The organism is Pseudomonas sp. TNT2022 ID1044 (genome assembly GCF_028656895.1).
GTDB classification, from domain to species: Bacteria; Pseudomonadota; Gammaproteobacteria; order Pseudomonadales; family Pseudomonadaceae; genus Aquipseudomonas; species Aquipseudomonas reinekei.
This window is the reverse complement of sequence record NZ_JAMDHB010000001.1, coordinates 57,490-288,175: the sequence shown is the minus strand read 5'-3', so window position 1 is coordinate 288,175 and position 230,686 is coordinate 57,490. Positions and strand designations below refer to the sequence as shown.

Genomic DNA, 230,686 nt, shown 5'->3' with positions numbered 1-230,686 from the left:
CAAAGGCATGCTGGTCACCACTGGCGAACACGAAGCCACGCGCTGGGGCTTTCGCATGCTGTTGGAGATGGGTTGCTGCGACATTATTCAGCCGGATGTCGGCTGGTGCGGCGGCCTCACCGAACTGGTGAAAATCTCGGCCCTGGCCGATGCCCACAACGCGTTGGTCATCCCCCACGGCTCATCGGTGTACAGCTATCACTTCGTCGCTACCCGGCATAACAGCCCGTTCGCCGAATTCCTGATGATGGCGCCCAAGGCTGACGAAGTGGTGCCGATGTTCCACCCGCAACTGCTCGGCGAACCGGTGCCGGTCAATGGTCGCATGCGCCTGTCGGAACTTGATCAACCAGGTTTCGGCGTGACGCTCAATCCCGAATGCCAACTGCATCGGCCGTACAACCGCTGAGAAAGGAGCCCGACATGAACATGCCGCACAACGCTTTCAAAGCCGCGCTGAAACAGCCGGCGACCCAATATGGCATCTGGGCCGGGTTCGCCACCGGCTACGCCGCCGAAATCGTCGCCACCACCGGTTACGACTGGATGCTGATCGACGGTGAGCACGCACCGAACACCGTACCGGGCGTGCTGGCGCAGTTGCAGGCCGTGGCGCCCTATTCCACTGCGCCAATCGTGCGCGCGGTAAATGGCGACGCCAATCTGATCAAGCAGCTGCTGGATATCGGCGCGCAGACGCTGATGATACCGATGGTCGAAACCGCCGAACAAGCCGCCGCGCTGGTTCGTGCCATGCGCTATCCGCCCCACGGCATTCGCGGCGTCGGCGGTGGCCTGACCCGTGCCACCCGTTGGGACGGCGTGCCCGATTATCTCAATACCGCCCATGAGCAGCTGTGTCTGATCGTTCAGGTGGAGTCGCGGCTCGGCGTAGAAAACGTAGAAGCCATCGCCGCCATCGAAGGTGTCGACGCGGTCTTTATCGGTCCGGCGGATCTTTCTATCGGTCTCGGCCATGCCGGCAATCCCGGTCATCCGGAGGTTCAGCAACGCATTCAATACGCCGTGAACGCCACACTCGCAGCGGGCAAGGCCTGCGGAATTCTCGCCCCCAATGAAGAAGATGCCCGTCGCTACCAGAGCTGGGGTTGCCAGTTCATCGCCGTGGCCATCGACATCAGCCTGCTGCGCCAGAGCGCCATGGCCACCCTCGCCCGCTACCGCACACCGGCCATCGAACAAGCGCCGTCGCGTACCTACTGATCAGCCAAGGAGTCGTCCCATGTCGTCCGTGCCTGTTTACGAAAACTTCATCAACGGCCAGTTCGTGGCCAGCGCTGCCCACCTCGATGTGATCAACCCGGCCACCGGGGCCGTGCTGTCGAAAGTCCCGGCCTCGACCGCCGAAGACGTCGAACGCGCGCTCGCCGCTGCCCGAGCGGCGCAAAAAGACTGGTCGCGCAAACCGGCGAATGATCGCGCTGGCTACCTGCGCCGCATCGCCGCCAAGCTGCGGGAAAACGTTTCGCACCTGGCGCGGACCATCACCCTGGAGCAAGGCAAGATCAGCGGCCTGGCCGAAGTCGAAGTCAACTTCACCGCCGATTATCTCGACTACATGGCCGAGTGGGCGCGGCGTATCGAAGGCGAGATCATCACCAGCGACCGCCAGAGCGAAAACATCTTTCTGTTCCGCAAACCACTGGGCGTAGTGGCTGGAATTCTGCCATGGAATTTCCCGTTCTTCCTGATCGCCCGCAAAATGGCCCCGGCCCTGTTGACTGGCAATACCATCGTTATCAAGCCCAGCGAAGAAACGCCAAACAACTGCTTCGAATTCGCCCGACTGGTGGCTGAAACCGATCTGCCGCCCGGTGTGTTCAACGTGGTTTGCGGTGACGGCCAGGTGGGTGCGGCACTGAGTGCGCACAAGGGCGTGGACATGATCAGCTTCACCGGCAGCGTCGCCACCGGCTCGCGGATCATGGCGGCTGCCGCACCGAACATCACCAAGCTCAATCTGGAATTGGGTGGCAAGGCACCGGCCATTGTGCTGGCCGACGCCGACCTCGATCTCGCCGTCAAGGCCATCCGCGACTCACGCATCATCAACAGCGGCCAGGTGTGCAATTGCGCCGAGCGGGTGTACGTCGAGCGCAAGGTGGCGGATCAATTTATCGAACGCATCGCTGCGGCGATGAGCGCGACTCGCTATGGCGATCCGATTGCGCAGCCCGATGTGGAAATGGGCCCGCTGATCAATCGCCAGGGGCTGGACAGCGTCAACCGCAAAGTCCGTACGGCGTTGAGTCAGGGTGCAAACCTGATCAGTGGTGGACAGATCGCTGATCGACCGGACGGCTTCCACTTCCAACCCACCGTATTGGCCGGGTGCCGCGCCGACATGGACATCATGCGCGAAGAGATTTTTGGTCCGGTGCTGCCGATCCAGATCATCGATGACCTGGACGAAGCCGTCGCCCTGGCCAACGACTGCGAGTACGGTCTGACCTCGTCGATCTACACCCGCGACCTGAACAAAACCCTGCACGCCATGCGCGAGCTGGATTTCGGTGAAACCTACGTCAATCGCGAGAATTTCGAGGCGATGCAGGGCTTCCATGCCGGCGTGCGTAAATCGGGGATTGGCGGCGCGGATGGCAAGCATGGATTGTATGAGTACACCCATACGCACGCGGTTTATCTGCAAGGCTGATCCTTGGCGGTGGTGCGTAAGCCGCCATCGCGGGCAAGCCCGCGATGGCATCAGATCAGTCAACGCAATGCCATCAGAAATCCACAGTCGCCGAAAGCAAATAGGTCCGCGGCGTCGCCAGCGTCAACCCTGGCTCACTGTCATCCGAAGCCCCGGCCGAACTCCAGTAGCGCTTGTCCGCCACGTTCTCGACATTGGCGCGCACGGTGATGGTCTTCTCATCGATCCTGAATGCATACCGCGCACCCACGTCGAACCGCTGCCAGGCATCGATTTCCTTGTTGTTGGACTGATCCAGATACTGCGAGCTGGAATAGATGCCGCGACTGGTCAGGGTCAGGCCCTGCACGTTCGGCACGTCCCACTCGGCGCCGAGGTTGACGTTGTATTTCGGCGTGGCAGGTGCGCGGTTGCCGTCGAAGGTGCCGTTGGTGGTGTCAGTCAGCTCGCTGTCGATGTACATCACACCGCCGAGCAGTCGAAACCCTTTGAGCGGTTCGCCGAACACGCTCAACTCGACCCCCTCGTTCTTGCGTTTACCGTTCGGGCCAAAGACTCGCGTCGTGGCGTTGGTCTCGTAGGCCGGCTGCTTGATGCGGAAAACGGCAGCAGTTACGGCGAATGCACCGGCGTCATATTTGGCGCCGACTTCGACCTGGCGGCTGATAAACGGCGGGAAGATTTCGTCTTCGTTCACCGAGGTCGACGGCGCGATCTTGCCCTGGCTCAGGCCTTCCATGTAGTTGGCGTACAGCGACAGTTTGTCGGTCGCCTTGAACAGGATGCCGCCCGAGGGCGAAAACTTTTCCTCGTCATAGGCGGTGTCACCTTTAACGTCATCGGACCAGTCGTCGACCTGGACCCGCTGCCAGCGACCACCGAGGGTCAGCAACAAACGCTCATCGAAGAAACCAAGGGTGTCGGACAACGCCACGCTGCTGAAGCGGTTCTCGGTGTAAACCTCGGGATCCTGCCGCGTAGGCCGTACGGGCGTCGGCGTTTCCACGGGGTTGTAGAGGTTGCTGCGGGCTGCCGCATAACGGGCACCGCCGTTTTCGAAGTCCATGTAGAAATAGCTGGCCGCCAGGTTGACCTGATGGCTCACCGGGCCGGTATGGAACCAGTTGCGCACACCCGCCGTAGCTGTACGGACATTCTCGTCACGGGTGAAGTCACGCGGCTGCACGCTGAAATCGCCCGCGTCATTGGTGACCGCAACCGCATGCCGGAGAAAGTCATGATTGCTTTTGCGCGCGCCAACGCCGCCGTACAGCATGACTGAATCGTTGACATCGAACTCGCCGTTCAGCGTGCCGAAGGTGTCGGTGGTCCGTGCCTGGCTCCAGGGCTGCGCATAGTTGTCGCGGACATCGTTGGCATTCGGCACCTTCGCGTTGGCCCCCACCTGCACGCGCTCTTGCGGAGCATCGGTATTGCGTTCGGTGTGACCGATGTCGGTCGAGAGGCGCAGGCGTTCACCGCGAAAATCCAGACCTAACACCGCCATCTCGCGATCGACGCTCTGGTGATCCCAATCGGTGTCGCCAGACTGCTTCACGCCGTTGAAACGAATCCCGAACATGTCACCTTCGCCAAAGCGCCGGCCGACATCCACGGCGCCGCCGACCTGGTTGTCGGACGCGTAGCTACCGGTGAACGATGTGATCGGCTGGTCAGTCGCGCGCTTGGGCACCACGTTGATCCCGCCGCCCACGCTGCCTCGCGACGAGATGCCATTGATCAGCTGGCTCGGGCCTTTGATGATATCGACGCGGTCGGCCATCTCCATGTCGATCGTGTAGGTCGGCAACACGCCGTACAGACCGTTGTAGGAAACATCGCTGTTGAACAGGCTGAGCCCGCGAATGGTGAATTGCTCGTAACGCCCACCCGCCGGGTTGGTGGCGCGGACTGAAGGATCACTGGCGATCAGGTCGCCCAAGGTGCGGGCCTGCTGGTTTTTCACCGTTTCGCTGGTGTAAGTGGTCATGCTGAACGGCGTTTCCATGAAATCCTGCGAGCCCAGCAAGCCCTGCGAGCCTCGGCGCGCAACCTGGCCGCCGGCATACGGGTCACCGTGTTCGGAATCAACGGCACCGAGAATGGAGGTCGCCCCCAGTTGCAGGCTACTGCCGGCCGGCGCTGGAATCAGGATGTAGGCCTGCTCGCCCACCGGCTGCAGTTGCAGGCCGGAGTTCAACAACAAGCGGGCAAAGCCCTCTTCCACCCCGTAATCACCGGCCAGGCCGGCACTGCTACGACCGCTGACCAGCGCCGGATCGACCGACAGGTTGACCCCGGCCAAACCGGCAAACCGCGTCAGCGCATCACTCAAACTGCCGGCGGGCACCTGGTAACTGCGACGGGCGGCGTCCTCGGCCCAACTGCTGTTGATTAAAAACGGACTGGCGCTGAGGCTCAGCATCAGGCTCAGGCGCAACAACGGGCGCAGGCCGGACGACGCCGGGCGCGGACTGCAAGGCTTTACTGCGGGCATTGAAGAAGCTCTCTTGTGCGTTCAGTTGCCTTGAATGACAAGCGAGTTGAAAAAAGGGGACAGGCTTCAAGCAACTTTTTTGCGCGGTAGTAACGTCACCCAGTAACGGGTCCGCCTTTGCACCTCCAACGGCAGGCTGGCGCAAAGCAGCGCGAGAATGCGATCGGTATCGTCCAGCCGGAAACTGCCGGTCACGCGCAGCGTTTCGAGTTCCGGGTCCCATCGCAAAACGCCGGGGCGATAGGTGTCGAGTTCACGCAGGAAATCCCCCAGCGGCTGATTGTTCGCCATCAGCACGCCTTCGCGCCAACCGGGTTGCAGCACGTCAAAAGCCTGGACCGCACCGGCGCCTGACGCTTGCAGGTTGATCTGCTGGCCTGCGCGAAGCGTCAGCTCGGCGCCCTGCAACGGTCGCAGTTGCGCGGCGCCGTTGAACACCGAAACCCGGCAGCCCCGAACATCCTGACGGACACAGACTTCGCTTTGACTGACGATCACTTGGCCGTATCGGGTCTGGATCGTCAACGGCGAGACACCCGACACCTTCAACGACATCTCGCCCTCCACCAGTTTCACGTGACGACTCGTCATATTCACGTCAACGGCGCTGGCGGTATTGAGTTGCAGCGCACTGCCATCGGCCAATTGCACCTGCTTGCGCTCGCCCGTGGCGGTGTGCAAGTCGGCACGCCAGACCTGCAGCGGTAATTGCCGACTGATCAGCCAGGCCGCCGGCACCAACGCCACCGCACCCAAGGCACGCTTGAGCACCACGCGCCGCCCGGGATCAGGGCGGTCGAGACTGCTCAGGGCCAACGCTGAGGGCAGGTCGGCAAAGCGCTGACGCAGGGCTTGCGCCTTCTGCCAGGCCTGCTCGTGACTGACCGCCATGTCGCGCCAGCGTTGCAGGTTGGCGCGATCCTGCTCAGTGGCACCGCCGGACTCCAGCAACGCCAGCCAGTGCGCGGCCGCTCGCACCACCTGACGGGCATCGGGCGCGGCGCTGCTCACAGCTCCACCATGAGGCAATGCTCGTAGGCTTGCGCCATGTAGCGCTTGATCGTGCGCTCCGACACTTTCAGGCGCTCGGCGATTTGCTGGTACGTCAGGCCTTCGAGCTGGCTCCAGAGAAATGCCCGTCGCACTGCCCGCGGCAAACCATCGAGCAATTCGTCCAGCGCTTGCAGGGTTTCCAGCAACAGCCAGCGCTGTTCCGGGGACGGCACGTACTCTTCGGGCAACGATGCCAGCGCGTTGAGGTACGCCTGCTCGAGACTGCGACGCTGATAGAAGTTGCTCAGCAGGCGTTTGCCCACGGTCAGCAAATAGGCACGGGGCTCTTGCAAGTCGGCAATCCGTTGAGAACTGGCGAGTAACCGCAAGAACGTATCCTGGCTGAGATCCGCCGCATCGCACGCGCTGCCCATGCGCCGCCTCAACCAGCCCTCAAGCCAGCCACGGTGATCGCGGTACAGGTCGTGAAAGGTTTGCGCCTGCGGCATCGCTGCATCACTCATCTCAAGAAGCCCTGTGCCAAGGAATTGTAAATGAGAGTGATTCTAATTAATGTCGCGGCGACGGACCAAGTCCTTTATGCAGCAAATGCGCAGAAAGATGGGAAGCCAGGAGAGAAAGAGAAAAAAGCCAAATTTCAGACACAAAAAACCCCGGTCTTTCGACCAGGGTTTTTGCTATCGACTCGAAGTAAACCAGCGGTTTCTCTTCGTAGCGCCAAGGCGTTCAGTGGGCCTTGGTGCAGATATGGCGCAGCGGACGGGACTCGAACCCGCGACCCCCGGCGTGACAGGCCGGTATTCTAACCGACTGAACTACCGCTGCGTATCGCTTTGGACTTGCGTCCATGTAACTCGTTTGATCGAAAGCTTCGGTGCTTTTCAATCGCGAACCAGACCGGAATCTGCTTCGTAAATAATGGCGCAGCGGACGGGACTCGAACCCGCGACCCCCGGCGTGACAGGCCGGTATTCTAACCGACTGAACTACCGCTGCGCGTCGGTGGAGGCATTTCAGCCTACCTCTTGCTTTCGCAAGTATCTCGGGAGTGGTGGGTGATGACGGGATCGAACCGCCGACATTCTGCTTGTAAGGCAGACGCTCTCCCAGCTGAGCTAATCACCCGTTTGCATCTCCGAGGCCGCGAAATTTACGCAGGTACCGAACCTAAGTCAATAGCAGGATTGAAGTTTTTCTGAAAAAGACAAAATCGAGTCATTCCGCATGAGACAGGCAACCCTAAGATCGCTTTCGCGAGCAGGCTCGCTCACACAGTGGATCGCTGTTCTCCTGTGGGAGCGAGCCTGCTCGCGAAGACGGCGGCACATCCAACATCAATGCCGGAGTAAAAACCCATCTACTCGCTGTAGATCATCTTCTTGGTCATGCCACCATCAACCACGAACTCCTGCCCCGTGACAAACCCGGCGTTCCTCGACAACAGCCAAGCCACCATCGCGGCGACGTCCTCGACCGTCCCTACCCTGCCCGCCGGATGTTGCGCATGATCGGCGTCGGTCAACGGTTCGGCACGACGCATGGAAGGGTCACGCGCGTCGATCCAGCCAGGGCTGACGGCATTGACCCGAATCTCCGGGCCAAGGCTGATGGCGAGCGCGTGAGTCAGGGCCAGCAAACCGCCCTTGCTCGCCGCGTAAGCCTCGGTATCGGGCTCGGATTGTCCGGCGCGGGTCGAGGCCAGATTGACGATCGACCCGTTGTGAGCACGCAGATACGGCGCACAGTGCTTGGCCAGCAACATCGGCCCACTGAGATTGACCGCCAGCACCCGATTCCAGTAAGCCAGATCGAGGCTTTCCAGGGTGATGTTGTGCGGATCGGCCACCGCCGCGTTGCACACCAGCGCGTCCAGTCGCCCAAACTGCCCCAGCACTTCGGCAACACCCAGCGCCACCTGCCCTTCGTTGGAAACGTCCATGGCAATGAACCAGGCGTTGTCGCCGAGCACCTTCGCCACTTTCGACCCGCGTTCACGATCCAGATCCGTCAGCACGACCTGCCAGCCTTCACTGATCAGCCAGGCCGCAATCCCCAGGCCAATGCCCCGAGCAGCGCCGGTGACCAGCGCTACGCGGCCATTGGAGCCGGTTGGCGTGGACAGCTCGATCACAAGGCAGCCAACCCGCGCGCCAGGTCGGCTTGCAGGTCTGCTACATCTTCCAGGCCGACTGCGATGCGGATCAGGCTGTCACGAATACCCGCTGCTTCACGCTCTTGCGGCGCCAGGCGGCCGTGGGAGGTGGTGCTCGGGTGGGTAATGGTGGTCTTGCTGTCACCCAGGTTGGCGGTGATCGAAATCAGGCGCGTCGCATCGATAAAGCGCCAGGCGCCCTCTTTGCCGCCCTTGACCTCGAAACTCACCACCGCCCCGAAACCTTTCTGCTGACGCTGGGCCAGTTCGTGCTGCGGGTGGCTCTTGAGACCGGCGTAATGAACCTTCTCGACGCCGTCCTGCTGCTCCAGCCACTCGGCCAGTTGCTGGGCGTTGGCGCAATGCGCCTTCATCCGCAGGTTCAGGGTTTCCAGGCCCTTGAGGAAAATCCAGGCGTTGAACGGGCTGAGGGTCGGCCCGGCAGTGCGCAGGAAACCCACCACTTCTTTCATCTGTTCGCTGCGACCGGCCACAACACCGCCCATGCAACGACCCTGGCCATCGATGAACTTGGTCGCCGAGTGCACGACGATGTCCGCGCCCATTTTCAGCGGTTGCTGCAGCGCCGGAGTGCAGAAGCAGTTGTCGACCACCAGCATCGCGCCTTTGGCGTGAGCGATTTTCGCCAGCTCGGCGATATCGACCAGCTCGGCCAGCGGGTTGGACGGCGATTCGACGAACAGCAATTTGGTGTTGGCCTTGATCGCTGCATCCCAACCGGACAGGTCCGCCAGGGGCACGTAATCGACTTCGATGCCAAAACGCTTGAAGTACTTCTCGAACAGGCTGATGGTCGAACCGAATACGCTGCGCGACACCAACACATGATCGCCGGCGCTGCACAGGCTCATCACCACCGCCATGATCGCCGCCATGCCGGTGGCAGTGGCCACGGCTTGCTCGGCGCTTTCCAGCGCGGCAATGCGCTCTTCGAAAGCGCGCACGGTCGGGTTGGTGTAGCGCGAGTAAACGTTGCCCGGCACTTCCCCGGCGAAACGCGCAGCGGCATCGGCAGCGGTGCGGAACACATAGCTGGAAGTGAAGAACATCGGATCACCGTGCTCGCCTTCCGGCGTACGGTGTTGACCGGCACGTACGGCCAGGGTATCGAACGCTACGCCTTCGAGGTCGCTGTCCAACCGACCGGCATCCCAATCCTGACTCATGCTGTCACTCCTTGCCTTGCTCTTGAATAAAAAGTCTTTTGATAGATACAAAACCGGCCCCTAGGGGCCGGTAGAAACTCAGTTGTTGTAGAGATCGATGATCGCGCTGACTGCCTGCGTCTTGACCTTGGAGGCATCGTTACGTGCCTGCTCGATCTTGTTCAGGTAAGCCTCGTCGACGTCGCCGGTCACGTACTGGCCGTCGAACACCGCGCAATCGAACTTGTCGATCTTGATCTTGCCGCCACCGACCGCTTCGATCAAGTCAGGCAAGTCCTGATAGATCAACCAGTCAGCGCCGATCAGGTCGGCCACGTCCTGGGTCGAACGGTTGTGGGCGATCAGTTCGTGGGCGCTCGGCATGTCGATGCCGTAGACGTTCGGGAAACGCACGGCCGGCGCTGCGGAGCAGAAGTAGACGTTCTTGGCGCCCGCTTCACGTGCCATCTGGATGATCTGCTTGCAGGTGGTGCCGCGAACGATGGAGTCGTCCACCAGCATCACGTTCTTGCCGCGGAATTCCAGCTCGATGGCGTTGAGCTTCTGGCGTACGGATTTTTTCCGCGCGGCCTGGCCCGGCATGATGAAGGTGCGGCCGATGTAGCGGTTCTTGACGAAGCCTTCGCGAAATTTCACGCCCAGGTGGTTCGCCAGCTCCAGGGCCGCGGTGCGGCTGGTGTCCGGGATCGGGATGACCACGTCGATGTCGTGCTCTGGACGCTCGCGCAGGATCTTCTCGGCGAGCTTCTCGCCCATGCGCAGGCGGGCCTTGTACACCGAAACACCGTCGATGATCGAGTCCGGACGCGCCAGGTAGACGTGTTCGAAAATGCACGGAGTGAGGGACGGGTTGGTCGCGCACTGACGGGTGTGCAGCTTGCCGTCTTCAGTGATGTAGACCGCCTCGCCCGGTGCCAGGTCGCGAATCAGGGTGAAACCGAGCACGTCCAGGGACACGCTTTCGGAGGCGATCATGTATTCGACGCCTTCGTCGGTATGACGCTGGCCGAACACGATCGGACGGATGCCGTGCGGGTCGCGGAAACCGACGATGCCGTAGCCGGTAACCATCGCCACGACCGCGTAACCACCCACGCAACGGTTGTGCACGTCGGTCACGGCGGCGAACACGTCTTCTTCGGTTGGCTGCAATTTGCCGCGCTGGGCCAGTTCGTGAGCGAACACGTTGAGCAGCACTTCCGAGTCGGAGCTGGTGTTGACGTGGCGCAGGTCAGATTCGTAAATCTCCTTGGCCAGCTGTTCAACGTTGGTCAGGTTACCGTTGTGCGCCAGGGTGATGCCGTAAGGCGAGTTGACGTAAAACGGTTGGGCTTCGGCCGAAGTCGAACTGCCCGCGGTTGGATAACGCACATGGCCGATGCCCATGTGGCCGACCAGACGCTGCATGTGACGCTGATGGAACACGTCACGTACCAGGCCATTGTCCTTGCGCAGGAATAACCGGCCATCATGGCTGGTCACGATACCGGCAGCGTCCTGGCCGCGGTGCTGGAGGACGGTTAGCGCGTCATACAGCGCCTGATTGACGTTCGACTTACCGACGATACCGACGATGCCACACATGCGACGCAACCCCTACTTAATGGATCTGAACTGAACACAACTCACTGAGGCGTTTTGGCCGTCGGCAAGAGGTGCTCCTTGAACGGAATATCAGCGGGTACGCTGATTCCGCTGGCAAGCCACTGACTGCTCCACCCAAGAATCAGGTTTTTGGACCAGTCGGCGACCAATAGAAATTTTGGCACGAGTTGCGACTGCTGCCACCACTCGTCCTGCTGTACCGGCCCCAGGCTCAACAGCCCGACCGCCACGACCACCAGCAACACGCCACGCGCGGCGCCGAAGGCCATGCCGAGGAATCGATCGGTCCCGGACAACCCGGTGACGCGTACCAATTCGCCGATCAGATAATTGATCATTGCGCCTACGATCAACGTGGCGACAAACATGATGGTGCAGCCCGCGATCACGCGAGCCGATGGCGTCTGGATATATCCGGCGAGGTACTCGGACAGTGAGCCACCAAACATCCAGGCAACAGCTCCTGCGATGATCCAGGTCACCAGCGACAGTGCTTCTTTGACGAAGCCGCGGCTCAGACTGATCAATGCAGAGATGGCGACGATTGCAACGATCGCCCAGTCAACCCAGGTAAATGGCACAGTGCAGCCTACAGACGGATAAGGCGGCGCATTTTAGCAGAGCCCATGCTTATCGGTAAGCTGCGATTGTCAGTGCATTTCAAATCGCTGCGATAGATTTAGCCGCGTTCCGGCTGAAAGCGCACCACGAACCCCTTGAGGTTCTGCTGGCGGTTAAGCAAGTCACGCAGACGATCGGCCTCGGCACGCTCGATCAGCGGCCCGACAAACACGCGATTTTTGCCGTCGGCGGTGCGGATGTAGGCGTTGTAACCCTGGCTGCGCAGGGTTTTCTGCAGTTTTTCCGCGCTTTCACGGTTGGCCAGGCTGGCCAGTTGCACCGACCAGCTCACCGAGAGGCCATTGGCGTCGACGCGGCTTTGAGTGGTGTCAGGCTTGCCCGGTGCGGCGCTGATCGGCTGGGACGGCGCAGTCGCCGGCTTAGCAGCCAATGCCGGGACCGGTGCCGGAGCAGGCGGCGGCGTGACCGGTTTTGCCGTTGGCGCCGCAGCGACCGGTGCAGCCGGAGCAGCCGGGGCTTCCTGCTGGGCAATTTCGTCGTCGCTCGGCACAGGCTCTTGCGGCAAGGCTTGCGGCTCAGGCACCACCACCGGCTCCACCTGAACCTGTGGCAACGCCGGCGCTTGAGGGGCAGCCGGGGCTTCGACCGCTACCTGGCGTTGCTCGTCCTGGCGCGAGAACAGCATCGGCAGGAAAATCACGGCCAGCGCGACGAGTACGAGCGCGCCAACCATGCGCTGTTTGTAGGCCTTATCCAGCAATGCCATTTGCCGCTTCCTCCGTGGAGCGCCGAGCCAGCCATTCAAGGGCCTCGGCGACACAATAAAATGATCCGAACAACAGTATTTCATCGTCGCTCGTTGCCAGCGCGCACTGCCCTTCCAGGGCGGCGGCCACGCTGTCATAGGATGCTACCGAAGCGCCACGCTTGTGCAACGCATCTTGCAGATCGGCCACCGGCCGCGCCCGTGGCGAATCCAGCGGAGCGACAGCCCAGTGCTCGACACTAGCATTCAATTCGCCAATTACACCATCCAGATCCTTGTCGGCCAGCAATCCGAATACCGCCAGACGCTTGCCGAGCGGTGGACGACTGGCCAGACGCCGGGCCAGATACTCAGCCGCATGGGGGTTATGCCCCACATCCAGCAACAGATCAAGACGCTTGCCCTGCCAGTCGAACTGCCGGCGATCGAGACGACCGACCACCCGCGTCGCTTGCAACGCTTGAATAATCTGCGCGTCCACCCAAGGCAGACCCAGCAGCAGATAGGCCTGCAGGGCGAGCGCGGCATTTTCCATCGGCAGATCGAGCAAGGGCAGATCGTGCAATTCGACTACACCGCCCTGAGCGTCAAGACCGCGCCATTGCCAGTTGTGATCAGTGACCCCAAGGTCGAAATCGCGCCCACGCAGGAAAAACGGGCAATTGAGCTCGAGCGCTTTGTCCAGCAGGGGTTGTGGGGGATTGAGGTCGCCACAGAGCGCAGGCGCGCCCTGGCGAAAAATTCCGGCCTTCTCGAAGGCCACGGATTCGCGGGTATCACCCAGGTAATCCGCATGATCGACGCCGATACTGGTGACCAGCGCCAGGTCGGCGTCGACCACGTTGACCGTGTCCAGACGCCCGCCCAGACCGACTTCCAGCACCACGGCATCGAGCCCTGACTGTTGAAACAGCCAGAACGCCGCCAGGGTGCCCATTTCGAAGTAGGTCAGGGACGTGTCACCGCGCCCCGCCTCCACCGCAGCGAAGGCCTGGCACAGCGCGGCGTCGGTGGCTTCGACGCCATTGACCTGCACCCGCTCGTTATAGCGCAGCAGGTGCGGTGAATTGTAGACACCGACTTTCAGGCCCTGGGCGCGCAGCAATGAAGCCACGAACGCACAGGTGGAGCCCTTGCCGTTGGTGCCGGTGACCGTGATCACCCGTGGCGCCGGCTTGCCCAGTCCCATGCGGGACGCTACCTGTTGCGAGCGCTCAAGGCCCATGTCGATGGCCGAAGGGTGCAACTGCTCAAGGTAGGCGAGCCACTCGCCAAGGGTACGTTCGGTCATAGGTTGGCAGGTACCGGTGGAACCACGATCGGCTCGATTGGCGCGGCGACAAATTTCGGCGTCGGCAGGCCCATCATTTGCGCCAGCAGGTTGCCCAGACGCGGACGCAGCTCCTGACGGTGAATGATCATGTCGATCGCACCGTGCTCCAGCAGGAACTCGCTGCGCTGGAAGCCTTCCGGCAGTTTTTCGCGCACGGTCTGTTCGATAACACGCGGACCGGCAAAGCCGATCAGGGCTTTCGGCTCACCGACAATCACGTCGCCGAGCATCGCCAGACTGGCGGAAACACCACCGTAGACCGGGTCGGTCAGTACGGAGATAAACGGAATGCCTTCTTCACGCAGACGCGCCAGCACCGCGGAGGTCTTGGCCATCTGCATCAGGGAAATCAGCGCTTCCTGCATCCGCGCACCACCGGAGGCGGAGAAGCAGATCATCGGGCAGCGTTTTTCCAGCGCGTAGTTGGCGGCGCGCACGAAGCGCTCACCAACGATGGCGCCCATCGAACCACCCATGAAGGAGAATTCAAAGGCCGATACAACAACCGGCATGCCCAGCAGCGTACCGCTCATGGAGATCAGTGCGTCTTTTTCGCCGGTCTGCTTTTGCGCAGCGGTCAGGCGATCCTTGTACTTCTTGCCGTCGCGGAATTTCAGACGGTCAACCGGCTCCAGGTCTGCACCCAGTTCGGTACGGCCTTCTACATCGAGGAAGATGTCGATACGGGCGCGAGCGCCGATACGCATGTGGTGGTTGCACTTGGGGCAAACGTCCAGGGTCTTTTCCAGCTCCGGACGATACAGCACAGCCTCGCAAGACGGGCACTTGTGCCAAAGACCTTCAGGCACCGAGCTCTTCTTGACCTCGGAACGCATGATCGAAGGGATCAGTTTGTCTACTAACCAGTTGCTCATGCTTTCTTTCTCCAGTACCGGCGGCCCGAACGCTCTGGTTCGCAGCCCCGCGTATGCCCTTGAGCTAAATTCATGTTGTGCGGCGATGATTCAGTGAATGGCCGGATCAGCGCAACGTGACCTGCGTACCACCCCATGACCCTCAGCCGTTTTGTACAGCGCAGTCCAGTGGACGGCGGCAGACTGCCAGCCGTCACATCAACGTAATGCCTGGATGAACGCGTGAATCTTTGCGTGATCCTTGATGCCCTTGCTCGCCTCTACCCCGCCGCTGACGTCCACGGCATAGGGCCGGACCCGTGCCACGGCCTCGGCGACGTTGTCCGGGGTCAGCCCCCCCGCCAAAACAATCGGTTTGCTCAAGCCTTGCGGTATCAATGACCAGTCAAAGGCTTCGCCGGTTCCCCCGGGAATGCCTTCGACATAGGCGTCAAGCAAAATGCCGCTTGCACCAGGATAGGCGTCGCAAGCCGCCGCAATGTCGTCGCCGGCCTTGACCCGCAACGCCTTGATGTACGGACGCTGCCAGGTTTCGCATTCCGCCGCTGATTCATCACCATGAAACTGCAACAGGTCCAATGGCACCGCATCGAGGATTTCAGTGAGTTCGGCACGACTGGCGTTGACGAACAACCCGACGGTCGTAACAAACGGCGGCAGCGCTTTGATGATCGAGCGCGCCTGCTGAAATGTCACAGCCCGCGGACTTTTCGCGTAAAACACAAACCCTATGGCGTCGGCCCCGGCATCGACCGCCGCCAGCGCATCTTCTATGCGGGTAATCCCGCAAATCTTGCTGCGAACGGCTGACATGTCGTTAAAACCCCACGGCAAATCGGGAAAGTCCCGGATGGTAACAAAAGCGTTCGAGGGCGTCAGCCGTCAAGTTCGGCGAACCCGGTAAGGAAATGCGGCCCAATGTAACGCTCGGGCAATTCGAACTCATCACGGTACTCGACCTGCACCAGATACAGGCCAAACGGATGCGCCGTCACCCCACCCGTACGACGAATGCGGCTCTCCAGTACCTCCTTCATCCATTCCACCGGACGTTCGCCGGCACCGATGGTCATCAGCACACCCGCAATGTTGCGCACCATATGGTGCAGGAAGGCGCTGGCGCGGATATCCAGCACGATCATCTTGCCGTGGCGCGTCACGCGCAGGTGATGCAGTTCCTTGATTGGCGACTTGGCCTGGCACTGACCGGCGCGGAAGGCGCTGAAATCGTGAGTGCCCACCAGGTACTGAGCTGCCTCGGCCATGCGCTCGACGTCCAGCGGACGGTGATTCCAGGTGATCTCTTCGTTGAGGTGCGCCGGACGGATCTGATCGTTGTAGATCACGTAGCGATAACGCCGGGCGATGGCTTTGAACCGCGCATGAAAGTGCGCCGGCATGACCTTGGCCCAGCTGACGCTGACGTCGTGCGGCAAGTTGATGTTGGCGCCCATGACCCAGGCCTTCATCGAACGCTCAACCTGGGTATCAAAGTGCACCACCTGCCCGCAGGCATGCACACCGGCATCGGTACGCCCGGCGCACAGCAGTGAAACCGGTGAGTCAGCGACTTTGGACAAGGCGTTTTCGAGGGTTTCCTGCACGGTGAGCACACCGGAGGCTTGACGCTGCCAGCCGCGATAACGCGAGCCTTTGTATTCAACGCCCAGTGCGATCCGGAAAAAGCCATCGGCCGCCATTTCAGCCGCCGGGTTATCTATATTTGCCAAGGAGGGACAGCCTGCTGAAGTACGCAAAGGCTGGCATTATAAGGCGCTCGGACGGGGATGCCAGTGAGATCTCCATTGACTGTTACGACCCCATCGCTGGCAAGCCAGCTCCCACAGGTTTTCCGGGCGACATAAATCATTGTAGGAGCTGGCTTGCCAGCGATCAGGCACCTACATTCAGCCTCAACTGCAGCCACAAGCAAAAACGGCAGCCTCATCGGGCTGCCGTTTCATTTACTACGTTTGACTCACGCCAGACGAGAAAGCATCTCCTTGGCTTCACTCTTCTGACCGTCATCACCCTCGGTCACCACCTCATTGAGGATGTCCCGGGCGCCATCGTTGTCGCCCATGTCGATGTAGGCCTGAGCCAAATCGAGCTTGGTCGCGACTTCATCGGTACCGGACAGGAAATCGAAGTCCGGCTCGTCGTCCACGGTGGCCAAAGCATCATCCACGGTGAAGGTTGGCTCGCTGAGGCTTTGGGACAGGCGATCCAGCTCGGCGTTGACGTCGTCCAGTTCGGCGGCGAATGCATCCGGAGCGGTCGAATCGTCCATCTCATCGGCCAGCGACAGGTCGAAATCGGCCGGCAGCTCCAGATCGTCCAGCGGTGCTTCTGCCACTGTCGGCGCTTCGGTCGACGGCAGATCCTTCACGCCATCGTCCAGATCCAGCAGGAAATCGTCTTCCGCAAGAAGGGCTGGAGACGGCTCGCCGCCCAGATCCATGTCCAGGTCGAAATCCGACAGGTCATCAAGGTTCTCTTTGATTTCCGTCTGCTGCTGCAGTACCGACTCGAAGCTCAGGTCGTCGTCCAGCGGGAAGTCTTCCAGCTCGTCGAGGGTCGCGATCGGCTCCGGCTCTGCCACAGGCGTTGCTGCAGCGGCGGCCGGGGTAATGTTATCGAGGTCATCGAGACTCAGGTCGAACGCACTGTCGAGACCGTCGTCGACCGGCGCTGGAGCAGGTGCTTCAGCGACCGGTGTGACGTTTTCCAGATCGTCGAGGCTGAGATCGAAAGCGCTGTCGAAGTCATCGTCAACCGGCGTTGGTTCAGGTGCTTGCGGCTCGTCCAGCAACAGATCCTTGACGTACTGGGCGTCCAGCTCGGCAGCGGCAGCTGCTGCGGCGATACCGCCTGCGGCAACCAGCGCCATGGCCGGGAAACGGCTTTTCAGGTTAGCGACCTGGGCGAAGTTGTCGCCGTTGGCCACCAGTTGACGCTCCTGAGCCACGAACGCATCGCGGTCGCCCTGCAGGCCGTAGACTTCCATCAGCTTGAGGCGCAGATCACTGCGCTGCGGCTCTTGCTTGACGCCGTCTTCCAGCAACGCAGCCGCCTGATTGAGACGACCCGCGGCGATATGCGACCGGGCCTGACCCAACACATCGTCGGAGCGCTCGGCGGCTGGCGCCACCAGTGGCGCAGCAATTGGCGGCGTGACTACCACCGGAGCTATCACCGGAGCCGGGGTTGGCGCGGGTGCCGGGGCATTCGCCAGCTTCACGCTTGGCGGTGGAACCTCCAGACCTTCGAAGCTGCTTTCCGGCAGGTCGAGGTCAGCGGAGAACTCCTGCTCTTCGGACAGGGCGCGAGCCATGCGCAGATGCTTCTCGGCTTCCTGCTGAGCTTTGCGGCGACGGGCCAGCAACAACAGCAAGAGCAACACAACCACTGCCCCGCCGCCGGCCAGACCCAGCAACCATGGATTGGTCAGCAGTTCGTTGAATGTCTGCTCGTCGGACGCCGCAGGTGCCGGCTCAACCGGTTGCTCGCTTGGAGCCGGTGCAGCCTCGGGGGCTGGTGCTGGAGCCGCTTCGGCAGGCGTTGCCGCCGGGTCTGCCGCCAGTTCCGCCGTAATGGCAGGTGCAGCTGCTGCAGCCGGTGCACCCGCGGCGCCTTCGGCTTGCAACTTGGCCAGTTGATTGTTTTTCAGTTCGATCAGGCGTTGCAGCTTGTCCATCTGGCTTTGCAGATCGGCCACGCGGCTTTTCAGTTCGGCGTTGTCACGACGGGTCGTGTCGAGGCTTTCCTGGGTGACCGCCAATTTGTTGCCCAAGGCCTTGGCATCGCCAGCCGGACCTTTGCCGGCAGCCTTGCCGGTTTCAGCAGAAACCAGGCTCAGGTTGTCGCGGCCGGCTTGAGTCGATACCGCCTCTCCACGGCCACGGTTGGTGGCATCGAGTTGCTGCTGCCCGGTTGCCGGCTTCGCGACATAGCGACGACCCTGGCGCCAGGCGGTGTTCTGCGCAGCCACTTCGGCAATAGCCTTGGGTTGCGCCAAGCTGGTGCTTTGCGCCTGGTCCGGCAGACGCAACACCTGGCCGGTTTTGAGGCGGTTGATGTTGCCGTCGATAAAGGCATCCGGGGTCAACGCCTGGATGGCCAGCATGGTTTGTTGAATCGAACCGCCATTACGCGCCTTCGCAGCGATTTCCCACAGGGTATCGCGCGACGTGGTGGTGTATTGGGACGGTTTGCTCGCCGCCGTGACCGGCGTGGTGCCCGTCGGTGCCGGTTGCGCAGCCGCTTCAGCGGTTTGCGGCGAGAATTTGGACGGATCGAGCAGCACGCTGTAATCGCGCAGCAGGCGACCGTTGGGCCACATGACCTGAACCAGGAATTTCACCATCGGTTCGGAGAGTGGCTTGCTGGAAGTCACACGCAGGATGCTTTTGCCGCTGGCGTTCAGCACCGGAGTAAACGTCAGGTCGTTGAGGAACGCCTGGCGGTCGACACCGGCCTTGGCGAAATCTTCAGGTGAAGCCAGGCTCGGCACCACTTCGGCAGCGGTGAGTTCCTTGACGTCCAGCAACTCGATTTCCGCCACCAACGGCTGGTTCAGCGTCGATTTCAGGGTCAGCTCCCCGAGACCGAGGGCATGCGCCATACCGGAGGACAGCGCCGAGGCGGCCGCTATTGCTAACACCAGTTTGCGAACTTGAACCATAGCTCATCCTTAGTTTGAACATTCCTCGGCCAGCGAGAAGGTGTTGATAGTCGCTGCCGTAAGGCATTGCGCGCGGCGGCGAAGGGTCGTCGCGCGCGATTGTTTCGTGCATGCCCCGGAAAGCCCCGCAGGGTGGCTGACCTTCAGCATTCCGGCAAGCATAGCGCTCACCCGGAATCATTCGAAAATTGTTGCCAAGTATCTTTTACAGCAGGTGTTTTATCAACAATTCGGCCAGCTGCACAGCATTGAGCGCGGCCCCTTTGCGTACGTTATCTGACGTCAGCCACAAATTAAGTTCCGACAGGTCGTCGATACCGTGGCGAACCCGACCAACGTAGACCACATCCTGCCCTACCGCGTCACCGACCGGTGTCGGGTAATCACCCGCCTCGACCAGTTCGATGCCCGGTGCGTCTTCCAGCGCAGCGTTGACTTTCGCCAGGTCGATGTCGCTCGCGGACTGCAGGGTCACGTTAAAGCTATCGCCAAAAAACACCGGGGCTTGAATGCAAGTGACAGATATTTTCAGTGAAGGCAGCGCCACCACCTGACGCAGTTCGCGGACCAGGCGCTTTTCCAGCAGCGTATGGCCCTGTTCGTCCGGCTTGCCGACCTGCGCCAGCAAGTTGAAAGCCATCTGCCGATCAAAGAATTTGGGTTCCAGCGGGCGCACGTTGAGCAGTTCGGCGGTCTGCCGCGCCAACTCACTCACGGCTTCACGGCCCTGAGCGGAGACCGCCAGGCTCGCGGTCAGGTTGATGCGCTGCAAGTCGAGCAAGCCCAGCAACGGCGCAAGCACCACCGCCAAGGTGGTGGCCGATGGGCTCGGGCTGCTGACCTGGAACGGTTTTTTCAATCCGGCCAGCACATGAGCATTGGCTTCCGGAACCACTTGCGGCGCCTGGTCGGCCGGCAAGGCGCCGGACAGATCCACAATCGAGCAACCGGCAGCCGTGGCGCGAGAAGCGAAACTCAAGGTTGCTGCCGGGCCTGCGACAAAGAACACCAGCTGCGCTTTGCTGAAATCGAACTCATCGACTTCGCGCACTCGCACGTTTTTGCCGCGAAACGGCACCGAACTGCCGGCGGATTCACTGCTGGCCAGCAGGTGCAGGTTGCCGACCGGGAAGTCACGTTCTTCGAGGATCTGCACCAGCGTTTCGCCGACAGTACCGGTGGCGCCGATCACGGCAATATCAATGGACTGGCTCATGGTTCTACCTCTGGCGAAACGGGGGGAGCGGCACTTTACCGGGTGAGTGCCACACAGGCAATTCGACGGGGCTCGTACCGGCCCCATCGCTGGCAAGCCAGCTCCTACAGGTTTCGTGGTGTACCCAAAATTTGTGCGTGATACCACTCACTGTAGGAGCTGGCTTGCCAGCGATGGGGCCAGACCAGGCAACCGAGAAACTTCAGGGATAAAAAAACCCGCACCTCTTTCAAGGCGCGGGTTCTTTCATTGCGTCAGTCGATCAACGCTCAAGCAGGATCCGCAGCATGCGACGCAGCGGTTCGGCTGCGCCCCACAGCAACTGGTCGCCGACGGTGAACGCGCCGACGAACTGCGAGCCCATGTTCAGCTTGCGCAGACGGCCAACCGGGATGTTCAGGGTGCCGGTGACCTTGTTCGGGCTCAGCTCCTGAATGCTGGTTTCGCGGTTGTTCGGTACCAGCTTGACCCAAGGGTTGTGCTGGCTGATCAGCCCTTCGATATCGGCGATCGGCACGTCTTTGTTCAGCTTGATGGTCAGCGCCTGGCTGTGGCAACGCATGGCGCCGATGCGCACGCAGATGCCATCGACCGGGATCGGGCTCTTGAAGCGACCGAGGATCTTGTTGGTCTCGGCCTGGGCCTTCCACTCTTCGCGGCTCTGGCCGTTTGGCAGTTCCTTGTCGATCCACGGGATCAGGCTGCCGGCCAGCGGTACACCGAAGTTTTCGGTCGGGTACGCGTCGCTGCGCATGGCTTCGGCCACACGACGGTCGATGTCGAGGATCGCGCTGGCCGGGTCGGCCAGTTGATCGGCAACAGCGGCGTGGGTGGCGCCCATCTGCTTGATCAGTTCACGCATGTTCTGCGCGCCGGCACCGGAGGCCGCCTGATACGTCATGGCGCTCATCCACTCCACCAGACCGGCTTCGAACAGACCGCCCAGGCCCATCAGCATCAGGCTGACGGTGCAGTTGCCGCCGATGTAGTTCTTGGTGCCCGCGTCCAGTTGCTGGTCGATCACCTTGCGGTTGACCGGATCCAGGACGATGACCGCGTCATCCTGCATGCGCAGGCTGGAAGCGGCGTCGATCCAGTAACCCTGCCAGCCGGCTTCGCGCAGTTTCGGGAAGACTTCGCTGGTGTAGTCGCCACCCTGGCAGGTCAGAATCACGTCGAGGGTTTTCAGCTCTTCAATGCTGTAAGCGTCCTTGAGCGGAGCAATGTCCTTGCCCACGGACGGGCCTTGGCCACCGACATTGGAAGTGGTGAAAAACACCGGCTCGATAAGATCGAAATCCTGCTCTTCCAGCATCCGCTGCATGAGCACGGAACCGACCATACCGCGCCAACCGATCAGACCTACACGTTTCATCGCAACTACACCTTCTTGAAATGTGGGCCGCTGCTTTCGGGGGTGAAATGGGCAGCGGGCCCGAGAGATTACAGATTCCGCAGCGCGGCGACTACTGCGTCACCCATTTCCTGCGTACCCACTTTAGTGCAACCGGCCGACCAGATGTCGCCCGTGCGCAAGCCCTGATCCAGCACCAGGCTGACGGCTTTCTCGATGGCATCGGCCGCGGCCTGCTGGTTGAAGCTGTAACGCAGCATCATCGAGACCGACAAAATGGTCGCCAACGGGTTGGCAATGCCTTGGCCTGCGATGTCCGGTGCCGAACCGTGGCACGGCTCATACATGCCCTTGTTGTTGGTGTCCAGGGACGCCGACGGCAGCATGCCGATGGAACCGGTGAGCATCGACGCCTGGTCGGACAGGATATCGCCGAACATGTTGTCGGTGACGATCACGTCGAACTGCTTCGGTGCACGCACCAGCTGCATGGCGGCGTTGTCGACGTACATGTGGCTCAGTTCGACTTCAGGGTAATCCTTGGCCACTTCCTCGACAATTTCACGCCACAGCTGGCTGGAGGCCAATACGTTGGCCTTGTCCACCGAGCACAGCTTCTTGCCACGGACCATGGCCATGTCGAAACCGACGCGGGCAATGCGGCGGATTTCGCTTTCGCTGTACGGCAGGGTGTCGTAGGACTGACGCTCGCCGTTTTCCAGGGTACGGGTGCCACGTGGCGCGCCGAAGTAGATACCGCCGGTCAGCTCGCGAACGATCAGGATGTCCAGGCCGGAGACGATTTCCGGCTTCAGGCTGGAGGCTTCGGCCAGTTGCGGGTACAGGATCGCCGGACGCAGGTTGCCGAACAGACCCAGCTGCGCGCGGATTTTCAGCAGGCCGCGCTCAGGGCGGATGTCACGCTCGATGGTGTCCCATTTCGGGCCGCCAACGGCACCCAGCAGCACCGCATCGGCTGCGCGGGCACGTTCCAGGGTTTCGTCGGCCAGCGGCACGCCGTGCTTGTCGATGGCCGCGCCACCAATCACGTCGTGGCTCAGCTCGAAGCCCAGGTCGAACTTGTTGCTGGCCAATTCCAGCACCTTGACCGCTTCGGCCATGATTTCCGGGCCAATACCGTCACCTGGGAGAATCAGAATCTGCTTGCTCATGCTTTCCTCATGTCATCAGTCGGTGCGCCCTTGGGCGCCCCCGGAAAAATTCTATCGATCTGTACCTATCTTTCTGCAAACAGTACCAACACATCGGTGCTGAACGAACCGTCGGCCTCAATCTCAAAATATTCGCGCACTTCGTTGCCCATCGACTGCTGCAATTCACGGATGGCGGCGCGCATCACTTCTGGTGTGCGCATGCGCTCGACCCAGCTGTTGTATTCCAGACGCAACCGCTGCCGCGTGGTGCTGCGGGTATGCAACCCCGCCTCGCTGACCTGACGCAACCACTCGCCGGCGGAATAATCGCGCACATGGCTGGTGTCGCGCAGCACCTCGACGCTTTGCAGGTAAGTGTCGAACAACGGGCTACCCGGTGACAACACGTCGATGAACGCCGCCACACCACCCGGTTTCAATACCCGACGCACTTCCCGCAAGGCCAGGCCAAGATCGCTCCAGTGATGCGTCGAATAACGGCTGAACACGAAGTCGAACTCGCCATCGGCGAACGGCAGGCGTTCGGCGGCACCGTTGACCGTGGACACGTTGCTCAAGCCACGGTCGGCAGCAGCGGCCGTCACCACGTCGAGCATTTGCTGCGACAGGTCATAGGCCACTACGTCATTCACCAGCGAGGCTACGTGAAAACTCACGTGGCCGGCGCCGCAACCCAAATCCAGAACCCGGGCATCGCCCTGCCCCGCCAGTTCGGCCTGTAGCAGCGCGAATTCAGTGCCTTGAGCGTGTACGGCGCTGCTCAGGTAGGCAGAAGCCTGTTCACCGAATTGCTTCTGCACTACTTGGCTGTGCTGGGCGGTGCGGGTCATGGTCATTTCCTTATTCAGGGTTCAGTCTTGTGGTGCCTGTCCTGGCCCTATCGCTGGCAAGCCAGCTCCTACAGTGATTTGCGGCGCTCACAAAACCTGTGGGAGCTGGCTTGCCAGCGATGAGGCCAGCACTGACTACCGAAAATCAAGCGTCGCGAAACAACCAAGGCTGGCTCGCCCGGTGCTTGCCTTCAAACGCGGCAATCGCTTCATGGTCCTGCAACGTCAGGCCGATATCGTCCAGGCCGTTGAGCAGGCAGTGTTTGCGGAACGCGTCGATTTCGAAGCTCAACACCTTGCCATCCGGACGGGTCACGGTCTGGGCTTGCAGATCGATCTGCAACTGGTAGCCCGGATTGGCCTCGACTTGCTGGAACAGCTCGTCAACTTCGGCGTCGCTCAAGATGATCGGCAGCAAGCCGTTCTTGAAGCTGTTGTTGAAGAAGATGTCGGCGTAGCTCGGCGCGATGATGCTGCGGAAACCGTATTCTTCCAGCGCCCACGGCGCGTGTTCACGGCTGGAGCCGCAACCGAAGTTCTCGCGGGCCAGCAACACGCTGGCGCCTTGGTAACGCTCGGCATTGAGCACGAAGTCCTTATTCAGCGGACGCTTGGAGTTGTCCTGATACGGCTGACCCACATCCAGGTAACGCCACTCGTCGAACAGGTTCGGGCCGAAACCGGTGCGCTTGATCGACTTCAAGAACTGCTTCGGAATGATCTGGTCGGTGTCGACGTTGGCACGATCCAAAGGCGCGACAAGTCCAGTGTGCTGGGTAAAAGCTTTCATGCTGTGCTCCTTAGATCAATTCACGGACGTCGACGAAACGACCGTTCACAGCGGCGGCGGCGGCCATGGCCGGGCTGACCAGGTGAGTACGACCACCCGCGCCCTGACGGCCTTCGAAGTTTCGGTTGGACGTCGAGGCGCAATGCTCGCCAGACTCCAAACGGTCCGGGTTCATCGCCAGGCACATCGAGCAACCCGGCTCGCGCCATTCGAAACCGGCTTCGAGGAAAATCTTGTCCAGGCCTTCCGACTCAGCCTGAGCCTTCACCAGGCCCGAGCCCGGCACCACAATCGCCTGTTTGATGGTCGAGGCCACTTTGCGGCCCTTGGCGATCACGGCTGCTGCACGCAAATCTTCAATGCGCGAGTTGGTGCAGGAACCGATGAATACGCGGTCGAGCTGGATGTCGGTGATCGCCTGATTGGCGGTCAAACCCATGTACTTCAACGCGCGTTCGATGGAACCGCGCTTGACCAGGTCCGTTTCCTTTGCTGGGTCCGGCACGTTCTGATCCACAGCCAACACCATCTCGGGCGAGGTGCCCCAGCTGACTTGCGGCTTGATCTGGGTCGCGTCGAGCTCGACGATGGTGTCGAACCTGGCGTCTTTATCAGACACCAGGTCTTTCCACGCTTCGACAGCCAGGTCCCACTCCGCGCCTTTCGGAGCGAATGGACGGCCCTTCACGTAGGCCACGGTTTTCTCGTCAGCCGCGACCAGACCAACGCGGGCACCAGCCTCGATGGACATGTTGCAGATGGTCATGCGGCCTTCAACGGACAGGTCGCGAATCGCGCTGCCGGCGAATTCGATGGCGTGGCCGTTACCGCCGGCGGTGCCGATCTTGCCGATCACGGCGAGGACGATGTCCTTGGCGGTCACGCCGAACGGCAATTGGCCTTCGACCAAGACCAGCATGTTCTTCATTTTCTTGGCGACCAGGCACTGGGTGGCGAGCACGTGCTCGACCTCGGAGGTGCCGATACCGTGAGCCAAAGCGCCGAATGCACCGTGGGTCGAGGTATGGGAGTCGCCGCAAACCACGGTCATGCCTGGCAAGGTAGCGCCCTGCTCCGGGCCGATGACGTGGACGATGCCTTGGCGGACGTCGTTCATCTTGAACTCGACGATGCCGTACTCATCGCAGTTGTCGTCGAGGGTCTGAACCTGCAAACGCGAGACCTGGTCGGCAATGGCTTCGATGCCGCCCTTGCGCTCCGGGGTGGTCGGTACGTTGTGGTCCGGGGTCGCGATGTTGGCATCGATACGCCAAGGCTTGCGCCCGGCCAGACGCAGACCTTCGAAGGCTTGCGGCGAGGTCACTTCGTGAATGATGTGACGATCGATGTAGATCAGCGCGGAGCCATCGTCGCGCTGCTTGACCAAATGCGAATCCCAGAGCTTGTCGTAGAGCGTTTTGCCGGCCATCAGACGGTTCCTCATCAGCTTGTTTCTATGCCCCGGGCTTTGAAGTTTTCAATAACCCTTTGGCTTGTGAGGCTGATCCTATGGGGTTACATTAAATAACTCAAATTCATATTTTTTATGCTTTGGATAACCAACTGGAATGCGACCATGGACCTGGCCAACCTGAATGCCTTTATTGCCATCGCCGAGACCGGAAGCTTCTCTGGCGCGGGCGAGCGGCTGCACCTGACACAACCGGCCATCAGCAAACGCATCGCCGGGCTGGAGCAGCAATTGAAGGTGCGACTGTTCGATCGACTGGGCCGCGAGGTCGGGTTGACCGAGGCCGGTCGCGCCCTGCTGCCACGGGCTTACCAGATTTTGAACGTCCTCGATGATACGCGCCGTGCGCTGACCAATCTCACGGGCGAGGTGACCGGTCGTCTGACCCTGGCCACCAGTCACCACATCGGCCTGCACCGCTTGCCGCCCTTATTAAGGGAGTTCACCCGACGCTATCCCGAAGTGGCACTGGACATTCAGTTTCTCGATTCGGAAGTGGCCTACGAGGAAATCCTCCATGGCCGCGCCGAACTGGCGGTCATTACCCTGGCGCCGGAGCCCCACGGACTGGTCAAGGCCACACCGGTCTGGGACGATCCGCTGGATTTCGTGGTAGCCCCGGAGCATTCGCTGCTCAGCAACAGCGCGGTCAACCTGGCGGATATCGCCCGGCACCCGGCGGTTTTCCCCGGCGGGAACACGTTCACCCACCATATCGTCCAGCGTCTGTTCGAAGCCCAGGGCCTGACGCCGAACATCGCCATGAGCACCAACTACCTGGAAACCATCAAGATGATGGTCTCGATCGGCCTGGCCTGGAGCGTGTTGCCACGGACCATGCTTGACGATCAAGTTGCGCGAATACCTTTGCCGGGCATACAACTCTCTCGCCAGCTAGGCTATATCCTGCACACAGAACGGACGTTGTCGAATGCGGCACGGGCCTTCATGGCCCTGCTGGATGCTCAAATCGATCTGCCAGGGACTCAAGGCTGACTTGTGCTACGCCTATAGAGCCGCGAAATCCTGTGCCCAATGCTCAATTCAGTCTAAGGCCTGCCAATGCCGAAATCTGTTGACCGTGTTCCGCCGATGCCGCGTATCCAGGCACTTGACCCCAAAAGCTCCGAGCAGAGCTGGGAAAGTGCTCCGCAATTGCTGGCTGCCCTGAACGGTGCGCGTTTGGGTGCGTGGTATTGGGATATCGAACGGGGGCAAATCAGTTGGTCGCGGGGCACGCAGGCGCTGTTCGGGTACGATCCCCGAGTACCGCTGCCGGAAGATCTCGAATACCTCGATCTGCTGCCGCCCGAGGACCGGGCGAAAACCGTACGCGCCTTCCACGCGGTGATTGCCGGCGCACCGCTGGAACAGGCGATGCACCACCGCATTCGCTGGCCCGACGGCAGCCTGCATTGGCTGGAGATCAACGGCAGCCTGTTGCCGGACAAACACGGCCGGCCGCGAATGATCGGCGTGATCCGCGAGATCACCCATCAGCGCCAGCGCGAGCAGGCGCTGAGCAGTTCGGAAAAGCGTTTCGCCACGCTGTTTCACCTGTGCCCGAACATGGTCCTGCTGACCCGTCAGGAAGACGGCCTGATCACCGAGGCCAACCAGTATTTTGAAAGCCTGTTCGGCTGGCCGGTGCAAGACGCCATCGGCCGCACCACCCTGGAACTCGGCCTGTGGGTGCACCCCGAGCAACGGGCGGTGTTGGTCAAGGCCACCAAGGCCAAAGGCGAGTTGACCAGCATGGAGGTGCAATTTCGCGCCAGCAACGGGCAAATCCACGATGGCATCCTCAGCGCGCAAAAGGTCGAGCTCGAGGGCCAGCCCTATCTGCTGAGCACGTTCCTCGACACCACCGACCGCAAAATCGCCGAGCATGCCTTGAAGGACAGCCAGGAACGCCTCGACCTGGCGCTGGACTCTGCGCAACTGGGCACCTGGGACTGGCACATTCCCAGCGGCATGCTCTACGGCTCGGCCCGCGCCGCGCAGTTGCACGGTCTGGAAGCCAAGCCGTTCCATGAGTCCTTCGACGAGTTTTTCGAAGGCGTGCCCGGCGAAGAGCGCGACACCATGCGCGACGCCTATCGCAGCCTGCGCGAAGGCCCCGCCGGCAACTATCAGCTGACCTACCGCGTGCAACTGCCCGATGGCAGCTCGCGCTACCTGGAAAGCCGCGCCCGCCTCTACCGCGATGAAAACGGCCTGCCGCTGCGCATGGCCGGCACCTTGCTCGACATCACCGATCAGGTCGAACGCGAGCAACGATTGGTGGCCTCCGAAGAGAAATTCGCCACGCTGTTCCAGGTCAGTCCGGACCCGATCTGCGTGACCCGCCAGGACACCGGCCAGTTCATCGAGATCAATTCCAGCTTCACCCAGACCTTCGGCTGGACCACCGCCGATGTGATTGGTCGCAGCGCCGATGAAATCGGTCTGTGGGACGCCTCGGCAAAAAGTTTGCAGCGGATCGAGCAGGTGATTCGCGAACAAGGCCTGAATAACGTGGCGATTGTCGTCCAGCACAAGAACGGGCAATCCCTGACCTGCGTGATTTCAAGCCGGCAGATCAGCGTCGGCGACCAGCCGTGCATCGTCACCACCCTGCGCGACATCACCCAGCAACAACGCTCGGAAGCGGCGCTCAAGGCCAGCGAAGAGAAATTCGCCAAGGCGTTTCACTCCAGCCCCGATGCCATCACCATCACCGAACGCGATACCGGGCGCTATCTGGAGGTCAACGACGGTTTCTGCCGCTTGACCGGTTACCGTGCCGACGAAGTGATTGGCCGCACGGTGTATCAAGTGGGGATCTGGGCCGAAGAAAAACAACGCTCGGCGTTGCTGGCCGAGTTGCAGATCAAGGGTCGGGTTCATCACCAGGAAATGCTCGGCCGTAACAAGCGTGGCGAGTTGCTCACCGTCGAGGTCTCGGTGGAGCCGATCACCCTCAACGAAACCGCGTGCCTGCTGCTGACCGCGCGGGACGTCAGCCTGCTGAAAAACGCCGAGGCGCAGATCCGCCACCTGGCTTACCACGATCCGCTGACCAACCTGCCCAACCGCGCCCTGTTGATGGATCGGCTCAGCCAACAGATTGCCCTGCTCAAACGCCACAATTTACGTGGCGCGCTGATGTTCCTCGACCTCGACCATTTCAAGCACATCAACGACTCCCTCGGCCATCCGGTGGGCGATACGGTGCTGAAGATCATCACCGCTCGCCTGGAGGCCAGCGTGCGCATGGAGGACACCGTCGCGCGTTTGGGCGGCGATGAATTCGTGGTGCTGCTCAGCGGGCTTGAGGGCACGCGCAATGACGTCAGCGCCCAGGTCCGGCAGTTGGCCGACACTTTGCGCGAATTGTTGTCGGAGCCGATGTTCCTCGACGGCCAGCGCCTGCAAGTGACGCCGAGCATCGGCATCGCGCTGATTCCCGATCACGGCTCAACGCCTACCGACCTGCTCAAACGTGCCGACATTGCCCTGTATCGCGCCAAGGATTCGGGGCGCAATACCGCGCAGATGTACCACAACACCATGCAGAAGGCCGCGAGTGAACGCCTGCGCATGGAAACCGACCTGCGCCTGGCGCTGTCCCGTGGCGAATTCCGTGTGCATTACCAACCGCAGCTCGATGCTCGCGACAACCGCATCGTCGGCGCCGAAGCCCTGGTGCGCTGGAACCATCCGGAACTCGGCGCGCAGTCCCCCACCGAGTTCATCAAGGTGCTGGAAGACAGCGGTTTGATCCTGGAGGTCGGCACCTGGATTCTCGACGAAGCCTGCAAGGCCTGTCGGCAAATGGTGTCCAACGACCTGGTGGACCCACTCGATTTCAGTCTGTGCGTGAATATCAGCCCACGGCAGTTTCGCCAGACCGACTTCGTCGAGCGCGTCGAAGAAAGCCTTGCTCGCTACGGCCTGCCCTGCTCGCTGCTCAAGCTGGAAATCACCGAAGGCATCGTCATCCAGAACCTGGAAGACACCATCGGCAAAATGCGTCGCCTGAAAAAACTCGGCGTCAGTTTCGCCATGGACGACTTCGGCACCGGCTATTCATCGCTGACCTACCTCAAGCGCCTGCCGGTCGACACGTTGAAAATCGACCAGTCGTTCATCCGCGACGCCACCACCGACCCCAATGACGCCGAGATCATCCGCGCCATCGTTGCCATGGCCCGCAGCCTGGAGTTGAAAGTGATTGCCGAGGGCGTGGAAACCGCTGAGCAACTGGAGTTCCTGCAGGGGCTGGGCTGCCATTTTTATCAGGGGTATTTGCATAGCCAGCCATTGCCGGTGGAGGAGTTTCAGAAACTGCTCCGGTGACATCAACCCCTTCTAGGAGCTGGCTTGCCAGCGAAGAGGCCGACACAGTCAACATTGATGGTTGCAGACCCACCGCCATCGCTGGCAAGCCAGCTCCTACAGTTTTTCATACCTTCGTATGAATCATTAAAACCCAGACGTGACGTCACTGACCCTGTGTAGGAGTGACGCGGTTGCGGGTGCGCCTTACATTGAAGCCACGCATTCGGTCTGCGGACAAACGTCCCGCACCGCTGATGGATGATCGCGGCAGCCGATCATTTTCCCTGAGCAACACCCCGGCGTCTCTTCCCGATCACACGGCCGGGTTTTCTGCGCCCGCATACTCGTTATGCGGGCGCTTTTTTTTGACATTAAGGTGAACCATGGGTGAATACCGCAAACTATGGTGGTCGCTGATTGGCGTCCTCGGCGTGACCTTCTGCCTGCTCGGCTGGTTCGGTCACGAGATCTATCGACAGGCACCACCGATTCCCGATCAAGTGCAAAGCGTCGAGGGCAAGATCCTGTTTCGTGCCGACGACATCCTCGACGGCCAGACGGCCTGGCAGGGTATTGGCGGCATGCAACTAGGCTCGATTTGGGGCCACGGTGCCTATCAGGCGCCGGACTGGACCGCCGACTGGCTGCACCGCGAACTGCTCGCCTGGCTCGACCTGGCGGCGCAGCAGACTTATGGCAAGCGGTATCAGGTTATCGATGACGATCAGCAGGCCCTGCTGCGCCATCAACTCAAACGCGAGTACCGCGCCAACCGTCTGGTCGACGGCACACTGGTACTCAGCGACCGCCGAATCCAGGCTATCGCGCAAACCGCCGCGTATTACCACGCCCTGTTCGGCAATGACCCTGCGCTGCACCACAGCCGCGAAAGCTTTGCCATGAAAGAAAACACCCTGCCCGATGCCGCTCGGCGTCAGCAGCTGACGCACTTTTTCTTCTGGACAGCCTGGGCTGCCGCCACCGAACGCGATGGCCAAAGCGCGACCTTCACCAACAACTGGCCCCACGAGCCGTTGATCGACAACCAGCCGACTGCCGAAAACATGGTCTGGTCGATTGTCAGCATCGTCGTGTTGCTCGCAGGTATTGGCTTCCTGGTCTGGGGCTGGGCGTTCCTGCGCAATCACGACGAAGGCCAACCCAAGGTTCCGCCGCAGGATCCACTGAGCCTGATCAGGCTCACGCCTTCGCAAAAAGCCCTGGGCAAATACCTGTTGCTGGTCGGCGCACTGTTTGGCTTTCAGGTTCTGATGGGCGGCGTGACCGCGCACTACACGGTCGAGGGTCAGGATTTCTACGGGTTGCCGCTGTCGAAGTGGTTCCCCTACTCGCTGACCCGCACCTGGCACTTGCAGAGTGCGATGTTCTGGATCGCCACTGGCTTCCTCGCGGCAGGGCTGTTTCTGGCGCCGTTCATCAATGGCGGCAAAGATCCGAAATGGCAGAAGCTCGGCGTGGATGTACTGTTCTGGGCGCTGGTGCTGGTGGTCGTCGGTTCGTATGCCGGCAACTTCCTCGCCATCGCCCAGTTGATGCCGGCGCAATGGAGCTTCTGGCTCGGGCATCAGGGTTACGAATATGTTGATCTGGGTCGTCTGTGGCAGATCGCCAAGTTCGCCGGGATCGTGTTCTGGCTGGTGCTGATGTTGCGCGCGATGCTCCCTGCCCTGCGTCAGCCCGGCGACAAGAACCTGCTGGCGTTGTTGGCCGCGTCTGTAATCGCCATCGGTCTGTTCTACGGCGCTGGCCTGTTCTATGGCGAGCGCAGCAATTTGTCGGTCATGGAGTACTGGCGCTGGTGGGTCGTGCACCTGTGGGTCGAAGGCTTTTTCGAAGTGTTCGCCACCACCGCCCTGGCCTTCATTTTCACCAGCATGGGGTTGGTCTCCAAGCGCCTGGCCACCACCGCCACCCTCGGCTCGGCCTCGCTGTTCATGCTTGGCGGTGTGCCCGGTACGTTCCATCACATCTACTTCTCCGGGACCACCACCCCGGTGATGGCTGTCGGCGCGACCTTCAGCGCGCTGGAAGTGGTGCCGCTGATATTGCTCGGGCATGAAGCCTGGGAGAACTGGCGCCTGAAAGAGCGCGCGCCGTGGATGGCACGGCTGCGCTGGCCGCTGCAGTTCTTCATCGCTACCGCGTTCTGGAACATGCTCGGTGCCGGCGTGTTCGGTTTCCTGATCAACCCACCGATCGCGCTGTATTACATCCAGGGCCTGAACACCACGCCTTTGCATGCACACGCGGCGTTGTTCGGGGTTTATGGCTCCCTGGCGCTGGGTTTCAGCCTGTTGATCCTGCGTTATCTGCGACCGAATCTGCAGTTCAACGACCGACTGATGAACACCGGCTTCTGGTGGCTCAACGGCGGCCTGATGCTGATGATCGTCACCAGCCTGTTGCCGATCGGCATCCTGCAGTTTTACGCCAGCGCCAGCCAGGGGCTGTGGTACGCCCGCAGCGAAGCTTTCATGCAGCAGGACTTGCTGCAAACCCTGCGCTGGGTGCGCACGTTCGGCGACATCGTGTTCCTGGTCGGCGCGTTTGCGGTGATCTGGCAGATCGCTGGCGGCTTGCTGTTTTCGTCCCGGCACCCGCGAGCGGTGGAATCCGCAACCGTGACCGGACAACGTTAAACCGCAGACACAAAGAAGGGCGCCAATTGGCGCCCTTCCTGTTTCGCTCGGCTTAGTGTTGCAGAGCTGGTTTTTGCGCCCCGTTGATAGGGATGCGCTTGGCTTTCGCCTCTTCCGGAATCACCCGCAACAGGTCAATGCTCAACAGACCGTTGCTCAGGTCGGCGGCCTTGATTTCGATGTGGTCTGCCAGTCGGAACGACAGCTTGAACGCGCGCTGGGCAATGCCTTGGTGCAGGAAAGTCACACCTTCATTGGCATCGCGTTTGCCGCCACTGATGGTCAGCACGCCCTTCTCGACTTGCAGTTCCAGGTCTTCTTCCTGAAAACCGGCCGCCGCTACGACGATGCGGTATTGGTCGTCGCCGTGTTTTTCCACGTTATAGGGTGGATAGGTGCTGCCTGGCTCGTTGCGCAGGGCGGTTTCGAACAGGTCGTTGAAACGGTCGAAACCTACCGAGGAACGGAACAGTGGAGCCAGGGAAAATGCAGTAGTCATGGTTCAAATCTCCTGAAAACAATCAGCAAGGTCTTTTGTCTCCGCGACCCGAATTCGGCATCGCGTAACCCTTAGATAGGGACCGCTGATTTCTTTTCAAGAGGTTTTTTTCATTTTTTTTTAAACGGTTTTCAGGCGGCTTCTGCCACTTGCAGACCCAGCAAACGCGAAACCTGATCCAGTTCAGTCTCCCGACGCAGCACGGTAAACAGCTCGACGGCTTCGGGATAATTGCGGGTCAACATCGCCAGCCACTGCTTCAGACGACCGGGCGATTGGCGCGGCGTCATCTGCGCCTTGGCTTGCAGCCAGAAGTCCTGGATCAGCGGCAGCAGCTCGGCCCAGGTCATTTCCACGACCTCTTCACCGGCCCGCGCGGCGGCGATTTGCTTCGCCAGATCAGGGCGCGAAACCAGGCCACGGCCGAGCATGATGTCTTCCACGCCGCTGATCTCGCGGCAACGGCGCCAGTCTTCGACGCTCCAGATATCGCCATTGGCGAACACGGGCACCTTGACCACGTCCTGCACCCGCGGAATCCACTCCCAGTGCGCCGGCGGCTTGTAGCCGTCCACTTTGGTCCGCGCATGCACCACGATGTGTTCCGCCCCGCCTTCGGCCAGCGCCGTGGCGCAGACCAGCGAACCATCCGGGCTGTCGAAGCCCAGGCGCATCTTGGCGGTAACGGGAATGTGCGCCGGAACGGCACGACGGACGTGCTCGACGATCCGGTTCAACAGCTCGGGCTCTTTGAGCAACACCGCACCGCCACGGGATTTGTTCACCGTCTTGGCCGGGCAGCCGAAATTGAGGTCGATCACTTCGGAGCCGAGCTCGCAGGCCAGCGCGGCGTTTTCCGCCAGGCACACCGGGTCGGAACCCAGCAGTTGCACGCGCAGCGGCACACCGGAGGCCGTACGGGCGCCGTTGAGCAGCTCTGGGCCGAACTTGTGGAAATAGGCCGGCGTGAGCAATTGGTCGTTGACCCGAATGAACTCGGTCACGCACCAATCGATGCCGCCCACTCGGGTCAGCACGTCGCGCAGGATGTCGTCGACCAACCCCTCCATGGGCGCCAAGGCAATTTGCATGGGGAAAACACTACTCAAGGAAAAAACGTGCGGCAGTTTACTGGATTATCGAGCGAAAGACTTGCCACACCGTCTTGTCAAATCAGGACCTGTAAGGCCGGGCCATAGCCGTCGATGAACTCGGCCGGCATGCGTTTGGGCTTGCCCGTGGACAGTTCGATGCAGACAAACGTGGTCTGCGCACGCAGCAATGTGGCGTTGTCGCTGGGGCGCTTCAACTGAAAGTGACGGGTCATTTTCAGGCGCTGATCCCAATCGACGATCCAGGTCGCCAATTGCAGCTCATCACCTTCGTAGGCAGCGGCCAGGTAATCGATCTCGTGCCGCACCACGGCCATGGCCCGGTCCAGGCGACGGTATTCGACCAGATCCAGGCCCAGGCGCTGGGAATGGCGCCAGGCACAGCGCTCGAGCCAGGTCACGTACACCGCATTATTGGCGTGGCCCAGCCCGTCGATGTCTTCGGCGCCCACTTGCAGATCAATGATAAACGGCGTTGCCCGATCCCAGCCCATGCCCTACTCCCGGTCAGATTATTTCGACCGGGGCAGTGTAACGGAAGCTCAGGCCGATTGGCGCGATTGCAGGCTGCGGCCCGCCAGCAGTGATAACACGCCATCAATCACCCGAGGGTCAGCCATCACCCGCTGATGACCGCCCTCTGGCAGGCGCAGCAGGCGGCTGTCGAACCAGGCTTCGTGGATCAGTTGCGATTCCTTGACCGAGACAAAGTTGTCATCTTCGGCGTGGACGATCAGGCCAGGCATATCGAGTTGATAGTGGGCGACGTCGAGCATGGCGGCGCGCATCCCGACATCTTTCTCGACCTGGCGAATGAACGCCGAACGGGCTTTCGGTGGCAGGCCCACATAGCGGGCAAACCCGCGCAACACGCCAAGGATTCGGGCGGGCGCGCCAATGGTGACCAGTGTTTCGGTGCGCAGGCCCAGTTGCACGGCAAGCATGGCACTGGCGCCTCCCATTGAATGACCAATGACGGCTTGCAGCGGTGGCAATTCGGAGGCGGCTTCAAGCATGGCGCGAGCGAACAACACCACATTCGCTTCGCTGCCGGGTGAGCGACCATGGGCCGGGCCATCGAGGGCGACTACCGAATAACCGGCGTCGACCAGCGCAGTGATGAGGCTGGCAAACTGCGTCGGCCGACCTTCCCAGCCGTGCATCAGCAATACCGCAGGGCCCTGCCCCCAACGCAACGCCGACAGCCCAAACCGCAAGGTGATCCGTTCGGACTTCGCCAGGAGTGGCAGCTCCCAGTCACGCGGCGGCAAATCCCTTGGCGTCATGAACGCCAGTCGCATCTTGCTTGCCACCAGTTTCGGTGCAAACCAACCCAAGGTGCCATTCACGCCTCGAACCCACTTCAACGTGCTCATCGCATTCTCCCCAGGCCGCAGCCTTCAGGTCACAGCACCGCTGATTTAGCGGCGCGAAGTAAACGGTCGGACAACTCTCCCGGCCCCAGCGCCCGCGCCAGAGCCAGACCACCCACCATCAACGCCATGTCAGCCAGGGCTTTGTCGGTGTCTTCCGGGCTGGCCGCCAGTTGCGCGACCATCATTTCCACGTGCTCATTCAGGGCGATACGAAACGCTTCCGGCAGTCGCCCAAGCTCACCGACCGACGCTGGAATCGGGCACGCCGATTCGGACGAGTCACGGTGTTTGCGCGACAGATAAAACGCCGCCACCAAGGCGCGACGCTCTTCGCCGGTCAACTCGGCATCCATATCGGCAATCAGGCCGCGACGGTGGCCGAGCAATTGCTTGAACGCCTCCAGCATCATCGCGTCCTTGCTTTCGAAGTGCGCATAAAAGCCGCCGACCGTCAGGCCCGCTGCGCCCATCACTTCGCCAACACTCGGTTCCGCCGGGCCGCGCTGGATCAGCGCTGCGCTGGCGGCCTTGAGGATGCGTTCGCGGGTTTGAGCTTTTTTATCGTTCATCGTTGCCTCCGAATATTACGACTAGAATATTATTCTCATAATAATTTTCTGCAAGTCGTGGATGTGACCGCTGGTCTGAAGAACAGTTTGAAAGAATTGGGGGGATTTGGCCAAACGCCAGACAAACAAAAGGGCCATTCAATAATTGAATGACCCTTATAAAATCCCGCAGAGCGGGTAATCGTGGCGTCCCCTAGGGGACTCGAACCCCTGTTACCGCCGTGAAAGGGCGGTGTCCTAGGCCACTAGACGAAGGGGACACAAACCTTCTATACAACTGATCAGTGCTGAGAGCTGATCGATTCAAGGCCGGTGTGGCCAGACCTTGAACTGTAAAATTGGTGGAGCTAAGCGGGATCGAACCGCTGACCTCCTGCATGCCATGCAGGCGCTCTCCCAGCTGAGCTATAGCCCCAGATTTTTCGCCTCGCGGCGGAGCGACATTTTGCAACATCACTTCTGTAAAACTGGCGTCCCCTAGGGGACTCGAACCCCTGTTACCGCCGTGAAAGGGCGGTGTCCTAGGCCACTAGACGAAGGGGACGCAAACCCTTCTATACAACTGATCAACGCTGAGTGTTGATCGCTTCAAGGCCGGTGTGGCCAGGCCTTGAAGTGTAAATTGGTGGAGCTAGACGGGATCGAACCGTCGACCTCTTGCATGCCATGCAAGCGCTCTCCCAGCTGAGCTATAGCCCCTCATCGTTGATGTCATCGCTGAGGACGGGGCGAATCTTAAGGGCGTATCGAAAGCCTGTCAAACTTATTTTTGAAAAATTTCAAAATTTTTTGTCGGCATAACAACCACTTACCGCCCTCCCCCCGAAAAATCGGGGTTTCCCTCAACTGTAGGAGCTGGCTTGCCGGCGAAGGCGGCCGCAGGATCGATGCACGCTGCAAGGTCGCTTCGCCAGCAAGCCGGCTCCTACAAGGTCAGGCACGTGGGATCAGGCAATAGCGCCCAGCAGCTTTTCCCACTCTTTGTTTTCTTTCTTCGACACGCCACCCAACAGGTCGATGGCCTGGCGCAGACGGAAACGGGTCAGGTCCGGCCCGAGGATTTCCATCGCATCGAGCACCGATACCGAACTGGCTTGACCGGTAATCGCGGCGAACATCAGTGGCATGGCATCACGCAGCTTCAGCTCCAGGGACTCCACCACAGCCTGAATGGTCGCGGTGATGTTGTCTTTCTCCCACTGACGCAGGCTTTCGAGCTTCCACAGGATCAACTGCATCAACTGCCGAACCTGATCACCCGAGAGCTTCTTCGATTCGAACAGCTTGGCATCAGGGTTCACGCCACCGGCAAAGAAGAACCCGGCCAGCGGTGCAACCTGGCTGAAGGTTTCAACCCGGCCCTGCACGTGCGGCGCGATCTTCATCATGTAGTCGGAGTTGAATGCCCATTTCTGCACGCGCGCGGCGAACTCTTCCACCGGCAGGTCGCGCAGCCATTGGCCGTTGAGCCACGACAGTTTTTCGATGTCGAAGATCGGCCCGCCAAGGGAAACGCGTTTCAGATCGAAGTTGTCGACCATTTCCTGCAGCGAGAACTTCTCGCGCTCGTCCGGCATCGACCAACCCATGCGGCCCAGGTAGTTGAGCATCGCCTCAGGCATGAAGCCCATGCGCTCGTAGAAGGTCACCGAGGTCGGGTTCTTGCGCTTGGACAGCTTGCTCTTGTCCGGGTTACGCAGCAGCGGCATGTAGCACAGTTCTGGTTGTTCCCAGCCGAAGTACTCGTACAACAGGATCAGTTTCGGCGCCGATGGCAGCCACTCTTCACCGCGCAAAACGTGGGTGATGCCCATCAGGTGGTCGTCGACCACGTTGGCCAGGAAGTACGTCGGCAAGCCGTCGGTCTTCATCAGGACCTGCATGTCCATGCGATCCCACGGGATTTCCACGTCGCCACGCAACATGTCCGGCACCACGCAGACACCTTCGCTCGGCACTTTCATACGGATCACATGCGGCTCGCCGGCAGCGAGACGACGAGCGACTTCTTCCTTGGACAGCAACAGCGCACGACCGTCGTAACGCGGGGTTTCGCCGCGAGCCATCTGCTCGGCACGCATCTGGTCCAGCTCTTCGGCGGTGCAGAAGCACGGGAAGGCATGGCCCATGTCGACCAGTTGCTGGCAGTACTTCTGGTAAATGTCGCCGCGCTCGCTTTGACGGTACGGACCGTGCGGGCCGCCGACGTCCGGGCCTTCGCTCCAGTCGATGCCCAACCAGCGCAGGGCGTCGAAAATCTGCTGTTCGGACTCGCGGGTCGAACGCAATTGGTCAGTGTCTTCGATCCGCAGGATGAACTCACCGCCATGCTGCTTCGCAAAGCAGTAGTTGAACAGAGCGATGTAAGCGGTACCTACATGGGGGTCCCCGGTAGGCGATGGCGCGATGCGAGTGCGGACGGTGGTCATGGCATGTCTCGAAAAGAATAAAAAGCGAAGAACAAGGCGAACTTCAAACAAGAGCCGAATGGTAACAGGCGACGTACACCCCGCTCCAGCGAACAGGGCATTTAAGCCAAGGTTGCGTCTACAGCCCCCCGCATGGCGCGATGAATGGCTGGATATCAGCCGATGCCACAGGCGCCGATAATGGCTTATAACGATGCGGTAGTGACCTTAATGCCGCCATCGCCGGCAAGCCGGCTCCTACGGGTCAGTTTTGTTCCTGCTGTTTCAAACAGTGATCAACCGCTCGCGCAACTTGGTAATTTCATCGCGCATCTGCGCCGCGGCTTCGAACTCGAGATCACGCGCCAACGCATACATCTTCTCTTCCAGCCCCTTGATGCGCTTGGCGATCTCGCCCGGCGAGCGCAGTTCCGCTTCGTACCTGGCGTTCTCTTCGGCGGCCTTGGCCATGCCCTTGCGCTTCTTGCTGCGCGAACCCGGCACGGTGGCGCCTTCCATGATGTCGGCAACGTCCTTGAACACGCCTTTAGGCGTAATGCCATTGGCCAGGTTGAAGGCGATCTGCTTGTCGCGACGACGCTCGGTTTCGCCGATCGCCCGTTCCATGGAGCCGGTGATCCGGTCGGCATACAAAATCGCCCGGCCGTTGAGGTTACGCGCCGCCCGGCCGATGGTCTGGATCAGCGAACGCTCGGATCGCAGGAAGCCTTCCTTGTCGGCATCGAGAATCGCCACCAGCGAGACTTCCGGCATGTCCAGGCCTTCGCGCAGCAAGTTGATCCCCACCAGCACATCGAAAGTACCGAGGCGCAAATCGCGGATGATCTCGACCCGCTCCACGGTGTCGATGTCCGAGTGCAAGTAGCGCACGCGCACCCCGTGATCGGCCAGGTAGTCGGTCAAGTCCTCGGCCATGCGCTTGGTCAGCGTGGTGACCAGCACCCGCTCTTCCAGCGCGACGCGCTTGGTGATTTCCGACAACAAGTCGTCGACCTGGGTCAGTGCCGGGCGGATCTCGATTTGCGGGTCGACCAGACCGGTCGGACGCACCACCATGTCAATGACGCGCCCGGCGTGCTCGGCTTCATAGTTGCCCGGTGTCGCCGAGACGAAAATCGTCTGCGGGCTGATGCTTTCCCATTCGTCGAAACGCATCGGCCGGTTGTCCAGCGCCGATGGCAGGCGGAAACCGTATTCCACCAGCGTCTCTTTACGGGAGCGGTCACCCTTATACATCGCGCCAACCTGCGGCACGCTGACGTGGGATTCGTCGATCACCAACAAGGCGTCGGCCGGCAGGTAATCGTAAAGGGTCGGCGGCGGCGCGCCCGCTTCACGGCCGGACAAGTAGCGCGAGTAGTTTTCGATGCCGTTGCAGTAGCCCAGCTCGAGGATCATCTCCAGGTCGAATCGGGTGCGTTGCTCCAGGCGCTGCGCCTCCACCAATTTATTGTTGGAGCGCAGGTATTCCAGGCGTTCCTTCAATTCGACCTTGATGCCCTCGACGGCGTCCATCAGGGTTTCCCGTGGCGTCACGTAGTGGCTTTTCGGGTAGAAGGTGAAACGCGGCAGTTTGCGGATGACCTCGCCCGTCAGCGGATCGAAGGCCGACAGGCTTTCCACCTCGTCGTCGAACAGTTCGATGCGAATCGCTTCGAAGTCTGACTCCGCCGGGTGGATATCGATCACGTCGCCACGAACGCGGAACGTTGCACGGGCGAAATCCATGTCGTTGCGGGTGTATTGCAGGTCCGCCAGACGGCGCAGCAATTCACGCTGGTCGAGCCGATCGCCGCGATCCACGTGCAACACCATCTTCAGGTAGGTTTCCGGGCTACCCAGACCGTAGATGCACGACACGGTGGTGACGATGATCGCGTCCTTGCGTTCAAGCAACGCCTTGGTCGCGGACAGTCGCATCTGTTCGATGTGATCGTTGATCGAGGCGTCTTTCTCGATGAAGGTGTCCGAGGATGGCACGTAGGCTTCAGGCTGGTAGTAGTCGTAGTAGGAAACGAAATACTCCACGGCATTGTTCGGGAAGAACGCCTTGAACTCGCCGTACAACTGCGCCGCCAGGGTCTTGTTCGGTGCCAGCACCAGCGTCGGACGCTGCACCTGGGCGATCACGTTGGCGATGCTGAAAGTCTTGCCCGAGCCGGTCACACCGAGCAGCGTCTGGTGCGCCAACCCGGCTTCGATGCCCTCGACCATCAGGCGAATGGCTTCCGGCTGATCGCCGGCGGGCTCGAAACGGGTGACTAGCTGAAATTCAGACATGTAAAACCTCTGGGATCACGCTTGCCGGCAAAACCGGCGCGAACGAAAAAGACCGCAAACGACCGATGTCGCCCGAGGAAAAAACTGGATTGCGCTCAATGTGGAGCCGATTGCCATCGCTTTCAAGGCAAACGTCTTACATCACGTAAAGCCTTGGACGACATCAATCGACTAACGGTCGAAAAAAAATCGGAAAAACTTACCTTAAAAGCCGAATCGTCTGTCGCCATCGATCGCAGATGGCCTCTATACTAGCTCCCCGTTTGTGCACCGCTCTAGTGCATTCGGCTGGAGCGTGACACGTCCCTCCATTCTCCATTCAGAGCCGCCGCAAAAATGAGCCTGTTCTCCGCTGTCGAAATGGCACCACGCGATCCAATCCTGGGCCTCAACGAAGCATTCAACGCCGATACCCGTACCAATAAGGTCAACCTGGGCGTCGGTGTTTATTGCAACGAGGAGGGGAAAATTCCACTCCTGCGCGCCGTTGTCGAAGCCGAAACCATTCGCGTCGCTCAACACGCTTCCCGTGGCTACCTGCCAATCGACGGCATCGCCGCCTACGACCAGGCCGTGCAAAAACTGCTGTTCGGCAATGATTCGCCGCTGATCGCTTCCAGTCGCGTCCTCACCACCCAGGCCGTTGGTGGTACCGGCGCACTGAAAATCGGTGCCGACTTCCTCAAGCAACTGCTGCCGAACGCTGTTGTGGCGATCAGCGACCCGAGCTGGGAAAACCACCGTGCGCTGTTCGAAACCGCCGGCTTCCCGGTGCAGAACTATCGCTACTACGACGCCGCGACCCACGACGTAAACCGCGTCGGCCTGCTCGAAGACCTGAACGCCCTGCCAAACGGTTCGATCGTTGTACTGCACGCTTGCTGCCACAACCCGACCGGCGTGGACCTGAGCCCGGCGGACTGGAAAAACGTTCTGGACGTCGTGAAAGCGAAAAACCATGTGCCCTTCCTCGACATGGCGTATCAAGGTTTCGGCGATGGCATCGACGAAGACGCCGCTGCCGTGCGTCTGTTCGCGGAATCGGGCCTGACCTTCTTCGTCTCCAGCTCGTTCTCCAAATCGTTCTCGCTGTACGGCGAGCGCGTTGGCGCCCTGTCGATCGTCAGCGAATCGAAAGAAGAAAGCGCGCGCGTGCTGTCGCAAGTCAAACGCGTGATCCGCACCAACTACTCCAACCCGCCGACCCACGGTGCAAGCATCGTTGCTGCCGTACTGAACAGCCCGGAACTGCGCGCCCAGTGGGAAGCGGAACTGGCCGAAATGCGCCTGCGCATTCGCGGCATGCGCACCCAGATGGTCGAGACCCTGGCGAAAAACGCACCGCAGCGTGATTTCAGCTTCGTCGGTCGTCAGCGTGGCATGTTCTCGTACTCCGGCCTGAGCGTTGAGCAGGTTCACCGTCTGCGCAACGAGTTCGGCATTTACGCGCTGGACACCGGTCGTATCTGCGTGGCTGCGTTGAACCAGAGCAACATCAAGGCTGTGACGGATGCGATCGTTCAGGTGATCTGAACCGCGCCGTGATACGAAAAACGGGAAGCCATTGGGCTTCCCGTTTTTTATTTGTCGCAGATAAATCTCAAAGCGCTGACCGAGCCCTTAAACTGCACGCTATCTGCTGCAGGAGCCGGCTTGCTGGCTCCTGCAGGTTTTGTGTACACCCGAGAATTCGAAAGAGAACCCACATGAAAAACGATGACCTTCGCGCAGACCGCGATGACCTTGACGACCTGGATCGCTTTACTCCTCGCGCCCCAGCCAAACAACGCAGCAACAACCTGGTGATGCAAGTCGCTGCCGGCGTGTTTCTCGGCGGCCTGGCCCTGTGGCTGGTGCAACTGGGCGCCACGGCGCTCTACGCCAAACTGATGATGGGCACAATCACCTTCGGCGGTTAAGCCAACTCGGTCGCGCGCTGGCTGGCGGCGTCGTCATAAGCGACGTAAAGCGATTCCGCGACCTGGCTCTTGATCGCCTTGGTGCTTTCCAGGCCCAGGACAAATCCCTCGGCCTTGCCTCCGGCGCGGTTCAACTCATCGGCGGTGCTGGCCTGAGTGATCGCGTCGAAGAGTTTTTCGGCATGCGGGCCGACCCCTTTGGGCAGGCTGATCTGAGCGATGCTCATGCGAGCACCTCGTTGTTTCGAGACGTTGTGGTGGTCAAACGGGTCATGGCGCGTACCTTTTCGGCGAATGGCCGGCAGCGCGTGTTACCACTTCCGGGTCGCCATGGTAGACCCCTGGAACGATTCCGGTAACCGCCAATCACCGATAAACCACCGTCTGTCCCGATGATTCCGTCAACTTGCTATCAGGCGCTTGACTTCTCTTTTTGAATCAGTAACATAGGCGACATTCCGCGATAGCTCAGTTGGTAGAGCAAGTGACTGTTAATCACTGGGTCCCTGGTTCGAGTCCAGGTCGTGGAGCCAGACAAGGTTCGCAGATCAAAATCTGCGGCCAACAAAAAACCCGCCTTATGGCGGGTTTTTTTATGCTCGCGTTTCCTGCTCACGCCTGAGACTTCATCGTCTGCTTCGGCAACTCTCCAAACCGCTGTCGATAGTAATTGGCAAATCGCCCCACATGCCCGAAGCCGAACTCCAACGCCACTTGCGTCACGCTGGAATCCGGCTTCGCCAGCAAGCACTCACGGGCCGCTTCAAGGCGTAATCCACGCAAGCGGTCCATCGGGCTCTGACCGTATTCGCGCTGGCACAAGGTGTTCAAGCTGCGAATGCTCACCCCGGTGGCAACCGCCAGTTCAGCCAGGGTAATGCCCTGGACAAGGTGCTCGCGCATACACGCGTCGATTTTTTGCAGCTGGCGCGTGGGCTGTCGTGGCGACGGCGAGTCGTGTTGCGCAACGCCACAATGGCTGAGCAGAAACAGCGGCAGGCTTTGCTCCAGGTGCTGCAACCAGCGCGAAGGTGTCGCGCCCGCCTCGCCCTCGGGTAAATGCTCCAGCAACTCGCTGACCAGTCGAAACCAGCGCATCGCCAGTGGCCGTTGCAAGCGGCTGACCGGCGCCAGGGTGAAGCCCGCTGGCAAGTCATCGCCCAGTGCGTTCTGGCTGGCGTCGAGCAACGCCCGCGGCAGTTTGAGGATCAGTTGCTCGCAGCCCTCCTCCCACACCACTCGCGCCTGCTCACGCGGGGACAGGATCGCCACTTCGCCAGGGCTGACGCCATAGCTCATGCCGTCGGACTCCAGGGTGGCGCTGCCGCGCAACGGCATTTGTACCAGCACGAAATCTTCGAACGGCTGCGGACGGATTTCTACCTGGCCGCCGTAGCGCAGCGCATACAGTTCGCAACTGGCGACCTGGCCACGATAGAACGCCGTATCGACACCGCCCCGCGGCCAATCCAGTTCATGGTCCACCAGCACTTGCCTCATCAAGCGCTGGGTTTCCTGCGCCGAGCGGCTGGTGAAGACTGGCTCGCGGCACATCAGCGACAAGTTCAGGCCCACACTGTTGGCGGTGGCCGCATGTAGCGTCGTCATTTCAAAGCGACCGGTTGCGACGGGCTTCGCTGCGTTGCAGGGTGGCGCTGGGCGTTTCGTTGAACAGCTTGCGGTATTCGCTGGCGAACCGGCCCAGATGCGAGAACCCCCAGCACATGGCAATCACGGAGATGTTGCGCACCGAGGCGTCTTCGAGGATTTCCTGGCGCACGGCGCCGAGGCGATACTTTTTCAGGTAGGCCATGGGCGATACGCCCAGGTGCTTGCGAAAACCCTCGAACAGTTTGAAGCGCGACACACCTGCCGCCGCTTCGATGTCTTCCAGGTGAATGTCCTCGCGGGCGTTGCTTTCGATGAAGTCTTTGGCGCGCACCAGGTAATACGGCAACTTGACGCCCAGTTGCTCACGCAGTTCGGCACTGTAGTTGTTGGGCTGGGAAAGAATGAGGCCCTTGATCAGCGCGCTTTCGATATCGCGGGTGAAGAACACCTGATTGAACAGATCATGGCCGCGCTCCATCTCATCGATGTAGTAACGGGCCAGTCGCCACCATGAGGCAGAGGCACCGTTGACTGCGTCCATCACCGGCTCGAACTTCACCGGCATTTCCAGCGGACGTTGCAACATGCCTTCCAGAGTCTGACGCATGGCCATGCGGGTGATCACCACGGAAATCTTGTGGCAGTCACCGGCCATGCTCAGTGACTGGGTTTCGTGGGGCGTCACGATCAGCCCCTGGTCCTGATTGGAGTGCAGCCGGCGGCCATCCTTGATCAGCTCCTGCTCGCCGCGAATCGGCAGGCTGAGGCTGTAGCAGTTGAGGTGTTCAGCGTCCTCGACGCCGATGGTCACGTCGGTGCCGTATTCCATGCGACCCAGGGTCGTGGACATCGATTTGAACACATTGGCCTTGTGGTGAAACTGAATCCGGTTTGGCTGGCTGGTCTGCAATTCATGCGGCCCGCAAATGCCGGCCATCCACGCACGGGCACCGGCCAGGTCATAGCGATCTATGCGGATATCTCGAAACTGAACAACATTTGGTTCGGTCATGTCAGTACACCCACGGCAATGGACATCGACACGCTCTTCGGCGCGTATTCTCATTGGGTCTGCAAGGGCTATGCCCAGCCGGTGCGAACAGGCGAAATCCGCACTTTTCGGCTAACAATCGGAAACTATCCGGATATTGAACGCGTTGCGCGGCGTTGATGTGCACAGCCAGGGTGCCATAACGGGTCGACGCCTCGGGTAAAACGCTACCCGAGGCGTCACTTCAGCGCACAACGGCTTGTCATTTCAGGGCAGGACGTTACCAAAATTTCCATGTGTAGGTCGTGATCAGGCGGTTCTCTACCCAGTCATTGCCGTGGCTGAATTTGGAAACGACGTTACCGGCCTCCACGCCCACCCCCTTGAGCGGCCCGCTTTGCACGACATACGACAGCACCAGGTCGCGCTCCTGTTCCGCCGCCTGGCTAAGGTTGTCGCCTCGGTCCACCGACGTCCCTTTGAAGTAGCGGGTCATGAAATTCAGGCCTGGCACGCCCATGGCGGCAAAGTCGTAGTCATAACGAACTTGCCAGGACTTTTCGTTGGGCTTGATGAACCCCACCCGCGACCAGTTCACCAGGAACGGCTGCGGTACATAACCGCCCAGGGTCGGGAAGTTGCTATCGCCAAGCATGCGCTGGTAGCCCACGCCGAACCGGTGCCCGCCCTTTTTCAGCGAGGTCATGGCGCCGTAGGAACTGTTGTCGATGTCGCCGTAAAGGGCGTCGCCCTCTTCGTTGTTGTTGAAGTAACGCAGGTCGGTCTTCAGGCCATAACCGTTACCCAGGTCTGCCAGATGGGTGATGCCCAGGTAGTGCTGCTGGTAGATGTCTTCCAGTTGCGCATAGAAGTAAGAACCGGTCAGCGACGGGGTGAAGGCATAGCTGGCACCGGCGAGGTTGAGGCCGTCACTGCCGCGGCGCACGCCGGAGCCCGTCTGCAGGTACAGCTTTTCGTAGTTGGAAGAGTTACGCGCACCGATTTCCGTCAGCCGTCCGGCGGTCAACGTCAGACCGTCGATTTCCTTGGATTCGAGCAGGCCACCGCGATAGGTCGTGACCAATTGGCGAGAGTCATCAATGATCACCACCGGCAGAAACGGTCGCAGCTCACCGACTTTCAACTCGGTTTTCGAATAGCGCATTTTCAGCGTTGCACCGCCGCGGCCATATTCATCGGCCTGCTCCTGACGGCTTTTGCTGTAAGGGATGATGCTGTCATCGCCCCGCCCGCCACCGCCGTCCAGTCGATAGGCGTATTGCACCTCGGCATCCACGCCAAACTGCACCGGCCCCTCGGTATAGCCGGAGGCGAAACGCAGGTCGAAACCCTGGGTCCAACTGCCCACTCGCGAACGGGGCGGGTTGTCGCCCTTGAAGTCCCGATCAATGTAGAAGTTACGGGTGCCCAGGCTCAGCTTGCTGTCATTGACGACATCCGCCTGCGCCAATAAGGGTGTCAACAAGCCAACTGTTTGAACTCCCCGAACTAGCCACGACTTATGCAACATATTATTTCTTCCCCCTGCCGCTTATTGAGCAGCGCATGAATAGAAGGCACTTCGGGTACAGAACCCTGGGCCATGAGTAATGGCAGTTTTTAGTGACCTGAAGCGAGACACTCTGCTGGTGCTTCGATTGAAATTAAGCCGCAACAAGTTCGTCAGCGGCTATCCCGTTACTAAATGACAAATAGCCACTTGCTCAGCCGCTTGGCGCGGCAACAACCAGTAATTACGGGGGTTCTATCGCCAACAACCGAGGTGACTGCTTATTTTCCGGATGAGTTTCCACTAATAAGCGGATAGACCCTTTCGGCTGCCACGGCATTAAATGAAGGCGTGAATTAGCCCATTGGCCGAGGACTGGGAAATGACAACTGCACGAAGTGTCGAACAGTGGAAAAGTTATATAGAAAGTTGCCTGGACTTCCGCCCGCAAGACGGTGTTTATCGCATTGCCCGCGATATGTTTACCGACCCGGAACTGTTCGATCTGGAAATGGAACTGATTTTCGAGAAGAACTGGATCTACGCCTGCCACGAAAGCGAGATCGCCAATAATCACGACTTCATGACCATGCGCGCCGGCCGCCAGCCGCTGATCATCACGCGCGATGGTGAAGGTCGTCTCAACGCCCTGATCAACGCCTGCCAGCACCGCGGCACCACCCTCACCCGCGTCGGCAAAGGTAACCAGTCGACCTTCACCTGCCCCTTCCACGCCTGGTGCTACAAAAGCGACGGCCGCCTGGTGAAGGTCAAGGCGCCGGGGGAATACCCCGAAGGTTTCGACAAGGCCACCCGCGGCCTGAAAAAGGCCCGTATCGAAAGCTACAACGGCTTTGTGTTCGTCAGCCTCAACGTGGAAGGCACCGACACCCTCGAAGACTTCCTCGGTGACGCCAAGGTGTTCTTCGACATGATGGTGGCGCAATCGCCGACCGGTCAGCTCGAAGTGCTGCCGGGCAAATCGGCCTACACCTACGACGGCAACTGGAAACTGCAGAACGAGAACGGTCTGGACGGTTATCACGTCAGCACCGTCCACTACAACTACGTGGCCACCGTTCAGCATCGCCAGCAGGTCAATGCCGAGAAAGGCCTGACCGCCAGCGACACCCTGGACTACAGCAAGCTGGGCGCGGGCGACAAGGAAACCGATGACGGCTGGTTCGCCTTCCACAACGGCCACAGCGTGCTGTTCAGCGACATGCCCAACCCCGCCGTGCGCCCGGGCTACGCCAGCATCATGCCGCGCCTGGTCGAGGAACACGGCCAGGGCAAGGCCGAATGGATGATGCACCGCCTGCGCAACCTCAACGTCTACCCGAGCATGTTCTTCCTCGACCAGATCAGCTCGCAGTTGCGGATCATCCGCCCGCTGGCCTGGAACAAGACCGAGATCAACAGCTTCTGCCTGGGCGTCGTCGGCGAGTCGGACGCGGATCGGGAAAACCGCATTCGTCAGTTCGAAGACTTCTTCAACGTGTCCGGCATGGGCACCCCCGACGACCTGGTGGAGTTCCGTGAAGCCCAGCGCGGCTTCCAGGCCCGCCTGGAGCGCTGGAGCGATATCTCCCGCGGCCAGGGCAAATGGGTCGAAGGCCCGACCCGCAACAGCGAGACCATTGGCATCGCTCCGGCCCTGACCGGCACCGAGTTCACCCATGAAGGCCTGTACGTCAACCAGCACGCCAACTGGCAGCGTTTTTTGCTTGAAGGCCTGGCGCGCAAAGCGGCCGAACAACAACCGTTGAAACTGCGTGAGGTGTGAACATGAATTCGCAACTGCAATACCGCGTCGAGCAATTTCTTTACCGCAAGGCCGAGGCCTGTGATGCCCAGGACTGGGACACCTACCTCGACATGTTCAGCGACGACAGCGAATTCCACCTGCCGCAATGGGACTCGGAGCACGTTTACACCACCGACCCGAAAAAAGGTATGTCGCTGATCTATTACCCCAACCGCGGCGGCCTGGAGGACCGGGTGTTCCGCATTCGTACCGGCAAGGCGGCGTCGACCATTCCGATGCCGCGCACCCTGCACCTGATCAGCAACGTGCGCATCGCGCCGCTGCAGGACGATGAGCTGGAGGTGCGCGTCAACTGGAGCACCCTCTATTACCGCATGCAGACCGCCGAGCAGTTCTTCGGCCACGCCACGTACCGTCTGCGCCCCGACGGCGAGAGCTGGAAAATCGCCCGCAAACACGTGGTGCTGCTCAACGACACGATCAACTCCGTGCTCGACTTCTACCATCTCTGAACCCTGCGGATTAACGCTCATGACGTACAAGGTCGCCTTCAGTTTCGCCGACGGCAAAACACTCTTCTGCAACGTGCAGAACAATGAAATCCTGCTCGACGCGGCCCTGCGCAGCGGGATCAAGATTCCGTTGGATTGCCGCGAAGGGGTTTGCGCGACCTGCCAGGGCCGCTGTGAATCCGGGCAGTACACCCAGGACTACGTGGACGATGAAGCCTTGTCGGCCAGCGACCTGGCCGAGCGCAAGGTGCTGACCTGCCAGACGCGCGTGCAGTCGGACGCGGCCTTCTACTTCGACTTCGATTCCAGCCTTTGCGGCAGCAACGGCCCGAGCAGCCTGCAAGGCACTGTGAGCGAGGTGCGACAGGTCTCGCCGACCACCGCCATCGTGCACGTGAAAGTCGGCGCAGCGGGCGCGGCGCTGGATTATCTGCCGGGCCAGTACGCTCGTCTGCAGGTACCGGGCACCGAGCATCGGCGCTCGTATTCCTTTGCCTGCGCACCGGGCAGCAGCAACCTGCAGTTTCTGATTCGCCTGCTGCCCAGCGGCGTGATGACCGACTACGTGCGCGATCGCTGCCAGGTCGGCGACGTGATCCGCATGGAAGCGCCGTTGGGCGCTTTCTACCTGCGCCATATCGACCGGCCGCTGGTGATGGTGGCCGGCGGCACCGGGTTGTCGGCGTTCCTCGGCATGCTCGAGCAGATTGCCGAGCAGCAAGGCTGCGGTCACCCGGTGCACCTGTACTACGGCGTGCGTGAGGCCGAGGACCTGTGCGAGGTGTCGCGCATCGAGGCCTATGCCGCACGGATCCCGGGGTTCCGTTTCACGCCCGTGGTCAGCAACCCCAACCCCGACTGGCCGGGCAAGACCGGCTACATCGCCGAACACCTGGAAGTGGCCGAGCTGCGTGACCAGCCGTTCGACCTGTACCTGTGCGGCCCGCCGCCGATGGTCGAGTCGATCAAGGACTGGCGTCAGCAGCACGGCCTGGACCAAAGCCGCCTTTACCTGGAGAAGTTCACCGAGAGCAACAGCTGACGCAGCACCCCATAACAACAATCAATCGGCCCGTCCGAACACTGAATCACTGCCCTCATCGACATCTACCGTGCGTTGGCACGACCTACTTCATAGGCCGCCTCATGAAAAACCTGGTATTGCGTGCATGTCTGGCAACCTCCCTCTGCGCAGCGACAGCTGCCCAGGCCGTGGAGCCTGTCCGAATCGGCTTCATCACCACCCTCTCCACCCCCGCCGGCTACCTGGGCGAAGACTCGCGTGACGGCTTCCAACTGGCGATCGATCAGGAAGGCGGCAAGCTCGGCGGCGTGCCGGTGCAACTCATCGTGGAAGATGATGGCCTGCAACCGGCCAAGGCCAAGCAGATCGCCGACCGCATGAGCCTGGACGGTATCTCGCTGTACACCGGAGTGATTTTTTCCAACGTGCTGGCGGCCGTGATCAATACCGCCACCAAGGACGGTTTCTACGTCAGCAACAACACCGCCCCCTCGACCCTGGCCGGTGAAAAGTGCATGGCCAACTACTTCGTCGGCTCCTACCAGAACGACACCCCGCACGAAATGGCCGGTGTCGCGGCCAACGAGCTGGGCTACAAGAAAATGGTGATTCTGGCGCCCAACTATCAGGGCGGTCGTGACGCACTGGCCGGGTTCAAGCGCACCTTCAAGGGCGAGGTGACGGAGATCTACACCAAGCTCAACCAGCTGGATTTCTCGGTGGAACTGGCGCGCGTTCGTTCACTGACGCCGGATGCGATTTTCCAGTTTCACCCGGGTGGCGGCGGCATCAACTTTGCCAAGCAATACGGCGGCTCGGGCCTGTCGGCGCAAATCCCGATGGTGGTGCCGGTGTTCTCCATGGATGAACGCATGCTCGCCGCCGTCGGCGATGTGGCCAAGGGCACCAACGTCGTCACCCTCTGGAACCCGCAATCGGACAACCCGGCCAACCAGGCTTTCGTCAAAGCCTTCACCGAAAAATACAAGCGCGCCCCAACGGTGTATGCGGCCCAGACTTATGACACGGCACGCCTGATCGGTGCCGCCCTGAAAACCTCCCAAGGCAATCTGAAGGACCAGCCGGCCTTCCGCACGGCGATGAAGAACGTGCAGTTCGACTCCATTCGCGGCGACTTCAGCTTCGCCCAGAACCAGCACCCGGTGATCGACTGGTACTTGCTGCAAGTGCAGACCGGCGCCGACGGCAAGCTGGTCGAAGTGCCGATCAGGACCCTGGCGACCCGCCACGTCGACAGCTACGCCGCCCAATGCTCGATCTGACCGGCACCTGAGCCCTGTCCTCGCCCCGCAGTACCGCTGCGGGGCGTTTTCGTGAGGAACGCAGTCATGTTATTGCTCGAACAGATTCTCAACGGCCTGCAATACAGCGCGTTGCTGTTTTTGCTGGCCTCAGGCCTGACCCTGATCTTCGGCATCATGGGCGTGATCAACCTGGCCCATGGCGCCTTCTACATGGTCGGCGCGTTCTGTGCCGCCTACACCGCCATGGCCACCGGGTCGTTCTGGCTGGGCGGCCTGGCCGCGCTGATCGGCTCGGCCTGTTACGGCGCATTGATCGAAACCGCGATCATGCGCCGCCTCTACAATCGCGATCACCTGGATCAGGTGCTGGCGACGTTGGCCGTGGTGTTTTTCAGCAACGAACTGCTGACCCTGATCTTCGGCCGCAGCCCACCGGCGATGCCCACGCCCGAGTGGTATTCCAGTTTTGTCGAAGTGCTGCCGGGATTGATGTACCCGGTCAGCCGGCTGCTGTTCATCGCCGCCGGGCTGATCGTGGCGGTCGGCATGTGGCTGCTGATCAACCACACGCGCCTGGGCATGCTGATTCGCGCCGGCGCCGATGACCATGAAATGGTCGGCGCGCTGGGGGTCAACATCGCCCGGCTGTACACCCTGGTCTTCGTGTTCGGCTGCGTGCTGTGCGGCCTGGCCGGTTTCATGGCGGCACCGCTGCTGTCGGTGGAGATCGGCATGGGTGAAAAGATCCTGATCACCACCTTCGTGGTCATCGTCGTCGGCGGTGTCGGCTCGGTGCGCGGTGCGTTGGTGGGGGCCTTGCTGATCGGCATGGTCGACAGCCTGGGCCGTGCCTACATCCCGCCGTTGCTGGACCAACTGCTGCCCAGCGAAACCAGCGGCACCCTGAGCGCCGGACTGATTTCCGCCAGCGCCTACATCGTCATGGCCCTGGTGCTGCTGGTGCGCCCGCGCGGCCTGCTGCCGGCCCGCGCCTGAGGAGAACCCTATGTCACCACGCCTCATCATCGACCTTGCGTGCCTGGCGACCTTCGCCTGCATGCCGCTGCTGGCCCACTGGCTGCACGAGCCATACCTGGTCAGCTTCTTCACCCGCCTCGCCATCTATGGCATGGCGGCCATCAGCCTGGACCTGCTGATCGGCTACGGCGCCATGGTCAGTTTCGGCCACGCGGCGTTCTTCGGCCTGGGCGGTTACATCGTCGGCATCGTGGCCTTTCACACCTCGCAAGGCATGCCGTTGTGGGGCTGGGAAGGCAGCAACAGCGCGCTGGTGGTGTGGCCGCTGGCGCTGCTGGTGTGCGCGCTGCTCTCGCTGCTGGTGGGTTATCTGTCGCTGCGCACCAGCGGCGTGCAGTTCATCATGATCACATTGGCGTTCGGCCAGATGCTCTACTTCGTGCTCGGCTCGCTGTCGCTGTACGGCGGTGACGACGGCATTTTGCTCAACGAGCGCAATACCCTTGGCGTGCTGGACCTGGGTGACGCCAACCACTTCTACTACCTGTGCGTGTTCTTGCTGGCGGGCTGGTTGTTGCTGTGCCGGCGACTGGTCAATTCGCGATTCGGTTTTGTCCTGCGCGGGCTCAAGCAGAGCGAGCGGCGCAGCGTCAGCCTGGGCCTCAAACCCTTGCGCTATCGCCTCACGGCGTTTGTGATCGCCGGCACCGGCGGTGGTCTGGCGGGGATTCTGTGGGCTAATTACGCGCTGTTTGTCAGCCCCGACATGGGCGCCTGGCACAAGTCCGGCGAGCTGATGGCGATGGTGATTCTCGGCGGCGTCGGCACCCTGCTCGGCCCACTGCTGGGCGCGGCCACTTACCTGGGACTTGAACAGGTGCTGAGCCAGTGGACCGAACACTGGATGCTGATCTTCGGCCCCCTGCTGTTGCTGGTGGTGCTGTTCGGCAAGAAAGGCGTCTACGGATTGCTGCTCAGCCTGCTGCAGCGCAAACCCAAGGCACTTGCCATCAAACCGAACGCCGCCGTGGAGGCTCGCCCATGAGCGCACAGCTATCGATTCGGGATCTGCACAAGGCCTTTGGCGCGGTGAAAGCCACCAACGGCGCCAGCCTTGAACTGGCCAAGGGCGAACTGCACGCCATCATCGGCCCCAACGGTGCCGGCAAGTCCACCTTGATCGCGCAGATTGCCGGCGAGATTTTCCCCGACCAGGGCCAGATCCATCTCAATGGCCAGGACATCACCCGCGTACCGGCCTGGCAACGGCCGCGCCTGGGATTGGCGCGAGCCTTCCAGGTCAGCCAGTTGTACACCGAGTTCACCCTGCTGGAGAACGTCGCGCTGGCCATCGCCGCCCGCGACGGCAAGGCGTTCGGCATGTGGCGTCCGCTGAGCCGCGACACCCGCCTGCTGGAACCGGCGCTGGGCTACTTGCAGCAAGTGGGCCTGGGCTCTCGCGCGCAAGATGCGGTCCACGAACTGTCCCATGGCGAACGACGGCAACTGGAGATCGCCCTGGCATTGGCTCAGGAAGCTTCGGTGCTATTGCTCGATGAGCCGATGGCCGGGATGGGCGCCGACGAGTCCGCGCGCATGACCGAGCTGCTGCACAGCCTCAAGGGCCGTTACGCGATCCTGCTGGTCGAGCACGATATGGACGCGGTGTTCGCCCTCGCCGACCGCATCACGGTGCTGGTGTACGGCCAGACGGTGTTGACCGGCAGCGTCGAACAAGTACGCAACGACCCGCAAGTGCGGGCCGCTTACCTGGGAGAAGAACATGCTTGAGGTTCAAGGTTTGAAAGCGGGCTATGGCTTGAGCCAGGTGCTGTTCGACATGCACCTGAGCATCGAGCAGGGCCAGGTGGTGTCGCTGATCGGCCGCAACGGCATGGGCAAGACCACCACGGTCAAATCGATCATGGGCTTGCTCAAGCCAAGCGCCGGCAGCATCCGCATCAACGGCACGGAAATGCGTGGCGCTGCGCCCTACCGCATCGCCAAGGCCGGCCTGGGGCTGGTGCCGGAGGGCCGACGCGCCTTCGGCACCTTGAGCGTGCGGGAAAATCTGCTGGCCACCGCCACGCGGGGCAAGTGGGATCTGGCGCGGGTCTATGAACTGTTCCCGCGCTTGCTGGAGCGCCAGGACCAGCTGTCACGCACCCTGTCGGGCGGTGAGCAGCAGATGCTGGTGGTCGGCCGCGCGCTGTTGACCAACCCCAGCCTGCTGATTCTCGACGAAGCCACTGAAGGCCTGGCGCCGATCATCCGCGAGCAGATCTGGAGTTGCCTGGCCACCCTCAAGGCCGAGGGCGAGACGATTCTGGTGATCGACAAGAACCTCAAGGAAATGGCGCGTGTGGTCGACCGCCATCACATCATCGAGAAGGGGCGCCAAGTCTGGGATGGCACACCAGTGGAGCTGGCGGCACAACCCGAACTGTCGCAACGCTACCTGGGAGTATGAACGGACATGGACCTCGATCAGGCTTACAACAACGTCGCCGCCGTGGGCAATTTTCCACAGATCATGCAGCGTTTTCGCCAACGCAGTGCCCGGACCTATGCGAGTCACCCCTGGCAACGTGACCTGGCGTATGGCAATGCCATGCGCGAGCGTTTCGACTGGTACGCCCAGGCGGATGCCGAGGCGCCGACGCTGCTGTTCATACATGGCGGTTACTGGCAGGCCTCGGACAAGGACGACTATGCCTTCATCGCCGAGGGCCTGATCGAGGCCGGTTTCAATGTCGGCTTGCTGGAATACACCCTCGCACCCGAAGCGAGCATGAGCACCATCGCCGGACAGATCGGCAAGGCGCTGGATTATCTGCTGGCACATCGCGAAGCCTTGAACATCGGTCAGCAGGTGGTGCTGTGCGGGCACTCGGCGGGCGGTCATCTGACCGCGCTGTATCGCCGGCATCCGCTGGTGACCCTGGCCATGCCGATCAGCGGCCTGATGGAGCTTGACCCCATCAGCCGCTGCTGGCTCAACGACAAGCTGCAACTGAGCGAAGAGGAGATCTGTCGGTTCAGCCCGCAAAGGCTGATCGGCGATGGCGCACCGTTGCTGGTGACCGTGGGCGGGGATGAATTGCCGGCGTTGATTCGGCACTCGCGCGAATACGCCAGTGCCTGCCGCCAGGCGGGGCAGGCCGTAAGTTTCGTCGAGCTTGCAGGCTGCCATCACTTCGCGGTGCTGGACGATCTGGCCAAGGTGGATGGCGCACACGTGGGGGCCTTGCTTGAGCACCTGACCCCGTAAGAGCACGCATTGCTCCTACAAATAACTCTCGCCAGAAGTGGATACCGGTTTGCCGTTTGCGGCTTTTTTGACCCGCTCAGGCTTCATACAGTGGCTACGAATTCAGACAGGAATTGCGTATGTCCAGCCTCTCGCTCAGGGTCCAACAGATCGAGCCTCTGACCCCCAGAATCCGCCGCGTGCTGTTGGTGTCCAGCGGCGTCCAGCCACTGCCGGGCTTTACTGCCGGAGCCCATCTGGAACTGCATGTACCTGGCAGCCGCGCTCAACGCCGTGCCTATTCGCTGGTCAACCTGCCCGACGGCGAACACTACGAAATCGCCGTCCAGCTCGAAGAAACGAGCACCGGTGGATCGCGCTGGGTGCACTCGCTCAAGGTCGGCGATGAACTGCTGGCCGATGCGCCACGCAACCACTTTCCACTCTGTGAAAACACCGAACACGCGCTGCTGATTGCCGGTGGCATCGGCATCACGCCCATGCTGAGCATGGCCCGGTCGCTGCAAGCGGCGGGCAAGTCTTTCACCCTGCACTATGCCGGTCGCGATGAAGCACAGATGGCCTATCTGCCCGAAGCGCGCGCCTGCCTCGATAACCATTGCTGGATCAGCGGCGGCGACCCGCAGAAGCGCTTGCCTGCCGCTGCGATTCTGGCTGCGCCAAAACCCGGTCTGCACCTCTACATCTGCGGCCCGACCGCCCTGCTCAACAGCGTGCTGGCCTGCGCTCGCGAACAGGGCTGGGCAGAAGATCACCTGCATTACGAACTGTTCAGCGGCGCGCTGGAAATGGCCGGCGACCAAGGCTTTGAGGTGCACCTGCGCGAAAGCGGCGTGAACCTGCAAGTGGCCGCCGGACAAAGCGTATTGGACGCCATGCTCCAGGCCGGCCTGGACCCGATGTTCGACTGCCGACGGGGTGACTGCGGCGTGTGCGTCGCCCAGGTCATCGACGGTCAGCCCGACCACCGCGACATCTGCCTGTCGGAGCGCGACCGCGCCAGCGGCAGTTTCTGCACCTGTGTCTCCCGTGCCCGCAGCGCGCTGCTGGTACTCGATCTGTGACAAGCCGAGGACATCCCGTGATACCGACCAACGAGCAAATCGCTGCCTTGATCCGCGAAGACAGCGTTCACAAGAGCGTCTACACCGACCCGACCCTGTTCAAGCTGGAGATGGAGCGCATCTACGGCAACGCCTGGATCTACGTCGGCCATGAAAGCCAGGTCAAAAACCCCGGCGACTACCACACCACACGTATCGGCGATCAGGACGTGATCATGGTGCGCGGCGCCAACCAGCAGGTCAGCGTGCTGTACAACCGCTGCCCGCACAAAGGCGCCAAACTGGTGGCTGACGGTGACGGCAGTGTCGGCAAGTTCTTCCGCTGCCCGTACCACGCCTGGACCTTCAAACTCGACGGCCAGCATTTGTCGGCGCCGCTCAAGAGCGGTTTCGAAGGCACCTGCTACGACCCCAAGCACCCGGATTTTTCCATGGTCAGCGTCGCCCGCGTCGAAGCCTATCGCGGCTTTGTGTTTGCCAGCCAGGCGGCGTTCGGACCGGACCTTAAAACATTTCTGGGCGGCGTCATCACCTCCATCGACAACCTCTGCGATCGCTCGCCCGTTGGTGAGGTCGAGGTGGCCGGCGGTATCTTCCGCGTTCAGCAGCGCTCCAACTGGAAAGTGTTCTACGAGAACCTGCACGACACCATGCATGCCCGCGTGACCCACGAATCGTCGGTGGACGCTGCGCGTGACGAAGCCCAAGCCATCGGTGAAATGCCCTTCGAGCTGCTGATCATGGACGGCAACGGCGAGCCCTATGACTTTTGGGAGAAACTCGAACTGCGCGCTTACCACAATGGCCACGGCTACATGGAAGCGATCTTCGACCCGGCCGCCGCCGAGCGCGACGAGGTCTCCCGCGCCCACTTCGAATGCCTGAGCCAGGCCTACGGCGAGCAGCGCGCCAAGGAAATCCTGGGCATGAACCGCCACAACACGGTGATCTACGGCAGCGGTTCGCCGCACACCGTGTTCATGCAGTTCCGGGTGATCCGCCCCATCGCCGTGGACCAGACCATGGTCGAGATCCAGACCTTCCGCTGTAAAGGCGCCCCGGATGCCGTGTTCGACCGCGCACTGACCTACGCCAACGTCATCAACTCGCCCTCCTCCAACGTGATGCCCGACGACGTCGAAGTCTATGCTCGCTGCCAGGAAGGCAACATGACCCGCGGCGGCGAGTGGATCAGCATGCACCGCTACGTCGGTACCGATAAGCCGCTGGAAGACGGCGCGGTGTCCACCAATGGCACCAGCGAGCTGCCGATGCGCAACCAGTTCGCCGCCTGGAAACAGTTCATGACCGCCACCCTGATCGCCAAGGAGAGCACCCATGCTGCTTGACCGCCGAATCGACGTCGACACCCGCCAGTTGACCCCCGCCCAGGTTCCCGTCGAGACCCTGCGCCAGATCGAACAGTTTCTTTACCAGGAGGCGCGCCTGCTGGATGAGCGGCGTTTCTGGGAGTGGGACAAGCTGTTCACCGACACCGGCATGTACTGGGTGCCGCACAAGCACGAGCAAGCCAACCCGTTCGACCATATCTCGCTGTTCTGGGAAAACCGCATGCTGCGCGAGGTGCGGATCCGCCGGGTGGAAAACGCCCGCAACTGGTCCCAGCAACCGCAGACCCAAACCGCGCACCTGGTGGGCAACGTGATGGTCGAGGGTCTCGATGCCCAGGGCTTGCTGGTGGTCAGCGCCAGCTTCCAGTACAGCGAATGGCGCCTGGAGCAACGCCAGCTCGCCGGGCGCTACACCTATAAATTGGCCGCTCGGGAAAGCGGTGGCTGGCAGATCCAGCTCAAGCGCGTGGACCTCATCAACTGCAACGATGTGTTCGCCAACCTCGAGGTGTTCGTGTGATGAGCGCACCGGTGCTGATCGCCCTGCACTATCAGAACGACGTGTTGCACCCCGAGGGCAAGATTCGGGTCGGGCTGGGGGCCGATGACCTCGTGCGAGCTGCGCTGCTCGACGCTGCCGGGCGCCTGCTCGCCGGCGCGCGAACCAAGGGCTGGCCGATCATCCACGTGCGCGTGGCGTTCCGGCCGGACTACGCCGACCTGATCCAGAACGCGCCGATCTTGCGCGCTGTCGCCAGCCTTGGCGCTGTCCGGGAAGGCAGCTGGGGCGCGGAGTTCTACAGCGCCCTGGCACCAAAGGTCAGCCGCCAGGAGTTCGTCGTCACCCACAACCGGATCAATGCCTTTTATGGCTCACCGCTGGAAAGCCTGGTGCGCCAGTTCAATACTTCGCATTTGTTGATCGCGGGCGTGGCGACCCACTCGGTGGTGGAAAGCACGGTGCGTCATGCCGTGGACTGCGGTTTCGAAGTGACGGTGGCGGCAGATGCCTGCGCCAGTGCGGACAGCGGCACACATACGGCCTCGCTGGCGAGCATGGCGCTGATCGCCCGCATCAGCCACGTCGAGGCAGCACTGGAGGATTTCGCATGATGCTCGAAGGCAAAGTGGCGATTGTCACTGGCAGTACCCAGGGGCTGGGCCTGGACATCGCCCGGCAACTGTTGACCGAGGGTGCGCGGGTGATGCTGGTGGGCCGCAACGCCGACAGTGGCCAAGCGTTGGCGGAAGAACTCGATTGCGGGTTTTCAGCGTGCGACGTGGAGCGCGACGAAGACATCGACGCGTGCATCGCTGCCACGCTGGCCCGCTTCGGCAGGCTCGACATACTGGTCAACAACGCCTGCCTGTACGCCGATCAGGGGCTGGCCTCGGACCGCGCACAGTGGCTGAAAACCCTGAACGTCAATCTGGTGTCGGCGGCGATTTTTACCCAGAAGGCGGCCGTGCATCTGCCCAGTGGTGGCGTGGTGATCAACATCGGCAGCACGGGCGGCAAGTTCGGCGCGGCCGGGCGCGCGCTCTACCCCGCCTCCAAGGCCGGCATCCTGCAACTGACGAAAAACCTGGCCATGACCCTGGCCCCGGAACAGATCCGGGTGCTGAGCGTATCCCCGGCCTGGACCTGGTCGCCCAGCGTCGCCGACTTCAGCGACAATGATCCGCAATTGGCCGACCGGGTCGGGGCGCCTTTTCATCCGCTCGGGCGCATCGGCCGGGGTCATGAGGTCGGCAGCGTGGTGGCGTTTCTGTGCAGCGCCGGTGCCGGCTGGATGACCGGAGTCGACGTGCCGGTGGACGGCGGTTTTTCAATCCTCGGGCCAGACCGCGGTGTGTCGCCGCGTGTATGGTTCCAGCAACACCGTGACAGCCAATAAATCTGATAACCGAATGAGGTAGATGACATGGGCAAGATGATTGAAATCCGGGCAACGGACAGCAACGCCACGTTCAGCGGTTACCTGGCCCTGCCGGCCAGCGGCAAGGGCCCCGGTGTGGTGATCGGCCAGGAGATATTCGGGGTCAACGCCAACATGCGCGCGGTGGCCGATTTCTATGCCGAGGAGGGTTATGTGGCGCTGGTGCCGGACCTGTTCTGGCGCCTGCAGCCGGGCGTTGACCTGGGCTACACCGAAGCGGATTTCGCCGTGGCCATCGACCTGTTCCAGCGCCTGGACGTGGACAAAGCCGTCAGCGACATCGACGCCAGCTTTAAAGCCCTGCGTGCATTGCCGGAAGTGGAAGGCCCGGGCCTGGGTTATGTCGGTTTCTGCATGGGCGGCAAACTGGCCTGGCTGACCGCCACGCGCACCGACGTGGCCTGCGCCGTCGGCTACTACGGCATGGGCATCGAACAGCTGTTGCACGAATCGGAAAACCTCAAGGGTCGGTTGGTCCTGCACTTTGCCGAAAACGATGGCTACTGCGACGCCAGTGCCCGCGCACTGATCAGCGAACACCTGGCCGGCAACGACAAAACGGAAATCTACGTTTACCCAGGCGTCGACCACGCTTTCGCCCGGGCCGCAAGTTCACACTACGACAAGCCGGCCTCGCTGATGGCCCATGAGCGCAGCATCGCCGCCCTCAAGCGCGAGATCGGCCCCCACTTCAACCTGTCCGCCCTGTGGGAAGAACACATCCGCCACGAGTTCGACACCCGCGACGTACCCGCCACCATGGCGACCATGGTCGCCGAACCCTACGTCAACCATATTCCGACCATGACCGGGGGCGTCGGCGCCAGGGAACTCAGCCGCTTCTACCAACATCATTTCGTCCACGGCAATCCGCCGGACATGAAGCTCATCCCCATCTCCCGCACCATTGGCGCCCTGCAGATCGTCGACGAGTTCATCATGTGCTTCACCCACAGCACCGAAATCGACTGGATGCTGCCCAACGTGGCACCGACCGGGAAGTACGTGGAGATTCCAATGCTGGGGGTGATCAAGTTCCGAGGGGACAAGCTGTACCACGAGCATATCTACTGGGACCAGGCCAGTGTGCTGGTGCAAATCGGCTTGTTGAACCCTGAAGGGCTGCCAGTGGCAGGGGTGGAAACGGCGAGAAAGCTGTTGGATGAACAACTGCCGTCCAATACGTTGATGGGCCGCTGGACGCAAAGCGAGTAATCGCGACCGCATCAATGCAAAAGGCCGATCTGTCATTCAACAGATCGGCCTTTTTTCATGCGCTTGTAACGTCAGACATGCTCACTGCTTTTGGCATGCACCGCCCGTGGCTCGCCATGCCCGTGGTCCACCTCAATCACCGGAATTTCCTTGCCGTCGCAGTCATGCAGTTTGCCGTCGCTGAAGTAATCCCCTTCGCGCAACGCCGCCAGATCCTGATAACGCAGGACCCGCTCGGTGCCCGCCGCAAACACCGACTGCTGGTCGGAGTTACCGGCGGTGAGGTGGTTGAAGGTCAGGTTGAGCACGATGGCCATGATCGCCGAAGAGCTGATGCCCGAATGGAAGATCGTGGCGAACCAGCTTGGGAAGTGATCGTAGAAGTTCGGTGCCGCAATCGGGATCATGCCGAAGCCGATCGAGGTCGCGACGATGATCAGGTTGACGTTGTTGCGGTAGTCGACCTTGGACAGCGTCCGGATGCCGCTGGCGGCTACGGTGCCGAACAGCACGATACCGGCGCCGCCAAGGACGGAGGTTGGCACGGCCGCGATGACCCGCCCCATGAAAGGCAACAGGCCGAGGATCACCAGGAACAGACCACCCGTGGCGACCACGTAGCGGCTCTTGATCCCGGTCACCGCCACCAGCCCGACGTTCTGGGCGAAGGCGCTTTGGGTGAAGGAACCGAAGATCGGCGCGATCATGCTCGACAGCATGTCAGCGCGCAGACCATTGCCCAGACGCTTGGAGTCCACCTTGGTGTCGATGATTTCACCGACCGCCAGGATGTCCGCCGAGGTCTCCACCAGGGTCACCATGACCACGATGCACATCGACAGGATCGCCGCGAAGTGGAAGGTCGGCATGCCGAAGTGGAACGGGGTCGGGAAGCCGAACATCGGACCTTCGCCAACGGATGAGAAATCCGCCATGCCCAGGAACACCGCGACGACTGTACCGATGACCATTGCCAGCAGGATCGAGAGACGGGAGATGGTCGCGCTGCCAATCTTGCTCAGCAGCAGCACCAACACCAGCGTCATGGCGGCCAGGCCGATGTTGGCCATGCTGCCGAACTCTGGGGAATGGCTGTTACCGCCCATGGCCCAGCGCGCCGCCACCGGCATCAGCGTCAGGCCGATGGTGGTGATCACAATGCCCGTGACCAGCGGCGGGAAGAACTTGGTGATTCGCGAGAACACCGGCGTGATCAGCAACCCGATCAGGGACGCCGCTATCACCGCCCCCAGAATCGACTGAAACCCACCCTCGCCGCCACTGCTGACAATCGCCACCATGGTCGCGACACCGGAAAACGACACGCCCTGTACCAGCGGCAACTGACAACCGAAAAACGGCAGACCCAGGGTTTGCAGCAACGTGGCCAGCCCCCCCGCAAACAATGAAGCAGCAATCAACAAACCAATGTCCGCCGGCGACAGCCCGGCCGCCTGACCAATGATCAAAGGCACCGCGACGATGCCACCGTACATGGTCAGAACATGTTGCAGGCCGTAAGCCATATTCGCGCCGATCCCGAGGTTTTCGTCTTCGGGCCGTTGGTGTGAAACATGGGGCGTTTTCATGTTAGGGGGTTCCCTGGTTTTTGTTATGCGCACACTGTATGCAAGACTCAGGACAAATGTCTATAGAGTTGTATACAACTTGCCCGTCAAATTATGAACGGTCGGTCATGCAGACTGTGTGCCACCGCGTCCCCTCCTTGCCTGATTCCTTGCAATACATCCAGCCGAGACATTCTCCTGCAGCCACTAGGCTTTTGAATTCATGGCGACCATCGGTAGAGGTCGCCTTCTTCCATATACATATAAAGTATGCATAATTAAGTCATTCGAAATTCTGTACCACAAGGCAAAGAACGCAGCCAACAAGCTCAAGCACCAGGGCATCAGCCTCGCCGAGACCGAACCGGCATTCCATGACGAGCACGCCCTGCCCCTTCAGGACGAAGACCATGACGAACAACGCTGGATCACCATGGGGCTGGATGGCAAAGGGCGTTTGCTGGTCGTTGCGTACACCTATCGTGATCCGAATTTCGTTCGAATTATTTCTGCGCGCCTCGCCAGCAAAGCCGAGCGACGCCAGTATCTGGAGGCTTGATCCATGAAAGACGAATACGACTTCAGCAATGCCAGGCGCGGGGCCGTTGCTTCGGGCAAAGGCAAAACCCGAATCACCATCATGCTCGATGAAGTGGTCATCGAGGCGGCACGCGCGTTGGCAGAAACTGAGGGGTACGGCTATCAGACCGTCATCAACAACATCCTGCGACGGACATTGCTCAGCGATCTGAACAAAACGACCGAGCCGAAAACGACCGGGCATTTAAAACCGGGGATCACGGCCACGGAGTTGAAAAGCCTGGAGAAAAAACTGCTGGAGGCCCTGAATGAAATCCATCGTGTGATGGAGCCCGATGCTCGGCCGTAGGCCAACAAAAAGGGGCAGATTGATTCAATCCGCCCCTTTCTTGTGCACACAATATGGTGCTATTCCGGCTGGATCAGGCTTTCGAGTGTGCGCATTAACGTCGCATTGGTCGGCACCCGAATACCGAACTCCCCTTCCAGCACGCCCAGCAACGCCTGCACATCGGCCACCTGCCGGCGCTCGCTGTCGTGGCCGATGCGGTGGATGGCGAAGCTGCCGTTGTTGAGCGTACGACGCCACCCTTCCCCGGTTCGCGCCACCATCAGCTGCCTGGTGAAGGATGATTGCGGATGAGTCGAGACGTACCAGTTGCCGACGCTGTAATCGATGTCTTCCTGGCGCTGCAGGTCGAAGATGTACATCGCTCGCCACTCGTCGCCGACCTTGGCGCGAAGGGTGTAGCCGTCCACATGTTGTTCGATGCGATAAGGCTCATGAGGCGTCGTTTGCTCAGCCGGACTGTCGAGCAACAGCGGCGCGGTGGGCACCATGCCGCCGAAGCCAACATCGCTGATGTAGCGCACGCCACCCAGCGTCACCACACTCAAGCGGTGGGTGCGTGCCGTCCAGGCACCTTCGGGCTGGCCCATGACCACGCGGCCACTGATGCCATGCGCATCGAAACCCAGCTCTTGAAGCAGGGTCAGGTACAGGTAATTGAGTTCGTAGCAGTAACCGCCGCGTCCCTGACCCAGGACTTTTTGTTCGATCGACGCAAGATCGATCAGCACCGGCTCGCCGGACAAGGTGGTCAGGTTCTCAAACGGGAACACGCCGGTGTGGCGCAACTGAAGCTGACGCAAGGTCTCCAGGGTCGGCGCCGGCGGCGCATCGAAGCCCAGCCGTTGCAGGTATAGCGCTCGATTGGTCAGGCGGGGGTTGCTCATCGTTCAGTCCTTATGCACGCAAGCGGCGGATCGCTCCGCCAATGGCCGCTATGTATAAGGGATGAACCACAGTGCACGACAATTGATTTAGCCAATCGCTGCGCTAGACGAATCAACGACGCTTGCGCGAACCCAGTTGAATCCAGGTCGGCGCATGGTCACTGGCATGCGGTTCGTTGCGCACCCAGGCATCGACACCCGCTTCTACCAGATAAGGACTCAAGGCCGGATTGAGCAGCAGATGGTCGATGCGCAACCCGGAATTTTTTTGCCAGTGCTGGCGAAAATAATCCCAGAAGGTGTAGAGCCGATCATCCGGATAAAGATGTCGCAGGGAATCGGTCCAGCCTTGATCCAACAGTCGCTGATAACACTCGCGGCTCTGCGGTTGCAGCAACGCATCCTTGAGCCAGGAGCGCGGGTTGTAGATGTCCAGGTCTGTCGGGACCACGTTGTAGTCGCCGGCCAGCACCACCGGGTGCTCGCTGCTCTGCAGTGCCTGGGCGTAGCGGATCAGTCGCTCGAACCACGCCAGTTTGTAATCGAACTTCGGACCCGGCTGCGGGTTGCCATTGGGCAGGTACAGGCACCCCACCAGAACCCCATGCACGGCAGCCTCGAGATAGCGGCTGTGATTGTCGCTGTCATCACCCGGCAGCCCTCGTCGACTTTCCAGCGGCTGCGCATCCCGCGCCAGAATCGCCACCCCGTTCCAGGACGCCTGCCCCTGCCAGATCGCACCGTAGCCAATGGCCACAAGCTCGGCGGCAGGAAATGCGCTGTCCACCGACTTCAGTTCCTGCAGACAGGCGATGTCCGGTTTCTCGCGCTCGAGCCAGGCCAGCACGTTTGGCAACCGTGCGCGCATGCCGTTGACGTTGAACGTCGCGATTCGCAGTTTTTTCATGACCCACGCTCCATCTGCCTGGCTGTCCTGGCTGTCCTGGCTGTGACCTCGCAGACTTGCCGATGGTAAGACACCGTCGGCTGCCTGCTGCCGGCTAGCTAAATCTGTTTGACTGCCGGTGGGTTCCATTTACCGTTCAAGGCTTCGGCCTTGGGGCCATACAAACGCATCGTCAGGTTGAATGGCCCTTTGGGTGCAGGTAGCCAATTGGCTTCAAGGTCTTTGCCGGGGCTTTCGTTCTGGAAGTAAATATCCAGCGAGCCGTCGGCGTTGTTCTTGAACGGCATCCAGCTGCTGACCGCAAAGCGATTGAGCGCATTGCCAACCTGGAACCCTTCCGGGTCGTACAGCGTGATCGACCAAAATGCATTCACCGGCGGCGTATTACCCTTGTCAAAATGCAGCACATACTGGTTCGTGCCGTCGAGCGGCTTGCCGGCCGCATCCCCCATGTTCAATGGATAAATCGCATCCTCGGGCAAGTTGGCGCCGAGCCCGACCTGGGCGACGATCGCGCGTTTAAGGTAGTAGTTGCCATAGACGCCCATGGTGTCGGTATTCATCGACCAACCGTTGACGACGCGCGCCAGGGTTTCCACCTTCCACTTCATCAGGCTCTGCGCTTGTGCGGGCACGGTGTCGAGCGCGGCTTTGACTTCAGGTGCCAGTGCGCCCATGTCGAACGACTTGCCGGGCTCGATACCAATGCGCTTGATCTGCGCCAGTATCGGCTGATCTGTGCTGTGGGCCGGATGCACTTTGAGCAATTCGGCGGCGTAGGCGAAGTAGTCAGCCGCCGACAGTGAGTCGACCTGAATCTTCGGCGGGGTTTTCATGTCGACCGACGAATCGATGTTTACGCTGACCGGCTCGGCTTCTTTGCCCAGTCGCGACAACGGCGTCACGGTGTAGCCGGCCTGGATCTTGTGCACGGCCGCATAGTCCGCCGCGCCGTCGGTTTTGGTCCGGCCGATGACCCAGACAAAAGGCGTCGGCGCCGGCAGATGATTCAGCCCGGCCGGCACCGTGCCGGTCCAGCCCGGTGGCGTCACCAGAAATTGCGCGGCTTCGGTTCCCGTGGTGCGCCAGCCCGGTGAGGCGAAAACGTCGCTCCACATGTCGAGCATCGGCAGCAAATAGAAGCGCCCGGCGGTGTCCGGCGCGGCGATGACCAGCGGTTCTTTGGTCAAGTCGAGCCAGGCGATGGAATACAAGGTGTCGAAATTGGAGCGCACCACCCCTTTGAAATCTGCTGGCGGATACTGCGGCACACTCACGAACATGTTCATCGGGCCTTTGCCGAACGCCTTGCCCGGCTCGATGTTGGTGAACTGCTTGCGGGTGATGTCCATGGTCAACAACGGGTAGAAATAAATGTAGGCCTCAACGCCAATGGCGTGCGCTTCCTCGGGTGTGATTTTCGATTGCGCCTGACTGGCCAGTGGAAACATGGCTGCGGTGGCAATGGTCATGGCAACGGCTGTCAATGCTTGAGTTATCAACATGATGGCGATCGTCCGTGCGTTGGGGAGATCTGCCGGATCTGGCAGAGCTATCGGAACTCTAGACGATCAAACGAACAAGACCTGACAGACGGACCGCCGGTTGGCCGAGGTGTTGCTTTCGTGAAACAGAGGCGAGTTCCGACTTAGCGGTCAGAACGCATCAGCGTCTCGACACTTCCCTCCATCGACAACACCGCCGAGCGATTTCGCCCCGCGTGCTTGGCCTGATACAGCGCCGCGTCGGCCCGCTGGATAAACACCTCCATGCTGTCCCGCCCCGTCGGCACGAACGAGTAACAACCGAGGCTGACCGTCACATACCCGGTGGGTGAACCGGTATGGCTGATGTTCTTGTCCATGACACTGCGGCGTATTTGTTCGGCAATGGTCATGGCGCCGTGAATGTCGGTGTCGGGCAGCAACACCGCAAACTCTTCACCGCCGTAACGCACGGCCAGGTCAGCTTTGCGATGGCAGCAACCTTTTACCGCCCGGGCCACCTGCGCCAGGCAGTGGTCCCCCACCACATGTCCATAGGTGTCGTTGTAGCGCTTGAAGTAATCGATATCGAGCATGATCAGACTCAGCGCGCTGCTCTGTCGCGCACCGCGCCCGAACTCGACATCCAGCGCTCGCTCGAACAACCGGCGGTTGGCCAGACCGGTCAGGCTGTCGTGCGTCGCGATCAACTCCAGCGCTTCCTGGGCCTTGCGCAGATCCGCCTCGACCTGTTCGCCGACGCGCACCTGCCGCAGAAATACCCATCCGAACAGCGTCACGCCCAGCATCACCAACGCAACGATGAGGCCGGAGCGAAACGCGGTGTCGTACCACCCGGCGAGGATCGAGTCCCTCGACGAGGCCGCCGACACCACCAGCGGATAAGCCTCCAACTGCCGGTACCCGAACAAGCGGACAACGCCATCCACCACCGAGGTAAACATTGCGTTGCCCGAAGACGCTTGCGGCAGGAGTGTCTGAAAGATTTCATTCCGGGCCAAAGAAGTGCCGATCTGCGACTCCACAAAGGGCCGCCGCGCCAACAAGGTTCCATCGGTCAACGCCATGAACATCGAGCCGTTGTCATCGAGGCTGAAGCTTTTGAAGAACTGGTCGAAATACGACATCTTGATCCCGGCCAACAACACGCCATGGAACTGGCCGTTCTTGTCGTTGATCCGCTTGGAAATCGGGATAATCCACTCGCCATTTTCCCGGCTGCGAATCGCCGCACCGATGTGCGCCACGGACGTCACGTTTTGCTGATGGAATTTGAAGTATTCGCGATCCGCCACGCCAGGCCCGCGAGGGAGACGGTCAAAGGACGTGACAATCCACTGGCCCTTTTGGTCGAACAGCAAGATGCCGTGCAATTCTTCCAGCGCTTGCACGCGTCGGGCGAAAGTTTTCTGCAAGCGTGGCCTGAGCGCCGGACCGAAACCGTCCACTTGAATCCAGTCCACCAGACTGGTCAGCACCAGGTCGGCCTTCATGAACGTGTCTTCGGCCTGCTGCGCCATGGCCCGCGTCAGGTTCGACGACGCCACCTGGGCCTGGTTAAGGTCGTGGCGCCGGGATTGTTCCAGCTGCAGGTAAAGCAAACCGCACAGGCACAGGCACACTGTGGCGACAAATAGCACAGCCGCTTTGCGCAGCGGTACGCGTTTGTAGGCGACGCCGGGAGTGGGATACCGGTCAAGGAAGCGTGTGGGCAAAAAAGCTCGTCCTTTAAGGGCAATGCATGGGCACCTGCCCAAAAGCCCTTATTTTTTGTACGCCCAGTCTACGGGGTTATCAGAGATAAATGGAGACCACTTGCCAAGTGGTTCCGTTGCTCCGCGCCCGACAACCCGAATGACCGCGCATCAGCCCGCACACTGCAATCGCCGCATCGCACTGTGCAAATGCGCCCGCGCACTCTCGGCATCGCCCAGGCGCATTTGCTCGTAGGCCCGCTGGGCGATTTCATGGGGCACCGGTTTGAGTTCCCGCTGGGTGGCCATCGCCATCAATTGCACCTGTGCTGCGCGCTCCAGGTAATACAAATCGTCCCAGGCTTCGGCAATGGTCGGCCCGGCGACTATCACCCCGTGGTTTTTCAGGAACAGAATGTCGGCGTTGCCCATGACGCGGGCAATCCGGTCGCCTTCGGATTCATCAAGGGCCAGGCCGTTGTAATGCTCGTCCACCGCCGTTCGGCCATAAAACTTCAGGGCCGTCTGGCCCAGCCATAACAGCGGCGGGCCCTGCAGCAGGCACAACGCCGTGGCATGGGGCATGTGCGTGTGGAACGCCACTTTCACCCGGGGCAGGTGCTTGTGCAGCCGCGCGTGGATATAGAACGCCGTCGCTTCCGGCTGGCCCTCGCCGTCGATCACATGGCCGTGAAAGTCGCAGACCAGCAGTTTGTCGGCGCTGACTTCTGCGAACGCGTAGCCATACGGGTTCACAAAAAACAGATCATCGCGCCCCGGCACCATGGCCGAAAAATGGTTGCAGATGCCCTCCTCCAAACCGTGGCGCGCCGCCAGTTGAAAGCACGCCGCCAACTCGGTGCGAGCGGTGATGACAGCCTCTGAGTCCAGATTGAGATCAGCGTAAAACGCCCCCCGGGAACGGCCTGCAAGCGTGTGTGCCATGTCGACGACTCCGTGTGTTACCAGCCAAGGGATTTAAACAAGGGCACGACCTGATCCAGCGTGTTCAATATCGCATCGGGTCGATAATCCGGCAGCAATTGCCGGCCGGTGCCACGGTCGATCCACACGCAGCGGAAATGCATGTCCCGGGCGGCGGTGTGATCCAGCATCGGGCTGGCGCAGATGTGCACCACCTGCTCGCGAGTGACACCAAGCTGTTGGTGAGCGTAGTCAAACAAGCGCGGATCGGGTTTGTAGGCGCCGGCCTGCTGGGCGGTGATGACCCGGTCGATATGCCCGCCAAGTTGCGCGACGTTGCCGGCAATGATCTCGTCGTCGGTGTTGGAAACGATGCACAGCTTGAAGCCCATTGCCTTGAGCTGCGCCAGTGTCGCAATGACTTCGCGGAACGGCGGCATCCGCGGGATGGCCGAGGCCAGTCGCTGACTGTCCTGTGGGTCGCTCGTCAGCCCAAGCTCTTCCAGGGCCAGTTGCAAGCCTTGGGTACTCAATTCGCGGAACGGACGATACGGCGGGATTTGCTCCAGTCGATGCTCGTGGCGGTCATAGACCTGGATCAGGCGGTCGACATCCACGGCATGCTCGCCTTTGTCGCGCAGAATATCGGCCACCACGGCTTTCAAGCCTTCATCCCACTGAATCAGCGTGCCGTAGCAATCGAAAGTCAGCCATTCGGGGCGTGGAGTGTTTTGCAGTGTCATGGAAGCATCCTCTGAACGGTGATCTTCAGCTTATGAGCACCACGTGATAGTGTGAAATTAAATTAATAGACGCTTGTTAGTTGTGATTCAAATATCAAGGGAATCGCCATGCTCGATCTCGAACTGCTCAAAACCTTCGTTTGCGTAGTGGATGAAGGCAGCTTCACCCGCGCCGCCGAGCGTGTGCATCGAACGCAATCGACGGTGAGTCAACAGCTGCGCAAACTCGAAGAAATGGTGGGGCATGCACTGTTATTGCGCGATCGCACTGGGCAAAACATCAGCGTCACCGAGCATGGCGAAATGCTGATTCACTATGCCCGGCGTTTGCTCGCGCTGTCGTCGCAAGCCGTCGAAGCACTGGCCAGCGACGTTGATCTGGAAATCCTGCGCATCGGTGTACCGGAGGATTTCGACGCCCGGCGCATGGCAACGATTCTGGCAGGGTTCAAGCGGGAGAAACCCCAGGCACGTCTGGAAACGGTCAGCGGCATGAGCACCGATCTTAAACAGCAACTCGCCAGCGGCGGCATCGATATTGCGCTGGTCAAACGCGAGCCCGGCAGCGGCCCCTGCTGGGACGCCTGGCCGGAAACACTGGTGTGGGTCAAAGGTGCGGGTATTGATTCCACCGACGGCGTATTACCGCTGGCGCTGTTTCCGCAGGGCTGCCTTTATCGTCAGCGCGCCATCCGATTGCTGGATGTCGCGCAACGGCCCTGGCGAATCGCCTTCGGCAGTCATAGCCTGACGGGCATCCAAGCCGCCGTGGCTTGCGGGCTGGGTATTTCGGTGTTGCCCGCCTCGGCGGTATTGCCTGAACACAGCGTCTGCACCGACCTGCCGGCACTGCCACCGACGGAACTGGCGCTGATCAGCCGCGATGGAGCGCTGAGCGGATTACAGCAGGCCTTGATCGAGTTCTTGCGAGGAGCGCTATCGCCCCCATAAGCCCGACTCTCCCACGGCAGCGGTCAAATCAGTGCATCGAGCTGGTCCATCGTCACCCGGGGCACGAGCTCCACTGGAATCCTCGACGTCTGCGACAGGTTGTAGACCTGAAAGTCTTCATTCACGACGTACTTCGACAGAATCTCCAACGACGGCAGAATTCTCGTATAAAAATGCTGATCGAGCCGGCAAGGTGATGTAACGGCGCCAGGCTTTTCGTAGAAACGACTGACCGTTTCATTCAAGTCGACGCCCACCAGAAACACCTTGGTAAACCCCAGGTGATAGGCAAGCTGTAACGCCAGATAGGCCACCGTGCGAGCGTCAAAAAAACCGCGTTTGAGATTCTTGCTGAAACCCAGGCTGCGAGTGCGTCCGGTGCCCAACTTGCGACTTCTGACCAACTCCTGATCCGTGCGGAACAAATCACTCCAGGACTGTTTGGGTGCACGGCCGAGCAAATACAGCTCGCCTTGGGGCCCGGCCTGTTTGCCCCAAAGATGATCTTCCCCGAGTGCGACTCGCTCACTGATACGCATGGCCTGGGAAAACAAGTCGGGTTGCTCCCGGGGAAAACCCAGGTCGGTACACACATAAAAAAACGGTTTGACACCTGTTCCAACGAACTTCGAGATCGCGCCGTTCATAGTGATCATGGGAACGTCAGCATATTTTTCCACTGGAAAGTCTTTGGCGGACGCCCCCGAAGCCACAATAAACACTGCCCCTTTCTGAATGTTGCGGCACTCATCGAGGTCATGCACATGAAGTGGACCCGCGCTGAGTGACGATTTTTTTTGCACAACATCCATCTTGAATTTCCTATCCCATTTAGCCCGGTCACCTATGACCTACTTGCATTGTGATAGTTTTAAACACATGAGCCAACCGCCTTGCGCTGCCAGTTCGCAAATTTGCGACGGAGCACAAGGGCCGGCCTAGAGCGTTTGGCCGTTATTAAACGGATTAACCACCGCTGCGTTCCCGGGCGATCAGTTGCTTTGCCCCGACACAACCATAGACGTTGCCGCCTGCTGCAAGTCCAGTGCGGGCAACTCCGTCGGCATGTTCAACCGGCGTAACACCGGGGAATCATAGCCGTAGACGTCGGGCTTGAACGTCACCCGTCCATCGTTGCTCATATCGACCGTCCAGTAAGCCAACAACACCGGCACCTTGACCGGCAGCTTGATGTTTTCGGTCTTGCCGTTGGCCAATTGCTTTTTTATGCCTTCACTGTTCCAGTGCACCGGATCGTTGAACAACAGTTCGACCAACTGCAACGGATTCTCCACCCGAATACAGCCGGAACTGGTGGCGCGCATGGACTTGGCGAACAACTCACGGTGCGGCGTGTCGTGCAGATAAATGGCGTAATCGTTGGGGAAGCGAATGACCACCTGGCCCAGGGAGTTTTCCGGACCGGCATCCTGGCGCAACGTGATACCGCGAGCGTTGTACCAGTCGATACCCGCCGGATCGAGCACATTGCCTTCCCGGTCAAGGGCCCGGATCCGGTTGGCGGCCAGATAGCCCGGATTCTGTTGAATCTTGGGCAGCATGTCCTTGACCAGAATCGTTGGTGGCACCGTCCACGTCGGGTTGAACGTGATATAGGTGATTTCGGACTGGAACACCGGCGTGCTGCGAAACGGCTTGCCGACCTGCACCCGGGAGCGCCAGATCGGTTGGCCATCGCGATACAGCGCAACCTTGTATCCGGCGATATCAACGATGACGAACGTCCCCTGAAGTTTGTACAGCAACCACCGCGCCCGCTCCATGTTCACCCGGACCTGATCGATCCGCGCCTCCACCGGCACGTTCAACGCCGTCAGGGTCGCCGCCCCCGCTACGCCATCCGCGCTCAAATACTGCTCAGCCTGATACTTCTTCACCGCCGCGATGACTTTCTCGTCGTAATCCGTGCGCTTGCCCGTTTGCGCTTCCAGGTAGCCGCCGGCCGCCAGACGGGCACGCAATTGCGCCACTGCCACGCCGTCCATGCCGGGCTTGAGCGATTGCCCTTGCGTCACGGTTGGCCAGCCGCCGGCATCCCTGACCTGGCGCAACTGCGCCAAGGCCACACGCATGCTGCGATAAACCGCCTCCTGCGGTGGCGCCTGAGCAAATGCGCGGGCCACGTCGTGATCGTCCAGGGCAGCAAAGAAGCTGTTGACGTCCTGACGGGGATCAACCCCGACCGGATCGAAATTCCAGTGAAAATCCAGGCGTGCCGGATCGACTTTGCCACGCCGCAATTGCAGCAGCGCGGTGATGAAAGTGCGAGTAGCCGCCAGATCAAAAGCCGCCGCCTGCGCCGGAGTCGGTGCAATAGCATGCAGCGCCAGCTGCGCCTGGGCCAATTCCTCCACCCGGAAATCCGTCGGCACCAGGCCATCGATTTCTGTTTCGTTCAGGCTTTTGAGCAACTGCGCAACGTCCCGCCCGTCCGTCCAGGCGGCACGAAAATTACGATGGGAATAGAAATCCATCACCACCCGGCCGACATCCACCCGTTGATGCTTGCGCGAAGTGAGCAACGGCGGGAACGAAGATTGCAGGGGTTCCAGCACCGCCTGGATTGCTTGACCGACGACATCATCCGGTGCAGCGGCCACCTGACTGTTTGGCGGGGTTACCAGCATGATCGGCGAAGTTTCCGCCAACGCAGTGCCGCTGATCAGAAAGACCATAAAAAATACACGGCTTATGACGAATAACCTTGTTAATTGACCCATGGATAATCCTTAATCTCCCGCAATCAAAGGGCTAGCGTCCAACTCGCTGCTAGACTCGAAATATTCCTGATGAGACATTTTTATGGCGCTACATCGCTTTGGCTTTCTGTACACAGCTCTGCTGTTGACGTCGGCTTCCCTTTCAACAGCCTACGCCGATTCGCTTGAAGTCGCGCTGGCCAAAGCTGCTCCAAATGCCAATGCCAAGGTTATTGCCCTGGCAGTCCGTGCCACCCAATGCACCCGCGTCCAAGGCGCAGCCCCGGCACAGAGACTAGCAGTGATCGATTACTCCCTGCCTTCGACCGAACAGCGCCTGTGGGTGTTCGATCTGAAAAAGCGCAAATTGCTGTTCCAGGAGCTCGTCGCCCATGGCCGCAACAGCGGCGAAAACATGGCCACCCAGTTCTCCAATCAGAACGAAAGCTTCGCCACCAGCCTGGGCCTGTTCCGGACCCAGCAAAGCTATCGCGGCCAGAACGGCTATTCATTGCGCATGGAAGGCCTGGAACCGGGCTTCAACGATAACGCCTTCGACCGCGCAATCGTCATTCATGGCGCGCCGTACGTCAGTCCCGTGCTGGCAAAGGCCAACGGCCGGATCGGCAGAAGCCTCGGTTGCCCGGCCGTCCGGCCGGCAATTGCCCATCGGCTGATCGATTCGATGAAAGACGGGCAACTGCTGTTCTCCTACTACCCGGACCAGCGCTGGCTGAAGTCGTCGTCCTACATTAACTGCAGCGGCGGCACCGTGGCTTCGTCCGACAAACCTACCAAGCGCCAGTAAACATCATCCACCTGACAAAACTGTAATCTTCGCCTCAGCCTGTTGAAAGGCACCGTTCGTTAGTCTCGTCGACAAGTTCACCAGGCTGACGGACGGGATAATCGGCATGCACTCCAACACTTCACGACGCACCTTCGTCAAAGGTCTGGCCGCAGGCGGACTGCTGAGCGGTTTCGGATTATGGCGCCCGTCCGTCTGGGCGATCACCAGCCCCGGCGAACCGCAAGTGCTGGCCGGCAGCGATTTCGAGCTGTTCATCGGTGAAACCCCTGTCAACTTCACCGGCAATCCGCGCACCGCGATGACTATCAATGGAAGCCTTCCCGGCCCTCTCCTGCGCTGGCGCGAAGGCGATACGGTCACCGTGCGGGTGAAGAACGCACTCAAGGACAGCACCTCCATTCACTGGCATGGCATTTTGTTGCCGGCCAACATGGACGGCGTGCCAGGGCTGAGTTTCAAGGGCATAGACCCCGGCGGGCTGTATGTCTACCAATTCAAAGTCCGACAAAACGGCACCTACTGGTATCACAGCCATTCGGGGCTGCAGGAACAATCCGGCGTCTACGGCCCGCTGGTGATTGACGCCAGGGAACCGGAGCCTTTCCAGTACGACCGCGATTACGTGGTGATGCTGACCGACTGGACCGACGAAGACCCGGCCAGCCTGATGAAGACGCTGAAAAAGCAATCCGATTACTACAACTACCACAAGCGCACCGTGGGCGATTTCATCGACGACGTCAGCGCCAACGGTTGGGGCGCGACCGTTGCCGATCGCAAGATGTGGGCTGAAATGAAGATGAATCCCACCGATCTGGCCGACGTCAGCGGCGCCACCTACACCTACTTGATGAACGGACAGGCGCCGGACGCCAATTGGACCGGTGTGTTCCGTCCCGGCGAAAAACTGCGGCTGCGCTTCATCAACGGCTCGGCCATGAGCTACTTCGACGTGCGCATTCCAGGCCTGAAAATGACCGTTGTCGCAGCCGATGGCCTGCACGTCAAACCCGTGAGCGTCGACGAATTTCGCATTGCCGTGGCGGAGACCTTCGACGTGATTGTCGAGCCGATTGACACCGCCTACACCGTGTTCGCTCAATCGATGGACCGTACCGGCTACGCCCGCGGCAGCCTTGCGATGAAGCCTGGACTGTCCGCGCCCGTGCCACCGCTGGACCCGCGCCCGTTGGTCAGCATGGAGGACATGGGCATGGGCGGGATGGATCACGGCGACATGGCTGGCATGGACCACAGCAACATGGCCATGCCCGGGATGCAGTCTCATCCCGACTCGGAAAACAACAACCCGCTGGTGGACATGCAAGCCATGTCCACCTCGCCCAAACTCGACGACCCTGGCCTGGGCCTGCGCAACAATGGACGCCGGGTTCTGACCTACTCCGACCTGCGCAGTACCTTCGACGACCCGGACGGCCGCGATCCCGGGCGCACGATCGAGTTGCATCTGACCGGGCATATGGAGAAGTTCTCCTGGTCGTTCAACGGCGTGAAGTTCTCCGATGCCGAGCCCCTGCGCCTCAAGTATGGCGAGCGCATTCGTGTGGTGCTGGTCAACGACACCATGATGACGCACCCCATCCACCTGCACGGAATGTGGAGTGACCTCGAAGACCAGAACGGCGCCTTCATGGTGCGCAAACACACCATTGACATGCCACCGGGCACCCGCCGCAGCTACCGGGTAACCGCCGATGCGCTCGGGCGCTGGGCCTATCACTGCCATCTCCTGTTTCACATGGAAATGGGCATGTTCCGTGAAGTTCGCGTGGAAGAATGAGGCGCCAACCATGATCAGACTCACCCCCATTGCCATGGCCATCATCACCGCTGGCCTGCCGTTCTCCACGGTAAAAGCCGCCTCAAGCGACATGCAGGGCATGGATCACAGCCAGATGACCTCAATGGATCATGGCGAGCTGCAAACCATGGACGAAGGCCAGATGCAGCCTGCTGCCCCGACCGAAAGTCGTACGCCCATCCCGGCACTGACCGATGCCGACCGTGCTGCCGTCTTCCGCAGCCATAGCGGTCATGCCGTACATGACACCGCGCTCAACTCGCTCTTCCTTGCCGACAAACTCGAATGGCAAGACGCCGACGACGGCAGCACCCTGGCTTGGGATCTGTCCGGCTGGGTCGGTGGCGACATCGATCGTCTTTGGCTGCGTTCCGAAGGCGAACGCACCAACGGCAAGACCGAAGATGCTGAAATCCAGGCGCTTTGGGGCCATGCGATCAGTCCATGGTGGGACGTGGTCACCGGCATCCGCCAGGACTTCAAACCCGGTGCCCCGCAAACCTGGGCCGCGCTGGGCGTGCAAGGCATGGCGTTGTACAACTTCGAAGCCGAGGCGACGGCATTCATCGGTGAAGGCGGTCAGAGCGCCGTGCGACTGGAGGGCGACTACGACATCCTGCTGACCAACCGTCTCATCCTGCAACCGACCGCGGAGATTAACTTCTACGGCGAGAACGACCCGCAACGAGGGATTGGCTCCGGCCTCTCCAATAGCGAAGCGGGCCTGCGCCTGCGTTATGAAATTCGCCGCGAATTTGCGCCCTACATTGGCGTGACCTGGAACCGCACCTACGGCAAAACCGCCGATTACGCCACGACCGAAGGCGAGGATCGCAGCGAGGCGCGGCTGGTTCTCGGCGTGCGCCTGTGGTTCTGAACCCATATACCCACAATGATAACGAGCCGCATCGAGCGGCAAGAGGCCATGCATGCACATCATCAAAAACACCGCTGTCACTGCCTTGCTTTCAGCCGGGCTGCTACTGGGCACCTTAGTTCAAGCCCATCCGAAGTTGCTGTCCTCCAGCCCTGCCGACGGTGCCATGGGTGCGGCGCCCGAGACCATCGAACTGCACTTTTCCGAAAACCTGGTCACGCAGTTTTCCGGAGCAAAACTGGTCATGACCGAAATGTCCGGCATGGCGCATTCGCCCATGCCGATGAAAGCCAGAGTCAGCGGTGGCAGCGACCCGAAAACCATGCTCATCAAACCGCTGGCACCGCTACCCGCTGGCACCTATAAGGTCGAGTGGCGCGCCGTGTCCTCGGACACCCACCCGATCACCGGCAATGTTTCATTCAAAGTGAAGTGATTGATGAGCGACTCGGCCAACATCGTTCTGCGCTTTTTGTTGTACGTGGATTTGATGCTGCTGTTTGGCATTGCGCTGTTCGGGTTGTACAGCCTTAAGGGGCAGGAACGGATTTCGGGGGGCGTGCTGCCATTTCGGTCGCTACTGGTGGGCGCGGCCATTGTCGGGGGGGCGCTATCCGTCATTGGCATGCTGCTGATGGTCAGCGCCATGAGCGGGGAATCCGACCTTGGCGAACTGCGCCCGCACATGGAAATGATGGTGTTTGAAATGGACGCCGGGATGGCCTGGATGATTCGGGTCACGATGTTGTCAGTCGTCGCTTTGGCGATGTCATGCAACACGCGCGCATCCGCCCCTGGCTTGTGGTTAGCGACTATCGCTGGCGCTATCGCCCTCGCCTCCCTGGCCTGGAACGGACATGGTGCCATGGATGAAGGTGTCTGGCATTTCACCGCAGACATCCTGCACTTGCTGGCCGCGGGTGCCTGGCTGGGCGCATTGGTCGCGTTTTTCTGGATGTCACGCAACAGCCTGCAATCGGAAAAGCACATCCGCCTCCTGGCCCGTGCCGTCACCCGGTTTGAGTCCGTGGGTGCGCTGATTGTGGTTGTCATCACCGTCACCGGCGTTGTGAACTACCTATACATCGCCGGACCAAACATCGACGCAGTGCTGCCAGGCACCTACGACGTTTTGCTGTTGATCAAAGTCGCATTGTTCGCCGGCATGCTGGTATTGGCCGCGCTGAACCGCCTCCATTGGGGACCGTTGCTCCAGCAATCATTACGAGAGGGGCAGTATCGCGTAGCGGCGAACACGCTTCGCCGCAGCGTGAGGGTGGAGCTCGTCGCAGGCGTGTTGATTGTGGGTTTGGTGGCGTGGCTGGGAACGTTGAGCCCGCAAGTGGACGAGTTGTGACGTCATGGCTTGTTAAATCTTGATACATGTCCGAAACTGCGGTCGCGCCGACAGCATGCCGGCCGCATGCAAGACGCGTTGATAAGCGCACCGAACGACAACTCGGTCGATGCCTCGACCGAGCAAAACCCTCAAAAAAGGACAGACAATGAGCAGCACGGATGAATTGCAAACCTACAACGTCAGCCCGAAATGGCAAGAACGTTTCGCTTTCTTTGATCAACACGGCGCGCCAAAAAGCCCTGAATTCAAATCGGCTTTCAAGCAGTTGCCAGCGCGCAAGCGGATTCTGATCAACCTGAACTTCATCGCGTTTTTCTTCGGGCCGATCTATCTGTTCGTGCTTGGACTGTGGAAAAAGAACCTGGCGATCATCGCGATCATCATCGCCATCTCCTTCGTCCTGACACTGGTATTCAGTCTGCTGGGTTACGACGAAGGACCCAAAGCCGTAAACACCGGCCTGAACGTCGTCTTTGCACTGATGTACGGATTGAGCGCCAACTACGCCTACTACCTGAAACAGGTCAAAGGCTCACAAGGCTGGAATCCTTTCGAAGGTTTGAGGATCGTCTGAGCCTCATCCGCAGCGCACGACGGTGGAACTCATTCCACCGTCGCGCACCGATCAATCGTCCTGCAACAACCCCGAACTGTACTCACCGAAGCTATTGCCCAACGCACTGCCGTGGAAACTCAGCTGACTGGAGTTACGGGTCGGTCCCGGGCCGAAACCGTTAGCCGACGGCGAGTCATCCGCATACCGGTAATCGGTACTCACACCGGAACAGGCGCTCAACAGCACAGCCCCCGCGATCAACGAGACTTTGATGAGGTTTGCGATCATTTTGCGGGTTCCCGTGGGGCTGAATGCAGTTTAAAGAGTGTCGGGATTGATCCTATGCCGGAGTTAGATCAGGCAGGATGAAACCTGACTCGGCGACAGCGTCGGTTCAGGAAGTGTTGAAAACATCGCTTTGAGGCACGTCCGCGCCCAAAAGCCCAATCCTTATAAACTCCATCTGGATTCATTCGGCTTTGCGAAAAAAAGGTCTGGGACGGCTCGTCTATAGCGATGTAGATAAGCCGCTCTGTGTCAGTTACGGCCACCTCCACGGGCTAGAGACAATCGGTATTATAATGCCGGTTTTACACGAACCACCCAAGGTAACCGGAATTATATTGCTGAAAATGAGCGATTAGCCCACAATAATCGGCATCATAATTCCGATTCGGTTGCGCGCATCATGCCAGGGCACATCACTATCCAGACATACGTTGAAGGCCAATGGCGCGATGCCATGGTGCTATATACGTCGGACCCTCAGAAGATTGAGGCGTCGCGCTGCAGTGTGTCTTACGATCCGAACTACTTGGTCGAATTCATCGATAGGTTAGAGACAAGGTTCGAACCAGCCATCAGCGTTAATCTTCCACTGAACTGGAGCTCTGTTGATAGCAAGGGGTTCCCCCCGTTTGTATACGACATCATGCCGGCTGGCGCCGCGCGCAAGTCACTAATGAAACGTTTCTCTGGCGAAAAACCCGATCAGATAGACTTGGATTTTTTCCTTCTAGGCCGCTGCACGCCCTCGCCTATTGGGCACCTGCGTGTGAAGGAGTCTTTTGAGCATATTGATCAGGCACGCAAGGAGGCCTTCCCACGCAAAGAGGTGGTAGACAGAACAAATGACTTCCTTGAGTACGCCTATGAATCAGGCGCTGCTCTAGGCGGCGCTACAGGTGCCCAAGGAGAGGCTCCAAAGCTGATCATGGCTGAGGGAATGGACGGAGCCCTGTACGCTGATGCCATGCTTCCTGACGAGCTTGCTTGCCGCCATTGGCTAGTGAAATTTGCTCGCAACCAAGCGACCGAACGCGATAAGAATATCCTGCGGGCCGAGTACCATTACTACAAAGCTGTCTCGCAGCTTGGTTTGAACACGATATCTACGGACGGGCTTGTACTTGAAGAAGCCGATAAGCCGAGCTTATGGATGCCACGCTTTGATCGGCGAGTTAACAACGGTGAAGTAGAAAGAATACCGGTCGAGTCGATTTATTCGGTGTGTGGAAATACGACGCCTGGTTCGAAGATGAATCATGAGGACGTAATCCACAGCCTGATCAGTCTATGGATTACGAATGGGCAGAAGGGAGAGCTTGAAGAGTTAGTTTTCGAATATCTGCGGCGCGATCTGCTTAATCGTATCGTCGGTAACTCGGACAACCATGGCCGTAATATGGCTATTTTCAGATATCGGGGCAGATTTGAACTGGCACCGATCTACGATCTCGCTCCTATGGTGCTTGACCCCGAAGGTATCACTCGAGTAACCAAGTGGGAGTCTGAGCACAAGGGAAGTCCGGACTGGAGAACGATCTGCGGTTTATTTTCGAGTTTAGTTAGCACTGATGCGCTCTTTGAGCGTTTGCTCGGAGCAGCAGAGGCGTTCCGAGCTTTGCCGGATCTGCTGGTAGACCTTCCAGCAGAAGTGAGGAAAGCCCACTCTGTCCCTCTGAACAAATTGGATATGCACTTGGCTGATTGGGGTCTTCGATGAATACGATCACACCAGAGCTTCGCAAGAAGCTGATTGAAGACATCATGCAGCAGCATGATATGGGAAATGAAACCTTGGGAACCTCTATTCGCCGACTACGACTTGAGGTGACCGGTTTCGACCAGGACACCTTTGCTACTATGTGTCACATGTCGACCAAGGCCTTGTATATGATCGAGAATGACAAGGGAAATCCGACTATCTCTACCGTCGAAGCCATCCTAAGGAAGTTTGGGCTGCGCCTAGGATTGACGATGAGAACCACAACCACTTACACACCGCCGTTAGGGCAGCACAAACTTGTATCTCAATCTCCTGCTCGCGGCTCTAGTCCTAAACGGACGTATGCGGGTCAGCTAAGTAGAGTTACTACTCGCAAAGCTACTGCGCAGACCAAGATCAAGGATGGCGATAAGGATCCAACCAAATGAGAGGATGCTCTGTTTCGAAACTGAAAAGTTAAGTAGACAAAGGGGACAAAGATTTATTTCTCAAGCCAAAAATGAATCTGCCCCCGTATCACCAATACAGTAATCGGCTGACCTGCTCACTCGGATGCTGGATCAGCCTCACACACTGCCTGGTGGATCGAGATTATCCAGTGCGCGATTCACCAACAATTCTCCAACTACTGCCAACTGCTGGATCGACAGAGCAAGACTGCGCGGTGAACCTTCAAGTTTGCAAGTCAGATCGGTGGTCAAGGCGTTTAGCGACGCGAGAGTTTCGCAGGCATGACAAAGCAAGGTTTCAGTGTCGACGTTGGGAACTATCGTAAGAACGTGACAGATAGGGTCGGCGTGGCTCGGATTGCGTAGGCGTTTTCTGACAACGCGATGACTGGCTTCGGAGAGCTGACCAAAATTGACAGCTTCGCAAGCGGTTGAGGACTCAGGAGGATCAGGCGTGATCTTTTTCATGGTTTGCGTTCCTAGAATTAATTAAAGGAACTGCCAGCATCACTTCCACATGATGGGTTGCAGCTGTGCGCAGGTGTGGAAGACCGGGGATCTAGGAACCCGGCGCACTCAAGAGTGCCCCGCGCACAGCCGCCATAATTTAACAGCAGACATGAAAAAAACGCCTGCTTAAATTCAGGTGGCGCCTTGTGCGCCTAGATCTCGTGAAGGGCTTCCACACCCTTGTCGCTGATTTTGCAGCGACGGCGTAAGGTTAGCGGGGCTTACAAGCGACGAGCAATATGGGTAAAGCGGACGCGACTTGAGAGAAATCTCCTACATTTTCGTGATGCTATAAACGGCAGATCTGCAGCTTGTCAGCCGCTCTCAGACACGTCCGCGCCCCACAACCCCAATCCTGATAAACTCCCCCACCTCCCAGCCCCACCGATTCCAGATTCCTCATGCCCGTAAACAACGCTACACCCGCCCCGCTGTCCCGCCGGTTTTCGGTTGCGCCGATGATGGATTGGACTGACCGCCATTGCCGTTTTTTCCTGCGCCTGTTGTCGAAAAACGCCCTGCTCTATACCGAAATGGTCACCACCGGCGCCCTGCTCAACGGTGATCACGAGCGTTTTCTGCGGCATGACGAAGCCGAGCATCCGCTCGCGTTGCAGTTGGGTGGTAGTGTTCCGCTGGATTTGGCGGCGTGTGCGCGGATGGCGCAGGAGCATGGTTACGACGAGGTGAATCTGAATGTCGGCTGCCCGAGTGATCGGGTGCAGAACAATATGATCGGCGCGTGCCTGATGGGACATCCGCAGTTGGTGGCCGATTGTGTGAAGGCGATGCGCGATGCGGTGTCGATTCCGGTGACGGTCAAACATCGTATCGGCATCAATGGTCGCGACAGTTACGAAGAGCTGTGCGACTTCGTCGGTACGGTGCGGGATGCCGGGTGCACCAGTTTTACCGTGCATGCGCGGATTGCGATTCTGGAAGGGTTGTCGCCGAAGGAGAACCGTGACATTCCGCCGTTGCGTTATGACGTCGCGGCGCGGCTGAAGGCGGATTTTCCGGAGCTGGAGATTATTCTCAACGGCGGGATCAAGACGCTGGAGGCCTGCCATGAACATTTGCAGACGTTTGACGGTGTGATGCTGGGCCGCGAGGCGTATCACAACCCTTATGTGATGGCTGAAGTGGATCAGCAGTTGTTCGGCAGCACGGCGCCAGTGATCACCCGTGCCGAAGCGCTGGCACAGTTGCGGCCTTACATCGCTGCGCACATCGATGCGGGCGGCTCGATGCACCACATCACCCGCCACGTATTGGGCCTGGGCACCGGGTTTCCCGGCGCGCGCAAGTTTCGCCAGTTGTTGTCGGTGGATATTCACAAGGCCAAGGAGCCCTTGGCACTGCTGGATCAAGCCGCTGAATTGCTTGAAGGGCGTTAAACCCCGTCAATCAAGCCAGGCGGTTTGAACCGCCTGGCGCTGCTGTCAGCCCGCCACTGCAGCCGCCGTCCAATTCACCCAGCCAAATAGCCAGGTCGCCAGGATCAGTAATCCGAAGGCAATCCGGTACCACGCGAAAGCGGCGTAACTGTGGTTCGCAATGAACTTGAGCAGGCCGCGCACAGCGATCATCGCGAAAAAGAATGCAGTGACGAAGCCCAGGGCGAAAACCGGCAGGTCGCTGTTCTGGAACAGGTCGCGGTACTTGTAGCCCGAGTACACCGCGGCGCCGACCATGGTGGGCATCGCCAGAAAGAACGAGTACTCGGTGGCGGCCTTGCGCGACAGGCCAAACAGCAAACCACCGATGATGGTCGACCCGGAACGGGAAGTACCCGGCACCATTGCCAGGCATTGTGCGAACCCCACCTTCAGCGCATCTGACCAACGCATATCGTCAACATGCTCGATGTGCACCACATGATCCCGCTGCTCTGCCCACAACATGACAATGCCACCTATGACCAACGCGACAGCCACGGTAATCGGGTTGAACAGGAATTCGTGAATCTTGTCGGCGAATAACACCCCCAGCACAACGGCTGGCAGAAAACCGATCAGCAGGTTGAGGGTGAAACGTTGAGCATTGCGCTGGGTCGGCAAGCCTTTGACGATGTCGAAGATCTTCGGACGAAACTCCCATACGACAGCAAGAATGGCACCCAACTGAATAATAATATTGAACGCCATGGCGCGTTCACCGCCAAACTCTAATAAGTCTGCAACAATAATCTGATGCCCCGTACTGGAGATGGGCAAAAACTCAGTAAGGCCTTCTACCGCACCTAGAATCAACACCTTTATAAGGGTCAAGAAATCCATTAATCCTCCGTCAGAGTGCCCGTATGAGCGCCCCGTTAACTATCTTCAGGTATTGAGCAACTGACCCTTGGGCAACTGGCAAATTGACACCCATTGCCCGACCCAGCGACGGAGAATATGTCTTATCAAACAATACACTCAAGCCATGTTAAGAATCGTCCGACTGGCCACTTCAGCAGTAGTAATTTTCTAATTAGGCGAGATTACGAGCTCACTCATTAAAACGTGATCAAGCTCACACTATTTGTATTTTTACGCGAATGGCCTAAATTTTCACGAATTGTGGCACGCAGGCTACAAACAGTGGCAAAAGGACATGAAAAAGAAATCGCCATAGACTCAAAATAGTGGCACAATTCCACAATGCCACCATCTAACGAGCTATTTTCACTAGTTCAGTGCGCCGAGAAAATCAACTAAAAGCTTGAAAAGCTTAATTATTGTTAGAAAACTCGGGAGCCACGTCTAAAATTCGCTTAAATGTTACCAATTGTCAGTCACAGACGAGAACCGGTGCTTTAACATCCCGATGTCAGCACCTATTCGAGTCAATGCATGATGCTTACAGGGAACTTAGCGACTAGAAGCCTGCGCCAGACAAACGACGAACCCGGTGTTCTCACCCTGGGCCGGACGCGTGGCGTGGCTGAACATTTTAGAGCGCTAGTCGCAAGGCACGTGGGAACCGATATAGCACTTGATGTCAGTTCGTACACTCTTTCATATAAGAAGAACGAGCACCTCGGTTCGTATCGAGCCATCTTCATCATCATCGATAGCCCGCAGGCCCTCGAGGAGAGCCTTGCGGTAGTCGAAAACCTGCGTAATGCCCATTTAAAGCCCATCATATGTGCGGTCATTACCGGCCGTGGTACCCCCAACAAGATGAAATACTATCTGGCAGGGGCCGACTTTTGTCTCAAGTTCAACGCCTTATCTGATGAAGGCTCAGAGCTACTTGCCGATTTCTTCAACAGTGAAGAATGGCAAAGAGATATCAATCTGATATTGGACCCTACTCGTATCTGCCTAATGGGCAGCCGCAAAAAACTGGATATTTCATTTGCCGAGATGAAGATCCTGGAAGCATTTGCGCAAACCAGTAATCACATACTAAGTCACGATGAAATCGCCGCTATCATGGGGCTCAACACCAATTTCTACGACCCCAGAGCACTGGAAAAATCCATCAGTCGCTTGCGCGGAAAAATCAAAGACGTGTACGGTACAAACGCCATCCAGAGCATTCGAGGCTACGGATACCGCCTGATGAGAGGGCTGATATCGACTGCCTGAGCCAGCCATTCAAAGGCTTTTTGATATCATCTAAGGAAATGTTTTTTAAACTATACGAAGATATCGGTTTCCTTGTTTGATTTGTCTCTTATACTTCATGCCAATTTATCGACTCCATGACCGTGGCAACACTGAACCATAACAATAAGAAGTCACTCTATAGCAGATCGTGTGGAACCCATCGAGGGCCAATTTTGGGCCCAAACCCTGCCTTTCGATTACTTCCGAGGGAGTCTTTACTCCCCTGCCGATCATTTTTTTGCCAAATTTGGTGCGTACTTCAGGAGAGAGACATGGAAATTAGTACCCCCCTCCCAAGGAAATATTTCGTCGTCGTAACCCACAGCACAACGTCGCAACGTGAACTAGAGACCATTCTGTCCAGCGAGCGATTCAACTCATTTGGGACCTCCCAGGCACAAATGTTTGTTGAAGGAGTTGCCTCGCCCTCTTCCGCCCCCGTGCTGATGGAGTTCTCTTACCCAAGCGTGACAAGGAAAAAAGTTGCGCAGAGTATCGAACACGATACGCAGAAAATATTGGCCACCCTTGAGTCCGAATGGTTGGCAGCACAATCAGAAAATCCTTTCCACAGTAAGCCGGCCATCATGGCTGACGCCAGTGGCGCCGCCCAAACAATCGAGGGTAATGCTCCTTGCAGCGAAGTCTGGCAACTTGATAATGATCAAGGTGCACTGGTTAAAGAGGATGTCGAGATAAGCCTGACCGGACTGGAAACTGCACTGGTCAAGAAAATGCTTCATCATGAAGAACGCGTCGTCAGTCGGGATGAGCTGATCCTGAGTATCGGCCGGGAGCCGGAACAATACCGCGGCCTGGAAATGTGCCTGAGTCGTCTTCAAGACAAATTCAAAAGTGCCAGCAAGGGTGAACGCCTGTTTCGCGCGGTAAGAAACCGCGGCTACTGCCTGATCCAGGAAGTGGTGTGCTGAGCGCCTGACCCAATCAAACAACAGTGCAACAACAATAAAAATAGCACTCTGTTTGTTTTACCTTTCCTCTAACACCCTCCTGCCTCCACCCCTCCTACAATACCCAATACAACACCATTTATTCACCCCCTGCTCGTCGACCAATTCTAACGCCCGCTTATTTATATTTTCTTGCTAGTTGCACTTTGCCATCTTGTTAGAACTCGTCAGACAGCATCCCTATCAATAACTTAGTCTATTGACTGACGACAGTTCCGCATACCGGCGTTGTTACCTCAGGACACTCGCTCTAACAACAACAATAAGTCTACTTAACAACTCGGATTTCAACTGTCGAAACCTGAATGGACGTTTTCTGGGGATAGCGTATGGACCTTACTCTTCGTATCAATCGAAACACCGGCCTCAAGGGACTTACATTCTGGGGCCAATGGGCGCTGGCACAGGGCTTTGTTGTTTCATTGTTGTTCATACTGGCGGAGCGACACACAGGATCGGTCGAGTTCTACTACCGGATGTGCGCAACGCTGGCCGTACTTGCCTCGGTTCCGGCTTACACGTTCAGTGGCGTATATCGAAAAAGAGACAACTACCTGACGGGGCTGGGACGTCTGTTCATGGGCTGGTCCATGACCATGGCTGCACTGGCTTGTATTGCGTTTATCTGCAAGGCCGATGAGCTGTTTTCACGGCAGGTGATTCTTGGCTGGGCGGTATACGGCTTCCTGGGTCAGGCACTGTTGTATGCGCCGCTGCATGCTTTTTCGAAGTTCTACCAGCGTTCGCGCAAAAGCGAGCATAAAACCCTGATCGTCGGCACCGGCGAGCTGGCCCTGGGGCTGGCAAACAAGCTGAGCGATCTTGAAAACCTGCCACTGGTAGGCCTGGTCAGCAATGGCGACGTTCCCTCGCTGGAGCCGGGCGCACCGAGCATTGTCGGCGCTCAGGAAGATCTGCTCGAGCTGATCAAGACCCATGACATCCGTCGCCTGTACATCACCCTGCCCTTGTCGGAAGCGGCAAAAATCGAAGCCATGTATGTCGATTTGCTCGGTGCCAACGTTGACGTGGTGTGGGTGCCGGACTTGAACAGCCTGACGCTGCTCAATCACTCGGTGAAAGTCGTGGACGGCCTGCCGGCGATCTACTTGAATGAAAGCCCGCTGACCAGCCGCCCGACCGCTGCGCTGAGCAAAAGCCTGGTAGAAAAAAGCGTGGCACTGCTGGCCATTATCCTGTTGAGCCCGGTACTGCTGGTCATTGCACTGGCGGTGAAACTCAACTCGCCGGGCCCGGTGTTCTTCAAGCAGGATCGTCATGGCTGGAACGGCAAGGTGATTCAGGTCTGGAAGTTCCGTTCGATGCGTGTCCACGATGATAAAGAGGTCAAGCAGGCGAGCCGCAACGATTCACGTATCACCGCCGTCGGCCGCTTCATCCGCCGCACTTCGCTGGATGAACTGCCGCAATTGTTCAACGTGCTGCAAGGCCATATGGCACTGGTTGGCCCACGGCCACACGCGGTTGCGCATAACAACTACTACTCCGGGAAAATTCTCGCGTACATGGCGCGCCACCGAATCAAACCGGGCATCACCGGCCTGGCACAGATCAACGGCTGCCGTGGCGAGACCGACACCATCGACAAGATGCAGAAGCGTGTAGAGATTGACCTCAAGTACATCAACAACTGGTCGTTGTGGCTGGACTTGAAGATTCTGGTGAAGACGCCCTTTACGCTGCTGTCGAAGGACATTTACTGAGGGTTTAGCGTTGCACGACGCAACACCGCAAGGGGACGCAAGTCCCCTTTTTTGTGGCTGGGATTTGGGGTTGGTAGTTGCCCTCGCGATAGCGGTGGGTCAGCTGGCATCCATGTTTGGTGGGCCGACGCCATCGCTAGCAAGCTTGCTCCTACAGAAGATTTGGGTGAGGCTCCAGGGCTATGTCACCGACGAACAATTGTAGGAGCAAGCTTGCTCCTACAGAGGATTTGGGTGGGGTTCGATGGTTGTGTCACCGACGAACAATTGTAGGAGCAAGCTTGCTCGCGATAGCGGTGGGTCAGTCAACATCAATGCTGAATGTACCAAAGCCATGGCGAGCAGGCTCCCACAGGGTTACTCGGTGATCTTCTCGAAGTTGCGGTAGAACATGTTGTCGTCGCGGCTGTCGGTCATGGAGTGCAACTGATAGCTGCGGTTGAGTCGCGCACCGCCGTCCCGGGTCAGTGGCGACCAGACGAGGTTGGCGCGGCGCATGGTCGACATACTCATCAACTCGTCGAACGGGATGGACAGGTAGATGCCTTTGTCGAAACTACCTTCGCCATACTCGTTGCCGCTGGCGGTGGTGATCGTCGCCCAGGCGCCAAACCGCACACCGTTGGAAAACTCCCGCGAGATATCCAGCGTGCCGCCCCAGTCACCCGCCAGGTAACGACCGACGCTGACCGCCGCAAGCGTATCGAACGGCAAGTCGGTGTAGCCGGTGATGTGACCCGTGACGATCGAATAATCTCGCAGACCGAAACCCTGATCGAATTCGCGCTGGCGGACATAGTTCAGGTCAGCACCCAGCGACCAGCGCTGGCCGGTCGGGCGAAACAGCACCTCGCCCCCTACCCCGGCGAACATCGACTCCAGATAGCCGCCATAAACCATGCCGTACAGGTCTTTATCCAGCTGCTCGGCGTGACTGACCTGGAACAACGGCATGGTCACTTCGGAGGTTGTCAGGTATTGACGCAAGTCAGTGCGCACACGGGGCAAGCCGCTGGGCGCGTCATAGGTGAACTTGTCAAAGTTGTTCGCCAGATTGGCACTGAGCAATCCGTTCCACCAGGTGTTGCGGTTGAAGCGGTACTCGGCGTCCGCGTCGGCACTGAATTGATAGAGCAAGCCATCCGGGCCGCCGACGTTCTGCTTGAAGCCCAGCCCGACGCCATAGCTGAATGGCTGAGCGGCTTCGGTGTAGAGGGTTTTTTCGTTGTGCGGCATCGCCGGATTGACCTCGGTGGTGCGGTGCAGCGATTGCAATGGCTCCTCGTTGTTGATCACTTCACGGAAGGTTTGTCGCGGCACGCTGGTCTCTTCCAGCGGCAGGTCGTAACGCTTGTTTACCACGGTGAACCAGTCGATATCGTCGTTGACGCTGTTGTCCAGAATCCGGCTCGCGCGCCCCACCGCCTTGGCCGAATGGAAATAGCGCTGCTGTTCGCCATAGACGAACAACTCCGACCCGCGCTGGCTGATGCGCTCGACCTTGTAGCCGGCATTTTGCTGCAGGCGTCGGGACACATCGGCCCAATTGACCTGCTCCATTTCCGTGCTCGGCTTTTTAGCCGGCAACGGTTCGGCCGGTGGGTCGAAATTTTTTGCCGGTGCTTTGCGGCTGACGAAGTTGGTGTGGAAGGTGACACCGAACATGGCGGTGTTGCCGCGCTCCCACGCTGCGCTGACGTCGATCGAGTCGGTCAGTTTGAACACCGCACCGAGGTTGATTGGCGAGTCCTGCTTGATCTCGTTGTCCTTCGGCTCGTGCTTGTAATCGTTGCCTTCGTATTCCAGTTTCAGGCTGAGTCGATCCCATGGCGTCTGGTAGCTCACGCCGCCGAACAGCGAAGGCTTGCCGCGAAAGTACGAACCGGCGTTGACGTCGCCGGTACCTTCGCTTTCGGGCCGGGTGTTGTAGCGGTCAGCGAGCTCGCCCAGCGGGTTGTCGAAGTCGCCGCGATTGCCGATGTAACCCCAGGCAATACCGGCACTGAAATCGAAATTGTCATAGCGCTTGTTGGCGACCACAAACTCACTGGAGAACAGACCCGTACCACCGATGTCTCGAAAGCCCAGCGCCACTTCCGGCGCCCAATGGCTTTCTTCCCAGAGTCGGGCTTTGAGGTCGACCGCCTTGTCCTTGTAGCTCTGGCTGCCACTCAGCGAGTCGGGGCCATAAGGGCGGTTGGTGATGGCGGTATAGCGGAACGAGCCTTCCAGCCATTCAAACGGCTGGAGCGACACGCTGTACCGGCTGTAGGGATCGGTGCGATTGGCATTCACGCTCAACTCACCGGCCGGCAACATTCGCGCGGTCGGCGTTTGCCACAAGCCAGCGCCACCAAAGTCATTCTGAGTAATGCGTGGCTCTGCATGGACCAGACCACACGGCAATAACAATACGGCTGCAAAACGTAAATTCAACGAACCACCTCAGCCAGCTGCGTGGCAATAAATTCGGCCAACTGCTGATTCAGTTCAGGGACAGGCGGATCAAGATCATCATTTTTCACTGGCACCAGAATCTTGCTGCCGGCAACGGGAAAGTGACCGCTCTGGCGATTCCAGTGCGCAATACCGACCCGCCGGACCCCACCGTCGGGCTGAATCAGCCACAGGTAATCGGCCTCGGCATCGTCCAGCGGCGTGCAACCTTGCAGGTACTCGCGAGCCTCCAGTAACGGCTGATAGGGCAAGTGGCAGGTTTGCGCGACAGCACCGAGCACTTCGACTTCATCGACACGTTTCGGGTAAATCAGGCGATCGCCATCGTCGAGACGAATGTTGCGCGCGAAGCCGACTTCCAGCGCGACCGGATCAAGATTGGCGATCTGCCGCCCGGTGACCGGCATCTGCCGCACTTGCTCAGACAAACGCAGTGCCAGCGCTGCACGGCCTGGTTTGTCGAAGAGCGAAGCCATGCGCTGCAATACGTCCAGATCAAACAACACGCCCGCCTTGAGCCGCGCCTGCTCTTCCAGCAACGACTGACGCAACAAGACACCCGCCAGCCAATACCCTTCGGCATTGGGCACGGCCACGCTGATCACATCGAGCAAGCGCCCGCCGGCCGGCAACTCGACCGGCCCGGGGTTGGCGACGTCACCGCTGACAGTGACCGCTGCCTGACTGAAGCTGGTGATCAACAGTAAACACGCCGATAGCGTTCTCAGGCGCTTCACGGGACATGCCTGCGGTCGGGGGTCAGTTGCACGATCCTGACGCGCAACTGCGACGTCAGTTGTTGCTCGCTCTGCAAAATGAAACCGTCGACGGGATCGACCCAATAACGATTGGTCGCCCGCAGGCCGATGGCCGGGGCATCAATCTGCTCATCGACACGCAGCACGCTGTATTCCTTGTTGAGAATGGTCAAGGTATCCATGGATTTTCGGGAGAAGCGACTGTTAACGATCACCCCCACTTCCTGGCCCTTGTAGAGATCGATCCAGCGCCGGGAGGTGTAGCCATCGGCGACTTGATGAAGGCCTTGCTTGAACGGTGAGGTATCCGATAGACGCGTGCCGTCCAGGTCACCCTCCAGGCCCAGGCCAATGCTGCGCACGGCAAGGCCATTGCGCAGCAGCAACACTTGTTTGCCGGAGGCGACCCAGAACTGCAGGTCTTCACGCTCGCGCACCAGCGCCAACACCCCGGAGCCGGTCGGCGTGGTCAGTTTGATCTGCGGATAGTTGACCTCCGCCACCTGGGCCGGGGTCACGTCCAGCTCATCCGGTCCGATCACCGCCGACTTGAGGTTGTTCAACGAAGCGCTCATCAGCGGGTTGCAGCCACACAACAACAGGGCCGCGCTCAGGCAGACGCCAACTTTCAACGTGTTCACAGTCGGCGACCTTATTTGCTGTTGTTACTGTATTCGCTCCAGTTCTTCGCAGCGGAAGCACCCGTACCGACAATCGACGCCGATGGCACCAATTGGCTGATGAAGCGGTTCCAGCGAGTCACATTGGCAGGCCCGACATAGACAACGTCCTGAGGGCGCACTTCGAAGTGCGTGGCGAGCGCCATGGCTGTCGGCGATTCAGCGTTCAACTGGTAGATCTTCGCCGGCTCCACGTCCAGGTTTTCAACCCCGCGGATGACGTACACCGCGTTGCCGTTGGAAGTGGTCTGGCTCAAGCCGCCGACCGAGCCGAGGACATCAGACAGGTTCATGGTGGCGGTCTTGAAGCTCAATGCGCGCGGCTGGTTGACCTCGCCCATGACGTAGATACGCTTGTTGTCGTTGTACGGCAGATACAACTGATCGCCACCCTTGAGATAGACGCCCTGCAACTCGGAATCCTGGTGGTTGAGCGAGTCGAGATTGAGCGGATACACCCGGCCGTTGCGCGTCAGCGTCAGGCCGGACAAGTCAGCGTTGTTGGTATCGATGCCGGCGGAACCGAGGGCCTCGACCACGCTCAGCGGATTGGTGGAAATCGCTTGCGGACCGCCCTTGGTCACGGCACCAGTCACGACGACTTTCTGACTGGCGAAACGCAGCACCGCGACATCTACCTGCGGCTCGGCGATGAAGGCCGACAGCCGTTGCTCGATGTCTGCGCGCAGTTGCTGGATCGTACGCCCGGCAGCCTGGACTTCCTTGATGTACGGGTAATACAGCGTGCCGTCGGAGCGCACCAGCCGGCCGTTGGCATCGATCTGTTGTTGCGCGCCGGACGGGGCTGTCAGCTCAGGGTGATCCCAGACCGTGATGTACAAGACATCGTTGTTACCGATGCGGTACTCGGGCGGAGTCGCCAACAGCTCCGCCGGCAGCGACTCACGCTTTTGCGTGGCGCGGGTGGTGGAAATCAGCTTGGGGGTAATCGGGATCAGCTCGACCCGGCTGCTTTCACTGGCCCCTTGGCGGGTGATGTCACTGGTGCTCAGGTATTGGCCGGGGGAAAACATGCAACCTTGTAAAGCGAGACTTGCCAACATTAAAAGAGAAAAACTACGAGTCATAATGGCACTACGCTATTCAAGGGCGAATCTAAAAAGAAGTCACCCGACTTGCGTCGGGCGACCCTGTACTGCACTAACAAAAACGTCTGTTAGTTATGCGTGCCGGTGGTACCGGTGGTACCGGTCGTACCGGTGGTACCGCCGTTGGCACTGCCACCGCTATTGGACGCCGCTATTGCACTGGCAACCATTGCAGTACTCGCTGCAGGGGCTTGAGAAGCCGCTACACTGCCACCTACATTGGTCACCGCGGTCAGCGGCGTTTCAGCTGCGGCAGCCCAGTTGCTGAACATCGTCAACAAGGCAATCGCCATCACTTTTTTCATATCAACTCCTTTCTAACATTCGACCCGATTAAAACCGGATGTTCCGTTAGAGTTGGTAGAGTTCAAGTCGCGAAAAGTGCGAACAAGATCCGTCATTCATTCACAGTCCTACCTGACTGATAAACGTCAAACGGCAGGTTTATATCTACGGACATGCAAAAGGCATTTCCAGTGTATTTTCCCGACGTTATCTAACAACCTGACTGGAAATAACATTAGGCCAAAACGACATCATCCGAGATAACCCTTGGGATGATTCGATTGCCAGCGCCAGGTGTCGGCCATCATTTCCTGCAAATTGCGCGTCGCCTTCCAGCCCAGCTCTTTCGCTGCCTTGGAAGGGTCGGCCCAGCTCTGGGCAACATCACCCGAACGACGCGGCATCATGCGAAACGGCACCGGTTGCCCACTCGCCTCCTCGAAAGCCCGCAGCACTTGCATCACGCTGTAGCCATCGCCCGTACCGAGATTCCAGGTGTGGATACCGGTGCGCCCGGCGATGGACTGCAATGCCTTGAGGTGCCCGTCCGCCAGGTCCACGACGTGGATGTAGTCACGTACGCCAGTGCCGTCGACCGTGGGGTAATCGTTACCGAAGATCGACAACTCCTGCAGGCTGCCGACCGCCACCTGGCTGATATAAGGCACCAGGTTATTGGGAATACCGTTGGGGTCTTCCCCCATGTGACCACTGTCGTGAGCGCCGATCGGGTTGAAGTAGCGCAACAGGGCGATGCTCCAGCGCGGTTCGGCGAGGCTCAGGTCGCGCAGCACGTTTTCGACGATCAGCTTTGATTGGCCATAGGGGTTGGTCGGGTTGCCTGTCGGGAAATCTTCGCGGATCGGCATCTGCTCCGGCGCGCCATAGACCGTGGCCGATGAGCTGAACACCAGACGAAACACCCCGGCAGCGGCCATCGCCTGGCACAGCGTGATGCTGCCGCTGACATTGGTCTCGTAATACTCCAGCGGCTTGCGCACGCTCTCACCCACCGCCTTGAGCCCGGCAAAATGCAGGACCGCATCAATGGCGTGCTCACGAAAAATCCGGTCCAGCAAAGCCCGATCGCACACATCGCCGCGAATCATCAGTGCACGCTTGCCGCATATGGCTTCCACGGCATGCAAGGCCGCATCGCTGCTGTTGCAAAGATTATCCAGCACTACAACTTCATAGCCTGCTTCAAGCAGTGCGAGTGTGGTGTGCGAGCCGATATATCCGGCTCCACCCGTTACCAGAATTTTCATAGTGCGGTCCATAGAGAGATAAGTACTCAGTAGCGTGTCAAGCCCCATGTATTGAAGATGCGTGGTGAACCACACAAATAAGGGCGACAACAACCTAAAACAAATTTAGTTCAACGACTGGCAATAAATATTTTTGCAGGTCAAACTGTATTGCCCGGTACTTATTAGCACTCCGATGCTTTCCTCACTATCAACAGATACCGACTAAAAATAACTAACAACTAACAAGCCGACATCTCATAACATTGGCGCATTCTGCGCACACTGCTAATTGCCATTAACAACCCGACTCGGGTATTAAAGTACTCCTTCAATAATCATTGAACTTGCAATCACTTGTTATTGCGCGCAGCCGTTAATGGTGCGCCGTGACTGTCCAGGATACTTTTATGATTCGTAAATGTTTGTTCCCCGCTGCCGGCTACGGCACGCGTTTCTTGCCGGCCACTAAAGCCATGCCCAAGGAAATGCTGCCGATCGTCAACAAGCCGTTGATCGAGTACGCCGTTGAAGAAGCACGGGACGCCGGCCTGCAGCACATGGCAATCGTGACCGGTCGGGGCAAGCGCGCACTGGAAGACCACTTCGACATCAGCTATGAACTTGAGCACCAGATTCGTGGCACCGAGAAAGAGAAATTCCTCGCTGGCACCCGCGAACTCATCGACACCTGCACCTTCTCCTATACCCGTCAGGTCGAGATGAAGGGCCTGGGTCACGCGATTCTCAGTGGCCGCCCGCTGATCGGTGATGAACCCTTCGCCGTGGCGCTGGCCGATGACCTGTGCCTGAACCTGCAAGGTGACGGCGTGCTCACGCAAATGATCCAGCTCTACAAGAAATTCCGCTGCTCGATCGTGGCCATTCAGGAAGTGCCACACGACCAGACCCACAAGTACGGCGTGATCGCTGGCGAGCTGATCTCCGAAGGCATCTACCGGGTCAACAACATGGTGGAAAAACCCAGCCCGCAAGACGCGCCATCCAACCTGGCGATCATCGGCCGCTACATCCTGACGCCGGATATTTTTGATCTGATCGCCGACACCCAACCTGGCAAAGGTGGGGAAATCCAGATCACCGACGCGTTGATGAAACAGGCGCAGAACGGTTGCGTGCTGGCCTACAAGTTCAAAGGCATGCGCTTCGATTGCGGCGGCGCCGAGGGTTATCTCGAGGCGACCAATTTCTGCTACGACAACGTGTACCTCAAGGGCCTTTGACGACCCACCCTGACTCATTGCTGCACGCACAATCACGCCCACTTTTCACTCAGGCAGGCCATCATGAACAATGCAAAACACTCGGCAGACATTGAACTGGAGGTGGGCAACCTCGGCGTGATGACCTGGTTATCGCGCCATCAGCCGCTACCCAGCGCGAACGAGCCATGGTTGGGCACCACGCTGTTGGTGGAGCGGATCGGCATGTTTCCCTCATCGGGCGACATCCGCCGCCCGCTACGCGACCCCTACCCTCTCCTCGCCCACTTGAAAAAGCTCTATGGCGAGCAGGCTCTGGAAGTGGATGACCGCGATGGTCTCAAAGTAATTTTCAGTGACTGGCGGTTCCGGGTTCGCATTTGCTGCAACGACCCGGCCATCATCATCAATGTGGAAACCCGTTGCGCGACACAATTGATGCCGCTCAAAACCGCAGAGCTGCTAAGTCACCTGGACGCCTTCGAGAAACGCTGAACACTGCGCCAGCGCCTACTTCAAGCCCCAATCGCAGCGCTCCTGCCCGCCCACCATCCAGCGATAGAAGTAATCGGCAATCAGCCGTCCACCCGTGGCCGGAACCGGATGAATCTTGTCCGGACCGATCATGGAGGCGGCGTAGCGTTTGACGTCGCTGCCGAACGCGCACTGCAGATCGGCGTAACCGAGATGCTCCGCGCGCGCCCATGGCTCCAACACCTGCGCATACGCCGACATCGGATAGGCACTGGAGCGTGTGGTTTCCTGTCGCAGGATCAGGTTGACGCTCGCCGCCGGCTGGATCTCGCGAATCATCCCCACCAGCCCTTGAACGTTTTTCAGATACTGCTCGGGCTTCACGCCGAAGCCCTGATCGTTGCCCCCGAGCATGATCAGATAAATGTCCGCCGGGATCTTCGACACCACCGCTTTCCACTGCGTCTGCCAGGGGCTGTCGCTGTGGTAGAAGTCAGCGGACGCCGCGCCGGACGCCGCCAGTTTGGAAACCCGCACGCCGCCCTGATCGTTGCTCATCCACAGGCCGAACAGAGTCGGCGCGCCTTTCACCACCTCCAGCCTGAACGCCCAGTCCGCTGCCTGTGATGCGTCGGGCAACGGCACTTCCTGCACCCCAGAGCCGCCGAGCGTCAAGGGTCGCCAGTCTTGCGATGGCGTCCAGCGATAGCGAATCTCGCTGGGCTCGCCGTTGCCCAGGTAAAGCAATTTTGCCTGGGTAACAGCGGTGTTGATCGACGGCGTCGGGCTGGCATCGATCTGCAGCCAGGCGCCGGGGCGCCCCGTCACCGTGCGGCTGTCGGGGCTGGCCTGGCCGAGGCCGGACACCTGCCAGTCGCCGCCAAAATACTTTTCGCTGCTGCGGGTGTACTTGAAATGCGTACCGCCAAGGGCCGCACCGTGGTTGAAGCCGACGTAGCCAGGGCCGGCAAACCCGACCTCCCCGGACACGCGCTGCACCAGTTTATTCAGATAGAAATCCTGCCCGGCGCTGTAGCTGTCGCCGATCACCGAGATCGACAGAACCTTGCCTGCCTTGCCTTCGCGCCACTGAGCAAAACGCTCGCGGGCGTCACCCACCTCGACCACCGACGCCGCAACAGGCTGGACGTCATCAACTGCCAACATGCGCTGCTTCCTTCCCTCGGACAATCATCAAGTCTGCGCCACCGGAGCGATGTTCGCCGGGGCTTTTTTGCTCGCTGCGCGTTCGCCGAGAAACAGCACGGAGGTGAAGTTGAACCGACTGAAAATCATCGACAACACCACCGGCCCGAGCAAACCACTGGCCACGCCACCGAACACCAGAAGGCTTTCATCCTTCACGCCCAACCGCCCCAAGACAAACCGCGAAGTGGCCGCGAACAGTACATGGAACAGGAAGATCGCATAGGAATAACCGCCCAGCCAGGTCAACCACTTCGAGCGCACGTCACTGGACAGCAACGCGATGCAGGACACGCAGCCCACCGTCAAACCGATCAGGCTGCGACGATCGACGATCAGCTCGCGATCCACCGCCGCCACGTACAGCAGCGTCAGCGAGATCACCACGAACAACAGCGGACCGATCATCTTGAACCGCTGCTTCAATGCCTCGACGTTTTCCTGGCCAATCATCCCCGCCACAAAGAACGGCAGCAGGTAGATCGCGCCGTTGATGCCGAACGCATCGACCTTGAACGGCGGCAACAGGAACACCACCGCCGCAAAGGCAAACAACAAGTACAAACGCGTCGCCGATCGCAGCAATCCACGCCACTCCAGCAAGCCGACGAACATGAAAATGATGAACACCGCCTGCAGGAACCAGAAGTGGTTGATCGGCACCCAGAACGACAACAACGCGTCGATCACACTGACGTCCTTGTTCACCCCCGGGCCAACCGCTTGCAATACGGAAAACGGCACGCCCACGCAAAACAGCGGCACGATCAACCGTCGCACCTTGCCGCTGAAGAACGCTGGAAAATCATTGCCGCGGATTTTGTAGATGGAATAGATGTAGCCCGAGATGAAGGTGAACAGCGGCATGCGCACGTACACCATCGAGTCGGCGATCACCCGGAACGGCGAGCCCAGGTCAATTTTCAAACCGCCGCCCAACGGGCCGATGACGTGGTAGAGCACCAGCAACAGGCACGCCAGGCCACGCAGGGTTTCTATCTCCAGGGACTTTTTTTTGCTCGACATAAAGCACCTGCCTCAATTCAGTATTCTTGATTCAACCTGCACCGGTTTGTTGGCCCGCAGCATCAATCCCAGGCCGACAAACAGCACCGGCACCACCATGGAAAAGTGCCGGGCGAAGGAGCCGAAATCCGGTTCGAACAAGCCTTGCACCAGCAAAAACGCCAGCGGAATCGCGATCAGTTCCTTGGGTTTGGTCTGGATCGGTGCGCCTTTGTAATCGGTCGAGGTGATGACTTTGAACAGCAGCAACGCGGTCATGATCATCAACGCCACGAAGATCACCTGGCCCGGTCCGGACAGCAGGATCAGCTCCACGGGAAACGACAGCCGGAAGAAGATGATCATCGAGTCCAGGGCCTGCGAGACAAAATCGCTGCCGCTGAGCCACGAGACGATCAACGACTTCGACCCCTCCTCACCCGCCGTTCGCAGTTCGTTGTTACTGGCGCGAATCGACGACACCGGAAACCCGAGCGCCACCTGGATCGCCATGGCGACCGCCAGGTAGAACAGGAACAGCATCAGGAAGAAAGTGAAGCGCGAGACGTACTTCTTCATCACGCAGACGCCGACCCAGGACAGTGAAAACAGAATCCAGTAAGGCCGGATCAGCACGCCGTAGATCACCGCCGAGAGGAAAAACCCGCCGCGATATTTGTGCGTCAACGAGCTGAGCAAAATGCTCAACACCGCTACCGACACAATGATTTCCTTGGTCAGGTTCTCAAGGAAAAACGAGCGAACGATGCCCCACAGACACAGGGTGCCGAAGATCGCCAACGGCATGCGGCGGAATACCACCACCGGAATCGCCGTGAGGAAAAAATTGCAGAACATGCCGTAGGCCCAGGCATTGGTCAGGTTGATCCCGGTGGGCCGCAGCAGAAAGGCCGAGCACTCATAAGAAGAGCGATCCGGCGAGAACGGGTTCCAGAAGTTGCAGTTGTCGGCGCGCGCATAGGACGACCACAACGTCATGGCATCCGGGCCGGGATCACGCGGGACCAACAGTGGCATGGCCACCGACAGAAACAACCCGGTGAACAGGATCAGAAACGAAATCGACGAGTCGAGTTTCTTGCCGCGAAACTCGATGCACGGCAGCTTCAGGCCCATGACAGAGCAGCCTTTTTCGCGCCGGTCACACGGGTCAGCAGAGCAATCGCAGCGAGCTGCACAACGATCGCGAAGACGTTGCCCCAGGCAGCACCGTAGATCGAATAGTGTTTGATCAGCAGGTAGCTGACCGGCACTGAAACCAGCAGGCAGATGACCGCGCTCGCCAATGACACCCGACTGTTTTTTGAGGCGATCAACCCACCCCAGACGATGTCGCCGATGGCGCGCAGGGCGAAGGAAAATATCAACACGCCGAGGATGGCGTTGTCCGGCCGCGGCACTGCCGCGCCAACGTAATCAAGGACGACATTGAAAAACAGATAAATCAGCACCGCCACCGCGGCAGACACCACCAGCGAGCGCATGACCCATTTGTTGACGAACAACTGCCTGACCGTGAACGGCTGTTGATCCGCCTGAAAACGCTTGGCCAGCACCGGAATTCCGACCACCGCCACCACCGCGTAGGACAACGCTTGCAAGGTGTTGGCCGCCGACCACGCGTACACATATTTACCGAGGCTGGCGTAGGGTTCCAGATCGATGATCAGAAAGCGCTCGGCATACTGGCTCAACGCGATCAACCCGGTGCCGAGATAGAACGGCAACCCGGCTTTCCACACGGTGGCCGTGGCCAGCGAGCCGGCCTCCCGGCCTTTGTGCACGTGCACCACAATCAGGTAACCGGCGATGATCACCAGCACGTTGGCGGCTACCCAGAGCCACAGTACGCTGGCAATCCCGGACACCCAGCCCAGCATCATCCCGCCTACCGCCAGCACGGCCCAAAGGCCGGTCTTGACGAAAAACAGCAGCGCACCCGCCGTGGCTTTCTGCGCGGAAAACACGAAGGAATTGATTTCGAAAGACAGGTGTTCGGTCAGCAGAACCAGCGTCACGCAGAGGATCAGCGCAGTCGTTGCCTCGACTTGCTGGAACAGCGAGTAAATCAGCACCGTCACCACCGACAGTACTAACCCTACCGCGAGATACAGCAGCAAAACCTTGTCGACCACCCGCCGCGAAGTCCCCCCGACGCTGATCAACCGATTGATCTCGGAACTGAACCCGACGCTGTAGAACTTCGAAGCGATCAACGAAGCCGCGACCACCACGCCATAAAAGCCCAGCGCCTCATAGCCCAGGTAATGGGTGATGGCCAACACCAGCAAAAACTTCGCGCCTAATGCCCCGCCGCGAAGCAACAGCCGAAATATCATCGAACGACACCTTTGATGATGTCGTCCATGGCCACGGTTTTCGCTTCGATCTCGCGACAGGTGTCGGTCAGACGTTTGCCGAAACCGGACAGTGCGTTCGGTGCGTAGACCGTGTTGATAATGGTATCGACATCAATGTCGCCGCCGTTGATCACCCAGTCTTCCACGCCCATGTCCTGATAGGCGCCGAAGCCTTTGCGTTCGTAGCTGATGTGGTACGCCGGAACGCCGCTGAGCAGCGATTCGATGGCGCCATGCAGGCGCACGGAAATCACCAGGTCCGGCTGATACTTGGCCAGCGTCGCCTTCAACGGCAGCAGGTCTTCGGTAATGCCCAACTCGCGGTAGAACGCGCCGTCATCGTTACCACGCACCGCGCTTTGCACCGCGCAAACCACTTTGCTCTTGTTCTTCAAGCGCTGTAGCAGCAACTTCAGGTTGGCCACATAAGCGACCTTCTTTTCCTTGCTCCACTCCGGCGGCTTGCGCAGCACCACACACACCGTGGCCGGCGACGAAGCGCAGCGGGTGAACTTGGGTTGCTGGAGGATTTTGCTCGCCAGGGACTGGACCGCCAGATCCGGCGCACGGTAGACATTTTCGCAGGCATCGAAAATCGCCGACGACCTGTTGTCACGCACAAACACCGCATCGGCGCTGGCGTAATGCTCGACGATCTTGCTGCTCTCGCCGTGGAACGGGCCAATGCTTTGCGGCAGGTAGACCGACGGCACTTTGCTGAGAATCGCGGTTTCCAGTTGCTTGGCGTGACCGAGTTTCAACTTGATGTGTTCGAAGGCGCTTTTCGAGCGCATGTATCCGCCACCGACGCCGACGATCAGATCGGTTTTCTTCAACAGATCGGCAAGTCCGGCGTAGGACTGGTTGAGGAATACCGCTTGCTTGACCCGGCCCAAACCCTTGGCCGCCATCACTGGCGCGTCAAAGCGCGGGTGCGGCAAGTAGCTGAAGGATTCTGGATCGGAGGCCACGACACTGATCGCGGTGTCGTCGCCAAAGTTTCGCTGCACCAAGGCAATGGCCAGATCCACGAGCAGACCGTCACCGGAGTTGGACGCACTGTAGCCATGCAAAATCGTTACGTTCATATGCTTGAGATCTACTTAAAAAGAGGGGGCGCGATACAGGTCATAGGTCTGGCGGATCATCAACGCGGCGCTGAAACGCTCGCGGACGATGCTGCGCCCTTCGCTGCCAAGGTCGAGCAACCGCGGCTTCTGGATTTTCTTCAGCACATCGGCCAGCGCCTGGTGATCCCCGCTGGGGAAGACGTAGCCGGACACCTCGTTGGTGACCAGCTCGGGCAGCGACGTGCAGTTACTGGCAATCACCGGCAAGCCCATGGCCATGCCTTCCAGCGGCACCATGGCAAAACCTTCCCAGCGACTCGGCACGATCAGCGCATCGGCTTTTCGATACAGCGCCTGGACTTCGCTCGGTGTCACCCACGGCAGGTATTCAACCCCTTCCATCGGCGGACACTCGACCGAATCTTCGTTCACGGCACTGCCCACTACAGTCAGTTTCAAATCGCTGCGCTGGACGTTGGCGAACGCCTTGAGCAACACGTCGAAGCCTTTCTGGTAGTCGAGACGGCCGACAAACAGCAGATGAATCGGTTCGGGATTGCTCGCTTTGGCCGCTTCGTCCCGATGATGAATACCGTTGTAGATCAGCTTCATGCGCTTGCGCTGAATGCCGAATCGCGCGGCTTTATCCAGCTCGTACTGGCTGACGCAAATGATCACATCAGTGACCTTCTGCAACACCCGCTCGATCCACGCATAGACTTTCTGCTTGGTCGGCGAGCTTTCCATCAGGAACGAAAAGGCATGCGGGCAGTAAACGATTTTCGGCTTGCGCCAAGGTCGCAACATCACGCACACGCATCGCCCGATAACGCCGGAAAAAGTGCTGTGCAAATGCACGACATCGGGTTTTTCCTTGAGCATCACCTGGGTCAACCGCCAGGCGAAGCGCAGCAACGACGGGACATTGCGCCCGGTCCGGGCGAAGGTGCGGACCTGTTGCGCGGCAATCCCGTGCAGTTCCTTTTCCTGATCCTCCGGGACCAGATAGACCAGCTCATAGTTGGCCGCGTCGCCTTCGGGCGAAGCCGAAATCGTGCGGATCACCGTCGCGACGCCACCTTTGATTGTCTCAGCCACGTGCAATATTTTTTTCACAAGTCACCCACTTCAAACATGAAAGAAAAATCGCTGACACTCAGGATTTGTCGGACGCGTATTCGTAGTTGTAATAGCCGTAGCCGCCGTTGCCGTAGTAGCTGGCCGCGCGCTTCTCGACACCGTTGAACACCGCGCCCTTCAACTCGATGCCGTTCTGGGCGAAGCGACGAATCGTCAGTTCGATCTCTTTGGCCGGGTTCACCCCGAAGCGCGTGACAATCAGGCTGATGCCCGCTTCACGACCGACAATCGCCGCATCGGTCACGGCCAGTAGCGGCGGCGTATCGATGATCACCAGGTCATACCGCTCGCTGAGTTGCGCCAGCAGTTCGCGGAAGTTGGCGTGCATCAACAGCTCGGAAGGATTGGGCGGAACCTGACCACGGCTGATGAAATGCAGGTTGTCGACTTCGACTCTATTGATCGCCTGCTCGATGCTGCAGCGCTTGACCAGCAGATCGGACAAACCATTGGTAATCGGTGTGTTCAGGGTTTTATGCAGATGGCCCTTGCGCATGTCGGCGTCGATCAGCACCACGCGCTGTCCGCTTTGCGCCATGACTGCCGCGAGGTTGGAAGAAACGAAGGTCTTGCCGACCTGCGGGCTCGGGCCGGAAATCATGATGCGGTTGTTGGTCGAATCAAGCCCGGCAAAGTGCAGGCAGGTGCGCAAGCTGCGAATCGACTCGATGGACAGATCCGTCGGGTTGCGCAGGGCCAGCAGGTAGGCCGGTTTGTCCACGCCGTCGCGGGCGCGACCTTTTTTGCTGTCCTCTTCCTGCTGCAACGCGCTGTAGGGAATCGACGCGTACACCGGCAAGCCGAGTTGCTCGATGGCTTCCGGCCCTTCCAGCCCGCGACTCAGGGATTTGCGCAGCAACACCAGCGCAACCCCGAAAAACGCACCGAGGAAGGTTGCGATCAGCACGATCAAGGCTTTCTTCGGTTTGACCGGGCTGGTCAGATCGACGTCCGCGCTGTCGATCAAGCGCACATTGCCCACTGCCCCGGCCCGGACAATGTCCAGTTCCTGGGATTTGTTCAGCAGTTGCGTGTAGATCTGCGACGCCACTTCCACATCGCGGGTCAGGTTCAGCAACTCTTGTTGCGTGGCGGGCAAATCCTGGGCCTTGCTCTCCAGCGCCTTCTGTTGCTGGGTCAGCTCGCCGAGCTGGGTCATCAGCGCGCGATACGCCGGGTGCTGCCTGGTGAACTTGCGGTCCAGTTCCGCCTGTTGCATTTTCAGCTCGGAGATCCGCGTGTCCAGGCTGACGACCTGTTCCAGCACCGATTGGGTCTCGAGGGAAATATTGACCGTTTTGCCACGGGTTTGATAACTGTTGAGCGCGTCGCTGGCCTTGGCCAGATCACGCTTGACCTGGGGCAACTGGCCCTGCAGGAATTGCAGGCTCTGCGCCGCTTCCGCCGAGGTGCGCTGCACGTTCTGCTGCACATACAACGCCGCGATTTTGTTGAGGATTTTCACTGCCTCGGCCGCGTCGGGGCTCGCCAGGGCCAAACGGATGATTCCCGACTCCTTGCCTTGCTCGGAAATATCCAGTGCATCCTGGTACCCCTGGATGGTCACGATCCGTGGATTGCGCACCACTTCAAAACGGGTGCCAGGGTTCGCCGACAGCTGAGCGATCAAGCCCTCTACCCCGTCCTGGACGAACGCCTGTCCAGCGACGCCTTCCACCAACAGGTTGTCGTTTTCATCGAACAACTGAAATCGTTGCTGCTCACCGGCAACCAGCGTGAGTTTCTTGCCCAGCAGGTCTTTGGGCAGATTGAGCCGGGTGATCTCCAGGCGTTCACCACCCCAGGCGTAGCTGTTGAGACCGAAACGCGGCGCCGCGACACTGAACTCGGTCTCGCCGCGATAACGCCGGGCGAAGAAGCCGCCAATCACCGGGAAGGTGTTGGGCGTGACGTCGATATCAAGGCGCAGGTCATCGACCGTTTTGCCGATCACCGCGCGGGACTTGATGATGCCGATCTCGGTCACCGAGGGCGATTGCCCTCCGAGCATGCTGTTGAGATCGGAGAACCCGAGCATGTCGTTCTTCTTCGGTTCGACCTGCACCAGCGCGTTCGCCAGGTACACCGGCGTCGCCAATACCGCATAGGCAACGCCGGTCACCATGAAGGCGCCGGTGAGCGCGCCGATCAACCATTTCTGATCGATCAAACTGCCAAATATGCCGAGAAGATCAATACTGTCTTGATCGTTGTCACGGGTGCCGATTACGGACGGTAACTGCATAAGTCTGTTCTTACCATTCATTGATCTGAAGAATATTTATCAACGCGCGAGGCGTTGCGCCCATGAGCTAACAGCATCTTCAATCAATGCATGGGCATGAATAAAAGCGGCCTTGCCTTGACGATAAGGGTCTTGTATTTCGCGCTCGCTCTGCCACTTACCGAGCAGAAACACTTTGCCCCTCGCGTGAGAGGCAATCTTCAATACTTGTTTTACATGCTCTTTTTCCATGACCAGAATCAGGTCTGCTTCATTGACGATGTCCGGTGTCAATTGCCGCGCTGTGAACGCTTCGGCGCAGTGCCCATGGTCTTCGAGAATTTGCCGGGCCGACGCTTCCATGGACTCGCCAACCCTTGCGGACAGGCCTGCGGAGGTCACCGTGATCGCTGAAGAGGCCAGCGCGTTACGCAGCAAAAGCTCTGCTGTCGGACTTCGGCATATATTGCCCACGCAGACGACAAGGATCTTTCTGAACAAGGTTTTACTTTCCCGTGTAATGTCAAACGGCCAACATATCGAGAGGATCTTAATGAACCCTCAGGATCTTCCTGAACTCAGAAATAGATTCGCCCTGTTAGTACCGGAGCATTAAGTACCACAGCGTTTAAAAGGCCCCCAACCACAATTACCGGACTAAAAATAACTGTGATTTTCAGCCGATGGTTTTCCGACAAAAAATAACATTCGTGCACTTCATGCCCTCTTCATTATCAAAACATGAGTAATGAGATATCTATTCGAAGTTGTCACTTCTCATCAGGAGAGCAGACATGAAATCAGCACATCTCAAAGGATTCGGCGCGCTGACACTGCTAGCGCTGGGTGCGACGACTCAGGTACACGCCAGCGATCTGTTCCCTAACCTCCCTGCCCGGACCGTTGGCATCCAGGTCAAGATTCAGAACTTTTCCGCCGCCGACGCCGGGCAGATCAAAGCGGCCGGTTTCAGTTTTGTGCGCTTCGGCGTATGGAGCGACAGCCTGGGCAGTGCGAAGTATCAGAAACAGGTCAGCGATGCCTTTGCGACGGCCAAATCCGCTGGCCTGCCGGTGCTGCTGACCGTGCGCGCCATCAAGCCGTTGATGGCCGCGTCAGGCAACATCAGTGAACTGGCAACCGCTGGCGAATCCTTTGCCAACACCGTGACAAAGCTGGAAACCGCCTACAGCACTCAACTCGTGGCCATCGAAATCTGGAATGAACCGGACCTCGAAACCTATTGGCCGACGCGCTATTTCGACACGACCTTCGTCCCATTCATGAGCGCCATGTGCAAGTCGCTGCAAGACAAACCACAATCGACGCCCCGGGTGGGCTTCGGCTTTGCCCGCCCGCCGACGGCCGGTTCTGCATCGACCGTGGCGCTGAACCGTATCGTCAGCGAATACCCCAAATGCCTGAACGCCATTTCCTACCACCCGTATGGCATGACGAGCACACAGATCAGTAACGCGCAGGCGTTTATCCAGCAGAACTTCCATCTGCCGGGCGTGATCAGTGAATGGGGCGTTTCGGCGCTCTCCTCCAATGGCGGAGCCGAAGGACAAGCCAGCAAAATCGGTACGTTCATCGCCGATGTGAAAAAGCTCAACATCCCGCTGACCTCCATCTATGAATGGAAAAACAGCGACTCGGGCAGCAATGACCGGGAGAAGAACTTCGGTTTGCTGACCTCTGACGGGCAACCGAAACCGGCAAGAATGACTGTCGAAAGTCACTTCAATGCAGAGTAAACCTGCGTAACCGACCTGTGCGCAGGTCAGTTGCTTTGAACCTGTGAGCTGTTTTGGCATCGTATTCATCGACACTGCGCCCCACCTTTCAAACAATCGTTTTCAGGTTGTTGCCGCAGGGGCCATCGATACACGTACACACCCTTGAGTGGCTGTCAGCGCTCGGGTAATGTCATCAGACCCATAGGACAGAGCACGCCCATGACTTCCAAGCTGGAACAACTCAAACAAATGACCACCGTGGTTGCCGACACCGGCGACTTCGAGGCGATCGCCCGCGTCAAGCCGGTAGACGCTACCACCAACCCTTCCCTGCTGCTCAAGGCCGCAGCCATCCCCGCTTACGCCGAACTGCTCAATGCTTGCGTCAGCGACTGCAAGGGCGATGTCGGCCTGGCCAGCGACCGTTTTGGCGTCGCGGTAGGGCAAGAAATCCTCAAGGTGATCCCGGGGCGTATTTCCACCGAAGTGGATGCGCGCCTGTCGTTCGACACTGACGCCGTATTGAAGCGTGCGCACCGTCTGATCGAGCTGTACGAAAAGGCCGGCATTGGCCGCGACCGCGTGCTGATCAAGATCGCCTCCACCTGGGAAGGCATCCGCGCCGCCGAGACCCTCGAAAAGGAAGGCATCCAGACCAACCTGACCCTATTGTTCTCCTTCGCTCAGGCCGCCGCTTGTGCCGACGCCGGGGTGTTCCTGATTTCGCCGTTCGTGGGCCGCATCTACGACTGGTACAAGAAAGCCACCGGTAACGAGTTCATCGGCGCGGATGATCCGGGCGTGCAATCGGTGACCCGCATCTACAACTACTACAAGGCCAATGACTACAAAACCGTGGTCATGGGTGCAAGCTTCCGTAACCTGAGCCAGATCGAGCAACTGGCCGGCTGCGACCGTCTGACCATCAGCCCGGACCTGATCGACAAGCTGGCGGCGGATACCGGCAAACTGGAACGCAAACTGGCGCCGGGCCAGGCCGGTGAAGCGCGCCTGAACCTGAACGAAGCGCAGTTCCGCTGGTTGTCCAACGAAGACGCCATGGCGACCGAGAAACTGGCTGAAGGCATTCGTCAGTTTGCTCGTGACCAGGAAAAGCTTGAGGCGTTGCTGCAAGCCAAGCTGTGATCTAATTCGGCGAAACGCAAAAAGGGCGAACCTTGGTGGGTTCGCCCTTTTTTGTGGCTGCCGGGTAATGTGCTGTCATTGCCACCGCCATCGCTAGCAGGCTAGCTCCCACAAGGGATAGCGTCTTAAAGGTGAGATCTAACCTGCTAGCGATGGGGCCTTTACGGCCATCCCATCACCTGAGGAAATCAATGCCGCTCCAGCGCATTCACCAGGTCATGGAATGCTTCACGATTGGAATCGTTCAAGCCCATGAGGATCTTGTGCGCTTCGAGCACTTTGATCCGCACCACTTCTTCGGACTGATCCTGGTCTGGCAGGTCGTCCAGGCACTCCGGGCACGGCACAGGCTTGTCAACGATGTTGAACACCTGCTCGAAGCCCATGGATTGCAGAAGACGGGTAATGTCTTCGTGGGTGGTGACAACGGTCGGCAGCAGGCCGACCTTTTGCCGCGAAAGGATCGACAGCTTGGCCAGAAGACCAAGGGTGGTGCTGTCGATGCTGCGGGTTTCGGTCAGGTCGATCACGATTGCGTTGAAATTCAACGCGGTGAAGATCCGATCAATAGTCGCATCCAACGCCGAACACAGGGTCAGGCGAACTTCACCGACGAACTTCAGGACAAAGGTGCCGTCCTGCTCGGCGAACTGGATTCTACCGGTACTCATTGAAGATTCCTGCTCAACACCAACAGGGCGATATCATCCGGCATCTCCCCTAGCGTGGCCAATCCAAAAACCTGCCGCAGACCATCCAGGCTGCCGCCCGCTGCCTTGACCCGTTGGGGCAACGCAGCTTCTTTTTCTTTGAGTGTGGGTTCTGGCAAAAGGTCCAGAATGCCATCAGACATCAGCGTCAGGCTGAACGTCGGCGGCAGCTCCAGCACGTGGTCTTCATAAGTGGCTTCGTTGAAGAGGCCAACCGGCAAACCACGCCCTTCCAGATAACGAACACTGTCGGGTGTGTACAACACTGGCAACGGCAAATGACCACCGATGCTATAGGTCAACAAACCTGTCTCCTCGTCGATGACTCCACCGACCATTGTGACGTGTTTACCCAGCTTACAACTGATCAGGCCCCGGTTGATATGACCAAGGACTTCTGAAGGCTTGAATTCCGGCAATGTGCCGCTGCGCTTGGATTCGAACAGCAAGCGCGTGGTCATGAATTTCAACAGCACGGTAACGAAAGCTGAAGAGGCACCATGACCGGAAACATCCGCCAGGTAGAACGCAACCCGGCGCTCGTCGACCCGGAAGTAGTCGACGAAATCACCCGACAGGTACAGTGACGGGATGATCTGGTGGGCAAACTTGAAATCGTCGATGGCCCAGGGGCTGACCGGCAGCATGTTCATCTGCACCTGGCGACCGGCGTTCTGGTCTTCCTGGAGCAGGTTCAGGCTGGCGGCGAGCTCGCGGTTGGCCTTCTCCAGCTTCTCGCGGTAACGCTGGTTCTCCTGCAGCAGACGCGCTCGATCCAGGGCCCGACGCACCGAGTGCTCGAGCACAGCCAGATCTTCGAGAGGCTTGATCAGGTAATCCGCCGCACCCAGGCGCAATGCCTCGACCGCGTCATTCATCACGCCGGCACCGGACACCACGATCACCGGCGTTTGCGGAGAAAGTTCGGTTACCTGGCGAATGAGTTCGAGACCGCCCATCTGCGGCATGCGCAGATCGCAGATGACCAGATCGGGCGTGTCTTGCTCGAATACCTGAAGACCCTGCTGACCATTGCTGGCCTGCAAGACGCTGAAACCACTGTCTTCCAAATAGGCGGCGAGGCTCGCGCGCACTACTTCGTCATCATCGATTATCAGCAGCGTGGCACTGGTTTTTGGCATGTGGGCAAACGGCGCCAGAATTAGGTTGGCGTAGCGGCTCGGATTTTGGCCCGGCTCACACTACTGGATTCGCTTTCTAGCCTCTCTGTCGCACTGTTTTCGAGCATTTGCCCTACACACATGTACACCAGAGGTGCCCTTCTAAGGCGCAGACGGTACTCCCATCCGCGAGGCGTTTCAAGCTCACGCCGATTGTCGCTTGACATCCATCTGTGTCAAATCACCGCGAGTTATAAGAACAGCCAAAACCGAAACACAATGGAAGGACCGCCGGCATCCAGAAATGAAGAAGGCGGCTCGATGGCCGCCTTCTTCAATAACCGGTAAAGATCAAAAATCGTCTTCAACCTGGCCGTCTTTCACCTTGAATTCGCGGTTCTGCAGGTACGCATTGCGGATGAAAGTGTACTTGTCACCCGTGATCAGTTTCTCGGAGGACAACAGATTCGCACGGCTATCGACAATGTTCAGGGCGAAGATCGAGTTACGCACCGGCACATCGTTGATGTAGCGGTACGGACCGGTGTAACCGTCGACGAATTTCGAAGGCGCATCACGCACCGTGCTTGGCCCCAGCAGCGGCAGCATGACGTACGGACCACTGCCGACACCCCAGTAACCGAGGGTCTGGCCGAAGTCTTCGTCGTTGCGTTGCAGGCCCATCTTGGTACCGACGTCGAAGAAACCGAGCAGGCCGAAGGTGGTGTTGAAGATCAAACGCGCGGTATCGACACCGGCCGCCGCAGGCTTGGCCTGCAGGATATCGTTGGCGAGGTTGGTGACATCGCCGACGTTGCGGAACATGTTATGGATGCCGTCCTCAAGGAACTGTGGCGTCACGAACTGATAGCCCTGGGCCAAAGGCTTCAGGGCATAGGTGTCGAGCACGTCGTTGAATTTGTAGATTGGACGGTTGATGCTTTCCCAAGGGTCGTCTTCCGACGCTGCCTGGGCAACGAACGGAACCAGCAACGCGCTGGCACACACACAAAGCTGAGCGAGTTGATTGCTCCAGCGCATATAAAAACTCCTTGGATTGTTCCGTTGCCGGGCGCTGAGCCTGGCGCAAAGACCGCTAGTATAAGACGGAAAGGTCGCTTTAGGCAGCATGCCCCCAAGCGCTGATTCGGGATTTTGCGGTTTGTGATCGATTCACATCCGTGTCACTCAACTGTCATCGCGGCCCGCTAGCCTCGAGGCTATTTCAGGGACGTTGATATGCCGCACGCCGAAACCAAGCCTCAAACTGCGCCAAACCTGACTGCCGTGCTGTTCGGCCTCAGTGGTTGCCTGGTGGATTTCGGCGCTCACACGCGTCTGAACGGCGGTCATTCGGCCGAGCACACCGAGGCCACGCCCGGCGCCCTCGACAGCCTGCACAGCTTGCAGCAGCAACAGATACCTTGCGCCTGGCTCGATGAACTGCCCCCTGCCCTCAGCCAGTCCCTGGCGATCGCCCTGCCGGAGTGGGTGAAATCCTCGCAACACTCTGCAACAAACAATCCTTGGCCGGCACCCCACGCGTGTTGGCAAGCCTTGATGGCGCTAAACGTCGACCGGCTGGATGGCTGCGTACTGGTCAGTGGCGAACCGCGTCTGCTGCAATCGGGGCTCAATGCCGGTCTGTGGACTATCGGGCTGGCGTCCTGCGGCTCGCTTTGCGGCTTGTCGCCTGCGCAATGGCAGGCCCTGTCTGCGCAGGAACAGGACATCAAGCGCGGCAAGGCAACCCTGCAACTGTTTGGCTTGGGCGTGCATTCGGTGATCGATCACCTCGGTGAACTCGACACCTGCCTGGCCGATATCAGCTTGCGTCGACTGAAGGGTGAAAAGCCCTGATCGCGGCCTCACACCGATGAAGCATGCAGGTTACGCAGGAGTGGATTAATCTTAAGGCAAGCCATAGACCTTTGGCGCGTCGCTGCGGTCTATGCCAGTGCCAATTGAGATAAGGAAGAACGCCATGCCTGCCCGCGAACTGCAAGAACAGCTCAATGCCCTGCGCGAGCAATTGGATAAGAATCCTCCGCTGTCCGAACTCGAGCGCGAAGAACTGCACGTACTGATGCAGCAGATCGAACTGGAACTTGATCTCGAAAACAAAACCAAGGACACCAACCTCGCCGATAACGTCAACCTTGCCGTCGAACGCTTCGAACTTGAGCACCCGACCCTCTCCGACGCCCTGCGCCGAATTGGCACGGCCCTGCACAGCATGGGGATCTGACCCTGTGGGAGCGAGCAGGCTCGCTCCCGCATTAGATCTTCATTGACGAACCAGACGATGGTTCGGCAGCTGCACTTCTCCGGTACTGCGATACGGGTTGATATCGAGCCCGCCACGGCGCACATAACGCGCATAGACCGTCAGTTTTTCCGGTTTCAACAACCGCTGCAGATCCAGGAAAATCCGCTCCACGCACTGCTCATGGAAGTCCGAGTGCTGGCGGAAGCTGACGATGTACTCCAGCAAACTCGCGTGATCCAGTGCCGCGCCACGGTACTCCACCACGACGCTGCCCCAGTCAGGCTGACTGGTCACCGGGCAGTTGGATTTGAGCAAATGGCTGTGCACGCTTTCCTCGACAATGCGCGAGTCGTCACAACGCAGCAATTCCGGACGCGGATGCTCGTAGTTGCTGACACTGATATCCAAGTCATCGATGCACACGCCGGGCAGCGCCACGACGCCTTCGGCTTCGACATCTTTCAGGCTGCGAACCCGCACGCCGACCGGCTTGCCGGCAGCGGCCGACAGGTCGTTGACCAGCGTCGCTTCAAGGCTCGCGGTGTCGGCAAACGGAGTCTGGTTCAACGAGTTGAGGTACAGTTTGAAGGACTTCGACTCGATGATGTTCGGCGAGTCCGCCGGGATGCTGAACTCGCCGATCGCTACCACCGGCTTGCCCGAAGGCAGCAGCCACGACAGCTCGAAGCAGTTCCAGAAGTCGACGCCTTTATATGGCAGGGTTTCAGCCGTCAGGCCCAACTCTGCCCACTTCGCGGTACGCGGAATCGGGAACAGCAAGGACGGCGTGTAAGTGGCGATGTATTCGCTGGATTTGCCCAGCGGCGAGTGTTCGGCTGCGGGATGCATGGCGGAAACCTGACTGAAGAATCAGCGGATTCTATCAGCCTTTGCTCCCGCCTTTGAGTGCTTACTGACTGACAGTCAATTTGCCGACCATGCCGGCCTGATAGTGACCCGGGATGTTGCAGGCAAATTCGAGACTTGTCGCCCTGGTGAAGGACCAGGTCAGTTCCGCCGTTTTGCCCGGCTCCACCAACACGCTGTTGGGGTCGTCGTGCTTCATGCCGCCCTTCATGTCGTGCCCCATCGAACCGTGATCCATACCGGCCATTGCACCGTGGTCCATTTCCTTCACACCTGTAGGCGTGAGCATGCCGCTCTGTTGCATGTGCAACATTTCCTGCTGGTGTCTGGCATGCATCGCTGCGTCACCGAGGTTGAATTCGTGCAGCAACTGGCCTTTATTCACCAGCACGAAACGCACGGTCTCGCCCGCCTTGATCTCGATGGTCCCGGGGTTGAACGACATGTCACCCATCACCACTTCAACACTGCGAGTTGCCTTGGCAGCAGGCGCCGGCTGGCCAAAATCGTAGGTGTGCGCCGGGGCAGCCCATGCAGGCGAAGTCAGCGTCAACAGGCACGCGACGGCCACCAGGGTTTTGCGCATAAACATAGTCATACTCCAACAAAATAAGGTTCAGCCTGTGAAAAACTCTAAACTGCAATCACTGCCCGCAACCTGACAACCAGATTACAACTTTGTCAGGCCGGCCCGCACCGTCGGCGCCCACGGTATAAAGCTTTCGATCCATTGACCCGAGCCCCCCATGAAACTGCTGATCGTCGAAGACCAACCGAAAACCGGCCACTACTTGCGCCAGGGCCTGGCTGAAGCCGGGTTTACCACCGAACTGGTGGCCGACGGCAGCACCGGCCAACAGTTGGCCTTGAGCGGTGATTACGCGTTGTTGATTCTCGACGTGATGCTGCCGGGTCGCGATGGCTGGCAGATCCTGCAAGCGGTGCGCAGTGCAGGCCTTGATACGCCAGTCCTGTTCCTGACCGCACGGGACGCGGTGGAAGACAGGGTGCATGGCCTCGAACTGGGCGCCGACGACTATCTGGTCAAGCCATTCGCGTTCTCCGAACTGTTGGCGCGGGTGCGCAGCCTGTTGCGCCGTGGCAGCGCCTCGCCGCAGGAAACCAGCCTGCAACTGGCTGATCTGCGCCTGGACCTGATTCGCCGCCGAGTAGAACGCAACGGCCAGCGCATCGATCTGACCGCCAAGGAATTCGCCTTGCTGGAAATGCTCCTGCGTCGTCAGGGTGAAGTCCTGCCCAAGTCGCTGATCGCCTCCCAGGTCTGGGACATGAATTTCGACAGTGACACCAATGTCATCGAGGTCGCGATCCGCCGATTGCGCCTGAAGATCGACGATGAGTTCCCCAACAAACTGATCCACACCGTGCGCGGCATGGGTTACGTGCTTGAAGAGCGCTGCGCCTGATGCGCCGGCTGTCCTTGAGCCGTCGCCTGGCGTTGCTGTTTGCCGCCTGCACCGCGGTCGTTTCATTGTTCGCCGGGGTGTTGTTCAGTCGCGCCAGCGAGGCGCATTTCATCGAGCTTGATCAGCAACTGCTGGATGGCAAGTTGATTGGCCTGCGGCGGGCGCTGCACGATCTTCAATCGAGCGACAGCCAGGTCAAACTCGCCGATGAATTGAGTCGGCAGGCGGATCTGTCATTACGGATCACCGGCAGCGATGGCAAACGCTGGTATGACAGCTCGATCCAACTGCCCGATCAACTCCCACAACAGCCAGGCCTGTCGACCCTCAACCACGACGGCACTGACTACCGCGTCCTGAATGCGCCGCTGTTTGCCGACAAGCCTGACTCCCCGCAATTGACCTTGCTGCTGGACATCACCCACCACCAGCACTTTCTTCAACGCATGCAGCACCTGATCTGGCTGACGGTCGGTTTGTCAGCCCTGGCCACTGCCCTGCTCGGCGCCTGGGCGGCGCGCAGCGGGTTGCGGCCGTTGCGGCGCATGAGTGCGGTCGCCAGCGGTGTATCGGCGCAATCACTCAACGCACGCCTGCCCGAGGAGGACATGCCGCCGGAGCTCGCGGAAATGGCCCACAACTTCAACGCCATGCTCGGACGCCTTGACGACTCCTTTCAGCGGCTGTCGGCGTTTTCCGCCGACATCGCCCATGAACTGCGCACTCCGCTGTCGAACCTGCTGACCCACACCCAGGTCACCCTCACCCGCCCGCGCCCCCTCGAGGACTATCGCGAAGCGCTGCACAGTAACCTCGAAGAACTGCAGTGGATGGCGCAGCTGGTCAACGACATGTTGTATCTGGCCAAGGCAGACCACGGCTTATTAATGCCCAAACGCGAATCACTGGATCTTGCAGAAGAGGCGGATCTGTTGCTGGAATTCTTTGCTCCGCTGGCCGAGGACGCTCAAGTGACTTTGAGTCGAGAGGGAAAGGCACGCTTCGAGGGTGACCGCAGCATGTTGCGTCGGGCATTGTCCAATTTGCTGGACAATGCGTTGCGTTTCACGCCGGCCCATGGCGAGGTTCGGGTGCGGATCGTCGATCAGCCCAAAGGCCTGAGCCTGACGCTTGAAAATAGTGGGGCCGGGGTTTGCGCAGAGTTGTTGCCGCGTCTGTTCGATCGCTTTTACCGGGCCGATCCGTCACGGCATGAAGGGAGCAGCGAGCATGCGGGGTTGGGATTGGCAATCACCCAGTCGATTGTCCGTGCCCATGGTGGGCAGATTCGTTGCGAATCAGCTGATGGGTGGACCAGGTTTGTGATTGAGTTGCCAAAAGGAGAGTGAAGCCGGCAGGTCCGGCCTCATCGCTGGCAAGCCAGCTCCCACAATGTCCGGGTTGAATCACACCTGAGTGAGCGACTTCAATCCCGGTGGGAGCTGGCTTGCCAGCGATAGCGGTCTAAAGGTTACGAATATCTCAGCGCATGAGCCGGCTCGATCTTCGCCGCCCGCCACGCCGGATAAATAGTGGCCAGGAAGCTCAAGACAAACCCCGCCGAGCAAATCAACACTACATCCGCACCCTGCAATTCAGACGGCAAGTTGCTGACGAAATACACGTCGGAACTGAAGATGTGCTGGCCGCTGACCCGCTCGATCCAGCCCACGATCTGACTGACGTTCAGTGCGGCAATCACGCCGAGCACACCACCGATCAGGGTGCCGACGATACCGATGACCGTGCCCTGCACCATGAAGATCGCCATGATCTGCCGGGGCGTAGCACCGATGGTGCGCAGGATCGCGATGTCCGCGCCTTTGTCGTTCACCACCATGATCAGGGTGGCGATGATGTTGAACGCCGCCACCGCGACGATCATCAGCAACAGCAGGCCGATCATGGTTTTTTCCATCTTCATCGCGCTGAACAGGCTGCCCTGGGTGTGAGTCCAGTCATCGGCCTTGTAAGCGGCGCCAAGCCCGGTGGCGATGTCACCCGACACCTTTGGCGCAGCGTACAAATCTTTCACCGCCAGACGCACGCTCTGCACCTGATTCGGCTCCCAGTGTTGCATCTGCGCGGCATCGGCAACATGGATGAGCGCCATCGAGCCATCCAGTTCGGCGCCAACCTTGAACACACCAACCACGTTCAAGCGCTGCATGCGCGGGGTAATCCCGCCCGGCGCCGTGCTGATTTCCGGCACGATCAGGGTGATCTTGTCACCGACATTCAAGCGAAAGCGGCGCGCCGTGATCTCGCCGATCACCACGCCAAACTCACCCGGTTTCAAGGCATCGAGACGCCCCTGGACGATGTGCTTGGCGACGATCGACACCTGGCCTTCCAGCGCCGGATCAACGCCGCTGACCTGGATCGGCTGCATCGTGCCCTTGTAGGAGAGCATGCCTTCCATTTCGGTGAACGGCACCGCTGCCGTGACTTCCGGGTTTTTCATCGCGGCCGCCGCAACGGGCTGCCAATCGTCGATAGGGTTAACACCGACGATGGTCGCGTGCGGCACCATGCCAAGGATGCGCGAGCTCATTTCACGCTGGAAGCCGTTCATCACCGACAGCACCACGATCATCGCCAGCACACCCAGGGCGAGGCCGATCATCGAAGTCATCGAGATGAAAGAAACGAAGCGATTGCGGCGCTTGGCGCGGGTATAGCGCGTGCCGATAAAGATCGATAACGGTCTGAACATTCGCTGGGGCACCGTATAAAAATAAAAGACCCGAGGCCTTTTCAGGCATCGGGTTTCAATCCGTCAGATAGCCGTCAGGCAACCTTCCTGCAAGTGCAGGACGCGGTCCATCTGGCGGGCGAGGTTCATGTCGTGGGTCACCACCAGGAACGCCGTGCGCATCGAAGTGCTGAGTTCCAGCATCAAATCCTGGATGCCCTGGGCGGTGTGGGAGTCGAGGTTGCCGGTGGGCTCATCGAGCATCACCAGGCCCGGCTTGTTCACCAGGGCGCGGGCGATAGCCACCCGCTGACGTTCGCCGCCGGACAACTCGGCCGGCTTGTGCTCAAGGCGATGGCCGAGCCCTACCCGCTCCAGCAACGCCGTGGCACGCTGGCGCGCTTCAGGAATCGCAGTCTTGCCGATCAGCAGCGGCATGCAGACGTTTTCCAGTGCGGTGAACTCCGGCAGCAAATGGTGAAACTGGTAGACGAAACCCAGCGACCGATTTCGCAGCAGACCGCGTTTCTTTTCGCTGAGGGCCGAGAGTTCTTCGCCATCGAGCCAGACGCTGCCCTTGGTCGGCGTATCGAGGCCACCCAGCAAGTTGAGCAAGGTACTCTTGCCCGAACCCGAGGTACCGACAATCGCCACGCGCTCACCCGGGTGCAACTCCAGTTGCAGGCCGGCCAACACTTGCACCGACTCCGGGCCTTCCTCGTAAGATTTGCCCAGGTTGCGGCAGCTCAAGATTGCTTTATCACTCATGCCCGACTCACTCATAACGTAGCGCCTCCGCAGGCTGGGTGCGCGCGGCACGCCAGGCTGGATACAGGGTGGCGAGGAAACTCAGGACCAACGCCGCAGAGCAGACCATCACAACGTCCTGGCTCTGCACTTGCGACGGCAGGTAATCGATGAAATACACGTCGGCATTGAGGAACTTGTGCCCGATCAAGCCTTCGAGGGCCGAGATCGCGGCACTGACGTTCAACGCGGCGAAGATCCCGACCACCGCGCCAATGGCGGTACCCACCACGCCGATGACCGTGCCTTGCACCATGAACGTGCGCATGATCGTGCCCGGCGTGGCGCCCAGTGTGCGCAGGATCGCGATATCGCCTTTCTTGTCGTTCACCACCATCACCAGCGTGGAAATGATGTTAAAGGCGGCGACGGCAACGATCAGCAGCAACAGCAGGCCGATCATGGCTTTTTCCATGCGGATCGCCTGATACAGGTTGCCGTGGGTACGCGTCCAGTCGCGGGCGTAGAAATGATCTTCGCCGAGGTCCCGGGCGATATTCCACGCGGTACGCGGTGCCTGGAACAGGTCATCGAACTTCAGGCGCAGGCCCTGGACCTGATCCGGTTTCCAGCGATGCAGGCGCGCCAGGTCCTGAAGGTTGGTGATGCCGAGGTAGCCATCGAGTTCGCCCGCGCCGACGTGGAAGATGCCCACTACGGTAAAGCGCTTCATGCGCGGGAACATCCCGGCCGGGGTCACGGTGACTTCAGGCGCCACGAACGTCAGCTTGTCGCCAATCGCCGCACCGAGCTTTGCTGCGGCCTTGTCGCCGATGACGATGCCGAACTCGCCTGGCACCAGATCGTCGAGTTTGCCCTGCTGCATGAAGTGATCAATGATCGACACCTGACGCTCCAGCGCCGGGTCGATGGCATTGAGCAGAACTTTCGAGACTTTGCCGTTATTGGTCAGCAAACCCTGCATTTGCGTGAACGGCGCCACCGCCGTCACCTGCGGGTTTTGCTTGACCTTGGCGGCCAGGCTTTGCCAATCGCTGATGGCTTCACCGGATTCGATGGTCGCGTGGGGCACCATGCCCAGCACGCGGGTACGCATCTCATGATCGAAGCCGTTCATGACCGACAGCACGACAATCATCACGACCACGCCAAGGGCGAGCCCGATCATCGAAGTCAGGGAAATGAATGACACAAAATGATTGCGACGTTTTGCACGGGTGTAACGCGTGCCGATAAATACGAAGAGAGGTCTGAACATGTCGGGGCTTGTTCGGAGGGAAAAGGAACGTCCTTGTGGCGGGGGTCGATAACCAGCTTTACACTCAGACCACCGCCGCTACCATGGGTTCGCCATGTCGACATTAGATGAAGAAGATCGCCGCGAATACTACCGTATCGAGGACACGATCGCACTGGAAATTCGGCCCCTGTCCGCTACCGAAGCCACAGGCCAGGAAGTGTTGCAGGATGCTTCCCCACTCTTCAACCTGCTCAGCGAATTGCACCTGAGCGAATTCGAGTCGCAGCACCTGTTGCGCCAGATCAATGAGCGCGACCGCAACATCGCCGCATTCCTGAAAGCCCAGAACAAGCGCATCGATTTGCTGAGCCAGGTCATCGCCCTGACGGTGCTCGGGCAAATTGGCGAACCGCAGCCTGTGATCATCTCCGAGGGTGGCATCGACTTCCAGCACCCTGCGCCAATTGCCGCCGGCTCTCGCCTGTCGGTCAAACTGGTGCTGATGCCGCAGGCCTTGGGATTGCTGTTGCGCGCTCGCGTCACCCACTGCGACCGCAAGGGTGATGGTTATGACGTTGGCACCGAGTTCGAACACCTGACCGACGCCCAGCGGCAACTGTTGGCCCGACACATCTTGCAGAAGCAGGCCCAGGAACGACGTCTGGCCCGCGAACAACTCGAATCAGGCATTTAATTTAAGGAAGAACCGTGACCCTCATCTACGGCCATCGCGGCGCCAAGGGCGAAGCACCGGAAAATACCCTGACCAGTTTTCAGGAATGTCTCAAGCACGGCGTGCGTCGCTGCGAACTGGACTTGCACCTGTCCAAGGACGGCGAGCTGATGGTCATCCACGACCCGACGCTCAAGCGCACCACCGAACGGCGCGGCAAGGTCGCCGAGCACACGGCGGCGGAGCTGGCGACTTACGACGCGCGCAAGGGCGGCCCCGGCTGGATCAAGCCATGCCCGATTCCAACCCTGGAGTCGCTGTTCGAACAATGCGATTTCGATCACTGGCAACTGGAAGTCAAAAGCGCTTCACGCACCCGCGCCGCGACCACCGTGCTGGCGATTCGCGAAATGGCGCAACGGCATGGCTTGCTCGACAAGGTGACAATCACCTCGAGCTCGCGGGAAGTGCTGAAGGCCGCGCTGGACCTGGTGCCGGACGTTTCCCGTGGATTGGTGGCCGAGTACGCCTGGCTCGACCCGCTGAAGGTCGCGCAAAGCTATGGCTGTGAAATTCTGGCGCTGAACTGGACCCTGTGTACGCCGGAACGCCTGCAGAAGGCGCAGCGCCAGGGGCTGCATGTGTCGGTGTGGACAGTCAACGAGCCCGCGCTGATGCGCAGACTCGCCGACTTCGGCGTTGACAGCCTGATTACAGACTTTCCCGGTTTGGCCACTGCCACGCTCGAGAATTGCTGAAATCGGTCTCCCCGGCCGGCTCAGGCCACCGGCCGGAGCCGCTCAAAAAAGCCGGTTGAGGCCGTCGTATGCCGCTACCCGGTAGGCTTCAGCCATGGTCGGGTAGTTGAACGTGGTGTTGACGAAGTACTTCAACGTGTTCAATTCGCCCGGCTGGTTCATGATCGCCTGGCCGATGTGCACGATCTCCGACGCCTGATAACCGAAGCAGTGCACGCCCAGCACTTCGAGAGTTTCGCGGTGGAACAGAATCTTCAGCATGCCTTGCGGCTCGCCGGCGATCTGCGCACGCGCCATGCTCTTGAAGAACGCCTTGCCCACTTCGTACGGCACCTTGGCCTGGGTCAGCTCCTGCTCGTTCTTGCCGATCGAGCTGATCTCCGGAATGGTGTAGATGCCGGTTGGCACGTCGTTCACGAAGCGCCAGCTGCCGTTGTCGACGATGCTGCCAGCGGCGGAACGACCCTGGTCGTGAGCGGCACTGGCCAGGCTTGGCCAGCCGATCACGTCACCGGCGCCATAGATGTTCTGGATGCCGGTGCGGTAGTTTTCATCGACTTCGATCTGACCACGGCCGTTGACTTTCACGCCGATGTTTTCCAGGCCCAGCTGATCGGTATTGCCGGTACGGCCGTTGCACCAGAGCAAGGCGTCGGCCTTGATCTTCTTGCCGGACTTGAGGTGCAGGATCACGCCGTTGTCCACGCCTTCGACGCGGTCGTAGTCTTCGTTGTGGCGCACGGTGATGTTGTTGTTGCTGAAGTGGTAGCTCAACGCCTGGGAAATTTCCGAGTCGAGGAAGCTCAGCAACTGACCACGGTTGTCCACCAGCTCGACCAATACACCCAGACCACTGAAGATCGATGCGTATTCGCAACCGATCACGCCAGCGCCGTAAACGATGAGTTTGCGCGGGGTGTGGCCGAGGCTGAGGATGGTGTCGCTATCGTAGATACGCGGGTGGTGGAAATCGATGTCCGCCGGGCGATACGGACGCGAGCCGGTGGCGATGATGATGTGCTTGGCCACCAGCTTCTCGACCACGCCATTGGCGCAGACCACTTCGATGGTTTGCTCGTCGGCGAAGCTGCCGGTGCCAAAGAACACGTCGACGCGGTTACGGGCGTAGTAGCCGGTGCGCGAAGCGACTTGCTTGGAGATAACTTTTTCAGCGCTTTTCAGCACGTCCGGAAACGAGAACCAGCGCGGCTCACCAATAGCCCGAAACATCGGGTTGGTGTTGAACTGCATGATCTGCCGGACCGAGTGACGCAGGGCCTTGGACGGGATGGTGCCCAAGTGAGTGCAGTTGCCGCCGACCTGGCGACGGCTGTCGACCATCGCGACCTTGCGCCCTGCCTTGGCGGCGTTCATTGCCGCGCCTTCTCCCGCCGGGCCGGAACCCAACACCACCACGTCGTAGTTGTAGACAGCCATGCGTACTCCTCAGAACAGGCCGCGGCGCCATCGGCACCTGCGGCTAAATCACGCCAATCTGTGGCATGAAGGAACAATTTGGGGCCAGTGCAGAACCCGGACACAGTCTATAGAAGCGTCAACGCCGCGCACATTAACCCTTGGTCGCGTCGTAGGCTAGTTTTGCCTGCACTACAACGCCACTTTTCAATGCTTCAATCGCCGCAGTCATTCAGTTTTTCCAGCGCTGAGGCGTTCAAAAGCGTGACTGGTACGTGTGACGAAACCTGTATCGGCACGAATGACAAAAAATGCGCCAACGTCGTGTTTTTCCGCGTAGTCCCAACCGCGCTCCGGACCGAGAATCAGCAACAGCGTCGATAAGCCATCGGCCATCAACGCGGAAGGATGAATTACCGTGACCGAGGCCAGGGTGTGTGAGACCGGCGCACCAGTGCGGGCATCGAAGGTGTGGGAAAAGCGCTGGCCGTCCTGCTCGAAATAATTGCGGTAGTCGCCGGAGGTGGACAGGCCATAACCGTCGACGACAATGACCCGTTCAGCCACCTGCCGGTCATCCCGAGGCGCTTCCAGGGCAATGCGCCATGGCGAGCCGTCAGCCTTCTTGCCGGAAGCCTTGAGCTCGCCCGTGGCCTCGGCGAGGTAGTCATGGATGCCCATCGCCTCGAGTCTTGCGGCAATCGTGTCCACCGCATAACCGGCGGCGATGCTGTTGAAGTCGACCTCCACGGCGGCGTCCTTGCACAACCGGTCGCCCTCGATGCGCAAGTGCTGGTGGCCGACGCGCTGCCGGGCTTCGGCGAGGGCTTCGGCGGTCGGGACCTTTTCCCCGCGGGCCTGCGGACCAAAGCCCCAGAGATTGGCCAGCGGCTCCACCGTCAGATCGTAGGAACCGTCGCTTTGCACTGACAGTTGCTCGCCGACGCGGACCAATTCGAGGATCGACGCCGGCATTGCCTGACAGTTGTTGGCCGGCAATGCATTGAAGCGCTCGATGGCCGAGTCGCTGCGGTAGGTCGACATTTGCCGGTCGATGTCAGCGAGGATCTGCTCGACCTGGACGCGGACCTCGTCCGGCGCCGGAAGGCCGGCATGGTGCACATACTTGATCGAATAAGTGCTGCCCATGGTCGGGCCGCCGAAGCTTTCCAGAGTGTCGCCGTTACCGCAGCCTGATAGTGCGCCGAGCAGCAAAAATGCCACCCCCTGCCACCTGATCAACAATTCCCGAGCTCCCCGATACACCCCCTGACACACCGCCAGGGCCAGCCATTATGCGATAGAACTGTGGGAGCGGGCTTGCCCGCGATGGCGGTCTGTCAGGCGACACCGATGTTGAATGGGCGGGCCTCATCGCGAGCAAGCTCGCGCCTACAAAGTTCTTGACCGAACAGCAATGGCTGCAAACGAGGTCTTTTCATGGAGTTGCGGTATCGGTGACGCATTGTTTTAGTCGATCCGAATCCGTGCCACTGCCTTCGCTGCGATCAATATCGCCGTTGGCATCGAGATAAATATGCGTATTAGGCCACTTAGGGGTTACGTTGACGCAGTGTCGTAGCACTCCATCGTCCCACCAAGAAATCTCCATGAAAAATCTCTCATCTGGAAACAGAAAGCCATAATCACGTGTACCGCCCCCAGGCTGCATCCGCCCTTTGAATATTCGGTGCTGTACGTTCCAGATGTATTTAAGTTCTTCTTTAGCATCTTTGGAGTAACGGATAGTCACAGTAGGTAACCCAATATCCCATTGGGTGATGAGCAGAAAAGCAACTGGGATCCATAACCACCGCGAGTACCGTTTTAGGGGTTTACTGGCCAATGCGTCCACGAACTCTTTTCCTTCAGTGGCGGATCTATTGGCAAACATTTCATTAACCAAGCCAAGACTGCCTACTAAATTTGGTGCATGTTATGGTTTCGCCAAATCCCATTGACACTCTTTCAGCCTATCCACATCTGCACCACTCCCTTTGCGCATATCAATGTTGCCTTCGGCGTCGAGAAAAATATGCATGTTGGGCCACTTCGGTCTGATGCTGATGCAGTGCCAACGCCCATTCTCGGCAGCCCAAGAAAACTCCATGAAAAATTCGGCATCCGGAAATAGATATCCGTGGTCGCTGGTGGCACCTCCTGGGGACATCCGCCCCCTGTATATCCGATCTTGAACGTTCCAGGTGTACCGCAATCCGTGCTCGGCATCCCTGGAATAATTGACGGTTGCACTGGGTAGAACATAAATATTCCAGAGGGCCATCAACTGCAGTACCAGCAGTGGCAGCAGCAGTGGTAAAAACGGAATCCATAGCCACCGTAAGTAACGAGATCGGGGGTTATTTACAGACGTGGACACGGACTCCATCTCCCCAGTTCTCTGGTGGAACTGCCAACACCTTATTCATGATCATCTGCGCTGATATCCCGCCTTCAGGGTGCTGATTGGCGAGCTTTATACCGATGCTTATCGACACTCTATCAGCTACATCATCCCATGATCGCAATTCAGTCCAAGGGCTAGCTGTAGGACGAGGGCCAAGGAGCTCTCTATCTTCTTTGGGCGTTGTTCTTATCTCTTCGGCTTTGCGCAGGGTATCTGAGGCGATTTGCTCGGCCCCTGCTCCGTCTAGCAGTAAGCTTTCTGAAAGTCCCCCTATGATTCCGACATAACCGTAGTGGATGTTCGACCAAATGTCGTAGTAGTAGAGATACTTCCCTTGCTTGTGTCGTACACCAGGAAACAGCTCCCGAAGCTTCGGCTTGTGATCCCACTCCCTATTCTGACCCACCTGCTTCGTCCAAATCGCCATCGCCTCAAGCTTTTTCGTCCATGCAATTCCGTTGAAATTTGGTGGTCCAGCCAGTCTGGCGTACCAGGGTAACGCCCGAAACTTCCTGGCTTGCGCGCTGCTGTCGTAGCTCATCAGCTCTTTCATTTTCAACACGGACGGATGCTTGATGTTCCTGTTCATCTCACCTGCAATGTAGCTGGCAAGCTCTTCCATCTGATCTGGATGGTTACAGGCTTCGCTTCCACCAAGGTCGCCGGGTGGTGCAGAGATTTTATCTGCCAGCTTCAGATCAACCACCTGAGGCTTGACTGTAAAGCTGTTTTCAGCCGGAGCCGCCGATGATCCCGCGACCCTCGCGGCCGCCTGTGCAGGGCTTGCGTTGCTTTGATACGTGGCCGTCATTACGGAGGGGATCAGCCGAGCTTTACAGGGGCAATTGCTGTAACTGTCCAGCGTGCCAGCCATGGGCTTTCCATGGCTGATCATGTGCGAAATGCCACCGACGATCCGATAGGTCTCCCCGTCTTTTCCACACGTGACTCGATCACCATCGCGGGCGTGGGCAACGCCATACATCATGATCCGGGTGTCGCCATCCAGAACTTTGCCACCACAGGTGGTTCGGTCATTCAGACCGATGAAATGTCCTTCTTTCATTGATTTTCTTCTCCATTACTTCCGGCCGAGTCCAGAAAGTTTTCGACCATCAGCTGCGTGAGCATTTAAGCAACGCAGCACTGAGACAGCTTTGGACAGCGCCAGGCTTCGCCGCTCAGTCCGCGACCGATGGCAAAAAATCCTCGCCCATCGACTCACCTTCGCGCGCAATAAACACGTAGCCGCCTTGCGGTGTATTGATGATTTCGTCGCCATTGCTGAGCATGCTGCCGACCAGCGCCACATCATTGTTGTCTTGCCCTGCCCCAGTGATGATTTGCGCCGTACTGCCATCGGCATACAGGACGTAGTCGCCTTTTCGCGCTACGCGCACCGACCGTCCATTTTCCAACTTGAACTCCAGCGGCCCTGTCCCTTGCTGGATCACCCCGCCGTTACGGGTGTGGCTGCCCTCGGTTGCGCACCGGAAGATGGCGATAGCAGGATGAGCGTCGATGTAAGCCTGCTGTTGACGCACAACCAATTGGGCGCGCTCATGGAATTGCGCAATTTGCTGCTCAGTGAAGTGTGGATTGTCCAGACTGCGCAGATACTCTGGGGAAACATCGTTGGTATACAAAGGCTGAAAGGGTGCATTCATTTCAAAATCCATATCCTAGGAAGGGTGTTCAGAAATGATGCGGAGGTCGCTAACAGCGTCGCGACCCTCACGGCAGGGTCAAAGGAATGATTCAGAAGTTTCGCCAATAGAAACTATCCTTTTCCTACAGGATTATTTCTAAAACGTATTTATTGCGGAGCGCACAAACAAAAACGCCCCGACCAAAGTCGGGGCGTTTCATGTGCGGCTAAGGCTTAGCGCGGGAATGCTGGCGGGTTTACACCGGCCATGTCTTCCATCACGCGAACCACCTGGCAGCTGTAACCGAATTCGTTGTCGTACCAAACGTACAGAACAACGCGGTTGTCTTGGGTGATGGTTGCTTCAGCATCCACAACGCCTGCGTGGCGCGAGCCAACGAAGTCGGTGGAAACCACTTCCTGGGAGCTGACGTAGTCGATCTGCTTGTGCAGATCCGAGTGCATGGCCATCTGGCGCAGGTACTCGTTGATCTCTTCGCGAGTCGTGGCTTTTTCCAGGTTCAGGTTCAGGATAGCCATCGACACGTTCGGTGTAGGAACGCGAATCGCGTTACCGGTCAGCTTGCCCTTGAGCACTGGCAGTGCCTTGGCGGCTGCGGTGGCAGCACCGGTCTCGGTGATTACCATGTTCAGTGGCGCGGCGCGGCCACGACGGCTGCCTTTGTGGAAGTTGTCGATCAGGTTCTGGTCGTTGGTGAACGAGTGAACGGTTTCGACGTGGCCGTTGACGATGCCGTACTTGTCATTCACAGCTTTCAGCACCGGCACGATGGCATTGGTGGTGCAGGAAGCGGCCGAGATGATCTTGTCGTCAGGGGTGATTTCGCTGTGGTTGATGCCGTGCACGATGTTCTTCAGCGCGCCTTTGCCAGGTGCGGTGAGGATTACGCGGGCAGCGCCAGGGCAGGCAAGGTGTTGGCCCAGGCCGTCGGCATCACGCCATACACCAGTGTTGTCGACGATCAGAGCGTTTTCGATGCCGTACTGGGTGTAGTCGACTTCGGCCGGGCTCTTGGCGTAGATAACCTGGATCAGGTTGCCGTTGGCGGTGATGGTGTTGTTGGCTTCGTCGATGGTGATGGTGCCGTCGAACGGACCATGAACCGAATCACGGCGCAGCAGGCTGGCACGTTTGACCAGATCGTTCTCGGCACCCTTGCGGACCACGATGGCGCGCAGACGCAGGCCATCGCCCCCACCGGTTTTCTCGATCAGGATGCGCGCCAGCAGACGGCCGATACGACCGAAGCCGTACAGGACAACGTCGGTGCCCTTGCGGGCGGAAGCGTTCTGTTGACCTACCACGTCAGCCAGTTCTTCACGGACGAACTGCTCGGCAGTACGGCCATTGCCTTCGGCCTTGAATTTGGCCGCCAGCTTGCCCAGGTCGACCGAAGCGGCGCCGAGCTTGAGCTCGCTCATTGCTTTGAGCAGCGGGAATGTTTCGTGGACGGACAGCTCGCTGTCGTCGGACTGACGGTGACGAGCAAAGCGGTGAGCTTTGAGAATCGCAATGACTGAACGATTGATCAGGCTGCGGCCATAGATCGAGCTCACCACGTTGTTATTGCGGTAGAGCTGACCGATAAGCGGAATCATCGCTTCTGCGAGTGCTTCACGGTCGATCCATTCACCAAGACACTGGTCGGGCTTCTGAGTCACGGGAACCTTCCACATGTAGGGGCAGAAAAAAGGGGCTACATTATGCCGCCGAGTGACGCGTGTAGCAATGCGCGCCTGTCGTGCGATCAGTAACATTTTTCTGTTCAAAAAATTTTCCCTGCGCTAAAGCCCAGTAAAACCGGGGCTTTCAGAAGAGTCAATTTTTTGGAGGTATCGCTACGTTGTCCGTAACCCTCCGTAACACCCTTTCGTTTTACCACTACATAATTGGCTTTTTCCGGTAAAAAACCGAGGTTTTTTGTCTTTACCACTACATTTCGCCAAACCTGCGTAATAGACACAGTCAGCAACTGACAGGCGGCACTCCGGACCGCTACAATTACCGACTTTGTCGCAACGCTTGGAGCTCAACCTTCCGTGCCCGTTCTGCGTCTACCGCTTCTCCCTGCTGCGGCAGGTAAACAGCACTGGGGCAACCTGCCCGGTGCCGCCCTGAGCCTGGCCATCGCCGAGGCCGCCAGCGCTGCCAAGCGCTTTACCCTGCTGCTTACAGCCGACAGCCAAAGTGCCGAACGACTGGAACAGGAGCTGGGTTTCTTCGCCCCGGATTTGCCTGTGCTGCATTTCCCTGACTGGGAAACCCTGCCCTACGACCTGTTCTCGCCGCATCAGGACATCATCTCCCAGCGCATCGCCAGTCTGTACCGGCTGCCGGAACTGAGCCATGGCGTGCTGGTCGTGCCGATCACCACGGCCCTGCACCGCCTGGCGCCGACTAAATTCCTGCTGGGCAGCAGCCTGGTGCTGGATGTCGGGCAAAAGCTCGACGTCGAGCAAATGCGCACCCGGCTGGAAGCCACCGGTTATCGTTATGTCGATACCGTGTACGAACACGGTGAATTCACCGTGCGCGGCTCGCTGATCGACTTGTTCCCGATGGGCAGCAAACTGCCGTATCGCATCGACCTGTTCGACGACGAAATCGAAACCCTGCGCACCTTCGACCCGGAGAACCAGCGTTCCATCGATAAAGTCGAATCGGTCAAGCTGCTGCCGGCCAGGGAATTCCCGCTGCAAAAAGAGGCGGTCACCCGTTTCAAGGCACGCTTTCGCGAGCGCTTCGATGTCGATTTCCGTCGCTGCCCCATCTTCCAGGACCTGAGCAGCGGCATTACCCCCGCCGGTATCGAGTACTACCTGCCACTGTTTTTCGAAGAAACCTCGACCCTGTTCGATTACCTGCCCCAGGACACACAAGTGTTTTCCCTGCCTGGCATCGAACAAGCCGCAGAAAACTTCTGGAATGACGTGCGCAATCGCTATGAAGAGCGCCGCGTCGATCCGTCCCGTCCTTTATTACCGCCCGCCGAACTGTTCCTGCCGGTGGAAGACTGCTTCGCGCGCCTGAAAAACTGGCCGCGCGTGGTGGCCAGCCAACAGGATGTAGAAAGCGGCGCTGGCCGCGAGCGCTTCCCCGCTCGCGAGCTGCCGAACCTGGCGATCGAAGCCAAGGCCACCCAGCCATTGGCGGCACTGGCCGGATTCCTCGACGAGTTCCCCGGACGCGTGTTGTTCACCGCCGAATCTGCGGGCCGTCGCGAAGTGCTGCTGGAACTGCTGGAACGCTTGAAGCTGCGACCAAAGACCGTCGATAGCTGGCCGGACTTTGTCGCCGGCAAAGAACGCCTGGCGATCACCATCGCGCCGCTGGATGAAGGCTTGTTGCTGGACGACCCAGCCTTGGCGCTGGTGGCCGAAAGCCCACTGTTCGGTCAGCGCGTGATGCAACGCCGTCGCCGCGAAAAACGCGCCGACGCCAACAACGACGCCGTCATCAAGAACCTCACCGAACTGCGCGAAGGCGCACCGGTGGTGCATATCGACCACGGTGTCGGTCGCTACCTCGGTCTCGCGACCCTGGAAATCGACAGCCAGACCGCCGAATTCCTCGCCCTGGAATACGCCGAGGGCGCCAAGCTTTACGTGCCGGTGGCCAACCTGCACTTGATCGCCCGTTACACCGGCAGCGACGACGCACTGGCCCCGCTACATCGCCTCGGCTCCGAAACCTGGCAGAAAGCCAAGCGCAAAGCGGCCGAGCAGGTGCGCGACGTCGCGGCCGAGCTGCTCGACATCTACGCCCGCCGTGCCGCCCGTGAAGGCTATGCCTTTGCCGACCCGAAAGCCGACTATGCGACCTTCAGCGCCGGCTTCCCGTTCGAAGAAACCCCCGACCAGCAAACCACCATCGAAGCCGTGCGCGAAGACATGCTCGCGCCCAAACCGATGGATCGACTGGTGTGCGGTGACGTGGGCTTCGGCAAGACCGAAGTGGCGATGCGGGCTGCGTTTATCGCCGTGCATGGCGGTCGCCAGGTGGCGATTCTGGTGCCAACCACCCTGCTCGCCCAACAACACTACAACAGCTTCCGCGACCGTTTTGCCGACTGGCCGGTGACCGTGGAAGTGATGAGCCGCTTCAAGTCGACCAAAGAAGTCAACGCAGCCGTGGCGGATTTGGCCGAAGGCAAGATCGACATCGTCATCGGCACGCACAAGCTGTTGCAGGACGACGTGAAGATCAAAAACCTCGGCCTTGTGATCATCGACGAGGAACACCGTTTCGGCGTGCGCCAGAAAGAACAGCTCAAGGCCCTGCGCAGTGAAGTCGATATCCTGACCCTCACCGCCACGCCGATTCCGCGCACGCTGAATATGGCGGTGTCGGGCATGCGCGATCTGTCGATCATCGCCACGCCACCGGCCCGACGCCTGTCGGTTCGCACATTTGTCATGGAGCAGAACAAGAGCACGGTCAAAGAAGCCCTGCTGCGTGAGCTGCTGCGTGGCGGCCAGGTTTATTACCTGCACAACGACGTGAAGACCATCGAGAAGTGCGCCGCCGAGCTCGCCGAACTGGTACCGGAAGCACGGATCGGCATCGGTCACGGACAGATGCGCGAACGCGAACTCGAACAAGTGATGAGCGACTTCTACCACAAGCGCTTCAACGTGCTGATCGCCTCGACCATCATCGAGACCGGCATCGACGTGCCGAGCGCCAACACCATCATCATCGAGCGTGCCGACAAGTTCGGCCTGGCGCAGCTGCACCAGTTGCGCGGCCGGGTCGGACGCAGTCACCACCAGGCGTACGCTTACCTGCTGACGCCGCCGCGCCAGCAAATCACCACGGACGCGGAAAAGCGTCTGGAAGCGATTGCCAACACCCAGGACCTCGGCGCGGGCTTCGTGCTCGCCACCAACGACCTGGAGATCCGTGGCGCCGGCGAATTGCTCGGTGACGGCCAGAGCGGGCAAATCCAGGCGGTCGGCTTCACGCTGTACATGGAAATGCTCGAGCGCGCGGTGAAATCGATCCGCAAGGGCGAGCAGCCGAACCTCGATCAACCGCTGGGCGGTGGTCCGGAAGTCAACTTGCGCGTACCGGCGTTGATTCCCGAAGACTATCTGCCAGACGTTCACGCCCGCCTGATTCTCTACAAGCGCATTGCCTCGGCCACCGATGAGGAAGGCCTCAAGGATTTGCAGGTGGAGATGATCGACCGCTTCGGCTTGCTGCCGGAACCGACCAAGAACCTGATGCGCATCACCGCCCTGAAATTGCAGGCCGAATTGCTGGGCATCAAGAAAGTCGATGGCGGCCCGCAAGGTGGGCGCATCGAGTTCGCGGCGCAAACCCCGGTGGACCCGTTGACCCTGATCAAACTGATCCAGAGCCAGCCAAAACGCTACAAATTCGAAGGGGCCACGATGTTTAAGTTCCAGGTCCCGATGGAGCGCCCGGAAGAGCGCTTTAATACTGTAGAGGCGCTGTTCGAGCGCCTCATTCCGAAAACTGCTTGAAGGACGCCGCATGCGCCTGTTTCGCTCACTGACCTTGCTGATGACGTTGGTCGCACCTACGGCGTTTGCCGATGACCTGTATCAGGTCGAAATGATTCTGGTCCGTCAAAACGCCGTACCGGCGATTGTCAGTCGTGCCGCACCGGAAGACTGGGATGCTGGCGCCAAACGCATCGATCCTGACAGCTTTCGCACGCCGAGCCTCAACCCCGAAGTGGAAAAACTCACCGCCAGCAACGACTACAGCGTCCTGATGCACAAGGCATGGCAGCAGACGCTTGGCGAATCCCCCGTCAAAGTGGCGATCAGTGATGGCAAGGAGCAATTCGGTCAGTTCCCGATCGAAGGCACTCTCGACCTTAAGCTCGGGCGATTCACCGATGTTGGCGCCGACTTCTGGGTCAACCAGTTCAACGCAGACGGCCTGGTGACCGCCAGCGAACGCCTGAAACAGGAAAGCCATACCAAAAACGGCCAACTGAACTTCCTCGACGCCGGCCACCTCGGCTTGCTGATCAAGATCACTTCATTGACGGCGCCCGCTCCACGGGAAGCCCCTGAAGTCGTCCCTGACTGATTGAAGTCCCCATGTCCGCGACCCTGAGCAAACCCCTGGCACCTTCCTGGGTCAGCCGATTCAAGGAACAGAGCCTGGAGCGTGGCCGGCGCTACGCACTGGAAAACCGCGTCAGGATCGTCGAGGCCGGCGACGCCACCATCATCGCGGCCTGCGAAGGCTCTGGCGGTAATGTTTACCGTCAGACCATTCGCTTGCGTGAGTCCGCCAAAGGCACCCTGCTGATGGTCGATGCCCTCTGCTCCTGCCCGGTTCACAGCAACTGCAAACATTGCGCAGCGGTCCTGCTGCAAGTGCAGGAAACCCTCGACTACCCCGCCGCGGCCAAAGACGCCGAGCTGCTGGAAAAACTCCAGGCCGTGCTGGAGAACCGCCATCCCAAGGCACTGCCGCAAGTCATGGTGGACAACGTGCAACCCGTGCCGCGCCTATGGCTCGCGAGCATCGAATTCAGCGCGTTCGAGCCGCGCAATGGACGAATGCAGCGCTATATCCAGCATCGCGCTGCACTGTCTTTCAGCTATCTGGACGAATACGTTTCCGGGCAGAAAAACACTGACATCCTGATCCGCCAGGAAACACAGACCTTACGGATAAAACGTCACCCGGAAGTGGAACAGTCCTACCGCGAACAGTTACGGATCCTCGGTTTCAAAATCGCCACCCGCCAGAGCAAGGCCCTGCCGGAAAGCGCCGGGGAATTGTTCGAGATGGTCAATGACAGCGCCTGGCTGACCTTCACCCTCAACGAATTGCCCAAGCTCCGGACCCAAGGCTGGGAGCTGCAGATCAATGAGGACTTCGGCTTCGACCTGACAGCGGTGGACGATTGGTACGCCACGGTAGAGCAAGCGCCGGAGCGCGACTGGTTCGACCTTGAACTGGGGATCATCGTCAACGGCGAGCGACTGAGCCTGCTGCCGATCCTGTTGAACCTGATGCGCTCACACACCGAACTCCTCAACCCGGAACGGCTGGCCCGACGTCGCGACGACGAGCTGATCCTGGTGAACATTCCAAACCGGCCGAACTCCGAATACGGCCCCCTGCAAGTCGCCCTGCCCTTCGGCCGCCTGAAACCGGTGCTGGCAACGCTCGGCGAGTTCTATCTGCAGGAGCCAGGCGAAACCACCTTGCGTCTGAGCAAAGCCGACGCCACGCGCCTGAATCCACTGGAAGACCTGCCCCTGCTCTGGGAGGGCGGCGAGCAAATCCGTTCCTTTGCCCAGCGTCTGCGCGACATCAAGGATTACACCGCGACTGCACCGCAAGGCCTGAACGCAACGCTGCGCCCCTATCAGCTCGAAGGCTTGAGCTGGATGCAATCGCTGCGGCAACTGGAGGTCGGCGGAATTCTCGCGGACGACATGGGCCTGGGTAAAACCCTGCAAACCCTGGCGCATATACTCACCGAGAAAATCGCCGGCCGCCTTGACCGCCCTTGTATGGTGGTGATGCCGACCAGCCTGATCCCCAACTGGCTCGACGAAGCGGCGCACTTCACGCCGCAGCTCAAAGTATTGGCGCTGTACGGCGCCAGTCGGAAAAAACATTTCGAGCACCTGGCGGATTACGACCTGATCCTGACCACCTACGCACTGCTGCCCAAGGATGTCGAACGTCTGGCCTCCCTGCCGCTGCATGTATTGGTGCTGGATGAAGCGCAATACATCAAGAACCCGAACAGCAAGGCCGCACAGGCCGCCCGGGAACTGAATGCCCGCCAGCGTTTGTGCTTGAGCGGCACGCCTCTGGAAAACCACTTGGGTGAGCTGTGGTCGCTGTTTCACTTCCTGCTGCCGGGCTGGCTTGGCGATGTGAAAAGCTTCAATCGTGACTACCGCGTACCGATTGAAAAACGCACCAGCGAAGTAAGGCTTCAGCACCTCAACGGCCGGATCAAACCGTTCCTGTTACGCCGAACCAAGGAGCAGGTGGCCACCGAACTGCCGCCGAAAACCGAAATCATCCACTGGGTCGAGCTCAACGAAGCCCAGCGCGACATGTACGAAACCATGCGTCTGGCCATGGACAAGAAAGTCCGCGACGAGATCACCCGCAAAGGCGTGGCCCGCAGTCAGATCATTATTCTTGAGGCGCTGTTGAAGTTGCGTCAGGTGTGCTGCGATTTGCGTCTGGTCAATGACGCAACCCTACCGGCGCGCGGTAGCACGTCAGGCAAGCTAGACAGCCTGATGGAGATGCTCGAAGAGTTGTTTGAGGAAGGCCGAAGGATTTTGCTGTTCTCGCAGTTCACTTCCATGTTGTCACTGATCGAAGACGAACTGAAAAAACGCGGGGTGGCTTACGCATTGTTGACCGGCCAGACGCGCGACCGACGAACGCCCGTGAAAGACTTTCAAAGCGGCAAGCGTCAGATTTTTCTGATCAGTTTGAAAGCAGGTGGTGTTGGCTTGAACCTGACGGAAGCAGACACCGTGATTCACTACGACCCGTGGTGGAACCCGGCAACGGAAAATCAGGCGACGGACCGTGCCTATCGTATCGGCCAGGAAAAGCCGGTGTTCGTCTACAAGCTGATTGCACGCGGCACGGTGGAAGAGAAAATTCAGCACCTGCAGAAGGAAAAATCCGATCTGGCAGCGGGCGTACTGGATGGCCGTCAGGCCGGGGACTGGAAACTGCAAAACGATGATATCGAGGCGTTGTTTGCGCCGTTGCCGGACAAACTTGAAAAGCGCTGAGAGCCTTTGCGTCTGAACCGACATTATCGCGAGCAGGCTCGATCCTACAGTGGTGTTGTGTCGGCCTGGTTCTTGAGGCTGAACACAGATCAATCTGCAGGAGCGAGGCTGCTCGCGATGGGGTCTACTCAATCAATCAGCTGAGCCTCTTTCAGCGCACCGAGCGCAGCCAACCAACGTGGATCCTGACGGTATTCAGTGCTGGCAAACGACTGACCACGCATCCGCGCGATACGCGCTGATGGCTTGACCTTCAGTCGCTGCGCGGCACTCAGGGCCAGCTCGGCGGCAGCACGATCGTTGCACACCAGGCCCATGTCGCAACCCGCCGTCAGCGCCGCTTCGATACGACTGGCGGCATCGCCAACGACATGAGCGCCAGCCATGGACAGGTCATCGCTGAAAATCACACCGTCGAACTGCAACTCACCACGCAGAATGTCCTGCAACCAGCGGCGAGAGAAGCCGGCAGGCTGGGAATCGACTTGCGGGTAAATCACGTGGGCCGGCATGACCGCGGCCAGTTGCTTGCTCAATTTGGCGAACGGCACCAGGTCGTTGGCACGAATTTCGTCGAGGCTACGCTCGTCGTTCGGGATCGCGACATGGGAATCTGCCTCAGCCCAACCGTGGCCGGGGAAATGCTTGCCCGTGGCCGCCATGCCAGCGTTGTTCATGCCGCGAATGAATGCGCCAGCCAGTAACGCTGCACGCTCCGGGTCGCCTTCGAACGAACGAGTACCGACCACCGCGCTGCGTTGGTAATCGAGGTCCAGCACCGGCGCAAAGCTCAGGTCCAGACCAACCGCCAGCACCTCGGTGGCCATGATCCAGCCGCACTGTTCAGCCAGGTATTCGGCATTCGGGTTATCGGCAATCGCACGCATCGCGGGCAACCGGATGAATCCCTGACGCAGCCGTTGAACCCGCCCGCCCTCCTGATCCACCGCCAGCAGCAGATCAGGGCGAATGGCACGAATCGATGCGCTCAGTTCCCGCACCTGGCGCGGATGCTCAATGTTGCGGGCAAAAATGATCAGGCCACCCACTTCGGGCTGACGCAACAGTTGGCGATCTTCAGCCGTCAGCCAGGTACCGGCGACGTCCACCATCAACGAGCCTTGCAGGCCAGCAGTCATAGAGATTCCTTGATAACGATAAACCCGGCTCGCGCCAAATCGCCACCGTGGGCAGTGCCCGGCAGTGCGGCGACATTACTGGGGAGCGGGTTCAGAACGAGAGTCGGCATGGGCGGCTAGCTTAGCGGATGTAAGCTGCCGCGCCCACCCGTGAGCGGTTAAACCTTGGCGGCAACCTGTGTCGATTTGCTGCGTGGACGCAATTGTGCGGTGGCCATGGCGGTATCAGTGACACCGGATTCGGCACGCATGCCAGCGGCCAGGAACGGCACCATCAGACGCATGACCTGCTCGATGGAGGTGTTCACGCCGAAATCGGTCTCGGCAATGGCGCGCAGGGCCTTGATCCCGGACATGCTGAACGCTGCGGCCCCGAGCATGAAGTGCACACGCCAGAACAACTCGATCGGCGGAATGCGCGGCGCTGCTTCATTGACCAGCATCATGTAACGGCGGAACACCTTGCCGTACATGTCCTCCAGATAACGACGCAAATGCCCCTGGCTCTGACTGAAAGCCAGACCGAGCAACCGCATGAAGATCGACAGATCGTTACCACTGCGTGGCTGGACCACCAGGGCTTGCTCTACGAGGATTTCCAGCAGTTCTTCAAGCGTCGGTTTGTTTTCAGGCTTGGCCTGACGACGCTCGAGCTCTTTATCAAGACTGATGCAGAACGGCCCGAGGAATCGCGAGAACACTGCCTGAATCAGCGCTTTTTTCGACCCGAAGTGATAGTTCACCGCCGCCAGATTGACACCGGCCTTGCTGGTGATCAGACGCAACGAGGTTTCAGCGAAACCTTTTTCCGCGAACAACTGCTCGGCAGCATCAAGAATGCGTTCAACGGTTTCCGACTGGGCCATGGCTACTCCGCCTGACAAACACTTGTTTGAAACATACGTTTCAGCCTGTGCCTTGTCAAGCCTGGCAGTTCGTTTTGGGAATGGTCGGTCAGACATTTAACCATACAACAGCAAAGCTTCAATCAACTGGCTGATCGACCGTCTGGCGGCCTGCAAAAAAAGGGGCATTGCCAAGAGCGTTTCACTGTATATAATCCCAGTCACTGTATAAAAAGACAGAGCGATCAATATGCTAAAGCTGACGCCACGCCAAGCCGAGATTCTGGCCTTCATCAAACGCTGCCTGGAAGACAACGGCTACCCGCCGACCCGTGCGGAAATCGCTCAGGAACTGGGTTTCAAATCGCCCAACGCGGCGGAAGAACACCTCAAGGCGCTGGCTCGCAAAGGCGCCATCGAGATGACCCCCGGTGCCTCCCGCGGAATTCGCATTCCCGGTTTTGAAGCCAAGGCCGACGACTCAACCCTGCCAATCATTGGCCGGGTCGCAGCTGGCGCGCCAATCCTTGCCCAGCAACATGTCGAAGAATCCTGCAACATCAACCCGGCGTTCTTCCACCCTCGCGCCGATTATCTGCTGCGGGTTCATGGCATGAGCATGAAAGACGTTGGTATTTTCGATGGCGACCTGCTGGCAGTCCATACCACTCGCGAAGCCCGCAACGGCCAGATCGTGGTAGCACGGATCGGTGACGAAGTGACCGTCAAGCGCTTCAAGCGCGAGGGCAGCAAGGTCTGGCTGATCGCGGAAAACCCTGAGTTTGCCCCTATCGAAGTGAACCTTAAAGATCAGGAACTGGTGATCGAAGGCTTGAGTGTCGGCGTCATTCGCCGCTAAAGGAGGCTCTATGCAGTTCCCACACACATCCCAGCAAGCCCAATTGCCTCTGCTGTTCGAAGCGTTCATGGCGCAACCGCTTGCGCCAATTCTGAAGGAAGTGGTCGAGTCGCCGTGGAGCGCCGAACCTGAAGTCTTCAGTGAATTGTCTCTGCGCGGTGCAGCCGGGAACTGCCTGAACCTTCTGGCGCCAATTCTCAGGGAATTGAGTCAGGATCAGGATGCCCGCTGGCTGACGCTGATCGCCCCACCCGCCAGCCTGACTCAGGCCTGGCTACGGGACGCCGGACTCAATCGCGAACGCATCCTGCTGCTGCAACCACGCGGCACACAGAGTGCCCAGCAACTGACGTGCGAGGCCCTTCGCCTGGGTCGCAGCCACACGGTTGTCAGCTGGCTGAACCCGCTGAGCACAACGTCGCGCCAACAGCTGATCAGCGCCGCCCGAACCGGGGATGCGCAAAGCCTGAATATTCGATTGGGTTAAAATGCGAGTGACGCACATTTAAGTTGCGCCGGGCTTCTCCAAGGACAGAGAAGCCGAAATGAATCGATATCAGAAAAAACCGACCGACGGGATCAATGAAGGACCCGCGACCCCTCTTCCTTGTCGAGTTCACCTTCAACCAGGCGTCCAGCCATCTGCACGCCGACACTCAGCATCGCCTTGGCGACTTCTACGTGCTGACCCTGCAGAAATGCTTTGGCGTCCTCGGAGAAATCCAAAGTAACCAGAGAACCCTCGTCCTCAGCCCTTCGCAGCTCGATACGGCCGTCTGGTAACTCGACAATTTCTAGAAAGGACGTTGGCATAAAGGTCTGTTCTCCACGAAAGGCGGGGATTATATAGGCATCGGCCAGGCTTCGCTCGGGATCTTGACCAGATGCCACCCCAAAACTGTTTCTTTCAGCATTCGTTCAGGCCTTCGCGAAAACGGATCGCCAACCCTTTAAGATTCTGACGCCAGCTCTCCAGCTCATCACGAGTCAGCTCTTGAGGCGCCTCCTCTTCGTCGAGGTTCACAGCCAGGATCAAAGGCTGCGTCACGTCGCCTTTAGGCTTGTGCGGCGCCCGTGGTGGCTGAAACAGCGCCGCGTGGGCTGCCAACAGCTTGGCCAACCAGGTTTCCGGGTTGTTGGCCAGCTCAACCATCTCGGCCATTTCAGGGATGGCGATACTGTCCAGCACTTCGCGGGTCAGCAAAGACTCGGCCCTGGATGCATTGGCCTGAGGCAAACGGTAGAAACCGGCTATCTCATGACACAGCCCCAACAGCGCCCCGTACAGGTGAAACAACGCTGATTCGCGTCCCGCCTGAATCAGCGCCAGGGAATTCATCGCCCGCCCCTCTTCGGCCTTGGCGAGAGCTTCCAGCGACAGGCCGGCGAAGTAAATTTTCTGGTTGGTGCGGGTATAGAGTTCGTGGGCCATGACGGCAGCCTCCACAACGAAATAGGTGCTTGATGCAGGTCGGACAGTGTCGTGGATCACCCGAGCTGACCGCAAGCACAAAACAAAAAGGCCGCATGAAAACCCGAGGGTTGTCATGCGGCCTTTTCAGTGCCGCAACGCTTTACGCCTTCGCGGCTGGTCGCTTGTCTTCGACCTTCCACTTACCACCGTCGTAGAACGCCTTCCAGCCTGTCGGCTTACCGTCGACTTCAGTCTGGACGTACTGTTCCTTGGTCTTGCGGCTGTAGCGAATCACGGCTGGCAGGCCATCCGGATCTTTCTTCGGCGCGTCACAAAGGAAGTGGTACTTCGGATCGATCTCATCCTTGTGCGGGATGATCTCCAGCACCAATGGAGCACGGGTCTCGCGGTTTTTCGGGAACTGACTGGCCGCCAGGAACAGACCGGAAGCACCGTCGCGCAGGATGTAGGTGTCGTTGACCTTTTCGCATTTCAGCTCAGGCATCTTCACCGGGTCCATCTTCGGCGGCGCCGCATCACCGCTCTTCAGCAGTTTGCGGGTGTTCTTGCAGGTCGGATTGGTGCAACCGAAGAACTTGCCAAAACGGCCGGTCTTGAGCTGCATCTCACTGCCGCACTTGTCGCACTCCAGGCTCGGACCTTCGTAGCCCTTGATGCGATAGGTGCCCTCTTCGATTTCGTATCCATCGCAATCCGGGTTGTTACCGCAGATGTGCAGCTTGCGCTTCTCATCGAGCAAGTAAGCATCCATGGCGGTGCTGCAGATTGGGCAGCGATGCTTGCCACGCAGTACCAGCGACTCCGACTCACCCTCATCGTCCGCAGCGATTTCATCGCCTGGCACCAGATTGACGGTGGCCTTGCAGCGCTCTTTCGGCGGCAGGCTATAGCCCGAGCAACCGAGGAACACGCCAGTCGACGCGGTACGGATCTGCATGGGGCGGCCGCAGGTCGTGCACGGAATGTCAGTCATGACCGGCTGGTTGGCGCGCATGCCGTGTTCCGGGCTTTCGGCTACTTCGAGTTTTTTCTTGAAGTCGCCGTAGAACTCATCGAGCACGTTTTTCCAGTCGCGCTCGCCCTGGGCCACGTCATCGAGATGCTCTTCCATGCCCGCGGTGAAGCCGTAGTCCATAAGGTTGGAGAAGCTTTCGGCCAGACGCTCGGTAACGATGTCACCCATCTTTTCCGAGTAGAAACGACGGTTGTGCAACGCTACGTAGCCGCGGTCCTGGATGGTCGAAATGATCGCAGCGTAGGTCGAAGGACGACCGATACCGCGTTTTTCCATTTCTTTTACCAGGCTGGCTTCCGAGTAACGCGCCGGCGGCTTGGTGAAGTGCTGGGTCGGATCAAGCTTGATCAGCTTCATCACGTCGCCCTGGGCCATGTCCGGCAGTACGTCGTCATCGCCTGGCTTGGCGATTTGCGGCATGACTCGGGTGTAACCGTCGAACTTGAGGATGCGGCCCTTGGCGCGCAGTTCGAAGTCGCCGGCACCGACAGTCACGGTGGTCGACAGGTACTGCGCTGGCAACATCTGGCAAGCGAGGAACTGGCGCCAGATCAACTCGTAGAGGCGCTCAGCGTCACGCTCCATGCCCGACAGCTTGCTTGGCTCGGTGTTGGCGTCAGACGGACGAATCGCTTCGTGAGCCTCTTGTGCGCCTTCCTTGCTGCTGTAGACGTTCGGGGTTTCCGGCAGGTACTTCTTGCCGAACTCGCTTTCAATGTAGGTCCGCGCCATCGCCACGGCATCGGTCGACAAGTTGGTGGAGTCAGTACGCATGTAAGTGATGTAGCCGGCTTCGTACAGACGCTGGGCCATCATCATGGTTTTCTTCACACCGAAGCCCAGGCGGTTGCTCGCGGCCTGCTGCAAGGTGGACGTGATGAACGGCGCCGACGGCTTGCTGCTGGTCGGCTTGTCTTCGCGCTTGACGATGCTGTAGCTGGAAGCCTTGAGCTTTTCCAGCGCGGCCATGGCCTGGGCTTCGTTGAGCGGCTTGAAGGCTTCGCCTTTCTCGCGAGCGACGTCGAAACGTACGGTGGCGCCTTTGGCTGTGCCGAGGTCGGCGTGAACTTCCCAGTATTCTTCCGGGATGAACGCACGGATCTCGCGCTCACGTTCAACCACCAGCTTCACCGCAACCGATTGCACACGACCGGCGGACAGGCCACGGGCGATCTTCGCCCACAGCAGCGGCGAAACCATGTAGCCCACGACGCGGTCGAGGAAGCGACGTGCCTGCTGGGCGTTGACGCGGTCGATATCCAGTTCGCCCGGCTTGGAGAAGGCTTCCTGAATCGCCTTCTTGGTAATTTCGTTGAACACCACGCGCTTGTAGCGGGTGTCGTCACCACCGATGGCTTCGCGCAGGTGCCAGGCAATGGCTTCCCCCTCGCGGTCCAAGTCGGTTGCGAGATAGATGGTGTCAGCATCCTTGGCGAGCCGGCGCAGCTCTTCGATGACCTTTTCCTTGCCCGGAAGGATCTCGTACTTGGCTTTCCAGCCATGATCGGGATCGACCCCCATGCGGGCTACCAGTTGCTTGCGCGCCTTTTCTTTCGGCGACAAGGCCGGCGCTTCGCCCGCAGCAGCCTTGCCGCGCTTGGCGGCTGGTTCTTTGCTGGCGCTAGCCGAACCGCTGGTGGGCAGGTCTCGGATATGGCCGATACTCGACTTCACCACGTATTCGTTGCCCAAATACTTGTTGATGGTCTTGGCCTTAGCCGGGGATTCCACAATGACCAGCGATTTGCCCATGGATCGGAAAATTCCTGAATTCGAGAAGTGAAAGGCGGTTGGCGCCTGACGCGGCACCGCTATATATAGTGGCAACAAGATGAGGTCAAGCGCAGGGTTTTGCGCGAACTCAGCTTATGGCTTGGTAAAAAGGCTTTCTTCGACCTGCACCAAAGCAAAGCGTGGCACCTGTTCGCCGTCAACCTCGACGGACTCCAGGAACATGCTCAAGGGACGTACCCAAAAGCCGTAATCGCCATACAGGGCTTGGTAGAAGACCACTTCTTCTTCGGTTTCCGAATGCCGCGCAACACTGAAAACGCGGTACTGCGGACCTTTGTAATGTTGGTAGAGCCCAGGTTGTATCGGCATGCTTTGGCCCTCACTCAAATTTTTTCAAAATAAAAACAAAAATAAATCCGGAAAAACAAAAACCGGGGCACTTGGCCCCGGCTTCCATCAACGAGACGCTTAAACGCGTTCGAAGACGGTGGAGATGCCTTGGCCGAGACCAATGCACATGGTGGCTACCCCGAGGTTGCCGCCATTTTGCTTCATCACGTTCAGCAAAGTGCCGGAGATACGCGCACCAGAGCAACCGAACGGGTGACCCAGGGCGATCGCGCCGCCGTGCAGGTTAACCTTCTCGTTCATCTTGTCGAGCACTTTCAGATCTTTCAGCACTGGCAAGGCCTGTGCGGCGAAAGCTTCGTTGAGCTCGAAGAAATCGATATCGTTGATGCCCAGGCCCGCGCGCTTCAGTGCTTTTTGTGTGGCCGGTACTGGACCATAGCCCATGATCGCCGGGTCCACACCTGCCACTGCCATCGAGCGGATCACCGCCAGAGGCTGAATACCCAGGTCCTGCGCACGCTGTGCCGACATCACGATCATGCACGAAGCACCATCGGTGATCTGCGACGAAGTACCGGCTGTCACGGTGCCGCCCTTCGGATTGAACGCTGGCTTCAGAGCCGCCAGGCTTTCCAGGGTGGTTTCCGGACGAATGGTCTCGTCGTAGTCGAAGGTTTTCAGGAAACCGTTCTCGTCGTAGCCCTGCATCGGGATGATTTCGTCTTTGAACTTGCCTTCCACGGTCGCCTTGTGGGCGAGTTGGTGGGAGCGCACGCCGAAAGCGTCCTGTTGCTCGCGAGTGATGCCGTGCATTTTGCCCAGCATTTCAGCGGTCAGGCCCATCATGCCCGAGGCTTTCGCCGCGTACAGCGACATGTGCGGGTTCGGATCGACACCGTGCATCATGCTCACGTGGCCCATGTGCTCGACGCCGCCGACGACGAACACGTCACCGTTGCCGGTCATGATCGCTTGCGCAGCAGTGTGCAGTGCACTCATGGACGAGCCACACAGGCGGCTGACGGTCTGGCCGGCCGACGTGTGCGGGATCTGGGTCATCAGCGACGCCATGCGCGCAATGTTCCAGCCCTGCTCCAGGGTCTGGTTCACACAGCCCCAGATCACGTCTTCGACTTCGCTCGGGTCAACCTTTACGTTACGTTCCAGCAGTTTGCTGATCAGGTGCGCCGACATGTCTTCGGCGCGGGTGTTGCGGTGCATGCCGCCCTTGGAGCGGCCCATCGGAGTACGACCGAAGTCGACAATCACGACGTCTCTAGGATTCAAGCTCATAAGTTCACTCTCACTCTAGTTGGGGGCGCTTAACCGAAGAAGCTCTGACCGTTTTTGGCCATTTCGCGCAGCTTCGCGGTCGGGTGGTACAGCGCGCCCAAATCAGCGTACTGGTCAGCCAGGGCAACGAACTCTGCAACACCGATCGAGTCGATGTAGCGCAGCGCACCGCCACGGAATGGAGGGAAACCAATACCGTAGACCAGACCCATGTCGGCTTCGGCGGCGGTTTCGACGATACCGTCTTCCAGGCAACGCACGGTTTCCAGGCACAGCGGGATCATCATCCAGTTGATGATGTCTTCGTCAGTGACTTCGCGCTGTTCGAACACGATTGGCTTGAGCACTTCCAGCACCGATGGATCGGCAACCTTCTTCTGCTTGCCTTTCTTGTCGGTCTCGTAGGCGTAGAAGCCCTTGCCATTCTTCTGACCCAGGCGCTTGGCTTCGTAGAGCACGTCAACGGCCGAACGACGGTCGTCTTTCATGCGGTCCGGGAAGCCCTCAGCCATCACGTCACGACCGTGGTGACCGGTGTCGATGCCGACCACGTCCATCAGGTACGCCGGGCCCATCGGCCAGCCGAATTTTTCCATGATCTTGTCGATACGGACGAAGTCCACACCGGCGCTGACCAATTTGGCGAAACCGCCGAAGTACGGGAACAGGACACGGTTGACCAGGAAGCCCGGGCAGTCGTTGACGACGATCGGGTTCTTGCCCATTTTCTTGGCGTAGGCAACGGTGGTGGCAACCGCCAGCTCGCTGGACTTCTCGCCACGGATCACTTCCACCAGCGGCATCATGTGCACCGGATTGAAGAAGTGCATGCCGACGAAGTTTTCCGGACGCTTGAGGGCTTTGGCCAGCAAGGTGATGGAAATGGTCGAGGTGTTCGAGGCGAGGATGGTGTCCTCTTTGACCTTGTCTTCAACTTCTGCCAGTACGGCTTGCTTGACCTTCGGGTTCTCGACAACCGCTTCCACCACCAGGTCCACGTGACCGAAGTCGCCGTAAGACAGGGTTGGGCGGATGCCGTTGAGCACTTCAGCCATTTTCGCGGCGGTCATGCGGCCTTTATCAACACGGCCAACCAGCAGCTTGGCAGCTTCGGCCAGCCCCTGTTCGATACCGGCTTCGTTGATGTCCTTCATCAGGATCGGCGTGCCTTTGGACGCCGATTGATAGGCGATACCGCCACCCATGATGCCGGCGCCCAATACGGCGGCCTGCTTCACGTCCTTGGCGATTTCGTCGTAGGCCTTGGCCTTTTTCTTCAGTTCCTGATCGTTCAGGAACAGACCGATCAAGCTCTGTGCGGCAGAGGTCTTGGCCAGTTTGACGAAACCTGCTGCTTCGACTTCCAGCGCCTTGTCGCGACCGAAGTTCGCGGCTTTCTGGATGGTCTTGATCGCCTCAACCGGCGCCGGGTAGTTCGGGCCAGCCTGGCCAGCCACGAAACCTTTGGCGGTTTCAAAAGCCATCATTTGTTCGATAGCGTTCAGCTTGAGTTTTTCAAGCTTCGGCTGGCGCTTGGCCTTGTAGTCGAACTCGCCGGAGATGGCGCGCTTGATCACTTCAAGGGCAGCTTCTTGCAGCTTCTCAGGAGCAACCACGGCATCGACGGCGCCGACTTTCAGCGCGTCCTCAGGACGGTTTTCCTTGCCGGAAGCGATCCATTCGATGGCGTTGTCGGCACCGATCAGGCGCGGCAGGCGTACGGTACCGCCGAAGCCCGGGTAGATACCCAGCTTGACTTCCGGCAGACCGATCTTGGCCTTGGAGGACATGACGCGGTAGTCCGCCGCCAGACACATTTCCAGACCACCACCCAACGCGATGCCGTTGATGGCAACCACTGTCGGGACGTTGAGGTCTTCGAAATCGCTGAAAATCTTGTTGGCTTCGAGGTTGCCTGCAACAAGCTCTGCATCCGGCAGCTTGAAGTTGTCGACAAATTCGGTGATGTCGGCGCCGACGATGAACACGTCTTTGCCACTGCTGACGATCACACCCTTGATCGAAGCATCTGCCTTGATGGTGTCTACGGCCTGACGCAGTTCGTTCAGGGTTAGACGGTTGAACTTGTTGACGGACTCACCCTTGAGGTCGAACTTCAGTTCGACGATGCCACTTTCAAGAGCCTTAACCGTGATGGCTTTACCTTCGTAAATCATCAACTGATCTCCACGATATGGAAGCTGAACAGTACACGTCGGACCCGGGTGAATGGTTCGGCAGGGACGTTAAACGTCGATGCTACGCCTCTCAACCCGGCACACCCGCCAACGCGATAGTCGGGATTCTGTAGGAGCGGTCTGAAATACAAACGCTCAATTCATACGCCCGTTTGATTTGGGTATGCCACCTTCACGGAATTTCCGACAATTGTCAATCGCCCAGAATGCGGGTTGAAACGCGACTTTGCAGTCATTTCCGTAACGCGAAGATCTCTAACACGCGGGTGCATGTGCTGCCATTCATAGAATCAATTATTAGAAAAGTCGCCCTAATTCCCTGCAGCCTTTGTTTAACAAGCTACGCTGGCGGGACTTGAGAAAAAAAATTTGAACGCTGAGGTGAACACCCAGCGTAGTATCTGCCCAAACCGAATTACCGGCCTGCCTGGCCAACCCCGCCCGATGATTGATGTCGGGCTTTTTATTGCCTGAAAATAAGGACCTGGGGAAGGTCCGTTTTTCAGGCGAGGGCTTTGAGGGTGGTGTCGATGTGCTGCAATACCTCGGCTTCGCCTTTCTCGCCCCAGTACAAGGTAATCATCTGTTTGTCGGCTTCAACCTTGTAGACGTTGTCCGGCAACTTTTCGAAATGAATCAGCAACGCGGGATCCTCGCAGACCTCTTGCCACTGATTCACCCACACACCCGGGGTTTTCTGCCAATAACTCCAGCATGCCGGTTGACTGCCGCGCCGCGGTCGATGGTACTGGGCGCAGGGGTTTGGCGGCTCCTTACCGAGCCAGTGCGGCCACTCCTGAGGCGCCAGTTGCATGGCCAGGCCCATGCGCCGAGCCTCCATGCGCAGAGCCATCCGGCCGCTCTGATGACGCGATGGACGCAACCATGCCAGAGGGCTGAGCACCACCAGCAGGATTGACACCACTATCCAGACCGTCATATCTGTACTCCCGATTCTGAATGAGCGCATTGAGTCACTTTGAAACCAATGCGCTTGAAACCAGCCATACTTACCAATATTGCAATCCTCAGGAGGAGCACCTCATGCCCTACAACCATATTCTGGTCGCTGTAGATCTAACCGAAGAGTGCGATCCTGTAATCCACCGCGCTCGCGAGCTGTCGGCGAGCAATGGCGCGAAGTTGTCCCTGGTGCACATCGTCGAACCCATGGCCATGGCCTTTGGCGGTGACGTGCCGATGGACTTGTCACAACTGCAACAACAGCAGTTTGACCAGGCCAAGGAGCGCCTGGACCGGCTGATCGTGAAATACCCGGAGCTCTCCAAGGAATACAGCCACCTGACCTACGGCCAGCCACGCCAGGAAATTCACCACCTGGCCAAGGAGCAAGGGTGCGACATGATCGTGGTGGGCAGCCATGGCCGACATGGTCTGGCACTACTGCTGGGTTCCACTGCCAATGACGTACTGCACGGCGCACCTTGCGATGTGCTGGCAGTGCGCCTGCAAAGCAAAAGCTGAAGCCCGCCTTCTGTAGGAGCCGGCTTGCTGGCGATGCGGGGCAACACGGACTGCCTGATGCACCGTTGTGATGCCATCGCTGGCAAGCCAGCTCCTACAGGGAGATTGCATTTCATACGAAAAGCCCGGCGATCACGCTTGTGAAGCCGGGCTTTATTATTACAGGATCAATCAAGCATCCAGTTCAGCCCAGCGCTCGACCATCACGTCGAGCTCAGCCTGCAACTGCGACAGCTGAGCAATCACGCCTGCGGTTTCAGTCGCAGGGCGCAGGTAGAAACCCGCATCCGCCATCTGTGCTTCCACAGCGGCGATCTGCTGCTCCATGGCTTCGATCTGGCCCGGCAACGCTTCCAGCTCGCGCTGCAACTTGTAGCTGAGCTTTTTCTTCGCTGGCGCTTCGACCGCTGCCGCGACTGGCGCAGGCTCAGCCTTGACCACCGCGGAGTTCAGGTCGGCCTTGCCGGATTTGCTTTCGGTCACGCCCAACAGACGCGGCGAGCCACCCTGACGGAGCCAGTCCTGATAACCACCGACGTATTCGCGAACCTTGCCTTCGCCTTCGAAGACCAGGGTACTGGTTACCACGTTGTCGAGAAATGCCCGGTCGTGGCTGACCATCAGTACGGTGCCGTTGAAGGTCAGCAAGACCTCTTCCAGCAGTTCGAGGGTTTCGACGTCGAGGTCGTTGGTCGGTTCGTCGAGGACCAGCAGGTTCGCCGGCTTGCTGAACAGTTTGGCCAGCAACAGACGGGCACGCTCACCACCGGACAGCGCCTTGACCGGCGTGCGGGCACGCTGCGGGCTGAACAGGAAGTCGCCGAGGTAGCTCAGCACGTGGCGACTCTGGCCGTCGATATCGATGAAGTCGCGACCTTCCGCGACGTTATCGATCACGGTCTTTTCCAGATCCAGCTGATGACGCAACTGGTCGAAGTAGGCGACGTCGATCTTCGTGCCCTCTTCCACTTTGCCGCTGGTCGGTTGCAGACCGCTGAGCATCAGCTTGAGCAGCGTGGTCTTGCCGGTGCCGTTGGCGCCGAGCAGACCGATGCGGTCGCCGCGCTGCAGCACCATGGAGAAATCCTTGATCAGGAACGGCCCGCCCGGGTGAGCAAAGCTCACGTTCTCGAGCACCATCACCTGCTTGCCGGATTTATCGGCAGTTTCCAGCTGGATGTTGGCCTTGCCGGTGCGCTCGCGTCGTTCGCTACGCTCGACGCGCAAGGCTTTCAAGGCACGCACGCGGCCTTCGTTACGGGTACGACGAGCCTTGATGCCCTGGCGAATCCAGACTTCTTCCTGGGCCAGGCGCTTGTCGAACAGCGCGTTGGCAGTGGCTTCGGCAGCCAGTTCGGCTTCTTTATGCACGAGGAAACTGGCGTAGTCGCCGTTCCAGTCGATCAGGCCGCCGCGATCCAGTTCGAGGATGCGGGTGGCAAGGTTTTGCAGGAAGGAACGGTCGTGCGTGATGAACAGCACGGCGCCCTGGAAATCCTTCAGCGCTTCTTCGAGCCAGGCGATCGCACCGATGTCCAGGTGGTTGGTCGGCTCGTCGAGCAGCAACAGGTCCGGCTCGGAAACCAGGGCCTGGGCCAGCAAAACGCGGCGACGCCAGCCACCGGACAACTCGGCCAGCGTCTTGTCTGCTGGCAATTGCAGGCGACTCAGGGTGCTGTCGACCAGCGTCTGCAAACGCCAGCCATCACGGGCTTCGAGGTCGTGCTGGACGTGCATCAGCTTGTCCAGGTCAGCGTCGGTGACGATGTTCTGGCTCAGGTGGTGATACTCGGCGAGCAAGGCACCGACACCGTCAAGGCCCTCAGCCACCACGTCGAACACGGTCCGCTCGTCGGCTACCGGCAATTCTTGCGGCAATTCACCAATCTTGAGGCCGGGTGCGCGCCAAACCGAGCCGTCATCGGGCTTCTGGTCGCCCTTGACGAGCTTCATCATGCTGGACTTGCCAGTGCCGTTGCGGCCGATGATGCACACCCGCTCTCCACGGGCGATCTGCCAGGACACCTTGTCCAACAACGGCATAGCGCCGAAAGCAAGGGACACATCGCTGAATTTGAGCAGGGTCATGAGCTTCTCCAAAAACCGGGCGCGCATTCTACCTGAATCGAGGCTTCAGAAGGCCGGCAATTTCACTGTCGAAGCACTCTGCACAACAAATGTTGCGAACTGATGCAGACAGGTCCGCAAAGCTTTCACCCGTTGCTGGCAAAAGGCTAAGCTACAGATAATTCAGTGTCGGCATCGCCAGCACTTGTCATGGTTTTTCTGTCCGGACGTCTCATGCGCAGTCGCCTTTTCAATTTTTTGTCGTGCTTTTTACTGTCTGCCGCTGCCGTTCAATCCGCCCAGGCGGTAGACCTGTCCACCCAACGCCAGTATTACGATGTCGCCAAGCGTGCCCTGGCCAAGGGCGACACCGGCCCCTATTTCCGATACAGCCAGGCCTTGGCCGATTATCCGCTGGAACCCTACCTGGCCTACGACGAGCTGACCGCGCGCCTGAAAACCGCGAGCAACGCCGAGATCGAAAAATTTCTCGCCGAGCACGGCGACCTGCCGCAAGCCAACTGGATGAAACTGCGCTGGTTGCGCTGGCTGGCCGATCGCGGCGACTGGGCGACCTTCGTCAAGTACTACGACCCCAAGCTTAACTTCACTGAACTGGACTGCCTGAACGCGCAGTACCAGATCAGCCACAACCTCAAATCCGAAGGCTACGCCAACGCCAACAAGCTCTGGCTGACGGGCAAATCGCAACCGGCGGCATGTGACGCGCTATTCGGCATGTGGGCCGCCGATGGCCAGTTGACCGAACAAAAACGTTGGGAGCGCACCAAGCTCGCCGCCCAGGCGCGCAACTACCCACTGGCCAACAGCCTGGTCAATGGCCTGACCACCCTCGCCCCTCGTGGCCGCTTGCTGGTGGATGTGGCGCAGAACCCGGAACTGTTGAACCAACCATCGCGCTTCACCCCGGCCGACGAGCCGATGTCCGACGTGGTCAGTCTCGGCCTGCGCCGCCTCGCCCGCCAGGACCCCGACAGGGCCATGAACCTGTTGGACGGCTATGCCAGCAGCATGCACTTCTCCCGGGATGAAAAAGTCGCAATCGCCAGAGAAATCGGATTGACGCTCGCCAAACGTTTCGACAGTCGCGCACTGGAGATGATGACCAGATACGACCCGGAGCTGCGCGACAACACCGTGTCCGAATGGCGTATGCGCCTGTTGCTGCGCCTGGCTCGTTGGGACGACGCCTATCAGCTGACCCGACGCCTGCCGCAAGACCTGGCGAGCACCAACCGCTGGCGCTACTGGCAGGCCCGCAGCCTGGAGCTGGCACAACCGCAGAGTCAGGAACCGCAAACCCTCTACAGGAACCTCGCCCGCGAACGTGACTTCTACGGATTCCTCGCTGCGGATCGGTCGCAATCACCCTATTCGCTGAACAACAAACCACTGGTGATGAGCCAGGCCTTGATCAATAAAGTGCGCAACACCCCAGGCATACGTCGCGCCCTGGAGTTCCACGCCCGCGGGCAAATCGTCGACGGGCGCCGCGAGTGGTACCACGTCAGTCGCCACTTCAGCCGCGATGAAATGGTTGCCCAGGCGAAACTGGCCTACGACCTGAAATGGTATTTCCCGGCGATCCGCACGATCAGCCAGGCGCAGTACTGGGATGACCTGGACATTCGATTCCCGATGGCTCACCGCAACGCACTGGTGCGTGAAGCCAAGAATCGTGGCCTGCATTCGAGCTGGGTATTCGCCATTACCCGTCAGGAAAGCGCCTTCATGGACGACGCCCGTTCCGGAGTCGGCGCCTCGGGCCTGATGCAGTTGATGCCCGCCACGGCCAAGGAAACCGCGCGCAAATTCAGCATCCCGTACGCTTCGCCGAAGCAACTGTTCGACCCGGACAAGAACATCCAGCTCGGCGCCGCCTACCTGAGCCAGGTGCACAGCCAGTTCAACGGCAACCGCGTCCTCGCCTCCGCCGCCTACAACGCCGGCCCAGGCCGCGTGCGTCAGTGGCTGCGCGGTGCCGACCACCTGAGCTTCGACGTGTGGGTGGAAAGCATCCCGTTCGACGAAACCCGCCAGTACGTGCAAAACGTGTTGTCGTACTCGGTGATCTACGGCCAGAAACTCAACTCACCGCAGCCAATCGTGGACTGGCACGAACGGTACTTCGACGACCAGTGATGCCCCTTCAGGAGCTGCCGAAGACTGCGATCTTTTGATCTGCACTTGTCTGCAAGACACCAAAATGCCCGCATCGATTGATGCGGGCATTTTTGTTGAAGCGAGATCAAACCATCGCAGCCTGGCGCAGCACCTACAGGTGAAGATTGAGCTCAGCGTTGCCATCACTGAACTGCAAAGCCGCCAGCCGCGCATACAGCGCATTGCTGGCGATGAGTTCTTGATGCGTGCCAACCGCCACCAGTTTGCCTTGGTCCATCACCGCGATGCGGTCAGCGTTTTTCACGGTGGCCAGGCGATGGGCGATGACCAGGGTGGTGCGGTTTTTCATCAGGCTGGGCAGCGCTTGCTGAATCAAGTGTTCGCTTTGTGCATCGAGGGCGCTGGTGGCTTCGTCGAGCAACAGGATCGGCGCATCCACCAGCAACGCCCTTGCGATGGCCAGGCGCTGGCGCTGGCCGCCGGACAAACCGAGGCCGCCATCGCCCAGATGCGTCTGGTAACCATTGGGCATGGCTTCGATAAAGTCGTGGGCGTAGGCGATTTTTGCCGCTTCCTGCACTTCAGCAAGCGTTGCCGTCGGGTTGCCGTAGCGGATGTTCTCTTCGATGCTGCCGAAAAACAGCGCCGGGGTCTGCGAGACCAGTGCGAAGCAACGACGCAGGTCCAATGGATCGAGCTGGGTCAACGCCGTGCCGTCGAGCAGGATGCGCCCCTCGGCGGGATCGTAAAAGCGCAGTAGCAGGTCATACACCGTCGACTTGCCCGCCCCGGAAGGCCCGACCAAGGCCAGGGTTTCTCCAGGCCGTATGCTCAGGCTCAAGCCATCGACGGCATAGCTTTCGGGACGTGACGGGTAGGAAAAGCGCACATTCTCAAGCACCAGTTCGCCCTTGACCCGCTCGGGCAACGCCACCTGATGGGTGGTCGGTGGCCGGATGATGTTTTCCGAGCGCAGCAACTCGGCGATCCGTTCCGCTGCACCGGCCGCGCGCTGCAATTCGCCGATCACTTCGCTCAAGGTGCCGAACGCGCTGCCAACGATCAGGCTGTAAAAAACGAATGCCGCCAGCTCACCCGCAGAAATGCGCCCGGCAATCACGTCCATGCCACCGACCCAGAGCATGACCCCTACCGCACCCAGCACCAACACGATCACCAACGTAATCAGCCAGGCCCGCTGAAAGATGCGTTTACGCGCGGTGTCGAATGCTTCTTCCACGGTGCCGGCAAACCGCTGTTCGTCCTGGGACTGGTGGTTGTAGGCCTGCACGGTTTTGATCTGGCCGAGGGTCTCGGAGACATAACTGCCGATATCGGCGATCCGGTCCTGACTCAAGCGCGACAGGCTGCGCACCCGACGGCCAAAAATCAGGATCGGCGCAATGACCAATGGCAAGGCGACCACGACGATGCTGGTGAGCTTGGGATTGGTGATGAACAGCAGGATGATCCCGCCGATCACCATCAACAGATTGCGTAAAAACAGCGACAGCGAAGAACCGATCACCGATTGCAGCAGCGTGGTATCGGCGGTCAGCCGCGACTGGATTTCCGAGCTGCGGTTGTTTTCGTAAAACCCGGGATGCAGATAGATCAGGTGGTTGAACACCTGCCGGCGAATGTCGGCGACGCAGCGCTCGCCAATCCACGACACCAGATAAAAGCGGGCGAAGGTGCCGAGCGCCAGCCCCAGCACCAGCAACATGAAAACGCCGATGGACTGGTTGAGCAGATGCGGCGACTGGGTCATGAAACCCTGATCCACCAGCATGCGAATGCCCTGCCCCATGGACAAGGTGATGCCCGCCGTGACAATTAACGCCAGCAAAGCACCCAACGCATGCCAGCGATAAGGTGCAATGAAACGACTGGCCAGACGAATGGCACGGCGGTGTCGAACAGTGAGCATTGGCATCATCCAGGACGGAACAATTGATAAGGGCAACCTACACCGATCAATGGGGTGGAACTTGGTAAATCACAATGAGTCAGGTTAATTATGTCCACCAAGACTAGGCGCTAGACGCTATCGGTCTAACGTCCGGGTGGTAACGCCGAAGTATTTCTGGTGGACTGGTATTGCCGTTTTGAAGTGATCGCAGGGAGTTGTCATAGCCTGGTCACCTGGCGGTTTTATAGTGGGTACACAACCTGATGAGGAGACAGGCCATGTCCTTGCAAAACAGCAGCGACGACAAGATTCAAGTGATCCGCACACAGCCAGACCAGTCTCTGGGTTGCTCGATTATCGATGAACAGGGCCGCGAAGTACCGATCACTGAAGACATGATCCAGAAAGCTTGCAGCGAACTGGAGAAGCGATTGGTCAAGCCTGTCGAACAAGAGTGATATAGCCACCGTCTTCTTGACCCGGCCCTTGTAGGCCGGGTTTTTTATGCCTGCATGAACATGCTTTGTGTGGGAGATGCCGAAGGGTTGGTCTTTAGACAGGTGTTGCGCCCAACGCTGCCACGATCTGTTGCAACGCCGGCGCATCACCGTCGATCCGCACTTGCAAGCCATCGATCTCACGCCGCGATGGGTAATTCTTGCGCAGCACATCAAACGCCGCACGCTGCTCGCTCACACTGCCTACAAGACTGCGGCGGAAGTCCGCGTCGTCGCGGCGCGGGTCGTACACGCCTCGGCACACCATCGCCAGCGCCCAGGCCGGATCGCTTTGCGCGCTCAAGGTCACTTGCGACAACCAGGGTGCCGGCAGCAAATCACTCAAGCTGACCGTGGCCGGTTGCCCGAGGAAATCGCAATACGCCTGGTAGATCTGCGCGGTACCGCGTTGTTTGCCATCGAGGCTGTAGCCGGCAATGTGCGGCGTTGCCAGCACGCAGAGTTCGGCCAGCGCTACGTCGACTTCCGGCTCGCCTTCCCAGACATCAAGCACGGCTTGCAGGTCTTCACGCTCCAGCAACACATCGCGCAATGCAGCGTTGTTGACCACCGGGCCACGGCTGGCATTGATCAGCCAGGCACCGGGTTTGAGCTGGTTCAAGCGTTTTTGATCAAACAGATGCCAGGTCGATTGCGGGCCTTGTTTGGTCAGCGGCGTGTGCAGGCTGATCACGTCGCACTGCTCAATGATGTCTTCAAGGCTGACGTAATCGCCGGTTTCAGCGGCTTGCCGGGGCGGGTCGCAGACCAGCACTTTCCAGCCAAGCCCCTGCAGGACGTTGACCAGCCGCCCGCCCACTTCACCGGCACCGACCACGCCATATGTGCGCTGCGTCAGGTCGACGCCTTCGATTTCGGCCAGGGTCAACAGGCTGCCGAGCACATAGTCGACTACGCCACGGGCATTGCAACCCGGCGCACTCGACCACGTGATGCCAGCCTGTTGAAAGTAATCCAGATCCAGGTGATCGGTGCCGATGGTGCAGGTGCCAACGAAGCGCACCTTGCTGCCTTCGAGCAGCGCGCGGTTGACGTTGGTCACCGAGCGCACCAGCAATACGTCGGCCTGTTCGACGGTGGCGCGGTCGATGGATCGGCCCGGCACCCGGCGGATTTCTCCGAAACTTTCGAAGAACGCATCGAGCAGGGGGATATTTTCGTCGGCAACAATCAGCATGGCAGGCTCCTTAGGCGGATCGGCAGTGTAGGCGCAGATGGCGCATAACGCCTAGCACGCGCCAGAGGGTCGATTACAAATCGCTAACACGGGTCTTTTCCTGACCGCTGCGTCAACGCGTAGAATGCGCGCCTGTGCAACAAAACCTTTTGGACGCTTTGCTATTGAATCCTGTAACTGAAAATACCGTCGCCGCAGCGCCTGCGCGGACCACGCCCGTCCGCATCGAGCTCAAAGGCCTGCTCAGCCTGGCTTTGCCTATCATGGTCGCGCAGTTGGCCACCACGGCCATGGGCTTTGTCGATGCGGTGATGGCCGGCCGCGTCAGCGCGCGGGACCTCGCCTCGGTGGCGCTGGGCAACTCGATCTGGATTCCGGTCTACCTGCTGATGTCCGGCGTTCTGCTGGCCACCACGCCCAAAGTCGCGCAACGCTTTGGCGCCGGGCAGTTTGACGAGATTGGTCCGCTGGTACGCCAGGCGTTATGGCTGGCACTGTGTGTCGGGTTGATCGGCAGTGGCCTGCTGCTTGCCGCCGAGCCGATCCTGCACTGGATGAAAGTCGATGCGCAATTGATCGAGCCGAGCATGGGTTACCTGCACGGCATCGCTTTCGGCTTGCCGGGCATGGCCTTCTATTATGTGCTGCGCTGCTACAGCGATGGCATGGGTCGGACGCGTCCGAGCATGGTCATTGGCCTGTGCGGCCTGTTGCTGAACATCCCGCTGAACTATGCGCTGATCTATGGCCACTTCGGCGCTCCGGCCCTGGGTGGCGTCGGTTGCGGCTGGGCCAGCGGCATTGTGATGTGGTTTATGGCGTTAAGCATGGCCGGCTGGACCTTCTGGGCGCCGTTTTATGCGCGCACCCGTGTGCTGGTGCGTTTCGACCGCCCGCAAGGGGTCGTGATCAAGCGCTTGGTCAGCATTGGCCTGCCGATCGGTATCGCGGTCTTTGCCGAGTCCAGCATCTTTGCGGTCATTGCCCTGCTGATCGGCAGCCTCGGCTCCACCGTGGTCGCCGGCCATCAAATCGCCCTGAACATCAGCTCGCTGCTGTTCATGATTCCTTACTCGCTGGGCATGGCAGTCACGGTGCGGGTCGGCCAGGCACTGGGCGCCGGCAATCCCTGGCAGGCGCGGTTCGCCGCGAAGGTCGGGCTCGGTGCCGCGCTGGTGTTTGCCGCGTTTTCGGCGACGCTCATCCTGTGCCTGCGCGAACCGATCGCTTCGATCTACACGCCGGACAAGGCGGTGATCCAGATTGCGTCGATGTTGATCGTCTACGCCGCGTTGTATCAGTTCTCGGATGCCATCCAGGTGATCTGCGCCGGAGCGCTGCGGGGCTACCAGGACACGCGGGTGACGATGATCCTGACGCTCTTCGCTTACTGGGGAATCGGCTTGCCGGTCGGTTACGTGCTGGGGCTGACTGATTGGCTCGGCCCGGCCAGCGGCCCGAGCGGGCTCTGGGAAGGCTTGATCGCCGGCTTGAGCTGTGCGGCGCTGATGCTGTCGATCCGCCTGACCCGCAGTGCGCGCAAACGAATCCGGCTCAGCCTTCGCTAATCACCGCACCCTGTAGGAGCCGGCTTGCTGGCGATGGCGGTGTGTCAGTCAGGTTAATACCGGCTGAACTACTGCGATCGCCAGCAAGCCGGCTCCTACGCGGTTTACGTAGATTTCTTGCGGATCCAGTACAGATAAGTGCCCGCGTCTTCATGCTGTCCCACCAGTTCGTGGTCGAGAAACACGCAGAACTTGGGGATATCACGACGGGTCGACGGATCGGTGGCGATCACCTTGAGCAGGCCGCCGGGCGCCAGGTCACGGATGTGCTGGTGCAGCATCATGACCGGCTCCGGGCAGTTGAGGCCGGTGGCGTCGAGGGTGCCGTCTACCGGCGCATCAAGTATTTCACTCATGATCAACTCCTGAAACTTGCCGGCATTGTCGCGCATTGCCGGGTTTGTGGCGAGGGAGCTTGCTCCCGCTTGGCGGCGAAGCCGTCGTCAAACCTGTGGGTGAGGTGTACCTGATCTTGCGAGGTTGCTGAGTTCAGGGCCGCTTCGCAGCCCAGCGGGAGCAAGCTCCCTCGCCACAAAAGCCATAGAGGGATATCAGCGGGACTTGGGCTTCTTCACGTCGATCCGGCGCAAATGGCAAGTCACTTCTTCCCGGTCGTGGTACAGCTGCTTGCAGCCGATCTCGACCTTGATGCCCCGGGCCTTGAAGCCATCGGCAATGCGTTCCAGCAGGCGCTTCACTTCGGCATAGCGCTGTTTCATCGGCAGCTTGAGGTTGACCACCGCTTCACGGCAATGCCCTTCGCCAATCCACTCTTCGAGCATCGCGGCGTTGCGCGCCGGTTTCTCGACGATGTCGCAGACCATCCAGTCCACCGGTTGCTTGGGTTTGAAGGTAAAACCGTCGGCCATCAAGTGCTGCACCAGGCCTGTGTCCATGAGGCTTTCGGCCATCGGACCGTTGTCGATGGCGGTCACCAGCATGCCGCGGTTGACCAGTTGCCAGGTCCAGCCCCCAGGCGCGGCGCCGAGGTCGACGCCGGTCATATCACTGTGCAAGCGCTCGTCCCACTGCTCACGCGGGATGAAATGGTGCCAGGCCTCTTCCAGCTTCAAGGTCGAACGGCTCGGCGCTTCGCGGGGGAATTTCAACCGCGGAATGCCCATCGGCCACATCGCCGAGTTGTTCGACTCCGCCAGACCGACGAACACTTCACGACCGCTCTTGAAGGTCAGCAGCAGGCGCGGTTTGCTGGCGTCGTCCACCAGCTTGCCGGCGGATATCAATGCCTTGCGCAGGTGCACTTCGAACTTTTTGCAGAAGTTCGACAGCTCCTTGCCATCGTTGGTGTCGACCATTTCCAGCCACAGGCTGCCGCACACGGGGAAATCCGCCATGTGCGCGAGGATCACACTGATGCGGTCGGTTTCCGGCAGATCTATGAAAATGCCCCGTGCCCATTGGCGCGGGAAGATCAGCCGTTCGAAACGCTGACCGCGCATCAGGCGTTCGGCGCCATCTTCTTCGGTGCAGACAAATTCGGCGCAGGCACTGGCGGCCTTGGCCTTGGCATAACCGGCCACGTTCAGTTGTGCGGCAAGGTCGGAAATCTCGGAACAGACTTCGCCTTCGAAGCCCGGCCGGCAATGCATGAATAGGGTGTTCATTCTTACTCCTGGGCAGATGGCGAGACATTCAACCACTGCGCGATGCCCAGGCTTGCTCTGGAGCAAAGCCTGTCACGAAAACCGGCGCATGATAGCCGAGATCGGAACCTGGGGTCTGTCCATAGAGTCCAGTTATTAGCCAGCTACTTAAAACAGGGCTAGGTTTAATGCTCTGCCCGTCCCCTCAGTCCGTAGCCGTGCGGACTCAAAGGAGTGATCGTAATGCCGTCCCTCGATAGTCTGAAGACACTGAAAACCCTGCAAGTCGACGACAAGACCTACCACTATTTCAGCCTGCCGGATGCCGCCAGGAGCCTGGGTAACCTGGACCAGCTGCCGATGTCGTTGAAAGTGCTGCTGGAAAACCTGCTGCGCTGGGAAGATGAAAAAACCGTCACCGGTGCCGACCTCAAGGCGATTGCCGCCTGGCTCAAGGAGCGCCGCTCCGATCGCGAGATCCAGTACCGCCCGGCGCGGGTGCTGATGCAAGACTTCACCGGCGTGCCTGCGGTGGTCGATCTGGCCGCCATGCGTGCGGCGATGGCCAAGGCCGGTGGCGATCCGCAGCGGATCAACCCGCTCTCCCCCGTCGACCTGGTCATCGACCATTCGGTGATGGTCGACAAATACGCCACCAGCAGCGCGTTCGAACAGAACGTCGATATTGAAATGCAACGCAACGGCGAACGCTATGCGTTCCTGCGCTGGGGCCAGAGTGCCTTCGACAACTTCAGCGTGGTGCCGCCGGGTACCGGGATCTGCCACCAGGTGAATCTGGAGTACTTGGGCCGCACAGTGTGGACCAAAGACGAGGACGGCCGCACTTACGCCTTCCCGGATACGCTGGTCGGCACCGATTCCCACACCACGATGATCAACGGCCTCGGCGTGCTCGGCTGGGGCGTTGGCGGCATCGAAGCGGAAGCGGCGATGCTGGGGCAACCGGTGTCGATGCTGATCCCGGAAGTGATCGGCTTCAAACTCACCGGCAAGCTCAAGGAAGGCATTACCGCCACCGACCTGGTGCTGACCGTCACCCAGATGCTGCGCAAGAAAGGCGTGGTGGGGAAATTCGTCGAGTTCTACGGCGATGGCCTCGCCGACCTGCCGCTGGCGGATCGCGCAACCATCGCCAACATGGCCCCGGAATATGGCGCCACCTGCGGTTTCTTCCCGGTGGACGACGTGACGCTGGATTATCTGCGCCTGTCCGGCCGCCCGATTGAAACCGTGAAACTGGTCGAGGCCTACAGCAAGGCGCAGGGCCTGTGGCGCCTGCCGGGCAAGGAACCGGTGTTCACCGACAGTCTGGCGCTGGACATGGCCAGCGTCGAAGCCAGCCTCGCCGGCCCCAAGCGTCCGCAAGACCGGGTTTCGCTGCCGAATGTTGCGCAAGCCTTCAGCGACTTCCTCGGTTTGCAACTCAAACCCACCAGCAAGGAAGAAGGCCGCCTGGAAAGCGAAGGCGGCGGTGGTGTGGCGGTGGGCAACGCCGATCTGGCCGGTGAAGTGGATTACGACTTTGAAGGACAAACCGTACGCCTGAAAAACGGCGCGGTGGTAATTGCGGCGATTACCTCCTGCACCAACACCTCAAACCCGAGCGTGATGATGGCCGCCGGTCTGGTAGCGAAGAAAGCCGTGGAAAAAGGCCTGCGCCGCAAGCCGTGGGTGAAAAGCTCACTGGCCCCAGGCTCAAAAGTGGTCACCGACTACTACAAGGCTGCCGGCCTGACGAAGTATCTGGATGAACTGGGTTTTGCCCTGGTCGGATATGGCTGCACCACGTGCATCGGTAACTCCGGGCCGTTGCCGGAACCGATCGAAAAAGCCATCCAGAAAGCCGACCTGACCGTGGCCTCGGTGTTGTCGGGCAACCGCAACTTCGAAGGCCGGGTCCATCCGCTGGTGAAAACCAACTGGCTGGCCTCGCCGCCACTGGTGGTCGCCTATGCGCTGGCCGGCACCGTGCGCATCGACCTCAGCCGCGAGCCGTTGGGCGAGGATCAGAACGGCAATCTGGTTTACCTGAAAGACATCTGGCCGAGCACCCAGGAAATCGCTGCTGCGGTGGAGCAAGTCAACACCGCCATGTTCCACAAGGAATACGCCGAAGTGTTCGCCGGCGATGAACAGTGGCAAGCCATCGAAGTGCCGCAGGCGGCGACCTATGTCTGGCAGGACGATTCGACCTATATCCAGCATCCGCCGTTCTTCGACGACATTGGCGGACCGCCGCCGGTGGTGAAAGATGTCGCAGGTGCGCGCATCCTCGCCTTGCTCGGCGATTCGGTAACCACCGACCACATCTCCCCGGCCGGCAACATCAAGGCCGACAGCCCGGCGGGCCGCTACCTGTGCGAGAAAGGCGTGGAACCGCGGGACTTCAACTCCTACGGCTCGCGCCGCGGCAACCATGAGGTGATGATGCGCGGCACCTTCGCCAACATCCGCATTCGCAATGAAATGCTCGGTGGCGAAGAAGGTGGCAATACGCTCTACATCCCTACCGGTGAGAAGCTGGCGATCTACGACGCGGCCATGCGTTACCAGGCGGCGGGCACGCCACTGGTGGTGATCGCCGGGCAAGAATACGGCACGGGATCAAGCCGTGACTGGGCGGCCAAGGGCACCAATCTGCTGGGGGTCAAAGCGGTCATCGCCGAAAGTTTTGAACGGATTCACCGCTCCAACCTGGTGGGCATGGGCGTGCTGCCGCTGCAGTTCAAACTTGATCAAAATCGTAAAAGCTTGAAACTGCGGGGCACAGAAACCCTGGATATCCTCGGTCTGACCGGTGTCGAACTGACCCCGCGGATGAACCTGACCCTGGTCATCACCCGGGAGAACGGCACCCACGAAAGAATCGAAGTCTTGTGCCGGATCGATACGCTCAATGAAGTGGAATACTTCAAGTCGGGAGGGATCCTGCATTACGTGTTGCGACAGTTGATCGCGTCGTAGTTGTGCGCTGACAAAGACACCGCCTTCGGGCGGTGTTTTTTTGTGCTCACGAAAAAGACTGTGAAAGCGAGCCTGCTCGCGATAGCGGTGTAACATTCACAAATGATGCTCAATGACACCCCGCGATCGCGAGCAGGCTCGCTCCCACCGGGGGCTGGTGCAGGCCCAGACACAAGGATTCTCAATGCTCGCTCTGCCATGGACACTTCTGGCGCTGCTCTCCCTCGGCTACGGCATGGCCCTGGCCTATGGCCGACTCGGCTGGTTTGCGGGGATTTCCGTCGGCTTGTTGCTGATCGCCGGTTTCGCGGTCCGTCAATCAAAACTGCAGTTCGGCCGCTATCTCGGCCATGGCCTGTTCATCTTCCTCGCGCTGGCACTGGCGCTGCACTGGCTGCCTGGCTTCCATAACGGTCGGGTGATCGAACCACAGCGCTTCACGGACGATGCCGTGCGGTTTTCCATGTACCTGAATCTGGATAAACCCCTGATCGGTTTCTGGTTATTGCTGGTCTGCCCGTGGATTGTCGGCCGGCGGTCACTGCGGTTGTTCCTGTATGCCACGCCCGTCGCGCTGGCCCTGAGCGCCGTGCTTGCACTGGGTGGCGCGCTGCTGCTGAACGTCATCGCTTGGGCGCCGAAATGGCCGGACGCGGGCTGGCTATGGCTGCTCAACAATCTGCTGCTGGTGACGCTGGTCGAGGAAGCGCTGTTTCGCGGCTATATCCAGGGCGGCCTGAGCCGACACTTCAAACACTTGGCGTACGGCGAAAACCTCGCGCTGCTGCTGGCTTCGCTGTTGTTCGGACTGGCGCACGCAGGAGCGGGCTGGCAATGGATGCTGCTGGCGAGCCTGGCAGGTTTAGGCTACGGCCTGGCCTACCGCTTTGGCGGACTGGCCGCCGCCATCGCCACGCATTTGCTCTTGAACCTGCTGCACTTCGGCCTGTTCACCTATCCGATGCTCGCCGGCTGACGCAAGGGGCATTTTTGCGACGCGCCTCTGATTATCGAAAAATAATCTCAACCATTGGCCAAGGGTGCCGATACAGCACTTGATAGCCTTGCGGATTAAAAAGCCATGCGTAACAACCAGCCAATTACACAACGCGAACGGACCTTCCCGGCCCAGCAACGGTTGATTTCCACCACCGACGCCAAGGGCATGATCACCTACTGCAACGACGACTTCGTCGAGATCAGCGGGTTTTCTCGTGAAGAACTGATCCGTGCGCCGCACAACCTGGTGCGTCACCCCGACGTTCCGGCCGCGGTGTTCGCGCATATGTGGGGCACACTGAAACAAGGCTTGCCATGGATGGGTATTGTCAAGAATCGCTGCAAGAGCGGTGATCACTATTGGGTTAACGCCTACGTGACACCGATCTTCGAAGGCAATCAGGTGATCGGTTACGAGTCGGTGCGGGTCAAGCCCACCGCCGAACAGATCCACCGCGCCGAAGCGCTTTACCAACGCATCAACCAGGGCAAGTCGGCCATCCCTTCCTCGGATAAATGGTTGCCGGTTCTTCAAGACTGGCTGCCGTTCATTCTGGTCAGCCAGTTGAGCTTCATGATCGGCGCCACCCTGACTTCGCAGTGGGGTTTCGCCCTCGCCGCCGCCCTCTCGGTACCGCTGGGCCTGATGGGCCTGAGCTGGCAACAGCGTGGCATCAAGCGCCTGCTGCGCCTGGCCGAGCAGACCACATCCGACCCGTTGATCGCGCAGATGTACACCGACAGCCGCGGCGCCCAGGCGCGTCTGGAAATGTCGATCCTCAGTCAGGAAGCCCGCCTGAAAACCTGTCTGACCCGTTTGCAGGACACGGCCGAACACCTGACCGAACAAGCCAGGCAGTCCGATGCACTGGCGCACAACAGCTCTACCGGCCTGGAACGTCAGCGCGTCGAAACCGAGCAAGTGGCGACCGCCGTCAATCAAATGGCCGCCACCACGCAGGAAGTCGCCAGCCACGTGCAGCGCACTGCCGATGCCACCCAGGAAGCCAATCGCCTGACCGGTCGCGGTCGCGACATCGCCGGGGAAACTCGCGAAGCGATTCAGCGACTGTCGGTAGTGGTTGGGGAAACCGGCCTGACCGTGACTCAACTGGCCAAGGACAGCGACGAAATCGGTGGTGTGGTCGACGTGATCAAGGGCATCGCCGACCAGACCAATCTGCTGGCGCTCAACGCCGCCATCGAAGCGGCCCGTGCCGGTGAAATGGGGCGTGGTTTTGCGGTAGTGGCCGACGAAGTCCGTCAACTGGCGCAACGCACCAGCGAATCCACCGGGCAGATTCACGCCCTGATCGCCAAGCTGCAGCAAACCGCAGGCACGGCCGTACAAACCATGGAAGCCGGGCACCGTCAGGCCGAAGAAGGTGTGGCGCGAGTACTGGAAGCGGATCAGGCGCTGGTGGGGATCAGCGAAGCGGTGGCCAACATCACCGACATGACCACCCAGATCGCCGCCGCCACCGAAGAGCAAAGCGCTGTGGCCGAAGAAATCAGCCGCAACATCAGCAACATCTCGCACCTGGCTGACCAGACCTCGGAACAGGCACAGAACTCGGCGTTGTTGAGTGAAGAGCTGACCAAGACGGCAAATACCCAGTATTCGTTGGTGGAGCGGTTTAACCGCTGATTGATGCTGGAATGACAAAAACCCGGACAGTGCAAGCTTCCGGGTTTTTTATTGCCGATCTGATAATGATGTCGCCTGATAGGCCCCCATCGCTGGCAAGCCAGCTCCACAAAGGATCACCGTCCCCGTGGGAGCTGGCTTGTCAGCGATGGGGGCCATGATGTTCACCGCAAATATCACTGAAGAAACGCAGCCACCTTGCTCGCCGCAGCCGCCAAATGCTGTTCATGCGTGAACCCCGAAGCCTTCAACGGTTTCAAATCATGATCCCCCGCCACCAGCCAGAACACTTCAGTACTCGGTGACAACGCATAAGCCTCGACCGCCTCGCGATTGCCCAATGCATCCCGCTCGCCTTGCACAATCAAGGTACGGGTTTTCAACGAAGCCAGATGCTCAACCCGCGGCTTCTCCGGTTTCCCCACCGCATAGAACGGATACCCCAGGCACACAAGCGCATCCGCCCCCAGCTCATCCGCCAACAAACTTGCCATCCGCCCGCCCATGGACTTGCCGCCAATGGCCAAAGGCCCAGTGACATGGCGTCGCACTTCGGCATACACCTCGCGCCAGCATTCCAGCAGTTTTGGCGCCGGGTTGGGTGGACGCTTGCCGCCGTCGATTCGTCGTTGCGCCATGTACGGAAACTCGAAGCGCAGCACGTTGACGCCTTGCGCCGCGAGGCGTGCGGCCATGTCGTTCATCCAGCTGCTGTCCATGGGTGCACCGGCACCGTGGGCCAACACCAACGTCGCCGAAGCCGTGCCAGGGCCGGTATCCCACAACCATCCGTGTTCCCGCACACACTGCGCCCATTGATCCCCGTCAATACCGGCCTTGTGCCCATTGTTCATGCTTGCCTCGCTTTTAGTCTGCCTATAACTCCAGGCGAAGGGGACGCTGCCTTGCGCTGCGCCCATTTCGGCTGAACCGTGGATGGGGAACCATGAACACTTCTATCAGTACCGCCTACAACTACAAGGTGGTCCGCCAATTCGCCATTATGACGGTGGTGTGGGGCATCGTCGGCATGGGGCTCGGGGTTTTTCTCGCCGCCCAGTTGGTCTGGCCCGAACTCAACTTCAATTTGCCGTGGACCAGTTTCGGCCGCTTGCGCCCGCTGCACACCAACGCGGTGATCTTCGCGTTTGGCGGCTGTGCCTTGTTCGCCAGTTCTTTCTACTCGGTACAACGCACCTGCCAGACACAGCTGTTCGCGCCGAAAATCGCCGCGTTCTGCTTCTGGGGCTGGCAGCTTGTCATTCTCCTGGCAGCTATCAGCTTGCCGCTGGGCTACACCAGCTCCAAGGAATACGCCGAGCTGGAATGGCCGATCGACATCCTGATCACCATCGTCTGGGTTGCCTACGCCATCGTGTTCTTCGGCACGGTGATGAAGCGCAAGACCAGGCACATCTATGTGGGGAACTGGTTCTTTGGCGGGTTCATCATCACCGTCGCCATCCTACACATCGTCAACAACATGGAACTGCCCGTCAGCTTCACCAAGTCCTACTCGCTGTATGCCGGCGCCACCGACGCCATGGTGCAATGGTGGTATGGGCACAACGCCGTGGGCTTTTTCCTCACCGCCGGGTTCCTCGGCATGATGTATTACTTCGTGCCAAAACAGGCCGAACGCCCGGTGTATTCCTATCGCCTGTCGATCGTGCACTTCTGGGCGCTGATCACGTTGTACATCTGGGCCGGTCCGCACCACCTGCACTACACCGCACTGCCGGACTGGGCGCAGTCGCTGGGCATGGTGATGTCGCTGGTGCTGCTGGCGCCGAGTTGGGGCGGGATGATCAACGGCATGATGACGTTGTCGGGCGCCTGGCATAAGTTGCGCAGCGACCCGATCCTGCGCTTCCTCGTGGTGTCGCTGGCGTTCTACGGCATGTCGACCTTCGAAGGCCCGATGATGGCGATCAAGACCGTCAACGCCCTCTCCCACTACACCGACTGGACCATCGGCCACGTACACGCCGGCGCGCTCGGCTGGGTGGCGATGATTTCCATCGGCGCGCTGTACCACATGATCCCGAAAGTCTTCGGACGCGATCAGATGCACAGCATCGGCCTGATCAACGCACATTTCTGGCTCGCCACCATCGGCACCGTTTTGTACATCGCTTCGATGTGGGTCAACGGCATCGCCCAGGGCCTGATGTGGCGTGCAGTGAACGAGGACGGCACGCTGACTTACTCCTTCGTCGAAACCCTGGTGGCCAGCCACCCGGGCTTCGTCGTGCGGCTGGTGGGCGGCGCGATTTTCCTCAGCGGCATGTTGCTGATGGCTTACAACACCTGGCGCACCGTGCGGGCCTCGCAGCCTGCCGACGTCGCCGCTGCCGCGCAGATGGCCTGAGGAGTCCGCCATGAAACACGAAACAATCGAGAAAAACGTCGGCCTGCTGATGCTGTTGATGGTGCTCGCCGTGAGCATCGGCGGCCTGACCCAGATCGTCCCGCTGTTCTTCCAGGACGTGACCAATAAACCGGTGGAAGGCATGAAGCCCTACACCGCGCTGCAACTGGAAGGTCGCGACATCTACATCCGCGAAGGCTGCGTCGGCTGCCACTCGCAGATGATCCGCCCGTTTCGCGCCGAGACCGAGCGCTACGGCCACTACTCGGTGGCCGGTGAGAGCGTCTGGGACCACCCGTTCCTCTGGGGTTCGAAACGCACCGGGCCGGACCTGGCAAGGGTTGGCGCGCGTTACTCGGATGACTGGCACCGCGCGCACTTGTACAACCCGCGCAACGTCGTACCGGAATCGAAGATGCCCGCCTACCCGTGGCTGGTGGCCAATGCGCTGGACAGCAGCCACACCGAAACCAAGCTCAAGACCCTGCGCACCCTCGGCGTGCCGTACACCGACGAAGACATCAGTGGGGCCGTCGCGTCGCTCAAGGGCAAGAGCGAAATGGACGCACTGGTCGCCTACCTGCAAGTGCTCGGCACTGCGATCAAGAGCAAGAGGTGAGCCATGGTCATTGAAATGAGTACTGGAATGATCCGCGGCCTCGGCACGGTCGTGGTGTTCGTGGCCTTCGTCGGCCTGACCCTGTGGGTGTTCAGCGCCAAGCGCAGCCCGGAGTTCGCCGAAGCGCGCCTGCTGCCATTCGCCGATGAGCCGCAATCCGACATCACTGAAGCACCTGTCACAAGGAGTACCCGGTCATGACCACCTTCTGGAGTACGTGGATCTGCGTACTGACCATCGGCAGCCTGATCGGCCTGACCTGGCTATTGATCGGCACCCGCAAGGGCGAAACCAAGGGCAGTGTCGACCAGACCATGGGCCACAGCTTCGACGGCATCGAGGAGTATGACAATCCGTTGCCGCAATGGTGGTTCATGCTATTCGCCGGCACGCTGGTGTTTGCCGTCGGGTACCTGATTCTTTATCCGGGCCTGGGCAACTGGAAAGGCATCCTGCCCGGTTACGAAAATGGCTGGACCGGCGTGCACGAGTGGGAAAAGGAGATGGACAAGGCCGACGCGAAGTTCGGGCCGATCTTCGCCAAATTCGCGGCGATGCCGGTGGAAGAAGTCGCCAAGGATCCGCAAGCACTGAAAATGGGTGGTCGCTTGTTCGCTTCAAACTGCTCGGTGTGCCACGGCTCGGATGCCAAGGGTGCGTTCGGTTTCCCCAACCTGGCAGACAGCGACTGGCGCTGGGGCGGCAACGCCGACACCATCAAGAACACCATCATGGGCGGTCGCATGGCGGCCATGCCGGCCTGGGGTGAAATATTGGGCGAGGCCGGCGTGAAAAACGTCGCAGCCTATGTACGCCATGAACTGGCCGGTCTGCCATTGCCCGCCGACAGCAAGGCCGATTTGCAAGCCGGACAACAGGCGTTCAGCACCACTTGCGTAGCCTGTCACGGGGCAAACGGCCAGGGCACCGAAGCCATGGGCGCGCCGAATCTGACGCACCCGGCCGGCTTCATCTACGGCACCAGCCTGACCCAACTTGAACAGACCATTCGTCATGGTCGCCAGGGCCATATGCCGGCGCAAAATGAACTGCTGGGCAACGATAAAGTGCAGCTGTTGGCCGCTTATGTGTACAGCCTGTCCCACGGTTTGAATACCGAGCGCTTACAGGCTGAAGACAACCGCGAATAAACCTCGACCGCTCTGCTGCCGCATTCTTCGCAATGCGGCAGTTCCCTTCTTCTTTGCGACCCATTGTCGCACCCTCCTTCAGTCTTCCTTTCGGATCCCCGGATTCGGGTCTAAGCTTCCCCCGATGCGGACTGGCCAGTGCCGGTTCCAGGTCGACCCTGAAACGACGTGTTCGACGATTCGGCTGACTGACAGGCCGCAAAGGCTGGTAGATACCGGCTGTCGCGCCAATTGCCTGCGGTCACCCAATCGTTGCGTTTGAACACACCCCGTTACACCCGACCTGACCCCCTCGCCTGATCTCTGCGCCGGGACGATTTGTCCATGGGTAATTTTGCCCTTACGCGGCGCATGGAAAGGCCGCAGAATCAGCATTTGAAATGCATTGACCCAGGTCATGGCGCGTTGCAATGACCCCCTGCTTTCTCCATACTTGCGGCCGATTTTCAATCCTAATAAAACACCCAAACCGTGGAACCTTAGAATGAGCACAGCAATCAGTCCGACTGCTTATAACTATAAGGTAGTCCGCCAGTTCGCCATCATGACGGTGGTCTGGGGGATCCTTGGCATGGGGCTCGGTGTCTTCATCGCCTCGCAACTGGTTTGGCCGGAGTTGAACTTCGGTCTGCCGTGGACGAGCTTTGGACGCTTGCGCCCGTTGCACACAAACCTGGTGATTTTCGCCTTCGGTGGATGTGCACTGTTTGCCACTTCTTATTACGTCGTGCAGCGAACCTGCCAAACGCGACTGATTTCCGACAGCCTCGCGGCCTTCACCTTCTGGGGATGGCAAGCGGTGATTGTCGGCGCCATCGTTACCTTGCCGCTGGGTTACACCACCACCAAGGAATACGCTGAGCTGGAATGGCCCCTGGCTATTCTGCTGGCCATCGTCTGGGTCACCTACGGTCTGGTGTTCTTCGGCACCATCGTCAAGCGCAAGACCAAGCACATCTATGTGGGTAACTGGTTCTACGGCGCGTTCATTGTCGTGACCGCGATGCTGCACATCGTCAACCACATGTCGCTGCCGGTCAGCCTGTTCAAGTCGTACTCGGCTTACTCGGGTGCGACCGACGCGATGATCCAGTGGTGGTACGGCCACAACGCCGTGGGCTTCTTCCTGACCACCGGTTTCCTGGGGATGATGTACTACTTCGTGCCGAAACAGGCCGAACGTCCGATCTACTCCTATCGCCTGTCGATCGTGCACTTCTGGGCGCTGATCACCCTGTACATCTGGGCCGGTCCGCACCACCTGCACTACACCGCTCTGCCGGACTGGGCTCAGTCCCTGGGCATGGCGATGTCGATCATCCTGCTGGCTCCGAGCTGGGGCGGCATGATCAACGGCATGATGACCCTGTCGGGCGCCTGGCATAAGCTGCGCACCGACCCGATCCTGCGATTCCTGGTCGTTTCCCTGGCGTTCTACGGCATGTCGACCTTCGAAGGTCCGATGATGGCGATCAAGACGGTGAACTCGCTGTCGCACTACACCGACTGGACCATCGGCCACGTACACGCCGGTGCCTTGGGTTGGGTAGCGATGATCTCGATCGGCGCGATCTACCACATGATCCCGAAACTGTTCGGTCGTGCGCAGATGCACAGCACCGCCCTGATCAACACGCATTTCTGGCTCGCAACCATCGGTACCGTTCTGTACATCGCTTCGATGTGGGTCAACGGCATCACCCAGGGTCTGATGTGGCGTGCAATCAACGATGACGGCACCCTCACCTACTCGTTCGTAGAAGCGCTGCAAGCCAGCCACCCTGGCTTCATCGTTCGTGCATTGGGCGGTGCGTTCTTCGCCACCGGCATGCTGTTCATGGCCTACAACGTATTCCGTACCGTACGCGCCTCGAACCCGGCCGAAGCTGAAGCCGCCGAACAGATTGCTGTAGTTGGAGCTCACTGATGAAGCATGAAGCAGTCGAGAAGAATATTGGCCTGCTGGCCTTCTTCATGGTTATCGCCGTCAGTGTTGGCGGCCTGACCCAGATCGTTCCGCTGTTTTTCCAGGATGTCACCAACAAGCCGGTCGAGGGCATGAAGCCACGCACCGCCCTTGAACTGGAAGGCCGGGACGTTTACATCGCCAACGGTTGTGTCGGCTGCCACTCGCAGATGATCCGCCCGTTCCGTGCTGAAACCGAACGTTACGGCCACTACTCGGTTGCCGGTGAAAGCGTCTGGGACCACCCGTTCCTGTGGGGTTCCAAGCGTACCGGTCCGGACCTGGCCCGTGTCGGCGGTCGTTACTCCGATGACTGGCAGCGTGCGCACTTGTACAACCCGCGCAACGTAGTGCCTGAGTCGAAAATGCCGGCCTACCCGTTCCTCGTGGAAAACAAGCTCGACGGCAAAGACACCGCCAAGAAAATGGAAGTCTTGCGCACGCTCGGCGTCCCTTACACCGACGAAGACATCGCCGGCGCCAAGGATGCTGTGAAGGGCAAAACCGAAATGGACGCGCTGGTGGCCTATCTGCAAGGCCTGGGCACCATCATCAAAAGCAAACGGTGATCTAAATGGATATCGGGATGATTCGTGGCCTGGGCACCGTCGTTGTGATGGTGGCCTTCATCGGTCTGGCGTTGTGGGTATTCAGCCCCAAGCGCAAGTCGGAGTTCGAAGACGCGACCTTGCTGCCTTTTGCGGATGATCCCGAAGCCATCAAGCACGTCGAGCAAGCTTCTAGGAGTAACAAAGAATGACTACATTCTGGAGTCTGTACGTCACAGTCCTCAGTCTCGGTACGATCTTTTCCCTGACCTGGCTGTTGCTGTCGACCCGCAAGGGCCAGCGCACCGAGCCTACCGAAGAGACGGTCGGGCACTCCTTCGACGGTATCGAGGAGTACGACAACCCGCTGCCTAAATGGTGGTTCATGCTGTTCGTGGGCACCATCATTTTCGCCTTGGGCTACCTGGTGCTGTACCCGGGCCTGGGCAACTGGAAAGGCCTGCTGCCAGGTTACAACTACCTGGATAACGAGAAGCAGACCGCGTTCGCCAACGGCCAGACCGGCTGGACCGGCGTTCACGAGTGGGAAAAGGAAATGGCCAAGTCGGATGCCAAGTTCGGCCCGATCTTCGCCAAGTTCGCTTCCATGCCAATCGAAGAAGTGGCCAAGGACCCGCAAGCCCTGAAGATGGGTGGCCGTCTGTTTGCCTCCAACTGCTCGGTTTGCCACGGTTCCGACGCCAAGGGCGCTTATGGCTTCCCTAACCTGACCGACGCCGACTGGCGCTGGGGCGGTGAGCCGGAAACCATCAAGACCAGCATCATGGGTGGCCGTCACGCGGTCATGCCAGCGTGGGCTGAAGTGATTGGCGAGCAAGGCGTGGCCGACGTGGCGGCGTTTGTCCTGACCAGCCTCGACGGCCGCAAGCTGCCGGAAGGCGCCAAGGCAGACCCGGTTGCCGGGCAGAAGCTGTTCGCCGCCAACTGCGCGGTTTGCCACGGTCCGGAAGGCAAAGGCACGCCGGCCATGGGCGCACCGAACCTGACTCACCCGGGCGCATTCATCTACGGTTCGAGCTTCGCTCAACTGCAGCAGACCATCCGCTACGGCCGTCAGGGCCAGATGCCTGCGCAAGAGCAAATGCAGGGCAACGACAAGGTTCACCTGCTGGCCGCTTACGTCTACAGTCTCTCTCACAGTGAGAAAGCTCCGGCGGCGGACGCCCAGTAAGGCAAATGCTTGATGCAAAAAAAAGACCCCGTCATTCGACGGGGTCTTTTTTTGTGTGGCAAACGCGCGTTACCGAACAGGGATGATGGCGATTTCTTTACGGCTCGGCCAATTGTTGCCGTTGACCTGATGCACCTTCAACGACTGGCGATCCGGCGCAACATCGACAATCAGATAAGTCTGGTTGGACGCACCGCCACTGAGAAACACGGGTACGTCGCCAAAGTAGTCCTCACGGTTCCAGCCGAAATACCTGCCAGGATCATTGTGCAAATGCCCGGCGAACACCGCGGTGACGTTGTAGCGCTCAATCATCGCTTTGAAACGCGCTATCTGTTGTTCACTCCCCTTCCATCGATCGGGCTTGTGCATATTTAGAATGATTATTCTGCCCGCACTGCGTGCACGCTGCAGATCGCGTTCCAGCCAATCCAGCGCGTCAGTAATTTCATACCTGACCCTGTTCAATGGAAAACCGGAAGAGAAACTGACGGAGTAAGTAGGTTCATTGTTTAACTGAGTCAGATGGATGTCACCCATTACCCTGGAGTAAGCAAGACTGCCGTAAAGCACTTTGCTCCCACCCTCTTCCCGCGCGGCAAGATCAAAACTTGCTACTTTCCCCCAGTAGCGTTCCTTTAAATCAAGAATGCTTCCAGCCGCACAGTTATTTTCGGGAAACTGGCAGTCATTCACATTATTTTCGTAGTCATGATTACCCAAGCCATAATCGTAATCCCTTCCCAGTTTCTTCTCCAACAAGGCCTTAACCGTGGAGCGCTGGTTACCATGCCCGAAAGCGGTCATGTCGCCATTTATCATGACGGGAATCGCTGCGGCTACAGGACTGAAGTTTCTTCTGAAATTGGCCACGTCTGAGTACTGGGTTTCAATCAGCCATTGCGAACGCCGTTCTTTCTCCGAGGTAGACTCCTCCCAGCCATGGTCTGAGCTTTCCGTCCACGGGTACTGTGGATCCGAAGTAAAAATCAAATACCGCGGAAAATAATCATCTTGCGCCGAATAGGCACTACAAGTAACAACCCATAACAAGGCACACACAGCCACCTTAATTCTTTTATCAAGAAACATAAAAATCCATATTTATCAGTTTTAAATTCCATGAGAACAAACACGTTCACACCAACAACTTACGATATGAATTAATCCAAAACAAAGGTTTGGAAAAACAGCTTCGATAATGGATGTTTCCTAAAAACCCCGTTCAGCTCGAAATAACCGCTGGTCGAGCGCGCTCACCACGATATTGCGAGATACCGATACAGGTAGTAACGTTGCTACATATGTGTTTTCAGGAGGGCCCAACAGGATGGCCATCACCACCATTTCCAGCCGTGAATTCAACCAGGACACAAGTGGTGCCAAAAAAGCCACGCGTCAGGGGCCGGTTTTCATCACCGACCGAGGCAAACCGGCCCATGTGCTGCTAAGCATTGAGGAGTACCAAAAACTCACGGGCATCAACGCCGACATCGTCGAGCTCCTGGTCATGCCGGAAGCGGCAGACATCGAGTTCGAAACCGAGCGCGCCGTGATCACTCATCGCCCTGTGGATTTGTCTTGATGTACCTGCTCGACACCAACGTGATTTCCGAGCTCCGCAAACCCCAGGCAGACGCGAACGTCGTCGCCTGGGCCAAAAGCATCATCGCTCCACGCATGTTCATTTCAGCCATTACCTTGAAGGAACTGGAGACGGGAGTGCTGCGCATGGAGCGCCGCGACCCCGCCCAAGGCAAAGTGTTGCGCACCTGGCTCAAGCATCATGTCCTTCCGGCGTTCGATGCCCGTATCCTGCCGATCGATGCTGCCGTGGCCCTTCGCTGTGCCGGCTTGCATGTTCCGGATCGAGCCAACGAAGCCGATGCATTGATTGCAGCCACTGCACTGGTACATGGTTTGACGGTCGTCACTCGCAACATCGACGATTTTCAAGCCAGTGGCGTGCCGCTGATTAACCCATGGGCCGATTGAGCGTTCCCCTCACAAAAGCGTCCATAATTCACAAGTCAATTGATTCAAGTCATTACACCATCGTTTAATTTCTCCCAACGTGACCAAAGGTCGCACCCTTGGGCTAGAGCGACAGGCGTATCATTGCGCCACTGCAATGCCCCTTTTGACCTCGTTTGGCACGTACTGACCGAGGCATTTTTCCACTGCCGTGGGATGCAATGATGAGCAACCAGATTCCGGTACACGACGTCACTCCACCCACCAAGAACGCGAACAACAGCGTTGACCTCTACGCCTCTCGAGAAAAGATCTACACCCGGGCGTTCACCGGCCTGTTCCGCAACCTGCGGATGGCGGGCGGTGCCGCGCTATTTCTGTTGTATTTCGGCACGGTCTGGCTGAACTGGGGTGGTCATCAGGCCGTCTGGTGGAACCTGCCCGAACGCAAATTCTTCATATTCGGCGCCACCTTCTGGCCTCAGGACTTCATCCTGCTGTCCGGCATGTTGATCATCGCCGCGTTCGGCCTGTTCTTTATCACGGTGTATGCCGGTCGGGTCTGGTGCGGCTATACCTGCCCGCAAAGCGTGTGGACCTGGATCTTCATGTGGTGTGAAAAGGTCACTGAGGGCGACCGCAACCAACGCATCAAACTGGACAAGGCGCCCATGAGCGCCAACAAGTTCCTGCGCAAATTCAGCAAACACACGATGTGGCTGCTGATTGGCTTTGTGACCGGCATGACCTTCGTCGGCTACTTCTCGCCGATCCGCGAACTGGTGATCGAATTCTTCACTGGCGAAGCCGATGGCTGGTCGTACTTCTGGGTCGGCTTCTTTACCCTCGCCACCTACGGCAACGCCGGCTGGCTGCGTGAGCAAGTCTGCATCTACATGTGCCCGTACGCGCGGTTCCAGAGCGTCATGTTCGACAAGGACACCCTGATCGTTTCCTACGACCCGCGCCGTGGCGAAGGCCGTGGTCCGCGCAAGAAAGGTGTCGACTACAAGGCCCAGGGCCTGGGTGACTGCATCGACTGCACCATGTGCGTCCAGGTTTGCCCGACCGGCATCGACATCCGCGACGGCCTGCAAATCGAATGCATCGGTTGCGCCGCGTGCATCGATGCCTGCGACGCCATCATGGACAAAATGGAATACCCGCGCGGCTTGATCAGCTACACCACCGAACACAACCTGTCCGGGCAGAAAACCCATAAACTGCGTCCGCGCCTGATCGGCTATGCCGTGGTGCTGCTGGCGATGATCAGTTTGCTGGTGACCGCGTTCTTCATGCGCTCGCTGGTAGGTTTCGATGTCAGCAAGGACCGTGTGCTGTACCGCGAGAACGCCGAAGGCCGGATCGAAAACGTCTACAGCCTGAAGATCATGAACAAGGATCAGCGCGACCACACTTATGTGCTGGAAGCCACTGGCCTGCCGGATCTCAAGCTGCAAGGCCGACGCGAAATCAAGGTCGCGGCCGGCGACATCATCAGCCAGCCGGCCGAGTTGTCCGTGGCGCCGGAACACCTGCCATCGAGCACCAACGAGGTGAAATTCATCCTCAAGGATGCCGATGACGCCAGTATTCAAGTTGAAGCCAAGAGCCGATTCATCGGCCCACAAATTCGTTGAGAGAAGTGATCATGCCCGCAGCAACTGCCGCAAGTCCCTGGTACAAGCACCTTTGGCCGTGGATCATCATCGGGATTCTGGCCTGCTCGGTGACCCTGACCCTGTCCATGGTGACCATCGCGGTGAACAACCCGGACAACCTGGTCAACGACAACTATTACGAAGCCGGCAAAGGCATCAACCGCTCCCTCGACCGCGAATTGTTGGCGCAAACCCTGCTGTTGCGCGCCAGCGTGCACCTGGATGACGTGACCGGCGAAGTCGACCTGCGCTTGAGCGGCAACAGCCAGCCCAAGACCCTTGAGCTGAACCTGATCTCGCCAACCCAGCCGGAAAAAGACCGCAAGATCGTCCTCACCCGCAGCGAAACAGAACAGGGCCGCTACATCGGCCAGTTGAGCGACAAGATCGACGGTCGCCGGTTTGTCGAATTACTGGGTACTCAGGACGACCATATCTGGCGCATGTTCGAAGAAGAACTGGTCAGCCATGACAAGGACCTGCTGCTCGGTGATGAACCCCTGCAGGGCGCGGAAGACTTGAAAAAGTAACAAACCATCGAATGTGGCGAGGGAGCTTGCTCCCGCTGGGGGGCGAAGCCCCCCTGAAATCTGCAACTCGGTTCCTTCAGGTACAGCGAGTCCGCAGCACGACGACTGCTTCGCAGCCGAGCGGGAGCAAGCCCCCTCGCCACAAAGGCTTTCATGGCTACAGAAATGACCACTCCACTCCCCTGCTACCACTGCGCCCTGCCCGTCCCACCTGGCAGCCGCTTCACCGCCGTTGTGCTCGGGCAATCCCGCGAATTCTGCTGCCCGGGTTGCCAGGCCGTGGCCGAGGCGATCGTCGCCGGCGGGCTGGAAAGCTACTACCAGCATCGCAGCGAAGCCTCGGCCAACCCTGAAGCCTTGCCAGTGCAATTGGTGGACGAACTGGCGTTGTATGACCGTGCCGATGTGCAGCGACCCTTCGTGCGCCACGAAGGCGAACTCGCCGAAACCACATTGCTGATCGAAGGCATCAGCTGCGCTGCCTGCGGCTGGCTGATCGAGAAACACCTGCGCACATTGCCCGGCGTGGAAGAAGCCCGTCTGAACCTGTCCAATCATCGCCTGCACGTGCGCTGGGCCGACGCACAATTGCCGCTGAGCAAACTACTCAGCGAACTGCGCCACATCGGCTACGTCGCCCATCCTTATCAGGCCGACCGTGCCAGCGAGCAACTGGCCAGTGAGAATCGCCTGGCCCTGCGCCAACTCGGCGTCGCCGGGCTACTGTGGTTTCAGGCGATGATGGCAACCATGGCCACCTGGCCTGAATTCAACATCGACCTCAGCCCCGAACTGCACACGATCCTGCGCTGGGTCGCGCTGTTTCTCACCACCCCCATCGTCTTCTACAGCTGCGCGCCATTCTTCAAAGGTGCCATGCGCGACCTGCGCACCCGCCATCTGACCATGGACGTATCCGTGTCGCTGGCGATTGGCAGCGCCTACATCGCCGGGATCTGGACCTCGATCACCGGCGTCGGCGAACTGTATTTCGACGCGGTCGGCATGTTTGCGCTGTTCCTGCTGGCTGGACGCTATCTTGAGCGTCGCGCCCGCGAACGCACGGCCGCTGCCACCGCGCAACTGGTCAATTTGCTGCCTGCCTCGTGTTTGCGGCTAAGCGCCGACGGCCAGAGCGAGCGGATCCTGCTGAGTGAACTGCGGGTGGGCGATCAAGTGCTGGTGCACCCGGGCGCGGTCCTCCCGGCGGATGGCAGGATCCTCGATGGCCAATCGAGTATCGACGAGTCGCTATTGACCGGCGAATACCTGCCGCAGGCGCGTACCCCGGGCGATACGGTGACTGCGGGCACCCTCAACGTTGAAGGCGCGCTGACCGTCGAAGTCCAGGCGCTCGGCCAGGACACCCGACTCTCGGCCATCGTGCGCCTGCTCGATCGTGCCCAAGCGGAAAAACCGCGTCTGGCGGAAATTGCCGACCGCGCCGCTCAGTGGTTCCTGTTGCTGTCGCTGATCGCTGCGGCCGCCATCGGCCTGCTGTGGTGGGAGCTGGATTCGTCGCGGGCGTTCTGGATTGTGCTGGCAATGCTGGTGGCGACCTGCCCTTGCGCCCTGTCCCTGGCCACGCCAACCGCCCTCACCGCCGCGACCGGCACCCTGCACAAACTCGGCTTACTGCTGACGCGCGGCCATGTTCTGGAAGGCTTGAACCAGATTGACACGGTGATTTTCGACAAGACTGGCACGCTCACCGAAGGGCGTCTGGCGCTGCGCTTGATTCGCCCGCTCGGCGACCTCGGTAGCGACGAGTGCCTGGCGTTGGCCGCCGCGCTGGAAAACCGCTCCGAACACCCGATCGCCCGTGCCTTTGGCCGCGCACCGTTGGCGGCTGAAGAAGTACACAGCACGCCGGGGCTTGGCCTGGAAGGTGTGGTTGGCGATCAACGCTTGCGTATCGGTCACCCCGGTTTTGTCTGCGAGCTCAGCGGCGCTGATGTGCCCGTGATGCCAGACGAAGCCGGCCAATGGTTATTGCTCGGCAACCGCCACGGGCCGTTGGCCTGGTTTGTCCTCGATGACCGCCTGCGCGCTGATGCCACCGCGTTGCTCCAGGCCTGCAAGGCCCGCGGCTGGCATACCTTGCTGCTGTCCGGCGACAGCTCGCCGATGGTTGCCAGCGTGGCTGCCGAACTCGGTATTGATGAAGCCCGGGGCGGCTTGCGTCCGGACGACAAACTGCAAGTGCTGCAACAGTTGCACAAAGAAGGACGCAAAGTGCTGATGCTCGGCGACGGCGTCAACGACGTACCGGTGCTGGCAGCGGCAGACATCAGCGTCGCCATGGGCTCGGCCACCGACCTGGCGAAAACCAGCGCCGACGCGGTGCTGCTGTCCAACCGTCTCGATGCTTTGGTGCAAGCGTTCAGCCTGGCGCGGCGCACCCGTCGGGTAATCATCGAGAACCTGTTGTGGGCCGGGTTGTACAATGGCCTCATGTTGCCGTTCGCTGCCCTCGGCTGGATCACTCCGGTGTGGGCCGCCGTCGGCATGTCGATCAGTTCGTTGACCGTGGTGCTCAATGCGCTCCGCCTCACCCGCCTGCCGGGTGTGCAAAGTGCTTACGCCACGCCAGAAACCCGCCCGCTGCCGGCCTGAGCCGCGCGGGCATGGAGTCCAGATGCCAGCTCTCTACGTGATGATCCCGGCCGCCCTGCTGATCGTGGCCATCGCTGTCTACATTTTCTTCTGGGCGGTCGACAGCGGTCAGTACGACGACCTCGACGGCCCGGCCCACAGCATCCTGTTCGATGACCAGGACCCGAACCACACCGCGGCCGTCGACGAAGCCAGCGGCCATTCGGCCAAACCCGACGACAAGGCCCCGCCCCATGCTTGAATTGGCGCCACTGCTGGTGTCTGCGCTGATTCTCGGTCTGCTCGGTGGCGGTCATTGCCTGGGCATGTGCGGCGGCCTGATGGGCGCGTTGACCCTGGCGATCCCCAAGGAACAACGCAGTCGGCGTTTTCGCCTGCTGCTGGCCTACAACCTTGGGCGAATTCTCAGCTACGCCACCGCAGGACTGTTGATCGGCCTGGCCGGCTGGGCGGTGGCCAACAGTCCGGCGGCGATGTTCATGCGCGTGCTCGCCGGGCTGCTGCTGATTGCGATGGGTTTGTACCTGGCTGGCTGGTGGAGCGGCCTGACGCGCATCGAAAGCCTCGGGCGCGGCCTCTGGCGGCATATCCAACCGGTTGCCAACAAACTGCTGCCGGTGTCGAGCCTGCCCCGTGCGCTGTTGCTGGGCGCGCTCTGGGGCTGGTTGCCCTGCGGCCTGGTTTACAGCACCTTGCTGTGGTCGGCCAGCCAGGGCAATGCGCTGGACAGTGCGCTGCTGATGCTGGCGTTCGGGTTGGGAACCTGGCCGGTTTTGCTCGCCACGGGATTAGCCGCCGAGCGGGTGACCGCAGTTCTGCGTAAACGCAGCGTGCGCATGGCGGGCGGGATGCTGGTGATGCTGTTCGGAATCTGGACGCTGCCAGGGCCACATCAGCATTGGTTGATGGGCCACTGAACTGTGGCGAGGGCGCTTGCTCCGTCGCCACAAAAACCGATCACCACCACCTTTTACCCTTGACGCAAATCAAGATGCCCCGCCGCCCCGCCCCCTAGACTGGCCGACACAGCCAGCCTATCCGGGGGAACGCCCGCATGATGCTCGACGCCATTCGTTGGGACACCAATCTGATCCGCCGTTATGACCTGGCGGGACCGCGCTACACTTCCTATCCGACCGCCGTGCAATTCAACAGCCAGATCGGCACGTTCGACCTGTTCCATGCCCTGCGCGACAGCCGCAAGGCGCTACGCCCATTGTCGCTGTATGTGCACGTACCGTTCTGCGCAAACATTTGCTACTACTGCGCCTGCAACAAGGTCATCACCAAGGATCGAGGCCGGGCCCTGCCTTACTTGCAGCGCCTGGAACAGGAAATCGCGTTGATCGCCTGTCACCTCGACCCCGCGCAAAAAGTCGAGCAACTGCACTTCGGTGGCGGCACCCCAACGTTTCTCAGCCATGACGAGCTGCGTCAGTTGATGGCGCACCTGCGCAAACATTTCAACCTGCTCGACGACGATTCGGGCGACTACGGCATCGAAATCGATCCGCGCGAGGCCGATTGGTCGACCATGGGGCTGCTGCGCGAACTGGGTTTCAATCGGGTCAGCATCGGCCTGCAAGACCTCGACCCCGCCGTGCAGCGCGCGGTCAATCGCCTGCAAAGCCTGGAGGAAACCCGTGCAGTGATCGACGCCGCGCGGACCCTGCAGTTTCGCTCGATCAACATCGACCTGATCTACGGTTTGCCGAAACAAACCCCGGAAAACTTCGCCCGCACGGTCGAAGAAGTCATCAGCCTGCAACCGGACCGGCTCTCGGTCTTCAACTATGCGCACCTGCCGGAACGCTTCATGCCGCAGCGGCGGATCAACAGCGACGAACTTCCGACGCCAGCGCAAAAACTGGAAATGCTCCAGCGCACCATCGAGCAACTGACCGCCGCCGGTTACCGCTATATCGGCATGGACCACTTCGCCCTGCCCGACGATGAACTGGCGATTGCCCAGGAAGAATCGACTCTGCAGCGTAATTTCCAGGGCTACACCACCCATGGGCATTGCGACTTGATTGGCCTGGGCGTGTCGGCGATCAGTCAGATCGGTGACTTGTACTGCCAAAACAGCAGCGACCTCAATCACTATCAGAACACCTTGGCCACGGCGCAACTGGCCACCAGCCGTGGCCTGCTGTGCAACGCCGAAGATCGCCTGCGTCGCGCCGTGATCCAACAACTGATCTGCCATTTCAGCCTGGAATTCGATGAGATCGAACGAGCGTTCAACATCGATTTTCAGGGTTATTTCGGTGAGCTCTGGCCACAACTGCAAGCCATGGCCGAGGACGGGTTAATCGAGCTCGACAGCGACAGGATCAACGTATTGCCCGCCGGGCGCTTGCTGGTGCGCTCGGTGTGCATGGTGTTCGATGCGTACCTGGAACAACACGGTCGTCAGCGGTTTTCCAGAGTGATCTGACCGCTGCGACAAAACCGCCACGCACTGGCCTCAATGTCCTTGGGTGGGTTACCCTTACGTCTTATGTGTGTTTTCCCACAAGGATTGAAGAAATGTCCGAGCCAGTAAAAATGCGTGCTCATAACCAGGCCCATTGCAAGGATTGTAGCCTGGCCCCGCTGTGCCTGCCGCTTTCGCTGAATCTGGAAGATATGGATGCATTGGACGAAATCGTCAAACGTGGGCGCCCACTGAAAAAAGGTGAGTACCTGTTCCGCCAGGGCGACACGTTCGACTCGGTCTACGCGGTTCGCTCCGGCGCGCTCAAGACCTTCAACCTCAGCGATGCCGGCGAAGAACAGCTCACCGGTTTCCACTTGCCGAGCGAACTGGTTGGCCTGTCGGGCATGGACACCGAAAAACACCCGGTGTCGGCACAGGCGCTGGAAACCACTTCGGTGTGTGAAATCCCCTTCGAGCGTCTCGACGAACTGGCCCTGCAACTGCCGCAACTGCGCCGTCAGTTGATGCGAGTGATGAGTCGCGAGATCCGCGACGATCAACAAATGATGCTGTTGCTGTCGAAAAAAACCGCCGACGAGCGTATCGCCACGTTCCTGGTTAATCTGTCGGCACGTTTCCGCGCCCGGGGTTTCTCGGCCAACCAGTTCCGTCTGAGCATGTCGCGCAACGAAATCGGCAACTACCTGGGCCTGGCGGTGGAAACCGTGTCACGGGTGTTCACGCGCTTCCAGCAGAACGAACTGATCGCCGCCGAGGGCAAGGAAATCCGCATCCTCGACCCGATCCAGCTCTGTGCTCTGGCCGGCGGCTCACTGGAAAGCTGAAACAAGCCGTTGCGGCTGAGCGAAACGGTTCAGCCGCCGTTATACTGCGTCGTTTGCAGCCCTGCCAGGACAACCGACGATGGTCTTCGACTCCTTCGACATCAAATCCCTCATCCGCCCTGTGATCGACTTTCCCAAGCCGGGCGTGATCTTTCGTGACATCACCCCGCTGTTCCAGTCGCCCACGGCGCTGCGCCTGGTAATGGACCGTTTCGCCCACCGTTACGTCGAGGCCGACTTCACTCACATTGGCGCGATGGATGCCCGTGGATTCCTGATCGGTTCGGTACTGGCCTATCAGTTAAACAAGCCGCTGGTGCTGTTCCGCAAGCAAGGCAAACTGCCAGCGGACGTGTTGGCCGAGGGTTACGCGACCGAATACGGCGAAGCATTCCTCGAAGTGCACGCCGACAGCTTGTGCGAAGGCGATTCGGTGGTGATGTTCGATGACCTGATCGCCACGGGCGGTACGTTGATCGCTGCAGCGAATCTGATTCGGCGCATGGGTGCGCGGGTGCATGAAGCGGCGGCGATCATTGATTTGCCGGAGCTGGGTGGTTCGCAGCGCCTGCAAGATATGGGGATCCCGACGTTTTGCCTGACGCAGTTTGCCCTTACCGATAAGTAATTCAGCGCCTGTAGTGACGCCATCGCTGGCAAGCCAGCTCCCACAAGGTTCTTTGTCATGCACTGGATGGGTGTGCGATGCAGATCTCTGTAGGAGCTGGCTTGCCAGCTCCCACAGGGTTCTTTGTCATGCACTGGATGGGTGTACGACGCAGATCTCTGTAGGAGCTGGCTTGCCAGCGATGGCGTCAGTCGTTACACCGCAAGCCTCATAGCCCCATCTGCTTGCTGATAATCTCGTTCATCACTTCCCGCGTCCCCCCGCCGATCGACAGAATCCGGTTATCCCGATACAACCGTTCCACCAGACTTTCGCGCATATACCCCAACCCGCCCAGAATCTGCACCGCATCGGTAGTGATTCGGTCCGCCGTGTCGGTGGCAAAGTTCTTGGCCATGGAAATCTCCTTGATCACGCTCTGCCCCGCCGCCATTTTTGCCGCCTGGCGATAAGTGAACTCCCGTGAAACCTCAAGTTGCGTAGCCATCTCGGCGAGGCGATGCTTGATCACCTGGAATTTACCGATCGGTTTGCCAAAAGCCTCTCGCGCCCGTGCCCATTTCAGGCTTTCCTCGAGCGCCAGTTGCGCGGTCATATTGGCCATCAGGGCCAACGCCAGGCGTTCGCTCTGGAAGTTGCCCATGATGCAGGCGAAGCCCATATTCTCTGCGCCGATCAAGTTACCTACAGGAATCCGGCAATCATCGAAGAACAATTCAGCCGTGTCCGACGCCCACCAGCCCATTTTCTTCAGCTGCCGCCCCACCGTGAAACCCGGTGTGCCCTTCTCGATCAGCATCAGGCTGATGCCGGCAAAACCCGGCGCACCGGTGCGCACGGCAACGGTGTAGTAATCGGCACGGACGCCGCTGGTGATGAAGGTTTTGCTGCCGCTGACCCGGTAAACATCCCCCTCACGTACGGCGCGGGTTTGCAGGTTGGCGACGTCGGAACCGCCGCCGGGCTCAGTGATGGCCAAGGCACTGATCTTTTCCCCGGCCAGTACCTGCGGCACCACTCGGTCACGGACCTCCGGCCTGGCCCACTTCAGTAACGGCGGCAGGCCAATGTCCAGCGAGCCGAGCCCTGCCACGAGGCCGCCCGAGCCACAGCGCATCAGCTCCTCGCTGGCAGCGACCTTGGCGAACAGATCACCCTCGTGGCTGCCACCGTAGCGTTCCGGATAGCCGATGCCGAGAATCCCGGCCGTGCCGGCCTTCAGGTAGAGCTCACGGGGAAAGCTTTCGGCTTCTTCCCACTGGTCGATGTCCGGAAGAATCTCGCGCTCGACGAAACGTCTGACGCTGTCGCGGACCATTTGGTGGCTGGGGTCGAAGTATTCCTGAAAGGCAGACATCGGCGAACTCCACTGAAGGGTTCAGCGAAGTTAACCGAGCGCTTGCTTGGTTTTCAACAGGATTGTGTGCATCTGGAGGACCGAGGTGCCAGCATCGCCAGCACGCCGGCTCCTACAGGTTCAGCGCAATCCCTGTGGGAGCAGGCTTGCCCGCGATGGCATCAACTCAAACGACACATAATTACAAGCTGATCGGCTTACGCCCTGCAAACGAATGCGCCAGCGTTCCGCCATCCACCAACTCCAGCTCGCCTCCCAACGGTACGCCGTGGGCGATACGCGAGGCGATCAGGCCTTTGCTGCTGAGCAACTGCGCGATGTAGTGAGCCGTGGCCTCGCCTTCCACCGTTGGGTTGGTCGCAAGAATGACTTCGGTAAAGCTGCCCGCCTCTTCGATCCGCGCCATCAATTGCGGAATGCCGATGGCTTCCGGCCCCAGGCCATCAAGGGGCGACAGATGCCCCTTGAGTACGAAGTAGCGGCCACGGAAACCCGTCTGCTCCACAGCGTAGACATCCATCGGCCCTTCCACGACGCACAGCAGCGTGTCATCGCGGCGGGTATCGGCGCATTGCGGGCACAGATCGTCTTCGGTCAGCGTGCGGCACAAACGGCAGTGACCGACCCCTTCCATGGCCTGGCTCAGGGCCAGCGCCAGGCGCGAGCCGCCGCTGCGATCACGCTCGAGCAACTGCAACGCCATGCGCTGGGCGGTTTTCTGACCCACGCCTGGCAAAATTCGCAGGGCGTCGATCAGTTGGCGAATCAAAGGGCTGAAGCTCATGAGGAAAAAGTCCGACAAAACAACGAGACGCGGTTTATACCCGCGCCTCCGTTTAGCGTCAAATGACGTCGCCAATTACTCGCTCTGCCCGACGCGCACCACCAGTTTGCCGAAGTTACGACCTTCCAGCAGACCGATGAACGCTTGCGGTGCGTTCTCCAGGCCATCGACCACGTCTTCACGGAATTTCACCTTGCCATCACGCACCCACGGCGCCATCGCACTGATGAATTCCGGCTGGCGATCACCGTAGTCATCGAACACGATAAAACCCTGAATCCGTACACGCTTGGTCAGCAGCGTGCGCTGCAACAGCGGCAAGCGATCCGGCCCGCTGGGCGCTTCGCTGGCGTTGTACGAGGCAATCAGGCCGCACAACGGGATCCGCGCCTTGGGATTGAGTAACGGCACCACGGCGTCGAACACTTTGCCGCCGACGTTTTCGTAGTAGATATCGATGCCTTTGGGGCAGGCCTGGGCCAGTTCGTCGGCGAAACTCGCACTCTTGTGGTCGACGCAGGCATCGAAGCCCAACTCTTCCACCACGTAGCGACATTTATCCGCACCACCCGCCACGCCGACCACACGCAGGCCCTTGATCTTCGCCACTTGGCCGACCACCGAACCCACCGCGCCAGAGGCCGCCGCGACCACCAGGGTTTCACCGGATTCCGGCTGGCCGATATCCATCAAGCCCATATAGGCCGTCATTCCCGGCATGCCCAGTACGCCCAAGGCCATGGATGGACTCGGCAAACCTTTAGGGACCGGAATAATGCCGCGACCGTCGTTGATGCTGTGGCTTTGCCATCCTGTGACACCTACCACCAGGTCGCCTTCCTGAAACCTGGGGTTGAGCGAACGCTCGACACGGCTGACAGCGCCACCGGTCATCACGTCGCCGATTTCCACCGGAGCGGCGTAGGACGGAGCATCGCTCATGCGCCCGCGCATGTACGGGTCCAGCGACAGATAGAGGGTCTTGAGCAGCACCTGACCGTCGGCAAGATCGGGCAGTGCGACCCGCTCCAGACGGAAATTTTCCGGCGTCGGCGCGCCGACCGGACGTGAAACCAGGACGATGCGTTGGTTGAGGGTCATGGGGTCGGACATGTCAGCGTCTCCTTTGATCAATGGGTTGGGTGATATAGGGAGCAGACCTTTGTGGCGGTGGTGGGTTCGATGATTCAGCAGCTGTACCGAGTCGACGCCATCAGACAGCCTGTACCAACAGCCACAAACAAAAATGCCAGGCGCGATGCCTGGCATTTTTTGTAGCTCATCTGTCACCCAAAGGCGAATCAGAATGGCAGTTTCATGCCCGGCGGCAGTTGCATGCCTGCGGTCATGCCGGACATTTTGTCCTGGCTGTTGGCTTCGATCTTGCGCACGGCGTCGTTGACGGCGGCGGCAAACACTGCCTCCAGCATCTCGCGATCGTCTTCGCTCAGGCCTTCGACCATGCTTGGGTCGATGGTCACGCGCTTGACGTCATGACGACCGGTCATGACCACAGTGACCATATCGCCACCGGCTTTACCGGTGACTTCAGCGTTGGCCAGCTCTTCCTGCATCTTGGCCATTTTTTCCTGCATCTGCTGCGCCTGCTTCATCAGGCCGGCCATGCCACCTTTCATCATGGGAATCACCTCAAAAGTACTTGGATTAAAACAGCGTCCGGCCCTGACGGCCGAACGCCCTCAGTTATTAGCCCTGACTGACCAGAGCTTCGACAGGTTCAATAGTATCGTTACGGATCACCGCACCGAACTGCTGCATCATTTGCTGGATGAACGGATCACCGTGGATCGACTCCTCGGCCTCGCGCTGACGGTCGGCACGACGGCGGGACGCCGCCTGGGCCGGGGTTTCCTGCTCGGGCTTGATCAGCTCCATGGTCAGGGTCAGGGTGCGGCCGTGATGCTGGTTCAAGGCATCGTTGAGCCGGCGCTGTTGCGTCGCGTTGAACAAGGCACTGTGAGCCGGGTCCAGGTGCAACAGCCAGTTGTCGCCATCCACGGCGATCAGTGTGCAGTTGGCGGCGATGCTGCCGGTCATGCCGGAGATCGGCAGCTTGGGGAACAGCTCCAGCCATTGCAGGGCCAGGCCGGTGGCCGGCGCCGCTGCGGGCTCAGGTTCAGGTTCCGGCGGCGGCTCGGCAGCATGCTCGCTGGCCAGTTCGTCGAGGTAACTGTAGGCCGAATCCATATCCGGCTCGATGTAGTCCTCGTCGAGCGGTGGTTCGTCATCCAGGTCGATGCCTGGCGTCGCAGCATCGACCTCTGCCACGGTCGGCTCCGGAATCGGCGCAGCGGCCCACTCAGGCGCGTCCGGCACCACGCTGTCAGGCGTCGGCAACGGCATCGGTGGCAAGTCGGGCTGTTCGCTGGTGGTTTCCAGTACAGGCTCGACCGCTGGCTGCTGAGCCGGTGCAGGCTCGACCGGGTCATTCCACGGCAGGTCGACCACTTCTTCGACCACAACCGCTTCGACCACAGGCTCGGGCTCGACGACCGTTGCAACCGGCTCAGGCACAGGGGCTGGAGCCACCGGCGCGGCTGGCGCGATGGCGGCAACGGGTGTCGGTGTAACGGCCGCAGCGACTACCGGCGCAACAACCGGCGCGGCAGCCACTGAATTTGCGGAATCAACTGTGGCCTGGCTGATCCCCACTGGCTTTAGCGGTTGCCTCGGGGCATCCGCGGTGTCTGCCGGTCGGAAGGCGAGCATCCGCAGCAGCACCATTTCAAACCCGCCACGGGGATCCGGCGCCAGCGGCAAATCCCGGCGGCCGATCAGGCCCATCTGGTAGTAAAACTGCACGTCTTCGGCCGGCAATGCCTGGGCCAGCGCCAGCACCCGGTCACGATCACCGTGACCATTGTCGACGCCTTCAGGCAGGGCCTGGGCGATAGCGACACGGTGCAGCACGTTGAGAATCTCGGACAGCACACCACTCCAGTCCGGACCTTGTTCGGCCAGATGGCGGACCGCTTCGAGCAAAGCCTTGGCATCGCCTTCGATCAACGCATGCAGGACGTCGTAAACCTGACCGTGATCGAGGGTCCCGAGCATCGCCCGCACGTCGGCGGCCATCACCTTGCCTTCGCCGAAAGCAATCGCCTGGTCGGTGAGGCTCATGGCGTCACGCATCGAGCCATCGGCGGCACGGCCCAGCAGCCACAGCGCATCGTCTTCGAACGGCACGTTCTCGACGCCCAGCACATGGGTCAAATGCTCGACCACCCGTTCCGGGGTCATGTTCTTCAGGGAGAACTGCAGGCACCGCGACAGAATCGTTGCAGGAAGTTTCTGCGGGTCGGTGGTGGCCAGGATGAACTTGACGTACGGCGGCGGCTCTTCGAGGGTTTTCAACAGCGCATTGAAGGAATGGCTGGAGAGCATGTGCACTTCGTCGATCAGGTAGACCTTGAAGCGCCCGCGGCTCGGAGCGTATTGCACGTTATCGAGCAGCTCGCGGGTGTCCTCGACTTTGGTCCGGCTCGCGGCGTCGATCTCGATCAGATCGACAAAACGGCCCTCATCGATTTCGCGACACACCGAGCACTCACCGCACGGCGACGAAGTGATACCTGTTTCACAGTTCAGGCATTTGGCGATGATCCGCGCGATGGTGGTCTTGCCGACCCCACGCGTACCGGTGAACAGGTACGCGTGGTGCAGCCGCTGGCTGTCCAAGGCATTGATCAGAGCCTTGAGCACATGGGTCTGGCCGACCATTTCGCGGAACGAGCGCGGACGCCATTTACGTGCAAGAACCTGATAACTCATCGAAAACCGTCGCAGCGAAGGAAGCAGAAGCGGCTAATGCTAGCGGAGCAAGGCCAAAATTGCATCCGGTGTCCTCGTCTAATCTGGTCAAGCTGCATTGGGTGCTGGTTTATTGGAGCATTTATGCGGTTGGCCTTGGGGGCATTGCTGCGGATCATCGGCGGTAAAGCTGACCCGGCGTTTGCGCAGACGGGTCAACAATTGCGCCATTGCAACGGAGCGACAAACCCCTCCACCCACCCCGGCACCTCGGAAGACGGCATCGGGCGAGCAATGAAATACCCCTGCGCCACCTCGCACCCCAGGCGCAGCAATAATTCACCGTGCTCGATACTTTCCAGGCCCTCGGCAATCACCTGTCGGCCAAATGCCCGGGCCAGGCCGATGACCGCCGTGGTCAGGGCGAGGTCATCGCCATCATGCAAAATGTCCCGCACAAACGACTTATCGATCTTGATCGTTTGTGTGTGCAACCGCTTGAGATAGCTGAGGGACGAGTAACCCGTGCCGAAGTCACCCAACGAAAACTGCACACCCAGTGCCTGACAGGCCCGCAAGCACTCACCGACGTGCTGAATATTCTCGATGGCCACCGACTCGACGATTTCCAGATCAAGCCTCTGCGGGGCAACCCGCGCATGGCGGGCCAATGCACTTTTAAGCCGGTCGACAAAGTCCGCCCGCTGAAAATGCCGTGCCGCGATGTTCACACTCACCGGCCAGTCATGTCCGGCCTGACGCCAAAGGTCCAACTGCAACAACACCTGATCCATCACCCACTCACCGATATCGATGATCAGGTCTGTTTCCTCTATCAGGGGCAGAAAGTCCCGGGCAGCCAGCATGCCGTTTTGCGGGTGCTTCCAGCGCAGCAATGCTTCGAACCCGACCACCTCGCCCTGCCGCATGTTGACCTTGGGCTGGAAGTACAGACGCAATTCATGGTTGTTCAGCGCCTGGCGCACCCGTTCGACGGTTTGATGGGTGGCCTTGACCTCTCGGTCCCGGGACACATCGAACAGGTGAAAACGCTTGCGTCCGCTTTGCTTGGCCACATACATCGCCTGGTCAGCGTGACGCAGCAGGGTTTCGGCATTTTCGTTGTCATGGGGAAACAGCGTGACGCCAATACTGGCAAATACATTGATGTCCTTGCCGTGCAGCGCGTATGGCGCCGAGATCGTGCCCAGCACCCGGTTCAACGCCGCCCGCAACTCCGGCAGGTCGCGCACGTAACGCAGCACCAGCACAAACTCGTCACCGGCCAGCCGCGCCACGACATCCTCGGCGCGAATGACACTGCGCAATCGTTTGGCCACTTCCACCAACAAAAGATCGCCGGTGGCATGCCCGTATCCATCGTTAACCGCCTTGAAACCGTCAAGGTCGAGCATGCACACCGCCAGCGGGATGTTCTCCTGTCGTGAAAACTCCAGCGCCTGATCGAGCAAATCGGAAAGAAACGCGCGATTGGGCAGACCGGTCAACACGTCGTGCCCGACCCGCCATTGCAGGGTATGCAGCAGCTGACGCTTTTCGCTGATATCGAAGCGAATCGACAAATACCGCTCGACCCGCCCAGTGGCTTTGTCGAGGACCGGCACCATCGTGCTTTCGACCCAATACAGGCTGCCATTTTTGGCGCGATTGCAGATTTCGCCTTTCCACACATTGCCCAGGGCGATGGTGCGCCACATGCCGGCGAAAAATTCGGTCGAATGGGTACCGGAATTGAGCAGACGATGATTTTGCCCCAGCAGCTCTTCGCGGCTATAGCCGGAGATGGCGCAAAATTGGTCGTTGACGTGGGTGATCCGGCCGGACAGATCGGTTTCGGAAAAAATCGCGGCGGCATCCACGGCCCTGCGGTACTTCTCATCCATGAGTCAGACTCGCTGTTGCTAACATTGGCGGCGCAGAAGCTGCGATATTCCGCTGACAGTTCGCGGGATATCACGGCGGTCCAAAGACTCACGTAACCCTGTGAGCGGACGCCATGCTGGCTTTAATAGTAGTGATCGAACGCCTGAAAATAGGTCATTAAATGCCCATTTCCGGCGGCGATTCTACGAGATGCGGCACATTTTGCAAGGAAAGGTAAGCGATCACGCCGCTACCTGCCGCAAACACCCGTCGATGAGCGTGCGACTTCCTCTAGCGAGCCGCAGGTGAATCCATTGGGCGCGCCCGCTCCAATTCATGTCGCTTTACCTATTCGCAGACGACAGAAAACCGCTATGGACCAAAGCCATGGCAGCGCAATAAAAAGTATTTGATTCAGATAACGCGAGAGAAGACTCGCGTTGCGTTATGGAGGCAACCCCACCAGCCACACCCCGGCACACAATGTTCCCGCTGTGGCTGCTGCCTTCCGGCTCTGACCAGGTTCACGGGTAATCGTTGCGGGGGGACCGATGGGGTCACCATAACGACGCTCACCTGACGGCGAGCCGCGCCATTGTACCTATCTGAGACGAAGTTACAACCGTTCCAGCGGATTAAAAAATATGAACTGCTTCAAGGACATGCGGCTGCCATGGAAGATCGCAGCCTGCGTCAGCCCCTACAGGGTGTACGCCATCCCATGCAGGAGCTGTCGCGGGCCGCGATCTTTTGACTTTATTGCGCAAGCACCTCATCCGCCCTGCCGCCCTCGCGCTGGATCACCAGGTGAATAAAGTGCAACTTGGCAATCACCGCCGGCGGCAATACGAAAGGATAGAAATCCGGTTGTCCCATGCTGCGCGACAGTTCATTGAGCATGCCGGCCAGCTCGATCCACGCGTTGACGAACGACAGGAACGCCGCACCGCCGGGATGCTGCGGCTCGTAGAGGGTATCGAGCGGAAATGGCTGATAATCGAAGTCCATTTCCCGCGCGCTCATGCCGAACCCCAGCGCGGTATCGACTGCGTCCATCATGTGCAGGTAATGAGCCCAGGTTTCCGCCCAGTCCTCCCAGGGATGCATGGTGGCGTAGGCGCTGACGTAGCGTTGCTGCCAATCAAGCGGTGCGCCCTGCTGATAATGCCGTTCAAGGGCTTCGGCATAGCTGTCACGCTCATCACCGAACAATCCGCGGAACGCTGGCAGCCAGTCACTGTTGGCGATCAGGCGATCCCAGTAGTAGTGCCCGACTTCGTGGCGAAAATGCCCGAGCAATGTGCGATAGGGTTCGTGCATCTGCACCCGCACCTGTTCGCGATGGGCGTCGTCGGCTTCTTTGATGTCGAGGGTGATCAAGCCATTGGCGTGGCCGGTGGTGGGCGACGTGCCCTCGAGGTCCACGCCGATGAAATCGAAGGCCAGGCCGGTTTCTTCGTCGACTGTCCTGGGTGTCACCTGCAAACCCAGGCTGATCAACTGCGCGACCAGCCGCCGCTTGGCCGTTTCCACCTTGCGCCAGCGTTCAGGGTTTTCGGCTATCGATAAATCGGGAATGGTGCGATTCAGGCTACAGGCGATGCACAACGCATCGTGGTCATTGGCAGGCAGCAACCAATTGCACGCGGCCGCTGAGTCAAGGTTGGCGCAACGACGAAACAGCCCTGCCGCGGGATCGACATCAAGCAACCAGGTATCCGGGAAATCGCCCGGCTGCAGCGACGACAAGCGACTCTGCTCCGGCTGATAGCCCAGCGCCGCCGAACACGCCAGGCACTGACTGTTGCGAAAGAACAGCGACTGCCCGCACCGACAGGGCCAGATCTTGCTGTTGCGCGAGCTTTCGCCCATGAAGGGTGCAGCGATGCGCGAGCTGAGCTGTTCGAAGAAGCGGTACATGGCGATCTCTCCCTGGGGCTTGCCAAGACTAGATCATTTCCCGGACAGGATCGTTCCGTGCTCTTTGTGGCGAGGGAGCTTGCTCCTGTTCGCCTGCCTAGCAGGCGCCAGTTCCAATGGAACCGCTTCGCGTTCCAGCGCGAGCAAGCCCCCTCGCCACAGGTCAAAAGTCAGACAGGAACACCGTGACTCTTCAGGAATTCGACAAACGCCTCTTCATCCAGCACCTTCAACCCCAGCTCATTGGCCTTGGTCAACTTCGACCCCGCCCCCGGCCCCGCCACCACACAATGAGTCTTGGCCGAGACGGAACCTGCCACTTTGGCGCCGAGGCTTTCGAGCTTGTCCTTGGCCACGTCGCGGCTCATCAGCTCCAGCGAACCGGTGAGCACCCAGGTTTGCCCGGCCAGCGGCAGACCTTCGACGACTTTCTTCTCACTCAGCCAGTGCATGCCGAAATCGGCCAGTTGTTTTTCAGCGGCTTCGGCGAGTTGGCGATTTTCCTCGATGGCAAAAAACTCGCGAACCGAATTGGCCTGCTTTTCCGGCAACGCCTGACGCATGTCCAGCCAGTCGGCATTGATGACCCCTTGCAGCGAACCGAACTTTTCAGCCAGTTTCTGAGCCCCGCCCGGCCCGACCGAAGGAATGTGCAGCTTGTCGAGCAATCCTCCCAATGTCGTGCTGGCGGCAAATTCGACGCCCAAGTCGCCCTGGTCCTGAATCTGCAAACCATGCTTGAGCAGATCGGCGATCACCTGCCGGTTGTGCGCATCCTCAAAGAAGCTGTGAATCTCGTGAGCCACTTCGAGGCCGACATCCGGCAAGTACGTCAGCACGTGTGGCAATGCCTGCTGAACCCGCTCCAGCGAACCGAGGGAGCGCGCCAGTACCTTGGCCGTCTCTTCGCCGACATCGGGAATCCCCAGCGCGTAGATGAAGCGCGCCAGCCCCGGCTTCTTGCTGTCTTCAATGGCACTGAGCAGCTTGTTGCTCGACACCTCGGCAAAACCTTCCAGATCAACGATGTCGTCGAATTTCAGCGCGTACAGATCCGCCGGCGAACTGACCAGCCCTTCGTCGACCAACTGCTCGACGCTCTTGTCGCCCAAGCCCTCGATGTCCATGGCCCGACGCGAGACGAAGTGAATGATTGCCTGCTTGAGTTGCGCGCCACAGGCCAGCCGGCCGACGCAGCGGTACACCGCACCTTCACTGACTGTCTCACGGCCTTTGCTGCGCTTGACCAGTTGCGTACGCTCGACGTGAGCGCCACACACCGGGCATTGCTCAGGAATCTTCACCGGCCGCGCGTTATCCGGACGGCGCTCAAGCACCACCTGCACCACTTGCGGAATCACATCGCCTGCGCGGCGGATGATCACCGTGTCACCGATCATCAAGCCCAGGCGTGCTACTTCATCCATGTTGTGAAGCGTTGCGTTGGCCACGGTGACACCGGCGACCTTGACCGGCTTCAGTCGCGCCACCGGCGTCACGGCGCCGGTACGACCGACCTGGAATTCCACGTCGAGCAGTTCGGTGAGTTCTTCCATGGCCGGGAATTTATGGGCGATGGCCCAGCGCGGTTCACGGGCGCGGAAACCCAGTTCACGCTGTGCAGCGATGCTGTTGACCTTGAACACCACACCGTCGATTTCGTACGGCAGCGCATTGCGGCGCTCGCCAATATCGCGGTAATACGCCAGGCATTCAGCGATACCGTTCGCCAGTTTCAGCTCATGGCTGATCGGCAAGCCCCAGGCCTTGAGCTGTTGAAGATTGCCGATGTGTGTCTCAGCAATGTCCGCCGAAACCTGGCCGATGCCGTAGCAGCAAAACTCCAATGGCCGGTTGGCGGTGATCTTCGAATCCAGCTGTCGCAAACTGCCCGCGGCAGCATTGCGCGGGTTGGCGAAGGTCTTGCCGCCAACCTCCAGTTGCGAGGCGTTGAGCCGCTCGAAACCGGCCTTGGACATGAACACTTCACCGCGCACTTCCAGCGTCGCCGGCCAACCCGTGCCATGCAACTTGAGCGGGATATTACGCACGGTACGCACGTTGACGCTGATGTCTTCGCCGGTGGTGCCATCGCCGCGCGTGGCACCGCGCACCAGCACGCCGTCCTGATACAACAAGCTGACCGCCAGGCCATCGAGCTTCGGCTCGCAGCTGTACTCCACCGCCGCGCCACCACCGAACAGATCGCCAACCGGAAGATCCAGACCTTCGCTCACTCGCCGGTCGAACTCGCGCATGTCGGTTTCTTCGAAGGCGTTGCCGAGGCTGAGCATCGGCACTTCATGGCGCACCTGGGTGAACGCCGACAGTGCCGCGCTGCCCACCCGCTGGGTCGGCGAATCACTGGTCACCAGTTCCGGGTTGGCGGCTTCAAGGGCTTTGAGTTCGTGGAACAACCGGTCGTATTCGACGTCCGGAATGCTCGGCTCGTCCAGCACGTGATAGCGATAGTTGTGCTGATCCAGCTCGGCACGCAGCTCTAGAATGCGGTTTTTGGCGGCAGTCATGGGTGTTCTCTCATAATGCAAAAGAGCAGCCGAGGCTGCTCAATTTTCCAAATCACAATAGCTCAAGGCTATGGACATTGTGGCGAGGGAGCTTGCTCCCGCTAGGCGGCGTAGCCGTCGTAAATCCTGCAACCTCGTCGTACCTGACACAACGAGGCGGGTGGCCTTGGGGCCGCTTAGCGACCCAGCGGGAGCAAGCTCCCTCGCCACAAAAGCGACCTTATCGCTTCTGGGTCAACGCGCGACGCTCGAACTCGACGATGCGCTGACGATAGTGCTCAATCGTCTGGGCAGTCAGTACGCTGCGCTGATCGTCTTTCAATTCGCCGTTGAGCTCTTGCGACAGTTTGCGCGCTGCAGCCACCATCACATCGAAGGCTTGCTTGGGATGACGCGGGCCTGGCAAGCCGAGGAAGAAGCTCACCGCCGGGGTGCTGAAGTGGTCGATGTCGTCCAGATCGAAAACACCCGGCTTGACCGCGTTGGCCATGGAGAACAGGACCTCGCCGTTGCCCGCCATGCTTTCGTGACGATGGAAGATATCCATCTCGCCAAAACGCAGACCGCTTTCAAGGATGTTCTGCAACAACGCCGGCCCTTTGAAGCCAGCGGTATCGCGGCAAATCACACTGATCACCAGCACTTCTTCAGCCTGAGGTTGATCCTTTTCGCTGACCGATGACGAGGACTTGGTGTCATCCGGGAAATCATCGTCACGACTGCTGAAGCTCGGGCCACCGTCCAGATCCAGGCTGAGGTTCATGTCGCCCTGGGCTGGCTCGCCATGCCCACGCTTGCCACGCTTGGAGCCCGACTCACGCGGCTCGCGGGCCGGCATGCTCACCGAAGGCAGATCGTGCTCGTCCAGTTGCGGTTCTTTATGGGTGTCCAGCACGCGGGGCGGGCCCAACAGCTCGGCGCTGGTGTCCTCATCCGGCAGGTTGGACAGACTTCGATCAAGACGGAATTTCAGTTTTCCCTTGCCGCCGCGCATCCGGCGCCAGCCATCAAAAAGAATACCGGCAATGACAATAATGCCGATGACGATCAGCCACTCGCGCAGACCGATTTCCATGTAATCCCGTGCCTCTATAAAAAATGCTGAAAAATAAGGGGTTTACAACCTGTAAACCGCTTTAAAACGTGGCGCCAACTCTATGTTCTGACAGGCGTTTTGCCCACGTATACGAAAAATTGACATTAAACTAGCACGACCAAAGGCAACTTTACACCGTCTACCACCCCGGCTTACGCGAATATATCGATTGGCCAGCAAGTCGAAGCAAGTAAAAAGTCCTACGGACTGCAAATACCTCCCCCTACAAGCGCCGAATCAGGCATCCACCATCGCCATCGCCTCCTCGACATCCACGGCCACCAGACGCGAACAGCCCGGCTCGTGCATCGTCACCCCCATCAATTGATCGGCCATTTCCATGGCGATCTTGTTGTGGGTGATATAGATGAACTGCACCGTCTGCGACATCTCTTTGACCAGTCGTGCGTAGCGTCCAACGTTAGCGTCATCCAGTGGTGCGTCAACTTCATCGAGCATGCAAAACGGTGCCGGGTTCAACTTGAAGATCGCAAAAACCAGCGCCAAAGCAGTCAGGGCTTTTTCGCCACCGGAGAGCAAATGGATGGTGCTGTTCTTCTTTCCGGGCGGCTGCGCCATGATCGTTACCCCTGTATCGAGTAGATCTTCGCCCGTCAGTTCCAAATACGCGCGACCACCACCGAAAACTTTTGGGAAAAGCGCCTGTAAACCGCCATTGATCTGATCAAAGGTATCATTGAAACGGTTGCGGGTTTCCTTGTCGATCTTGCGAATCACGTTTTCCAGCGTCTCCAGTGCTTCCACCAGATCGGCGTCCTGGGCATCCAGATAACGTTTACGCTCGGATTGTTGCTGGTATTCGTCGATGGCCGCCAGGTTGATCGCACCGAGGCGTGCAATTCGCGCAGCAATGCGTTCCAGTTCTTCCTCGGCGGCTTTTTCGCTGGCTTCGGCCGTCAGCGTGGCGAGCACGCCGTGTAGATCGTAGCCGTCTTCCAGCAGTTGATCCTGCAAGGCCTTGCGGCGCACGGTCAACGCTTGCCATTCCATACGTTGCTGTTCGAGTTGACCGCGGATCAACTGCGATTGCTGCTCAGCCTGGTTGCGCCGTTTTTCCGCATCACGCAGTTCACGGTCGGCGTCTTCCAGAGCGATCTGCGCAGTCTTGAGTTCTTCGTCGACGGTCATGCGCTTGTCGAGCAACTCTTCGAGCTTCAGGCGCAGCTCTTCGAGCGGTGCTTCGCCCTCCTCCAGATTGAGGCTCAACTGCTCGCGCTTTTCGGTCAGGCGTTCGGATTGCATCTCCAGACGCTCCAGCGCCTGTCGCGTCGAGTCGTGCTGAGCCTTGAGCGAACCCAGTCGCACCGCCAGTTGATGGGCGTGATCCTTGTGCTGCCGCGCCTCCTGACGCACCCGATCAAGGCGCTCGCGCAGGCTGTCGCGCTGGGCCAGCAGCAACTCGCGCTGTTCGGTGTCCAGCGCCATGCTGTCGAGCGCTTCCTGCAACTGCAGGCGCGCTTCGCCGATGTTTTCGTGCTCCAGCGCGCGCTGTTCGTCGAGCTCAATGAGTTCTTCGTCGAGGCGTGTGCGGCGCAGGGTCAACTGTTCGGCCTTGGCTTTGCCGGCCGACAATTGGGCTTTCAATTCACCTTGCTGACGGGCTTCGTCTTGCAGCAAACGGCGCAAATGTTCGCGGCCGTTTTCCTGCTGACGCTGTTGGGCGCGCAGGTTTTGCAATTGGCTTTCGAGGTTTTCGACGGCGGCTTCGCGCTCTTCACGCTCAAGGCCAAGCGCCTGGATTTCCTGACCTCGCGCCAGCACACCGCTTTCTGCTTCACTGGCCCGGCGCACCCGCAGGAAATGCCGGCCAACCCAGAAGCCGTCGCGGCTGATCAGACTTTGGCCAGCGCTCAACTGCCCGCGCAAGGCCAGCGCCTGCTCAAGGTTTTCAACCGGCTTGACCTGTCCCAACCAAGGCGACAGATCTATCTGCGCCTCGACCTTGTCGAGCAGGCTGCCAGGCACGCGCACGCCATCGCCGGCCGGGCTGAGCAAACGCAAATCGCCTTGGGCAAACCCGGCCAGATCATAATCATTGAAGTCATCCACCAGCACCGCTTGCAGGTCGGCACCCAGCACGGTTTCGACCGCCAGCTCCCAACCGGCGTCGACCTTCAGACCTTCGGCCAGACGCGGACGATCCGCCAGATGCTGCTCGCGCAGCCATTCGGCGGTGCCGGTGCCGGGGTCGAGCGCGGCTTGCTGCAAGGCTTCCAGTGACGCCAGACGCCCGTTGAGTCGCTGCAGATCACCCTGGGCTTGTTGCTGCGCCGTCAGGGTCTGCTGCAATTGCTGGCGAAGTTGCTCGAGCTTTTCGACCTGAGCTTCTTCACTGGTCTGCAAATCCTCGAGGGTCGCTTCGGATTCAGCGAGCTGCTCGCTGAGTGCCATGATTGCCGCGTCTTCGGGGTCCGCCGAGAGCAAGGCGCGTTCTTCGCCGAGACGTTTTTGACGATCAGCCAGACGCTCCATGCTGGTTTCCAGCTGCTGGATTCGCGATTGCTGCACTTCCGCCTGACGACGCGGCTCGGCAGCGGTGAGGTTGAAAGCGTCCCACTGTTCCTGCCAGCCGTGCATGGTGGTTTCGGATTCTTCCAGCGCGGCGGCGGCTTCTTCGGCAGCGGCGCTGGTGACTTCCTGCTCCGGCGTGAGCATGTCCAGCTCTTCGCCGAGGGTCAGTAACAGCGTGCGGTCATGGCCCAGGTGAGATTCGGTTTCCAGCCGCGCGCGCTCGGCTTCTTTCAAATCGTCCTGCAACTGACGCAAGCGCTGCTGGCCGTGCTGAATACTCTGCTCGACCCGGGCGATGTCGCCACCGACCGAATAGAAGCGCCCTTGCACCAGATTGAAGCGTTCAGAGAGATCGTGATGCCCATCGCGCAAGCGTTCGATGCTGGCATCGGCATTACGCTGCTCGGCAACCAACGCTTCAAAACTGATTTCCTGGGTGCCGATGATCGCTTCGCGCTGGCCGACCTGATCGTTCAGGTCCTGCCAGCGCAGGGCTGACAGTTGCGCCTTGAGCTGACGCTCTTCGCCCTTGTATTCCTGATACTTCTTGGCGGCCTCGGCCTGGCGGTGCAAGCGCTCGAGTTGACGCGTCAACTCTTCGCGCAGGTCGGTCAGGCGCTCGAGATTTTCGTGGGTGCGGCGAATGCGGTTTTCAGTCTCGCGCCGACGCTCCTTGTACTTGGAAATGCCCGCCGCTTCTTCGATAAAGTTACGCAGGTCTTCGGGCTTGGACTCGATCAGCTTGGAGATCATCCCCTGCTCGATGATCGAGTAGCTGCGCGGACCGAGGCCAGTGCCGAGAAAGATATCGGTGATGTCGCGACGACGGCATTTGGTGCCGTTGAGGTAATACGTGGTCTGGCTGTCGCGAGTGACTTTGCGGCGAATGGAGATTTCCGCATAAGCGGCATATTCGCCGAGCAACGTGCCGTCTGAGTTATCGAACACCAGTTCGATGCTCGCCTGGCTCACGGGTTTGCGACTGGTGGAGCCGTTGAAAATGACGTCGGTCATCGACTCGCCGCGCAGGTTCTTGGCCGAACTCTCGCCCATTACCCAACGCACGGCGTCGATGATGTTCGACTTGCCGCAACCATTGGGCCCGACCACCGCCGCCATGTTACTGGGGAAGTTCACCGTGGTCGGATCGACGAAGGACTTGAACCCCGCCAGCTTGATGCACTTGAGCCGCAAGATCAGGCGTCCGTCAGGGCGGAGATCACCAGATCGCAGCTGCGCTGGCCGTAGGCGGTCAGCACTTCGCGGATCTGTGGGAAGTCACGGGCAATCACGGCGGCGAGCAGGCGTTCGAACAGTTCAAGGTACTCACTCATCGAGGCCTTGCGCTGATCCAGGGCAAGGAAGTACGCACGGCTCATGGCCGGCTGCAGATTTTCGACGGTTTCCTGCAGGTACGGGTTGTTGGCGAACGAATAGGTGGCGCGCATCACATTAAAGCTGTCATCAACGAAGCTATGGATGTCCTGGCGCTCGAAGCTGGCCGTCAGGCGCTGCTGGATCTGCACGAACGGCGCCAGGTCGGCCTGGACTTTCCAGCCACTGGCCACGGCGTTGGCGAGCAAAATGTACATCTCGCCCATCAGCGTGCACAGGCTCCGCACCTTGTGCTCGGTGAGCTCGGTCACGTGGGCACCGCGTCGCGGCAGGATCGCAATCAGATGGCGACGCTCAAGGATCAGCAAGGCCTCCCGGACCGAGCCGCGGCTGACATTGAGTGCCAGCGTGACCTTCTGTTCCTGGATGCGCTCCCCGGGCTTCATTTCGCCGCGAATGATGCGTTCGGCGAGGTGGTGAGCGATTTGCTCGGCGAGGCTGTCCGGCGCCTTGAACGTCATGGTTGTCCTTCAAACTGTTCGATCTGCACAAGCGGCGCAGTGTAGCGCAATTGATACGTCATGGCGCACAGCCCTGGCGGGGGTTTTGGCACGATTCAAGCAAAAAGCAGGCTAGCCCGCGAGGGTCAATAATGAACAAACGAGTTGTTAGTCGACAAAATGCATTTTCCTGACCTTTAAGTCAGAAAACCATTGACCGAAAAGTCAGACCTGCTAAATTCGGTCCCATCGGTTAACAACAATAATGAGTCTGCGAGGCCTTCCGTGATCCAGTTTTTACTAAACCAGGAACTCCGTAGCGAGCACGCCCTGGACCCGAACCTGACCGTGCTCAACTATTTGCGCGACCATGTGGGCAAACCCGGCACCAAAGAAGGCTGCGCCAGCGGTGACTGCGGCGCGTGCACCGTGGTGGTCGGCGAATTGCAGACCGATGATGACGGCCGCGAACACATTCGCTATCGCAGCCTCAATTCGTGCCTGACGTTCGTGTCGTCCCTGCACGGCAAACAACTGATCAGCGTCGAAGACCTCAAGCACAAAGGCGAACTGCACAGCGTGCAGAAGGCCATGGTCGATTGCCATGGTTCGCAATGCGGCTTTTGCACCCCCGGTTTCGTGATGTCGCTGTTCGCCCTGCAAAAGAACAGCGACCAGCCCGATTCCCATAAAGCCCACGAAGCGCTCGCCGGCAACCTCTGCCGTTGCACTGGCTATCGGCCGATTCTGGAAGCAGCCCAGCAATCCTGCTGCGGCAAGCAACCGGACCAGTTCGACGCTCGTGAGGCCGAGACCATGGCCCGTCTGAAAGCCATCGCACCCACCGACATCGGCGAACTCAACAGCGGTGACAAACGCTGTCTGGTGCCGCTGACCGTGGCCGACCTGGCCGACCTCTATGATGCTTATCCACAGGCCCGCCTGCTGGCCGGCGGTACGGACCTGGCGCTGGAAGTCACGCAGTTCCACCGCACCCTCCCGGTGATGATCTATGTCGGCAACGTCGCCGAGATGAAGCGCATCGACCGCTTCGACGACCGCCTGGAAATCGGCGCCGCCACCGCCCTCTCCGACTGCTACGAAGCCTTGAAGGCCGAATACCCGGATTTCGGCGAACTGCTGCAGCGCTTCGCCTCCTTGCAGATTCGCAACCAGGGCACCCTCGGCGGCAACATCGGCAACGCCTCGCCGATCGGTGACTCGCCGCCCCTGCTGATTGCCCTCGGCGCGCAAATCGTCCTGTGCAAGGGTGAAACCCGCCGCACCCTGGCGCTGGAGGATTACTTCATCGATTACCGCGTGACTGCGCGCCAGGAAAGCGAGTTCATCGAGAAAATCATCGTGCCCCGCGCCAGCGTCGAAAAACTGTTCCGCGCCTACAAAGTCTCCAAGCGCCTGGACGACGACATCTCTGCGGTGTGCGCCGCCTTCAACATTCGCCTGGAAAACGGCGTCGTCGCTGAAGCCCGCGTCGCCTTCGGCGGCATGGCGGCCATTCCGAAACGTGCTGCAACCTGTGAAGCGGCATTGCTCGGCTCGCCCTTCAATAACGCCACCGTCGAACGTGCCTGCGCCGCCCTGGCCGAAGATTTCACGCCGCTCTCGGACTTCCGCGCCAGCAAGGAATATCGCCTGCTCAGCGCGCAGAACCTGCTGCGCAAATACTTCATCGAACTGCAAACACCGCACATCGAGACTCGGGTGACCGCTTATGTCTAATCATCACGCCGTAGAGAAGACCCAGGCCGAACTGGCTGAACTGTTCGCCCAAGACCTGACCACCGGTGTCGGCCGTAGCGTCAAGCACGACAGCGGCGCCAAACATGTGTCCGGTGAAGCGCAGTACATCGACGATCGCCTGGAGTTTCCAAATCAGCTGCACGTGTATGCACGCCTGTCGGACCGCGCCCACGCGAAAATCATCAGCATCGACACCAAGCCTTGCTACGCCTTTGAAGGCGTGCGCATCGCCATCACCCACGAAGACGTGCCGGGCCTGAAAGACATCGGCCCATTGCTGCCGGGTGATCCGTTGCTGGCCATCGACACCGTGGAATTCGTCGGTCAACCGGTGATCGCCGTCGCCGCGAAAGACCTGGACACCGCACGCAAGGCAGCGATGGCTGCGATCATCGAATACGAAGACCTCGAGCCCGTACTCGACGTGGTCGAAGCCCTGCGCAAACGCCACTTCGTGCTCGACAGTCATACCCATCAGCGCGGCGACTCAGCCACCGCGCTGGCCACCGCTGAGCACCGCATCCAGGGCACGCTGCACATCGGCGGCCAGGAGCATTTCTATCTGGAAACCCAGATTTCGTCAGTGATGCCGACCGAAGACGGCGGCATGATCGTCTACTGCTCCACGCAAAACCCCACCGAAGTGCAGAAGCTGGTGGCGGAAGTGCTGGACGTGTCGATGAACAAGATCGTCGTCGACATGCGCCGCATGGGCGGTGGTTTCGGCGGCAAGGAAACGCAAGCCGCGAGCCCGGCGTGTCTATGCGCGGTGATCGCGCACCTGACCGGCCAGCCGACCAAAATGCGCCTGCCCCGCGTCGAAGACATGCTGATGACCGGCAAGCGTCACCCGTTCTACGTCGAGTACGACGTCGGCTTCGACAGCACCGGTCGCCTGCACGGTATCGCCCTGGAACTGGCCGGCAACTGCGGTTGCTCGCCGGACCTGTCAGCGTCGATTGTCGACCGGGCGATGTTCCACTCGGACAACTCGTACTACCTGGGCGATGCGACCATCAACGGTCACCGCTGCAAGACCAACACCGCGTCGAACACCGCTTACCGTGGCTTCGGCGGCCCGCAAGGCATGGTCGCCATCGAAGAGGTGATGGATGCCATCGCCCGCCATCTGGCCCTCGATCCGCTGGCGGTGCGCAAGGCCAACTACTACGGCAAGACCGAGCGCAACGTCACCCATTACTACCAGACCGTCGAGCACAACATGCTCGAGGAAATGACCGCAGAACTGGAAGAAAGCAGCCAGTACTACGAGCGTCGCGAAGCGATCCGTCGCTACAACGCCAACAGCCCGATCCTGAAAAAAGGCCTGGCCCTGACCCCGGTGAAATTCGGTATTTCCTTCACCGCCAGTTTCCTCAACCAGGCCGGTGCCCTGGTGCACGTCTACACCGATGGCAGCATCCACCTGAACCACGGCGGCACCGAAATGGGTCAGGGCCTGAACACCAAAGTCGCGCAGGTCGTGGCTGAAGTGTTCCAGGTGGAAATGGACCGCGTGCAGATCACCGCCACCAACACCGACAAAGTACCGAACACCTCGCCGACCGCGGCCTCCAGCGGTGCCGACCTGAACGGAAAAGCCGCGCAGAACGCCGCTGAAACCATCAAGCAACGCCTGGTGGAATTCGCCGCTCGCCAGTACAAAGTCAGCGAAGAAGATGTGGAGTTCCACAACGGCCACGTACGGGTTCGCGATCACATCCTGACCTTCGAAGCACTGATCCAGCAGGCGTATTTCAATCAGGTGTCGCTGTCGAGCACCGGTTTCTACAAGACCCCGAAGATCTACTACGACCGCAGCCAGGCCCGGGGCCGTCCTTTCTACTACTTCGCCTTCGGTGCGGCGTGCTGCGAAGTGCTGGTCGACACCCTGACCGGCGAATACAAAATGCTGCGCACCGACATCCTCCACGATGTCGGCGCCTCACTGAACCCGGCCATCGATATCGGTCAGGTCGAGGGCGGTTTCATCCAGGGCATGGGTTGGCTGACCATGGAAGAACTGGTGTGGAACAACAAAGGCAAGCTGATGACCAACGGCCCGGCCAGCTACAAGATCCCGGCCGTGGCGGACATGCCGCTGGACATGCCGCTGGACCTGCGGGTGAAACTGGTGGAAAACCGCAAGAACCCGGAAGACACGGTGTTCCATTCCAAGGCCGTGGGCGAGCCGCCATTCATGCTCGGCATCGCCGCGTGGTGCGCGATCAAGGATGCCGTGGCGAGTCTGGGCGACTACAAGCATCAACCGAAGATCGACGCCCCGGCGACCCCGGAGCGGGTGTTGTGGGGGTGCGAGCAGATGCGCCAGCTGAAGGTGGCGAAGGCTGTCGAGGCTGAAACCGAGTTGGCTCCGCTCTAGACCGAGGCGCGGCCATCGCTGGCAAGCCAGCCACAGTGTTTTGTGGTGTCCACAGAATCTGGATTCAACTCAAATCCTGTGGGAGCTGGCTTGCCCGCGATGAGGCCCGAACTGACAACAGAGATGTTGAGGTGAAACATGTACAACTGGATCGACGCCCTCGCCGACCTGCAAAACCAGGGTGAGCCCTGCGTGTTGGTGACCATCATCGAGGAGCTCGGCTCGACGCCGCGTAATGCCGGTTCGAAAATGGTCATCAGCGCTCGCCAGGCCTTCGACACCATCGGTGGCGGACACCTGGAATACAAGGCCATGCAGATCGCCCGCGACATGCTCGCCAGCGGTAAACAGGACACCCATCTGGAACGCTTCAGCCTCGGCGCCAGCCTCGGCCAGTGCTGCGGCGGCGCGACCGTCTTACTGTTCGAACCGATGGGCCAGGTGCAAGCGCAAATCGCCGTGTTCGGCGCCGGTCACGTTGGCCGCGCACTGGTGCCGTTGCTCGCCAGCCTGCCCTGCCGTATTCGCTGGATCGACTCGCGCGATGACGAATTCCCTGAACAGATCCCCCACGGCGTGCGCAAGATTGTTTCCGAAGAACCGGTGGATGAAATCGACGACCTGCCCGCCGGCAGCTACTGCATCGTCATGACCCACAACCACCAGCTCGACCTCGAACTCACTGCCGCAATCCTCAAGCGTAACGACTTCGCCTACTTCGGCCTGATCGGTTCGAAGACCAAACGGGTGAAGTTCGAACATCGCCTGCGCGATCGCGGTTTCGACAGCAGCGTCGTGCAACGCATGCGCTGCCCGATGGGCATCGGCGAAGTCAAAGGCAAGTTGCCTGTGGAAATCGCCATCTCCATCGCTGGCGAGATCATCGCCACTTACAACGCGAATTTCGGCCAGCAGACTGCCAGCGCCGGATCATCGATTGCCAAACTGCTGCCTGCTTCACGCCGCAGCCAAGCCTCCAATTGATAAGCCTTAGAACCCGGGAACCCACATGCCTCTGACTCGCAAAGCCTACCGCGCCGCCATTCTGCACAGCATCGCCGACCCTGCCGAAGTCGGCATCGAAGCCTCTTACGAGTATTTCGAGGACGGCCTGCTGGTGGTGGATAACGGCAAAATCAGCGCACTGGGCCACGCCAGCGATTTGCTGCCGACGCTGCCGGCAGACATTGAAATCACCCACTATCAAGACGCACTGATCACCCCCGGCTTTATCGACACCCACATTCACCTGCCGCAAACCGGCATGGTCGGCGCCTACGGCGAGCAACTGCTGGACTGGCTCAACACTTACACCTTCCCGTGCGAAAGCCAGTTCGCCGACAAGGCCCATGCCGACGAAGTCGCGGACATTTTCATCAAGGAACTGCTGCGCAACGGCACCACCACCGCACTGGTGTTCGGCAGCGTGCATCCGCAATCGGTGAATTCGTTCTTCGAAGCCGCCGAGCAGCTCGACCTGCGGATGATCGCCGGCAAGGTGATGATGGACCGCAACGCCCCGGACTACCTGACCGACACCGCTGAATCCAGCTACGTCGAAAGCAAGGCGCTGATTGAGCGCTGGCATGGCAAGGGTCGCCTGCACTACGCGGTGACGCCACGTTTCGCCCCGACCAGCACCCCGGAACAATTGACCCTCGCCGGCCAGTTGCTCAGCGAATACCCGGGTCTGTACATGCAGACCCACATCAGCGAAAACCTGAAAGAAGTCGAGTGGGTCAAGGAGCTGTTCCCCGAGCGCAAGGGTTACCTGGACGTCTACGATCACTATCAGTTGCTCGGTGAACGCTCGGTGTTCGCCCACGGCGTGCACCTGTGCGACGACGAGTGCGCGCGCCTGGCGGAAACCGGATCGGCCATCGCCTTCTGCCCGACCTCGAACTTCTTCCTTGGTAGCGGCCTGTTCAACTTGCCAATGGCCGAGAAGCACAAACTCAATGTCGGCCTTGGCACCGACGTCGGCGGCGGCACCAGCTTCTCGCTGCTGCAAACGCTCAACGAAGCCTACAAGGTCATGCAGCTGCAAGGTGCGCGCCTGAGCCCCTTCAAGTCGCTGTACCTGGCGACCCTGGGCGGCGCCCGTGCGTTGCGTCTGGAAGACAAGATCGGCAACCTGCAACCGGGCACCGACGCCGACTTCCTGGTACTGGACTACAACGCCACACCGTTGCTGGGTTATCGCCTGAAGCAGGCCAATAACATTGCCGAGACGTTGTTTGTGCTGATGACGCTGGGGGATGACCGGACGGTTCAGCAGACCTATGCGGCGGGGAATCTGGTGCATCAGCGCTGAGTTTTCTTCGGGCATAAAAAATCCCCCGCCGCTTTTCAGCCCGGGGGATTTTTATTGCCTGTCAGTCCGCCATCGCTGGCAAGCCAGCTCCCACAGGGCCGAGGTGAATTACAAGTTTGTAAACACCGAAGATCATTGTGGGAGCTGGCTTGCCAGCGATAGAGGCGACGCGGTCCGTCAGATTTTCGCCGGCGACCGCCCTGGCTTCTTGGTCTGCAACAAATGCGAGAACACCGCATGCAGATCATCCGAAGCACTTTCCTCATCGAGGTTGAGCTTGCTGTCGATGTGATCCATGTGATGCATCATCAGGTTCACCGCCAGTTCGCCGTCGCGCTTTTCGATGGCGTCGATCAACTGGGTGTGCTCGTCGTAGGAGCAGTGGGAACGGTTGCCGCTTTCATACTGGGCAATGATCAGCGAAGTCTGGGACACCAGGCTGCGCTGGAAGCTGATCAACGGCGCATTTTTCGCCGCTTCGGCCAGTTTCAGATGGAATTCGCCCGACAGACGGATACCGGCACCGCGATCACCACGGGAAAAGCTGTCGCGTTCGTCGTTAACCATCTGGCGCAACTCGGCGATCTGCTCGGCGGTGGCGTGCTGGACGGCCAGTTCGGTGATCGCGCGCTCCACCAGACGGCGGGCCATGAACACCTGACGGGCCTCCTCGACGCTCGGGCTGGCGACCACGGCGCCACGATTCGGACGCAGCAGCACCACGCCTTCATGGGCCAGGCGCGACAAGGCGCGGCGAATGATGGTGCGGCTGACCCCGAAAATTTCCCCCAGCGCTTCTTCGCTCAACTTGGTGCCGGGCGCCAGACGCTGTTCGAGGATGGCCTCGAAGATATGCGCGTAGACAATATCGTCCTGGGTACCGCTACGGCCGGCTTTGCCTGCTCGCGGTTGTTTCTTTAGGGGCTGCAACTGTTCGTTCATGGGCACTCGAGTCGGGAGAACTGCGGCGAATTGACCGTGACTGTAATACGGCACAGTGGGTCGCTGGCAAGTATCGCGTAAAAAACATGGCGATTGTACACAATGCTTAGTGGCAACACGACTGTACGGCTGTTTGTCACTTCCGCTGTATTGCAACGTTCCATTACGTTTGAGTTTAGGCTTGATCGCAGAATCCGCTGCCAGGCACGACCTCCTAAAGGGGATGTCTTCATCAGTATAAGGAACACCGCCGTCATGAACGACGCCACGCACACGCAATTACGCCCCCTGGCCGACACGTCACCGTCGGCGATCGTCGCCGGGTTCATCGCGATGATGACCGGTTACACCAGTTCGCTGGTGCTGATGTTCCAGGCCGGACAAGCGGCCGGCCTGAGCAGCGGGCAGATTTCGTCGTGGATCTGGGCGATTTCCATTGGCATGGCGGTGTGCTCCATTGGCCTGTCCTTGCGCTATCGCACGCCGATCACCATTGCCTGGTCGACCCCGGGCGCCGCGCTGCTGATCACCAGCCTCGGCGGTGTGTCCTACGGCGAAGCCATCGGTGCCTACATTACCTGTGCCGTGCTGGTGACGATTTGCGGCCTGACCGGCAGTTTCGAGCGCCTGGTGAAAAAGATCCCGGCTTCGTTGGCGGCCGCTTTGCTGGCGGGCATTCTGTTCAAGATCGGCAGCGAAATCTTCGTCGCCGCCCAGCATCGCACGGCGCTGGTCCTGGGCATGTTCGTCACTTATTTGCTGGTCAAACGCCTGTCGCCTCGCTACGCGGTGCTGGCGGCGCTGTTGATCGGCACGGCGCTGTCCGGATTCATGGGGTTGCTGGATTTCAGTGGTTTCCATCTGGAAGTGGCCACGCCGGTCTGGACCACCCCGCACTTCTCCCTTGCCGCGACAATCAGCATCGGCATTCCGCTGTTCGTGGTGGCGATGACCTCGCAAAACATGCCCGGCATCGCCGTATTGCGCGCCGATGGCTATAACGTGCCGGCCTCACCGCTGATCACCACGACAGGCATCGCTTCGTTGCTGCTGGCGCCATTCGGCTCCCATGGCATCAACCTCGCAGCGATCAGTGCCGCCATTTGCACCGGGCCGCATGCCCACGAAGATCGCAACAAACGCTACACGGCCGCCGTCTGGTGCGGGATTTTCTACGGGATTGCCGGGGTATTCGGCGCGACGCTGGCGGCATTGTTTGCGGCATTGCCCAAGGAACTGGTGCTTTCGATTGCCGCGCTGGCGCTGTTTGGCTCGATCATCAACGGCCTGAGCATTGCCATGAGCGAAGTGAAGGAACGTGAGGCGGCGCTGATCACCTTCATGGTCACGGCGTCGGGGCTGACGCTGTTTTCCATTGGTTCGGCGTTCTGGGGGATTGTGGCGGGGGTTGTGACAATGGTGATTTTGAATTGGCGCAAGGCCTGACAGGCATAAAAAAACGGCGACCCTTGGGTCGCCGTTCTTCTCAAGACATCAAGCTACCGGATTGATCGGCTTTTCCGGGTACCAGACATCGATCAGCGGGCTGACAGTCGCTTCGGTCAGTTCGCTGCGGCCTTTGAGCCAGGCTTCAACCGCTGCACGCTGCTCTTCGGAAACCGAGCCACGCTTCTGCAGGCAAACCAGACCGAAGTCGTCGCCGCCCACATAACCCAGACCGTTGGCTTCCATGGCTTCTTTAAGGAACGCATCGAGGAAAGCATCAATGGCTTCATCAGCCAAATCTTCTTTGAAATCCAGGTTCAGTTCGAAACCCAGCTCTTGAAATTCATCGACGCACAGTTTTTTGCGCAGACGCTGGGAACGGTTAGTCGCCATTGGAACAATCCTCTTAAGTAATAACGGGCGGCACTTTAGCAGTTTAAGCGGCCGATTGCCCGACTCTCTGGGGCGCGAAGGCTACCGCCGGTAAAAAATAGCCGATTAAAGGCCCAAGGCACGGCACAAGCCGTGACACCTTGGGGCATAATGCCGACACTTTCATGACCACTGAGGGAATTTATCTTCATGCCCTCGTTTTTTTTCCCCTCGGCTGCAGGGTTCTATTTCACATGATCAAATCGTTGCGTCCATTGTTGCTGGCCGGCCTGCTGTTCCCCCTGGCCATTCCCGTTTCCGCTGCCCCGATCAACACCTCTTTATCACCCAACGTTGAAAAAGCCCTCAAGGCCAGCAAGCTGCAGGACAACGCCCTGTCGCTGGTGATGCTTCCGCTCAACGGCCCGGGCACCCCGACCATTTTCAACGCCGACGTATCGGTCAACCCGGCGTCGACCATGAAGCTGGTGACCACCTACGCGGCCCTGGAAATGCTTGGCCCGAACCACCAGTGGAAAACCGAGTTCTACACCGACGGCACGCTCAGCGGCGGCATTCTCAACGGCAACCTGTACCTCAAGGGTGGCGGTGATCCGAAGCTGAACATGGAAAAACTCTGGCTGTTGATGCGCGACCTGCGCGCCAATGGCGTGACCCAGGTCACCGGCGATCTGGTGCTGGACAAGAACTTCTTCGTGCAGCCGCAACTGCCCGAGTTCAATGACGACGGCAACGACAAAAACAAACCGTTCCTGGTCAAACCCGATGCACTGTTGGTCAACCTCAAGGCCCTGCGCTTCGTTGCACGTAACGATTCGGGCAAGGTGCTGGTCTCGGTGGAGCCGCCGATTGCCAGCATCCGCATCGACAATCAGGTCAAGGCCATCAACGCCAAACAATGCACCGGCGGCGTACGCTACAACCCGGTGCCCCAAGCCGATGGCAGCGTGACGGTGACCGTTGGCGGCCAGTTGGGCGAAGGCTGCAGTTCGCAGACCTACCTGTCGCTACTCGATCACGCGACGTACACGGCCGGTGCCGTGCGTGCGATCTGGAAAGAACTGGGCGGCAGCATCCAGGGCAAGGATGTGCTGGCGCCAACGCCGAAAGGTGCCAAGGTGCTGGCGCGGTCATTCTCGCCGGATCTGGCGGAAATCATTCGCGACATCAACAAGTACAGTAACAACACCATGGCCCAGCAGCTGTTCCTGAGCCTGGGGCAGAAATTCCGTACCGATGCCGACGGTGACGACGCCAAGGCGGCACAACGCGTCGTACGCCAGTGGCTGGCGAAGAAAGGCATTACCGCGCCGCACCTGGTGATGGAGAACGGCTCCGGCCTGTCCCGCTCCGAACGCGTCAGCGCCCGGGAAATGGCGTCGATGCTGCAGGCCGCGTGGCGCAGCCCTTACGCCGCCGAGTACATCAGTTCGATGCCGATTGCCGGCACCGACGGCACCATGCGCAAACGCCTGAAGACCACCGCGATGCGCGGCGAAGCCCACGTCAAGACCGGCACCCTGAACACCGTGCGCGCCATCGCCGGTTTCAGCCGTGACGTCAATGGCAACACCTGGGCGGTCGTGGCGATCCTCAACGACAAGGCGCCGTTCGGTGCATCGTCGGTGCTCGATCAAGTGCTGCTGGACCTGTACCGCCAGCCAAAACTGCCGCAGACAGCTTCGGTTTTGTAAGCACCACAAAACCAATGCAGGAGCCGGGTCAGTTCGTCTCGCCCTGGACCCGGTCCCTGCCCGCCTGTTTCGCCGCATACACTCCTGAGTCCGCCCGCAGCAGCAGCGCATCCGCACCTTCACCGATTCGCCAGCTGGCGATCCCGAAACTCGCAGTGACGATCCCGACCTCGTCGATCGGCGAACTGCGCAAGCCTTGCCACAGTTCCAGTGCCAACACGTAGGCGTGTTCACCGCTGATGTCGGGGCACAGCACCATGAACTCTTCGCCACCCAATCGGCAAAACACGTCCGTGCGGCGCAACCGGTGGCCAATGCGCTCGCAGACGATCTGCAAAACCCGATCACCGACGGCATGGCCATGCTGGTCATTGATGCGTTTGAAATGATCGATGTCGAGCATGATCACCGACAGCTCGCCGCCACCGCGCTCGACCCGGGCCATTTCCGTGGTCAGGCGCTCCTGGAAATAGCGCCGGTTGTGAATGCCGGTCAGGGAATCGGTGACCGACAGCGCGCGCAGTTCTTCTTCCACCCGCTTCATGTCGGAAATGTCCGAGATGTAGCCATGCCAGAGTACGCCGCCACCTGGCAGTTCTTCCGGCGTCGCCTCGCCGCGTACCCAGCGCAGACCGCGCTGCGGCAGTTGCACGCGATACTCTTCGCGCCAGGGGCTGATGGTATCGGCCGAGTCGCGAATGGAGGCGCGCACACGGGTGATGTCCTGGGGATGAATCCGCGTGAAGATCGCCTCGGCATTGAGCAGCAATACGTCCGGCTCGAGTTCGTAGATTTCGCGAATACCGTCACTGGCGTAGATCACGCTGAAGCGGCCGTCGAACTCCATCTTGAACTGATAGATTCCGCCTGGGACATGGGCGCTGAGTTTCTTCAACAACACGTCCCGAGCGGCCAGGGCCTCGTGGACCCGTTTGCGTTCGGTAATATCGATGCACACCGCCAGATGCCCGACCCACAGGCCTTGCTCATCAAGCACCGGGGTCGCCAGCATGTTGACGATCAAATGGCTGCCGTCGCCCCGCACCAGCGTCCATTCACGCGCCTCGTGCTTGCCGCCCTCGCTGCCCTCGACCAGCATTGCATGACAGGTTGGCACCGGTTTGCCGAAGCGCGCGCTCAGTTCTGCCGAGCGTGCCGACAGCTCCCGGGGCAGGTGCAGGTTTTCCAGGGTCATTTGCCCCACCACCTCGGTAGCGGTGTAGCCGAGCATCTGCTCGGCACCGGCATTGAAGGTGCTGATCACGCCGCGCAAATCCGTGGCAATGATCGCCACCTGGGTTGCAGCGTTCAGCACACCGCGTAACTGGCCATGGGTGCCGCGCAGTTCCTGTTCGCGGGCGCGCAGCTCTTCGGTCCGTTGTTCAACCATTTTCAGTGCCCGCTGCCGCTGGCTGACCAGCACGTAAAGCAAGGCACTGAGCAACAAGCTGAGCAAACCACCGAGCACCACCAGGGTGGTCACCGATGAATGGTTGGCCTTGAGAAACGCCTCACTGGGCTGGATGTCGACCTGGTAATTATGGTCGGCCAGACGCAACAGCCGGGTCGCCGACAACTCGCTGACGGCCGGAGTGTTTGGCGACTCATACAGCACTTCATGCTGATTATCGATGGACAGATCGAGGATACGTACCGTCAGATAGTCACGTCCCGCCTCAGGCAAACCGTCTGCCAGCAACTGACGCATACTGATCACGGCCATGACATAACCGACCGGTTTGGCTGGCACTGGACGGTTGCGCAACACGACCGGCGCGACCAGCAGCACGCCCCGCGCATACGCCGGCTCGATACTGACCAGGTGCATGGGTTGCGAGACGGCCATCTGGTCATGCTGATCAGCTCGCTCCAGGGTGGCACGCCGCATCGGCTGGGCCAGCAAATCGTACCCGAGCGGCGCGCCGAGTTTGCTTTGTGTCTGGCTGTACACCACGACCACGTACTCGTCCCGCTCGGCAGCCAGTTGCAATTGGCCGTCGGCGTTGAGCTCGCGAAAGCTAAAACCGCTCAGGCCCTCGCCACGAACACGGCTTTCGAATGCAGTGCGTTGGTCACGGCTCACCCGTTCGGCATATGAATACGCCTGGGTCCGGTGCAATAAAGGTCGGGTGTAGCCATCGAACTCGTCTCGGGAGACCGAACCGGAGTTGGCGAAAAACCGGCGCAGGCCATCGAGGCGCTGCTCCTGATCTTCGAAACGTTCTTCGATACGGCTGTAACGCTCACTGGCCAGCAGTTGGAAACGTTGCCGCAATTGATGTTGAAACAAGTTGAGGGTCGACCACGCCAGCAAACCCGTGAGAATCCCGCCGACGAGCAAAACCAGGAGCGCGACCAGCCAGGCCGAGACATCTTCGCTGATAAAACCCAGGATCTTTGGGCGCACGGCGTGCAACGACATAAAACCCAACTCAAAACGCCAGGTGCGGGAAAGCCCTTTGGCCCTGAGTTGAGTTATAGCTATTAGCCACTAATTTGACCAGTACTGAAAGAACCCACAGAGCCTTTTAAAATCAAGGCTCTGTGGATCCAACCAACCCGGGTGTCAACGGGCCGTGATTTTCCAGGCACGGTGGATCTTGGTGTTACGCGCAAAATCCGGATCGATGGTCTGGGCGGAAATCTCTTCGACCGCGTAGCGCTCGCTGAGGTTGGGTTCCAGGTCGAACTTGCGGAAGTTGTTGGAGAAGTACAGCACCCCGCCTGGGGCCAGACGCGCCATCGCCAGGTCGATCAACTGCACCTGATCACGCTGCACGTCGAAAATGCCTTCCATGCGCTTGGAATTGGAGAACGTCGGCGGATCGATGAAGATCAGGTCGTACTCGTCACGGCTGGCGTCCAGCCAGGCCATCACATCGCCCTGCTCCAGACGGTTCTTGTCGGAGAAACCGTTCAGCGACAGGTTGCGACGCGCCCAGTCGAGGTAGGTTTTCGACAGGTCGACGCTGGTGGTGCTGCGTGCGCCGCCCTTGGCCGCGTGCACGCTGGCAGTGGCGGTGTAGCAGAACAGATTAAGGAAGCGCTTGCCGGCCGCCTCTTTCTGAATGCGCATGCGCATCGGACGGTGGTCGAGGAACAGACCGGTATCCAGGTAATCCGTAAGGTTGACCAGCAGCTTCACGCCACCTTCGTTGACCTCGACGAACTTGCCCTGTGCCGCCTGGCGCTCGTACTGCCTGGTGCCGCTCTGACGTTCGCGACGCTTGACCACCACGCGGCTCTTGTCGATGTTCAACGCTTGCGGAATGGCGGCCAGGGCATCGAACATCCGCGCCGAGGCTTTTTCCGGATCGATGGATTTCGGCGCGGCGTATTCCTGGACGTGGACCCAATCGTGATACAGGTCGATGGCCATGGAATATTCCGGCATGTCGGCATCGTAGACACGGTAGCAGTCGATGCCTTCGCGCTTGACCCACTTGCCCATTGCCTTGAGGTTCTTTTGCAGGCGGTTGGCAAACATCTGCCCGCCTTCGCTCAGGCGCGGCTGCTCGATCACCGGCACCGGGGCCGGCGCGGGTTTGATCGGGTTGCCGTTTTTGTTGTACTGGCGTTCTTGCGGTTCGCTCGGCGCTTCATCATAGGCCGCTTGCTCGCGCTCGGCCTGACGTTGTTCCGGGGTGCGACGCTCGCCGGTGACGAACTGATCCGGCAGCACCTTGATCAGCAACAGCTTGCACGGCAACGCGCCGTTCCAGAACGAATACTGTTTGTGGCTGCGAATGCCCATGCGCTTGCCCAGGTCCGGCGCGCCGGTGAACACCGCCGCTTCCCAGTTCAGACAGGCCTGGCGCAGACGCTCGCCGAGGTTCTGATAAAGGTAGAGCAGGCTCGCCTCATCGCCCAGACGCTCGCCGTATGGAGGGTTGCAGATCACCAGGCCTTTCTGGTTCTGGTCGGGACGCGGCTCGAAGGTCGCGACTTCGCCTTGATAGATCTTGATCCACTCGCTGAGGCCGGCACGCTCGACGTTGTTGCGGCCCGGTTGAATCAGGCGCGGGTCGGCTTCGTATCCGCGAATCCACAGCGGTGGCTTGGCCAGACCGGCGGCGGCGCGCTCGGACGCTTCTTCGTGGAGCTTTTTCCACAGCGCCGGTACATGACCGAGCCAGGCGGTAAAACCCCACTGTTCGCGACGCAGGTTCGGCGCGATGTCGGCAGCGATCATCGCCGCTTCCACCAGGAACGTACCGACACCGCACATCGGGTCAGCCAGTGCGCCGCCTTCAGCCGCGATACGCGGCCAGCCGGAACGGATCAGGATGGCGGCCGCGAGGTTTTCTTTCAGCGGCGCCGCGCCCTGCTGCAGACGGTAGCCGCGCTGGTGCAGGCTGTGGCCGGACAGGTCGAGGGAGAGGATCGCTTCGCCACGGTCCAGACGCAGGTGAATGCGCAGGTCCGGGTTGAGTTTGTCGATGGACGGGCGATCGCCTTGCGGGGTGCGCAGTTTGTCGACGATGGCATCCTTGACCTTCAAGGCGCCGAAGTGGGTGTTGTCGATGCCGGAGCCGTGACCACTGAATTCGACGGCCAGGGTGCCATCGTTGAGCATGTGGTCTTGCCACTCGATGTCGAGCACGCCGTGATAGAGGTCCTCGGCGTCTTTCATCGGGAAGCGCTTGAGCACCAGCAGTACCCGGTTGGCCAGACGCGACCACAGGCACAGGCGATAAGCGGTTTCCATGGTGGCCATGCCGCGCACGGCAGAGGTGTGCTCACGCGCTTCCTCAAGGCCAAGCCCGACGGCTTCCTCGATGAGCAGGCCTTCAAGGCCTTTTGGGCAAGTGAGGAAGAGTTCGAAACGATCGGACATGAGAATTCGGAGCCTTTGGCTGAGTGGCCCGACAACGCATTGCCGGACCGGTTTTCAATCAGGCGCTTTTCTCGAAGAGCGCCCGCGTGGCACGAAGGTGTGCCGTTCCACCCCTGCTGCCCGGGTTAAATGAGCTTAGATGCAAGGACAGATAAAAAAGTTGACGCAACAAAATGTCATAAGGCGACCCTTCGTCGAATAGTCCTTCCCGGCAACGGGAGGCATTCTCACCAAAGGATTAACCTGATCATCCTGTGCAGGGCCGATCATACCGGGGTTTGCCTAAAAAATACGTAGCGAAGATCCGGTTACTTATGGCCTTAGCACATGAACAGTTACGTCCTTATGACAAAACGATCATTCCCTCGATGTGACGCATTGGTTAGAACTCCATACAGGTTGGCGTCGCAATGGCGCCAACACCTTGGCTCGTCACGCCGGCAACGAGCCCCCAACGGCAGAGTTTTTCTGCCAGACCTCAATTGAGGTCGACGCGATAAATACAGTCAACAAGTGAGGGCAACACCCTATGAGAAGACTTAAGCGTGATCCGTTGGAAAGAGCATTTTTGCGCGGATATCAATATGGCGTTGGTGGCAAATCCCGTGAGCTTTGCCCATTTACTCTACCGTCGGTACGTCAAGCCTGGATTAACGGCTGGCGAGAAGGACGCGGCGACAACTGGGACGGTATGACCGGCACTGCGGGAATCCACAGACTCAACGAACTTCACGCCGTCGGCTAACACAGGGCACAACACTCCGACACGACAATCTGATTACGTAACGAATTAACCACGCACGTCCCATCCGGACGGCGGGCTACGGCCCAGGGGCTCCTTTAAAGGGGCCCTTTTTTTTATGCCTGTGAATTCACCGTAAATCCCATTGTGGCGAGGGGGCAAGCTCCCTCGCCACAAAAGCCCGACCCATAGGGATCAGCGCAGGGCAGCAATGGCGTCGACGGATTCACGGATCAGCGCCGGGCCTTTGTAGATGAAGCCTGAGTAAATCTGCACCAGGCTCGCACCGGCCGTGATTTTCTCGGCCGCGTGTTTGCCTTCGGTAATGCCACCGGCAGCAATGATCGGCAGGCGACCACCCAACTCCGCCGCCAGCACCTTCACCGTGTGGGTGCTCTTGTCGCGAACCGGTGCGCCGGACAGACCGCCCGCCTCGTCACCATGCTCCATGCCTTCGACGCCCACGCGGCTCAGGGTGGTGTTGGTGGCGATGACCGCATCCATACCGGTTTCGATCAATGCCTGCGCCACCTGCGCGGTTTCTTCGTCGGTCATGTCCGGGGCGATCTTGATCGCCAGCGGTACGTGTTTACCGTGACGCAACGCCAGCTCCGCGCGGCGCGTGGCCAGGTCGGCCAGCAGTTGCTTGAGCGAGTCACCGAACTGCAGGCTGCGCAGGCCCGGCGTGTTCGGCGAGCTGACGTTGACCGTCACATAGCTGGCGTGGGCATAGACCTTGTCCAGGCAGATCAGGTAATCGTCGACCGCGCGCTCGACCGGCGTATCGAAGTTTTTGCCAATATTGATACCCAGCACGCCCTTGTACTTGGCCGCCGCCACACGGGCCAGCAGATGATCGACGCCGAGGTTGTTGAAGCCCATGCGATTGATGATCGCCTCGGCTTCCGGCAAACGGAACAGCCGTGGCTTCGGGTTGCCCGGTTGCGGACGCGGGGTGATGGTGCCGATTTCGACAAAACCGAAACCCAGTTGGGCGAACCCATCAATGGCCGCGCCGTTCTTGTCCAGACCGGCCGCCAACCCCACCGGATTCGGAAAATCCAGGCCCATGACATTCACCGGTTTTTTCGCCGGCGCCTTGCACAGCAAGCCGTTGAGTCCCAGACGCCCTCCCGCACCGATCAGGTCCAGGGACAGATCGTGGGAAGTTTCCGGGGAAAGTTTGAACAACAGCTGACGGGCCAGGGTGTACATGGGCGGGTTTGACTCGATTGACGGCGAAATGAGGCGCCGATTATAGCCGGGGTTGATGTTGACAGGCGATCACTTTGCCTTGGTTCAAGGCCCGGCAGTCTCCTGAAGCACATAGAGGTTGTCGCTACGTTTGGTGATGCCGAACACCAGAGGAAAGTAAACAATCATTGCCATCAGTGCGAGGCAGCCGTTGAGGATGTGCATTTCATAGCCTGAATCGACTTCGGAATCGCCAAGCAACGACGCTACCGCCCCCACCACCAAAACGATGGCGTGACCGGCCGAGAGACGTAGCGCTCCGATATTGAAAACCGCATCCGCCAATTGGGTTCGCGTGGGTCGCTGAACACCTGCACGCACCCGCAACACCACTTGCTGCAAAGCTTCCGGATCAGAAAAAACCGAATCCAGCCTCGGTGACGGAGATAACAGCTTCCAACTTTTGCAAAGAATCGAAACAACATCGTCAAGGGCCATGGCAAAGCCATTCATCACCCCCTGGATCGCATCCGCCCCCAGACTATAACCAAGCCCCGCCGTAACTCGCGCCGGTCCGCTCAAGGGTGCGAGCTGACCCATTTGCGCCAGTAAAAACTGTGCTGCACCGTAGACGGCAGTCGTTGCGCCCGTAGCCAAGGCGGTAGTTGGCCCTGCATTGTCCTGCAAAGGAATGAAAACATTGGCCAGTCCTCTGGCCAAGGTGTAAATCGACCCGCCCACCACCGTCGGGAGCAACGCACTGGAGGCGCCTGTCAGATGCGCCGCGATGACTGCGCCCAATGTAATACTGACCATACACGCCCGTCCCAGGCGTGACGCGGGACTTGCAGTCCCGTCGCGCTCATTTCGAATCGCGCCCATCAATGTCAGCGCCGGTCCGATCATGGTGATCGCCACCACCGCCCATTCGCGGGAGGCCACAGGCGAATCGCCCTCACGCAAAGCTTGCTCCACGTGATAACTGACTAGTTGGCGCAGCACAGTGGTCAGTGCGACGATCAATCCCGTTCGGCCGCAGATATTGAGCAAATTGAGCCCGGGCCCTTTGGCGGCTTCAAGCCATTCCATGCCAGCCTGAAGCATGGTTTGCATGCGACTTTCGCGGGTTTGGACGGCGTCTGCGGCATTTAACTCACGGACCCGATCAAACAACGCTTCATTGACCGGTTCCCTGGGTAAAGACCTATGATCAATGAATCCGGTGACACGTCCGACAGCATTTTGGTCTATCTCACCAAGCTGCCTGAAACTCTCTTCAAATTGAGGCGTCAACGCACGATTCACGTGACGCATACCCGCGGCTATATGTCGGGCTGCCCCCATGTCGCCCGTTTGAAAAAGCGGCGATGAACCCGACACTGAAAGGGTCAGCCATTCTGATGCGCGGCTCGCCGTCGATGGACCTGCCACAGAGGAGCCATCGGGTAAAGCAATGCCCCATATTGTCGATCCAGTAATAGGTTGAATCATCATGACTTTCCTTTTTCATTAATGATGCTGTTATGAGCACTGCTAGCCTGTCACCAATCACTCTTTTCCCGCGCCTCATCCCCCATCGGCTCAAACACTTCCTTCATGAACGCCTTGACGAAAACATCCATGCTGAACGCCAGGCTGTTGGCACCACGCATTTCCTTGAAGAGCAGCGAGCCTTCCAGCTTCTCTTCTTTCAGGCGAACCAGTACCTGGAGGGTGACGGCCATCAGTTTCTGAGCCGTTGGATAGGCAGCAGATGTGCCGTCGGCGCTGCGCAACGAACGGAGAAAATCGTAGATCGTCTTGTCTCCTTGTCCCTCCATGGTTAACAGCAATTGATACAGGTGCTCGAACTCCGGGTCCGGGCGCCTGCTTTCAGATACGTTCTGCCCGGCAGCAAGAACACGTGATTCAAGCGTCTGCACCCCGCTCTCCTGCACGGGCGCGCCATGATTCATCGGGTGATCAATCTTCATGGCTGACTCCATCGGCCACGCGCGCGCCAAAAGTCGAACACAGCGTTGTCAGCGCCTGAACTGCGGCCTGGTCCAACACACGAACCGAGTCCGGCAGTTTCTCGACGCTCGCCAACAACCTTGGCTCCAGACGCCTTTGGTTGGTTTCCACATCAAATTCGAGCAGTTGATCCGCGAGGCGCACCACATACCGCTCCTGTGGGTGATAGTCGAAGACCACTTCGCCGGACCACAGCCTGCACAGTCGCTTACGCAACTCATCACCCCGGGAACGGCAATGCATCGGCAGCAGCACTTGCAGCACAGCGCCCGAATCGCCCGTTTGCGTCGCCAGCCAGCGCTCGAGCATTTCGTCCAGCCACTCGGGACGACTCAACGCGTCTTCAAGTATTGCGCGCGCGGCCTGCGCAAGGTCTTTGCGTAATGTTTGCCCCAGCGCCTGCGACTCCAGCAAACCGTTCGCCAGATGCTCGACCGCACGCAAGACGCCCTCGGCATAGCCTTGCTGAAACGCCTGGGCATGCACCGCTTCGGCATCACACCGGGCCTGGTCGACACAGTCACGGGCCCACCGCTGAGCCTGGCGTTGCAACGTGCGACGTTGCCGTGCGGCGATAATATCCTCGCGAGGCAGATGCACAGCATGGGAATCGGGGAGTTCAGTCAGGGTTCGGATAGCGTCGAGCATGCTGCACCGCCAAGAAGAAAAGAGCTGGATCGGGTTCAGTGATCGGCCATTGCCTGGACAAGCTGACAACCGGTTCGGAAAATTGCAGGATCAGGCGTTCCAGCAACATCGGCGGCACCTGCTCGCGCCAGCTCCATAATGCATTGAGGCCGGCGGCTTCGACTTGCTCCAGGGGATCGGAGGAACCCTCGATCGATGCGCCTCTTCGAGTGCCCAGGCTGTAACCGGCAAACCGGCGCAGCGATAACGGCAAGCGCAGCAGCGCGGCGCCTTGCGCCAGATCCGGCATCAAGCAATAAGCGCCAATCAGCCTTGCGATGTAGGGCAGCTCTCGCCAATGATCAATCCAAAGAGTCCCCATGGCTGACAGCGGTGTCGCAGGCCACGGACCTTGCAAATCAAGCCCTTCGAGCAGCATCCGGTCGAGCAGGCTGCGGGCCTCGGCCCCATCGAATTGCGACGGCAAAGACAGGCGCTGCGGGTGTAGATAACTCAGAGGTTCGGCGAGAATTCGCTGCAAACATTCAGCGTGCGCCATCACGCTGTCCTGTGCTCGACTGGCGACAGGCCCAGGCTGCACCAATGGCCAATAGCAATCCGCTCACCGCGGCTAACAACCACACCCACTGCGTGTGCCCTTGCGTCGCGATCACGGACGGGGCGACGTGCTGTGTCGGCGAACGTTTCGACAGCACCACGGAGATGTTCTCGTACTCCACCGCGGCAAAACTGTTCTTGAGAAAACGCTTGATGTCGGTGATCAGCAATTGCGGTTCGATATCGCGTTCATGGACGGCTACCGCCGAGAGATGAATCGGCGGTGATTTGCGCCCGCCTTCGCCGGCATCGAGGTCGTAACTGACATGGACCCGCGCTGAAACCACGCCTTCGAGCACACCCAGCGACTGTTCGATCCGCTGCTCCAGTGCCGAATACAACCGGGCTTTTTCGGCACGGGGCGAGGCCACCAGCGAATCGGCAGGAAACATCTCCGCCACTTGCAAACGTGGCCGGGAAGGCAACGAATAGAGGTTGAGCAAATCGACGGCGGCGGAAAAATCCACCTGATCGATTTTCACCGCGTAGCCGGTTTTACCGGCGTCGACTTTCACCGCGGCGATGTTGTTGCGTTGCAGAACGGAAAGCACTTCATTGGCCTGCTGCTGATCCAGCCCTTCAAGCAGACTCGGCTGGCGACAGCCGATCAACGCCACGCACATGACAACCAGTAAAGCCCCAACCTTCATGACGCACGCAACAGGGTTTCAGCCGTGCCGACTGCTTTGCGAACCAGCACGTTGAGCAAGTTGATGTCGACGTTGTACTGCCCCACCTGCTCCTGCAACTGAGTCAGCACTTCAGGACTGGTGATATCCGGGCGCTGCATCAGCTGATTGATCGCCGAGACCTCCTGCTCACTGTTGACGGCAGAACCGGCGAACGCTTCGATCAAGCGGGACTCGAGGGACACGATCGGTCCTTCCTGCGGACCACGCAACTCACTGAACGACGTACGCGCAATAAAGGGCTGGGAAATGTTCTGAATGGACATGCAATGCACTCAAAAAGGCCATCGATATACGTCGATGGCCGACCGAAGAGAAGGAATCAACGCGCCGCCTGGATGATCGCCATGTCGATGTCCTTGAAGCCCTTGATCGTGTTGGTCTGGGCATTACGGAAAACCGTGTAGGACGAAAAGGCTGCCTGGTAGGCCGCCAGCTTCGTGGGGTCGGAAGCATCGCCCTTGAGTTCGTCCAAAGCCTCATCCAGCGCTATCTTGAGATTTTCTGCCCCGAGTTCGAACGCTGCGGCTTGACGCCCGAGAAAGTCATCGGAGAAATCGATCGGAATACCAATGCCAGACATGAGTCACCTTTAGTGTTGTGTTGGAAAATGCCAGGATGACGACGTCATCTTGATGTAGCCCTGCGGGCCGGTTTGAAACGACTTGTCACTCAGCGCATCGTCCTTGAGCTCGACCGTGAAGTTCACGTAACGATCACCCCACTGCCGGTAAAAGCTGTCGACATAACGGCGAGCGGCGGCCAGTTCGGAGTCCTGCAGGTTGCCCGTCACGGCGAACGAGACACTGCCCTCTTGCTCCGAGCGGTTGAACCCCAGTGAAAGACGTTGCAGCCCTTCCTGCGCCAGGTCGGCCAGCAGGTTGTCATCCTGCACTTGCAGGGTGATGTCTCGGGCATAGGGTGCGGCCGCGAGCAGTGCATCGATCAGCTTCGCTTGCCTCTGAGGTGTCATCAGATTGCGTTGGGCGCTGAGCAGCAGGCGCGGTATCGAGGGTTCCTTGAGATCAAGAGCGTGCCAGGCCAGTTGCGGGTCATGCTCGATCAGCAACTGCTCCAGTCGACGGCGCTCCTGGTCCGTCACCAACACTTTGCCGCTCAGTGCGTTGTGGCGCACCAGCACCTGCCGACTCCAACCGGCATCACGCTCGGAGGTCACGAAGACATAGATTGAATTGTCACGGCCGCTCAACACCCGGGCCTCGGCACTGGCTCCGGCAATCAACGCACGGATATCGGTTTCAGGTGCCGGTTCTGGCATCGATATGAGACTGGTTGTGGCGACCAACGCGACGAGCGCCAGCCCACCGGCGATCCATCGAGTCAATGGGTTACGCCACCACGCAGGCTGGAACGTTTCGGAGGAAACGCAGACTGGCCGTCCGAGCACTTCTGGTGCCCAAGTCTGGTCGTCAGGGCGCAAGGCGATGTGCAGGCCGCCGATCTGCACCCTGCACTGGAAGGCGCAATGGCGTATCTCTGCGCAGTCGTCGAGCAACCGAACCGGCAAGCCATCGGGCGTCGCCTGATCGGCCAGCACCTCGAAATTGCAGCCCCCTTCCTCCAGGGGAACGAAGACTGCGTCGGCAGGAACACTGGCAGTCAGCGCCCCCTGCCCCAACAGATCCACAGCCCCGACCACGAACAATGTGCTGGTGTCGCCGAGGGGAAATTCGCATCCCTGCAGCGGACCGTTGAGTATCCGTAAAACGCAGGGCTGTCGGGCGGAGTCTGTCACCGGTCAAGCTCCAGAGCTGTGAAATTGAGCAGGCATGTTAGAAGGGCTGATCGCGGGATTCCTGATCGAATTCTGCCGATTGCGCTCAACGGAGGATCAGAATCCGCGGCCAGCCTTCCCTCGGCCCGCCACTATCGCGTCTGGATAAATGCCTGATAGCGCTGCCAGACCTTGCGCGCATAACGAAGACGCGCGGCTTGCCGATGAGGGGAATTGCCGGCGTTGTACGCGCCCACCGCGGTCCAGTTGTAGCCGTAACGGGCGACAAAATCGGCGAGCACCGATGCACCGACTTCGACCGACAGGCAAGACTCATCCAGCAGGCGCTGCTCGGTAATGCCCTGTTCGCCCAGTCGAGGTAGATGATGGCTGTTGATTTGCATCAAGCCGATGTCGTGGCTGCCGTCCTTGTTGTAGTTCATCGCTCGCGCCGACTGGCCCGACTCCACTTCGGCGATCGCCTGGAGCAGTTCCGGCTCAATGGCATGTTTCTCGCCAGCCGAATGCCAGCAAAACGCATGCGCGGGCCCGGCACCAAGACACACCAGCATGAGGATCGGTTTGAATGTGCGCCGACTCATGCCAGAGATCGCCAGCGATCAAGCACAGGCGACGGCTCAGCGCCCTGTAAGGTTGGACGCCCCATCAGCACGACCTCTGCGCCGTTGCCTGCCAGTGCAATACGGTCCTTGAATATCTTCGCCCGCACACACTCGGGGTCATGCCGCAGGCACTTTTCCAGACTTTGCGTCGCCTGCTCGGTCCGTCGCCAAAACCAGTGATGCCAGGCGTAGAAAAAATGAACATCGGCCTGTTCGGCGCCCAGTAAACAACGTCGAAAAAGCACATTCGCAGCGTCATCGCACCCACGAAGGCTGGTCAGCAGGGCAAGACGCACAAGCGCTTGCGCGCTGGCGGGTTCCAGCGCCATGGCTCTGGAAATCGCAGACCTCGCCTCATCAATGGCATGCCCCTGCTCGCACAAACCAAGCATGGCTTTCCCCAGCCAGGCATCCGCCAACCCGCACCAGGCCGCCGCGTAATTTGCCGCCAGCTGCAAACAGTGCCGAAACTGCACAAGGGCATCGCGCAGGCTTTGTGGCGTGTGTTGCTGCACGCTGCACAAACCACGCAGGTAGGCCACGGCGGCCGGGTATGAAGCACAGGCATCACCGACAGGACGCAAGCCGGGAATGCGCTGCGCCAGCAGACACGTCAACGCGCCAAGCCCTTCTGCCGTATCACCGGCATCCAATGTCTGTCCATGCAGCAACGCCTGATCACGGCCACGGATCAGCTCGATCGACCACAGTGCTCGCTCGCGGGTGCCGGAGCCGCGCCCACTCAAACAGAAGTCGACAGACAATTGCCCAGCCAGCGCCCGCACATCGACCGGTTGGCCGTAAGCCGCCATCAATCCCGAGGGAATGACGTGCAATGCCTCGCCGAACGCTGTGGTCAACTGGCGGATCATCGTATCCTGCAGATCCAGAGCGGCACCCTCGTCGAGATGACGAAATGGCAGAACGGCCAGCGTCGGTGCCGCAACCTTTGCGTGGCCAGGCGTGTCCAGTGCGACAACCGCGCAGGTAAAGCGATAACCCTGGCCGTACACGGTCGCAATGAAATCCTTGTTCTCCTTGAGCAACTTGCGTAACGCGTAAATACAACGGGTCAACGACTCTTCAGCGGCATCGGTTTCTGGCCATACACGGTCCAGCAAGTGGTCCTTGCTGATCACCGTGCCCGCCGAACCGAGCAGCAGACGTAAAACACTCAACTCTTTTGGGGGGACGTGGACGCCTTGTCCATCTCGCATCAGCGTTCCGTCGCTTTGCAGTTGCCAGTGGTCAAAAACGTACGACGGGACCGGCAATTGATCAGTGGCACTGTCCATACTTTGAGACTTCTCTATAGAAAGGTACTGAAACGCAATCGAGCCTGAGAAGAGTCAGGCTCGAGATAACAAGCTGCGTGACTATAGGAAGTTGAGTGGGGGGATTCCGTAGGACAGGTGTACGTATAGCCAGGTGAATACACGACTTAATTTGTAGGAAAAACAACACTCAATAACTAGGCGTTAAGGAATTTAATGAGTGCGCTCCAAAGACCTGGCTGTAGCGTTGACCAACTCACAAATATCACCCACCGTCTTCCACTGTTCTACGCCCTCCTCTGGCAGATCAATGCCGAACGCCTCATTCAAAGCCATGACGATTTCAACCACGCCCACTGAATCCACATACAAGTCTTCGACCAATCGTGAATCAGTCTCGATGGTCTTCCGACCGACCGAAAAATAATCTGATAGAAGCTTTTTAACTTGGTGTTCAAGCCCTGACGCATCCGTAAAAAATTCAGACATTCATTCCTCCGACACAAAAAAGCAGGCGCGACTCAAGTTCAAACGAACCCGTGTCACGCCTGCCAAAAAATCAAGATTGAATTACCCACTCACAAGCATCGGATCTGCATCAAAAATTCAACATCGCCTTCAACATGTCTGAAAACTGATTCAAATGAGAGGACAAGGTCTTATTAAAATTGTCGTGATAAGCATTGGCATTCGAATACTTCTGCGTCAACGACTGCAATGTGTTCTTGATGCGTTCTTCCTGAGCATTGAAGCCGGTTTGCCAGGCCTGGAATCTGGCGGTGTCCCATCTCACGATCGTTCCCATCGCTGGCACACTGTTCTTCATCGTCAAGAGCGGTGTGAGGTCGATGACTACACAATAAGTGCCGTCAGCGTTCTGTTTCAGGCAACTAGCAGGAAGGCCCAAGGCTTCCCGCCACTTCTCCGCCTCTTCCCTGCTCGCGCCTTCCCTGCCGGGCTCGGGGAATAGCACTGACTCAGGATTGGGGTGTGAGTATTTCTGGATCAGGGCATCCAGAGCCGCTCGCAATGCGGGCGCATTGAGATCAACTTCCTTGCCGTCGTTGGCCCCCACGATCCAGTCTTTCAACTTCGCGGTAATTTCCTTATTGAAGTCGGAAAAGAAGTCTGAATAGGCCGTAAAGATGTGCTCATACCCGGCCAGGTAACCGTTTTTAATCAAGTCGATGAGTTCGAGCAGTTTGTCGAAAAAATCGTTCGATGAATTTATTTCAGAATTAAATGAACCGGCTATTTCGACCGGCTTCTGATCGTTTTTCAGATCACCCAGAATACGGACTTGCTCAGCGTAAAGTTGCTCGCGCTGTTCCATCGGCCGTGTTTCGAGGCAATGGGCAAACACCCGTCCACACTGTTTAAGCTGCTGCGCCCACATTTGCCATCGAATGCGTTTTACCTCGATCTGCTCAACAAATCCGGATGACGTGAAGTATTGCGCCAGGCTTTCGGCTGACCCGCCCTCCCCCCCCTTGGCAATTCCCGCAGAGCACTTGAGCATATTGTCGTGATTGCGATTCAGTGTTTTTAGCGAGCGTTCGAGCAACTGCGCAAGGGAAAATGCAGCATGAAGCTCGATGGGCATTTCAGGCGGCGGCGGTGCTTCAGCATTGAGGTTCAAGTCTGCTGGCGGCCTACCCGCAGGAGGGGTGAAATCTGGAATTCTCATATGGGTTTGCTCACTCAAACGCTTTTGATGACATCAATACGCGATTGCAAAATCTGCATCACCATATCCATGAGTTTTTGCAACAGTGCGCCGTCGGCGGAGTCTTTCTGGCCGATCTCGTCACTCAAGCTTTTCTGGGTGTTTTGTGCACTTTGCTGCAAGACTTCCTCTTCCCGCGCAGTGTGCTCGCTCATGCGAACCATGCTGGACACGACCTGACTCAGGCTCATTGCCATGGCACTGAGCGTACGTCCGATTTCGAGTTTTTTCTCAATGCCCCTGATACCCATTTGGCTCAGCCAGTCGGAGGACTGACCGATATTTTGCGCCTTGAGAATTTCCCGGTCGAACCACGCCTGCTCCTGAGGTGTCAGGGTGGAACCCCTGGGTTTGAAATCGACTGAAATCGTCCGGCCGAAATCATCGAAGGTCTTTATCTTGTAGGTGGTTTGCGGGTCCCAGTCATCGCGGGAGCGATGTTGCTTGAGGTCACGCTCGAGGTTGTTGGCGTCCAGCGCGTTGCGTTTGTGCAGGTTGATATCCGCATGTTTAAGGCCATGACCTTGAAAGGTCTTAAACATGGCAAAACCGGCGATTACACCGGACACCACCGCAGCAGTAACGGCGCTGTGAAAGGCCGCATTGCCGGATTCGATAATGGCCGCACCCTGAGCCTTGGCTGCATCCGCGGCCATGACACCAAAATGCCCGCGCAACTGCGCGTTGACGACCCGCGCAACGTTCAACGCAATAATCGCCACGATCAATACGTTTGCGTGTTTTTCCCAGGCACCCGGATCAAACATCAACTCATTACGTTCGTCTTCGCTGAGTTTCGTCAGGGCAACGGTAAAGTCTTGCCAGTCCGACTCTGTGGGCTGGCGGGTGTTGATTGCAGCTTCGAGCTCCGCCGCCGTAGGCGCTATGAAGCTCGCCTTCTGAAGCACTTGCTGTGCGGTGACCTGGTTGATTAACGCCGTATCCGAGAGCCGTTTACCTTTGAGTTCTTTCGAGAATTGCTCCTGGGTAATCAACTCGCTCAACCCTGCGCCGTTCACTGGATCGGGAGTCAATGTCGCTGGAACGGGCCGGGACATGGTGTGAATGGTAGCCATGAAAAATTACCTTCTTATCCGTGAGTTCAAACGTGCCTGGCCATGTACTGGCTGACGGAATGACTGCGTTGCAGGTCGGCAAGCAGCTGCTCGATCTGTCGGGTGCGGCCCTGCATTGTCTGGCCGTAGTCCTCGACCAATCGAGAGAGGTAGGAAGTGATCTCTTCGCTGACCGCCATCCGTACCCGCACATCAGCCAGATGCACAGCGGCCTGGGCCTGGTGATGGCCGCTTTTGATCTGCAACCCGCCTTGTACGGCCACATTGCTGAACTCGGTAACGGCCTGAGCCGTCTGCAGATTGGCGGCGTATCGGGCCAGGGACACGGCATCGGCACCGTTGGTGATAAAGCTGCGCAGTTGGGTCAGCATCTGCGTCAACGATTGACTGACCGATGAACCCAGCTGCTTGAATGCCTGCATGGCCGCAGGCGCAGCGTTGGCGATCATGGAGGACAGTTTCGAAGCGATGGCGCCGACCATCGGCCCGATCACCTGCGCCCCGACCACCGCCACCAATGCAACAGCGGCCAGCGTTGCGGCGATGCCCTGGATCATGCCGAGAATTTGCGCGATGTCTTTAGCGGTTTCCGGGTCGACACCGAACGTCACCAGCAATTTTGTATAAAGCTCGGTGAACAGCTTGATCGCTTCCTGCATCACAGTTGTCAGCGGCTTCATGGCTTCGGCCATGAATGACACGCCGGTCGCTTGCTCAATCGCCGAGTCGGAAATCATCACCGCCGCGCCAATAACGCCCACCGCGATCAGCACCGGGTTGGCGGTCAACACGCCCGCAGCGATGGTCGCAACAGTCAATATCGCACCGACAATCTTGCCAATGCAGCCCATGGTCTTCTGCAGCGCTTCGGCCTTGCGCACCTCTTCCAGATACTTTTCCGACTCAAGCTTCATGTGTTCCTGAAGCCTGGCTTGCAGCTCCAGAAACAACTCCTGATTGAGCTCCTCCTTGGCCTGTGCCGACTCGCCGAGCAACTCGATAATCTTCAAGCGATTGAGCAGCGCCAAGGCGCTGCTGCTCAGCGCCTTTTCGTTGGACTCCTTCACCGAAGGTCCGGCGAGCCCGGCCTCTTGCACTTTCACGGCCA

The 230,686-nt window shown here is 59.4% G+C and carries 202 protein-coding genes, 8 tRNA genes and 1 other RNA gene (2 of these 211 running past the window's edge); 86 read left to right on the top strand and 125 right to left on the bottom strand.

Annotated features, from left to right (window positions below):
* The 3 genes in view from rhmD to aldA are tightly spaced (at most 19 nt apart) and all read left to right on the top strand, a layout consistent with a single transcriptional unit that may run on beyond the window.
* Positions 1-409: the 3' portion of an L-rhamnonate dehydratase gene (gene rhmD, locus M5G20_RS01310; protein WP_273917541.1), read on the top strand. 776 nt of this gene lie to the left of the window's left edge; the window shows 409 of its 1,185 coding nt (coding positions 777-1,185); its start codon lies off the left edge, out of view; it ends in the stop codon at positions 407-409.
* Between the two features lie 14 nt (positions 410-423).
* Positions 424-1,224 carry an HpcH/HpaI aldolase/citrate lyase family protein gene (locus M5G20_RS01305; protein WP_273917540.1) on the top strand — a complete coding sequence of 267 codons (801 nt, stop codon included), beginning with the start codon at positions 424-426 and terminating at the stop codon, positions 1,222-1,224.
* Between the two features lie 19 nt (positions 1,225-1,243).
* A complete protein-coding gene (gene aldA, locus M5G20_RS01300) occupies positions 1,244-2,677 on the top strand; it encodes an aldehyde dehydrogenase (RefSeq protein WP_273917539.1) in 1,434 nt (477 codons plus the stop codon).
* Positions 2,678-2,750: 73 nt separating this feature from the next.
* Here aldA and M5G20_RS01295 read toward each other — a convergent pair whose 3' ends face one another.
* The 22 genes from M5G20_RS01295 to leuC all read right to left on the bottom strand — a co-directional run bounded on the left by M5G20_RS01295 (position 2,751) and on the right by leuC (position 26,166).
* Positions 2,751-5,174: a TonB-dependent receptor gene (locus M5G20_RS01295; protein ID WP_273917538.1), complete on the bottom strand. Its 2,424-nt coding sequence runs from the start codon at positions 5,172-5,174 to the stop codon at positions 2,751-2,753.
* Between the two features lie 66 nt (positions 5,175-5,240).
* Entirely contained in the window at positions 5,241-6,185 is a 945-nt protein-coding gene (locus M5G20_RS01290) for a FecR domain-containing protein (RefSeq protein WP_273917537.1), read from the bottom strand.
* Entirely contained in the window at positions 6,182-6,691 is a 510-nt protein-coding gene (locus M5G20_RS01285; RefSeq protein WP_273917536.1) for a sigma-70 family RNA polymerase sigma factor, read from the bottom strand. Before M5G20_RS01285 ends, M5G20_RS01290 begins: the two co-directional genes overlap by 4 nt.
* A gap of 245 nt (positions 6,692-6,936) precedes the next feature.
* Positions 6,937-7,013: transfer RNA gene (locus M5G20_RS01280), tRNA-Asp, on the bottom strand.
* A 94-nt stretch (positions 7,014-7,107) separates the two neighbouring features.
* Positions 7,108-7,184 (bottom strand) — tRNA-Asp (locus tag M5G20_RS01275).
* Positions 7,185-7,237: 53 nt separating this feature from the next.
* Positions 7,238-7,313 (bottom strand) — tRNA-Val (locus M5G20_RS01270).
* A 232-nt stretch (positions 7,314-7,545) separates the two neighbouring features.
* Complete coding sequence (locus M5G20_RS01265) at positions 7,546-8,319, bottom strand: SDR family oxidoreductase (protein WP_273917535.1); 774 nt, start codon at positions 8,317-8,319, stop codon at positions 7,546-7,548.
* Positions 8,316-9,527, bottom strand: a complete 1,212-nt coding sequence (locus M5G20_RS01260; protein ID WP_273917534.1) for an O-succinylhomoserine sulfhydrylase — start codon at positions 9,525-9,527, stop codon at positions 8,316-8,318. Before M5G20_RS01260 ends, M5G20_RS01265 begins: the two co-directional genes overlap by 4 nt.
* Before the next feature lie 78 nt (positions 9,528-9,605).
* Positions 9,606-11,111, bottom strand: a complete 1,506-nt coding sequence (gene purF, locus M5G20_RS01255) for an amidophosphoribosyltransferase (RefSeq protein WP_034150926.1) — start codon at positions 11,109-11,111, stop codon at positions 9,606-9,608.
* 41 nt (positions 11,112-11,152) lie between these two features.
* Positions 11,153-11,713 carry a CvpA family protein gene (locus tag M5G20_RS01250; RefSeq protein ID WP_075945889.1) on the bottom strand — a complete coding sequence of 187 codons (561 nt, stop codon included), beginning with the start codon at positions 11,711-11,713 and terminating at the stop codon, positions 11,153-11,155.
* A 98-nt stretch (positions 11,714-11,811) separates the two neighbouring features.
* Complete coding sequence (locus M5G20_RS01245; RefSeq protein WP_273917533.1) at positions 11,812-12,480, bottom strand: SPOR domain-containing protein; 669 nt, start codon at positions 12,478-12,480, stop codon at positions 11,812-11,814.
* Positions 12,464-13,771, bottom strand: a complete 1,308-nt coding sequence (gene folC / locus M5G20_RS01240) for a bifunctional tetrahydrofolate synthase/dihydrofolate synthase (protein ID WP_273917532.1) — start codon at positions 13,769-13,771, stop codon at positions 12,464-12,466. Before folC ends, M5G20_RS01245 begins: the two co-directional genes overlap by 17 nt.
* A complete protein-coding gene (gene accD, locus M5G20_RS01235) occupies positions 13,768-14,688 on the bottom strand; it encodes an acetyl-CoA carboxylase, carboxyltransferase subunit beta (RefSeq protein WP_075945892.1) in 921 nt (306 codons plus the stop codon). The genes folC and accD overlap by 4 nt, the downstream gene beginning before the upstream one ends.
* 198 nt (positions 14,689-14,886) lie before the next feature.
* Positions 14,887-15,501: a phosphoribosylanthranilate isomerase gene (locus M5G20_RS01230; protein WP_273917531.1), complete on the bottom strand. Its 615-nt coding sequence runs from the start codon at positions 15,499-15,501 to the stop codon at positions 14,887-14,889.
* Positions 15,502-15,563: 62 nt separating this feature from the next.
* The gene (truA, locus tag M5G20_RS01225; protein WP_075945894.1) at positions 15,564-16,388 is read right to left on the bottom strand and encodes a tRNA pseudouridine(38-40) synthase TruA; all 825 of its coding nucleotides are present in this window, start codon (positions 16,386-16,388) and stop codon (positions 15,564-15,566) included.
* A gap of 278 nt (positions 16,389-16,666) precedes the next feature.
* Positions 16,667-19,372, bottom strand: coding sequence for a FimV/HubP family polar landmark protein (locus tag M5G20_RS01220; RefSeq protein WP_273917530.1), 2,706 nt, complete (start codon positions 19,370-19,372; stop codon positions 16,667-16,669).
* 205 nt (positions 19,373-19,577) lie between these two features.
* Positions 19,578-20,588: an aspartate-semialdehyde dehydrogenase gene (locus tag M5G20_RS01215; protein ID WP_273917529.1), complete on the bottom strand. Its 1,011-nt coding sequence runs from the start codon at positions 20,586-20,588 to the stop codon at positions 19,578-19,580.
* Between the two features lie 262 nt (positions 20,589-20,850).
* Entirely contained in the window at positions 20,851-21,963 is a 1,113-nt protein-coding gene (asd, locus tag M5G20_RS01210) for an aspartate-semialdehyde dehydrogenase (RefSeq protein WP_057715575.1), read from the bottom strand.
* Positions 21,964-22,031: 68 nt separating this feature from the next.
* Positions 22,032-23,114: a 3-isopropylmalate dehydrogenase gene (gene leuB, locus M5G20_RS01205; RefSeq protein WP_273917528.1), complete on the bottom strand. Its 1,083-nt coding sequence runs from the start codon at positions 23,112-23,114 to the stop codon at positions 22,032-22,034.
* A 65-nt stretch (positions 23,115-23,179) separates the two neighbouring features.
* Positions 23,180-23,947 carry a class I SAM-dependent methyltransferase gene (locus tag M5G20_RS01200; RefSeq protein WP_273917527.1) on the bottom strand — a complete coding sequence of 256 codons (768 nt, stop codon included), beginning with the start codon at positions 23,945-23,947 and terminating at the stop codon, positions 23,180-23,182.
* A 145-nt stretch (positions 23,948-24,092) separates the two neighbouring features.
* The gene (gene leuD, locus M5G20_RS01195) at positions 24,093-24,737 is read right to left on the bottom strand and encodes a 3-isopropylmalate dehydratase small subunit (RefSeq protein ID WP_273917526.1); all 645 of its coding nucleotides are present in this window, start codon (positions 24,735-24,737) and stop codon (positions 24,093-24,095) included.
* Positions 24,738-24,747: 10 nt separating this feature from the next.
* On the bottom strand, positions 24,748-26,166 hold the full coding sequence (gene leuC / locus M5G20_RS01190) for a 3-isopropylmalate dehydratase large subunit (protein WP_212625132.1): 1,419 nt from the start codon (positions 26,164-26,166) through the stop codon (positions 24,748-24,750).
* 147 nt (positions 26,167-26,313) lie between these two features.
* On the opposite strand from leuC, the gene M5G20_RS01185 reads away from it, so the two are divergent.
* From M5G20_RS01185 to M5G20_RS01175, 3 genes are all read left to right on the top strand, one after another.
* Positions 26,314-27,204: a LysR family transcriptional regulator gene (locus M5G20_RS01185; RefSeq protein WP_150733376.1), complete on the top strand. Its 891-nt coding sequence runs from the start codon at positions 26,314-26,316 to the stop codon at positions 27,202-27,204.
* A gap of 66 nt (positions 27,205-27,270) precedes the next feature.
* Positions 27,271-30,549: a PAS domain S-box protein gene (locus tag M5G20_RS01180; RefSeq protein WP_273917525.1), complete on the top strand. Its 3,279-nt coding sequence runs from the start codon at positions 27,271-27,273 to the stop codon at positions 30,547-30,549.
* 365 nt (positions 30,550-30,914) lie between these two features.
* Positions 30,915-33,191: a nitric-oxide reductase large subunit gene (locus M5G20_RS01175; RefSeq protein WP_273917524.1), complete on the top strand. Its 2,277-nt coding sequence runs from the start codon at positions 30,915-30,917 to the stop codon at positions 33,189-33,191.
* Between the two features lie 52 nt (positions 33,192-33,243).
* Here the strand turns inward: M5G20_RS01175 and M5G20_RS01170 are convergent, their stop codons facing one another.
* The 11 genes from M5G20_RS01170 to uvrB form a co-directional block, all read right to left on the bottom strand.
* Positions 33,244-33,690 (bottom strand): Hsp20 family protein, encoded by a 447-nt coding sequence (locus M5G20_RS01170; protein WP_150733373.1) that lies wholly within the window; start codon positions 33,688-33,690, stop codon positions 33,244-33,246.
* A 131-nt stretch (positions 33,691-33,821) separates the two neighbouring features.
* Positions 33,822-34,781 carry a tRNA dihydrouridine synthase gene (locus tag M5G20_RS01165; RefSeq protein ID WP_273917523.1) on the bottom strand — a complete coding sequence of 320 codons (960 nt, stop codon included), beginning with the start codon at positions 34,779-34,781 and terminating at the stop codon, positions 33,822-33,824.
* A 77-nt stretch (positions 34,782-34,858) separates the two neighbouring features.
* The gene (locus tag M5G20_RS01160) at positions 34,859-35,296 is read right to left on the bottom strand and encodes an acyl-CoA thioesterase (protein ID WP_212625136.1); all 438 of its coding nucleotides are present in this window, start codon (positions 35,294-35,296) and stop codon (positions 34,859-34,861) included.
* A 48-nt stretch (positions 35,297-35,344) separates the two neighbouring features.
* Entirely contained in the window at positions 35,345-36,178 is an 834-nt protein-coding gene (locus M5G20_RS01155; RefSeq protein ID WP_273917522.1) for an alpha/beta fold hydrolase, read from the bottom strand.
* 29 nt (positions 36,179-36,207) lie between these two features.
* A complete protein-coding gene (locus M5G20_RS01150) occupies positions 36,208-36,747 on the bottom strand; it encodes a TetR/AcrR family transcriptional regulator (protein ID WP_056853720.1) in 540 nt (179 codons plus the stop codon).
* Positions 36,748-36,931: 184 nt separating this feature from the next.
* A tRNA-Glu gene (locus M5G20_RS01145) sits at positions 36,932-37,007 on the bottom strand.
* Between the two features lie 79 nt (positions 37,008-37,086).
* A tRNA-Ala gene (locus tag M5G20_RS01140) sits at positions 37,087-37,162 on the bottom strand.
* A gap of 53 nt (positions 37,163-37,215) precedes the next feature.
* Positions 37,216-37,291, bottom strand: a tRNA-Glu gene (locus M5G20_RS01135).
* A gap of 79 nt (positions 37,292-37,370) precedes the next feature.
* Positions 37,371-37,446: transfer RNA gene (locus M5G20_RS01130), tRNA-Ala, on the bottom strand.
* A 248-nt stretch (positions 37,447-37,694) separates the two neighbouring features.
* Entirely contained in the window at positions 37,695-39,176 is a 1,482-nt protein-coding gene (gene gltX / locus M5G20_RS01125; protein WP_150733369.1) for a glutamate--tRNA ligase, read from the bottom strand.
* Between the two features lie 264 nt (positions 39,177-39,440).
* On the bottom strand, positions 39,441-41,456 hold the full coding sequence (gene uvrB, locus M5G20_RS01120) for an excinuclease ABC subunit UvrB (protein ID WP_273917521.1): 2,016 nt from the start codon (positions 41,454-41,456) through the stop codon (positions 39,441-39,443).
* A gap of 336 nt (positions 41,457-41,792) precedes the next feature.
* On the opposite strand from uvrB, the gene M5G20_RS01115 reads away from it, so the two are divergent.
* Together M5G20_RS01115 and M5G20_RS01110 are read left to right on the top strand one after the other, a co-directional pair.
* Positions 41,793-42,989: an amino acid aminotransferase gene (locus M5G20_RS01115; protein ID WP_273917520.1), complete on the top strand. Its 1,197-nt coding sequence runs from the start codon at positions 41,793-41,795 to the stop codon at positions 42,987-42,989.
* 173 nt (positions 42,990-43,162) lie between these two features.
* Positions 43,163-43,375, top strand: coding sequence for a hypothetical protein (locus M5G20_RS01110; RefSeq protein ID WP_150733364.1), 213 nt, complete (start codon positions 43,163-43,165; stop codon positions 43,373-43,375).
* Here the strand turns inward: M5G20_RS01110 and M5G20_RS01105 are convergent.
* Positions 43,372-43,602, bottom strand: a complete 231-nt coding sequence (locus M5G20_RS01105) for a hypothetical protein (protein WP_008007186.1) — start codon at positions 43,600-43,602, stop codon at positions 43,372-43,374. The genes M5G20_RS01110 and M5G20_RS01105 overlap by 4 nt on opposite strands.
* Before the next feature lie 230 nt (positions 43,603-43,832).
* Here M5G20_RS01105 and M5G20_RS01100 point away from each other — a divergent pair.
* A tRNA-Asn gene (locus M5G20_RS01100) sits at positions 43,833-43,908 on the top strand.
* A gap of 79 nt (positions 43,909-43,987) precedes the next feature.
* Here the strand turns inward: M5G20_RS01100 and M5G20_RS01095 are convergent.
* From M5G20_RS01095 to M5G20_RS01085, 3 genes are all read right to left on the bottom strand, one after another.
* The gene (locus M5G20_RS01095) at positions 43,988-44,983 is read right to left on the bottom strand and encodes an AraC family transcriptional regulator (protein ID WP_273917519.1); all 996 of its coding nucleotides are present in this window, start codon (positions 44,981-44,983) and stop codon (positions 43,988-43,990) included.
* Between the two features lies 1 nt (position 44,984).
* Positions 44,985-45,998, bottom strand: coding sequence for an AraC family transcriptional regulator (locus M5G20_RS01090; protein ID WP_034147836.1), 1,014 nt, complete (start codon positions 45,996-45,998; stop codon positions 44,985-44,987).
* Positions 45,999-46,257: 259 nt separating this feature from the next.
* On the bottom strand, positions 46,258-47,508 hold the full coding sequence (locus tag M5G20_RS01085) for an OprD family porin (RefSeq protein WP_273917517.1): 1,251 nt from the start codon (positions 47,506-47,508) through the stop codon (positions 46,258-46,260).
* Positions 47,509-47,869: 361 nt separating this feature from the next.
* Here M5G20_RS01085 and antA point away from each other — a divergent pair, with 361 nt between their 5' ends.
* The 15 genes from antA (at position 47,870) to M5G20_RS01010 (ending at position 61,876) form a co-directional block, all read left to right on the top strand.
* Complete coding sequence (gene antA, locus M5G20_RS01080) at positions 47,870-49,273, top strand: anthranilate 1,2-dioxygenase large subunit (RefSeq protein WP_150733360.1); 1,404 nt, start codon at positions 47,870-47,872, stop codon at positions 49,271-49,273.
* A gap of 2 nt (positions 49,274-49,275) precedes the next feature.
* Positions 49,276-49,767 carry an anthranilate 1,2-dioxygenase small subunit gene (gene antB, locus M5G20_RS01075; RefSeq protein ID WP_150733359.1) on the top strand — a complete coding sequence of 164 codons (492 nt, stop codon included), beginning with the start codon at positions 49,276-49,278 and terminating at the stop codon, positions 49,765-49,767.
* Between the two features lie 19 nt (positions 49,768-49,786).
* The gene (gene antC / locus M5G20_RS01070) at positions 49,787-50,809 is read left to right on the top strand and encodes an anthranilate 1,2-dioxygenase electron transfer component AntC (protein WP_273917516.1); all 1,023 of its coding nucleotides are present in this window, start codon (positions 49,787-49,789) and stop codon (positions 50,807-50,809) included.
* A gap of 104 nt (positions 50,810-50,913) precedes the next feature.
* Complete coding sequence (locus tag M5G20_RS01065) at positions 50,914-52,074, top strand: ABC transporter substrate-binding protein (protein ID WP_273917515.1); 1,161 nt, start codon at positions 50,914-50,916, stop codon at positions 52,072-52,074.
* Positions 52,075-52,140: 66 nt separating this feature from the next.
* On the top strand, positions 52,141-53,052 hold the full coding sequence (locus tag M5G20_RS01060) for a branched-chain amino acid ABC transporter permease (protein WP_034147842.1): 912 nt from the start codon (positions 52,141-52,143) through the stop codon (positions 53,050-53,052).
* Between the two features lie 10 nt (positions 53,053-53,062).
* Positions 53,063-54,079 carry a branched-chain amino acid ABC transporter permease gene (locus M5G20_RS01055; protein ID WP_273917514.1) on the top strand — a complete coding sequence of 339 codons (1,017 nt, stop codon included), beginning with the start codon at positions 53,063-53,065 and terminating at the stop codon, positions 54,077-54,079.
* Positions 54,076-54,825 carry an ABC transporter ATP-binding protein gene (locus tag M5G20_RS01050; protein ID WP_273917513.1) on the top strand — a complete coding sequence of 250 codons (750 nt, stop codon included), beginning with the start codon at positions 54,076-54,078 and terminating at the stop codon, positions 54,823-54,825. The genes M5G20_RS01055 and M5G20_RS01050 overlap by 4 nt, the downstream gene beginning before the upstream one ends.
* A complete protein-coding gene (locus tag M5G20_RS01045) occupies positions 54,818-55,504 on the top strand; it encodes an ABC transporter ATP-binding protein (protein WP_034147845.1) in 687 nt (228 codons plus the stop codon). Before M5G20_RS01050 ends, M5G20_RS01045 begins: the two co-directional genes overlap by 8 nt.
* Before the next feature lie 6 nt (positions 55,505-55,510).
* Positions 55,511-56,305: an alpha/beta hydrolase gene (locus tag M5G20_RS01040; protein WP_273917512.1), complete on the top strand. Its 795-nt coding sequence runs from the start codon at positions 55,511-55,513 to the stop codon at positions 56,303-56,305.
* A 119-nt stretch (positions 56,306-56,424) separates the two neighbouring features.
* Complete coding sequence (locus M5G20_RS01035; protein ID WP_273917511.1) at positions 56,425-57,369, top strand: PDR/VanB family oxidoreductase; 945 nt, start codon at positions 56,425-56,427, stop codon at positions 57,367-57,369.
* Between the two features lie 17 nt (positions 57,370-57,386).
* Positions 57,387-58,718, top strand: a complete 1,332-nt coding sequence (locus M5G20_RS01030) for an aromatic ring-hydroxylating dioxygenase subunit alpha (RefSeq protein ID WP_217872876.1) — start codon at positions 57,387-57,389, stop codon at positions 58,716-58,718.
* Positions 58,708-59,241, top strand: coding sequence for an aromatic-ring-hydroxylating dioxygenase subunit beta (locus tag M5G20_RS01025; protein ID WP_150733351.1), 534 nt, complete (start codon positions 58,708-58,710; stop codon positions 59,239-59,241). The genes M5G20_RS01030 and M5G20_RS01025 overlap by 11 nt, the downstream gene beginning before the upstream one ends.
* Positions 59,241-59,834, top strand: a complete 594-nt coding sequence (locus tag M5G20_RS01020) for a cysteine hydrolase family protein (protein ID WP_273917510.1) — start codon at positions 59,241-59,243, stop codon at positions 59,832-59,834. Before M5G20_RS01025 ends, M5G20_RS01020 begins: the two co-directional genes overlap by 1 nt.
* Positions 59,831-60,619 (top strand): SDR family oxidoreductase, encoded by a 789-nt coding sequence (locus M5G20_RS01015; RefSeq protein ID WP_273917509.1) that lies wholly within the window; start codon positions 59,831-59,833, stop codon positions 60,617-60,619. Before M5G20_RS01020 ends, M5G20_RS01015 begins: the two co-directional genes overlap by 4 nt.
* A 27-nt stretch (positions 60,620-60,646) precedes the next feature.
* Positions 60,647-61,876 carry a dienelactone hydrolase family protein gene (locus tag M5G20_RS01010; protein ID WP_273917508.1) on the top strand — a complete coding sequence of 410 codons (1,230 nt, stop codon included), beginning with the start codon at positions 60,647-60,649 and terminating at the stop codon, positions 61,874-61,876.
* Between the two features lie 71 nt (positions 61,877-61,947).
* Here the strand turns inward: M5G20_RS01010 and M5G20_RS01005 are convergent, their stop codons facing one another.
* Complete coding sequence (locus M5G20_RS01005) at positions 61,948-63,465, bottom strand: nucleobase:cation symporter-2 family protein (RefSeq protein WP_273917507.1); 1,518 nt, start codon at positions 63,463-63,465, stop codon at positions 61,948-61,950.
* A 256-nt stretch (positions 63,466-63,721) separates the two neighbouring features.
* On the opposite strand from M5G20_RS01005, the gene M5G20_RS01000 reads away from it, so the two are divergent.
* Together M5G20_RS01000 and M5G20_RS00995 are read left to right on the top strand one after the other, a co-directional pair.
* Positions 63,722-64,003, top strand: a complete 282-nt coding sequence (locus M5G20_RS01000) for a BrnT family toxin (protein WP_273918057.1) — start codon at positions 63,722-63,724, stop codon at positions 64,001-64,003.
* Between the two features lie 3 nt (positions 64,004-64,006).
* On the top strand, positions 64,007-64,333 hold the full coding sequence (locus M5G20_RS00995; protein ID WP_273917506.1) for a BrnA antitoxin family protein: 327 nt from the start codon (positions 64,007-64,009) through the stop codon (positions 64,331-64,333).
* A gap of 59 nt (positions 64,334-64,392) precedes the next feature.
* Here the strand turns inward: M5G20_RS00995 and M5G20_RS00990 are convergent, their stop codons facing one another.
* The 6 genes from M5G20_RS00990 to M5G20_RS00965 all read right to left on the bottom strand — a co-directional run bounded on the left by M5G20_RS00990 (position 64,393) and on the right by M5G20_RS00965 (position 70,993).
* Positions 64,393-65,220, bottom strand: a complete 828-nt coding sequence (locus tag M5G20_RS00990) for an arylamine N-acetyltransferase family protein (protein ID WP_273917505.1) — start codon at positions 65,218-65,220, stop codon at positions 64,393-64,395.
* Between the two features lie 112 nt (positions 65,221-65,332).
* On the bottom strand, positions 65,333-66,127 hold the full coding sequence (locus M5G20_RS00985) for an exodeoxyribonuclease III (protein ID WP_273917504.1): 795 nt from the start codon (positions 66,125-66,127) through the stop codon (positions 65,333-65,335).
* 98 nt (positions 66,128-66,225) lie between these two features.
* A complete protein-coding gene (locus M5G20_RS00980; protein ID WP_273917503.1) occupies positions 66,226-67,632 on the bottom strand; it encodes a DUF1254 domain-containing protein in 1,407 nt (468 codons plus the stop codon).
* 143 nt (positions 67,633-67,775) lie between these two features.
* Entirely contained in the window at positions 67,776-69,347 is a 1,572-nt protein-coding gene (locus M5G20_RS00975; RefSeq protein WP_273917502.1) for a sensor domain-containing diguanylate cyclase, read from the bottom strand.
* 150 nt (positions 69,348-69,497) lie between these two features.
* A complete protein-coding gene (locus M5G20_RS00970; RefSeq protein WP_273917501.1) occupies positions 69,498-70,271 on the bottom strand; it encodes an aldolase in 774 nt (257 codons plus the stop codon).
* A 17-nt stretch (positions 70,272-70,288) separates the two neighbouring features.
* Positions 70,289-70,993, bottom strand: a complete 705-nt coding sequence (locus M5G20_RS00965; RefSeq protein ID WP_273917500.1) for a haloacid dehalogenase type II — start codon at positions 70,991-70,993, stop codon at positions 70,289-70,291.
* 108 nt (positions 70,994-71,101) lie between these two features.
* On the opposite strand from M5G20_RS00965, the gene M5G20_RS00960 reads away from it, so the two are divergent.
* A complete protein-coding gene (locus M5G20_RS00960) occupies positions 71,102-71,944 on the top strand; it encodes a LysR family transcriptional regulator (RefSeq protein WP_273917499.1) in 843 nt (280 codons plus the stop codon).
* A gap of 23 nt (positions 71,945-71,967) precedes the next feature.
* On the opposite strand, the gene M5G20_RS00955 is transcribed toward M5G20_RS00960, so the two are convergent.
* Together M5G20_RS00955 and M5G20_RS00950 are read right to left on the bottom strand one after the other, a co-directional pair.
* Positions 71,968-72,756 carry a lipopolysaccharide biosynthesis protein gene (locus M5G20_RS00955; RefSeq protein ID WP_273917498.1) on the bottom strand — a complete coding sequence of 263 codons (789 nt, stop codon included), beginning with the start codon at positions 72,754-72,756 and terminating at the stop codon, positions 71,968-71,970.
* A gap of 180 nt (positions 72,757-72,936) precedes the next feature.
* Positions 72,937-74,685: a L,D-transpeptidase family protein gene (locus M5G20_RS00950; protein WP_273917497.1), complete on the bottom strand. Its 1,749-nt coding sequence runs from the start codon at positions 74,683-74,685 to the stop codon at positions 72,937-72,939.
* An 82-nt stretch (positions 74,686-74,767) separates the two neighbouring features.
* On the opposite strand from M5G20_RS00950, the gene M5G20_RS00945 reads away from it, so the two are divergent.
* From M5G20_RS00945 to M5G20_RS00920, 6 genes are all read left to right on the top strand, one after another.
* Positions 74,768-75,472: a murein L,D-transpeptidase catalytic domain family protein gene (locus M5G20_RS00945; RefSeq protein ID WP_150733337.1), complete on the top strand. Its 705-nt coding sequence runs from the start codon at positions 74,768-74,770 to the stop codon at positions 75,470-75,472.
* Positions 75,473-75,578: 106 nt separating this feature from the next.
* Complete coding sequence (locus M5G20_RS00940) at positions 75,579-77,276, top strand: copper resistance system multicopper oxidase (RefSeq protein ID WP_273917496.1); 1,698 nt, start codon at positions 75,579-75,581, stop codon at positions 77,274-77,276.
* Between the two features lie 10 nt (positions 77,277-77,286).
* Positions 77,287-78,174 carry a copper resistance protein B gene (locus tag M5G20_RS00935; protein WP_273917495.1) on the top strand — a complete coding sequence of 296 codons (888 nt, stop codon included), beginning with the start codon at positions 77,287-77,289 and terminating at the stop codon, positions 78,172-78,174.
* A gap of 52 nt (positions 78,175-78,226) precedes the next feature.
* A complete protein-coding gene (gene copC, locus M5G20_RS00930; RefSeq protein ID WP_273917494.1) occupies positions 78,227-78,610 on the top strand; it encodes a copper homeostasis periplasmic binding protein CopC in 384 nt (127 codons plus the stop codon).
* A gap of 3 nt (positions 78,611-78,613) precedes the next feature.
* On the top strand, positions 78,614-79,531 hold the full coding sequence (gene copD, locus M5G20_RS00925; RefSeq protein WP_273917493.1) for a copper homeostasis membrane protein CopD: 918 nt from the start codon (positions 78,614-78,616) through the stop codon (positions 79,529-79,531).
* Positions 79,532-79,679: 148 nt separating this feature from the next.
* Positions 79,680-80,108: a DUF2628 domain-containing protein gene (locus M5G20_RS00920; protein WP_273917492.1), complete on the top strand. Its 429-nt coding sequence runs from the start codon at positions 79,680-79,682 to the stop codon at positions 80,106-80,108.
* A gap of 51 nt (positions 80,109-80,159) precedes the next feature.
* Here M5G20_RS00920 and M5G20_RS00915 read toward each other — a convergent pair whose 3' ends face one another.
* Complete coding sequence (locus M5G20_RS00915) at positions 80,160-80,378, bottom strand: hypothetical protein (protein ID WP_273917491.1); 219 nt, start codon at positions 80,376-80,378, stop codon at positions 80,160-80,162.
* A gap of 400 nt (positions 80,379-80,778) precedes the next feature.
* Between M5G20_RS00915 and M5G20_RS00910 the strand changes: the two genes are divergently transcribed.
* Positions 80,779-82,095, top strand: coding sequence for a type II toxin-antitoxin system HipA family toxin (locus M5G20_RS00910; protein WP_273917490.1), 1,317 nt, complete (start codon positions 80,779-80,781; stop codon positions 82,093-82,095).
* Positions 82,092-82,526 carry a helix-turn-helix transcriptional regulator gene (locus M5G20_RS00905; protein WP_273917489.1) on the top strand — a complete coding sequence of 145 codons (435 nt, stop codon included), beginning with the start codon at positions 82,092-82,094 and terminating at the stop codon, positions 82,524-82,526. Before M5G20_RS00910 ends, M5G20_RS00905 begins: the two co-directional genes overlap by 4 nt.
* A 138-nt stretch (positions 82,527-82,664) precedes the next feature.
* Here M5G20_RS00905 and M5G20_RS00900 read toward each other — a convergent pair whose 3' ends face one another.
* Positions 82,665-83,015: a DUF6124 family protein gene (locus M5G20_RS00900; protein WP_273917488.1), complete on the bottom strand. Its 351-nt coding sequence runs from the start codon at positions 83,013-83,015 to the stop codon at positions 82,665-82,667.
* Positions 83,016-83,458: 443 nt separating this feature from the next.
* Between M5G20_RS00900 and dusA the strand changes: the two genes are divergently transcribed.
* Complete coding sequence (dusA, locus tag M5G20_RS00895; protein ID WP_273917487.1) at positions 83,459-84,454, top strand: tRNA dihydrouridine(20/20a) synthase DusA; 996 nt, start codon at positions 83,459-83,461, stop codon at positions 84,452-84,454.
* A gap of 45 nt (positions 84,455-84,499) precedes the next feature.
* On the opposite strand, the gene M5G20_RS00890 is transcribed toward dusA, so the two are convergent.
* Positions 84,500-85,336, bottom strand: a complete 837-nt coding sequence (locus tag M5G20_RS00890) for an undecaprenyl-diphosphate phosphatase (protein WP_273917486.1) — start codon at positions 85,334-85,336, stop codon at positions 84,500-84,502.
* Between the two features lie 555 nt (positions 85,337-85,891).
* Between M5G20_RS00890 and M5G20_RS00885 the strand changes: the two genes are divergently transcribed.
* From M5G20_RS00885 to M5G20_RS00875, 3 genes are all read left to right on the top strand, one after another.
* Positions 85,892-86,632: a winged helix-turn-helix domain-containing protein gene (locus tag M5G20_RS00885; RefSeq protein ID WP_273917485.1), complete on the top strand. Its 741-nt coding sequence runs from the start codon at positions 85,892-85,894 to the stop codon at positions 86,630-86,632.
* Between the two features lie 293 nt (positions 86,633-86,925).
* On the top strand, positions 86,926-87,585 hold the full coding sequence (locus tag M5G20_RS00880) for a winged helix-turn-helix domain-containing protein (protein WP_273917484.1): 660 nt from the start codon (positions 86,926-86,928) through the stop codon (positions 87,583-87,585).
* Between the two features lie 368 nt (positions 87,586-87,953).
* Positions 87,954-89,348: an undecaprenyl-phosphate glucose phosphotransferase gene (locus M5G20_RS00875; protein ID WP_273917483.1), complete on the top strand. Its 1,395-nt coding sequence runs from the start codon at positions 87,954-87,956 to the stop codon at positions 89,346-89,348.
* A gap of 357 nt (positions 89,349-89,705) precedes the next feature.
* Here M5G20_RS00875 and M5G20_RS00870 read toward each other — a convergent pair whose 3' ends face one another.
* The 6 genes from M5G20_RS00870 to galE form a co-directional block, all read right to left on the bottom strand.
* Complete coding sequence (locus tag M5G20_RS00870) at positions 89,706-91,784, bottom strand: YjbH domain-containing protein (protein WP_273917482.1); 2,079 nt, start codon at positions 91,782-91,784, stop codon at positions 89,706-89,708.
* Positions 91,781-92,542 (bottom strand): capsule biosynthesis GfcC family protein, encoded by a 762-nt coding sequence (locus M5G20_RS00865; protein ID WP_273917481.1) that lies wholly within the window; start codon positions 92,540-92,542, stop codon positions 91,781-91,783. Before M5G20_RS00865 ends, M5G20_RS00870 begins: the two co-directional genes overlap by 4 nt.
* Entirely contained in the window at positions 92,539-93,204 is a 666-nt protein-coding gene (locus tag M5G20_RS00860; protein ID WP_273917480.1) for a YjbF family lipoprotein, read from the bottom strand. Before M5G20_RS00860 ends, M5G20_RS00865 begins: the two co-directional genes overlap by 4 nt.
* An 11-nt stretch (positions 93,205-93,215) precedes the next feature.
* Positions 93,216-94,277 carry a polysaccharide biosynthesis/export family protein gene (locus M5G20_RS00855; RefSeq protein ID WP_273917479.1) on the bottom strand — a complete coding sequence of 354 codons (1,062 nt, stop codon included), beginning with the start codon at positions 94,275-94,277 and terminating at the stop codon, positions 93,216-93,218.
* Positions 94,278-94,420: 143 nt separating this feature from the next.
* Positions 94,421-94,657: a hypothetical protein gene (locus M5G20_RS00850; RefSeq protein WP_150733320.1), complete on the bottom strand. Its 237-nt coding sequence runs from the start codon at positions 94,655-94,657 to the stop codon at positions 94,421-94,423.
* 231 nt (positions 94,658-94,888) lie between these two features.
* Positions 94,889-95,905 carry a UDP-glucose 4-epimerase GalE gene (galE, locus tag M5G20_RS00845; protein ID WP_273917478.1) on the bottom strand — a complete coding sequence of 339 codons (1,017 nt, stop codon included), beginning with the start codon at positions 95,903-95,905 and terminating at the stop codon, positions 94,889-94,891.
* Between the two features lie 389 nt (positions 95,906-96,294).
* Between galE and galU the strand changes: the two genes are divergently transcribed.
* Together galU and M5G20_RS00835 are read left to right on the top strand one after the other, a co-directional pair.
* Positions 96,295-97,128, top strand: coding sequence for a UTP--glucose-1-phosphate uridylyltransferase GalU (gene galU, locus M5G20_RS00840; RefSeq protein WP_075945961.1), 834 nt, complete (start codon positions 96,295-96,297; stop codon positions 97,126-97,128).
* Positions 97,129-97,191: 63 nt separating this feature from the next.
* Complete coding sequence (locus tag M5G20_RS00835) at positions 97,192-97,602, top strand: mannose-1-phosphate guanylyltransferase (RefSeq protein ID WP_273917476.1); 411 nt, start codon at positions 97,192-97,194, stop codon at positions 97,600-97,602.
* A 15-nt stretch (positions 97,603-97,617) separates the two neighbouring features.
* On the opposite strand, the gene M5G20_RS00830 is transcribed toward M5G20_RS00835, so the two are convergent.
* Genes M5G20_RS00830 through M5G20_RS00795 form a run of 8 tightly spaced genes read right to left on the bottom strand, consistent with a single transcriptional unit; the run spans position 97,618 to position 107,108 of the window.
* Positions 97,618-98,748 carry an SGNH/GDSL hydrolase family protein gene (locus tag M5G20_RS00830; protein ID WP_273917475.1) on the bottom strand — a complete coding sequence of 377 codons (1,131 nt, stop codon included), beginning with the start codon at positions 98,746-98,748 and terminating at the stop codon, positions 97,618-97,620.
* A gap of 27 nt (positions 98,749-98,775) precedes the next feature.
* Positions 98,776-99,813 carry an acyltransferase family protein gene (locus tag M5G20_RS00825; protein WP_273917474.1) on the bottom strand — a complete coding sequence of 346 codons (1,038 nt, stop codon included), beginning with the start codon at positions 99,811-99,813 and terminating at the stop codon, positions 98,776-98,778.
* A gap of 12 nt (positions 99,814-99,825) precedes the next feature.
* Positions 99,826-100,929, bottom strand: a complete 1,104-nt coding sequence (locus tag M5G20_RS00820) for a hypothetical protein (protein ID WP_075945965.1) — start codon at positions 100,927-100,929, stop codon at positions 99,826-99,828.
* A complete protein-coding gene (locus M5G20_RS00815; protein WP_273917473.1) occupies positions 100,920-102,152 on the bottom strand; it encodes a polysaccharide biosynthesis C-terminal domain-containing protein in 1,233 nt (410 codons plus the stop codon). The genes M5G20_RS00820 and M5G20_RS00815 overlap by 10 nt, the downstream gene beginning before the upstream one ends.
* The gene (locus M5G20_RS00810; protein ID WP_075945967.1) at positions 102,149-103,261 is read right to left on the bottom strand and encodes a polysaccharide pyruvyl transferase family protein; all 1,113 of its coding nucleotides are present in this window, start codon (positions 103,259-103,261) and stop codon (positions 102,149-102,151) included. The genes M5G20_RS00815 and M5G20_RS00810 overlap by 4 nt, the downstream gene beginning before the upstream one ends.
* Before the next feature lie 15 nt (positions 103,262-103,276).
* Positions 103,277-104,359: a glycosyltransferase gene (locus tag M5G20_RS00805; RefSeq protein ID WP_150733312.1), complete on the bottom strand. Its 1,083-nt coding sequence runs from the start codon at positions 104,357-104,359 to the stop codon at positions 103,277-103,279.
* Between the two features lie 40 nt (positions 104,360-104,399).
* On the bottom strand, positions 104,400-106,628 hold the full coding sequence (locus tag M5G20_RS00800; protein ID WP_273917472.1) for a polysaccharide biosynthesis tyrosine autokinase: 2,229 nt from the start codon (positions 106,626-106,628) through the stop codon (positions 104,400-104,402).
* 39 nt (positions 106,629-106,667) lie between these two features.
* Entirely contained in the window at positions 106,668-107,108 is a 441-nt protein-coding gene (locus tag M5G20_RS00795) for a low molecular weight protein-tyrosine-phosphatase (RefSeq protein WP_212625173.1), read from the bottom strand.
* Between the two features lie 293 nt (positions 107,109-107,401).
* Here M5G20_RS00795 and M5G20_RS00790 point away from each other — a divergent pair, with 293 nt between their 5' ends.
* Together M5G20_RS00790 and tal are read left to right on the top strand one after the other, a co-directional pair.
* Complete coding sequence (locus M5G20_RS00790) at positions 107,402-108,364, top strand: glycosyl hydrolase family 5 (protein ID WP_273917471.1); 963 nt, start codon at positions 107,402-107,404, stop codon at positions 108,362-108,364.
* 201 nt (positions 108,365-108,565) lie between these two features.
* Positions 108,566-109,492, top strand: coding sequence for a transaldolase (gene tal, locus M5G20_RS00785; RefSeq protein ID WP_273917470.1), 927 nt, complete (start codon positions 108,566-108,568; stop codon positions 109,490-109,492).
* Between the two features lie 188 nt (positions 109,493-109,680).
* On the opposite strand, the gene rssC is transcribed toward tal, so the two are convergent.
* From rssC to M5G20_RS00770, 3 genes are all read right to left on the bottom strand, one after another.
* Positions 109,681-110,163, bottom strand: a complete 483-nt coding sequence (rssC, locus tag M5G20_RS00780; RefSeq protein ID WP_056857042.1) for an anti-sigma factor antagonist RssC — start codon at positions 110,161-110,163, stop codon at positions 109,681-109,683.
* Positions 110,160-111,344 (bottom strand): two-component system response regulator RssB, encoded by a 1,185-nt coding sequence (gene rssB, locus M5G20_RS00775; protein WP_273917469.1) that lies wholly within the window; start codon positions 111,342-111,344, stop codon positions 110,160-110,162. Before rssB ends, rssC begins: the two co-directional genes overlap by 4 nt.
* Before the next feature lie 330 nt (positions 111,345-111,674).
* On the bottom strand, positions 111,675-112,364 hold the full coding sequence (locus M5G20_RS00770) for an MlaA family lipoprotein (protein ID WP_273917468.1): 690 nt from the start codon (positions 112,362-112,364) through the stop codon (positions 111,675-111,677).
* A gap of 198 nt (positions 112,365-112,562) precedes the next feature.
* Here M5G20_RS00770 and M5G20_RS00765 point away from each other — a divergent pair, with 198 nt between their 5' ends.
* Together M5G20_RS00765 and M5G20_RS00760 are read left to right on the top strand one after the other, a co-directional pair.
* Complete coding sequence (locus M5G20_RS00765; RefSeq protein ID WP_273917467.1) at positions 112,563-113,183, top strand: HAD family phosphatase; 621 nt, start codon at positions 112,563-112,565, stop codon at positions 113,181-113,183.
* 124 nt (positions 113,184-113,307) lie between these two features.
* Positions 113,308-113,571 (top strand): DUF4404 family protein, encoded by a 264-nt coding sequence (locus tag M5G20_RS00760; protein ID WP_273917466.1) that lies wholly within the window; start codon positions 113,308-113,310, stop codon positions 113,569-113,571.
* Between the two features lie 39 nt (positions 113,572-113,610).
* Here the strand turns inward: M5G20_RS00760 and queF are convergent, their stop codons facing one another.
* Entirely contained in the window at positions 113,611-114,441 is an 831-nt protein-coding gene (gene queF / locus M5G20_RS00755) for an NADPH-dependent 7-cyano-7-deazaguanine reductase QueF (RefSeq protein ID WP_273917465.1), read from the bottom strand.
* 61 nt (positions 114,442-114,502) lie between these two features.
* Positions 114,503-115,051 carry a copper-resistant cuproprotein CopI gene (gene copI / locus M5G20_RS00750; RefSeq protein ID WP_150733303.1) on the bottom strand — a complete coding sequence of 183 codons (549 nt, stop codon included), beginning with the start codon at positions 115,049-115,051 and terminating at the stop codon, positions 114,503-114,505.
* 154 nt (positions 115,052-115,205) lie between these two features.
* On the opposite strand from copI, the gene M5G20_RS00745 reads away from it, so the two are divergent.
* Together M5G20_RS00745 and M5G20_RS00740 are read left to right on the top strand one after the other, a co-directional pair.
* On the top strand, positions 115,206-115,886 hold the full coding sequence (locus tag M5G20_RS00745; RefSeq protein ID WP_273917464.1) for a heavy metal response regulator transcription factor: 681 nt from the start codon (positions 115,206-115,208) through the stop codon (positions 115,884-115,886).
* Positions 115,886-117,235: a heavy metal sensor histidine kinase gene (locus M5G20_RS00740; RefSeq protein WP_273917463.1), complete on the top strand. Its 1,350-nt coding sequence runs from the start codon at positions 115,886-115,888 to the stop codon at positions 117,233-117,235. Before M5G20_RS00745 ends, M5G20_RS00740 begins: the two co-directional genes overlap by 1 nt.
* A 122-nt stretch (positions 117,236-117,357) precedes the next feature.
* Here M5G20_RS00740 and M5G20_RS00735 read toward each other — a convergent pair whose 3' ends face one another.
* The 3 genes from M5G20_RS00735 to M5G20_RS00725 form a co-directional block, all read right to left on the bottom strand.
* Positions 117,358-118,602, bottom strand: a complete 1,245-nt coding sequence (locus M5G20_RS00735; RefSeq protein WP_273917462.1) for a lipoprotein-releasing ABC transporter permease subunit — start codon at positions 118,600-118,602, stop codon at positions 117,358-117,360.
* Positions 118,603-118,665: 63 nt separating this feature from the next.
* Complete coding sequence (gene lolD / locus M5G20_RS00730; protein ID WP_273917461.1) at positions 118,666-119,349, bottom strand: lipoprotein-releasing ABC transporter ATP-binding protein LolD; 684 nt, start codon at positions 119,347-119,349, stop codon at positions 118,666-118,668.
* A 7-nt stretch (positions 119,350-119,356) separates the two neighbouring features.
* A complete protein-coding gene (locus M5G20_RS00725; RefSeq protein WP_075945983.1) occupies positions 119,357-120,607 on the bottom strand; it encodes a lipoprotein-releasing ABC transporter permease subunit in 1,251 nt (416 codons plus the stop codon).
* Positions 120,608-120,701: 94 nt separating this feature from the next.
* Between M5G20_RS00725 and M5G20_RS00720 the strand changes: the two genes are divergently transcribed.
* Together M5G20_RS00720 and M5G20_RS00715 are read left to right on the top strand one after the other, a co-directional pair.
* Positions 120,702-121,283 (top strand): PilZ domain-containing protein, encoded by a 582-nt coding sequence (locus M5G20_RS00720; RefSeq protein ID WP_273917460.1) that lies wholly within the window; start codon positions 120,702-120,704, stop codon positions 121,281-121,283.
* Positions 121,284-121,297: 14 nt separating this feature from the next.
* Positions 121,298-122,020 (top strand): glycerophosphodiester phosphodiesterase, encoded by a 723-nt coding sequence (locus M5G20_RS00715; RefSeq protein WP_273917459.1) that lies wholly within the window; start codon positions 121,298-121,300, stop codon positions 122,018-122,020.
* Between the two features lie 42 nt (positions 122,021-122,062).
* Here M5G20_RS00715 and sthA read toward each other — a convergent pair whose 3' ends face one another.
* The 7 genes from sthA to M5G20_RS00680 all read right to left on the bottom strand — a co-directional run bounded on the left by sthA (position 122,063) and on the right by M5G20_RS00680 (position 129,189).
* Complete coding sequence (gene sthA, locus M5G20_RS00710) at positions 122,063-123,457, bottom strand: Si-specific NAD(P)(+) transhydrogenase (RefSeq protein WP_053161582.1); 1,395 nt, start codon at positions 123,455-123,457, stop codon at positions 122,063-122,065.
* 207 nt (positions 123,458-123,664) lie between these two features.
* On the bottom strand, positions 123,665-124,651 hold the full coding sequence (locus M5G20_RS00705) for an FAD:protein FMN transferase (protein WP_273918056.1): 987 nt from the start codon (positions 124,649-124,651) through the stop codon (positions 123,665-123,667).
* A gap of 223 nt (positions 124,652-124,874) precedes the next feature.
* Entirely contained in the window at positions 124,875-125,240 is a 366-nt protein-coding gene (locus M5G20_RS00700) for a hypothetical protein (RefSeq protein WP_443218280.1), read from the bottom strand.
* A 132-nt stretch (positions 125,241-125,372) separates the two neighbouring features.
* Positions 125,373-125,816, bottom strand: a complete 444-nt coding sequence (locus M5G20_RS00695; RefSeq protein WP_273917457.1) for a hypothetical protein — start codon at positions 125,814-125,816, stop codon at positions 125,373-125,375.
* Positions 125,797-126,909 (bottom strand): polymorphic toxin type 44 domain-containing protein, encoded by a 1,113-nt coding sequence (locus tag M5G20_RS00690; RefSeq protein WP_273917456.1) that lies wholly within the window; start codon positions 126,907-126,909, stop codon positions 125,797-125,799. The genes M5G20_RS00695 and M5G20_RS00690 overlap by 20 nt, the downstream gene beginning before the upstream one ends.
* Positions 126,910-127,024: 115 nt before the next feature.
* Complete coding sequence (locus M5G20_RS00685; protein WP_273917455.1) at positions 127,025-127,522, bottom strand: hypothetical protein; 498 nt, start codon at positions 127,520-127,522, stop codon at positions 127,025-127,027.
* A 203-nt stretch (positions 127,523-127,725) separates the two neighbouring features.
* Positions 127,726-129,189 (bottom strand): glyceraldehyde-3-phosphate dehydrogenase, encoded by a 1,464-nt coding sequence (locus M5G20_RS00680; protein WP_075945990.1) that lies wholly within the window; start codon positions 129,187-129,189, stop codon positions 127,726-127,728.
* Positions 129,190-129,552: 363 nt separating this feature from the next.
* Between M5G20_RS00680 and mfd the strand changes: the two genes are divergently transcribed.
* From mfd to M5G20_RS00665, 3 genes are read left to right on the top strand one after another with little or no spacing between them, the layout of a single operon-like run.
* On the top strand, positions 129,553-133,002 hold the full coding sequence (gene mfd / locus M5G20_RS00675) for a transcription-repair coupling factor (protein WP_273917454.1): 3,450 nt from the start codon (positions 129,553-129,555) through the stop codon (positions 133,000-133,002).
* A 10-nt stretch (positions 133,003-133,012) separates the two neighbouring features.
* Entirely contained in the window at positions 133,013-133,579 is a 567-nt protein-coding gene (locus M5G20_RS00670; protein WP_273917453.1) for a CsiV family protein, read from the top strand.
* A gap of 11 nt (positions 133,580-133,590) precedes the next feature.
* On the top strand, positions 133,591-136,284 hold the full coding sequence (locus M5G20_RS00665) for a DEAD/DEAH box helicase (protein WP_273917452.1): 2,694 nt from the start codon (positions 133,591-133,593) through the stop codon (positions 136,282-136,284).
* A 128-nt stretch (positions 136,285-136,412) separates the two neighbouring features.
* Here the strand turns inward: M5G20_RS00665 and nagZ are convergent, their stop codons facing one another.
* Both nagZ and M5G20_RS00655 read right to left on the bottom strand, forming a co-directional pair.
* Entirely contained in the window at positions 136,413-137,423 is a 1,011-nt protein-coding gene (gene nagZ, locus M5G20_RS00660) for a beta-N-acetylhexosaminidase (RefSeq protein WP_273917451.1), read from the bottom strand.
* A 158-nt stretch (positions 137,424-137,581) separates the two neighbouring features.
* Positions 137,582-138,289, bottom strand: a complete 708-nt coding sequence (locus M5G20_RS00655) for a TetR/AcrR family transcriptional regulator (RefSeq protein WP_075945995.1) — start codon at positions 138,287-138,289, stop codon at positions 137,582-137,584.
* A gap of 229 nt (positions 138,290-138,518) precedes the next feature.
* Here M5G20_RS00655 and lexA point away from each other — a divergent pair, with 229 nt between their 5' ends.
* Positions 138,519-139,127, top strand: a complete 609-nt coding sequence (gene lexA, locus M5G20_RS00650) for a transcriptional repressor LexA (RefSeq protein ID WP_150733289.1) — start codon at positions 138,519-138,521, stop codon at positions 139,125-139,127.
* A gap of 10 nt (positions 139,128-139,137) precedes the next feature.
* Complete coding sequence (sulA, locus tag M5G20_RS00645) at positions 139,138-139,614, top strand: SOS-induced cell division inhibitor SulA (protein WP_075945996.1); 477 nt, start codon at positions 139,138-139,140, stop codon at positions 139,612-139,614.
* A gap of 92 nt (positions 139,615-139,706) precedes the next feature.
* Here sulA and M5G20_RS00640 read toward each other — a convergent pair whose 3' ends face one another.
* The 7 genes from M5G20_RS00640 to M5G20_RS00610 all read right to left on the bottom strand — a co-directional run bounded on the left by M5G20_RS00640 (position 139,707) and on the right by M5G20_RS00610 (position 148,093).
* The gene (locus tag M5G20_RS00640; RefSeq protein WP_077047151.1) at positions 139,707-139,940 is read right to left on the bottom strand and encodes a hypothetical protein; all 234 of its coding nucleotides are present in this window, start codon (positions 139,938-139,940) and stop codon (positions 139,707-139,709) included.
* Positions 139,941-140,034: 94 nt separating this feature from the next.
* A complete protein-coding gene (locus M5G20_RS00635) occupies positions 140,035-140,559 on the bottom strand; it encodes a DUF6586 family protein (RefSeq protein ID WP_273917450.1) in 525 nt (174 codons plus the stop codon).
* Positions 140,560-140,701: 142 nt separating this feature from the next.
* Positions 140,702-143,329, bottom strand: coding sequence for a type I DNA topoisomerase (gene topA / locus M5G20_RS00630; protein ID WP_150733287.1), 2,628 nt, complete (start codon positions 143,327-143,329; stop codon positions 140,702-140,704).
* Positions 143,330-143,443: 114 nt separating this feature from the next.
* Positions 143,444-143,680 (bottom strand): DUF1653 domain-containing protein, encoded by a 237-nt coding sequence (locus tag M5G20_RS00625; RefSeq protein ID WP_075946000.1) that lies wholly within the window; start codon positions 143,678-143,680, stop codon positions 143,444-143,446.
* A 99-nt stretch (positions 143,681-143,779) separates the two neighbouring features.
* Positions 143,780-144,955, bottom strand: a complete 1,176-nt coding sequence (gene fadA / locus M5G20_RS00620) for an acetyl-CoA C-acyltransferase FadA (protein WP_056857016.1) — start codon at positions 144,953-144,955, stop codon at positions 143,780-143,782.
* Between the two features lie 29 nt (positions 144,956-144,984).
* The gene (fadB, locus tag M5G20_RS00615; RefSeq protein ID WP_273917449.1) at positions 144,985-147,132 is read right to left on the bottom strand and encodes a fatty acid oxidation complex subunit alpha FadB; all 2,148 of its coding nucleotides are present in this window, start codon (positions 147,130-147,132) and stop codon (positions 144,985-144,987) included.
* Between the two features lie 523 nt (positions 147,133-147,655).
* Positions 147,656-148,093 (bottom strand): hypothetical protein, encoded by a 438-nt coding sequence (locus M5G20_RS00610; RefSeq protein ID WP_273917448.1) that lies wholly within the window; start codon positions 148,091-148,093, stop codon positions 147,656-147,658.
* Positions 148,094-148,197: 104 nt separating this feature from the next.
* Here M5G20_RS00610 and M5G20_RS00605 point away from each other — a divergent pair, with 104 nt between their 5' ends.
* A complete protein-coding gene (locus M5G20_RS00605; protein WP_273917447.1) occupies positions 148,198-148,638 on the top strand; it encodes a universal stress protein in 441 nt (146 codons plus the stop codon).
* 171 nt (positions 148,639-148,809) lie between these two features.
* Here M5G20_RS00605 and M5G20_RS00600 read toward each other — a convergent pair whose 3' ends face one another.
* Complete coding sequence (locus M5G20_RS00600; protein WP_273917446.1) at positions 148,810-150,726, bottom strand: ATP-binding cassette domain-containing protein; 1,917 nt, start codon at positions 150,724-150,726, stop codon at positions 148,810-148,812.
* Between the two features lie 213 nt (positions 150,727-150,939).
* Between M5G20_RS00600 and M5G20_RS00595 the strand changes: the two genes are divergently transcribed.
* Positions 150,940-152,868, top strand: a complete 1,929-nt coding sequence (locus M5G20_RS00595; RefSeq protein ID WP_273917445.1) for a transglycosylase SLT domain-containing protein — start codon at positions 150,940-150,942, stop codon at positions 152,866-152,868.
* Between the two features lie 133 nt (positions 152,869-153,001).
* Here the strand turns inward: M5G20_RS00595 and M5G20_RS00590 are convergent, their stop codons facing one another.
* Positions 153,002-154,780 (bottom strand): ABC transporter transmembrane domain-containing protein, encoded by a 1,779-nt coding sequence (locus M5G20_RS00590; protein ID WP_443218273.1) that lies wholly within the window; start codon positions 154,778-154,780, stop codon positions 153,002-153,004.
* Between the two features lie 260 nt (positions 154,781-155,040).
* On the opposite strand from M5G20_RS00590, the gene M5G20_RS00585 reads away from it, so the two are divergent.
* Entirely contained in the window at positions 155,041-155,220 is a 180-nt protein-coding gene (locus tag M5G20_RS00585) for a PA1571 family protein (RefSeq protein ID WP_075946008.1), read from the top strand.
* Between the two features lie 94 nt (positions 155,221-155,314).
* Here M5G20_RS00585 and pdxB read toward each other — a convergent pair whose 3' ends face one another.
* The gene (pdxB, locus tag M5G20_RS00580) at positions 155,315-156,457 is read right to left on the bottom strand and encodes a 4-phosphoerythronate dehydrogenase PdxB (protein WP_273917443.1); all 1,143 of its coding nucleotides are present in this window, start codon (positions 156,455-156,457) and stop codon (positions 155,315-155,317) included.
* A gap of 164 nt (positions 156,458-156,621) precedes the next feature.
* Here pdxB and M5G20_RS00575 point away from each other — a divergent pair, with 164 nt between their 5' ends.
* Positions 156,622-158,025 carry an MATE family efflux transporter gene (locus M5G20_RS00575; protein WP_273917442.1) on the top strand — a complete coding sequence of 468 codons (1,404 nt, stop codon included), beginning with the start codon at positions 156,622-156,624 and terminating at the stop codon, positions 158,023-158,025.
* A 104-nt stretch (positions 158,026-158,129) separates the two neighbouring features.
* Here M5G20_RS00575 and tusA read toward each other — a convergent pair whose 3' ends face one another.
* Both tusA and rlmM read right to left on the bottom strand, forming a co-directional pair.
* Positions 158,130-158,381 carry a sulfurtransferase TusA gene (gene tusA, locus M5G20_RS00570; RefSeq protein WP_273917441.1) on the bottom strand — a complete coding sequence of 84 codons (252 nt, stop codon included), beginning with the start codon at positions 158,379-158,381 and terminating at the stop codon, positions 158,130-158,132.
* 195 nt (positions 158,382-158,576) lie between these two features.
* Positions 158,577-159,650, bottom strand: a complete 1,074-nt coding sequence (gene rlmM, locus M5G20_RS00565; RefSeq protein WP_273917440.1) for a 23S rRNA (cytidine(2498)-2'-O)-methyltransferase RlmM — start codon at positions 159,648-159,650, stop codon at positions 158,577-158,579.
* 222 nt (positions 159,651-159,872) lie between these two features.
* Here rlmM and acnA point away from each other — a divergent pair, with 222 nt between their 5' ends.
* From acnA to M5G20_RS00550, 3 genes are all read left to right on the top strand, one after another.
* Entirely contained in the window at positions 159,873-162,614 is a 2,742-nt protein-coding gene (gene acnA, locus M5G20_RS00560; RefSeq protein ID WP_273917439.1) for an aconitate hydratase AcnA, read from the top strand.
* 184 nt (positions 162,615-162,798) lie between these two features.
* A complete protein-coding gene (locus M5G20_RS00555) occupies positions 162,799-163,590 on the top strand; it encodes a CPBP family glutamic-type intramembrane protease (RefSeq protein WP_273917438.1) in 792 nt (263 codons plus the stop codon).
* Positions 163,591-163,695: 105 nt separating this feature from the next.
* The gene (locus M5G20_RS00550) at positions 163,696-165,261 is read left to right on the top strand and encodes a methyl-accepting chemotaxis protein (RefSeq protein ID WP_273917437.1); all 1,566 of its coding nucleotides are present in this window, start codon (positions 163,696-163,698) and stop codon (positions 165,259-165,261) included.
* A gap of 176 nt (positions 165,262-165,437) precedes the next feature.
* Here the strand turns inward: M5G20_RS00550 and M5G20_RS00545 are convergent, their stop codons facing one another.
* Entirely contained in the window at positions 165,438-166,115 is a 678-nt protein-coding gene (locus M5G20_RS00545; protein WP_273917436.1) for an alpha/beta fold hydrolase, read from the bottom strand.
* Positions 166,116-166,207: 92 nt separating this feature from the next.
* Here M5G20_RS00545 and ccoN (M5G20_RS00540) point away from each other — a divergent pair, with 92 nt between their 5' ends.
* From ccoN (M5G20_RS00540) to ccoP (M5G20_RS00505), 8 genes are all read left to right on the top strand, one after another.
* Positions 166,208-167,632, top strand: a complete 1,425-nt coding sequence (gene ccoN, locus M5G20_RS00540; RefSeq protein ID WP_273917435.1) for a cytochrome-c oxidase, cbb3-type subunit I — start codon at positions 166,208-166,210, stop codon at positions 167,630-167,632.
* Positions 167,633-167,642: 10 nt separating this feature from the next.
* A complete protein-coding gene (gene ccoO / locus M5G20_RS00535; protein ID WP_273917434.1) occupies positions 167,643-168,251 on the top strand; it encodes a cytochrome-c oxidase, cbb3-type subunit II in 609 nt (202 codons plus the stop codon).
* Between the two features lie 3 nt (positions 168,252-168,254).
* The gene (locus M5G20_RS00530; protein WP_150733269.1) at positions 168,255-168,452 is read left to right on the top strand and encodes a cbb3-type cytochrome oxidase subunit 3; all 198 of its coding nucleotides are present in this window, start codon (positions 168,255-168,257) and stop codon (positions 168,450-168,452) included.
* Positions 168,449-169,402 carry a cytochrome-c oxidase, cbb3-type subunit III gene (ccoP, locus tag M5G20_RS00525; protein WP_273917433.1) on the top strand — a complete coding sequence of 318 codons (954 nt, stop codon included), beginning with the start codon at positions 168,449-168,451 and terminating at the stop codon, positions 169,400-169,402. Before M5G20_RS00530 ends, ccoP (M5G20_RS00525) begins: the two co-directional genes overlap by 4 nt.
* 484 nt (positions 169,403-169,886) lie before the next feature.
* Positions 169,887-171,329, top strand: coding sequence for a cytochrome-c oxidase, cbb3-type subunit I (ccoN, locus tag M5G20_RS00520; protein ID WP_273917432.1), 1,443 nt, complete (start codon positions 169,887-169,889; stop codon positions 171,327-171,329).
* Positions 171,329-171,937 (top strand): cytochrome-c oxidase, cbb3-type subunit II, encoded by a 609-nt coding sequence (gene ccoO / locus M5G20_RS00515; protein ID WP_007905434.1) that lies wholly within the window; start codon positions 171,329-171,331, stop codon positions 171,935-171,937. The genes ccoN (M5G20_RS00520) and ccoO (M5G20_RS00515) overlap by 1 nt, the downstream gene beginning before the upstream one ends.
* 5 nt (positions 171,938-171,942) lie before the next feature.
* Positions 171,943-172,128: a CcoQ/FixQ family Cbb3-type cytochrome c oxidase assembly chaperone gene (locus M5G20_RS00510; RefSeq protein ID WP_003175465.1), complete on the top strand. Its 186-nt coding sequence runs from the start codon at positions 171,943-171,945 to the stop codon at positions 172,126-172,128.
* Complete coding sequence (ccoP, locus tag M5G20_RS00505) at positions 172,125-173,108, top strand: cytochrome-c oxidase, cbb3-type subunit III (protein WP_273917431.1); 984 nt, start codon at positions 172,125-172,127, stop codon at positions 173,106-173,108. Before M5G20_RS00510 ends, ccoP (M5G20_RS00505) begins: the two co-directional genes overlap by 4 nt.
* 69 nt (positions 173,109-173,177) lie before the next feature.
* Here the strand turns inward: ccoP (M5G20_RS00505) and M5G20_RS00500 are convergent, their stop codons facing one another.
* Positions 173,178-174,200 carry a metallophosphoesterase family protein gene (locus M5G20_RS00500; RefSeq protein ID WP_273917430.1) on the bottom strand — a complete coding sequence of 341 codons (1,023 nt, stop codon included), beginning with the start codon at positions 174,198-174,200 and terminating at the stop codon, positions 173,178-173,180.
* A 238-nt stretch (positions 174,201-174,438) separates the two neighbouring features.
* On the opposite strand from M5G20_RS00500, the gene M5G20_RS00495 reads away from it, so the two are divergent.
* The 10 genes from M5G20_RS00495 (at position 174,439) to M5G20_RS00450 (ending at position 183,784) form a co-directional block, all read left to right on the top strand.
* Positions 174,439-174,693: a type II toxin-antitoxin system Phd/YefM family antitoxin gene (locus tag M5G20_RS00495; RefSeq protein WP_075946118.1), complete on the top strand. Its 255-nt coding sequence runs from the start codon at positions 174,439-174,441 to the stop codon at positions 174,691-174,693.
* Positions 174,693-175,103 (top strand): type II toxin-antitoxin system VapC family toxin, encoded by a 411-nt coding sequence (locus M5G20_RS00490; RefSeq protein WP_273917429.1) that lies wholly within the window; start codon positions 174,693-174,695, stop codon positions 175,101-175,103. The genes M5G20_RS00495 and M5G20_RS00490 overlap by 1 nt, the downstream gene beginning before the upstream one ends.
* A gap of 203 nt (positions 175,104-175,306) precedes the next feature.
* Entirely contained in the window at positions 175,307-176,722 is a 1,416-nt protein-coding gene (gene ccoG, locus M5G20_RS00485) for a cytochrome c oxidase accessory protein CcoG (protein WP_273917428.1), read from the top strand.
* A gap of 11 nt (positions 176,723-176,733) precedes the next feature.
* Positions 176,734-177,273: a FixH family protein gene (locus M5G20_RS00480; RefSeq protein WP_273917427.1), complete on the top strand. Its 540-nt coding sequence runs from the start codon at positions 176,734-176,736 to the stop codon at positions 177,271-177,273.
* A gap of 165 nt (positions 177,274-177,438) precedes the next feature.
* Positions 177,439-179,889 carry a heavy metal translocating P-type ATPase gene (locus M5G20_RS00475; protein WP_273917426.1) on the top strand — a complete coding sequence of 817 codons (2,451 nt, stop codon included), beginning with the start codon at positions 177,439-177,441 and terminating at the stop codon, positions 179,887-179,889.
* Between the two features lie 22 nt (positions 179,890-179,911).
* Positions 179,912-180,130, top strand: a complete 219-nt coding sequence (ccoS, locus tag M5G20_RS00470; RefSeq protein WP_217872923.1) for a cbb3-type cytochrome oxidase assembly protein CcoS — start codon at positions 179,912-179,914, stop codon at positions 180,128-180,130.
* Positions 180,123-180,806, top strand: coding sequence for a sulfite exporter TauE/SafE family protein (locus M5G20_RS00465; RefSeq protein WP_150733260.1), 684 nt, complete (start codon positions 180,123-180,125; stop codon positions 180,804-180,806). The genes ccoS and M5G20_RS00465 overlap by 8 nt, the downstream gene beginning before the upstream one ends.
* 140 nt (positions 180,807-180,946) lie before the next feature.
* Entirely contained in the window at positions 180,947-182,329 is a 1,383-nt protein-coding gene (gene hemN / locus M5G20_RS00460; protein WP_273918055.1) for an oxygen-independent coproporphyrinogen III oxidase, read from the top strand.
* 92 nt (positions 182,330-182,421) lie between these two features.
* Positions 182,422-183,156, top strand: a complete 735-nt coding sequence (fnr, locus tag M5G20_RS00455; RefSeq protein ID WP_150733259.1) for a fumarate/nitrate reduction transcriptional regulator Fnr — start codon at positions 182,422-182,424, stop codon at positions 183,154-183,156.
* Between the two features lie 79 nt (positions 183,157-183,235).
* A complete protein-coding gene (locus M5G20_RS00450) occupies positions 183,236-183,784 on the top strand; it encodes an adenine phosphoribosyltransferase (protein ID WP_273917425.1) in 549 nt (182 codons plus the stop codon).
* Positions 183,785-183,992: 208 nt separating this feature from the next.
* Here M5G20_RS00450 and M5G20_RS00445 read toward each other — a convergent pair whose 3' ends face one another.
* The 12 genes from M5G20_RS00445 to M5G20_RS00390 all read right to left on the bottom strand — a co-directional run bounded on the left by M5G20_RS00445 (position 183,993) and on the right by M5G20_RS00390 (position 201,512).
* Positions 183,993-185,141 (bottom strand): acyl-CoA dehydrogenase family protein, encoded by a 1,149-nt coding sequence (locus M5G20_RS00445; protein WP_273917424.1) that lies wholly within the window; start codon positions 185,139-185,141, stop codon positions 183,993-183,995.
* A gap of 181 nt (positions 185,142-185,322) precedes the next feature.
* Positions 185,323-185,925, bottom strand: coding sequence for a recombination mediator RecR (gene recR / locus M5G20_RS00440; protein WP_150701074.1), 603 nt, complete (start codon positions 185,923-185,925; stop codon positions 185,323-185,325).
* Between the two features lie 75 nt (positions 185,926-186,000).
* Entirely contained in the window at positions 186,001-187,038 is a 1,038-nt protein-coding gene (locus M5G20_RS00435; protein WP_273917423.1) for an NADP-dependent oxidoreductase, read from the bottom strand.
* 188 nt (positions 187,039-187,226) lie between these two features.
* Positions 187,227-187,565, bottom strand: a complete 339-nt coding sequence (locus M5G20_RS00430; protein ID WP_056856987.1) for a YbaB/EbfC family nucleoid-associated protein — start codon at positions 187,563-187,565, stop codon at positions 187,227-187,229.
* Between the two features lie 67 nt (positions 187,566-187,632).
* A complete protein-coding gene (gene dnaX / locus M5G20_RS00425; protein WP_273917422.1) occupies positions 187,633-189,717 on the bottom strand; it encodes a DNA polymerase III subunit gamma/tau in 2,085 nt (694 codons plus the stop codon).
* 194 nt (positions 189,718-189,911) lie between these two features.
* Complete coding sequence (locus tag M5G20_RS00420; RefSeq protein ID WP_273917421.1) at positions 189,912-191,600, bottom strand: putative bifunctional diguanylate cyclase/phosphodiesterase; 1,689 nt, start codon at positions 191,598-191,600, stop codon at positions 189,912-189,914.
* A gap of 437 nt (positions 191,601-192,037) precedes the next feature.
* Positions 192,038-192,134, bottom strand: an RNA gene (gene ffs, locus M5G20_RS00415) — signal recognition particle sRNA small type.
* A 202-nt stretch (positions 192,135-192,336) separates the two neighbouring features.
* A complete protein-coding gene (locus M5G20_RS00410; protein WP_273917420.1) occupies positions 192,337-193,500 on the bottom strand; it encodes a zinc-binding metallopeptidase family protein in 1,164 nt (387 codons plus the stop codon).
* Positions 193,501-193,670: 170 nt separating this feature from the next.
* Positions 193,671-196,028, bottom strand: coding sequence for an NAD-dependent DNA ligase LigA (gene ligA, locus M5G20_RS00405; protein WP_273917419.1), 2,358 nt, complete (start codon positions 196,026-196,028; stop codon positions 193,671-193,673).
* Between the two features lie 220 nt (positions 196,029-196,248).
* Positions 196,249-197,103: a cell division protein ZipA gene (zipA, locus tag M5G20_RS00400; RefSeq protein ID WP_273917418.1), complete on the bottom strand. Its 855-nt coding sequence runs from the start codon at positions 197,101-197,103 to the stop codon at positions 196,249-196,251.
* A 258-nt stretch (positions 197,104-197,361) separates the two neighbouring features.
* On the bottom strand, positions 197,362-200,850 hold the full coding sequence (gene smc, locus M5G20_RS00395) for a chromosome segregation protein SMC (RefSeq protein ID WP_273917417.1): 3,489 nt from the start codon (positions 200,848-200,850) through the stop codon (positions 197,362-197,364).
* Positions 200,851-200,852: 2 nt separating this feature from the next.
* On the bottom strand, positions 200,853-201,512 hold the full coding sequence (locus M5G20_RS00390; protein WP_150733248.1) for a GntR family transcriptional regulator: 660 nt from the start codon (positions 201,510-201,512) through the stop codon (positions 200,853-200,855).
* Positions 201,513-201,776: 264 nt separating this feature from the next.
* Between M5G20_RS00390 and xdhA the strand changes: the two genes are divergently transcribed.
* From xdhA to guaD, 4 genes are all read left to right on the top strand, one after another.
* Entirely contained in the window at positions 201,777-203,231 is a 1,455-nt protein-coding gene (gene xdhA, locus M5G20_RS00385) for a xanthine dehydrogenase small subunit (RefSeq protein WP_273917416.1), read from the top strand.
* Positions 203,224-205,635: a xanthine dehydrogenase molybdopterin binding subunit gene (gene xdhB / locus M5G20_RS00380; RefSeq protein ID WP_273917415.1), complete on the top strand. Its 2,412-nt coding sequence runs from the start codon at positions 203,224-203,226 to the stop codon at positions 205,633-205,635. The genes xdhA and xdhB overlap by 8 nt, the downstream gene beginning before the upstream one ends.
* A 138-nt stretch (positions 205,636-205,773) precedes the next feature.
* Positions 205,774-206,619 (top strand): xanthine dehydrogenase accessory protein XdhC, encoded by an 846-nt coding sequence (gene xdhC, locus M5G20_RS00375; protein ID WP_150733245.1) that lies wholly within the window; start codon positions 205,774-205,776, stop codon positions 206,617-206,619.
* A gap of 25 nt (positions 206,620-206,644) precedes the next feature.
* Positions 206,645-207,949, top strand: coding sequence for a guanine deaminase (gene guaD / locus M5G20_RS00370; RefSeq protein ID WP_150733244.1), 1,305 nt, complete (start codon positions 206,645-206,647; stop codon positions 207,947-207,949).
* Positions 207,950-208,126: 177 nt separating this feature from the next.
* Here the strand turns inward: guaD and M5G20_RS00365 are convergent, their stop codons facing one another.
* Entirely contained in the window at positions 208,127-208,891 is a 765-nt protein-coding gene (locus tag M5G20_RS00365; RefSeq protein WP_150715740.1) for a GntR family transcriptional regulator, read from the bottom strand.
* Positions 208,892-209,146: 255 nt separating this feature from the next.
* Here M5G20_RS00365 and M5G20_RS00360 point away from each other — a divergent pair, with 255 nt between their 5' ends.
* On the top strand, positions 209,147-210,337 hold the full coding sequence (locus M5G20_RS00360; RefSeq protein WP_273917414.1) for a benzoate/H(+) symporter BenE family transporter: 1,191 nt from the start codon (positions 209,147-209,149) through the stop codon (positions 210,335-210,337).
* 48 nt (positions 210,338-210,385) lie between these two features.
* Here the strand turns inward: M5G20_RS00360 and M5G20_RS00355 are convergent, their stop codons facing one another.
* Positions 210,386-210,730 (bottom strand): YggL family protein, encoded by a 345-nt coding sequence (locus M5G20_RS00355; protein WP_007896965.1) that lies wholly within the window; start codon positions 210,728-210,730, stop codon positions 210,386-210,388.
* Between the two features lie 233 nt (positions 210,731-210,963).
* Between M5G20_RS00355 and dacB the strand changes: the two genes are divergently transcribed.
* Positions 210,964-212,424: a D-alanyl-D-alanine carboxypeptidase/D-alanyl-D-alanine endopeptidase gene (gene dacB / locus M5G20_RS00350; RefSeq protein WP_273917413.1), complete on the top strand. Its 1,461-nt coding sequence runs from the start codon at positions 210,964-210,966 to the stop codon at positions 212,422-212,424.
* Between the two features lie 28 nt (positions 212,425-212,452).
* Here the strand turns inward: dacB and M5G20_RS00345 are convergent, their stop codons facing one another.
* Both M5G20_RS00345 and rlmKL read right to left on the bottom strand, forming a co-directional pair.
* Positions 212,453-214,846 (bottom strand): sensor domain-containing diguanylate cyclase, encoded by a 2,394-nt coding sequence (locus M5G20_RS00345; protein ID WP_273917412.1) that lies wholly within the window; start codon positions 214,844-214,846, stop codon positions 212,453-212,455.
* A 144-nt stretch (positions 214,847-214,990) separates the two neighbouring features.
* Positions 214,991-217,261, bottom strand: coding sequence for a bifunctional 23S rRNA (guanine(2069)-N(7))-methyltransferase RlmK/23S rRNA (guanine(2445)-N(2))-methyltransferase RlmL (gene rlmKL / locus M5G20_RS00340; protein WP_273917411.1), 2,271 nt, complete (start codon positions 217,259-217,261; stop codon positions 214,991-214,993).
* Between the two features lie 529 nt (positions 217,262-217,790).
* On the opposite strand from rlmKL, the gene rmf reads away from it, so the two are divergent.
* Entirely contained in the window at positions 217,791-218,006 is a 216-nt protein-coding gene (rmf, locus tag M5G20_RS00335) for a ribosome modulation factor (RefSeq protein WP_003223300.1), read from the top strand.
* Between the two features lie 192 nt (positions 218,007-218,198).
* Here the strand turns inward: rmf and M5G20_RS00330 are convergent, their stop codons facing one another.
* From M5G20_RS00330 to sctE, 15 genes are all read right to left on the bottom strand, one after another.
* A complete protein-coding gene (locus tag M5G20_RS00330; protein ID WP_273917410.1) occupies positions 218,199-219,218 on the bottom strand; it encodes a quinone-dependent dihydroorotate dehydrogenase in 1,020 nt (339 codons plus the stop codon).
* 84 nt (positions 219,219-219,302) lie between these two features.
* Positions 219,303-220,691 (bottom strand): hypothetical protein, encoded by a 1,389-nt coding sequence (locus M5G20_RS00325; protein ID WP_273917409.1) that lies wholly within the window; start codon positions 220,689-220,691, stop codon positions 219,303-219,305.
* Positions 220,692-220,738: 47 nt separating this feature from the next.
* Positions 220,739-221,170 carry a hypothetical protein gene (locus M5G20_RS00320; RefSeq protein WP_273917408.1) on the bottom strand — a complete coding sequence of 144 codons (432 nt, stop codon included), beginning with the start codon at positions 221,168-221,170 and terminating at the stop codon, positions 220,739-220,741.
* Positions 221,160-221,858, bottom strand: coding sequence for an oxygen-regulated invasion protein OrgB (locus M5G20_RS00315; protein ID WP_273917407.1), 699 nt, complete (start codon positions 221,856-221,858; stop codon positions 221,160-221,162). The genes M5G20_RS00320 and M5G20_RS00315 overlap by 11 nt, the downstream gene beginning before the upstream one ends.
* Positions 221,830-222,396: a secretion system protein gene (locus M5G20_RS00310; protein ID WP_273917406.1), complete on the bottom strand. Its 567-nt coding sequence runs from the start codon at positions 222,394-222,396 to the stop codon at positions 221,830-221,832. Before M5G20_RS00310 ends, M5G20_RS00315 begins: the two co-directional genes overlap by 29 nt.
* A complete protein-coding gene (locus tag M5G20_RS00305) occupies positions 222,383-223,105 on the bottom strand; it encodes an EscJ/YscJ/HrcJ family type III secretion inner membrane ring protein (protein WP_273917405.1) in 723 nt (240 codons plus the stop codon). The genes M5G20_RS00310 and M5G20_RS00305 overlap by 14 nt, the downstream gene beginning before the upstream one ends.
* Positions 223,102-223,410, bottom strand: a complete 309-nt coding sequence (sctI, locus tag M5G20_RS00300; protein WP_150733234.1) for a type III secretion system inner rod subunit SctI — start codon at positions 223,408-223,410, stop codon at positions 223,102-223,104. Before sctI ends, M5G20_RS00305 begins: the two co-directional genes overlap by 4 nt.
* A gap of 56 nt (positions 223,411-223,466) precedes the next feature.
* Complete coding sequence (sctF, locus tag M5G20_RS00295; RefSeq protein ID WP_273917404.1) at positions 223,467-223,727, bottom strand: type III secretion system needle filament subunit SctF; 261 nt, start codon at positions 223,725-223,727, stop codon at positions 223,467-223,469.
* A 9-nt stretch (positions 223,728-223,736) separates the two neighbouring features.
* A complete protein-coding gene (locus tag M5G20_RS00290; protein WP_273917403.1) occupies positions 223,737-224,900 on the bottom strand; it encodes a PrgH/EprH family type III secretion apparatus protein in 1,164 nt (387 codons plus the stop codon).
* Between the two features lie 131 nt (positions 224,901-225,031).
* Entirely contained in the window at positions 225,032-225,481 is a 450-nt protein-coding gene (locus M5G20_RS00285; protein WP_273917401.1) for a transglycosylase SLT domain-containing protein, read from the bottom strand.
* Positions 225,478-226,797, bottom strand: coding sequence for a winged helix-turn-helix domain-containing protein (locus tag M5G20_RS00280; protein ID WP_273917400.1), 1,320 nt, complete (start codon positions 226,795-226,797; stop codon positions 225,478-225,480). Before M5G20_RS00280 ends, M5G20_RS00285 begins: the two co-directional genes overlap by 4 nt.
* A gap of 192 nt (positions 226,798-226,989) precedes the next feature.
* Complete coding sequence (locus M5G20_RS00275) at positions 226,990-227,265, bottom strand: acyl carrier protein (RefSeq protein WP_273917399.1); 276 nt, start codon at positions 227,263-227,265, stop codon at positions 226,990-226,992.
* A gap of 109 nt (positions 227,266-227,374) precedes the next feature.
* Positions 227,375-228,463: an IpaD/SipD/SspD family type III secretion system needle tip protein gene (locus tag M5G20_RS00270; RefSeq protein ID WP_273917398.1), complete on the bottom strand. Its 1,089-nt coding sequence runs from the start codon at positions 228,461-228,463 to the stop codon at positions 227,375-227,377.
* 14 nt (positions 228,464-228,477) lie between these two features.
* A complete protein-coding gene (locus M5G20_RS00265) occupies positions 228,478-229,578 on the bottom strand; it encodes a cell invasion protein (protein WP_273917397.1) in 1,101 nt (366 codons plus the stop codon).
* A 26-nt stretch (positions 229,579-229,604) separates the two neighbouring features.
* Positions 229,605-230,686 carry the 3' portion of a type III secretion system translocon subunit SctE gene (gene sctE, locus M5G20_RS00260; protein ID WP_273917396.1) on the bottom strand. 688 nt of this gene lie beyond the right edge of the window, so only the last 1,082 of its 1,770 coding nucleotides appear in the window; its start codon lies beyond the right edge, outside the window — the gene reads right to left on this strand; its stop codon occupies positions 229,605-229,607.

What these genes read in the sequence shown, in the direction of transcription:
- M5G20_RS01305 (WP_273917540.1), top strand. Translation starts at nt 424, where the DNA reads ATGAACATGCCGCACAACGCTTTCAAAGCCGCGCTGAAACAGCCGGCG.
- aldA (WP_273917539.1), top strand. Translation starts at nt 1,244, where the DNA reads ATGTCGTCCGTGCCTGTTTACGAAAACTTCATCAACGGCCAGTTCGTG.
- M5G20_RS01295 (WP_273917538.1), bottom strand. Translation starts at nt 5,174, where the DNA reads ATGCCCGCAGTAAAGCCTTGCAGTCCGCGCCCGGCGTCGTCCGGCCTG.
- M5G20_RS01285 (WP_273917536.1), bottom strand. Translation starts at nt 6,691, where the DNA reads ATGAGTGATGCAGCGATGCCGCAGGCGCAAACCTTTCACGACCTGTAC.
- M5G20_RS01260 (WP_273917534.1), bottom strand. Translation starts at nt 9,527, where the DNA reads ATGAGTCAGGATTGGGATGCCGGTCGGTTGGACAGCGACCTCGAAGGC.
- purF (WP_034150926.1), bottom strand. Translation starts at nt 11,111, where the DNA reads ATGTGTGGCATCGTCGGTATCGTCGGTAAGTCGAACGTCAATCAGGCG.
- M5G20_RS01245 (WP_273917533.1), bottom strand. Translation starts at nt 12,480, where the DNA reads ATGGCATTGCTGGATAAGGCCTACAAACAGCGCATGGTTGGCGCGCTC.
- folC (WP_273917532.1), bottom strand. Translation starts at nt 13,771, where the DNA reads ATGACCGAACGTACCCTTGGCGAGTGGCTCGCCTACCTTGAGCAGTTG.
- accD (WP_075945892.1), bottom strand. Translation starts at nt 14,688, where the DNA reads ATGAGCAACTGGTTAGTAGACAAACTGATCCCTTCGATCATGCGTTCC.
- M5G20_RS01230 (WP_273917531.1), bottom strand. Translation starts at nt 15,501, where the DNA reads ATGTCAGCCGTTCGCAGCAAGATTTGCGGGATTACCCGCATAGAAGAT.
- truA (WP_075945894.1), bottom strand. Translation starts at nt 16,388, where the DNA reads ATGGCGGCCGATGGCTTTTTCCGGATCGCACTGGGCGTTGAATACAAA.
- M5G20_RS01220 (WP_273917530.1), bottom strand. Translation starts at nt 19,372, where the DNA reads ATGGTTCAAGTTCGCAAACTGGTGTTAGCAATAGCGGCCGCCTCGGCG.
- M5G20_RS01215 (WP_273917529.1), bottom strand. Translation starts at nt 20,588, where the DNA reads ATGAGCCAGTCCATTGATATTGCCGTGATCGGCGCCACCGGTACTGTC.
- asd (WP_057715575.1), bottom strand. Translation starts at nt 21,963, where the DNA reads ATGAAACGTGTAGGTCTGATCGGTTGGCGCGGTATGGTCGGTTCCGTG.
- leuB (WP_273917528.1), bottom strand. Translation starts at nt 23,114, where the DNA reads ATGAGCAAGCAGATTCTGATTCTCCCAGGTGACGGTATTGGCCCGGAA.
- M5G20_RS01200 (WP_273917527.1), bottom strand. Translation starts at nt 23,947, where the DNA reads ATGACCCGCACCGCCCAGCACAGCCAAGTAGTGCAGAAGCAATTCGGT.
- leuD (WP_273917526.1), bottom strand. Translation starts at nt 24,737, where the DNA reads ATGAAAGCTTTTACCCAGCACACTGGACTTGTCGCGCCTTTGGATCGT.
- leuC (WP_212625132.1), bottom strand. Translation starts at nt 26,166, where the DNA reads ATGGCCGGCAAAACGCTCTACGACAAGCTCTGGGATTCGCATTTGGTC.
- M5G20_RS01185 (WP_150733376.1), top strand. Translation starts at nt 26,314, where the DNA reads ATGGACCTGGCCAACCTGAATGCCTTTATTGCCATCGCCGAGACCGGA.
- M5G20_RS01180 (WP_273917525.1), top strand. Translation starts at nt 27,271, where the DNA reads ATGCCGAAATCTGTTGACCGTGTTCCGCCGATGCCGCGTATCCAGGCA.
- M5G20_RS01175 (WP_273917524.1), top strand. Translation starts at nt 30,915, where the DNA reads ATGGGTGAATACCGCAAACTATGGTGGTCGCTGATTGGCGTCCTCGGC.
- M5G20_RS01170 (WP_150733373.1), bottom strand. Translation starts at nt 33,690, where the DNA reads ATGACTACTGCATTTTCCCTGGCTCCACTGTTCCGTTCCTCGGTAGGT.
- M5G20_RS01165 (WP_273917523.1), bottom strand. Translation starts at nt 34,781, where the DNA reads ATGCAAATTGCCTTGGCGCCCATGGAGGGGTTGGTCGACGACATCCTG.
- M5G20_RS01160 (WP_212625136.1), bottom strand. Translation starts at nt 35,296, where the DNA reads ATGGGCTGGGATCGGGCAACGCCGTTTATCATTGATCTGCAAGTGGGC.
- M5G20_RS01155 (WP_273917522.1), bottom strand. Translation starts at nt 36,178, where the DNA reads ATGAGCACGTTGAAGTGGGTTCGAGGCGTGAATGGCACCTTGGGTTGG.
- M5G20_RS01150 (WP_056853720.1), bottom strand. Translation starts at nt 36,747, where the DNA reads ATGAACGATAAAAAAGCTCAAACCCGCGAACGCATCCTCAAGGCCGCC.
- gltX (WP_150733369.1), bottom strand. Translation starts at nt 39,176, where the DNA reads ATGACCACCGTCCGCACTCGCATCGCGCCATCGCCTACCGGGGACCCC.
- uvrB (WP_273917521.1), bottom strand. Translation starts at nt 41,456, where the DNA reads ATGTCTGAATTTCAGCTAGTCACCCGTTTCGAGCCCGCCGGCGATCAG.
- M5G20_RS01115 (WP_273917520.1), top strand. Translation starts at nt 41,793, where the DNA reads ATGAGCCTGTTCTCCGCTGTCGAAATGGCACCACGCGATCCAATCCTG.
- M5G20_RS01110 (WP_150733364.1), top strand. Translation starts at nt 43,163, where the DNA reads ATGAAAAACGATGACCTTCGCGCAGACCGCGATGACCTTGACGACCTG.
- M5G20_RS01105 (WP_008007186.1), bottom strand. Translation starts at nt 43,602, where the DNA reads ATGAGCATCGCTCAGATCAGCCTGCCCAAAGGGGTCGGCCCGCATGCC.
- M5G20_RS01095 (WP_273917519.1), bottom strand. Translation starts at nt 44,983, where the DNA reads ATGACGACGCTACATGCGGCCACCGCCAACAGTGTGGGCCTGAACTTG.
- M5G20_RS01090 (WP_034147836.1), bottom strand. Translation starts at nt 45,998, where the DNA reads ATGACCGAACCAAATGTTGTTCAGTTTCGAGATATCCGCATAGATCGC.
- M5G20_RS01085 (WP_273917517.1), bottom strand. Translation starts at nt 47,508, where the DNA reads ATGTTGCATAAGTCGTGGCTAGTTCGGGGAGTTCAAACAGTTGGCTTG.
- antA (WP_150733360.1), top strand. Translation starts at nt 47,870, where the DNA reads ATGACAACTGCACGAAGTGTCGAACAGTGGAAAAGTTATATAGAAAGT.
- antB (WP_150733359.1), top strand. Translation starts at nt 49,276, where the DNA reads ATGAATTCGCAACTGCAATACCGCGTCGAGCAATTTCTTTACCGCAAG.
- antC (WP_273917516.1), top strand. Translation starts at nt 49,787, where the DNA reads ATGACGTACAAGGTCGCCTTCAGTTTCGCCGACGGCAAAACACTCTTC.
- M5G20_RS01065 (WP_273917515.1), top strand. Translation starts at nt 50,914, where the DNA reads ATGAAAAACCTGGTATTGCGTGCATGTCTGGCAACCTCCCTCTGCGCA.
- M5G20_RS01060 (WP_034147842.1), top strand. Translation starts at nt 52,141, where the DNA reads ATGTTATTGCTCGAACAGATTCTCAACGGCCTGCAATACAGCGCGTTG.
- M5G20_RS01055 (WP_273917514.1), top strand. Translation starts at nt 53,063, where the DNA reads ATGTCACCACGCCTCATCATCGACCTTGCGTGCCTGGCGACCTTCGCC.
- M5G20_RS01050 (WP_273917513.1), top strand. Translation starts at nt 54,076, where the DNA reads ATGAGCGCACAGCTATCGATTCGGGATCTGCACAAGGCCTTTGGCGCG.
- M5G20_RS01045 (WP_034147845.1), top strand. Translation starts at nt 54,818, where the DNA reads ATGCTTGAGGTTCAAGGTTTGAAAGCGGGCTATGGCTTGAGCCAGGTG.
- M5G20_RS01040 (WP_273917512.1), top strand. Translation starts at nt 55,511, where the DNA reads ATGGACCTCGATCAGGCTTACAACAACGTCGCCGCCGTGGGCAATTTT.
- M5G20_RS01035 (WP_273917511.1), top strand. Translation starts at nt 56,425, where the DNA reads ATGTCCAGCCTCTCGCTCAGGGTCCAACAGATCGAGCCTCTGACCCCC.
- M5G20_RS01025 (WP_150733351.1), top strand. Translation starts at nt 58,708, where the DNA reads ATGCTGCTTGACCGCCGAATCGACGTCGACACCCGCCAGTTGACCCCC.
- M5G20_RS01020 (WP_273917510.1), top strand. Translation starts at nt 59,241, where the DNA reads ATGAGCGCACCGGTGCTGATCGCCCTGCACTATCAGAACGACGTGTTG.
- M5G20_RS01015 (WP_273917509.1), top strand. Translation starts at nt 59,831, where the DNA reads ATGATGCTCGAAGGCAAAGTGGCGATTGTCACTGGCAGTACCCAGGGG.
- M5G20_RS01010 (WP_273917508.1), top strand. Translation starts at nt 60,647, where the DNA reads ATGGGCAAGATGATTGAAATCCGGGCAACGGACAGCAACGCCACGTTC.
- M5G20_RS01005 (WP_273917507.1), bottom strand. Translation starts at nt 63,465, where the DNA reads ATGAAAACGCCCCATGTTTCACACCAACGGCCCGAAGACGAAAACCTC.
- M5G20_RS00995 (WP_273917506.1), top strand. Translation starts at nt 64,007, where the DNA reads ATGAAAGACGAATACGACTTCAGCAATGCCAGGCGCGGGGCCGTTGCT.
- M5G20_RS00990 (WP_273917505.1), bottom strand. Translation starts at nt 65,220, where the DNA reads ATGAGCAACCCCCGCCTGACCAATCGAGCGCTATACCTGCAACGGCTG.
- M5G20_RS00985 (WP_273917504.1), bottom strand. Translation starts at nt 66,127, where the DNA reads ATGAAAAAACTGCGAATCGCGACGTTCAACGTCAACGGCATGCGCGCA.
- M5G20_RS00980 (WP_273917503.1), bottom strand. Translation starts at nt 67,632, where the DNA reads ATGTTGATAACTCAAGCATTGACAGCCGTTGCCATGACCATTGCCACC.
- M5G20_RS00970 (WP_273917501.1), bottom strand. Translation starts at nt 70,271, where the DNA reads ATGGCACACACGCTTGCAGGCCGTTCCCGGGGGGCGTTTTACGCTGAT.
- M5G20_RS00965 (WP_273917500.1), bottom strand. Translation starts at nt 70,993, where the DNA reads ATGACACTGCAAAACACTCCACGCCCCGAATGGCTGACTTTCGATTGC.
- M5G20_RS00960 (WP_273917499.1), top strand. Translation starts at nt 71,102, where the DNA reads ATGCTCGATCTCGAACTGCTCAAAACCTTCGTTTGCGTAGTGGATGAA.
- M5G20_RS00955 (WP_273917498.1), bottom strand. Translation starts at nt 72,756, where the DNA reads ATGGATGTTGTGCAAAAAAAATCGTCACTCAGCGCGGGTCCACTTCAT.
- M5G20_RS00950 (WP_273917497.1), bottom strand. Translation starts at nt 74,685, where the DNA reads ATGGGTCAATTAACAAGGTTATTCGTCATAAGCCGTGTATTTTTTATG.
- M5G20_RS00945 (WP_150733337.1), top strand. Translation starts at nt 74,768, where the DNA reads ATGGCGCTACATCGCTTTGGCTTTCTGTACACAGCTCTGCTGTTGACG.
- M5G20_RS00940 (WP_273917496.1), top strand. Translation starts at nt 75,579, where the DNA reads ATGCACTCCAACACTTCACGACGCACCTTCGTCAAAGGTCTGGCCGCA.
- M5G20_RS00935 (WP_273917495.1), top strand. Translation starts at nt 77,287, where the DNA reads ATGATCAGACTCACCCCCATTGCCATGGCCATCATCACCGCTGGCCTG.
- copC (WP_273917494.1), top strand. Translation starts at nt 78,227, where the DNA reads ATGCACATCATCAAAAACACCGCTGTCACTGCCTTGCTTTCAGCCGGG.
- copD (WP_273917493.1), top strand. Translation starts at nt 78,614, where the DNA reads ATGAGCGACTCGGCCAACATCGTTCTGCGCTTTTTGTTGTACGTGGAT.
- M5G20_RS00920 (WP_273917492.1), top strand. Translation starts at nt 79,680, where the DNA reads ATGAGCAGCACGGATGAATTGCAAACCTACAACGTCAGCCCGAAATGG.
- M5G20_RS00915 (WP_273917491.1), bottom strand. Translation starts at nt 80,378, where the DNA reads ATGATCGCAAACCTCATCAAAGTCTCGTTGATCGCGGGGGCTGTGCTG.
- M5G20_RS00910 (WP_273917490.1), top strand. Translation starts at nt 80,779, where the DNA reads ATGCCAGGGCACATCACTATCCAGACATACGTTGAAGGCCAATGGCGC.
- M5G20_RS00905 (WP_273917489.1), top strand. Translation starts at nt 82,092, where the DNA reads ATGAATACGATCACACCAGAGCTTCGCAAGAAGCTGATTGAAGACATC.
- M5G20_RS00900 (WP_273917488.1), bottom strand. Translation starts at nt 83,015, where the DNA reads ATGAAAAAGATCACGCCTGATCCTCCTGAGTCCTCAACCGCTTGCGAA.
- dusA (WP_273917487.1), top strand. Translation starts at nt 83,459, where the DNA reads ATGCCCGTAAACAACGCTACACCCGCCCCGCTGTCCCGCCGGTTTTCG.
- M5G20_RS00890 (WP_273917486.1), bottom strand. Translation starts at nt 85,336, where the DNA reads ATGGATTTCTTGACCCTTATAAAGGTGTTGATTCTAGGTGCGGTAGAA.
- M5G20_RS00885 (WP_273917485.1), top strand. Translation starts at nt 85,892, where the DNA reads ATGATGCTTACAGGGAACTTAGCGACTAGAAGCCTGCGCCAGACAAAC.
- M5G20_RS00880 (WP_273917484.1), top strand. Translation starts at nt 86,926, where the DNA reads ATGGAAATTAGTACCCCCCTCCCAAGGAAATATTTCGTCGTCGTAACC.
- M5G20_RS00875 (WP_273917483.1), top strand. Translation starts at nt 87,954, where the DNA reads ATGGACCTTACTCTTCGTATCAATCGAAACACCGGCCTCAAGGGACTT.
- M5G20_RS00855 (WP_273917479.1), bottom strand. Translation starts at nt 94,277, where the DNA reads ATGTTTTCCCCCGGCCAATACCTGAGCACCAGTGACATCACCCGCCAA.
- M5G20_RS00850 (WP_150733320.1), bottom strand. Translation starts at nt 94,657, where the DNA reads ATGAAAAAAGTGATGGCGATTGCCTTGTTGACGATGTTCAGCAACTGG.
- galE (WP_273917478.1), bottom strand. Translation starts at nt 95,905, where the DNA reads ATGAAAATTCTGGTAACGGGTGGAGCCGGATATATCGGCTCGCACACC.
- galU (WP_075945961.1), top strand. Translation starts at nt 96,295, where the DNA reads ATGATTCGTAAATGTTTGTTCCCCGCTGCCGGCTACGGCACGCGTTTC.
- M5G20_RS00835 (WP_273917476.1), top strand. Translation starts at nt 97,192, where the DNA reads ATGAACAATGCAAAACACTCGGCAGACATTGAACTGGAGGTGGGCAAC.
- M5G20_RS00830 (WP_273917475.1), bottom strand. Translation starts at nt 98,748, where the DNA reads ATGTTGGCAGTTGATGACGTCCAGCCTGTTGCGGCGTCGGTGGTCGAG.
- M5G20_RS00825 (WP_273917474.1), bottom strand. Translation starts at nt 99,813, where the DNA reads ATGTCGAGCAAAAAAAAGTCCCTGGAGATAGAAACCCTGCGTGGCCTG.
- M5G20_RS00820 (WP_075945965.1), bottom strand. Translation starts at nt 100,929, where the DNA reads ATGGGCCTGAAGCTGCCGTGCATCGAGTTTCGCGGCAAGAAACTCGAC.
- M5G20_RS00815 (WP_273917473.1), bottom strand. Translation starts at nt 102,152, where the DNA reads ATGATATTTCGGCTGTTGCTTCGCGGCGGGGCATTAGGCGCGAAGTTT.
- M5G20_RS00810 (WP_075945967.1), bottom strand. Translation starts at nt 103,261, where the DNA reads ATGAACGTAACGATTTTGCATGGCTACAGTGCGTCCAACTCCGGTGAC.
- M5G20_RS00800 (WP_273917472.1), bottom strand. Translation starts at nt 106,628, where the DNA reads ATGCAGTTACCGTCCGTAATCGGCACCCGTGACAACGATCAAGACAGT.
- M5G20_RS00790 (WP_273917471.1), top strand. Translation starts at nt 107,402, where the DNA reads ATGAAATCAGCACATCTCAAAGGATTCGGCGCGCTGACACTGCTAGCG.
- tal (WP_273917470.1), top strand. Translation starts at nt 108,566, where the DNA reads ATGACTTCCAAGCTGGAACAACTCAAACAAATGACCACCGTGGTTGCC.
- rssC (WP_056857042.1), bottom strand. Translation starts at nt 110,163, where the DNA reads ATGAGTACCGGTAGAATCCAGTTCGCCGAGCAGGACGGCACCTTTGTC.
- rssB (WP_273917469.1), bottom strand. Translation starts at nt 111,344, where the DNA reads ATGCCAAAAACCAGTGCCACGCTGCTGATAATCGATGATGACGAAGTA.
- M5G20_RS00770 (WP_273917468.1), bottom strand. Translation starts at nt 112,364, where the DNA reads ATGCGCTGGAGCAATCAACTCGCTCAGCTTTGTGTGTGTGCCAGCGCG.
- M5G20_RS00765 (WP_273917467.1), top strand. Translation starts at nt 112,563, where the DNA reads ATGCCGCACGCCGAAACCAAGCCTCAAACTGCGCCAAACCTGACTGCC.
- M5G20_RS00760 (WP_273917466.1), top strand. Translation starts at nt 113,308, where the DNA reads ATGCCTGCCCGCGAACTGCAAGAACAGCTCAATGCCCTGCGCGAGCAA.
- queF (WP_273917465.1), bottom strand. Translation starts at nt 114,441, where the DNA reads ATGCATCCCGCAGCCGAACACTCGCCGCTGGGCAAATCCAGCGAATAC.
- copI (WP_150733303.1), bottom strand. Translation starts at nt 115,051, where the DNA reads ATGTTTATGCGCAAAACCCTGGTGGCCGTCGCGTGCCTGTTGACGCTG.
- M5G20_RS00745 (WP_273917464.1), top strand. Translation starts at nt 115,206, where the DNA reads ATGAAACTGCTGATCGTCGAAGACCAACCGAAAACCGGCCACTACTTG.
- M5G20_RS00740 (WP_273917463.1), top strand. Translation starts at nt 115,886, where the DNA reads ATGCGCCGGCTGTCCTTGAGCCGTCGCCTGGCGTTGCTGTTTGCCGCC.
- M5G20_RS00735 (WP_273917462.1), bottom strand. Translation starts at nt 118,602, where the DNA reads ATGTTCAGACCGTTATCGATCTTTATCGGCACGCGCTATACCCGCGCC.
- lolD (WP_273917461.1), bottom strand. Translation starts at nt 119,349, where the DNA reads ATGAGTGATAAAGCAATCTTGAGCTGCCGCAACCTGGGCAAATCTTAC.
- M5G20_RS00725 (WP_075945983.1), bottom strand. Translation starts at nt 120,607, where the DNA reads ATGTTCAGACCTCTCTTCGTATTTATCGGCACGCGTTACACCCGTGCA.
- M5G20_RS00720 (WP_273917460.1), top strand. Translation starts at nt 120,702, where the DNA reads ATGTCGACATTAGATGAAGAAGATCGCCGCGAATACTACCGTATCGAG.
- sthA (WP_053161582.1), bottom strand. Translation starts at nt 123,457, where the DNA reads ATGGCTGTCTACAACTACGACGTGGTGGTGTTGGGTTCCGGCCCGGCG.
- M5G20_RS00690 (WP_273917456.1), bottom strand. Translation starts at nt 126,909, where the DNA reads ATGAAAGAAGGACATTTCATCGGTCTGAATGACCGAACCACCTGTGGT.
- M5G20_RS00685 (WP_273917455.1), bottom strand. Translation starts at nt 127,522, where the DNA reads ATGGATTTTGAAATGAATGCACCCTTTCAGCCTTTGTATACCAACGAT.
- M5G20_RS00680 (WP_075945990.1), bottom strand. Translation starts at nt 129,189, where the DNA reads ATGTGGAAGGTTCCCGTGACTCAGAAGCCCGACCAGTGTCTTGGTGAA.
- M5G20_RS00670 (WP_273917453.1), top strand. Translation starts at nt 133,013, where the DNA reads ATGCGCCTGTTTCGCTCACTGACCTTGCTGATGACGTTGGTCGCACCT.
- M5G20_RS00665 (WP_273917452.1), top strand. Translation starts at nt 133,591, where the DNA reads ATGTCCGCGACCCTGAGCAAACCCCTGGCACCTTCCTGGGTCAGCCGA.
- nagZ (WP_273917451.1), bottom strand. Translation starts at nt 137,423, where the DNA reads ATGACTGCTGGCCTGCAAGGCTCGTTGATGGTGGACGTCGCCGGTACC.
- M5G20_RS00655 (WP_075945995.1), bottom strand. Translation starts at nt 138,289, where the DNA reads ATGGCCCAGTCGGAAACCGTTGAACGCATTCTTGATGCTGCCGAGCAG.
- lexA (WP_150733289.1), top strand. Translation starts at nt 138,519, where the DNA reads ATGCTAAAGCTGACGCCACGCCAAGCCGAGATTCTGGCCTTCATCAAA.
- sulA (WP_075945996.1), top strand. Translation starts at nt 139,138, where the DNA reads ATGCAGTTCCCACACACATCCCAGCAAGCCCAATTGCCTCTGCTGTTC.
- M5G20_RS00640 (WP_077047151.1), bottom strand. Translation starts at nt 139,940, where the DNA reads ATGCCAACGTCCTTTCTAGAAATTGTCGAGTTACCAGACGGCCGTATC.
- M5G20_RS00635 (WP_273917450.1), bottom strand. Translation starts at nt 140,559, where the DNA reads ATGGCCCACGAACTCTATACCCGCACCAACCAGAAAATTTACTTCGCC.
- topA (WP_150733287.1), bottom strand. Translation starts at nt 143,329, where the DNA reads ATGGGCAAATCGCTGGTCATTGTGGAATCCCCGGCTAAGGCCAAGACC.
- M5G20_RS00625 (WP_075946000.1), bottom strand. Translation starts at nt 143,680, where the DNA reads ATGCCGATACAACCTGGGCTCTACCAACATTACAAAGGTCCGCAGTAC.
- fadA (WP_056857016.1), bottom strand. Translation starts at nt 144,955, where the DNA reads ATGAGCTTGAATCCTAGAGACGTCGTGATTGTCGACTTCGGTCGTACT.
- fadB (WP_273917449.1), bottom strand. Translation starts at nt 147,132, where the DNA reads ATGATTTACGAAGGTAAAGCCATCACGGTTAAGGCTCTTGAAAGTGGC.
- M5G20_RS00610 (WP_273917448.1), bottom strand. Translation starts at nt 148,093, where the DNA reads ATGACGGTCTGGATAGTGGTGTCAATCCTGCTGGTGGTGCTCAGCCCT.
- M5G20_RS00605 (WP_273917447.1), top strand. Translation starts at nt 148,198, where the DNA reads ATGCCCTACAACCATATTCTGGTCGCTGTAGATCTAACCGAAGAGTGC.
- M5G20_RS00600 (WP_273917446.1), bottom strand. Translation starts at nt 150,726, where the DNA reads ATGACCCTGCTCAAATTCAGCGATGTGTCCCTTGCTTTCGGCGCTATG.
- M5G20_RS00595 (WP_273917445.1), top strand. Translation starts at nt 150,940, where the DNA reads ATGCGCAGTCGCCTTTTCAATTTTTTGTCGTGCTTTTTACTGTCTGCC.
- M5G20_RS00590 (WP_443218273.1), bottom strand. Translation starts at nt 154,780, where the DNA reads ATGCTCACTGTTCGACACCGCCGTGCCATTCGTCTGGCCAGTCGTTTC.
- M5G20_RS00585 (WP_075946008.1), top strand. Translation starts at nt 155,041, where the DNA reads ATGTCCTTGCAAAACAGCAGCGACGACAAGATTCAAGTGATCCGCACA.
- pdxB (WP_273917443.1), bottom strand. Translation starts at nt 156,457, where the DNA reads ATGCTGATTGTTGCCGACGAAAATATCCCCCTGCTCGATGCGTTCTTC.
- tusA (WP_273917441.1), bottom strand. Translation starts at nt 158,381, where the DNA reads ATGAGTGAAATACTTGATGCGCCGGTAGACGGCACCCTCGACGCCACC.
- rlmM (WP_273917440.1), bottom strand. Translation starts at nt 159,650, where the DNA reads ATGAACACCCTATTCATGCATTGCCGGCCGGGCTTCGAAGGCGAAGTC.
- acnA (WP_273917439.1), top strand. Translation starts at nt 159,873, where the DNA reads ATGCCGTCCCTCGATAGTCTGAAGACACTGAAAACCCTGCAAGTCGAC.
- M5G20_RS00555 (WP_273917438.1), top strand. Translation starts at nt 162,799, where the DNA reads ATGCTCGCTCTGCCATGGACACTTCTGGCGCTGCTCTCCCTCGGCTAC.
- M5G20_RS00550 (WP_273917437.1), top strand. Translation starts at nt 163,696, where the DNA reads ATGCGTAACAACCAGCCAATTACACAACGCGAACGGACCTTCCCGGCC.
- M5G20_RS00545 (WP_273917436.1), bottom strand. Translation starts at nt 166,115, where the DNA reads ATGAACAATGGGCACAAGGCCGGTATTGACGGGGATCAATGGGCGCAG.
- ccoN (WP_273917435.1), top strand. Translation starts at nt 166,208, where the DNA reads ATGAACACTTCTATCAGTACCGCCTACAACTACAAGGTGGTCCGCCAA.
- ccoO (WP_273917434.1), top strand. Translation starts at nt 167,643, where the DNA reads ATGAAACACGAAACAATCGAGAAAAACGTCGGCCTGCTGATGCTGTTG.
- M5G20_RS00530 (WP_150733269.1), top strand. Translation starts at nt 168,255, where the DNA reads ATGGTCATTGAAATGAGTACTGGAATGATCCGCGGCCTCGGCACGGTC.
- ccoP (WP_273917433.1), top strand. Translation starts at nt 168,449, where the DNA reads ATGACCACCTTCTGGAGTACGTGGATCTGCGTACTGACCATCGGCAGC.
- ccoN (WP_273917432.1), top strand. Translation starts at nt 169,887, where the DNA reads ATGAGCACAGCAATCAGTCCGACTGCTTATAACTATAAGGTAGTCCGC.
- ccoO (WP_007905434.1), top strand. Translation starts at nt 171,329, where the DNA reads ATGAAGCATGAAGCAGTCGAGAAGAATATTGGCCTGCTGGCCTTCTTC.
- M5G20_RS00510 (WP_003175465.1), top strand. Translation starts at nt 171,943, where the DNA reads ATGGATATCGGGATGATTCGTGGCCTGGGCACCGTCGTTGTGATGGTG.
- ccoP (WP_273917431.1), top strand. Translation starts at nt 172,125, where the DNA reads ATGACTACATTCTGGAGTCTGTACGTCACAGTCCTCAGTCTCGGTACG.
- M5G20_RS00500 (WP_273917430.1), bottom strand. Translation starts at nt 174,200, where the DNA reads ATGTTTCTTGATAAAAGAATTAAGGTGGCTGTGTGTGCCTTGTTATGG.
- M5G20_RS00495 (WP_075946118.1), top strand. Translation starts at nt 174,439, where the DNA reads ATGGCCATCACCACCATTTCCAGCCGTGAATTCAACCAGGACACAAGT.
- M5G20_RS00490 (WP_273917429.1), top strand. Translation starts at nt 174,693, where the DNA reads ATGTACCTGCTCGACACCAACGTGATTTCCGAGCTCCGCAAACCCCAG.
- ccoG (WP_273917428.1), top strand. Translation starts at nt 175,307, where the DNA reads ATGAGCAACCAGATTCCGGTACACGACGTCACTCCACCCACCAAGAAC.
- M5G20_RS00480 (WP_273917427.1), top strand. Translation starts at nt 176,734, where the DNA reads ATGCCCGCAGCAACTGCCGCAAGTCCCTGGTACAAGCACCTTTGGCCG.
- M5G20_RS00475 (WP_273917426.1), top strand. Translation starts at nt 177,439, where the DNA reads ATGACCACTCCACTCCCCTGCTACCACTGCGCCCTGCCCGTCCCACCT.
- ccoS (WP_217872923.1), top strand. Translation starts at nt 179,912, where the DNA reads ATGCCAGCTCTCTACGTGATGATCCCGGCCGCCCTGCTGATCGTGGCC.
- M5G20_RS00465 (WP_150733260.1), top strand. Translation starts at nt 180,123, where the DNA reads ATGCTTGAATTGGCGCCACTGCTGGTGTCTGCGCTGATTCTCGGTCTG.
- hemN (WP_273918055.1), top strand. Translation starts at nt 180,947, where the DNA reads ATGCTCGACGCCATTCGTTGGGACACCAATCTGATCCGCCGTTATGAC.
- fnr (WP_150733259.1), top strand. Translation starts at nt 182,422, where the DNA reads ATGTCCGAGCCAGTAAAAATGCGTGCTCATAACCAGGCCCATTGCAAG.
- M5G20_RS00450 (WP_273917425.1), top strand. Translation starts at nt 183,236, where the DNA reads ATGGTCTTCGACTCCTTCGACATCAAATCCCTCATCCGCCCTGTGATC.
- M5G20_RS00445 (WP_273917424.1), bottom strand. Translation starts at nt 185,141, where the DNA reads ATGTCTGCCTTTCAGGAATACTTCGACCCCAGCCACCAAATGGTCCGC.
- recR (WP_150701074.1), bottom strand. Translation starts at nt 185,925, where the DNA reads ATGAGCTTCAGCCCTTTGATTCGCCAACTGATCGACGCCCTGCGAATT.
- M5G20_RS00435 (WP_273917423.1), bottom strand. Translation starts at nt 187,038, where the DNA reads ATGTCCGACCCCATGACCCTCAACCAACGCATCGTCCTGGTTTCACGT.
- M5G20_RS00430 (WP_056856987.1), bottom strand. Translation starts at nt 187,565, where the DNA reads ATGATGAAAGGTGGCATGGCCGGCCTGATGAAGCAGGCGCAGCAGATG.
- dnaX (WP_273917422.1), bottom strand. Translation starts at nt 189,717, where the DNA reads ATGAGTTATCAGGTTCTTGCACGTAAATGGCGTCCGCGCTCGTTCCGC.
- M5G20_RS00420 (WP_273917421.1), bottom strand. Translation starts at nt 191,600, where the DNA reads ATGGATGAGAAGTACCGCAGGGCCGTGGATGCCGCCGCGATTTTTTCC.
- M5G20_RS00410 (WP_273917420.1), bottom strand. Translation starts at nt 193,500, where the DNA reads ATGTACCGCTTCTTCGAACAGCTCAGCTCGCGCATCGCTGCACCCTTC.
- ligA (WP_273917419.1), bottom strand. Translation starts at nt 196,028, where the DNA reads ATGACTGCCGCCAAAAACCGCATTCTAGAGCTGCGTGCCGAGCTGGAT.
- zipA (WP_273917418.1), bottom strand. Translation starts at nt 197,103, where the DNA reads ATGGAAATCGGTCTGCGCGAGTGGCTGATCGTCATCGGCATTATTGTC.
- M5G20_RS00390 (WP_150733248.1), bottom strand. Translation starts at nt 201,512, where the DNA reads ATGACGTTCAAGGCGCCGGACAGCCTCGCCGAGCAAATCGCTCACCAC.
- xdhB (WP_273917415.1), top strand. Translation starts at nt 203,224, where the DNA reads ATGTCTAATCATCACGCCGTAGAGAAGACCCAGGCCGAACTGGCTGAA.
- xdhC (WP_150733245.1), top strand. Translation starts at nt 205,774, where the DNA reads ATGTACAACTGGATCGACGCCCTCGCCGACCTGCAAAACCAGGGTGAG.
- guaD (WP_150733244.1), top strand. Translation starts at nt 206,645, where the DNA reads ATGCCTCTGACTCGCAAAGCCTACCGCGCCGCCATTCTGCACAGCATC.
- M5G20_RS00365 (WP_150715740.1), bottom strand. Translation starts at nt 208,891, where the DNA reads ATGAACGAACAGTTGCAGCCCCTAAAGAAACAACCGCGAGCAGGCAAA.
- M5G20_RS00360 (WP_273917414.1), top strand. Translation starts at nt 209,147, where the DNA reads ATGAACGACGCCACGCACACGCAATTACGCCCCCTGGCCGACACGTCA.
- M5G20_RS00355 (WP_007896965.1), bottom strand. Translation starts at nt 210,730, where the DNA reads ATGGCGACTAACCGTTCCCAGCGTCTGCGCAAAAAACTGTGCGTCGAT.
- dacB (WP_273917413.1), top strand. Translation starts at nt 210,964, where the DNA reads ATGATCAAATCGTTGCGTCCATTGTTGCTGGCCGGCCTGCTGTTCCCC.
- M5G20_RS00345 (WP_273917412.1), bottom strand. Translation starts at nt 214,846, where the DNA reads ATGTCGTTGCACGCCGTGCGCCCAAAGATCCTGGGTTTTATCAGCGAA.
- rlmKL (WP_273917411.1), bottom strand. Translation starts at nt 217,261, where the DNA reads ATGTCCGATCGTTTCGAACTCTTCCTCACTTGCCCAAAAGGCCTTGAA.
- rmf (WP_003223300.1), top strand. Translation starts at nt 217,791, where the DNA reads ATGAGAAGACTTAAGCGTGATCCGTTGGAAAGAGCATTTTTGCGCGGA.
- M5G20_RS00330 (WP_273917410.1), bottom strand. Translation starts at nt 219,218, where the DNA reads ATGTACACCCTGGCCCGTCAGCTGTTGTTCAAACTTTCCCCGGAAACT.
- M5G20_RS00325 (WP_273917409.1), bottom strand. Translation starts at nt 220,691, where the DNA reads ATGATGATTCAACCTATTACTGGATCGACAATATGGGGCATTGCTTTA.
- M5G20_RS00320 (WP_273917408.1), bottom strand. Translation starts at nt 221,170, where the DNA reads ATGAAGATTGATCACCCGATGAATCATGGCGCGCCCGTGCAGGAGAGC.
- M5G20_RS00315 (WP_273917407.1), bottom strand. Translation starts at nt 221,858, where the DNA reads ATGCTCGACGCTATCCGAACCCTGACTGAACTCCCCGATTCCCATGCT.
- M5G20_RS00310 (WP_273917406.1), bottom strand. Translation starts at nt 222,396, where the DNA reads ATGGCGCACGCTGAATGTTTGCAGCGAATTCTCGCCGAACCTCTGAGT.
- M5G20_RS00305 (WP_273917405.1), bottom strand. Translation starts at nt 223,105, where the DNA reads ATGAAGGTTGGGGCTTTACTGGTTGTCATGTGCGTGGCGTTGATCGGC.
- sctI (WP_150733234.1), bottom strand. Translation starts at nt 223,410, where the DNA reads ATGTCCATTCAGAACATTTCCCAGCCCTTTATTGCGCGTACGTCGTTC.
- sctF (WP_273917404.1), bottom strand. Translation starts at nt 223,727, where the DNA reads ATGTCTGGCATTGGTATTCCGATCGATTTCTCCGATGACTTTCTCGGG.
- M5G20_RS00285 (WP_273917401.1), bottom strand. Translation starts at nt 225,481, where the DNA reads ATGAGTCGGCGCACATTCAAACCGATCCTCATGCTGGTGTGTCTTGGT.
- M5G20_RS00280 (WP_273917400.1), bottom strand. Translation starts at nt 226,797, where the DNA reads ATGGACAGTGCCACTGATCAATTGCCGGTCCCGTCGTACGTTTTTGAC.
- M5G20_RS00275 (WP_273917399.1), bottom strand. Translation starts at nt 227,265, where the DNA reads ATGTCTGAATTTTTTACGGATGCGTCAGGGCTTGAACACCAAGTTAAA.
- M5G20_RS00270 (WP_273917398.1), bottom strand. Translation starts at nt 228,463, where the DNA reads ATGAGAATTCCAGATTTCACCCCTCCTGCGGGTAGGCCGCCAGCAGAC.
- M5G20_RS00265 (WP_273917397.1), bottom strand. Translation starts at nt 229,578, where the DNA reads ATGGCTACCATTCACACCATGTCCCGGCCCGTTCCAGCGACATTGACT.